The organism is Bradyrhizobium denitrificans (assembly GCF_013179005.1).
Lineage (GTDB): Bacteria > Pseudomonadota > Alphaproteobacteria > Rhizobiales > Xanthobacteraceae > Bradyrhizobium > Bradyrhizobium denitrificans.
This window is the reverse complement of sequence record NZ_JABFDP010000003.1, coordinates 1-227,745: the sequence shown is the minus strand read 5'-3', so window position 1 is coordinate 227,745 and position 227,745 is coordinate 1. Positions and strand designations below refer to the sequence as shown.

The following is a 227,745-nucleotide window of genomic DNA, read 5'->3' as shown; positions in this document are numbered from 1 at the left end:
GCCGCGGATCGTTGGACAGCGCGGTCAGGGTCAGCGTCTGGTCCTGGACGCGGAAGATCCGGCACAGCGTCGTGGCCTCCGTTGCATCGCGCAGCATCACCGAGAGCGGCGCGACGGCGTGCTCACCGCTGACCTTCTCGGCGACCAGCGAGAGCCGTGTTGCGGCCGCGGCCAGCCGCTCGGTATGACGGGCGGTGGTATTGGCCGCGAGCGGCAGGCCTTCTTCATTGGTCAGCAGCACGGTCTGGAAACGGCCGACCTCGGCGATCCGGTCGAGCAGCGGCACCAGCTCGCGACGGCGGCCCGGGCGGGTTGCGAGCTGCGCCAGATCCAGCGAGATGCGCTCGCGCTCGACCAGCGGCGCCAGCACGTCCTGGATGGCGCTGCGCAGGCTGGTCTCCCGCTCGGCCGCCTCCTGATTGCTCCGCTCCTGCAGCTGGTCGAGACTGGCCGCCTGCAATTGCACCTGCCGGCGCAGCAGATCGCGCGCCTGCGCGCCCTGGCGCGCGCCGAACAGATAACCGCCGGTGAGCAGAAGAATGGCGGCGCCGAGGCCGCTGAGAATGGCATAGATCGTCATGGTCGCTTCGCTGCCGTGAGTTGATCGCAATCGTCGACGCCGGCGAGCCGCAGGATTGCCTTGCGGTCGCCGGCCACCGCCTCGGCCGTGCCGCGCGCCTCGCCGGCCCCCGCGGCGCGCACCGTGATGCGATGCGCCGCGATGCCATCGCGCTTCAATAGCTCCGCGACGGCCTTGGCGCGCGAATAGCTCAGGAGCACGTTGAGATCCTCGCTGCCGCTGGCGTCTGTATGCCCCTCGACCAGGACCGCCGCGTCGCCATGGCGCGCCAACGCGCTTTGCAGGATCGGCAGCGACCGTTTCACGTCGGCCGGATTGGGCCGCGTGCTGCCGCGCTCGAAGGCGATCGACAGCGGCGCGAAACATTCGGTGGCGGCCTTGCGGGCGGCGGTCGCCGGTTCGGGCAGGGCGGCGACGGGTGTCGGACTGGGCACGCTGATGACAGGCTCCGGCGCAGCGGCTGGGGCTGCGATCGTCACAGGGGTCTGCAACGGCTCCGGCGACGGCGTCTCCGGCGGCTTCAGCAGCGGCTCGGGCGTCCGCTCCGCCGGCGCAGGCGCAGGCGCCTGCGTCACCGCCGGCGGGGCTGAGGCGGCGACCTCGGGCGTGCGTGCCAGGCTCTGCTGCCACAGCGCGGCCGACATGATGGCGATGAGCACGCCGGCGACGGCAAACGCGGCTGCGAGCCAGACCGGAGCCTCCTCGCCGGCGACGGTACAGGGCTCGAAACGCGCTGCAGCCGAGGACGATGGCATGCCGTGCGGCAGCGGTGACGAACCGAAATTGGGAGACGGAGCCAGCATGTCAGGCCGCGGGCACCTTGAACTTCGGCGTGATCAGGTCGATGCCGCATTCGAGCCCGGCGCACCACTCGATGAACTGGCGCGACATCCCCGCATCCGGAAACAGCGCGCCGTGCTGCGGGGCGATGATCTCGATGTCGAGCGGCCGCACCATCTGCGCCCACGCCTTCATCACCCGGTTCGATACCATGTAGCGGCGGTGAAAACCCTCCATGAAGCGGATATGCGCCTTGAAGTCGCGGGTGACCGTATAGTCGACGCCGATCGAGGCGCCGAGATCGCCGCTGTAGAGGATCTTCGAAATCGGATCGTAGAGCTGGAAATTGCCTTCGCTATGCAGGAAATGCGCGGGCAGGGCGTAGAGCTTGCTGCCGGCGAGATCGAACACCATGCCCTCGTCGGGGATCGGCTTCAGCCGGTGGGCGACGATGTGATCGAAGCCGAAATGCGGCACGAAGCGGGTCCACAGCTCGGAGATGTAGGCATCGGCATCGGTGGTCATCAGCCAGCCATTGATCGCCGCCACGATGTCGGGGTCCTGATGCGACAGGAACAGATATTTCAGCCGCCCGCCCGAGAGCTCGCTGAAGGTCTCGCCCAGCACCTTGGAATAGACCTTGTGCCCGCCGGGGTCGAGCAGCATGCCGACGCGGTCATGGATGATCAGATGCTGGTTCGCCTGCACGGCGAGGTCGCCGGCGTTGAAATCCTCCAGCAGGATGTTCTTGTGAACGCCGTCATCATAGAGGACGGTATTGGCCATGAAACTACTCCCTCCGGCGCCGCGCCATTGCCCGCGCCGGCTGTTTTGACGACGATTGCGCTAAAGGACTTTCTGCAGCGAGCGGACCGCCTCGCGCATGTCGAAGAAGGTCAGCCCGAGCTTGCTGTTCTCGTTGGTCAGCGCGAGCAGCAGCGCGCCGCGGCCGGCGCTGACCAGCACCGCGTAGCCGGACTCGCCGCGGATGATGACCTCCTGCAGATGGCTGCGGCCGAGCTCCATCGCCGCGCGGCCACCGAGCGACAGCAGCGTCGCGGTCATGCCGGCGACCCGCGTCTCCTCCATGTCGGCGGCGAGCACGCTTGCGATCATCAGCCCGTCCTCCGAGATCAGAGCGCAGGCCTCGACCCCGAAGGAGTCGCTCTGCAGCTTGCGCAGCACCCGGTTGATTTCATCGAGACGTGACATCGGCTTCTCCTCGACGGCGCGTGCCGAAAACTTGGAATGAAATTGACTCTGAGCCATGGCGGGGTCCTGGTCGTCATCGTGAGTTGTTGAAGCGGAAACGGTGGGAACGTCGGAATTTGCAGCAAAGAAACGAGGGAAGTGGCCGGGAGCCAGCGTCACCGGCGGCTCCGGATCGTCGAGCGGAGCGCTCAGCGCGCGCGTCTCGATCGTCTCGACCGCGTCGTCGAGCGCGCGCTGCTCGGCCTTGATGCGTGATCGCGAAACGGGCGGATTCATCGCCTCGAGCTGAGTGAGCAAAGCGTGGCGGGCCGACTGATAGACTTCGGCGCGGCGCTCGGCATTTGAATCGGGAAGGTTCTCCATCGCGCGCGACAGCAGGATGAAGTAGTCGGCTGTGGTGACGCGGCCAATCGGCGAGGTCGCGTCCGAGGCTTGTGATGTCTTCAGCAGGCTTGCCAAGCGTCCCATTGCAGTCTCGTCAACTCAACGCCACACAACGATGCGTCAGCGTAAGTCGTCATCGGGAGCGCCACGAATGATCTGAATCAAATTAACTAACGTGTGATGCTATTACTTAATATCGCCGTCGCGCCGGCTGATTGCGGGCGCGACTCTGCCGCAATGGTCGTCGTTCGGCCGTATTGTCGCCGTTTTTTCTCGCCGCTGCGCCGCCATTCCGGCCGGAATCTGCTACGATGACGGTCGGCTGATTGCCATGCGGGGAGGGCAATGTGAGCGTCCATGATTATGTGCAGCGCGACGCAACGGCGCTGGCTGACGCGGTCAGGACAGGTGAGACCACGGCGGCCGAGCTGCTGCAGCTCGCCCTGCAGCAGAGCGAGCGGGCGCAGCCGAAGACCAACGCGATCTGCAAGCTGATGGAGCGCGAGGCGCGCACGCAGCTGACCAGGCTCGCAGCCGGCCCCTTTGCCGGCGTGCCGTTTCTGATCAAGGACTGCGCGCAGGACTATGCCGGCCTGCCGACGGCCTGTGGCAGCAAGGCGCTGTCCGGTGTCGTCGCCGCTGAGCATGCGCATGTCGTGCGGCGCTATATCGAGGCCGGCCTTGTGATCTTCGGCAAGACGAATCTTCCGGAGCTGGCGCTGAAGGGCGTGTCCGACTCGCGCGCCTTCGGCCGCGTCAACAATCCCTGGAATGCGGCGCATGTGTCCGGCGGTTCGAGCGGCGGCGCGGCAGCGGCCGTCGCCTCCGGCGTGGTGCCGATGGCCGCCGGCAATGACGGCGGCGGCTCCATTCGCATTCCCGCCGCCTGCTGTGGCCTGTTTGGACTGAAGCCGTCGCGCGGCCGGGTGTCCTCCGGGCCGGGCTTCGGCGAATATTGGTACGGCGCCTCCAGCGAAGGCGTGATCTCGCGCAGTGTGCGCGACACGGCGCTGGCGCTCGACGTCATCACCGGGCCCGAGCCTGGCGATCCGTTTCTCGTGGCCGAGCCTGGCGTGGTGTTCGCGAACGCCGTGACGCGTGATCCGCCGCGCCTGCGCATCGGTGTCACGACGGCCTCACCGATCGGCATGGCAGTTCATGCCGAGGCGAAGCTTGCGACCGAGAATGCCGTCAAACTGCTGCAGGGCCTCGGCCATGAGGTCGAGGAGGCGACGCCCGCCATCGACGGCGGCGCGCTCGCGACCTCGTTCCTGCACATCTATTTCGGCCAGGTGGCGGCGCTGGTGGCGGAGGCGCGCGCCAAAGGCGCCGGGCGCGCGGAGTTCGAGCTGCTGACACGGGTGCTGGCGACGCTCGGCGGGGCGGTCTCCGCCGGCGCGTTGACGATGCAGCTATTGAAATGGAACGGCTTCGCCCGCGCGCTGGCGCGTTTCCATGCGCGCTACGACATGCTGCTGACGCCGACTTTGGCGCATCCGCCGGTGCGCCACGGCCAGGGCGATCCGACGGCGGCCGAGCAGATAGTGCTCGACATGCTCGATCGCGTCGGCCTGCTCGGATTGCTGACGCGCTTAGGCTGGCTCGACGGCATGATCGACAAGATCGCCCGCGACAGCCTGCAATATGTGCCGTTCACCCAACTCGCCAATCTGACCGGCACGCCGGCGATGAGCGTGCCGCTGCATTGGACCGCCGAGGGCCTGCCGCTCGGCGTCCAGTTCACGGGTCGGCTGGGCGATGAAGTCCGGCTGCTGCAGCTCGCTCGTCAGCTCGAGCAGGCGCAGCCTTGGTTCGACCGCCTGCCGGACTGGGTGCGTTCGGGCTGAGCTTATTTCTTCGGCATGCCGATGGCGCGGCCAAGGCCCTCGGGCCGCGGCAGCGCAGCATGCGCCTGCAGCACGCGTCCGATATTGTCCTGGATATCGGCCGGGAAGGGCGCGACCTTGCGCCTGGTCATGTCGATATGCACCGACATGTTCTCGGAGGTCGCGGAGATCCAGCCTTCGTCGGCGTGGCGCAGCTCTTCGAACGTGTGCAGCCGCTTTTCGTCGGCGGCGATCAGCCAGACGGCGATCCGGACGGGATCGCCGAGATGGATCTCGCGCAGATACCGCACATGGCATTCGGCGGTGAAGGTCGAGCCTTGGCGGTCCTTCATGTAGGCCGGCCCGATGCCGAGCTCGGCCCACATCTGATCGATCGCGCGGTCGAACATCACGTTGTAATAGGCCATGTTGAGGTGGCCGTTGTAGTCGATCCATTGCGGCTCGATCTGCATGATCTGCGACAGGAACGGGCCGCCGCCGGCCGGTGTGGGCATTGCATTATCGCTCATCGGCTCTTCCGTTTGCTCCCTTGACCCCTGTTGCGTCCTTTGCCACGGTCCGCCCAACTCGCGGAGGACATTGTGGCGACGACTCTTCCCCATCACGACCTGAAGCGGCCGGCGCCGGAGGCGCTGAAAAGCGCGCTCGACGCGCTCGCGGCGCGCTTCGGCAACAGGCTGATCACCTCGCAGGCCGTGCGCGAGCAGCATGGCCATACCACGACCTGGCTGCCGACGCAGCCGCCGGATGGCGTGGTGCTGGCGCAGGAGACCGCCGACATCCAGGACGTCGTCCGCATCTGCGCTGCCCGTGGCGTGCCGATCATTCCGTTCGGCACCGGCACCTCGCTCGAGGGCCAGGTCAACGCGCCGGCCGGCGGCATCTGCATCGACCTGCGCGACATGAACAAGGTGCTCGAGGTGCATGCCGAGGATCTCGACTGCGTGATCCAGCCCGGCATCACCCGCAAGACGCTCAACGAATATCTCCGCGACCAGGGCCTGTTCTTTCCGATCGATCCCGGCGCCGACGCTTCGCTCGGCGGCATGGCCTCGACCCGGGCCTCCGGCACCAACGCCGTGCGCTACGGCACCATCCGCGAGAACGTGCTGGCGCTGAAGGTCGTGCGGGCTGACGGCGAAATCATCAAGACCGGCACCCGCGCCAAGAAATCGGCGGCCGGCTACGATCTGACGCATCTGTTCATCGGCGCCGAGGGCACGCTCGGCATCATCTGCGAGATGACGATCCGGCTGCGCGGCATTCCCGAGACCATCGCTGCGGCCGCATGCTCGTTTGAAACGGTGCGCGGGGCTTGTCAGGCGACCATCCTGGCGATCCAGACCGGCATCCCGGTGGCGCGCATCGAACTGCTCAATGCCGCGCAGGTCAAGGCCTGCAACGCCTATTCGAAGCTGACCCTGCCGGAGACGCCGCTGCTGCTCTTGGAGTTCCATGGCAGCGAGGCCGAGGTCGCCGAACAGTCGAAGAATTTTGCGGAGATCGCCGCCGAATGCGGTGGCGGTGAGTTCAGCTGGACCACGAAGCCCGAGGATCGCACCAAGCTGTGGCAGGCGCGCCACGACGCCTACTGGTCCGTGAAGGCCATCCGGCCGGGCGCCGGCGTGGTTGCGACCGATGTCTGCGTGCCGATCTCGCGGCTGGCCGATTGTGTCGGCGAGACCGAGGAGGATCTCGCGCGTCTCAATCTGACCTCGCCGATCGTCGGCCATGTCGGCGATGGCAATTTCCACTGCTCGCTGATGTGCGATGTCGACGACGCCGGCGAGATGGCGCGCGGCGAGGAGTTCATGCATCGGCTGGTCGAGCGCGCCCAGGCGATGGGCGGCACCTGCACCGGCGAGCATGGCATCGGCCAGGGCAAGCAGAAATACCTCAAATCCGAACTCGGCGAGGAAGCCCTCGATGCGATGCGGGCGGTGAAGAAGGCGCTCGATCCGCAGAACATCTTCAATCCCGGCAAGATCATTCCGGCGAACTGACCTCGTTGGCGGTTCTGGACCTCTTCCCGTTGAACGACGGGGAGAGGGAGCGCATCGCCGATGCGGCGACAGCTCTGAGCCAACCGCTTCGTGTGGGGACCACCAAACGAAGTAAGATTGCCAAACAACAGCGCCGCCGCGTTCGACACGCGGCGGCGCTGTTGTCATGACGGGATCAACGGCAGACGCGGCGCGGTCCCCACGGTGTCGGACGCACCCAGCAGGTGCGCGGGCCGTAGCCATAGCCGTAGTAGGCGCGCGGCGCGGGACGGCAGCGGCCCCAGCGATCGGGGAACCAACCCGGACCGCAGCCGCCGGCGACGCGCTCGACATTGCTGTCCGGCGCGGCCGGCTGAGCCGGCAGCGTGAAGGCGTGCGCGGCCGATGCGCCGAGCATCACGGTCGCGGCGAACAGGGCGGAGGTGAACAGATTGCGCATTGCAGTGCGGTCCTCTCGTTGGTTTCGACTTGCTTGCAGTCCTTAGACGTTGCGGGACGCAATTTAGTTTCGCAATTCTTTCGACGTCGCGAAACCTCGTCCGATTACCACAGCACATGAGCGACATGGTGATCATGCCGCGCAGCTCTGCTGATCATCTGCCGCATCGCTGTCGTTCTATCAGCGAATCTACAATATGTTTGCTGCAGGGAACATGAACGCGGCTTGCGTCCATGCACGGCGATCGGCGCAGCGGCATCAATTGCCGGCATCAATTGCCGGCATCAATTGCCGGCTTGGCGCGCCTTGGCATCCTTCAGCGCCGTCCTGCAGCCATCGGACAGTCTGTCGAACGTCTCGATCATGCACTGCTTGATGCGGCCGCCTCCCGGCGTGACTCCGGAGCAGAGCGTGCGCAGATCGTCAGCGCAGGCATGGCGCAGCGCGCCCCTGTCCTGCGCCCGTGCGTTCGTGATGGAAACGGCTATCAATAGCAGCGGAACCAGTTTGCGCATGAACGATGATCCTTCCTCATGGCGTCATGAAGCCGGATGTCTCGCCGAAGATGTTTTCTCGGATATGTCGTTCGTTGCTGCGTTTGTAACGATTTGTATCGCCCGCCTCACGCGGTGTCAGCCGGTCGTCCCCCGCAGCTTTCGCAGCGCGAGGTCGACGCTGCGGAACACGCGGTCGCGCGGCAGCACGTCGTACAGGCCGAAGCGCTCGAACGCCTCCTGGGCGCGCAGCGATTCCAGCCGGGCCACCGCAAAGACGATGCCGTCCTTGTTGCACTGCTCGATCACCTCGTGCAGTGCTTGGGCAGCGGTGTAGTCGATCTCGACCATCGCGCTCGCTTCCAGCACGAGAAGGCGCGGACTGCGGCGCTGCAGCAGATGCTGCAGGTCGGCGCGAAATGTCGCGGCGTTCAGGAAGCTGAGCGGCGCCTGGAAGCCGATCACGGCGATGTCGGACAGCTGTTCGCCCCTGATGTGCGGATGCGCCGGCCACCAGATCGTCGTATCGGGCACGCGCTCGAAGGTGATGAGATGCGCGCGGGTCGTGCTCCAGATGCCGTGCAGCAGCGATAGCGTGATGCCGAGCGCGACACCCTGCTCGATCGGCAGCACCACGATCGCGGCCGCGGTCGCCATGATCAGCAGGAACTCGCCCTTTGACGCGCGATACACCCTGGCAATCTGCGCCACGCGGATGATGCGCTGCGCGACGAACAGCAGCACGCCGCCCAGGGCCGCTTCCGGCACATGCGCCAGCAGCCGCGCCCCGAACAGCACGAGCAGCAGCACGATGATAGCGGCCAGCAGTCCGGCGACCTGGGAGCGTCCGCCGGTCTCGACCACGATGCCGGTGCGCGGCGGGCTCGCATTGACCGGAAACGCCCCGAACAAGCCGGCGAGCAGGCTGCCGGCGCCCGCGCCGAGGAAGTCGCGGTCGACATCGGCCGGATGGTCGGGAGCGGAAGGGAACGACCGGGTCGTTGCCGATGTCTGCACCATGACGACCACGGCGATCAGGAAGGCGAGCGGCACCAGCTTGGCCCATTGCTCGGCCCCGATCAGCGGCATCGAGGGCATCGGAATCGTCCCGGAAATCTCGCCGATCACATGCACGCCCTTCGCCTCGAGCCCCGCCGAGGCCACGTACAGCGTCGAGGCGACGAGCGCGATGAGCGCGCCGGGAATGCGCGCGCTGATCCGCTCGCACACCATCACCGTCGCCAGCACGCCGAAGCCGATGATGAGCGTGTGGATGTTGGTTTTGCCGAGCCCGCCCGCGAGGCCGGCGATCCGCGCCAATGTCGGTCCGCCCGGCGACGGCAGTCCCAGCACGCTCGGCAATTGCGAGACGATGATGTGCACGGCGATGCCGGCCAGAAAGCCGACCGTCACCGGCACCGACAACAGATTCGCGATGCCGCCGAGCCGGAAGCCTCCGGCGAGCACCAGCAGAACTCCGACCAGCAGGGCCAGCGCCGCGGCCAGGCTGCCATACTCCGGCGTGCCGGTGGCGGCGAGCAAAGCCAAGCCGGCGGCGAAGATCGGGGTGATCGTGGAATCGGCGCCGCAGGACAGGAAGCGGTTGGCGCCGAACAGGGCGAAACCCAGTGAGCCGGCCATGAAAGCGAAAAAGCCGGTTTCCGGTGTGAAGCCGCCGAGTTTGGCGGTCGCCATCTGCTCGGGGATCGCGATCGCGGCGAGCGTCAGCCCGGCAGCGAGGTCGGCGGGAACGGAGCTGATCCGCCATCCCGCGAGCGAGCGCAGCAAGGGCCAGTGCTGGCCATCTTCGTTGCGCGTTGACAGGGTCATATCGATATCTCCCAAAGCACGATCCAAGAGCCGCTGGTTGGTTCACGCAAGGTCGCGATCCCATGGTGGCTCCGGAGCGAAGGCCGCCGCGAGGTAATCGATGAAGGCTCGCACCTTGGCCGACGGCGTGCGGTCCGGCAGGTAGACGGCGTGAACCGCCAAAAGCTCCGACGGCGGAACATCCAGCCTCACCGGCACCAATCGTCCGGCGCGCACCTCGTCGCCGACGATGAAGGTCGGCTGGTAGATCAGGCCTTGGCCAGCCAGCGCGGCGGCGAGCAGCGCATCGCCATTGTTGGCGCGCAGATTGCCGCTCACGGTCACATCGATCGCCGTCTTGCCGCCCATGCGCCAGCGCGAAGGGCCCGCCGCTGCCAGGGTGTAACCGAGACAATTATGGTCGGCGAGATCGGCCGTCCGGCGCGGCGTGCCATGCGCCTCGAGATAGGACGGCGCGGCGCAGATCATCATCCGGCACGGCGCGAGCCGCCGCGCCACCAGGCTGGAGTCCTTCAGCGTGCCGATCCGGATCGCGAGGTCCCAGCCTTCCTCGATCAGGTCAACCAGCCGGTCGTTCAGCCCGAGCTCGACGCTGACACCGGGATACAGCGCGGCAAAGCGGGCGAGCAGCGGCGCGATTTGACGCGTGCCGAACGCCAGCGGGACGTTCAGCCGCAACAGTCCGCGCGGCTCGACGCGGTCGGCCGCGATCGCGCTCTCGGCCGCCTCGAAATCGCCGAGCACGCGTTCGGCGAGGTCGAGATAGCGCCGTCCCGCCTCGGTGATGGTCAGCCGCCGCGTGGTGCGGTGAAACAGCTTGGCGCCGAGCCGCGCTTCGAGCGCTGCGAGGTGCTTGGTGACCATGGTCGGAGACATGCCGAGCAGCCGTGCCGCTCCGGACAGGCTGCCGGATCCGGCCACCTTCGAGAGGACTTCCAGCCCTGTCAGCCGGTCAAGCAATCCGCCATCTCACTCTGGGGGTGTGAACTGAATTTCCATCGTACCGGATTATCTCCTAACGGGAAATGATCCATATCCCCGGATGTCCCCACCGGAGGTTTTGATGATCGATTCCCGTACTGCGCCTTATGCTGCGCTCCTGCTCCGCATCACGCTCGGCGGCCTGTTTCTGGCCCATGCCAGCCTCAAACTGTTCGTGTTCAGCCCGGCCGGCACCGCCAAGTTCTTCGGCAGCATCGGTCTGCCGCCAGAGCTCGCCTATGCCGTGATCACGGCCGAGATCCTGGCGGGCATTGCCCTGATCCTCGGCGTCTATACCCGCTGGGTCGCGCTTGCTGCCGTGCCGATCCTGCTCGGCGCCATTTTCACTGTGCATGGCTCCGCCGGGTTCTTCTTCAACAATCCGAAGGGCGGCTGGGAGTACCCGGCATTCTGGGCCGTCACGCTCGTGATCCAGGCCCTGCTCGGCGACGGCGCCTTCGCCCTCGGCGGCCTGCGCACCAGCCTCGCCGGCGGCCAGCTGCGCAGCGCGCATTGACGCTGACGTGAAGCCCGCTGGCCGTCACCACATCCCCACTGTCATCCCCGCGAAAGCGGGGATCCATAACCACAGGGCCCCAACCACAGGGCCCCATTTGGGGCAGGCGAGACGACCCGTCTGTTCCAACCGCGACATCACGCGGTATGGGTCCCGGGGCGGCGCCCGACCATCGCGGTGCGACGCTCAGGCTTGCCTGGGACAACAATTGTGGTTGGCGCGCGACCTAAGATACCAATCGAACGAGGAGCGATGACATGACCCTGCCCAGCATCTTCCTGTCGCACGGCTCGCCGATGCTGCCGCTGACGGCATCGGCGGCGCGGGACTTTCTCGCCGGCCTCGGCAACAGCCTGCCGCGGCCGAAGGCCATCCTCGTGATCTCGGCGCATTGGGAGACCGACATCCCGGCCGTCAATGCCGTTGCCGCCAATGAGACGATCTACGATTTCTACGGCTTTCCGCGTGAGCTCTACGAGTTGCGCTATCCCGCGCCGGGTGCGCCCGATCTTGCGCTGGCCGTGGCCGCGCGCCTCCAGGCCGCCGGCCTTCCCGTCGGCGTCGACCGCGCCCGCGGGCTCGACCACGGCGCCTGGGTGCCGCTGCTCCTGATGTACCCGCAAGCCGCCATTCCCGTGATGCAGCTGTCGATCCAGACGGAGCAGGGGCCTGCGCATCATCTCGCGCTCGGCCGCGCGCTGGCGCCGCTTCGCGACGAAGGCGTGCTGATCATCGGCAGTGGCAGCTTCACCCATAATCTCGGCGAGTTCCGCAAGCGCCGGCCCGAGATCGACGATCCCGCGCCGTCCTGGGTGGTCGACTTCGCCGACTGGGTGCACAGCGCCGCGATCGAAGGCCGTATCGACGACCTGGTCAACTATCGCCGTCTGGCGCCGCATGCTCGCGACAATCACCCGACCGACGAGCACTTCCTGCCGCTGTTCGCCGCGCTCGGTGCCGCCGGCGAGAATGCCCGCGTCGAGCGGCTGCACAACAGCGCGAACTACGGCGTGCTGCGCATGGACGTCTACGCCTTTCATGCGGAGCGGCGCGCTGATGTCGCTGCATAATTTGGAAGCGCTGCAAATAGGGCGGTTGTAGCGCTAGCTCCGCGTGCCGGCTAATCGTAAGTGGGTGGGGGCCGCCACACGAATTTTTGTCGCTTGCGATCCCATTTCAGCATTGTGAAATCGTCGCAGTCCATGCACGACCATACGGTGATCGTCTGGTCGTCGTCGAGCGAAAGCGCGCTATATTGGTGCGGCGTCTTGAACGCACCGAGCAGACGGATTCTCGGTTTGCCGACGGTGGGCAGGTCGAGGATCATGACGAAGCGTCCCCGCGGTCCCTTGCATTCCTCGTAGACGCCGACAAGCGCGACTTGCCGGGTCTTGGATCCGTCGAACTGGCCCTCGATCGCGAATGACCGTTGGCTTGCTTCCATTGCGTCTTCGCCGCCTGCGAACAGAAACTCTCGTGGGATAAGCTCCTTTCGAAACTCAGTTGCCTTGCACCAGCCCTTCCGGATCTGTCCGACGGGAATCCCGCGGACCTCGGTCGTGAAGGGATGAAACTCGGCGAGCACCCACCAGGCAGTGCTGCTTGTATCTCCTTCGACCGTCATGAAAGGCTGCTCGGCGCGAGCAACGACCGCGCTGGAGATCAAGATGAAACTCAGGGTTGCAATCAGTTGCCGCAAGTTACGGGGCAACTTACCAAGGGCGTGCCGCTCATGCATCGTGACTGCTGTTCAGTATCTGTTGCCGGCCAAAGCCGCGCCAGCCTATTTGGCGACTGTGTAAAGCGTCAAGGCGATTTGATCCTCCAGCACGTCATCTTCGTCGAAATCGCTTCGCGGCACGCGAAGTGGAAGGACGCCAGACCATGACGGCAGAGTGCCGTCTGCCCGTCGGGTTATTATGTCGCAGGCGATTTCGCTTGTGTCGTCGAGCAAATCACCGCGATCTTTTCGCGCATCCCGCCTCACTTTGGAGGGCGTTGCGCGCGATCGTCACGACACGCGAGGCGGGGAGCGGTGGCCGTGAGGTGTTTGCAGCAGGCTCGAAGAGCATGCCGACGAACGAATGTCTTGCGGACGTGAAATCGCAGCGGCCTGACACCCCGATGCTGGTGTCCAGCGCAATGCGCGAGAAGCGCATTGTCGCGATATGGTGGCCAACAAGCCCGGCGCACCAGGGCGACTGCGTATAATCGTGAAGACCATCGCGCAGGGAGGGCCGGGCGATCTCGGCTGAACCTGTGGTACCTGCCGCCTGCATTTTTTTCCGCAGGCGGGCCGCAGGCCTCAGCCGAGGCCTGGCCTTCCCTGCACCCTCTTTCTCGATGAGGGTGACGTTTCAGAAAAACTCGGACGCTGTTGGCGCCGCGGGAGCGACGACGCTCATCGTGCTGTTTGCGATTATTGATGAGGACGAAGACGCCAGCGCGCCATGTCACGCGCGAAGGAGCGACGGGACAATGCCATTGGCCTTAGAACGGGACGTCCGGGTGCAGTGCACCGCACACATGACCTCGCAGGTAAATGACCGGGACGGCCGTTGCGCAGAAAGTCCTTGACCCATTCGCATGCAAATGTTGCGAAGGATCCACCAGGGAGTGAAAACAACAACAATGCGCCTGCCGTTTTATTATGGCTGGGTCATCGTGGCCGTGACCTTCGTAACCATGGCGATCGGCGTCAATGCGCGCACCGCCTTCTCGCTGTTCTATCCGCCGATCATCGCCGAGTTCGGCTGGGAGCGGGGCGTCACGGCGGGGGCGTTCTCGTTCGGCTTCGTCGTCTCCGGCATCGTCAGTCCGCTGATCGGACGGCTGATGGATCGCACCGGCCCGCGGGCGGTGATGGAACTCGGCGTCGCGCTGATGGCCGGCGGCCTGTTGCTGGCGCCGTTGACCTCGCAGCCCTGGCACCTCTACGTCACGATCGGCGTGATGGTCGGCGCCGGCAGCGTGTGTCTCGGCTATTCCGGCCAATCGCTGTTCCTGCCCAATTGGTTCATCCGCCGCCGCGGGCTCGCGATCGGCGTCGCATTCGCCGGCGTCGGCATCGGCTCGATGACCTTGCTGCCCTGGGTGCAGCACATGATCGCCCAGACCGATTGGCGCGCCGCCTGCACGGCGATGGGCCTCGTCGTGCTGGTCGTGCTCGCGCCGATCAATCTGCTGCTGCGCAAGAAGCCGGAGGAAATCGGCCTGCGTCCGGACGGCGATGCGGCGCCGCTCGCCAACGCAGCCAAGCCTGTCTCCAACGTCGTCGACGCCGCCTGGGCCGGCGTCGATTGGACCTTGGCGCGTGCGCTGCGCACGACGCGGTTCTGGTGGCTCGCGCTCGGCTATTTCTTCGGGCTCTACGTCTGGTACGCGGTGCAGGTGCATCAGACCAAATATCTGCTCGAGATCGGCTTCAGCTCGAGCGTTGCTGTGTGGGCGCTCGGCGCCGTCAGCCTGCTCGGGATTCCCGGCCAGATCGCGCTCGGTCATCTGTCGGACCGGCTCGGCCGCGAGGCGGTGTGGGGGCTCGGCTGTCTCGGTTTCGCGATCTGCTTCGCCGCGCTGATCGCGCTCAAGGCCGCGCCGTCGCTGCTGCTCATCTATGTGATGGTGGCGACGCAGGGCGCACTTGGCTATGGCCTCACCTCGGTGATGGGCGCGGTCGCGCTCGAAATCTTTCAGGGCGCGCATTTCGGCAGCATCTTCGGAACCCTGATGCTGATCGGCCTGTGCGGCGGTGCCGCAGGTCCCTGGGTGACCGGGGTGCTGTATGATCACACCCTGAGCTACACGCCTGGCTTTGTGATCGCTTTCGTCGGCGCCTTCGTCTCTGCGGCTGCGGTCTGGATCGCCGCGCCGCGCCGGGTCCGCCTCGTCGCGGGCCAATTGCACAGGTTAAAGACGGTGGCCGGGACTGCCGCATGATGTGTGATCTGGTCGACTTGTCATAACGGCGCGGCCGTGAACTAATCGGTCTAATCTGGGAGAGGGACCACATGAACGAGCTCGTTGAGGCCGCGAAGGCCGCACCGCTGTTCAACCCGCTGTCGCCGGAATTCATCCGCGATCCCTATCCCTTCTATCAGCAGCTGCGCGACAACGACCCGATGCATGTGACGCCGTTCGGCTCGGTTCTCGCCAGCCGCCATGCGGAAGCGAGCCTCGTGCTGCGCGACAAGCGCTTCGGCAAGGACTTCGTCGATCGCTCGATCCGGCGCTATGGTCCTGAGATCATGCAGGAGCCGGTCTTCCGCAGCATGAGCCATTGGATGCTGCAGCAGGATCCGCCGGATCATACCCGGCTGCGCGGCCTCGTGGTGAAGGCGTTCACGGCGCGGCGGGTCGAGGACATGCGGCCGCGGATCCAGCAGATCGTCGACCGCACGCTGGACGAGGTGATCCCGCACGGCCGCATGGACCTGATCGAGGACTTCGCCTTCAAGCTGCCGGTCACGGTGATCTGCGACATGCTGGGAATCCCCGAGGAGCATCGCGAGGCCTTCTACAGAAGCTCGCGCGAAGGCGGCCGCCTGCTCGATCCGGTGCCGCTGTCGAAAGCCGAAATCGCCGAGGGCAATGCCGGCAATGCCGTGTCGACCGCCTATTTCCAGCATCTGTTCGAGCTGCGCCGGAAACATCCCGGCGACGACCTGACGACGCAGCTGCTGCAGGCGGAGGAGGACGGCGCCAAGCTCAGCCATGAGGAGCTCACCGCCAACATCATCCTGCTGTTCGGGGCGGGCCACGAGACCACGGTCAATCTGATCGGCAACGGCCTTCTGGCGCTGCATCGCAATCCCGACCAGCTGGCGCTCTTGAAGGCGCGGCCGGAGCTGATCACCAACGCCATCGAGGAGTTCCTGCGCTATGATTCCTCGGTGCAACTGACCGGGCGGGTGGCGCTCGAGGATATCGAGGATCTCGGCGGCCGGCGAATCCCGAAGGGGGAGGCCGTGCTGTGCCTGCTCGGCTCGGCCAACCGCGATCCGGCTGTTTATCCGGACGCTCCGGAGCAGCTCGATATCACCCGGGCGAATGTCAAGCCGCTCTCGTTCGGCGGCGGCATCCACCATTGCCTGGGGGCGCAGCTCGCCCGCATCGAGGCCGAGGTCGCGATCGGAACCCTGCTGCGGCGCCTGCCGGAGCTGAAGCTGGACGATCCGGACAACCCGGAATGGCGGCCGACCTTCGTGCTGCGCGGTCTCAAGCGGCTGCCGGCGCACTGGTAACCATCTTCGCGAACGGACTTGTGCAACGCCCCCGGAAATACCGACAGCGCTGTGACTTCGCCATACTTAATCCTATATGATGCAGCGCTCCGGTATCGAAGCCAGTGGGCCCGCTGCCGCATTGGTTTGAAGGTTGGGACGCCGGAGCGTTGTCCTTTGAGGGAGACCCCGTGCAGACAACCCTGCTCGGCTTGGCGATTGCCTTCATCCTTGCGCTCCTTGCTGCGCTGATCGGCCCGTTCTTCGTCGACTGGAACCAGTTCCGGCCGCAGTTCGAGGCCGAGGCGAGCAAGATCATTGGTGTGCCCGTGCGGGTCGCCGGTGCGCTGGACGCACGGCTGCTGCCAACTCCCACGTTGCGGCTCCGACAGGTCACGTTCGGCGGCGCCAATCATCTGGGCAAGCTGCGCGCCGACAAGCTGGACGTCGAGTTCAGCCTCGGCGATCTGATGCGCGGGGAGTGGAAGGCGAATGAACTCACCATCGGCGGAATGGCCGCCGATCTCGGGCTCGACGCCAAGGGCCAGGTCGACCTGCCGGCCGCCTCGGGCCGGTTCAACCTGGCCGCGCTGGCGATCGATCGCTTCAATCTCACCGGTCGGGTCGCTCTGCACGACGCCGCCAGCCGCTCGACCCTCGAGCTGACCGATATTGTCTTCTCCGGCGACGTGCGTTCGCTGGCCGGTTCGCTGCGCGGCGACGGTGCGGTCTCGATCCGCGGCGCCCGTTTCCCGTTCCGGGTGTCGTCGAGCCAGGACAAGGAGTCCGGCGGCCTGCGCGTCCACCTCAATATCGACCCGGGCGAGCGTGCCGTCATCGCCGATGTCGAAGGTCTGATCAGCTTTCCCAACCGCTCGCCGCGGTTCGAGGGCGCGCTCACGCTGTCTTCGCCGCCCAAGGAGCAGGGCGACGGCAAGGACAAGCTCGCCGCGGGCGACTCGGCCAAGCCGCAATCGGCCAATCCGCCGTCCGCCAAGAGCAGCCCGGCCGTGGCGGCGGGCGCGACGCCGTGGCGGATCGCCGCCAAGGTCGGAGGCGACCAGACCGCGGCCAAGCTCGACCAGATCGAGGTGACCTTCGGCGAGGAGGATCGCTCACTCAAGTTCACCGGCAGCGGCGACGTGCGGTTTGGCGCCGCACCGATGCTGCGCGCGACGCTGTCTGCGCGCCAGCTCGATGCCGACAAGCTGCTCTCCGGTGGCGGCGATGTGAAGGACAGGCGCGCGATGGCGCCGGCCCGCGTCTTGCCGGCTTTGCGCAACTGGATCGCGCAGCTGCCGACCCTGCCGCTCCCCGCCAATGTGCAATTCTCCACCGAGCAGATCATGCTGTCGGGCCGCCCGGTGCAGAACTTCACCGCCGACCTGCACAACGAGACGACGGCATGGAGCCTGGAAAAGGTCGATCTGCGCGCGCCCGGCGCGACGCATCTGACGTTCCGCACGATCGGCATCTCGACCGCGGTCACGTCCGGCTTCTCCGGCGCGCTCGACCTTTCATCATCGGAGCCTGACGCCCTGGTGGCCTGGATGCAGGGCCGCAGCGATACCACCTACCGCACTCAGCGTCCGCTGCGGCTGCGCGGCGATATCAGCGTGGCGCCGGATCGGGTGGCCATCGATAGTCTGAAGGCGGACATTGACGGCGGGTCCGTCGATGGACGCATCGCGCTGATCACCAAGGCCGCCGGAGCGGGCTCCCGGCTGGAAACGGCGCTCAAGGGTGACAGGCTCGACCTCGATGCTGCGCTGGCGGTGGCGCGTTCGCTCGCGGGAGCCTCGGGCGAGTGGCCAACCGAGGCCAGCGTGGCGCTGGACATCGGCCGCGCCAAGATCAGCGGCCAGGAGCTCAGTCCGCTCACGACGCGCTTTTCCTACGATCCCAAGACGATCGCTCTCGATCAGCTCAAATTCGGCCAAAGCGGCGGCGTCAGCAGCGAGGGCTCCGGCCGGTTCGATCGCGCCGACGCGACCGGACGGCTGGTCCTGACCTCGATGGCCGGCTCGTTGAAGGAGATCACGTCGCTGGTGCAGCCGATCGCGCCGAGGATCGCCGCCCGTTTCGATGCCTTGAGCATCCCCTCGGGCGCGGCGCGGCTGAAGCTCACGCTCGATCTCGCCAAGGATCCGACGAACCTCGAGCGCAGCCAGGCGAAAGCCGTGCTCGATCTGGATGCGCCGCAGTTGAAGGGCTCGGCGACCCTGACGGCAAAGCCGTCGGCGGCAGCACTCCGCAGCTTCGAAGTCGATGCGATCGACCGTACCGAGCTCGGCATCGAGAGCCGGCTGTCATCGGAGCAGGGCCATCTGGTGCTCGCGCTGCTCGGCCTCGACCGCTTTGCAGTGGTGGGCAACGGCCCGGCGCAGTTCGAAGCGAGCGTGAGCGGCAGCTGGCGCGCGCCGTTGCGCGTCAATGCCAAGCTGTCCGGCGCGGGTCTCGACGGCGACGCACAGGGGACGATCGAGCCATGGGGAGAGTTCACCAAGGCGACGGCGAATCTGCGCCTGCGCAGCGTCAACCTGGCGCCGCTGGTTGGGCTGAAGCCCCAGGACAGCGCAGCCCAGAACGTCCGGCTGTTCGGCCGGCTCGGTCTCTCCGGCACCCGCGTGACCCTCGACGATATCGACAGCACGGTCGGCGGCTCGCGGCTCCGCGGTCGTCTCGCGATGAACCTGGACGATGAAAAGCAGATCGACGGCGAACTCGGGCTCGATGCGCTCGATGTCCCGCAGCTGTTTTCGGTGCTGGTCGGCGCGGCCGGCCAAGACGCGGCCGCGCCGCTTGGCCCGGGCCTCTTGAAAGGCTGGCGCGGGCGGGTGTCGTTCCAGGCTCTGAGCGGCGCTGTCTTCAACGGCACCGAGCTGCGGCCCCTCGGTGGCGCCGTCGCGAGCGACGGGCAGTCGCTGACGATCGAAAATCTCAAGGGCAAGCTCGGCGGCGGCGATGTGACCGCGACCGTCGAGGCGCGTTCCAACGCCAATGGGCTGGTTCTGAACGGGCGCGTCGAGCTCGCGGGCATCGACGGCAACGCACTGCGCTATCGCAGTCTGAAGATGCCGGCCGGCAAGGTGTCGGCCCAGATGGCGCTCGCCGCCGAGGGGCGCAGCGTGCAGGGACTCGTGAGCGCGCTGTCGGGCAATGGCACTGTCACACTCGACAATGCGGCGATTCCAAATCTCGATCCGCGGGCGTTCGATGCGGCCTTGCGCGCCGCCGATGCGGGACAGCTCGGCGATGACGGCAAGCTCCGGCAGGTCGTCGAGCCGGCGCTGAGCTCGGGCACGTTGTCCATTGCTTCGGCTCAGATCCCGTTCATCATCCGCGACGGCCGGCTGCGCGTCGGCGCCACCCCGCTGGAAGCCCAGGGGGCGCGCGCGATCGTCTCCGGCGGCTTCGATATCCCGGCCGATCAGGCCGACATTCGCGCCAGCCTCAGCTCTAACACGGTCGGCAGCTCCAACAGCCGGCCGGAGGTTCAGCTGTTTGCGGTCGGCACGCCCGATACGCTGACGCGCGCGGTCGACGTCACCTCGCTGTCCTCCTGGCTTGCCGTGCGTGCGATCGACCGCGAGACGCGCCGTCTGGACGCGATCGCGCGCGGCGAGGCGCCGCCGGCCTATCCGTCGTCGACGGCGTCGCTGCCGGGTGGTCCGGATGTCGCGCCGGTCCCGCCCAATGCCGCCGACGTGCCGGTGCCCGGACGTGATCCGCGGCGCGATCCGCGCGCCAGGCTGGGCGGTCCGCGCGCGGCGGTGCCGCCGCTGACCGCGCCGCTCTCGGCTCCCGCAACGGCCCCTGCGCCGGCCGCCCCTGTGGCATCGAGCCAGCCGCAGGTTGCTCCGCTGCCGCCGCCGGTCGAGATCAAGCCTGCGCCCGGTGCGCTGCCGCCGCGGCCCCGGCCCTTGCCGCGTCCGCCGGTCGTGTTGACGCCGCCGGGCAGCCCGTGACGACCACGCGCGTCGGGGAGGGGCAGCGCCGATGATGACGTTGCGCCAGGTCGAGGTCATCCGCGCGGTCATGGTGACGGGCACCATCAATGGCGCGGCGCGGCTGTTGAAGGTGTCGGCGCCGGGCGTCAGCCGGTTGGTGAAATACACCGAGCGCTCGCTCGGCATCCGCTTTTTCCAGCGCCAGAACGGTCGCTACTTCCCGACCCCCGAGGCGCAGAACATCTTCGCGCAGATCAACAGCGTCTACGAGAAGGTCGACGATCTCAGCTACATCATCTCCAATATCGGTCGCGGCGCGCTGTCTGAGCTGCGCATCGGCTCGGTCCCCAGCATTTCCCAGGTCATGGTGCCGCGCGCGATCGAGCGCGTCCGCCGCCGCTATCCCGATCTCGGCATCGACATCAACATCCTCAAGATCGAGGAGGCGATCGACTATCTGATGCTGGGCAAAGGCGAGTGCGTGGCGATGAGCTACCGCCTCGACCATTCCGCGCTTGAATTCCTGCCGTTGGCGTCGGGTGAATTGTTCTGCATCGTCCCGCCCGGCCATGAGCTCGCCGGCCGCAAGCAGGTCTCCGCCGCCGAGATGACGCGCTATCCGCTGATCGGCATCGATCCCAACGATCCCTACGGCCGGATCATGGCGGAGATCTTCGCGCGCAACAGGCTGAGCTACAACATCTCGATCAAGGCGCGCTTCGGCACCACGGTCTGTGCGCTCGTGAAGGCCGGGCTCGGCATCGCGGTCATCGACCAGTTCACGGTGGCGCATGGCGGCTATCCTGGCATCGAGCTCATCAAGATCGCCGAGCCGACCCGTTTCGACACCTACATCGCCGTCAAGCGTGGAACGCCTTTGTCGCTCTATGCCGAGCACTTCATCGATTGCCTGCGCGCCGAGATGCGCGCGGTGGAGCCGGGCCGCCGCGCGGCGGCGAAGCCTGCCAAGGCGCCTGCCGGCAAAAGATAACATGATGTTAGGTTCGGCGGATAATTGGGTAATTGTGTTAGCGGATGGAGGCGCTATCGTCCGCCGCATCATTCATCGCTCGTGCGGCGATCGCGCGAGGCGGCAGCAGAGACTGAAGCGAACGTGCCTGATTTTACCGCGCTCAAAGCCCGCAAATTCCTGACCGGCTTGATCGGTGCACCGATCGCGCATTCGGCGTCTCCCGCGATGCACGAACACGCTGCGGCGGCGCTCGGCGTCCGCTGCCACTATCAGCTGATCGAGGTCGCCGGTGCCGACCGGGCGGGCCTTGCGACGCTGCTCGAAGGCGTGCGCCGGCTGGGCTTCGCCGGTGTCAATGTGACCTACCCCTACAAGGAAGCCGTGGTCGAACTGCTCGACGAACTCGCACCGAAGGCGGCCGCGATGGGCGCCGTCAATACCGTCGTTGTGCGCGACGGCCGGCTGATCGGGCACAATACGGACACCACGGGCTTTGAGCGCGCGGTCGCGCCGTTGTTGAGCCAGACCGGTCGCGGTGCCGTGGCGCTCATCGGCGCTGGTGGCGTCGGCAAGGCGATTGCTTTCGCACTTGCGAACCTCAACGTCGCCGGGCTGCGCATCTATGACACCGAACGCGCCCGCGCCGAGCGGCTTGCGCGTCTGCTTCCTGCGAGCACCGGAGCCGTGGTTGTCGATAGCGTCGAGCGGGCGCTGCAGGGCGCGGCCGGTGTCGTCAATGGGACGCCGATCGGAATGCTGCCAAACCGCGGCACGCCAGTCCCCGATCATCTGTTGCGCACTGATCTCTGGGTGGCCGACGCCGTCTACTCACCGCTGTGGACGCCGCTGCTGAAGGCCGCCAAAGCGAGGGGAGCGCAGGTCCTGCTCGGCCGCGAACTCGCCATCTACCAGGCCGCCGACGCCTTCGAGCTGTTCACCGGGCTCGCCCCCTCGACCGAGGCAATGGGGGAGGCGTTCGACAACCACATGGCAGAGAGATATCCGGCGGTTGACGCCGCCTGAGCCGGCGGTCAATACGCGCCGGACCATTCGTTCAAGCAAGAAACGCAAACAAGCGTTTAAAGCAGAGGAGGAAACAACGTGAGATTGATCATCCTGGCTGGCCTGTGCTCGGCCGCGCTGCTCACCGGAGCTGCCTACGCGCAATCCGGCGCGCCCATCAAGATCGCTGATGTCGCCGAGCTCTCGGGCGGCGGCGCCACCGTCGGCAACAATTGGAAAAACGGCATCGACCTCGCCGTCGAGGAGATCAACGCCAAAGGCGGTATCCTCGGCCGCAAGATCGAGGTCAGCCACGCTGACTCGCAATCCAACCCCGGCGTCGCGCGGGCCCAGGTGCAGAAGGCGCTCGACGGCGAGCCCTATGTGCTGCTCGGGCCCGGCTATTCGGGCTCGGTGAAGGTCACGGCACCTTTGGCCGCTGAAGCCGGCATCACCCAGATCATGGGCGGCGAGGCAGCGGAGCTCACGCAGGCCGGTAACAAGTTCCTGTTCCGCACTTCATTCGGCCAGCAATCGTCGATGCCGAAGGTCGCGAAATACATCAACGACGAGCTGAAGGCGAAGTCGGTCGCGGTGGTCTGGGTCAACAACGATTTCGGCCGCGGTGGACGCGACGTCATCACCAAGGAGTTCAACCGCCTCGGCATCAAGGTCGCGGCCGATCTGTCGACCGAAGCCGGCCAGGCCGACTTTGCGGCCGACGTCAGCAAGATCAAGGCCGCGGCGCCCGACGCCGTCTTCATCTACGTCAATGAGGAAGAGAGCGCGCGCATCCTGAAGGAGATCAAGCGCCAGGGCGTGACGGCGCCGCTGATCGGCGAGACCACGCTGGTCGGCCAGAAGGTGATCGAGCTCGCCGGCGACGCCGCCAACGGCGCGCGCGGCCATGTCGGCCTCACCACCGATGCGCCGGTCGAGGCCGTCAAGGCGTTCCGCGACCGCTTCGTGAAGAAGTACAACTACGTGCCCGACCATAATGGTCTCAAGGGCTACCTTGCGATCTACATGGTCAAGGCGACGACCGAGAAGATGGGCAAGGTCGACTCCAAGGCGTTCGCCGATACCCTGCACGGCCTGACCATCAAGACGTCGGCCGAGCCGAACATCCTGATGGATGTCACCTTCGACCAGAACGGCGACATCGATCGCCAGGGCTTCCTGGTCGAGGTGGTCGAGGGCAAGCAGGTGGTGAAGCAGGTGCTGCCGAAACTCAACTGAGGACACCGGTGGATCGGCGGCGCTTGGAGGGGTGATGTCCGGCGCCGCCGTCACCCAAGGGCTCACGGGGAAACCATGTCCAATCTGCTCGACCTGATCGTGGCGGGGCTCGCCACCGGCGCCATCTACGCGCTCGTCGCCGTCGGCTTCACCTTGCTGTGGCAGACCTCCCAGACCATCAACTTCGCCCAGGGCGAGTTCGTGATGCTGCCGGCCTTCCTGATGCTCGCGGTGATGCATCTCGGCGCGCCGTTCTGGCTCGCGGTGCTCGTCGGCATCGCCCTGTCGGCGCTGCTGCTCGGTCTCGCCTTCAAGATGCTGCTGGTCGATCCGATGCTGCGGCATGGCGTGCTGCCGCTGGCGATCGCCACCATGGCGCTGGCGATCGGGATCAAGGAGGCGGTGAAGCAGTTCTTCAGCGCCGAGGCCTCACCATTCCCCTCGATCGTGCCGGTTGGCGATGTGTCCATCCTCGGCCGCGCGATCTCGCTGCAGAGCCTCGGCGTGCTCGCTGTTGCGATCCTGGCCGTCGTCGGCCTGACCACGTTGCTGAATCGTACCTCGCTGGGTCACCAGATGCAGGCGGCGGCGCAGAACCCGACGGTGGCGCGGATCATCGGCGTGCCCGTCGAGCGCATGATCCTGTTGACCTTCCTGATCAACGCCGTGCTGGTGGCGCTGGCCTCGGTGCTGATCACGCCGATCTATCTGGCGAAATTCTCCAGCGGCGAGGTGTTGGGGCAGGCGGCCTTCATCGCCGCGATCGTCGGCGGCTTCAACCAGGTGCGTGGCGCCATCGCCGGCGGTTTGCTGATCGGCGTCGTCGACAATCTGGCCGCCGCCTATGTCTCCACCCAGTATCGCGCCGCCGTGCCGATGCTGCTGCTGATCCTGATGATCCTGTTCCGGCCGCAGGGCCTGCTCGGACGAGCCGAGGAGCGCACGGTATGAGCAAGCACAGCAGACTGCTCCTCGTCGCGCTGGCGATTATCGTCATTGCCGGCCTGATCATCATCCCGATGAACTTCAACCGCTATGGCCTGTACATCCTGAGCCAGTGGGCGGTCATGACGATCGCGGCGATGGGCCTCAACCTCACGCTCGGCTATGCCGGGCAGGTGTCGCTGGCGCAGGGCGCCTTCGTCGGCATCGGCGCCTATGGCGCGGCGATCCTGACCACGCATGGCTGGCCGCTGATATCCGCGCTCGGGCTCGTCATCGTGATCTGCTTCATCGTCGGCTGGCTGCTCGGCTATCCGGCGCTGCGCGTGCAGCATCATTATCTCGCTTTCGTCACACTCGCCTTCTCGACCCTGATGTTCCTGGTGTTCCGCAACGAGAGCTGGCTCACCAACGGCATCTACGGCATCAGCAACATTCCCCGCCCGGAGATCTTCGGCTTCCCGACCCGCAAGCCGTTGCCGTTCTATTATCTCTGCCTGGGCTCGCTCGGCCTGGTCACGCTCGCAATGTGGTGGTTGATCCGCTCGCCCTGGGGTCGCGCCTTCATGGCGCTGCGGGAGAATCCCATCCGGGCGCAGTCCCTCGGCATCGACACCCGTCGCTACACGTTGATGGCGTTCGCGATCGGCTCCGCGCTCGGCGGCATCGCCGGCGTGCTCTATGCGCCGCTGACGCAATATGTCGATCCCGTTCCGTTCAACCTGCAGCTCTCGCTCGATCTCCTGATGATGGTGATCGTCGGCGGCTCCGGCTTCATGCTCGGGCCGTTCCTCGGCGCCATGATCGCGGTGCTGCTGCCGGAGTGGCTGCGCTTTGCCGAAGGCTATTATCTGATGCTGTACGCGGCGGCCGTGATCGTGCTGCTAATCTATTCGCCCAGCGGCATCCTCGGCATCCTCGACCGCTATCTCAGCTCGCGGCGGACCCAGGCGGCGTCGGCCTTGCGCGCCGCCGCCCAATCCAAGCTGGAGGCCGCTCGATGACCGCAGTCCTCGATGTTCGCGACGTCAAGAAGAGCTTTGGCGGCATCACCGCCGTCAACGGCGTCAGCTTCGACGTGCAGGAAGGCGAGATCCTCGGCCTGATCGGTCCCAATGGCTGCGGCAAGTCGACGCTGTTCAACTGCATCCTCGGCCAGCTCGTGCCGAGCGCCGGCGAGGTGAGGGTCGACGGCAAGCTCGTCACCGGACAGCGGCCGGCTGATCTAAACCGTCTCGGCGTCAGCCGCACCTTCCAGCTGCTGCAGGTGTTCCCAAAGCTGTCGGTGCGCGACAATCTGATCCTTGCCGGCCAGGAGCATCGCGGCAGCATGCTGTCGCGCCTGTTCGGGCCATCGGATGCGGGCCTCACCACGACCGCCGATCAGATGATCGGCTTCTTCAAGCTGGAGCATCTCGCCAACGAGCCGGCCGGTGGCCTGTCCTACGGCCAGCAGAAGCTGCTCGATGCGGCAATGGCCTTCATGGGCGGACCGCGGCTGGTGCTGCTCGACGAGCCCGCCGGCGGCGTCAATCCGACCATGCTCGGCGACCTCAAGGAGCGGCTGATCGCGATCAACCGCGAGCGCCGCGCCACCTTCGTCGTGATCGAGCACAACATGGAGTTTGTGATGTCGCTGTGCTCGCGCGTCATGGTGATGGCGGAGGGCAAGGTGCTGGCGATCGGCAAGCCCGACGAGATCAGGGCCAATCCGGCCGTGATCGAAGCCTATCTCGGACATTGAGGGACCAGGCGATGAGCGATCCCATTCTCGACGTCCAGAACCTCGTCGGTGGCTACGGCAAGATGACGATCCTCAACGGCACCACGTTCTCGGTGCCGAAGGGATCGATCACCACCGTCATCGGACCGAATGGTGCCGGCAAGTCGACCGTGTTCAAGGCGATCTTCGGCCTGCTGAAGCTGCGCGAAGGCAAGGTGGTGTTCAAGGGCCGCGACGTTACGGGCTTGAGCCAGCGCGCGCTGCTCGGCGCCGGAATCTGCTACATCCCGCAAGGCCGCAACATCTTCGGCGAGCTGTCGGTGCGGCACAATATCGAGCTCGGCGGTGTCGCTGCGCCGGCCAGCATCGATCTTCCCGCCCGAATCGAGGCGGCGCTCGACGTCTTTCCGGTGCTGCGCAAGAAGGCGGACCGGCAGGCCTCGACTCTGTCAGGCGGCGAGCAGAAGCAGCTCGAGATCGCGCGCGGGCTATTGCTCGAACCGCAGCTGGTGCTGATCGACGAGCCCTCGATCGGCCTGTCGCCGCTGATGGTGCAGCAGACCTTTGACATGCTGAAGCAGCTGCGCGATCGCGGCGTTTCGGTGCTGCTGATCGAGCAGAATGCGCGCTCGGCGCTGGAGATCTCCGACTACGGGATCGTGCTCGAACTCGGCCGCACCCGCATCATCGACAAGGCCGACCGCGTGCTGGCCGATCCGCGGATCGGGCAATTGTTCTTGGGCGGAGCAATGGAGGAGACGGCGGCATGAACACGCGCTCGATCGCGACGGTCTCCATCTCAGGCGCGCTCGACGAGAAGCTCAAGGCGATTGCCGCGGCAGGCTTTGAAGCGGTCGAGATCTTCGAGAATGACCTGATTGCGTTCGGGGTGCGCCCGCGCGAGATCGGGCAGATGTGCCGCGACCTGGGGCTGTCGATCTGCGCCTATCAGCCGTTCCGCGATTTCGAGGGCATGCCGGAGCCGCAGCGCGCGCGCAACTTCAACCGCGCCGAACGCAAATTCGACCTGATGCAGGAGCTCGGCACGGATCTGCTGCTTATCTGCAGCAGCGTGTCGCCGGCCTCGCTCGGCGGCATCGACCGTGCTGCCGCCGATTTCCACGAGCTCGGCGAGCGCGCCGCCAAGCGCGGCCTGCGCGTCGGCTACGAGGCGCTGGCCTGGGGCCGCCACGTCCATGACTATCGTGACGCCTGGGAGATCGTGCGCCGCGCCGATCACAAGGCGATCGGCGTCATTCTCGACAGCTTCCACGCGCTGGCACCGGCGCTGCCGACCGACGCGATCCGCGCCATCCCCGCCGATAAGATCTTTCTCGTGCAACTCGCTGATGCTCCGAAGCTCGAGCTCGACGTGCTATCCTGGAGCCGGCATTTCCGCAGCTTCCCCGGGCAGGGCGACCTCCCGGTTGGCGCGTTCATGGAGGCGGTGGCGGCGACCGGCTATTCCGGGCCGCTGTCGCTCGAGATCTTCAACGACCAGTTCCGCGCAGGTTCTGCGCCGCGTACCGCGCTCGACGGTATGCGTTCGCTGCTGCTGCTGCAGGATGATCTGGCCGGGACGATGCCGGCTGCGTCCGAGCCGCGCTTCGAGCCCCGCGTCAAGAGCCACGGCATCGGCTTCGTCGAGTTCGCCGTCAGCGAGGACAAGGCGGCGTCGCTGGCGACGTTGTTCGGCCAGCTTGGCTTCCGCAACACCGGACGCCATCGCAGCAAGGCGGTGCAGCGCTGGACGCAGGGCGCGGTCGAGCTGGTGATCAATTGCGAGCCGGCAAGTTTTGCGCATTCGCACTACGTGACGCACGGACCCGGCGTCTGCGCGCTGGCACTCGACGTCGACAGCGCCGACCGCGCCATGGCGCGCGCGCAGTCCTTGAAGACCCGCACCTTCGTGCAGCCGGTCGGTCCGGGAGAGCTGGAGATCCCGGCGATCCACGGCGTCGGCGGCAGTCTCTTGTATTTCCTCGACACGCACGGCCGGCATTGGGACGTCGATTTCGAGGCTGTTACCAGCGACGCGGGGGCCGACCGGCTCGTTGCGGTCGATCACATTGCGCAGTCCATGCCGCACGAGGAGATGCTGTCCTGGCTGCTGTTCTACTCGGGGCTCATCGACTTCTCCCGCCTGCCGCAGATGGAGATCGCCGATCCAAGGGGCCTCGTGCAGAGCCAGGCGATCGTCAACGGCGATCGCAGCCTGCGCTTCATCCTTAACGGCTCGACCGCGACGCGGACGCTGTCGTCGCGCTTCATCTCCGAATTCTTCGGCTCCGGCGTCCAGCACATCGCTTTCTCCTGCGACGATATCTTCGCGGCCGTGGCCGAGATGCGCGCCCGCGGCGCCGGCTTCCTCGACATTCCCGACAATTACTACGACGATCTCGAAGCCAAATATGATCTCGCGCCCGAGACCATCGCGGCGCTCCGCGCCAACGAGATCCTCTACGACCGGGACGGCGACGCGGAGTTCTTCCAGGTCTACACCCATATCTTCGAGGAGCGCTTCTTCTTCGAGATCGTGCAGCGGCGCAACTATCAGGGTTTTGGCGCAGCCAATGCCGCGATCCGTCTTGCGGCCCAGGCCCGCGAGGTGCGGCCCGACACGATGCCGCGGCTGTAGCTCAGGGCTCTGGCTGGATCCCCGGCAGGCGGACGACCTCCGCGGCGAGATAGTCGATCATGAGCCGCACGCGCGCGATGCCGGCGCGCTCGGGGACGATCAGCATGTTGAGCGGAGCCGATGGCAGACGGTGGTCGGGCAGGATCACCGTCAGCCTGCCCGCCGCAATGAGGTCATCGACCAGCCAGGCATGGCTGCCGCCGATTCCGCGTCCCGACAGCACAGCCTCTCGAACCCCGAGCCCGTGATCGGTGCGGAAGCTGCCTCTGAACGGCACCTCATGTCGTTCTCCGTCGGGTCCCAGGACGACAAGCGTCTCGCTGCCCGCGACGTTGGTCATGCGGATGCCGTCATGGCCGATCAGGTCCTGCGGCGTGCGCGGCGTGCCGCGCCTCGCCAAATAGTCGGGAGACGCGACCAGCAGCCGGTGTGAGTGGCCGAGCGACCGCAGCTTCAAGGAGCTGTCGGAGAGCGGTGCGAGACGCAGCGCGATATCGACACCGTCGCGGACGAGGTCGATGCGTTCGTCGGTCAGGTTGAGGTCAACAGCAATGTCGGGGTAGCGGTCCTGGAACGCGAAGATGAGCCGCGTGATGTGCAGGATGCCGAACGCTGCCGTGCAGGAAATGCGGATGATGCCGCTGGGCGCGCCGCGCGTGCCGCGCGCTTCATCGCCGGCCTGCTCGATCAGCCGCAGGATCTGAACGCAGTTGGTGTAGTAGCGGCTGCCTTCGTCGGTCAGCGTCACCCGCCGCGTGGTGCGGCTGAGCAGCGGCACGCCGACGGTCTCCTCCAACTCGTGCAGATGGCGGGTGATCGTGGACTGCCCGACGCCGAACTCGCGCGCCACTGCCGACAGGCTGCCGCGCTCGGCGACCCGGACGAAGCTGCGCATATGCGCGATGCTGACGTCTGATTTATCCATAATTCGGCATAATGTTATCGATATGCGCTATATAGTGGATAGATGAGGGCACGTCTATGTCTTGGCTGTTCCAACAAAGGATCCAAGCCATGAACGTGCTTCTCGTCTTCGCCCATCCCGAACCCCGCTCGCTGAACGGCGCCTTGCGCGACGCGGCCGTTGTCGAGCTCGCGGCCCAGGGGCACGAGGTCAGGGTCTCAGACCTCTACGCCATGGGCTGGAAGTCGGCCGCCGACCGTGCCGACTTTCCGCAGCTTCCACCAGACGCGCGCCTCAACGTCGCGACCGCGTCCGGCGAAGCTTTCAAGGCGCAGATCCTCACCGCGGACGTCAGGGCCGAGCAGGACAAGCTGCTCTGGGCTGACGCGGTCATCCTGCAGTTTCCGCTGTGGTGGTTCACGATGCCCGCGATCCTGAAGGGGTGGGTCGACCGCGTCTATTCCCAAGGCTTCACCTATGGCGTCGGCGAGCACAGCGACAAGCGCTGGGGCAACCGCTATGGCGAGGGCGTCTTCGCCGGCAAGCGGGCGATGCTGGTGGTGACCACAGGCGGCTGGGAGGAGCACTATTCGGAGCGCGGCATCAACGGGCCGATCGACGACCTGCTGTTTCCGATCAACCACGGCATCCTGTTCTATCCCGGCTTCGATGTGCTTCCGGCCTTCGTCGCGCACAAGGTGGGCCGGCTCGATGAAGCGGGCTTTTCAGATGTCGTGGAGCGGCTGCGCGCGCGGATGCGGACGCTGTTTACGGATCAGCCGATTCCCTATCGTCGCCAGAACCACGGCGACTATCTGATTCCGTCGATGCAGCTCCGGCCGGAGCTTGGCGAGGAGGGCACGCGCGGCTTCGCGCTGCATGTGGCCGCCGCGCGATGACGGCGGCGGGCGCGGGACAGGTCAGGTCAGCCCGCGCCCATTGCGACCGCGATGTGGTAGGTTGCGAAGGCCGCCGCATAGGCGAGCGCGAACATGTAGAAGAAGGTCACGGCCATCCACCGCCAGCTGCCGGTCTCGCGGCGGATGACGGCGAGCGTCGAGGCGCATTGCGGAGCGAAGATGTACCAGGCGAGCAGGGCCAGCGCGGTGGCGAGGCTCCATTTGCTCGCCAGCACCTGTCCGATCTGCTCGGCCGCCTCCTTGCCGCCTTCGATCGCATAGACCGTGCCGAGCGCCGCCACCGCGACCTCGCGGGCGGCCATGCCGGGCACCAGCGCGACCGCAATCTGCCAGTTGAAGCCGACCGGGGTAAGCAGGGGCGCGATGGCCTGGCCGATCATGGCCGCCAGGCTGTAATTGATCGCCGGCTCGGCGGCGCCCTCCGGGGGCTGGGGGAACGAGGCCAGGAACCAGATCAGCACCATCATCGCAAAGATCGTGGTCCCGGCCCGCTGCAGGAACATCTTGGCGCGGGTGTAGATGCCGATCGCGATGCCGCGCAGCCGCGGCATCTTGTAGTCCGGCAGCTCCAGCATGAACGGCGCCGGCTGATAGTCGCGCATCATGAAGAACTTGATCAGGAACGACACCGCGAGCGCGCTCACGATCCCCGCGGCATAGAGCCCGAACATCACGAGGCCCTGCAGGTTGATCAAGCCCCACACTTTGGTCGGCGGGATGAAGGCCGAGATGATCAGCGTATAGACCGGGATGCGCGCCGAGCAGGTCATCAGCGGCGCGATCAGAATCGTGGTGAGCCGGTCGCGCCTGTTGTCGATCACGCGCGTCGCCATGATGCCGGGAATGGCGCAGGCGAAGCTCGAGAGCAGGGGGATGAAGGCCCGGCCATGCAGCCCGGCGCCGCCCATGATGCGGTCCATCAGGAACGCGGCGCGGGCCATGTAGCCGAAATCTTCCAGCAGCAGGATGAACAGGAAGATGATGATGATCTGCGGCAGGAAGACGATGACGCTGCCGACGCCGGAAATCACGCCGTTCTGCAGGAAGCTCTGCAGCAGGCCTTCGGGCAGTTGGTCGTGAACGAGCTGGCCGAGCGCGTCGAACGAGGCCGACAGCACTTGCATCAACGGTTGCGCCCAGGCGAACACCGCCTGGAACATGACGAAGAGAATGACCAGCAGAACGAGCAGACCGCCGACCGGATGCAGCGCCACCGAATCGATCCGAGCCGTCCAGGTGTCGGGACGCTCGGGCAGGCTGACGGTGGCCGCGATGATCCGATCGGCCTCGCGCTGGGTGGCACGCAGCTCCGGCACGGTGAGAGGGCGCCAGGTATTGGCGCGATCGCCGGCGGCGTCGGCCGCCTGGGCCAGCAATTGGTCGGTCAGCCGCAGGAGGTCGTCGGTCCCGCCCTTGCGGACCGCGATCGAGGTGACGACTGGAACGCCCAGCGCCTGCGACAGACCGGCAACGTCGACCGTCACGCCGCGCCGCTTGGCGATGTCGAACATGTTCAGCACGAGCGCCAGCGGGCGCCCGGTGCTCTTGAGCTCGAGCAGGAGCCGGATCGTCAATCGGAGATTGGTGGAATCGGCCACGCACAGCACGAGGTCGGGCAGGACTTCGCCGGTGGCGCGTCCAAGCACGAAATCGCGCGTGATCTCCTCGTCCGGGCTGCGGCCGCGCAGGGAATAGGTGCCCGGCAGGTCAACCAGCGAGATCTGACGGCCCTGCGGGGTGACAAAGGCGCCCTCTTTGCGCTCGACCGTGACCCCGGGATAATTCGCGACCTTCTGACGGCTTCCCGTCAGGGCGTTGAACAGCGAGGTCTTGCCACTGTTGGGCGTACCCACCAGGGCCAAATGCAGCAAGGGGCTTTCCATGGGCAACGCCTTCCGCGCGGCTTGTTACGCCACGATGACGGCCATGGCTTCGCGCCGGCGGACCGCGACAGTGATGTTATCCACGCGCACGGCGATCGGGTCGCGCCCGACGATCCCCTCATGCAGGATTTCGACGCGGGCGCCCTCGACAAAGCCGAGCTCGATGAGACGGCTCTCGAGCTCGATGTCCGAGAGAGACGAGCTCGCGCCGCCAGCGGCGAGGTGCTGGATCGTTCCAGTATAGCCCCGCCGGGCCAAGCCGAGCGGCTGAGGCGGCCGTGTATCGCAGATTTCGCTCATAGCCTGTATTTTCAATCGCGTGCCAAGAGGTCAAGCGCGGCATGCGAAATGCCGCTGCATCTTAGAGCGATTTTAAACAGGCCGGGCGAACCGCCCTCTGATCTGCCTCAAGGAGCCGCGGCAGAGGCCGTATGCCGGCTGTCCACCGTTGCCTTCGGCTCGCCCGCCGGGGTGCCGGCTGCGCGGTTCTTGAAGTGATCGAGCACGAACAGCCGGATTGCCGACGACAGGTTGCCCTGCTGGCGATTGCTGTCGATCTCTCCGACCAGTTCGGACAGGGTCATGTTACGGAGACCCGAAATCTCCTTCATTCCGTTCCAGAACGCCTCTTCGAGGCTGACGCTGGTCTTGTGACCAGCAACCACGATTGAACGTTTTACGACGGGCGACTTCATCACGCGTCCTCGCCATTGATACGATGTTGATCGAGTAATTCATTCGCGCGCTTGTCGCGTTGAGCGTCAGTTGCGCGTTCGGACTTCGTCCTGCCATAGCGTGCGCGATTGGTCTCAGCTGCTTGCGCCGCCTGATCGCGCTCGACGCGCTTCTTGAAACGCTTCAGATTGATGACGTCCCCCATTTTCACTCCGATCAGTAAGCTGTCGAACCTTGCGGCGGGACGAGCCCCGTCGCGCAGATGAGCCAAGGCGTTATTCGGACGATCACGTCATCGCTCCCTGATAGTTCGTCGCCAATCGCTTCGTTGCGAGCGGGGCAAGTATTTCACCAAACGCAGCAGAACTTGTAGTCGAGAGTATCCTTTAGGGGTTAACGGCGAGAATTGCATCACCCCCCGTAGTACTACGGTACTACCGTCATGATCTCCCGGGCCTGGTCATCTTCTCAGGCTGGACCAGAGCATCAAATTCATCTTCGGATACGAAGCCGAGCCGCGTCGCTTCTTCTTTCAAGGTGGTGCCGTTCTGATGCGCTGTCTTCGCCACCTTGGCGGCGTTGTCGTAGCCGATCTTCGGCGCCAGCGCGGTCACCAGCATCAACGAACGTTCCATTAGCTCGCGAATCCGCTTCTCATCGGCGCGAATTCCAGCCACGCAGTGTTCGCTGAATGAACGAGCGGAATCACCTAGTAATTGTATGGATTGCATCGTGCAATGTGTGAGTAATGGTTTGTAGACGTTCAGTTCGAAATGACCTTGGCTGCCGGCGATCGTAATAGCGGTGTGATTACCGAACACTTGGCAGCATACCATCGTTAGTGCTTCGCACTGAGTCGGATTTATCTTGCCTGGCATGATGGAGGAGCCGGGCTCGTTCTCGGGCAGAATCAGTTCGCCCAGCCCCGAACGCGGGCCGGACCCCAGCAGGCGAATATCGTTGGCGATCTTGAACAGGCCGGCGGCGGCGGCATTGATTGCGCCGTGCACATAGACATAGGCGTCGTTCGACGCCAAAGCTTCGAACTTGTTCACGGCACTGGTGAAGGGCAGTCCGACGATGTCCGCGACGTGTCGGGCGAACAGCGTGGCGAACTCGGGAGCGGCGTTCAGCCCGGTGCCCACCGCCGTGCCGCCCTGGGCCAGCGGCAGCAGATCGCGGGCGGCGGTCTCGATCCGGGCGATGGCGCTCTCGACTTGAGCCGCATAGCCGGAAAACTCCTGTCCGAGCGTCAGCGGCGTCGCATCCTGGGTATGGGTCCGGCCGATCTTGACGATGCCGGAGAACGCCTCCTGCCGGGCGCGCAAAGCCGCCAGCAGCTCCGAGAGGGCCGGCAGCAGGTGGCCGGCAATGGCCTGCGCCGCCGCAATATGCATCGCAGTCGGAAACGCATCGTTCGACGACTGGCTCATGTTGACGTGATCGTTCGGGTGCACGGGCTTTTTGGTCCCGAGCTGGCCGCCCAGCAGCTCACTGGCGCGGTTTGCGATCACCTCATTGAGGTTCATATTGGTCTGAGTGCCGGAGCCGGTCTGCCAGACGACCAGCGGGAAATGGTCGTCGAGCTTGCCGTCGATGACCTCCTGGGCGGCGCTGATGATCGCCTCCGCCGTCCGTGGCTCCAGAAGTCCGAGCTCGCGGTTCGTCTGTGCCGCAGCGCGCTTCACCAGCGCCAGGGCACGCACGAGGCCCATCGGCATCCGGTCGTTTCCGATCCGAAAATTCTGCCGACTGCGTTCGGTCTGAGCGCCCCAGTAGCGGTCGGCTGCAACCTCGATCGGGCCGAGGCTGTCGGTCTCGGTGCGCGTCGGCCGATCTGATAATGAATTAGCTGAATTCGTCATGAAGCATGCCCATGATTGGTCGCGAACCGGACTGTTCCGGTTCAAGCATGCTTCAATCTATGGCGTGATCCGCCGTTCCGTGCGCGACGAATGCGCCTACTTCTTACGGAAGCGGTCGAGGCGAACGACCTCCGCGCCTTCTCCGGAGGGAGCGGGCGGCTCCGGCTGGTCATCCGCCGCGCTGGCTGCGGCGACCGGAGCCGGTGCCAGCGCGGCAGGGGCAGGCGCGGCCGGAAGCTTCGGGCTGGCGGGCGTCTCGGCAATGGCCTCGGACGGCTCGAATTGCAGCCCGAACTGCACCGAAGGATCGAAGAAGCTCTTGATGGCGTGGAACGGCACGACCAGCCGTTCCGGAATGCCGCCGAACGACAGTCCGACCTCGAAGCGATCCTCGGTCACCACCAGATCCCAGAACTGGTGCTGCAAGATGATCGTCATCTCCTCCGGATACTGCGCCAGCAGCCGCGGCGAGAGCTTCACGCCTTCGGCCTTGGACACGAAGGTGATGAAGAAATGGTGCTCGCCGGGAAGCCCATGGGCGGCGGCATCGCTCAAAACCCGGCGCAGCACCCCGCGCAGCGCGTCGCGCGCCAACACATCGTATCGAATATGATCCGTCGCCATGTTCGGTCCTGTATCGTCGCGGGGCGCGCCCGCCCGCTTGTGCCGGGCTGCCGCGCCCACTCGAAAAGCAGCGTTCCCGACTCGTCGTCAACCATCGTACCGCGCCTCTGCGCCGGGGTCAGCAACCAAGCCGGTTCCATCTGACATAGGGCGGTGCCCCAAACGGCGAAAGCCCGGACGGAAAGGAATGAACAGGAAAGGCAGCTCAATACAAGGCAGTGAACCGCGACAAAGTGAAACTCAATGGGATTCAAGGTAGTGAGATCAAGGTAAAGTGGAGGCTTCTGTTGCCAGGTGCCTCCGAACCCCGCCTAACGGAGCTTAACCCGTTAGGACTTTAAGGTGGTCTTTCAAACTGCGTTACGCAGCCTGAGCAACCGGAGCAAAGTTGTCGTTGGCAACTATTGCAGTAGCCCGATAACGGCGGAACAATACCGGGAAAAAGCTCGCCCTTTACGCCCTCGTCGATCCTATTTCGCCCCCGCCGAAGCCCGACATCCGAGATGTCTCCAAGGCGGACTTTGGTGGAGGCGCCGGGTACCGCCCCCGGGTCCGAATGGTTTATTTCGACGGCGATTTATTTCCATAGCCGGCAAGCCGGCACCCCCTATATAGGCCGCTCGGCGGTGGATGCACAGACCCTGCGGGCGGCGTCGTGCGACAAAAATGTGGGCTGTTGCAGGGAACCCCTGGTTCGATCTTGGCAGGCCCGTTTTCATCCTCTTACAGTGCGGCATGGCTAACCGAATTGCGTCGGCGGCCTCGCCTGGCGCCGACATCGCCAAAGATCCGCCCAGTCTTCGTACGCTCTTCTTCGCTTTTGCGAAAATGTCGCTGTCGGGGTTCGGCGGCGTGCTGGTGTTCGCGCGCCGCGCGATTGTCGACGAGCACCGCTGGATGACGGCCGAGGAGTTCAACGAGACCTTCGCGCTGTGCCATTTCCTGCCCGGGCCCAACATCGTCAACCTCGCGATGGTCTTCGGTGCGCGTCTGCGCGGCGTTGCCGGAGGCCTTGCGGCCTTCGCCGGCCTGCTCGGCCCGCCGCTGTTCTTGGTCACCGCCTTGGCGGCGCTCTACGGCCATTTCGGGCAGATCGACGCGCTGCGACAGGCACTGGCCGGGGTGTCCTGCGTGGCTGTGGGCCTGCTGGCTTCGGTGGTGTTTCGGATGATGTCGCCGCTCTTGAAGAAGAGCGACGTGCTCGGCCTCGCCGTCATGCTCGCGGTGTTCATCGCCATCGGGCTCGCCCGGCTGCCGCTGGCGGAGGTGCTGCTGGTCGCCGTGCCGCTCAGCCTTGCCGTGGCCTATGCCAAGATGCGATGGGCGCGATGAGCGGCGACGACAATCCGATCTTCCAGCTGTTCTGGACGTTTGCGCTGATCTCGCTGTTTGCAATTGGCGGCGCTGTTGCAGCGATTCCCGAATTGCATCGTGTTGCGGTCGATGTCCGGCACTGGATGACCGACAAGCAGTTCGCCGACGCCTTCGCGCTGTCGCAATTATCGCCCGGACCCAACGTTCTGATCGTCGCACTGATTGGCTATTCGGTCGCAGGCGTCGCTGGCGCTGCGATCGCGACCATCGCGATGTGCGGCCCTACGGCCGTTCTTTCCTATTTCGTCAGCCGCTGGCTGGCGAATGCGCGAGAGGCGCGCTGGTCCGGCGTGCTGCAGGCCGCATTGGTGCCGCTGTCGATCGGTCTGATGGCCGCGAGCGCATGGATCCTCGGCCTGGCCTCCGACCGGACGTGGCCAGGCTTCGTACTGACCGTCATCGCCGCCCTCGTCGCATCGATGACACGGCTCAATCCGCTCTGGCTGTTGGCCGCGGGAGGCTGCCTTGGTTTCGCTGGCCTTCTCTAGGGAAAGCCGCTAGGCAAACAAAGCGGGTCCGGATCGCTTCGGATCCGCAAACGAGAACAATGTCGGCCGGCAAGGTCGATCGGGGGAGGGCGAGGCATGGCCGACACCACGGGCCAGTTGTCGGATAATGCGGCGAATACGCCGGCCGCACGCAACGCAATCGGCGCATTGATCATCCTGCTCCTCGCCTTTGCGCCGCAACTCGTCGAGCTTGCGATGGCGCTCGCGGGCCAGATTGCCGCACTCGCGGTGCGGTCTCCGCTGCAGGTCATGTCGGCGCATGGCGCAGCCCTTGTCGAATCGCTGCCGGCACTCGTTCGCCAATGGGCGGAGGGCGGCAAGATCACGCTGCGATCCGATGCGCTGCTCGTGCTGATCTACACCTATCCGTTGATGGCGATCGCGCTGTTCACCTGGCTGGTCCGGCCGCGCGCGCCGCAGGACTATTTCGGCGGCGTCGTACTGATGGCGATCGCCTTGTTCGCTCTGTGGGCTGCAAGCGACCTGTCGGGCATGCGGGGCTTCACCTTCGGTCCGGGTACCGCGCCGCGCATGCTCGGCGTGCTGCTGCTGGGCATGGGGGCTGCCGTCGCCGTGATCGGCCTGGTGACCGAGGGGCCGTCGCTCCAGATCTATCACTGGCGTGGGCCGTTATTCGTGTCGCTCGCGATCCTGAGCTTTGCCGTGGCGATCCGCCCCCTGGGGCTGATCGTCGCGGCGCTCGCGAGCTTCCTGATCGCCGCGCTCGGTACATCCGAAACGCGCTGGGGCGAGACGCTCATCGTGGGCGTCGTCCTGACCCTGGGCTGCGCGCTGTTGTTTCCTTACGTGCTCGGGCTGCCGATGCCGTTGTTTCCACGTCTTCTGGTGCAGTGAGGCCGGCATGCTCGATCTGTTCCAAAACCTCGCACATGGCTTTGCCGTCGCCTTGAGCCCGATCAATTTGCTGCTCTGCCTGGTCGGCGCGCTGGTCGGCACGTTGGTCGGGGTGCTTCCGGGCATCGGCACCATCGCGACCGTCGCGATGCTGCTGCCGATCACCTTCGGCCTGCCGCCGGTCGGCGCCCTGATCATGCTCGCCGGCATCTATTATGGCGCCCAATATGGCGGTTCGACCACATCGATCCTGGTCAACATCCCGGGCGAGGCGACATCGGTCGTCACCACACTGGACGGTTTCCAGATGGCCAAGCAGGGGCGGGCAGGGCCGGCTTTGTCGATCGCGGCCATCGGCTCGTTCGTCGCCGGCTGCGCGGCCACCGTGCTGATCGCCGTGCTCGGCGCGCCCCTGACCAGGCTGGCGCTGCTGTTCGGGCCGGCCGAATATTTTTCGCTGATGGTGCTGGGCCTGATTTTTGCGGTGGTGCTCGCCAAGGGCAGCGTGCTCAAGGCGGTGGCGATGATCGCGCTCGGCCTGTTGCTGTCGATGGTCGGCGCCGACCTCGAGACCGGCGCCTCACGCATGTCGTTCAATATCCCTGAGCTCGCCGATGGCCTGGGCTTCGCCACGGTCGCCATGGGCGTGTTTGGCTTTGCCGAGATCATCCGCAACCTCGACAGCGGCGCCGAATCCGATCGGGAGCTGGTGCAGCAGAAAATCACGGGATTGATGCCGACCCGCAAGGACCTCGCCGAATCGGCGCCGGCGATCTTCCGCGGCACGATACTCGGTTCGATCCTCGGCATCCTGCCGGGAGGCGGCGCCGTGATCGCCTCCTTCGCCGCCTATACGTTCGAGAAGAAGATCGCGCGCGATCCGTCCCGCTTCGGCCGCGGCGCTATCGCGGGTGTGGCCGCGCCGGAAAGCGCCAATAATGCGGCGGCGCAGACCTCGTTTATTCCGCTGCTGACGCTCGGCATCCCGCCGAATGCGGTGATGGCGCTGATGGTCGGGGCCATGACCATCCACGGCATTCAGCCCGGACCACAGGTGATGCAGAAGCAGCCGGACCTGGTCTGGGGCATGATCGCATCAATGTGGATCGGCAATCTGATGCTGATCATCATCAACCTGCCGCTGGTGGGCATCTGGGTGCGGCTGCTGCGTGTGCCCTACCGGCTGATGTTTCCTTCGATCGTGGTGTTCTGTGCCATCGGCATTTATTCGATCAACAATGCCCCGGTCGACGTGATCCTGGCCGGCGCCTTCGGCCTGTTCGGTTACTGGCTGATCAAGCATGATTTCGAGCCCGCGCCGCTGCTGCTCGGCATGGTGCTGGGGACGCTGATGGAGGAGAATCTGCGCCGGACGCTGCAGATCTCGCGCGGCGACTGGTCGGTCTTCATCACGCGCCCGCTGTCGGCCGCGCTGCTGGCGATCGCGGCCGCGCTCCTCGTCCTGGCCGTGCTTCCGGCGCTGCGACGCAAGCGCGACGAGGTCTTCGTGGAGGGGTAGCGGGAATCCGGGAGGCGGGCGGGAACCTGGGTTCCCGCGCCTGCGCGGCTTCGACAGCGGCCAGCTTCCTGGGTATAATCGCCTGAATCTTGTGTCCGGAGGAAATCTCCTCCGCTACAGCTTGCGCTTTAACGGCAAGCATCGGCCATGCACCAATATCACGACCTGCTCGAACGCATCCTGTCCGACGGCGCGGAGAAGCACGACCGCACCGGCACCGGCACGCTGTCGGTGTTCGGCCACCAGATGCGTTTCAATCTGGGCGCCGGCTTTCCCCTCGTTACCACCAAGCGGCTGCCGCTCAAGGCGATCGTGCACGAGCTGCTGTGGTTCCTGAGGGGCGACACCAACATCAAATATCTGCACGACCACGGGGTCACGATCTGGGACGAGTGGGCGGATGCCAATGGCGATCTTGGCCCGGTCTACGGCTATCAATGGCGCTCCTGGCCGACGCCCGACGGCGGCCATATCGACCAGATCGCCAATGTGATCGACATGATCAAGCGCAATCCGGATTCGCGCCGGCTCATCGTTACGGCGTGGAATCCGGCCGATGTCGAGAAGATGGCGTTGCCGCCGTGCCATTGTTTGTTTCAGTTCTACGTCGTGAATGGCAAGCTGTCGTGCCAGCTCTATCAGCGCTCGGCCGATGTCTTCCTCGGCGTCCCCTTCAACATCGCCTCCTATGCGCTGCTGACGATGATGGTGGCGCAGGTGACCGGCCTGAAGCCGGGCGAGTTCGTACACTCCTTCGGCGACGTCCATCTCTACTCCAACCACGTCGAACAGGCGCGACTGCAATTGACCCGTGCGCCGCGGTCGCTGCCCACGATGACGCTCAATCCCGACGTCAAGGACATCTTCGCCTTCCGCTACGAGGATTTCGCGCTCGCCGGCTACGACCCGCATCCGCACATCAAGGCCGAGGTGGCGGTGTAGCTGATGTCGCTGGTCATTCGCGGCGCCGGGCCGGCTGACATCGGCGTGGTCTTTGCCCTGATCCGGGAACTCGCCGACTACGAGAAGCTGTCGCACGAGGTCGTGGCGACCGAAGCGGACATTGCCGCCGCACTGTTCTGTGAGAATCCCACGCTGTTCTGCGACATCGCGGAGTGGAACGGCGAGGTCGCCGGCTTCGCGGTCTGGTTTGTCAACTTCTCCACCTTCGCAGGCCGTCCCGGCATCTATCTCGAAGATTTGTTCGTGCGGCCCGCCTTCCGCCGCAACGGCATCGGCCAGGCGCTGCTCGGCCATCTGGCGCGCCGCTGTATCGCGCGCAATTGGGCGCGGCTGCAATGGTCGGTGCTCGACTGGAACGCGCCCTCGATCACGTTCTACAAGTCGCTCGGCGCCGAGCTGCTGGATGACTGGACCCTGTGCAAGGTGACGGGCACGGCGCTGGTGCAGCTTGCGGAGCGGGCGCCATGATCGAGATCGTGCTTATCGTCGCAATGGCCGAGAATGGCGTGATCGGTGCCGCAGGTGCGATTCCGTGGCGGCAGAAGAGCGACATGCAGCGCTTCAAAGCGATGACGATGGGACGGCCCATTGTCATGGGCCGCAAGACGTTCATCTCGTTTCCGCGCCGGCCGCTGCCGGGCCGCACCAACATCATCGTCACCCGCGATGCCGCGTTCCGCGCGCCCGGCGCCATCGTGACCCGCTCGGTCGGTGAGGCGCTCACGATCGCCCGCGGTGACGCGCTGCGGCGTTCGGCCGCGGAAATCGCCATCATCGGCGGGGCAGAGATCTATGCCGCGACGATGCCGCTGGCCGACCGTCTGGAGATCACCGAGGTGCATATGAGCCCGCCGGGCGATACGCTGTTTCCGGCCGTCGATCCGGCTCGGTGGGAGCAGGTGGCGCGCGAGCGCCATGCGTCGGGACCGGACGATCAGGCCGACTTCTCCTATGTGACCTATCGCCGGAAGCGGTGAGCGCTGACGGCCGCCTGACGCCGTCCCGTCATCTCAAGACCATCCGTTAATGATGAAGTTCGCGTCGTTGGGCCGCTCCAGGCCGCCCTGACCGCGGCAAACCAGCGCTTCGGCCGCTGTTTACATTGACAAAACCCGGTTCGGGCTTAGCTGGAGCGCTACATTGTAAGGGGCCGGGCCGTCCCTTATAAACCGGCCACCGTCGGGGCCGGCGTTTGTGCACCATGAGCCTCTCGGAGGAGATCGATCGATGGCGTGGAAGAATCAGGGCGGAGGCCCTTGGGGTCCGGGTCCGAAGGGGCCCTGGGGCTCGGGACCGCAACCGGTCGGTCCAAGGCCACCGGACCTCGAAGATCTTCTGCGGCGCGGTCAGGACCGGCTTCAGCAGTTCATTCCGGGGGGCGGCTTCGGCGCCGTCGGCGTGCTCCTGGTCGTGGTCGGCGCGATCGCGATCTGGCTCCTGTCCGGCTTCTACAGGGTGCAGTCCGAAGAGCTCGGCGTCGTGCTGCGCTTCGGAAAATATGTCCGTGATGAGCAGCCCGGCCTGCGCTACCATTTGCCCTATCCGATCGAGACCGTGCTGCTGCCGAAGGCGCTGCGCGTCAATTCGATCTCCATCGGCATCACCGCCAATGACGATCCGGGCCGGCGTGGCCGTGGCGGTCGCGATGTGCCCGAGGAAAGCCTGATGCTGACCGGCGACGAGAACATCGTCGATGTCGACGTCACGGTGCTGTGGCGCATCAAGCCGAAGGGCGCTGCCGACTTCCTGTTCAACATCCAGAACCCTGAGGGCACGGTGAAGGCCGTGGCCGAAAGCGCGATGCGCGAGGTGATCGGCCGTTCCAACATTCAGCCGATCCTCACCGGCGCCCGCACCGTGATCGAGCAGAACGTGCAGGAGCTGATGCAGAAGACGCTCGATAATTATGGCTCGGGCATCCAGATCACCCAGGTGCAGATGCAGAAGGTCGACCCACCGGCGCAGGTGATCGAGGCGTTCCGCGACGTTCAGGCGGCCCGTGCCGACCTCGAGCGGCTGCAGAACGAGGCGCAGACCTACGCCAACAAGGTGGTGCCGGATGCGCGCGGCCGCGCCGCGCAGATCCTGCAGGTCGCCGAAGGCTACAAGGAGCAGGCGATCGCCGAGGCCAAGGGTCAGAGCGCGCGTTTCATCAAGGTCTATGACGAGTACAAGAAGGCCCCGAACGTGACCCGCGAACGCATTTATCTCGAGACGATGGAGCGCGTGCTCTCCGGCTCCGAGAAGCTCGTGCTCGACGGCGGCCCGTCCGGCGGCCCCGTGCCGTTGCTGCCGCTCGGCGATCTCGCGCCGCGCCGCCAAGGCCAAGGTCAGGGCCCCGCGACCCAGCAGGGAGGCGTCCGATGAGGTCCCCCGTCGCAGGCATCGTCGCGCTGGTCGTGGCGCTGGCCCTCGTCGTCATCGGCTACAGTTCGCTGTTCACCGTGCAGCAGACCGAGCAGGCGCTCGTCGTGCGCTTCGGCAAGCCGGTCGATGTCGTCACTGAGCCCGGCTTGAACTTCAAGGCGCCATTCATCGACAACGTGATCTCGATCGACAAGCGCATTCTCGACCTGGAGAATCCGTCGCAGGAGGTGATCGCCTTCGACCAGAAGCGGCTCGTGGTCGATGCCTTCGCGCGCTACCGGATCAAGAACGCGCTGCAGTTCTACCAGAGCGTCGGCTCGATCCAGACCGCCAATGTTCAGCTCGGCACCTTGCTCAACGCCTCGCTCCGCCGCGTGCTCGGCGAGGTCACCTTCACCCAGGTGGTGCGCGACGAACGCGAAGGGCTGATGCGCAAGATCCGCGATCAGCTCGACAAGGAGGCCGATGCCTATGGCATTCAGGTCGTCGATGTCCGCATCCGTCGTGCCGATCTGCCGGAGGCCAACAGCCAGGCGGTCTACAATCGGATGAAGACTGAACGGCAGCGCGAGGCCGAGGAGTTCCGGGCCCTCGGCGGCCAGAAGGCGCAGGAGATCAGGTCCAAGGCCGACCGTGAGGCGACTGTGATCGTGGCCGAGGCCAATTCGCAGGCGGAGCAGACCCGCGGCGCCGGCGATGCCGAGCGCAACCGGCTGTTCGCTGAGGCCTATGGCAAGGATCCCGACTTCTTCGCCTTCTACCGCTCGATGTCGGCCTATGAGAACGGGCTGAAGTCCGGCGAGACCCGCTTCCTGCTGCGGCCCGATTCGGAGTTCTTCCGCTATTTCGCCAATCCCTCGGGCAAGGCGGGATCGGACACGCCGTCTCCGGCCGGCGCGACGGCGGCCGCGGCGCAGGCGCCCAAACCCTGATGTCATCGGGCGGTCGATCCCGGTGAATAAGAGTTGACAGAGACGGGGCGAAGCCGTTGCTTCGCCCCGTCTGATATCAAGAAGGTCGAATGGGAGGTCCGGGTCCGATGAGGTCCATTGCGTTTTCCGATTTCCTCATCGGATTAGGTATCCTGTTCGTGCTCGAGGGTCTGATGTTCGCGGCAAGTCCGGAGTGGATGCGGCGGGCCATGAAGACGGCGATGACCACGCCCGACAACGTGCTGCGCGCGGTTGGAATCGGGTCCGCGGTGGCTGGGCTGGTGCTGATCTGGGTCATCCGGCGCCCGATCTGAACCCGGCGGCGCCCGCGCCGCCGTATGATCGACCCGGCAGGAACCCCGGACGATTGCGGCCATTACGATGGCGCCCGTTGCCTTCCGCCCGGCCAACGCCATTGTGAGGCGATGGCTGCGCCATTTTGCCGTATTAGGTCGCCTTCAATGATGAATTCGGCGCTCCGAGCCGGCGTGCTTGCGTCCTCGGCCGGTTCCGGCGCACTGTACCGACTGAATTTTCTGTCCTTTTGGAGATCCGCCCGATGACCGCAACCCTTGCTCTCAGCCGCTTGCGCCCGATCGTGACCGCGGCGGTTTTCGCCGTCGGCTGGGCGCTCGCGCCGGCGCCGGCTTCGGCACGGGGGCCCGAAGGGATTGCCGACGTCGCCGAGAAGGTGATCGACGCGGTGGTCAACATCTCGACCTCGCAGACCGTCGAGGCCAAGGGCGGCGGAGAGGGGCGCGGCGCCAATCCGCAGGTGCCGCCGGGCTCGCCGTTCGAGGAGTTCTTCGACGACTTCTTCAAGAACCGCCGCGGCGGCCCAGGCGGCCGGGGTGGGGCCGACAACTCGCCACGCCGCACCAATTCGCTGGGCTCGGGCTTCATCGTCGACGATTCCGGCGTGGTCGTCACCAACAACCACGTCATCGCCGATGCTGACGAGATCAACGTGATCATGAACGACGGCACCAAGATCAAGGCCGAGCTGGTCGGCGTCGACAAGAAGACGGACCTCGCAGTGCTCAAGTTCAAGCCGCCGCGGCCGCTGACCGTGGTGAAGTTCGGCGATTCCGACAAGCTTCGGCTGGGCGACTGGGTGGTCGCGATCGGCAACCCGTTCAGCCTCGGCGGCACCGTCACCGCGGGCATCGTCTCGGCTAAGAACCGCGACATCTCGTCGGGGCCCTATGACAGCTACATCCAGACCGACGCCGCGATCAATCGCGGCAATTCCGGCGGTCCGCTGTTCAACCTCGACGGCGAGGTCATCGGCGTCAACACCCTGATCATCTCGCCGTCGGGCGGCTCGATCGGCATCGGCTTCGCGGTGCCGTCGAAGACGGTGGCCGGCGTTGTCGACCAGCTGCGCCAGTTCGGCGAACTGCGCCGCGGCTGGCTCGGTGTGCGCATCCAGGGCGTCACCGACGAGATCGCGGAGAGCCTCAACATCAAGCCGGCGCGCGGCGCGCTGGTCGCAGGCGTCGACGACAAGGGACCGGCCAAGCCGGCGGGCATCGAGCCGGGCGACGTGGTCGTCAAGTTCGACGGTCATGACATCAAGGAGCCGAAGGACCTGTCGCGGATCGTCGCCGACACCGCGGTCGGCAAGGAAGTCGATGTCATCGTCATCCGCAAGGGCCAGGAGCAGACGCTCAAGGTCAAGCTCGGCCGGCTCGAGGACAACGAGAAAGTGCAGCAGGCGGCGATCAAGAAGGACGAGCCGGCCGAGAAGCCCCAGACGCAGAAGGCGCTCGGGCTCGATCTCGCCGCGCTGTCGAAGGATCTGCGCACGCGCTACAAGATCAAGGACAGCGTCAAGGGCGTCATCGTCACCGGCGTCGACCAGGGCTCCGATGCCGCCGAGAAGCGCCTGTCGGCCGGCGACGTCATCGTCGAGGTTGCGCAGGAGGCCGTGACCTCCGGCGCCGATATTAAGAAGCGGGTCGACCAGCTCAAGAAGGACGGCAAGAAGTCGGTGCTGCTTTTGGTCTCCAACGCCGACGGCGAACTCCGCTTCGTGGCGCTCAGCCTGCAGTAAGAGGCGGCCTCGCCGCCGTCATTGCGGGCGAGCGGCGCAATCCAGAGTTCAATGAGCGGCTCTGGATTGCGTCGTCGCATATGCCCCTCGCAATGACGGTGATCGGCACGCGCGCTGCCGCAGTGGGAAAGCCGTGCCCGAGCCTGCATGGAGTGGTTCGGGACAGGTTCGTCAGTTGGCGCCTCTCATAATATCGGTCGCGGCTGTCTGGCTCCTGGATCGGCGCATCGCCTTCATTGGCTGACCGCAAGATGATGCTGTTCACGCAAGTTTCCGCTGGGGCAGGGCCTGGATCTCAAAGGGCCTGGACCTCAATCACTTTCCGACAGCAGCGCCGCCTCGCCGGCCAGCCAGCCCGTGAACAGTTTGACGCGCGGGTCCGCGCTCAGCACGGCGGGCCAGCGCACGACATGGACTTTGCTGGACGGCATATCCCATTCAGCTGCCAGCACGCGAGTCAAGCGCCGGTCGGCCAGCGCGTCGTGCACCAGCAGTGATCGTCCCAGTGCCACGCCCGCGCCCGCGATCGCTGCGGCCAGCGCCAGGCTGATCGTGTCGACCCGCATGCCGCCCGGCGCTGCCGCGCCGAGGCCGAGCCGCTCGAACCATGCCGGCCATGACCATTCCGCGCCGTCGTCGCGGCCAGCGCGCCCCTTGTGAATGATCGGATAGTTTGCGAGATCGCGGACGTTGTGCAGGGCGCGGCTGCGTGGCAACAGGCGCGGCATGGCGACGGGGAAGACACGCTCCCGGAACAGCACCCGTTGCGTCGAGCTTGCGCGTGCCACTGTCTTCGGCAGCCACAGCACCTGAAGGTCGACATCGGCCGCCCGCGCTTGGGCTTCGCTTTCCGCGACAAAGAGCTCGACGCCGACATCGCCGTGTCGCGCCAGAAAGCCGGGCAATCTCCGCACCAGCCAATAATGCGACAGGGCCGCGCCCACCCCGACCTTCAAGACTGCGGGCTGTGCGGCGGCACGGTAGCGCGCACGCAGCATCGCCAGTTCGTCGAGCAGGCCCACGGTCTCGGTGAGCAGCGAGGCGCCGGCCGTCGTCGGCGACAGCCCAGTCCCGCTGCGGTGGTTGAACAGCTTGGCGCCGAGATAGGTCTCGAGCTTGCGCAGCCGGTGGCTCACCGCGCTCTGTGTCAGTCCGAGTTCGGTCGCCGCCAATGTGATGCTGCGGTGGCGGGCCGCAGCTTCAAAGGCCACGAGCCCATCGAAAGGCGGAAGAGATCGCATGATGCCAGTATGAATGAAATTCATGCTGACGTGAACAGGCGCGACGGTCATTTCTGAGGGCGTCGCTCGTCACGTTGGAGTGCGCTCAGTGCCTAACGCCCGTTCAGTGTCATCGCCGTCCGAACTGGAGACGGTCACGTCGATGTGGCCGGCGCTCGCCTTGAGCCTGGCCGCCTTCCTCACCAATTTCGACGTGACCGCCGTGGTCGTCGCCTTGCCCGTGATCGCGGACGGGCTGGGGCTCGGGATCGCCGGCCAGGCCTGGGTGATGGACGCTTACAGCCTCGCCTTCACGGCGGCGCTCCTGGTTGCGGGCAGTCTTGCCGACAGCATGGGCCGTCGCCGTGCGATGCTGGCCGGCAATCTCGTCTTCGCGGCGGCATCGCTGGCGTGCGCGCTGGCGGGGGATGGCTTGACCCTCGGGCTCGCACGCGCCTTGCAGGGATTGGGAGCGGCCTTTGTGATGACCGGCGGCGTCGCGCTGATCGCCGCGCTCTATCCGGCGCCGGGCGCGCGCACGCGGGCGTTGGGCTGGCTCGGCGTGGTCTCTGGCGTTGCCATGGCGCTCGGACCGAGCATTGGCGGCGGCATCTCCACGTGGGTCGGTTGGCGCTGGATCTTCGCCGCCAATCTGCCGGCGTGCCTGCTGGCCGCCTGGAGCATTCCCAGGCTCGTGCCCGAAATGCACAAGTCGCCGCAACGTCCGCTCGACTACCTCGGCATGGGGCTTCTGAGCGCAGCGCTCTGCATGCTGATCGCCGCGCTGTTGCACGCGCGCGGCGGCGCAGATCTGGTCCTCGGAATTGTCCTGGCCGCGCTGCTTCTGGGGGCCTTCCTGTGGCAGCAGCGGCGCCGGCCGCAGCCGATCTTTGATCCCGCGATCTTCGTCAACCGCGCGATGATTGCGGTCGCGCTGCTGCTGAATTCGGTGTCGCTCGGCTATTGGGCCGTCCTGGTCTATCTGCCGAACTTTTTCGCTGCGACATTCGGCTGGAACGCGGCCGAATGTGGATTGGCGATGCTCATGGCGACATTCCCGATGCTCGTGGTGCCGCCATTCGGTGCCAGGCTGGTCAACTGGTGGGGCTGGCGACGGCATTTCAGCGTCGCGCTCGCCATCACGGCTGTCGGCAATCTGCTGTTCGTCGGCGCGCTCGCCACACCAGATCCGACGTTCCGATCATGGCTGGTGCGCGTCGCCATGGGCGCGATGGGAGTGGGCGCCGCGCTGGCGCATCCGCAATTGTCGGGGGCGGTCGTTGCGCTGGTGCCGGCTGATCAGGCCGGCACGGCGGTGGCGGTCACGGTGATCATGCGCCAGGCCGGCTTCGCGATCGGGATCGCGACGCTCGGCGCCGTTCTGGGTCTCTCGGGAGGAGCGCCTGACTATGCCCGGATGTTCCTGGTGGCGGCCTCGGCCTGCGCCGTGGCCAGCGTTGCCGCGCTCCTGCTGCTGCCCTCGGCCACCGTCGCGCGGATCGGCGGGGAGAAGCAGCAGCAAGCGGCCTGATGGCGGGAAGCCATCTTTCCGGATCTGCTCCAGGACCGATCAGATCGACCTCTGATTGACCCGTTGCGAGAGCGCCTCGGCGCTTTCCTTGCGCTCGGAGTAGCGGTCGACCAGATAGTCGGCCCGGTCGCGTGTCAGCAGCGTGAACTTGACGAGCTCTTCCATCACGTCGACGAGGCGATCATAATAGGCCGATGGCTTCATGCGCCCGGCCTCGTCGAACTCCGCGAAGGCCTTCGGGACTGACGACTGGTTCGGGATGGTGATCAGCCGCATCCAGCGGCCGAGCACGCGCAGTTGGTTGACGGCGTTGAAAGACTGCGAGCCGCCGCTGACCTGCATCACCGCCAGCGTCTTGCCCTGCGTCGGCCTGACGGCTCCCACCGACAGCGGAATCCAGTCGATCTGGGTCTTCATCACGCCGGTCATCGCCCCGTGCCGCTCGGGCGAGCACCACACCATGCCCTCGCACCAGGTCACGAGCTGCATGAGCTCCTGAACCTTCTGATGATCGGGCCTGGACTCGTCGACCAGGGGCAATCCGTGCGGATCGAAGCTCCGCGTCTCCACGCCATAACGGGCGAGAATGCGCGCGGCCTCCTCGGTGAGCAGCCGGCTGAACGAACGCTGCCGCAGCGATCCATAGAGCAGCAGGATGCGCGGGGGATGCGAGGACGGGGCTGGCTCCAGCAGCTTCGCCCGGTCGATCGGACGGAACGCGGCATCGTCCAATTGCGGCGTCGTGTCAGTCAACGCGGCTCCCTCCGGCCTCACACAGCAGCCGACATCCACTCTGGAGCGGGGATCAATGGCTCGCAATCAGATGCTGACCAAAACAACCCTCGTCAACACCATGGCGGGTTGGATCATCTGATGTCAACGGCGGGGGAAGGGAGGGGAGAAGGAGGCTCGTTGCCTCGACTGCTCCGACGTGGCGGCGCACCATCGTCACGTCGTGGTCGGCATCGTCCCGGGCGGTGGCGCCCGCGACCGGCGACACCTCCTCGAGCTATGACAGAACGGGGCTCGAGGAGATGGGTCGAGAGATCACATCAGGCGCTTAGTTGCGTGCGCTGCCGACCGTGGTCGGGACAACAAGAGCGGCGCTGCGGCGGTGGGTGGTCAGCACGGCGAGCTGGTGGTTCGTGGCGGGCATGCCGGCGCGCGTCAGGTCGGCAGCGGGGGCCTGCTCCTCGGCAGCCGAAGCGCCGACGACGGACAGTTGATGCGGAGTGGCCGGCAGCGCCTTGACTTCGTAGTTCGGCAATTCGGCTGCAACAGCGGCGCTGCTGAGCGCGGCGAGAACGAGCAGAGTGCTGGGAATGAGTCGCTTGATGGTCATCGGAGGTCCTTTTGTGACGATGATCGATCGCGTCATGCGCAATCGTGTTCGTGTCTTGGACGCTTCCTCACCTGAAAAACCATATATGCGATGCAGCATGATTTGACAATTGATGGAACGGTGACGCGGTTAAAATTAGCGGCGTCGTTGCTGGATCTGATGCGAGTGTCGAATGACACGATCAGCGTTTTGAAATGATTTGGAACGTGGTTGCGCGTGAGCGCGGCAGATTGAAATAAACGTTCAGCCCGATTGCGCGAGCAGAGGCTGCACATGTCCTTGCCCTCGAATGCATGATTCGTATTCAAAGCGGCGTGCGCCCTTCGGCTGCCATCACGGCGCGATGTGTCATTCGTTCGAACGAGGCCGCGCCGTGTTCACCATCCGGCTCGCAGGGGTGACATGATGGCGCGCAGGCAGCCGTTTCTGCGCGGCGGCTGCTTCATCCAGGGCTCATTCCACGAATTCGGCGCGCGTGTAGCCCTGGGCGTAGAGGAGCGCGGTGAGGTCGCCATGGTCGATGCGTGCGGAGGCGGCCGCGGAGACCGCGGGCTTGGCGTGATAGGCGACGCCGAGGCCGGCCGCCTCGATCATGCCGAGATCGTTGGCGCCGTCACCCACCGCCAGCGTGTCGATCTCGTCGAGGTCGAAGGATTCGCGCAGTTCGGTCAGGGTGGCGAGCTTGGCGTCGCGTCCGATGATCGGCTCACGCACGTCACCGGTCAGCTTGCCGTCGGCCACCACGAGCTCGTTGGCGCGATTTTCCTGAAAGCCGATCGTGGCCGCGATGGGACGCGTGAACAGCGTGAAGCCGCCGGAGATCAGACATGTATAGGCGCCATGTGCCCGCATGGTCATTACCAGCTGGCGGCCGCCCGGGGTGAGCTTGATACGCTTGGCGAGAACCTCGTCGACGACGCTCACCGGCAGGTCCTTCAGCAGCGCCACGCGTTCGCGCAAGGCCGGCTCGAACGCGATCTCGCCGCGCATCGCCCGTTCGGTGATGGCGGAGACACGCGCCTTCAGCCCGGCAAATTCGGCGAGTTCGTCGATGCATTCCTGTCCGATCATCGTCGAGTCCATGTCGGCCAGAAAAAGCTTCTTGCGCCGGACGGCTTCCGCCTGCACGACGATGTCGATCGGCATGTCGCCGCGCAGGTCGCGCAAGCGCGCCTCGATCTTGTGGACCTCGCCCTCGCCGGCGAACGGGATGTCGATCGCGACTTCGTCGAACAGCCAGCGCGGCGTCCCCGGCGATGGCAGTACGGCCAGGAAGGCCTCCACGATGGTGGTATCAAGCGCGGGATCGGCGGGATTGCAGATGAAGGTGGCGACGAGAGACATCCGGTGACTTTGCCAGGGATCAACAAAGCCGTGCTTATCGCAGGGCCGACCGCCAGCGGCAAGTCGGCGCTCGCTCTGGAACTTGCGCAAAAAGCGGGCGGGGCGGTCATTAATACCGATTCGATGCAGGTCTACCGCGATCTGAGGGTGCTGACGGCCCGACCGAGCCTCGCCGAAGAGGCCGCGGTGCCGCACCGGCTCTATGGCTGTGTCGATGCCGCCGTGAACTACTCGGCCGGCCATTATGTCCGTGATGCCAAAGAGGTTCTCGACGAGGTGCGACGAGGCGGGGGGCTGCCGATCTTCATCGGCGGCACCGGGCTTTACTTCAAGGCCCTGACGCGCGGCCTGTCGGCCGTGCCACCTGTGCCGGACGAGGTGCGCGAGGCGGTGCGTCTCAGGCTCGATCGCGACGGGGTGGAGGCGCTGCATGCCGAGCTGGCGCGGCGCGATGCCGCGGCGGCGGCGCGGCTGAATGTCCGCGACCGCACCCGTATTGCCCGGGCGCTGGAGGTGATCGAGGCCACCGGTCGGCCATTGGCCGAGTGGCATGCCGAGACCACCCCGCCACTGCTCCCGGAGGGAAGCTATCGGGCGCTGTTCATCGCTCCGGAGCGCGAGGCGCTGTACGCCAGGATCGATGCACGGTTTGACGCCATGCTCGCGGACGGGGCGCTGGAGGAGGTCACGCGGCTGGCGGCGCGCGGGCTCGATCCGCTGCTGCCGGCGATGAAGGCCCACGGCGTGCCGGCGCTGATCCGGCATCTCCGCGGAGAGATCACGCGGGAGGAGGCGGCCGTGATCGGCAAGGCCGACACCCGGCATTATGCCAAGCGGCAATTCACCTGGTTTCGGCATCAGCTGCCGGAGTTCGAATGGCTGACGCCGGAGCAGGCGCGGGGGTGGGTGGCGTTCCTCTAATTGTCATCGCGAGAAGCGCAGCGACGAAGCGATCCAGAGTTGTCGAGTGGCCCCGGATTGCTTCGCTTCGCTCGCAATGACGGCGTGACGGCCAAATTACCGCTCGCCGAACGGCGAATTCCGCGTTAACCTGACAAAATCGCGCGTATGAGCCGGCTTTGCCTTGACATCGGGGTATCCGTGGCTATGTTCGCGCAACCTTTGGGAAGTCTGCTCGGCAACATGCGCAACATTATTACCGCCATCCTTATCGTAGTCGTACCCAGGCGCATCGCCGGGGATGGCTAGCGGCCATCCATGATCCGAGCGGTGCGCAGGGCCTTCCAGGGCCCTTTTTTATTGCCTGGACGACCCCGAACCGAGACGACCCCGAACTGACCGAAACGACTGACCCAGACGACAAAGCCGCTGACAGAAGCGATCCGGAGCCTGCCATGACCGACAAGAGCCACGATCCGAACCAGATGACCGGCGCCGCGATGATCGTGCGCGCGCTCATCGACCACGGCGTGCAGCACATTTTCGGCTATCCGGGCGGCGCGGTGCTTCCGATCTATGACGAGATCTTCCAGCAGAGCGAAGTCGAGCACATCCTGGTCCGTCACGAGCAGGGCGCCGGCCATGCCGCCGAAGGCTATGCGCGCTCGACCGGCAAGCCGGGCGTCGTGCTGGTGACATCAGGTCCCGGCGCCACCAACATGGTGACGCCGCTGGCGGATGCGATGATGGATTCGATTCCCTTGGTCTGCATCACCGGCCAGGTGCCGACGCATCTGATCGGCAACGACGCCTTCCAGGAATGCGACACCGTCGGCATCACCCGGCCTTGCACCAAGCACAATTGGCTGGTCCGCAACGTCAACGATCTGGCCAAGGTGCTGCACGAGGCGTTCTATGTCGCGACCTCGGGCCGGCCGGGCCCCGTCGTCGTCGATGTGCCGAAGGACGTGCAGTTTGCCACCGGCACCTATCATCCGCCGCGCAAGTCCGACGTCCACGTCTCCTACGCCCCGCGCGTCAAGGGCGATGCGATGCAGATCCGCAAGGCGGTCGCGCTGCTGGCCTCGGCCAAGCGGCCGGTGATCTATTCCGGCGGCGGCGTCATCAATTCGGGGCCGGAGGCCTCCAGGCTGTTGCGTGAGCTGGTCGAGGTCACGGGCTTTCCGATCACCTCGACCCTGATGGGGCTGGGCGCCTATCCGGCGTCGGGCACCAATTGGCTCGGCATGCTCGGCATGCACGGCACTTACGAGGCCAACATGACGATGCATGATTGCGACGTCATGCTGTGCGTCGGCGCGCGCTTCGACGACCGCATCACCGGCCGCACCGACGCGTTCTCGCCGAACTCGAAGAAGATCCACATCGACATCGATCCGTCCTCGATCAACAAGAACATCCGCGTCGACGTGCCGATCATCGGCGATTGCGGCGACGTGCTCGCCGACATCCTGCAGGTGTTCAAGGCCGAGGCAAAGACGCCGGACATCAAGGCGTGGTGGCAGCAGATCGCCACCTGGCGGGCGCGCAACTCGCTGGCCTACAAGCCGAACCGCGACGTCATCATGCCGCAATATGCGATCCAGCGGCTGTTCGAGCTGACGCGCGGCCGCGACACCTACATCACGACCGAGGTCGGTCAGCACCAGATGTGGGCGGCGCAGTTCTACGGCTTCGAGGAGCCGCACCGCTGGATGACCTCGGGCGGCCTCGGCACCATGGGCTATGGACTGCCGGCGGCGATCGGCGTCCAGGTCGCGCATCCCGACAGCCTGGTTATCGACATCGGCGGCGACGCCTCGGTGCAGATGACGATGCAGGAGATGTCGACGGCCGTGCAGTACGAGCTGCCGGTCAAGATCTTCATCCTCAACAACCAGTATATGGGCATGGTGCGGCAGTGGCAGCAACTGCTGCACGGCAACCGCCTGTCGCATTCCTACTCGGAAGCGCTGCCGGACTTCGTCAAGCTGGCGGAGGCCTATGGCGGCGTCGGCCTGCAGGTCTCAAAGCCCGGCGATCTCGACGGCGCGATCAAGGAGATGATCTCGGTCAAGAAGCCGGTGCTGTTCGACTGCCGCGTCGCCGCGCTGGAGAACTGCTTCCCGATGATCCCCTCCGGCAAGGCGCACAACGAGATGATCCTGCCGGCGGAAGCGTCGGATCCGGCTGCGGCCTTCGCCGGCGGTAAGGCGCTGGTGTGAGGACTGATCGTGAGCTCAGCGCGCCCGACAAACTCCGCTGTCATCGCCCGGCTTGACCGGGCGATCCAGGAAGCCGCGGCGGTCGTGGGTCTCACACCGGCCGCGGCGTCCTGGATGCCCGTCTTCGCGGGCATGACACTGTGGTGCGGTGCCGGCGCTCTTCACCTCTCCCCGCTTGCGGGGAGAGGTCGGATGGCATCGTCAGATGCAATCCGGGTGAGGGGGGCTCTCCGCACGGCCGTTGCGTGTGGCTGCCCCTCACCCCAGCCCTCTCAGCGCGAGCGAAGCTCGTCGCGCCCCCGTCAGAACGGGGAGAGGGAGCGCAGCGGCGTTCGCGGCTATCGGCGAACAACACATGAGCAGTCCCATGTTCACGCTCGCTGAGCTGGAAGCCGCCCATGCCATCGTCGGCGCCGCCGTGCCGGCGACGCCGGCGCATGCGTGGCCGCTGCTCGCCGCGCGGCTGGGGGCCGGCGTCGTCGTCAAGCATGAGAACCACACGCCGGCCGGTGCCTTCAAGGTGCGCGGCGGGCTGGTGTATGTCGACAACCTCAAGCGCACGCAGCCTGATGTCCGCGGCCTGATCACCGCGACGCGCGGCAATCATGGCCAGAGCGTCGCTTTCGCCGGCCGCCGCAACGGCCTGCCGGTGACGATCTACGTGCCCAGGGGCAATTCGGTTGAGAAGAACCGCGCGATGGCCGCGTTCGGTGCCGAACTGATCGAGAATGGCAGCGATTTCCAGGAATCGCGCGAGGAAGCCGGGCGGCACGCGGCGCGTGATGGGCTGCACATGGTGCCGTCGTTCCATCCTGATCTCGTGCGCGGTGTTGCGACCTACGCGCTGGAGCTGTTCCGTTCCGCCCCTGATCTCGATGTGCTCTACGTCTCGATCGGGCAGGGCTCCGGCATCTGCGGCTGCATTCTCGCGCGTGACCTGCTCGGCCTGAAGACCGAGATCGTCGGCGTGCAGTCGACGGAGGCGCCGTCCTACGCGCTGTCATTCGCGGCGCGCACCGTGGTGACGACCAACAGCGCCGATACGAAGGCTGATGGGCTCGCGACGCGCAGCCCCGATGCCGATGCGCTCGCGATCATTCTCAAGGGTGCATCGCGCATCGTGCAGGTCAGCGACGCCGAGATCGCCGAGGCTATCCGCATCTTCTGGACCGACACGCACAATCTCGCCGAAGGTGCCGGCGCAGCCTCGCTCGCGGCGGCCCTGCAGGACAAGCGCAAGCTCGCCGGCAAGCGCGTCGGCCTGGTGCTGACCGGCGGCAACATCGATCTCGATTTGTTCAGGCGCTGGGTGATGCCGGCAACCTCCGAAGAAATGGCAGGAGTGTCGTGATGGGCACTCGGCGCACCACAAACACCGCCGTCATGCCCGGGCTTGACCCGCCTGCGCGGCCGAAGCCGCTTCGGCGCGGCGAAGGCCCGGGCATCCACGAGCCGCGCGCGCGACGCTCGACGTGGACGGCCGGGACAAGCCCGGCCATGACGGCAGAGACACCACGGGGACAGCAATGAACCAGCCAGCATCAGCCTATTTCCTCGAAGATCGCCACGACCCTAACGAGACGCACACGCTGTCAGTGCTGGTGCAGAACGAGCCCGGCGTGCTCGCGCGGGTGATCGGCCTGTTTTCCGGCCGCGGCTACAACATCGAGAGCCTGACCGTCTCCGAGACCGAGAGCCAGAAGCACCTGTCGCGCATCACCATCGTGACCACGGGCACGCCGATGGTGATCCAGCAGATCAAGCACCAGCTCGACCGCATGGTGCCGGTCTATCGCGTCGTCGACATGACCTTGACGAAGCGTGCGATCGAGCGCGAGCTGGCGATGATCAAGGTGCGCGGCACCGGCGAGCCGCGCGTCGAGGCGCTGCGGCTGGCGGATGCGTTCCGGGCCCGCGTCATCGACGCCACCACGGAAAGCTTCGTGTTCGAGATCACAGGCAACACCGACAAGATCAGTCAGTTTATCGATCTGATGCGTCCGCTCGGCCTGGTCGAGGTGGCCAGGACCGGCATTGCGGCGATCGGGCGGGGACCGGAAGGGATGTGAGCCATGCTGGCGCGCGACTGGTACTACAACGAACGGAACCGGATCGGGCTGGATCATGCCGTGGCCTCGATCTATGGCGCGGGGGATGATGCGGACGAGCGCGCGCGCGCCGCGCTCAAGATGCTGGGCGTCAAGCCCGGCTGGCGAGTGGCCGATATCGGCTGCGGCAATGGCGTGCTGGCGACGGAAGCGGCGCTGCTGGGCGCGGTCGTCGACGCCATCGACATCTCCCCGGCGATGCTGGCGCTGACCAAGATCTACACCCGCGACCGCCGCACCGCGGTGCGGATGCATTCGGCCGGCCTGCTGTCGTTCGCCTATGAGGCCAATTCCTACGACCTGATCGCCAGCGAGTTCACGCTGCATCATCTGCCGGACTTCTGGAAGGCGGTGGCGCTCGCGCGGATCTACGGCGCGCTGAAGCCGGGCGCGCAGTTCTTCCTGCGCGATATCGTCTATGTCAGCATGCCCGACGGCGCCGAGCGCTCGATCGAGCAATGGGCCGATTTCAACATCAAGAACCACGACCTCGCCCGCGACAGCGTCATCACCCATATGCGCGACGAGAACTCGACCTTCGCCTGGGTGATGGAGCGGATGCTGAGCGAGGTCGGCTTCGTCACTGTGTCGGCCGACTACCACGCCCCGATGCACGCGACCTATGTGCTGCAGAAGCCGGCGGGGCAGGGGTAGGCGAGCTGTGTTGATGTTTGCGCGAGATGGCGAGGCGAGCACGCTGCCACCCTCCCCTGGAGGGGGAGGGGCGTTTCACATCGCGCGAAGCCGCGATGTGAAACGGGGCGGGGGGACGCCTCCCCGCGCGAGCTGTGCCTGGGGCCCACCCCACCCTGATCGCGCATTTCGTGCGCGATCGCCCCTCCCCCTTCAGGGGAGGGTGAAGAGCCGTCGTGCGGCGGAAGCTCATTAGATGTCCCAGCAGCTCCTCATCGCCTTCGTCACCTTCGCCTTCGTGATGGCGTTCACGCCGGGGCCGAACAACATCATGCTGCTGTCGTCGGGCGTGACCCACGGCTTCCGCCGCACGGTGCCGCATATGATGGGCGTCAGCTTCGGCTTCGCCTTCATGGTCGGCGCGGTCGGCTTCGGGCTGGCCACGGTGTTCATCCGCTATCCCGTGCTGCAGGAGGTGCTGAAATATCTCGGCGCCGCCTATCTGATCTATCTCGCGGTCGTCATCGCCTTCTCCGGATCGGCCAAGACCGATAACGACACGTCGCCGCGCGGCCCGATGTCGTTCTGGGGCGCGGCGCTGTTCCAATGGGTCAATGCCAAGGGCTGGGTGATGGTGATCAGCACCATCACGGCCTATGCCGCCATCGCCCGCTTTCCCGCCAACGTTGCGTTGCAGGTCGCCATCAGCTTCGTCATGGCGATCGGCTCGACCATTACCTGGACCCTGTTCGGCACCGCATTGCGGCCGCTCTTGAGCTCGGAGCGCGCGGTCCGCGGCTTTAATATCCTGATGGCCCTGCTGCTGCTGGCCTCGCTCTATCCCGTGTTCATGGACGCATGAGAGGGGCGGCCGCCATGCGAGATCGGGGTTTCCATCGCACCTCAAAATGCTCTAGACACGGGCCGGATTTCGTCCGGGCGCAGCCGCCCGTGCCTCACCCAAGCGTCTGACTTTCCAGCCAATTCCGGCCATTTCAAAGAGGAAACGACAATGCGTGTCTACTACGATCGCGACGCCGATCTGAACCTGATCAAGGGCAAGAAGGTCGTCATCGTCGGCTATGGCAGCCAGGGCCATGCCCATGCGCTGAACCTGAAGGATTCCGGCGTCAAGGACGTCGCGATTGCGCTGCGCAAGGGCTCGGCCTCGGCCAAGAAGGCCGAAGGTGCCGGCTTCAAGGTGATGGAAGTCGCCGAGGCCGCGAAGTGGGCCGACCTCGTGATGATGCTGACCCCGGACGAGCTGCAGGGCGACATCTACCGCGAGCACCTGCACGACAACATGAAGCAGGGCGCCGCGCTCGTCTTCGCCCATGGTCTCAACGTGCATTTCAACCTGCTGGATCCGCGCCCCGATCTCGACGTGCTGATGATCGCGCCGAAGGGCCCCGGCCACACCGTCCGCTCCGAATACCAGCGCGGCGGCGGCGTGCCCTGCCTGATCGCGATCGCCAAGGACTCCTCGGGCAATGCCCATGATCTCGGCCTGTCCTACGCCTCGGCGATCGGCGGCGGCCGCGCCGGCATCATCGAGACCACCTTCAAGGAAGAGTGCGAGACCGATTTGTTCGGTGAGCAGGCGGTGCTGTGCGGCGGCCTGGTCGAGCTGATCAAGGCCGGCTACGAGACGCTGACGGAAGCTGGCTACGCCCCGGAAATGGCCTATTTCGAGTGCCTCCACGAGGTGAAGCTGATCGTCGACCTGATCTATGAAGGCGGCATCGCCAACATGAACTATTCGATCTCCAACACCGCTGAATATGGCGAGTACGTCACCGGCCCGCGCATCATCACCCCCGAGACCAAGGCCGAGATGAAGCGCGTGCTCGACGACATCCAGTCCGGCCGCTTCGCCCGCGACTGGATGCTGGAGAACAAGGTCAACCAGTCCTCGTTCAAGGCCACCCGTGCCCGTCTCGCCCAGCACCCGATCGAGGAAGTCGGTGCCCGCCTGCGCGACATGATGCCCTGGATCAAGAAGGGCGCGCTGGTCGACAAGTCGAAGAACTAAGGTCTCGCGACGACGATCGAGAAATGCAAACGGCGGGCCGAGGCCCGCCGTTTTTGTTGGATCGAGCCGTCGCCGGTCCATTCAGGACATCGCGCGGCGTGAGACGCGCGGCGCGAGCAGGCGGACGATCTCACAGGTGGCGACGAGCCCGGCCAGCCAGGCGGCGCCGGTCAGTCCGAGGCGCGCGACGATCGCAGGCGTGAAGCTCGACGCGCCGCCTAGCACGGGCGTGGCCGCGAGAAGCAGCAGCTCGTAGCCGGCGTAGGCGCCGAGCAGGGCGGCGGTGAGCGCGAGCGGCGCCGGTGCGGCGCGCAACGCCTGCAACACGAGGCGCGCGATGATCGTGGCGCCGAGCGCGGCGGCACCGATTGCGATCCCCCAGGCCAGCGTGTTGGCATCGATGGGATAATGCAGGGCGCCGAAGCCGATGCCCTGGTTGACCAGGAAGGCGCCGAGCACGCAGAGCAACGCGGGGCGTAGCGGCAGCAGGGCGGCTGCGACCACCGCGAAGGCCGCGAATGGCGTGGCGCAGGCAAAGGCGAAGCTCGCCAGCGCGCAGGCGGTGACCAGCAGCGCGAAGCAGAAGGCCGCAGCATGCCGCGGCGGCACGGGCGTGAGGCGAGCGTCGGCGGGGGAGGTGAGGATGTCGAGAGCCATGGGTCGTCTCCTTCGGGGTGGATTGTAGTCCATTGGGGATGTCGATGACAGCGGTTCGCAGGGCAGGGCGTTCACTCCATCCCGAAGCTCGCCATGCGGATGCCGCCGAACACGCCGAGGCCCGGGGCCAGGAAGCCGGTCGGGTTCTGGTAGTGCCGATTGAACAGGTTATCGACGCGGCCGAACAGCTTGACCTGGCCGGAGACCGCGTAGTCGGCGCGCAGGTTCACGACGGTATAGCCGGGCGCGACGAGGCCCGAGGTCATGCCGTCGCGGCTGACGTCGCGCCAGTCGCTGACGCGCAGCAAGGTGGCCGACACCGTCAGCGGGTCCAGCGGCGTCCAGACCGCTGTCGCGCTCCATTTTTCCTTCGGGCGGCGCAGCAGCTGCAGACCGGTCGTCGCGTCGACCGCGCGCGTGAACGTATAGTCCGCGCGCAGCGACAGCCGGTCCGTCAGGTGCGCTGTGACGAAGCTCTCGGTGCCCTCGGTGGTGGCGAGTCCGACATTGGCGTAGGAGGTGAAGGTCACATTGGAGTTGATGAGGTCGGTGATACTGTTGTGGAAGTAGGTCGCGCCGAGGCGGATGCGATCGTCGAACAGCGGCTGCTCGAATCCCGCATCATAGCCGGTGCTCTGCTCCGGCTTGAGGTTCGGATTGGCGAAGAAGTTGAACGCCGGAAAGTCCTGATAGAGCTGGCTCAAGGTCGGCGCCTTGAAGCCGGTGCCGTAGCTCGCCTTCAGCTTGGTTTCGGTGACCGGCAGGATCACGGCCGGTGCGATCCGGTAGGTGCCATGGCTGCCGAATTGATCGTTGATGTCGTTGCGCAGGCTCGCGACCAGGAACATGCGCTGTGCGAAATTCGTCTGCACCTCGACGAAGCCGGCTCTGTTGCCGTTCTCGGCCGTGAGGCCCGTGGTCTGGAGGCGGTCGGTCTGCTGCTCGAGCCCGACGATGAAATTGTTGTGCGGAGCGAGCTCGGTGACCGCGTGCCAGTCATATTTGATGCGCTCGCCGGTCGAGATCGCGGCGAGGGGATTGCCCGCGGTGAGATCGGACGTCCGGTTGTTGACGTAGTTGATACCGAAATAGTTTTTGATGCGGCCGTCGAGCAGCGACCACACGGCTTCCTCGCGCGTGGCGAACTGCCGCACGGCATGGGTGCTCTGGGCCGCGTTCGGGACGCTGGGAAAGCTGCCGTCGCCGGTGAACAGCAGCGTTGCGTCCGTGTAGCGCATCACGGAATTCAGCGACCAGGCTTCGTTGAGGTCGACGCCGAATTTGGTCGAGGCGGTGACGTTGTCATAGGCGTTGCCGATCGCCTTCTGCCCCGCCGGCAGCAATTGCTGTGGCGTGACCGGAATGTCGCCGGCATGGAGATGCGCGACATTCATCGCGTAGTTCACATTGTCCTGCGACCCGCTGACGCCGGCCGACTGGTTGAAGGTCTGATACGTGCCGGTCTCGATCGAAGCGGTTGCCCGCGCCGGGCCGTCGCCCTTGCGCGTGATCACCGAGATGACGCCACCGATCGCATCCGAGCCATAGAGGCCGCTCTGCGGCCCCCTCAGCACCTCGAACTGCTGGATGTCCGAGGTCAGCAGATGGGCGAAGTCGAACGCACCATTGGCATTGGTGACGTCGCCGACATCGATGCCGTCGATCAGGATCTTGGTGTGATTCGCGTTTGTCCCGCGGGTGAAGACCGAGCTCTGCCCGCCAGCGCCGCCGGTCTGCACGACGTTCAAGCCGGGAATGGCGGCGAGGATGTCGGGCACGCTGCGGAACTGTTGCGTGGCGATGTCCTTGGCCGTAACGACGGTGATCGCGTTCGCCACATGGGCAGCGGGGGTTGCGATGCCGGTCGGGCTGACGACGAGTTGTGCGTTGGCCTGGGCGGCGGCGCTCTGCGTGGCCGCCGGCTGCGATGCGCGTGCGCGCGGCGTCTGCGCCCCACGCGGCAAGGCCGGCTTCGGAGCGGCCGGCTTGCGGGGCGGATCGACCTCGACCGGCGGCAGCAGGTCGGGGGAGGCGGATTGCTGGGCGGTGGCCGGAGCCGCGCCGAACGTCGCGATGGAGACCAGGACGGTCGACGACGACAGGCCGGCGCGATGGCGCCGGGCGACGGATAGGAACGAGAACACGAGGGAACCTCGGCATGACGTCAGTGGCACGTCACCGCGAACGAGGTTTCACACCGGCCAATGCTGCCCGGCGTAGAAACGATGCCAATAAACGCCCCGACCGGCATCCTCGCGTGTGACCACGGCTGACGGCAGGTCTCCTGGCTCGCGGGTCGTCACCTCAACGCCGCCTTCCCAGGACCGAGAATCCCAGTGGCATCTGACGTGAGATTCGCCGCTTACAGTTGCGGGGGCAGCTGCGGCCTTCGAACGATCCGTTAAGGACGTCCGGCACCGCATTCCCTTTTGAGCCCCGGTCAGGGGGCACCGTCACCATCACAGTAGGTGTGCGCGTGTGGCTGAGTCAATCGTGGCGATGATGGCGCCGAAGGGCCCCCGGCCACACCGTCTGCTCCGAGTCCGAGCGCGGCCGCGTGCCCTGCCTGACCGCGACCGCCCAGGCCAGCGTGTTGGCATCGTCACTGCAGCCCGGAGGTGGCCATCCGGATGCCGCCGAACATGCCGAAGCCGGGCGCCAGGAAGCCGGTCGGGTTCTGGTAATGGCGGTTGAACAGATTGTCGATCCGGGCGAACAGCTTGACCTGGTCCGAGAGGGCGTAGTCGCCGCGCAGATTCACCAGCGTATAGCCGGGCGCGACGAGGCCGGTCGTGGTACCGTCGCGGCTGACGTCGAGCCAGTCGCCGACGCGCAGCAGGGTGGCAGACAGCGTCAGCGCATCGACCGGCAGCCATGTGGCGGTGGCGCTCCATTTCTCTCTCGGCTGGCGCAACAGCTGCTGACCGGTGCTCGCGTCGACCGCGCGGGTGAACGTGTAGTCTGCGCGGAGCCAGATGCGATCGGTCAGTTTCGCCGCGACGAAGCTCTCGGTGCCTTCGGTGGTGGCGAAGCCGATATTGGCAAAGGAGGTGGCGTTCGCGTTGAAACTGATCAGGTTGGTGATGTCATTGTGGAAGTAGGTCGCGCCGAAGCGCAACCGATCCTCGAACAGCGGCTGCTCGAAGCCGGCATCGTAGCCGATGCTCGCCTCCGGCTTCAGGTTCGGATTGGCGAAGAAATTGAAGGCCGGAAAATTCTGATACAACTGACTCAAGGTCGGCACCTTGAAGCCGGTGCCATAGCTCGCCTTCAGCCGGGTCTCGGTCACCGGCAGGATCACCGCCGGCGCGATCCGGTAGGTGCCGTGGCCGCCGAACCGATCGTCGACGTCGTCGCGCAGGCTCGCGACCACGAACCAGCGCTTGGCGAATTCGGTCTGCAGCTCGACGAAGCCGGCCTTGTTGCCGTTCTCGGCCAGGACGTCGGCCGCCTTCAGCCGCTCGGCCTGCTGCTCCACGCCGACCACAAGATGATTGCGCGGGGAGAGTTCGGCCACTGCGCGCCAGTCATATTTGATGCGCTCGCCGGTGGCGATGGTAGGCGCCGGATTGCCGGGCGCCAGATCGTAAGACCAGTTGTTGACGTAGTTCACGCCGAAATGGTTGCGGATGCGGCCGCCGAGCAGCGACCAGACGGCTTCCTCGCGGGTCGTCAACTGGCGGTCGGTGTGATGGCTTTGGGTTGCATTCGGAAAGCTCGGAGATCCGCTGTCCCCGGTGAACAGCAGGCTCGCGTCGGTGTGGCGAACCAGCGCGTTCAGCGTCCAGGCCTCGTTCAGGTCGACGCCGAGCCTGGTCGACGCCGTGACGTTGTCATAGGCGTTGCCGATCGCCTTCCGTCCTGGTGGCAGCAATTGCCAGGGCGTCACCGGCACATCGCCGGCGTGAAGGTGCGCAATGTTGAACGCGTAGTTGAATTGATCCTTTGAGCCGCTGAGTCCCGCGGTCTGGTTGAAACTCCGATACGCGCCGGTTTCGATCGAGCCGGTGGCTTGTGCCGGTCCGTCACCCTTGCGGGTGGTGATCGAGATCACGCCGCCGAGCGCATCCGCGCCATAGAGGCCGCTCTGCGGCCCGCGCAGCACCTCGAGCCGCTGGATGTCGGCGGTGAGCAGATGCTCGACATCGGGCGCGCCATTGCTGTTGGTGACGTTGCCGACATCGACGCCGTCGATGACGAGCTTGGTATGGTTGGCGCTGGTGCCGCGGGTGGAGACGGTGCTCTGCCCGCCCGGACCGCCGGCCTGCACGACGGTCAAGCCGGGGACCGTGCTCAGGATGTCCGGCAGGCTGCGGCCCTGCTGGGTGGCGATATCCTTGTCAGTCACCACGGTGATCGACCGGCCGGCCTCGGCGGCTGGCGTGGCGATGCCGGTTGGGCTGGCGGCGGCAGGCGCTACCGGCCTCTGCGCCGATGCCGCGCTGCGGGCATGAGATCTGCCGGCGACGACCGGTTTCCGGGCGGCCGGTTTGTGTGGCGGGTCGACCTCGACGGGCGGCAGCAGATGCGGGGAGGCGGATTGCTGCGCGGCTGCAGAAAACGCACCGAGCAGCGCAATCGATGTGAGCACACAGGACGAGGACAGGACGGCGCGGCAGTGCCGGGCATGGGAAACGGGAGACACGTGGACCTCGGCATCACGTCAGTGGCACGTCACCGCGAACGAGGTGCCACGCAGGTCGTTGCCGGCCGGCCTGAAGACGGTGCCAACACCATCCGGACCGATATGTTCGCGTGTGACCACCGCTGACGGCGGGTGCCCTGGCTCGCGTGTCATAGCCGCCATGACGTCGTTCCGGGACCAGGATTTCCGAGTGGCCTATGACGCGTCATTTGCCGCCTGCACGAGCGGGGACAGCTGCGCCCTTCGATCATGTCCCTCGCGAGACGCGTCCGGCGCCGCATTCCCTTTTGAGCCCCGGTTATGGGGCACCGTCGTCATCACAGTAGGTGTGCGGGTGTGGCCGAGTCAATCACGGCGACGCGATCTCCCGGCGATAGGCCGGTATCGCGCGACTCCGTCCTGCGAAACCGGCAAGGTCGGTCCGGCTTACTTCTCGACCTTGTTGTGCACCATCCAGAACCGCAGCGTGCGCTGCGCCGTGTCCAGCGACAGTCTGGTGTAATCGCGCTCCGCCAGCTTGAGCGTCTCGCTGTCGATGGCGTGCTTGATCGGGCGGTGAGTCAGGATCTTGGCGACGGCGGGCCAGATCAGCCCGGCCGCCCGGCAGGGGATCAGCACGATGTCGGTGCGCGGGCCTTCCAGCACCTTGGCCATCATCTCGGTCGGCACGTTGTTGAGCATTCCGAGCGCGGCCGCTACTTCGCCGAAGCGGCGGGTCTCGGCGAAAAAGGCAATGGCGGTGTCGTTGAGCTCGTTCAGCCCTTTCATGCGCTTGACGGCCTCTTCGGCCAGCGTGAAGTCGCGCCCGACCAGGCCGCCATCGCTGCGCGCGACGTCGCTGATGGTCTTCAGGACCTTCTTGATCTCCTTCTGCAGCGCCGGCGGGGCGGAGGCCATCAGCTTGGTGCGCACCGAATCGGTGGCGCGGCGCAGGAGGTCGCGCAAATGCTTGTTCGGCAGGTCGACGCGCAGCCCGATGATCTCGGTCAGTTCGTCGTCATCCTCGGCATGCGCCATCATCCCGGAATAGCCGGTCTCGGAGAAGCGCGCGGTCTGGTTGTTGGCGAGCTTGCGGATGACGCGACGTTCGCCGCGGTCGACGATGATGTCGGTGACGGCCTCGGTCAGATGCGGGCGGCTCGAGATCGCCATCAGGTGGTCCTGGCCCTTGGTCGATGCGACCTCGACCAGGGTGTGTTCGGACAGCCGGGTCGAATGCATCAGCACGCTCTCGGCGACCGAAATCTCGTCGTCACGGGCGAGGCGCTGGATGACGTCGACCGGCGCGTAATCGACCGGCGCCAGATGCTTGCTGAGCTCGGCCCGCGCCCGCGTCTCGACGCGGGACACCAGCATGCACAGCACGTTGTCGAACACTTTGATCTGCTCCTCGCTGAGGCGTTCGCCATCATGCAGGAACAGGTTGGTGACTTGGCGGAGCGTGTGGACGCGCTTCTCGGAGGAGCCGCCGCGAACCGCGTCCTCGAGTTCGGAGATGATCGAATGTTCTGAATCGGGAAGCTGTTCTGGCTGAGACACGGTCACGCTCGTCTGGTCCGGAATTGCCGCAGCGGCCGCGCTTCTGCTCCGCTGCGGGCTCGGCACCGCGCAGCTTTCCGTATCGGCGATAACAATGTGTTAGGGGCCAGGAGCGTAGTACTCCGGAGAAACACGGATACGGAAAATTAAGACGAAGCGGCTAGCGCTGCTAAACAGGTGCCGATTGGCGCCACCGCAGCGCTGCATCGGACGATCGGCCACGATCGGCAAAAGAGCTCCGGGTAAAGACGGAAAGGTTAATGATCTCATAAGGTCAGAGACGTTTCTTGATCTCGATTATCCGCCCTCATCCAGCTCACCTCAGCTGTCATCCGCTCAAGGATCGAATTCTAAATCACATTCTTGCGGCGGTCCGCCCGGCCGCCAGCGAGACGATTCCCGGTGTCATCGGCTCGAACGGCTGCCGGAAGCGCAGCCGGCTGTCGCGCCCGTCCGCCGCTGAAAACAGCACCAGCATGACGCTGCATCTCATGCGATAATCGTCCGGCAAATCGTTGAGGTCGCCATGAAATCCGTCGTCGTCACCGGCGCGTCCACGGGCATCGGTTTCGCCTGTTCGAAGCTTCTGCTCGCACGTGGCTTTCGTGTCTTTGGGAGTGTTCGCAACCCGCTTGATGCGGAACGGCTGCGCACCGAGCTCGGCGCGAACTTCACTCCCTTGCTGTTCGACGTCACGGACGAGGCGGCGGTCAAGGCAGCCGCCGGCGAGGTGCGGGCGGCGCTTGGCGGCGAGGCGCTTGCCGGCCTGGTCAACAATGCCGGCATTGCGGTCGCTGGTCCGGTGACGGAGCTGCCGATCGCGGAGTTCCGCCGCCAGATGGAGGTCAATGTCATGGGCCCGGTCATTGCCACCCAGGCCTTCGCGCCGCTGCTCGGGGCGGATCCCGCGAGGTCCGGCGCGGCAGGGCGGATCGTGATGATCAGCTCGGTGGCAGGCCGCAATGGCAATCCGCTGATGGCGCCTTATTCGACCTCCAAGCACGCGGTCGAAGGTCTGTCGGAGAGCCTGCGTCGCGAATTGATGCTGTTCGGGATCGACGTCATCATCATTGCCCCCGGCGCGGTGAAGACGCCGATCTGGGCCAAGGCGGAGGAGGTCGACCTGTCGGCCTATCAGAGCTCGCCGTTCTTTCCGGCGTTGCAGCGGATCCGCGGCTTCATGCTGCATCTCGGCAAGATCGGGCTGCCGGCTGAGACCATCGCCGAGCGGGTGTTCGAGGCGCTGACGGCGCCCGCGCCCAAGGTGCGCTACGAGATTGCGCCCGATCCGCTGCGGCAGTGGATCACCCGGATGCTGCCGAAGCGGACCGTCGACCGCATCATCGCCAAGCGGCTCGGCCTGACACCGCCGGCCAAGGTCTGACCCAGGCCATGACAACCATCGGCAAGACCCGGGCGGAGCTGACCCGTCTGGTGGAAGACGCGATCCGCGCGCAGCCGGGATGCGAGACCGCGTGCGTGCCGTCCGTCCAGGCCGTCGACGTGCGCAGCGGCCGCAACTGGGAAATTCCCCATGTCGTCCTCGGCGACAGCCTGATCAGCGACATCGACCGCGCCGTCATGAGCGTGCAGCGCCGGCTGGGGCGTGAGTTTCATCTGACGGTCGATCCCGAAAGCCGGGAGTCCGCATCGGAGACGGCTGACGCGGCACGCATTCACCCGGAGCAGTCCTGACCCCCGATAAATCGTGGACGTCGATCGGGGTCAGGTCAGCAGGCCCTGGCGCAGCGCCAGGCGCACCAGCTCGATATCGGTGCCGACGCCGAGCTTGTCCTTGATCAACGAATGCAGATTGGCGATCGTCTTCGGGCTGAGGTGAAGCGCGGATGCGATCTCCTCGGTGGTGCGCTCGGCGAGCAGCATCTGCATGACCTCGAACTCGCGCGCCGTGAGGACGTCGGCGGCGGCCCTCTCGCCACACAGGCGGCTGAGCGCGAGTTCGTGGTCGATGTCGGGGCTGATCGCGATGGCGCCGCCGAGCACCTCCATCACCGCGCGGACCAGGATCTCCGGGGGGCTGCTCTTGGTGACATAGCCGCGGGCACCGGCGCGGATCGCCTGCACGGCGAATCCCGCGTTCTCATGCATGGTGAACACGAGAATGCGCGCGTCGCGATCCCATTGCCGGATGCGTCGAATGCCCTCGATGCCGCCGACGCCCGGCATCGTCAGGTCCATGATGACGAGATCCGGCCTCACCTCCTTGAACAGGCGGTAGGCCTCGGCGCCATCGGACGCTTCGGCGACCACACGCAGGCCGTGCTGCTTCTGCAGCATGGACCGATAGCCCTCGCGCACCACGGCGTGGTCGTCCACCAGCATGATCGTGCCCGCCGCGTTCGTCATGCTGCGCACCCGATCGGTGCCTGCACGGGCGAAAAGGCCGGGACGGGGATCGTGACGTGAAGCCGCGAGCCGCCATGATCTCCCGCGGCGAAGCTCATGTCGCCGCCGAGAGAGGCCACGCGCTCGCGGATCCCGAGCAGGCCCATGCCTGGCGGGCCCATGAGATCGCTGGCTGCGCCATCATCGGCCACCGTGAGGACGATCCGATCCGGCGAAGGGCCCTGGCCCAGGCTGTTCTGTGCCGCCAACTGCAGGCGGACCCGCGTGGCCGCGGAATGCTTGGCGCAGTTGGTGAGCGCCTCTTGCGCAATGCGATAGAGATTGTTGGCGGTTGTGTCGGGGAGCCGATCGATCGGGCCGGACAGGTCGATCTCGAACCGGGCTGGTCCGCGCTGTCGCCTGTTCCAGCCCGCGACCAGGCCCTCAAGGCTGGCGGCCAGGCCGAGCTCGTCGATATCCGGCGGCCGCAGCCGCACCAGCGCGCCGCGCAGTGTCTCCATCATGTCCGCGGCGGTGCGTGCAATGCTGTCGCACTCGCCGAGCGCAGCGGGACACGCCAGGGCGACGCTCTCGCGCATCGCCGCCGCCAGCGCGCGGATCGCTGCGAGCGACTGCCCGAACTCATCGTGAAGCTCGCGCGCGAGGTGACGCCGCTCGTCGTCCTGCAGGGCGATCAGGCGCCGCGTCAGCTCGCTGCGCTGCGCCAGCGCCGCCTGCAGCCCGTCGGCAAGCTGGTTGAAGGCGTCGCGGATGGCTGAGAGCTCAGCGAGGTCGAAGGGCGGCAAACGCGCCGTCAGATCGTTGGCCACGATCCGCTCGAGGCCGGCGCAGATCAGCCGGGTCGGGCGCAGGGCGCGTGCCAGCGCCGCATGGGCCAGCACGCAGAGCAGCACCAGCGCCGTTCCGAGCACCGGCAGCAGCCGGCGCAACTCTCGCCAGGCGTCGGCCGTCATCACGTCCGCATCGATCCAGACCACCGCATCGCCGATCTTGCGGTCACGCGACAGCACCGGCCGCGTGGCTTCCTGGCCCGGACCGAACAGCCCGCGATACAGCATCGCAAAGGCGCGCGGCGGTTCGTCGCTCTGCGCGTCCGCGCCGCCGCAAATCCGCTGCAGCATATGATCGCCGACCGCGCGGTAGGCGATGCAGAGGCCGGGCGTCATGCTGGCCGCCGCGACCGCATCGAGGTCGGGAAAGCCGGCCGGCGGATTGTTGACCCATTGCATCTTGCTCTGCTGCAACTGCAGCGTCCGGGCCGTGATTTCGGCAATCCGCGCATTGCGCGCATCCGCCGATCTCGCGATGTCGAACAGGACATAGGCACAGATCGCTGCGAAACAGAGCGTTGCCACCCCGGAGATGCGCAGTGTCAGCCGGTATTTGAGGTCGTAGCGGGTCCACATCTTCAGCGCATCCATGGCAGCCCAGCCCGGTCGGCATTTAACGGCAGAACCGGCAGGGCCGAAAGCGCCACGGGCGAGTGGCCGCGTGGTCGTGAAATTTTCCCGCGGGCCGTCGGGAGCGGAGCCGGTTCTGCGCGGCGGCAGCACGCCTAGCATTCGGTCCTGCAAGCATGTCTCTGGAGACCGCCATGTCACACCGCCGCTCCGTCCATTGTCTCTTCCTCGCGCTTCTTGTCGTCGCTGGTCCGCTCCGTAGCGCGGCCGCATCCGATCCCGTCCCGGCTGTGATGGTCGACGATTTCAGCTATCTCGACACGTCCGGCGAGCCGATCGACCAGACGGCGGCACATCAGCGCCGGCTGCAGGCCTTCGTGGCGGCGTTGAAGCACGACGTCGCGACCGATCAGCGTCTGCGGCTGGTCAGCCCGTCCTGCGGCGCCGCCTGTCCCGCGGCGGATGCTCCGCCGGCCGCCCGATTGCAGATGGCCGCCGCGGCCGGCGCGGGCATCGTCATCACCGGCGGCGTGCAGAAGCTGTCGACCCTGGTGCAATGGGCGCGGGTGGCGGCCATCGACGTCGCATCCAGCCGGGTGCTGTTCGACAAGCTGTTCACCTTCCGCGGCGACAATGACGAGGCTTGGGAGCGTGCCGAAACCTTCGTCTCACGCCAGATGCGCGAGGCGCTGGTCACGCCGGCGCCGGTCCGGCTGGCCTTGCTGCCGTTCGAGCTCGACGCTACCAGCGCAGGCGCTGCGCTCGGCGAGACCGAGGCGGACCACAAGGAGCTGCAGGCGGCGACCGATGCGGTCCGGCAGGTGCTGGAGCAGTCCGGACGCTACCGCCTGGTGGACGCAGCCGCCGGCATCAAGCCGGGCCAGGGGCTGCGCGCGTGCGACGATTGCGAGGCTCGGATCGCCCGCGAACTCGGCGCGCAGCAGAGCCTGCTCGGGATCATCAGACGGATCGGCCGCACGGAATACATCGTCGGCTTTCGTGTCCGCCAGGCAGACGATGGTGCGCTGGTGCTTGCCGGCGACAGCGGGCTGCGCCTCGGCGCCAATTATTCCTGGAGCCGTGGCGCGGTGCGCGTGATCCGCGAGCAACTGCTCGGCAGTGGCGATTCCGAACGGTGATTGCCGGACCGAACGCGCAGGTGCCGCCGTCAGGATCGCGCGCCGCGGCGGTGGCCGGTGCGCCATGCCGGCCGAGCGGCGGCACTCCGGGCAATTCCGGTTGTTGTTATTTGTGACGATTTGATTACGGTCGGATGACACAGTAGGGCGTCCTGGTCGGCTGGCAGGTGCCGGCGCGGGGACTGTCCGGTCCGAGTATCGCCGCGTCATGTCGCTGACTCCGAACCACGAACCGATCACCACGCTCGCAGCGGCGAGCGCGACGCGATCTGCCGCCGTGCGGCTGTCGGCCGTCGCGGCACCGCATGTCGCGGCGCTGGCGCTGATGCTGCACACCGAGACCGATTTCGGCTCTCGCCTCGGCTTCGTGCTGGCCTGGGGCATCCTGAACGGCTTCTGGCTGGTGCTGCTGCGGCGCCCGGCGGTGTCGGGCGCCCTGGCGCTCACCATGGTCGTGGTGCTGGTGCTGCTGTCTCAGCTGAAGCACGCCGTGGTCCAGATGACCGCGAACTTCGTCGATGTGATGCTGATCGACCACGACAGCGCGGCATTCCTGTTCACGATCTTTCCGAACCTGAAGCTCTCGGTGCTGGTGGCGGCGGCCGTGGTGCTGCCGCTGATGGGCCTGCTGTGGTGGGTCGATCCGTTCCGCGTCGCGCGGCTGCCGGCGCTGGCGGGCAAGCTCGCCTGCCTCGCCGCGCTGACGCTTTATTCACTGAACTGGCGCGACGAGGCTTGGCGCGGCTATTACGACGACGGCTATCTCTCCAAATTCGCGCGCTCCGGCGTGACCGCGGTCTCGGATTTCCTCGCCAACGGCTTCATGGAATCCGACGCCACGGCCGATCGCCGGCTGGCGGCCGTGCTCCCGGACTCCTGCCATCCGGCCGGACGGCGGCCGAACATCGTGCTGATCCACGACGAATCGAGCTTCGACATCCGCTCCGCCCCCGGCATCAAGGTGCCCGAGGGTTATGGCAGCCATTTCAAGTCCTATGACGGCAAGGCGCGGCAGTTCATGGCCGAGAGCAATGGCGGGCCGAGCTGGTTCACCGAATACAATGTGCTCGCCGGCCTGTCGTCGCGCTCGTTCGGCCGCTTTGCCTATTTCGTCACCCGGATCGCCGCCGGCCGCGTCGAACGCGGACTGCCCTGGGCGCTGCGGCAATGCGGCTATGACACGGCCTCGATCTATCCCGCGCACGGCGCCTTCATGAGCGCGCGCAGCTTCCAGACGACAATGGGGATCGAGCGCTTCCTCGACGCGCGCGACCTCGGCGCCAAAGGCGTCGAGCCCGACAGCTTCTTCTATGACGCGGCGCTCGATCTGATGCAGCAGCGGCAGCGGACCAAGCCGCTGTTCATGTTCGTCTATCTCGCCGCCAATCATTTCCCCTGGGAGACCACGTTCCGGCCGGATCTGACGCCGGCCTGGCGCGCGCCCGGCAATCTGCCGGCGATCGATGAGTATCTGCGCCGGCAGGCGATGAGTGCGTCGGATTATCAGCGCTTCGTGGCGAGCCTGAAGAAGCGCTTCGGCGACCAGCCGTTCCTGATCGTGCGCTATGGCGATCACCAGCCGGAGTTCTCGCCGCACATTCTCGATCCCAAGCTCGACGAGGCCGGCATCGGCCAGAAGCTGGAAACCTATGATCCGCGCTATTACGCGACCTATTACGCCATCGACGGCGTCAATTTCGAGCCGCGCCGGAGCGAAATTGTGATGGACAGGATCGACGCGGCCTATTTGCCGCTGGTCACCCTGGAGGCGGCCGGCATTCCGCTCGACCCGTCCTTCGCCGAGCAGAAGGACATCATGCTGCGCTGCAAAGGCGTGTTCTACGCCTGTGGCGAGGGCGCCGAGGCACGCCGCTTCAACCGGATGTTGATCGATGCCGAGCTGATCCGGGGCTTGTAGAGCAGGCCTGTCGCTGGCGGGAGACCCCACGGATTCGCGATCAGCGGGTCGACCGATCGGAGCATTGCAGGGGTGGCCGTGCTGGGCTACCCCGTGCGCTCCGTCCAATGGGAGGTCCGACATGTCCACATCGGTAAAAGAGCTGTTGGCTGCGGCCAATGCCGTGGTGCCGAAGATCACCCCGGCCGAGGCGCAGGCGATGATCGCCAAGGGCAATGCCCTGGTGCTCGACGTGCGCGATGCGCCGGAGATCGAGAAGAGCGGCAAGATTGCCGGCGCCTTGCACGTGTCGCGCGGCATGCTGGAGTTCCGCGCCGACCCGGACTCGCCCTATCACGACAAGACCTTCACCAAGGACAAGAGCGTGATCATCTATTGCGCCTCCGGCGGCCGCGCCGCGCTGTCCGGCAAGACGCTGAAGGATCTGGGCTACGACAAGGTGTTCAACATCGGCGGCTTCAAAGATTGGGCCGACCATGGCGGCGCGGTGGAGAAGCCGATCGAGCCGGGGATGTGATCCAGCTCCGTTGATTGGTCGCGGCGGTCGTCGCACCAACCACCTCCGTCATTGTGAGCGCTCGCAATGACGCGGAGGATATGGCGCGACCTACTTCGCGATCCTGCTCCACAGCCAGCGCGCCACTGCTTGTGGTGACGAGTCCGCGTCGCTGCCGGAGGCGCGCAAATTCGCCTGTTGCATGGTCGCGATGTCGATGCGGCCGAGCAGTGGCCGCAGCGCGTCCTGCAGGGCGTGGTCCTCGGCCCGCTTGGGCGACACCAGCAGGATCGCGTCATAGGGCGGGATCGCATGCTTGGGATCGTCGAGCACGACGAGATCGTATTTCGCGATCAGGCCATCGCTGGTGTAGCCGGCGATGACGTCGACCTCGCCCGAGGCCACCGCGGCATACATGAAATCCGGCTGCATCTGGCGCTGGGTGCGGAAGGCGAGACCATAGGCGTCGCGCAAGGCAGCCCATTCCGGGCGTGAGAAGAACTCGTAGTCGCCGGCGATCGACATGTCCCGGCTGCGGCGTGCGAGATCTTCGACCGTGCGAATGCCGAGCGCCGTCGCCTTCTGGCGCGGCATCACCAGCGCATAGGCGTTCTCGAAGCCGAGCTCGCCGAGCAACGTGATCTTGTCCCGAGCGAGATCCTGCTGCAAGGCCGCGAGCAGCGCCGCGCGGGGCATCTGCTCCCGATGATGGAACTGGTTCGCCCACAGCGTGCCGGAATAATCGACATAGGTGTCGATGTCGCCGTTCTTGAGCGCCTCGTAAATGACGCTGGAGCCGAGGCCGGCGCGCGAGGTCGCGGAGAGGCCTGCCGCCTGCAGCCGCTCGCTGATCAGCGCCGACAGCACATATTGCTCGGTAAAGGTCTTGGCGCCGATCGCGTAGCGTGCGGGGCTGCTGCCGAGCGAGGGCAGCAGGCTCGCGCCCACCATCAGCGCGATGGCCGCGGTCCCCGATCCGACGCGGGCGCGGCTGCGTGTCCGCAGGCCGAGCTCGATGAAGGCCAGCAGCTGATCGACGGCGAGCGCCAGCACTGCGGCGGCGACGCAGCCGAACATGACCAGTACCCAGTTCTGGGTCTGCAGCCCGGCAAAGATGTAGTTGCCGAGCGAGGTCTGGCCGATCGGCGTCGACAGGGTGGCGGTGCCGATCACCCACACCGCAGCGGTGCGGATGCCGGCCATGATCACGGGCAGCGCCAGCGGCAGCTCCACCATGAGCAGCGCCTGGCGCTCGGTCATGCCGACGCCCTTGGCGGCCTCGATCAGGCCGGGGTCGACGCCGTTCAGCCCGGTGATGGTGTTGCGCAGCACCGGCAGCATCGAATACAGCGCCAGCGCCAGCACCGCGGGCAGAAAGCCGAACGCGGAGAATGACAGGCCGAACCAGCGCAGGGTCAGCGCGGCGAGTGCAAGCAGCAACGGGTAGAACAGCGCGAGCAGCGCCAATCCCGGAACGGTCTGCACCACGCTCGCGATCCCGAGCAGGAGGTTGCGCAAGGTGGGGCGGTTGCGTGCCAGCAGCGCGAGGGGAAAGCTGACAGCGAGTCCCAGCGCGAGCGCGGCGATGCTCACGCGCAGATGGCTGCCGAGATAATCGGCGAGATGCGACAGCGCCTCGGCGAAGCGCGGATCGGACAGCAGGCTCATGCCGCGCCGCTCTCGGGCAGCAGCGCGGCGAGGCGTGCGGCCTGGCGGCGCGGCGTGGTCATCAGCTCCGCCACGTAGGGCTCGCGGCTGGCGGCGAGCGCGGCTGGCGTGCCGGCCTCGACCAGGTGCCCGCTGCGCATCACCGCGATGCGGTCGGCGAGCAGCAGCGCCTCGGTGATGTCATGGGTGATCATCACCGTCGTCAGCCCGAGCTGGGCATGCAGGGCGCGGTAGTCGCTGCCGAGCGTGTCGCGGGTCAGCGGATCGAGCGCGCCGAACGGCTCGTCCATCAGCACGATGCGGGGACCCGCGGCCAGCGCGCGCGCCACGCCGACGCGCTGGCGCTGGCCGCCGGAGAGCGCATCCGGCAGGCGGTCGCGATGGGCGGCGCGGTCGAGCTGGACGAGGTCGAGCAGTTCGTCGACGCGGGCGGCGACCGCCTTGGGCGCTGTCCCCAGCAGCCGGGGCGTGATGCCGATATTGGCCGCAACCGTCATGTGCGGAAACAGCGCGCCATTCTGGAACACGGTGCCGATGCGCCGGCGCAGGGCGACCGGTTCGAGGCGGCTGATGTCCTCGCCCGCGATGCGGATGCTGCCGCCATCCGGCTCGATCAGCCGGTTGGCGAGCCGCAGCAGCGTCGTCTTGCCCGAACCGGAGCTGCCGACGATCGCCAGGAACTCGCCCTCGGCGATGTCCAGCGAGACGTCGTCGACCGCAGCCACCGCGCCTGCCGGGCCGGCAAAGGTCTTGTGGACGCGATCGTAGCTGATCAGGGGCGTGGGCTGCATACGGCCTTTGGCGATCTCGAAGCTCGCGCGCTGCTCCCCCTCCCAGGGGAGGGCAAGGGCCCGCTCGACCGGACCTAGCACGTCCCGCCGGTGCGTTGAACTTCGCCGCGCAAGCGGCTAAGCCGTCCCGGCCATTTTCGGGGAGGAATCTGGAACGTGACGACGCCCACGGCCGCCGCGGTCTCGCTGGACGGGACGACGGTGGCATTCCGTCTCGCCGGCGGACGCACTTACACCGCCGTCGAAACGGCGCAGCTCAGCGTGGCCGATGGCGAGTTCGTCGCCATTGTCGGGCCGACCGGCTGCGGCAAATCCACCCTTCTCAACGTCGCCGCCGGGCTGCTCAAGCCGGCCGCCGGCAGCGTCCGCATTTTCGGCCAGCCGCTGGCCGGCCTCAATCACGACGCCGGCTACCTGTTCCAGGCCGATGCGCTGTTCCCCTGGAAGACAGCCCTGGAGAACGTCGCGATCGGGCTGGAGGTGGCGGGCTCCGCCCGGGCCGACGCGGCTGCGAAGGCGCAGCAATGGCTGGCCTCGGTCGGCCTTGGCGCCTTCGGCAACCGCTACCCGCATATGCTGTCGGGTGGCCAGCGCAAGCGCGTCGGGCTCGCCCAGGTGCTGATCCGCAATCCCAGAATCATCCTGATGGATGAGCCGTTCGGGCCGCTGGACGCGCAGACCCGGCAGATTATGGGCAATCTGCTGCTCGACCTCTGGAGCGCCGACCGCAAGGCGGTCTTGTTCGTGACCCATGACCTGGAGGAAGCGATCGCGCTCGCCGATCGCGTCGTCATCATGTCGGCCGGTCCCGCCTCGCGCATCATCGGCGACTGGCGGGTCACCCTGCCGCGCCCGCGCGACATCTTCGAGGTGCGGATGAAGCACGAGTTCCATGAGCTGCATCGCGAGATCTGGCAGACGCTGAAAACCGAGGTCGAGAAGACCTACAAGCAGGCGGGGGCGGTGTGATGTCGCGTCTCGGTCTGCTCGCGCTGCAGCTGCTCGTTGCGATCGTCGCGCTCGCGCTGTGGCAATTGCTGGCCACCGTGCCGGTGTTCGGCCGCATTTTGCTGCCGCCGTTCTTCTTCTCCAACCCGGTCGACGTGTTTGCCCAGGTCGTCAAATGGTTCGCGAGCGGGGCGATCTGGAAGCATCTTGCGATCACGCTGTGGGAGGCGATCCTCGCTTTCGCGATCGGCTCGCTCGGCGGGGTGCTGGTCGGCTTCTGGTTCGCGCGCAAGCCGCTGGTCGCCGCGGTGTTCGATCCCTACGTCAAGATGGCCAATGCGCTGCCGCGCGTGGTGCTGGCGCCGATCTTTACGCTGTGGCTGGGCCTCGGCATCTGGTCCAAGGTCGCGCTCGGTGTCACGCTGGTGTTCTTCATCGTCTTCTTCAACGTCTATCAGGGCGTGAAGGAGGTCTCGACCGTGGTGCGCGACAATGCGCGCATGCTCGGCATGAACGAGCGGCAATTGATGCGCCATGTCTATTGGCCGTCGGCGCTGTCCTGGATGTTCTCCTCGCTGCACACCTCCGTCGGCTTTGCGGTGGTTGGCGCCGTCGTCGGCGAATATCTCGGCTCCGCGGCCGGCCTCGGCTATCTGATCCAGCAGGCCGAAGGCGTGTTCGACGTCGCCGGCGTGTTCGCCGGCATGTTCGTGCTGTCGGCCTTCGTGATCCTGATCGATATCGGCGTCACCCTGGTCGAGCGGCGGCTGCTGGTGTGGCGCCCGGACGCCGCGGATGGGCGATGACGGGCGCGGTGTCTCATCACGCTCAGCTGTCGTCCCCGCGAACGCGAGGACCCATACCGCGTGATCTCGAGGTTGGAACAGATTGGTCGTCGCGCCGGCCACAAACGAGGGCCTGTGGTTATGGGTCGCTGGGTTCGCAGGGACGACAGCGAAGTTGGGGCCGCCTTCTCATTGATGGCCGACGGGCCTAATCTGATCGACGACATGAACGGAGGAAACGCATGAACAAGATCATCGGCCGGATCACCGGCGCGCTGCTGGCGCTGGGCCTGAGCACCGGTCTCGCCACCGCCGCGAGCAAGGTCACCGTCGCGATCGGCGGCGGCGCCTGCCTGTGCTACCTGCCGACGGTGCTGGCCAAGCAGCTCGGCGAATATCAGAAGGCCGGGCTCGACGTCGAACTGGTGGATCTCAAGGGCGGCTCGGATGCGCTGAAGGCCGTGCTCGGCGGCAGCGCCGACGTGGTCTCCGGCTATTTCGATCATTGCGTCAATCTCGCCGCCAAGAAGCAGGAGATGCAGTCCTTCGTGGTCTATGACCGCTATCCCGGCCTGGTGCTGGTGGTGTCGCCGTCGCACAACAAGGAGATCAATTCGATCAAGGATCTCGCCGGCAAGAAGGTCGGCGTCAGCGCGCCCGGCTCCTCGACCGATTTCTTCCTGAAATATCTGCTCAAGAAGAACGGGCTCGACCCGACCGGCACCGCCGTGATCGGCGTCGGCCTCGGCGCCACCGCGGTCGCCGCGATGGAGCAGGGCCAGATCGACGCCGCCGTGATGCTCGATCCCTCCGTCACCGTGCTGCAGGGCACGCATCCGGATCTCAAGATCCTCTCCGACACCCGCACCCAGCACGATACTCTGGAGGTGTTCGGCGGCGAATATCCGGGCGGGGCGCTGTATTCGACCGTGGCGTGGATCGCCGGCCATGAGAAGGAGACGCAGGCGCTGACCAACGCGATCGTCGCCACGCTCGGCTGGATCCATGCGCATAGTCCGGAGGAGATCATGGCCAAGATGCCGGAGGAACTGGTCGGCAAGGACAAGGCGCTGTATCTCGCCGCCCTCAAGAACACCATCCCGATGTATTCGCAAACCGGCAAGATGGATCCCAAGGGGGCCGACGCCGTGCTCGCGGTGTTCAGCACCGGCTCGCCCGATGTCGCCAAGGCCAATATCGACGTCAGCAAGACCTTCACCAACAAGTTCGTCGAGCAGGCGAAGGGCACGACTGGCACGGGCGCGAAATAGCGGATGACGGGCGCCGTCATCCATCGCGTCACCGCGCTCGACCTCAAGGTCGAGCCCTGGGACTGGCCGTTCGCGCGTGAGCGCCGCGACGACATCGCGGCGCATTTCGCCGAGCGGCAGCGCGAGAAGCCCGGCCTGTGGAACGGCCGCATTCTGCTCGGGCGCGATGCCCGCTTCGACGGCGGCACGTTCTCCGCCAGCTATTTCGAGGCGGATTTCGCCAGCCTGCTGGCGTGGCGGGACTGGGGCTTTCCGGACCGCACCGCCTTCAACGGCTTCGGCATGGGCGCGCTGCGCGCCTCCGACGGCGCCTTCGTGCTCGGCGAGATGGGCGCGCATACGGCCAATGCCGGCCGGCTGTATTTTCCCGCTGGCACGCCCGATCTCGACGATGTCCGCGACGGCACGCTCGATCTCGCCGCCAATGTCGCCCGCGAGGTCGAGGAGGAGACCGGGCTTGCGCCTGCGGACTATCAGGCATCGCCGCATTGGGACTGCGTCGTGACCGGGGCATCGATCGCCTTGATGCGCGTGCTCGATGCGGCCGAGACCGGCGAGATCCTGAAACGCCGCATCGAGGCCAATCTCGCCGCCCAGGACGAGCCGGAACTGTCGGCGATCCGCCTGGTCCGCAGCAGGGCAGACCTGACCGCGGCGATGCCGCATTTCGTCACCGCCTTTCTCAACACCCAGTTCAGCGAACCGGAGCGCTCCGCATGAGCAAGAAGGCCCGCACCTTGGCCACCGAGCTCGACGGCTTCATCTCGCCGTTCCGAATCGATGGCGGGCACAAATTTCACCTGAAGTCGCACAAGACCAAGGTGAAGGGCGGTCTCGACAAGGCGGACGGCGAAGCCATCATCGAGCAGAACCGCAAGCGTCTCTCCGACTTCCAGGAGAAGCTCTATGCCCAGGACCGCTGGTCGGTGCTGGTGCTGCTGCAGGGCATGGACGCGTCAGGCAAGGACAGCGCGATCAAGAGCATCTTCGAGGGCGTCAATCCCCAGGGCTGCGAGGTCACCTCGTTCAAGCAGCCGACCTCGAAGGAGCTCGACCATGATTTCATGTGGCGCACCGTGCTTGCTCTGCCGGAGCGCGGCCGCATCGGCATCTTCAACCGCTCCTATTACGAAGAGTGCCTGGTCACGCGCGTTCATCCGGAAGTGCTGAAGGCCGAGAAGCTGCCGGCGCGGCTCGTCACCAAGAACATCTGGCGCGAGCGCTTCGAGGACATCTCTGCCTTTGAGCGTTATCTCACGCGCAACGGCACCGTGATCCTGAAGTTCTTCCTCAACATCTCCAAGGAGGAGCAGCGCGAGCGCTTTCTCGATCGGCTCGAGCAGCCGGCGAAGAACTGGAAGTTCTCGATGGGCGACGTCACCGAGCGCGCCAAATGGCATCGCTACCAGGCGGTCTACCAGGACATCGTGCGCCACACCTCGACGTCGTATGCGCCCTGGTATGTCGTCCCGGCCGACCACAAATGGTTTGCCCGCGTCGTGATCGGATCGACCATCGTGGCCGCGCTGGAAGCGCTCGATCTGCATTTCCCGCGCGTCGATGGCGCCGCGCTCGACGAGTTCAAGGCGGTGCGCAAGGCGCTGGAAGGCGAAGGCAAGGGCGGCAAGAAAGGCGGCGGGTGAGGCGGGCCTCAGCGCCCGTTCACGCCGCGCCGGCCTGCCGCGCCGTGTTGTCCGCCGACAGGAATCGGCGCTCGAAATCGGCGGCCGGCATCGGCTTGCCGAAGTGATAGCCCTGGCCATGCTCGCAGCCGAGCGCGAGGAGGAAGTCGGCCGTCGCCTGGTTCTCAATGCCTTCGGCGATGACGGACAGATTGAGCTGCCTGCTCAGGCTGACGGTGGAGCCGACGATGGCGGCGTCATCGGCCTGGGTCAGCACGTCACGAACGAAGGAACGGTCGATCTTGAGTCCGTCCAGCGGGAATTTCTTGAGATAGCTGAGGCTTGCGTAGCCGGTGCCGAAATCGTCGAACACCAGGCTGACGCCGAGCGCCTGCAGTCGGTTGAAGGTCTGCAGCACGCCGGGTTCGTCATGCAGCAGAATGTCCTCGGTGACTTCGAGCTCGATCAGGCCCGGTGACACGCCGGTGACCGTCAGCAGCTTGCTGACGAAGGCGGCGAGATCGCCGGACTGGAACTGCGACGGCGACAGGTTGATACCGACCCGGATCTCGTGGCCGGCGAGCTGCCATTCCCGTGCCTGTCGGCAGGCGGTCGCCATGACCCAGGTGGCAACGGCTTCGGACAACGGCGAGGTGTTGACCACCGGGATGAAATCGCCGGGCGGCACGAGGCCGCGCGTCGGATGCCGCCAGCGGATCAGCGCTTCGGCGCCGATCACGCGGCCGCTCGAGAGGTCGACCTGCGGCTGGTAGAACAGCTCGAATTCACGGCGTTCGACGGCGAGCGCCAGCTCGGCTTCGAGGGTGAGGCGCCGCTCCAGCTCCTGCCGGATCGCCGGCTCGAAGATCATGTGGCTGCCGCGCCGGTCGGTCTTGGCGCGGCACAGCGCGAGGTGGGCATTGCTGAGCAGTTCGTCCGCGCTCTGGCCACCGTCCGGATGAACCGCGACGCCAAGGGTGATCTTGACGCGCTGCTGCCGCGCGGCGGCTTCCAGCGGTGTTTCGAACAGATGCGAGACGTGCTGCGCGAGTTCGGCCACGGTGCCGCCGATGGCGGAAGAGGGAATGGCGACGGCGAATTCGTCGCCGCTGAGCCGGGCGACGCAGCCCATGCTGCCGATTTCGCTCCGCAGCCGCTCAGCGGCCGCACGCAACACGCTATCGCCGAAGGCGTGGCCCAGCATGTCGTTGATGTGCTGGAACCCATCGAGGCCGATCACCAGCAGCACCAGCCGGTCTGCTCCCGCATCTGCCGTTTCGATCATCGCAGCAAGCTCGGTCTGCAGCGTGTTGCGGTTGATCAGCCCGGTCAGAGTATCGTGCTCGGCCAGATAACGAATGCGCTCCGCCTCGCGCTTTCGCACCGAGATGTCGCGCAGGATCACGCCATATTGCAGACCATCCGCGCCCTGCCAGGCCGAGACGCTCGCCTCGACCGGGAAGACCTCGCCGTCCTTGCGGCGGCCCTCGAATTCGACCGTCGCGCCGCCGGGCAATAGGGGGGCCGGCAGCGCCGCTTCTTGCTGCGGGAACAGGTCGTCCGTGTCGCTGCGGTCCGCCCGCAAGCGCGCGAAAGGCTGACCGATGATCTCCTCTGCGCCATAGCCGAAGATCGCGACCGCGCCGGGATTCCACACGGTGATGTGCTTGTCCTTGTCGGTGCACACCAGCCCGTCGCCGATCGACATCGCGATCCGCTCGAAGCGGCTCTCGGCGACATGGCGCAGCAGGCCGCGAAAGTCGATCTCGTCGAGCGCGGTGGCCGCCAGATAGGCGACCAGCGCGATCTGCAGCAGCGCGGTGTCGAACACCAGCGCGAAGCGATCATGTAGAATCAGCGCCACGACCTCGATCGTGATGCTGAGGATCCCGACCAGCAGGGCGCGCCGCGCGGCCGACAGATGCGGCCAGCTGAGCAGCATTGTGACGACGATCAGCAGCAGAGCCGCGACGGTCGCCACACTCGATGTCGGGACCAGCGTGCGGTTCTGGAGGATCGATTCCGCCGCAAGCGCCTGTAGCACGGCGCCCGGCAGGACGCGGCCATTCGGAACGCTGTAGTGATCACCGAGCTCGACGGCGGTCGAGCCGACAATGACGCGCTTGTCCTTGAGCTTGGCCAGCGCCGCCGCGTCGCCGCGCAGCACATCGACATAGGACACTCTTGGCAATGATGACGGGTCGATGCCGTAGTCGATGAGGAACGTGGTGTCCCTGGTGACATTGCTGCCGGCGAGAAACGCGCCCATCGACTGCAGGAAGCTGTCCTTGTCGTAATCGCCATAGGCATAGCTTCGGACGCGGCCGTCCCGCTCCACCACGATGTTCACGAAGGCGGACCACGCCTCCTGTTCGAACCGCGGCAGCGGCCGATTGGCGAACAGGACCGAGTCCTTGAGCTGCTTGAAGGCCGGCAGCACCACGGCCCCCTTGGTGCTGAGCAGCGCATCCACAAAGGCCTGATCCGCGGCCGGGTCTGACGGCGCGCTGAAGTCGATGTCGAGGGCGATGTCGCGTGCGCCGGCGCGCTGAAGCTGCTCGACCAAGCGGGCATGATGTGTTCGCGGCCACGGCCAGACACCGATAGCCTCGATCGAGCGCGGGTCGATGGCCACGACCGCGATCTCCCCGCTGGCCGGATGACGGTCGAGACGGAAGCGCAGGTCGACCAGCGCATGGCTGAGCAGCTCGTAACCGCCAGACAGGCCGACGGTGAGCAGCGCAACGACGACCAGAATATGCGGCATGAACCGCCTGAACATGCCCCCTCCCGCTTCTGCGCGGATCACGCCGACCTCCATCCGCGCGATCCCGGCTTCATTGGTGTCCCCATTTGCGCGGCGCTCATCCGCGCCAACGACGTCGTCCGCATTCATCCGATTGCGCCCTTGCTACGCGGGCGGTCGCATCAGTTCTTGTTGTGGCCGTAGGCGTAGGCATTGCCGCGGCCACGATTGCTGCCATGGTCGTCACTACTGCCGCCGTTTCCGTTTCCGTTGCCGCTGTTTCCGTTGCCGTTGTTTCCGTTACCGTTGTTTCCCGCGTTGCCGTTATTGCCGTTGCCGTTATTTCCGTTTCCGTTTCCGTTTCCGTTCCCGTTCCCATTTCCGTTGCCGTTGGCGGCGGCGAGATTAGCGGCAGCGTTGGCGTTGCCATTGCTGGCGGATGCGGCCGGCGAGCCGACAGCGGCGGTCACTGCGGCTGCCACCGACGAATCTCCGAACGCGCTGCTCGTGGCCGAACTGCTTGCCGCATTGCCGTTGCCGCTGCGCGGGTCGTTCCAGGCGGCACTGCGTCCAGCGCCTCCGGTCGCCGTGTGCGCGCCATGGGCGAGGCCGCGCGTCGCCTTCTGAACGTTGAGGTTGACCTCACCGATCGAGGTCGAAATTCGGACGACGTTCGGCCTTGCAGTTGCAGACGCTGGTCCGGAATGTTGCGGAGCAGGCGTAGCCGTCGCGGCACGGAGCGCGGCGCCGCTGGCGTTGAGCGCATGAATTACGCCGCCTTTGGCATCGCGCGGCGCGCGCAGGCCGTCTCTCGGCACCGGGATGCGATCGATGGTCGGGGTGCGCGGCCGGCCCTGTTCGATCGGGCTGAATGTGCCCGCGCCGGACAGGACAAGGCCCGCGCGACCGCTTGCATACGCCGTGGCGGCTTGGCGGGGCATCACCTGGGCGATCTGCCCGGTCTTGAAGTCTGATACCTGAACCTGTCCGCGGCTGACTTCGACCCTGGTGTTGCGGCCGCTGATCGTGACGCTGAACTTGGTTCCCTTCACCACGGCGGCGAGATAGGGCGTTTCGACCTCGAAGTGCTGAACATTGCGCTTCTCGACCTCGAGCAGGATCGAGCCGGCGCGCTGGAGGATCGTCGTCGCCATGCCGTCCTTGGCTGCGGCCGGGAGACCGACCTCCGAGTTCGGCCCGATCATCATCATCTCGGCGCCGCGCGTGAGGCGCACGTGCCCGCTTGGCCCGGTGCGGATCGTGTCTCCTGGCTTCAGCATGTCCTCGCGTCCGAGCGAAACCTGCGTGGCGCCCGAGCTTGTGACCCAGACATCGCCCGAGAATTTGCTGACCAGCCACGGCTCGCCGTCGGCCGCGAATGCGGCGGGGGCCGCACCGACAACGAACGCGGCCATCAGAGCCGGTAACAGGAAGCGCTTGGCTGACATGGTCCACACTCGCGGCGGTTGCTGTCTCCCAAAACTAGACAAAATGTTTCAAGAGAGCCTTATGAGTTGTGCCTAGGTTTTCCTCCCGCGTTTACGCTTCATTGACCTTAACAAATTAAGAACGACGGCATGGGTCGCCGTTGTGTCGAGAGCGTCGGGAAATACGCGGGCCGGCGCGACGGAGCCGCCGGGCCGCGCGCATCGCGCATGCTCAGGGGAACCGCGGCCGCTGCGGGCATGGCGTTCTCCGCCTTGCTGGGCGCGGCACCCGGTCATGCGCAGCAGGTCAATCAGCCGAGCTTCGATCCCCGGCAGACCGAGAAATATTTCGACGAACAGTCGCGTCCCGCACAGCAGCTGCCGCCGCGCCCGCGCGCGCCGACATTCGGCTCGCAAGACAAGGGCGGCGATCGTAAGACCTTGTTCACCCTCCGCGGAGTCGCGCTGACGGGCGCGTCGGCGCTGCCGGCGGACCAGCTCGCGGCAGCCTATCAGAGCTATATCGGCAAGCCGGTGTCGCAGGCCGATCTCGCCGCCATTGCGACCGCGATCAGCGATCTCTACCGGGCCGCCGGCTTCCATCTGAGTCGGGCCATCATCCCGCCGCAGGACGTCAGCAACGGCACGGTGCGGGTCCAGATCATCGAGGGCAGCATCACCGAGGTCAGCCTGCAGGGTCCCGGTGCGGAGGAGTTCGGAATCCGTGCAATGCTTGGCCCGGTGCTGGCCGAGCAGCCCTCGCGCCTTGCCACGCTGGAGCGGCAGTTGCTCCTGATCAACAGCCGCGGCGGCGTACGCCTGGTCGATTCCTCGTTGGAGGAGATCGGCGGCACCACCGGCCGTTTCCGCCTGATCCTCGAGCTCAAGACCTGGCACGTCTACGGCTTCGCCGGCATCGACAATATGGGATCGTCGACGGTGGGCCCTTGGCAGAGCTATGCCACGGCCGCCTTCAACTCCTATCTGCTCCCGGGCGACACGCTGACGGCGAACCTGTCGACGACCCCGGGGGATCCGCGGCAGCTCGCGTTCGGGCGACTGTCCTATGACGTTCCGCTCGGAACCGACGGGGTGCATATCGGCGCCTCTGCGCTGTATAGCGAGGTGCGGCCGGGCGACATCAGGCGCCGTTTCAACGACAACACCGTGACCGAGACGATCGAGCTGCGCGGTGGCATTGCGCCGATCCAGTCGCAACGCGCATCGTTGAATCTGACGATGGCGGCCGCCTTCAGCGACGTGACCGAGCGCGACATCTTCGGCATCTGGTATCGTGACCGTATCCGTACCTTGACGTTCACGTCGGACTACCGCTGGAAGGATGATCTCGGCGGTGACAGCTATCTGACGCTCGCCTATCGGCAAGGGCTCAATGCCTTTGGGGCGACGCCGGCTGGCGATATCATGGCGTCGCGTGCGGGAGCTTCGCCGAGCTTCTCCGTCGTCAACGGCTGGTTCACGCGCTATCAGGCGCTGTCGGAGGCCTGGTCGCTGAAGCTTGCTGCCGCGGGCCAGCTTGCCTCGGGGCCGCTGTATAACTCCCAGCAATTCTATCTCGGCGGCCTGTCCTATGGTCGTGGCTATGGCAGCGCCGAGATCAGCGGCGACAACGGCATCGCCGGCACGTTCGAGGTCCGCTTCGAGCAGACACCGAACTGGGCCTATCTGAAGAGCTATCAGCTCTACAGCTTCTTCGATGCAGGGCTTGCCTGGAATGACGGCTTTCGGCCGTCCGATGGCGTTGCGCTGACGTCGGCCGGAGCCGGTGTGCGCTTCACCTTCCCCAACGACTGGCGTGCCGATCTCGGCGTCGCGGTGCCGCTCGGCTACCGCGCGCCGGACAATTCGACGCGCGGCGTGCGTCTGTTGCTGTCGCTGTCGAGCGTGCTCAAGCTGTGCCCGCAGCGCGGGCAGGGCGCCTGCATGTGAGGTCGATCAGACTGGCTTATGATGGCCGTGGAACAGCCGGCCCTTCTCGGTGATCAGCACGATGATCAGTGCGCTGGCCGTGCAGGCCAGGAAGCCGGTTGCGAACGGCACGACCGTGCCGTCGAAGGCCTGGCCGACCACCGCGCCGGCGGCCATGCCGAGCAGCGTTGTGATCGAGCCGTAGATCGAGGACGCCGTGCCCGCATTGGCGCGCTGCGGCTCGAGCGCCAGCGCCGTGAAATTCGCGAAGGTGAGGCCGAACGAGAACATCATCGCCGCCGACAGCGTCATGAACAGCCACAGCGGCAAGGTGCCGAGCATGGCAGCTGCGAAGCAGGCCAGCGCGATCACGACGCTGCCGACCAGCGCGCCATGAGAGATCACGCGCATGCCGAGACGGCCGACCAGCCGGGCATTGAGAAAGCCCGCGAGCGCAATGGTCACCGCGATCGCCGCGAAGGCGAGCGGGAAGTAATGGCCGAGATGATAGACGCCGGTGAACAATTGCTGCGACGACAGCACGTAGCCGAACAGCGCGCCGAACACGCCGCTGGCGGCAAGTGCGTAGCCGAGGGTCTGGCGGTCGGTCAGCGTCTTGCGGAAGGAGGCCGTGATTTCGGCGACGGAGAACGGCTTGCGCTCGTTTTCCGGTAGCGTCTCGGGGAGACGGGCTGCGGTCCACAACAGCGCGACGACGCCATAGATCGTCAGCACGATGAAGATGCCGCGCCATTGCGTCAGAATCATCACGGCCTGGCCGAACGACGGCGCGACCACGGGCACCGCGATGAACACCATCATCGCCAGCGACACCACGCTCGCCATGCGGCGGCCGGCATAGCAGTCGCGCACGATCGAGGTCGCGATCACGCGCGTGGCGGCCGTTCCGAGACCCTCCAATGCGCGCGCCAGCAGCAGCATTTCAAACGACGGAGCGGCAATCGCGAACAAGCTTGCCAGCACGTAAAGCACCATGCCGCCGATCAGGACCGGGCGGCGGCCGAAGCTGTCCGACAGCGGGCCGATCGCGAACTGGCCGAGCCCGAAGCCGATGACGAACGCCGACAGCACCGTCTGCACACGGTTGGCGACGTCGATGTGGAACGTCGAGCCGATGTTCGGCAGGGCCGGCAGCATCATGTCCATGGCCAGCGGATTAAGCGCCATGATCGCCGCGATGACGATCACGAATTCGGCGAACCCCATCGGCCGATGGCGGACGATCTCGATGTCGGCACTGGTGTCAGTCAAGGCGCGGCTTCCGTCAGGTCAGATGAATGAGGTGATGCACCCTGTGTATCGGACTTGCTGCGGCGCACAAGGCGCGTTTCGGAATGGCTGGTCGGCGCCTTGCTGCGGCGCACTGGCGGGATTGTGACCGGGCGTTGCCTGCTGTGAAATTGCGCGATTCTGGCGGTGGTGGTAACGCGCGTGTGATCCAGGTTGGACGTTGGCCGCGCATGAAGACCTACAAGATCGTCGTCTACGTTCCCGCAGCCGCCGGTGAGGCCGTGCGTGGTGCCATGGGCGAGGCCGGCGCCGGGCGGATTGGCAATTACGATTACTGTTCGTTTACCGTGACGGGCATCGGGCGCTTCCGGCCGCTCGCCGGCGCCAATCCCACGATCGGCAGCGTCGGCCGGATCGAGGTTGTTGAAGAGGAGCGGATCGAGACGGTCTGCACGGAGGACAGGTTGAAGGCGGTGCTCACGGCGGTCCGCGCCGCACATCCCTATGAAGAGCCGGCCATCGACGTCTATCCGATCGAGGTGGTCGCGTAGGATGGCGGTTCTTCGTTTCATGTCGCATGGGCTGCGCGCGCTCGTCGTCGCTGCGATCATGTTTATGGCGGTCCCGGCGGCACAAGCGGAGGATGCCTCGCCTGCGGCGCAGATCTCGGCGTTCCGGCTCAAGAATGGCGAGGGCCGGGTGATACGCGATGCCACGCTCGACCGCATCGCGCTGGAGCAGGCCCGCGCGATGGCCGAGAAGGATGATCTCAGCCATGAGGTGCTCGGTCCATTCACCCGTCGCGTCGCGCCGTCGAAGGCCGGGCGTGCCGCCGAGAACATCGCTTACGGCTATGACAATTTCGACAAGACGCTCGGCCAATGGATCAACTCGCCGGGCCATCGCAAGAACCTGCTGTTGCCGAAGGCGACCAAGGTCGGCATCGCCAGCGCGCGGAATGCCAGCGGCAAGCGCACTTATTGGGCCATGGTGATCGCGGGCGACTATGACAGCGACCGGCCGAAGCCGGCTCCGAAGAGCAGGGGCAAGGCCGTGGTCGCACAGACCGCGCCAAGAGCAGAGAAGAGCGAGACCAAGCCGGTGACGCGCTGGGGCGCCAAGCCGCCGGCCTCCAAAGATTGTCATCTCAACATCAAGGTGATCGGCCTCTGCATCTGAGGTCGATTGATCTGAGGTCGCTTGCGTAACGCTGCGTCCTGCGCGGGGTGATCTCACGCAGCGATCACGGGGTTGTGCGAGGAGTCCCGTTGTTCGGGTGAGATTATTCTCTTATACAAGTTTAGGTTGTTGTTTTTCGGCAGCCATTCTCGTGAAGATTTTTCATTTCATTTCAAACGGAGACGATCCATGTCAGTCATTGAGCACGCGTCGGCCACCAGCACCAATCCGCAGCCCGTGTCGGCATCCTTTCAATGGACGCTCACGGCGTATGAGGAGCAGGGCAATCTGTGGCTCAAGTGGAGCACGACCGCACCTTTCCGTGCGCAGCAGGGGCAGATTTCCGTCTACAACAGCAGCAGTTTCCCGTCCGATCCGCAGAAGGATCGCAAGGCCTGGTCGTGGGACAATGAGCACGGCGGCGGCTCGGGATGGGATACCGGGCTGCGCTACGGCTCGGACTGGCACTGCGCCTGGATCGCCGAGAAGAGTCCGAACGGGCCCTACGCCTATGCGCTGAAGCTCGTCACCAAGGGCACCTGACCGCGTCTGCGTCGTCGTCGCGGATCGTGCATCGCGTAAGCGGCGATGATGCCTTGAAGCAAACCTTGCGGGCGACACGTCGCCGCCCGCACCCGGCCTCGCGTCAGCATGAGCTTGCCCCTCAGCGCGGCAGGCTCTTCAGATGCAGATAGCCGGGATCGAACTCGCCGATCGCGCACAGCCGTGGCCAATGATAGACCGCCAGCGTGCCGCTGCGGAAATCGACCGCGCGGCTGGCGCGCAGCTCGACCAATGTGCGGTTGACGGTCGCGATCGCCATGCCCAGCGCCTCGCCGAGCTGGATCAGGCTGACCGGCAGCTGCAGCAGGTTGCCGTCGACATGGCCAAGCGCTTTGGCGCGGTAGAACAGCTCGCAGAACAGGTGCGCCATGCGCGCCGGCTTGCCTCGCGCACTGTTGTTGGTGATGGCCTCGCGAAAGATCGACGCGTCGACCAGTGTCTCGCGCCAGATCGCAAAACCCAGCGACGGCCGCCGGCTGATCGCCCGCGTCAGCTCCTTGTGCTGAACGGACGCGACCGCCGCAGAGCCGATCGCGCAGACCGCGTGGTCCATGCGGTCGAGGAACAGCGCCTGCGAGTCCGGCCAGTCGCCGGCCATGTGAAATGAGAGATATTGTCGCCCGCCGCTGCGGAGCAGATGATAGCGCGCAACCCAGCCGGACATGACCACGACGGATTTGTCAGGTTCGTCGCCTTGCCTGATCAGGTCTTCATGGCCGGCCAGCTCGCGCCGCGTGAAGCTGAGAGTCTTGATCTCGGCGATGTCGTCGCTCGACAACCGGGAATGTTCCTTGAGCTTGTTGACGACGATCCTGTCCGCATCCATGGGAGATTCGAGCTCGCTGCTCAGCTTCCGTATCAAATGAGCCGATGCTTTCAGCCGGTCCTACTAAATTCGACAATCGTATCACGGGATGCGGAGAGGAGTTGGTGGTCGCCGCATCGGGAGAACAGCCGTGCCCCACATTGCGTTCCTCTACCGGATTCGCCGCCTGTTTGGCGGCTCAGGGCCGCATCTCGACAGCATCGCGGCGGCATTGACCCGCGGCGAGCTCAGGCAGCCGGCCCAGCCGATGTCGGATCATGAACTCGCCCGCGCGATCCGCGAGTTCCAGAGTGCGCCGCCGTCGGAGGCGACGTTGAGGAAGCTGGCGCAGCGCCTGTCTGCCGCCGAGCAGAAGACGAATTAGAGCCGGGAACGCCGGACCGTCGGCGGCAGGCGCAGTCCTTGTACCTTCGGAACGCCGGCTGGCGGACGCCGCTTGGGCGGTGTCCGGAGTCCACGTCCCGGTGTTTCCCCGGTGGAACTTCGCTTGGCAAGTTCCTGCGACTCGCGCATCACTTGAAGATGCTCGACCTCCTCGCCCGCCATTGGGTTGCCGGTGCCGTGTTCATGGCCGCAGCGCTGCTGGCTTTGGTGCCGGTGCTGGCCGCGGATTGGCCGTTGCCGCTGCTGCTGATCTTCCTGCATTCCCCCGGCTACATGATCCACCAGGTGGAGGAGCATACCGGGGATCGCTTTCGCCGCTTCGTCAATCAGGTGATGTTCGGCGGCCGCGAGGCGCTGACCACGGTCGACGTGCTCTGGGTCAATTGCGGCGCGGTCTGGGGCATCGACCTGATCGCGCTCTATGTGGCCTGGATCGCCGGTCCTGCTTGGGCCCTGGTCGCACCCTATCTGATGCTGGTGAATTCGCTCGGGCATATTGGTCCGGCGCTGCGCTTCCGCGGCTACAATCCGGGCCTTGTCTCCAGCATCATCCTGTTCATCCCGCTCGGCCTCGTGACCGTGCTCACCATCCCGGCGACGGCGGCCCAGCATGCCCTGGGCTTTGGCGCGTCACTGCTGCTGCACGTCATCATCGCGGCCAACGCGATCCGCCGCGCCGCGCAGGCGCGGGCGGCCTGAACGCGCCGGCAGCGGCGCTGTCGTCATTCGCCGGGGACCAGCCGGACGGTTCGCACCGGCTGCGGCGGCCGCCGCAACCGTCGCCGCGACATATAGAGCAGCAGGCCGGTGACCGCGAATAGCGGCATCGTTGCGGCGGCCAGCATGAACAGAATCCGGCCGGGCCAGCCGAGCATGCTGCCGCGATGAATATCGAACACGCGCGCCAGCACCCGCTCACCGGTGGACTTGTCGGCATAGCGCTCCGCTGCGATCAGCCGGCCCGTGCCGGCATCGATCCGGAACTCGTCGCGGATGTCGTGCGTCTCGTCGAGCCAGGATCGCACCCGTACAGCGGCCGCGCCGCCCGCAGGCAGCATGAGATCAAGCGTGATGTAGCGGTCGCCAGCCTCGCGCAGCGCGGTCGCCCAGACCAGGTCGAGCGCCAAGGGCTGCTGCGAGGCGGGACTGGCATCGCGCTCGCCACGCGCCGGCTTCGGCGCAGCAGGCGGCTTCGTGCTCAACAGCCAGGTGAGTCCGTCTTTGTACCAGACATAGGAGTATGACAGACCCGACAGCGCGATCACCAGATAGATCGGCAGCAGCCAGGTGCCGATCACGCTGTGCAGCGAGCGGTGCAGGCCGCGCCCGCTCAACCGCCATTGCGGCTTCAGCCACAACGCCGCGCTGCTCGCCCGCCGCGGCCAGCGCAGCACGAGGCCGGAGATCAACAGCACGATCAGCCCGAGCACCGTCGCGCCGGTGATCTGGCGGCCGGCGCCCTTGCCGTCGCCGGGCAGCAGCAGCCAGCGATGCAGCCGGCGGATCGTGGCGAAGAAGCTCTCGCCGAGCGGCGTGCCGAGCACGCGCCCGTCATAGGGATCGACCAGCACGGAGGAGGGATGGCCGCCATCCTCGCTGCGCGCGAAGCGGACCCTGACAGCTGATGTCGGATCGCGCGACAGCGAGAGCGCAGCGACCTTGCCGAGGGCGGGATCGGCCTGGAGCCGGGCAATGAGCTCGGCCGGCGCCAGCGGCGCCGCATCGCGCGCGACGACATGGGCGAGGGCGCCGTTGAGCCCCGCCTGGATCTCGTCCTCGAAGCTCATGATCGCGCCGGTGACGCCCATCACCGAGAGGATGAGCGCCGCCGCCAGCCCCACAATGGAGTGGATCTGCAGCAGAGCCGTCTTGATGTGTGATGTCGTCAAAGGAAGCTCCCTTCTGCCTGTCTTGCGAGTTGTCGAACGGCGCGATCCTGCCGGCTAGAATTTGACGGTTGCGGCCAGCGAGACCCGCCTGGCATCGCCGACCGCGACGTTCAGGACGCTGTTGGCCGACGGGTAGTAGACGTTATCGAACAGGTTCTTGACGTTGAGCTGGTAGATCACCGGCAGGTTCTGGTGCTTCGTCTCGTAGGTCGCGAACAGATCGGCGACCACATAGGACGGCATCACGAAGCTGTTGGCGGCATCGCCGGCGCGGTCGCCGACATAGCGCGCGCCGCCGCCGAGCCTGAGCTTGCCGGGCACAGCAGCGCCGAAATCGTAGACGAGATACAGCGAGGCAGTGTTGAGCGCGACATTCTGCAGCCGCTTGCCGCGGTAGGTCGGGTCATCGGTGACCCGCGCATCGGTGTAGCCATAGCTGCCGATCATGCTCCAGGCCTGCGTCAGCCTGCCGGTGACGTCGACCTCGGCGCCGCGCGAGCGCACCTTGCCGGCGGTGGTGTATTCGAGCACGTTGCTGGCATTGAGCTGCGACACCAGCACGTTGCTCTTGTCGATGTCATAGACCGCGATAGTGCCGGACAGCCGCTTGTCGAGATCGAATTTGACGCCGGTCTCCCAGGACGTTCCTTGCTCAGGCGCGATGTTGGAGCCGAGCACGACGCCGCCGGTCAGTGGCGCGATGGTCGAGTTCGGCTTCAAGGATTGCGTGTAGCTGGCATAGAGCGAGAGCTGGTCATTCAGCTTGAGAATGGCGCCGCCGAGCGGCAGCACCTTGTCGGCGGCCACGTTGGTGTTGGCCTTGAAGGGCCGGCCGCGGCCGGCGATCTGCTCATAGTCCATGTAGCGCACGCCGCCGATCAGCGCGAGCCTGTCGGTGAGATGCAGCGTGTCCTGCAGAAACAGGGAGTACTGACCGAGCTTGTCGGTCTGTTCGCTGTCGGTCGCTGAGATCGTCGTGCCCGGCTGGACCAGGCCGTAGACCGGGTTGTAGATGTTGAACGGCGTCGAGACGGTCTGGCGGATCAGGTCCTGGCGGTAGATCGTGCGATATTGCGCGTCGCCGCCGAACAGCACCTCGTTGCGCAGGCCGCCGAGCCAGAAGCTGCCCTGCACATAGGACGTGCCGTAGCTGACCCGGCTCAGCGAGCCCCAGGTGCCGTCATTGCTGCGCGTCTCCAGGCCCGTGGTCGCATTGATCGCGGTGATGCGCAGCTGGTTGGCGCTGAAGGTCTCGGTGTTGTAGCTGTAGGCGGCGGTGAGCTTCCAGTCGTCGTTGAGCTTCTGCTCGACCGAGGCCTGCACCAGGTCGGATTGCCCCCACATGTTGTTGAAGGGTTCATCGAGGCGACGCGTGGCGGGGATCGCCAGCGGCGCGCCGTTGACGAAGGCGGTGCCGCGATCGAATGGGGTGATGAATTCGCGGTGCTCGTAGTTGAGCTGCACCGTCGTCATGTCGCCATACCAGGCCAGCGACGGCGCCACCAGCATCTCGCGATGGCGGCCGAAATTGCGCCAATAATCCTCGCTGACGCCATAGCCGATGAAGCGATAGGCCAGGCCGCCATCGCCGATCGGGCCGGTCACGTCGATGGTGCCATCCGCACCGGTTCTGTCGTTGGCATAGGCCGAGCCGAGCAGCGTGACAGAGCCGTGCTGATACAATTCGGGGCGCTTGCTGATGGTGTTGACGATGCCGCCGGGATCCATGATGCCGTAGAGCAGCGACGCCGGCCCTTTCAGCACCTCGACGCTCTCGACGGCGGCGTTGAGGCTGCGGCCCTGGACCAGCGGCATGCCGTTGCGCATGATCGAGCCGTCGCGATTGTCGCCGAAGCCGCGCCGCATCACCGCATCCTGCGTGCCGGCGAGCGTGTTGGCCTGGGTGACGCCGCTGACATTGGCGAGCGCATCGTCGATGTTGCGTGGCAGTTGATCCCTGATCACCTGCTCGGGCACGACATTGACGGATTGCGCGGTGTCGAGCGGCGAGGCGCCGCTGCGCAGTGTCGTCGCGCTCGGCATCGCGCGGTAATTGAGCTTGGCCGCATTCAGCACCACGGCTTCCGCCGCGGCGCGCTCCGCCCGCGTTGGCATCGGTGGCGGCTGCATGGTGCGGCGCGACGGCGTGGCGCGCGCCTGACGCTGCGGCGCGCTGGACGATGTCGCGGGTTTGCGCTTCGGCGCCGGTGCATCCACCGTCACCGCCGGCAGCGTCGCTTGGGCATGGAGAGAAGAGGAGCAGACCAGGTCTGCGGTCAGGGCACTCACGAGCGCGATCGCGCCACACATGCCGGTTCGCGCGCGAGCATCGCGCCGGCCTTCATCGTCCATCATCGTTCACTGCACTTCCAACGTCGCGCCGTTCAAGCGAACGGTTTGCTTGAGGTGAGCTCTAGCAATGCAGTGCAGCCAAGAATACGTCGCGCGCCGTTGAATCCCTCTAAGTCGTGCGGTGCCGAAGTGTTCGAAATGCTGCGAAGCTGCGCCGGCGCGCGGCGACTTTGCGTCATCGGCCGTGGCTGATCACGGCTTGCGCACAGCGTCCTGCGGACGCGTGCAAGTCGTGCAGATGAAGGAGACCGCGGCGCGCACGACAGCGCTCCAGCCACTGTGGATGACGCGCCGCCGGTCTCATTTTTCGGGACCAGGCGCCGGCTGATGTCAGCGCTTCGGCGTGATCGTGCCGGACTGCGCGCTCATCGTGCCCATGGTGCCGTTGTCGGTTGCGATGACGTCTACTGTGCCGCGGCGAGCTCCAGCTCGGCCGGCTTGCTCGGTCCGGTCAAGGGAATGTCGAGCGTGATGCGCGTGCCCTGCTGCGGCTCGCTGTCGAGCTCGATCCGGCCGCCGAGCGTGGAGGCCACGAGGTTGAAGGCGATGTGCAGGCCGAGGCCGGCATTGCCTTTCTCGCGGCGCGTGGTGAAGAACGGATCGAACACCCGCCCGCGGACATGGCCGGGCATGCCGACGCCGTGATCGGCGCACAGGATGCGCACAACGCCATCGGCGGGCGGCGCGACCTCGACAGTGAAGAGGCCGCTGACCTCGCCGGGATAAGCGTGCGTCGCCGCATTGAAAGCGAGGATGCTGATGACCTGTCCGAGCGCGCCCGGATAGCTGGTGAGCACGATGCCCTCGGGGCAGGACAGCGCGACCGTGAGGCCTTGCCGCGCCAGCAGTGGGCGGAGCTTGGCGATGTGATCGGCCATCCAGCCCTGCAGTTCGTACCTGTGCAGCGCCTCGTTGGCCTGGTCGACGGCGACCTGCTTGAAGCTGTGCACCATCTCGGAGGCCCGATGCAGGCTCTGCGTGGTCAGCTGCAGGCCCTCCTGCAGCCGCGCGACGCCCTTCGCCAGGTCCGAGCGTCGCACCAGTCCGCCGCCGAGCATGCGGGCGATCGTCTGGACGTCGTCTTCCATCGCGGTCGACGTCGTGAGCGCCAGCCCCAGCGGCGTGCTGACCTCGTGGCCGACGCCGGCGACGAGCTGGCCGAGCGAGGCGAGCTTCTCCGCCTGCACCAGATGGGCCTGGGTGGCATGCAGATCGCGCAGCGAAGCCTCGGAGCGCTCCTTTTCCCGCTGCAGCGCCTCGGCGGTGCGGAACTGCTTGCGTGCCTGGTACTCGCGCGCCCCGACGGCATAGAGCGAGAGCAGGCAGGCATTGCCGACCAGCGAATGATCGATGAAGCGCAGGCCCGGCGGCAGCGGCTCGGCCGCAAGACTCTCGGCCACCGCCAACGCGCTCCAGCTCGTCGCACAGAACGTCGCGTAGGAGCCGATGCGCAGCGGCAGCATGGTCGAGACGAACAGGATGACGATGATCATGCCGGCGGCGGAGTAGGTGAAGCCCGAGGGCAGCACCCAATAGATCGTCGGCAGCACGCAGCCGGGGATGACGCAATAGAGCAGATGGATCGGCTCGGCCCATTTGCGGGCCGGCGTCGACAGCAACGCCGTCAGCGGCAGCAGCACCAGCACGGCGGTTCCGCCGCGGATCGCAAGCGTGGTCGGCACGATCTCGGGATACAGCACCCAGTCCCACAGCGTGTAGCCGGCAAAGGTGAAGGCGCCGAGCACCATCGCGATCTGCGTCCAGCCGGTGCTGCCGCGGACGTAATGGTCCACGAAACGCCGCTCCTCGACGGCATCCTCGAAACGCAGCCCCAGCCGCTCCAGCAATCTCAACATGATGCCACCGCAATCGAAAAACGATCCCCCGCCGCGGCGTGGGAGCCGCGACGGGAGGGCAGACATACACGAGATGAGTCCGTTGAGAAAACGACGGGAGATCGCATCCGCCGCCTGCGGCACGCGCAGCGTTATTAGAACGGTTCCAAATCCTCCCACGCGGCATGCAACAGCACGATGAGGGCATTTATCCAGTCGCCCGGCGGGGAGACGAACATCGTGGCGGTCTCAGAATCTCATGGCAGCGCTTGCCCCTCGACGGCAAGTTCCTTGCCGTATCGCCCCTTCGTCTTGAAGGTCACCTTGTCGCCATCGAAGCTGAGCCGCCAGTTGCGCTCTTCGCCCTGGCCGATGAACTGCACGTCGATCGCAAACGTCGTCGCGTCGATCCAGCTGCCCTTCATCGCCCGATAGGTGTAGGGCTGCCACGGATGGGGTTGCGCCGTCTTGCGATAGGAGCCGTCGAGGCCGATCGGGCTCTGCAGGTGTAGTGTGCCGCTACCGCCGCCTTGCCGTGGAATGTCCCACGCGACATGCGGGTCGGGTCCTGTGAGGTCGAGCGTGATCGCATTGATGCCGAGCGGGCCCGGCGGGAAGCTGAAGGTCTTGCCCGAAACGGCCGCCGCGATGTCCGGCGCAGCTCCGACCGTGCTCCGTGTCTCCGTCGCGGCATCGCTGACAGCCGCGGCCAGGGCCGCCGTCGCTTCGGGCGCGGCGGGCAGGGCCTCGCTCGATTTCACCGTCGCCAGGATATCGTTCGCGAGCTTGCGGAAGGGACAGAAATTGCGGGCGGTCATCACCGCCACGATGTCGGCATCGGGCAGCACCATGATGAGTTGGCAATGATAGCCCACCGCCATCACCACGTTGCGGTCCGGCAGGGCCCAGAACTGATTGGCATAGTGCAGGCCCGGGTCGAACGTCGCGTTCATGCTGGTGGTGGCGTGGTTGACGGCCTCGATCCAGCCGGGCGGCAGCAATTGCTGCCCGCCCCAGCGGCCGCCGCGTAGATACAGATAGCCGATCCGCGCCATGTCGCGCGGCCTCAGCGCCAGCCCGAAGCCGCCGCTGGAAATTCCCTTGGAATCCTTGAACCAGGCGTGCTCGGTGATGCCGAGCGGGGCGAACAGTCGCTCTCTGGCGAAGTCCTCCGCGCTGCGGCCGGTCAGCTTGGTGACGATGGCGGAGAGCAGATGCGAGTTGCCGCTGTTGTAGTAGAAGGTCTCGCCCGGCGCATGCGCCATCGGCCGGTCGAGAATGTACTGCACCCAATCGGGGCTCCGACCCATCTCGAACAGTGATCGCTCGGTGCCGCCATTGTAGCCTTCGTCCCAGTCCAGGCCGGAGGTCATGTTGAGCAGATGCTGCACGGTGAGCGCCTGCTTGCGCGCATCGACGTTGTCGATCTGGCGGTCCTTGAACAAGTCGAGCACCGGATGATCGAGGCTGTCGAGCACGCCGTCCTTCTGCAGCATCGCGATCAAGGTGGCGACCACCGCCTTGGTCGCGGAATTGATGATGTGCAATTCGTCCGATTTGTAGGGCGCGTAGGAGGCATCGAGCACGATGCGGCCGTGGCGCGTGATCAGCAGGCTGTCGAACCTCAACGCCTTGCCGGCGTCGACGAGCTTGGCCAGCGCCGCCGAATCCATGCCTTCGTCCTCGGGCGTGGCGACCGGCCAGTCGGCTTGCGGAAAGCCGGTTCGGCTCGCGTCATCGGCGGCCGCCTGGCGGAGGGCGAACAAGTGGAGGGTGAACAAGCCGGCGAGCAGCAGAGCCGCGACCCGGACGCTGGTCCTGACACGCAACATCCCGCATTCTCCAAACAGCGATGCGGGTCATGGTATCAGAAAACCATGACTCATCAAAGATTGTGTGACGATCATGGCGCATGCCGCAAAAGCGGCGTGTTGCCGTGGCAAAGACTGCGATCTGTCGATCTCGGCAGATCATGCAGCCTCCTATGCCCGGACCAGCGCGGTTCGCCGCTTTTCTCGTTGTCAGATTTGCGCTTGCCGCTCTGCTCGCCGCTGTCGCGCGGCCAGTCTTTGCCGACAACGAACGCGTCATCGCGGTGCCTGCGATTCGAGCGCTGGCGCCCGAGGTCAGCGACGACGCCGCGCGCGTGACGGCCGAGATCCGTCAGCGGCTGAAGGCGCTGCCGTTGTTGCGCATCGTCGATGGTCCGCCGGTCCTGTCGACCTATGAGGATCGGGTGCCGCAGTTTGAGGCCCGGCTGCAGGAGCATGTCGATCTCGTGCTGATCGGCATTGCGTCACTGCTTGCGGATGGCCGCCACACGATGCTGCTGCGCGTCTGGAAGGCGGACGGCCGCACTCAGCTCGTCGGCCAGCAGTACGTTTCCGGAGCCAACCAGCTCGTGGAGGCCGAGATCGCGGACGGGCTTTGCGGAGCGCTGGCGGCCGCTCTGCAACAAGAGAGAGCACCGGCGCCGCGGTGAACGTTGGATGTCCCTGGATTGTGCGTATGCATCGGCGGCTCGTCAACGGCTGCGGGAACCACCGTTCACTCGGCCCAGCGCTCACCCCGCCCAATGCGCCCGCAGCGCGGCGGCGATGCTCTGCGGCCGCTCGACGATGCTCCAGTGGCCGGCGTCCTGCTCGACATGCAGCGGCGCGCCATGGCGTTGTGCGAAGCGGCTGAGCGTGTCGAGCGGCACGTAAGGGTCTTGCGTGCCCGAGATCACGAGGCCACGCGGCGGCAATTGCGCCAGCCGCTCGATCCAGTCGCCGCTGAAGCGCAGCCCATCGGCGGACCGATAGAGCGCGAGGATCGACCGCCGCATCGGCGCGCGCCACGCGGCGGCTTCGTACGCCGCCAGGTCCGCCGGCAGCCCGCTCTGCCGGAACATGCGCGCCATTGCCCGCCGCGACGACAGCGCCATGAAGATCTCGCCCAGCACGGGCGTGTTCCAGATCCGCGCTATCAAATGGCCGCGATAGCCGGGATCGAGTGCACCGCCGGCAACAGCCCAGGAGCGCACCAGCTCCGGCCGCAGCGACGCCGCGCGCAGCACCAGCAGTGCGCCCCAATCATGCCCGACCAGATCGAGCGGCCCGAACGCCGCATGCTGCGCCTCCATCAGCGCGACGAACCAATCCGCGTAGTCGTCCTTGCTGCCGCCGAAGCCCGCCGGCGCCTCGCCGCAGAAGCCGGGCAGGCAGGGCACCGCGACGGTCTCGCCGAGCGCCGCGATCAGCGGCCCCCAGATCGCAGGCGTGTCCGGCACGCCGTGGATGAAGATGCGGTTGGTCATGGCGCTTGTTACCGTATCATCCGTGAGCTTCGGTCCGGCGCGAAATTTATATTTCTTTTTTTCAGAAATCATGCTTATCTTTCGCCATCCCGCCTCGTCGAAGAGGGACGTACGCGTCGTCACGATACGTGGAGTGCGGGGAGCGATGGCCGTGAGGCGCCAGTGGACGAGTGGTGTCCTTGCGGGCGACGAAGTCGTGTGGTCCTGACACCCCGATGCTGGTGTCAAGCCGGCGCCGTTCATGACGCGCGCGCCGGTGACGGGGGCAATCAAGCCGGTCCCGAGGAGAGCGCGAAGTAAGTCGCAGAGCGGTTGCGCAGGGAAGGCCGGGAGTCCTGGCCGATCCTGTGGTTCCTGCCCCGTACACTTCTTTCACGCACGGGGGCCGCGGGCGTCGGCAGACGCTCGGTCTTCCCTGCACCCTCGATCGACGAGGGTTTAATGTCGATGATCAGCCCGGGCATGATCGTGCTGCGGGAGCGGAGAGGTGTGTTTGGATGCGGGCTGTTTGCCGATGTTCGGCGAGAGTGAGGCGTGGAACTGTTGCGTCAATCACCGCCGTCGTTGCGAGCGCAGCGAAGCAATCCAGGGTGGTGCGCGGGACTGTGGATTGCCTCACTGCCTCACTGCGCCACTGCGCTCGCAATGACGCGGATAAAGCGGGGTTCCACGCTAGCTGTCATCGTCCGCGAAGGCGAAGGCGGACGATGCAGTATTCCAGAGCCCGTTATGGTTGACCCGAGAGGCCGCGGCTTGCTGGATACCCGCCTTCGCGGGGTATGACGGCAGCGGATGCGGCAGTGGGTGGCATGGCCCGGGCCAAAAGGGAGCAGGGGCTCATTACGTCATATCTCCTGACCCTTATTCGGCGTTGCGGGACCCTCTTATTCCCGGTAAAAGCTCCGGTGAGGGCGCCTCGGCAACAATCCGTCAATGGTTTTGCCGCACAGTTTTCGTGTTCTCGCAAAGGGTTTGGCAATGCTGATTCGCAGCGCAGAGATCGAGGCCATCGCCGGGGCAGACGCCCGGTCGATCGCGCTCGCCGCGCTGCAGCCCGCCGGCCTGATCGGCGCGATCGAGCTTCTGCTTCTTAGCTGCCCCTGAGGGCCGGCTGGGCGGGATGCGCCTGGGCACTCAGGGGGTTGCTTCGACAGCAGAACACCCTTCAGCGCCCAGTTGATCAGAGATCCTGACAAACATGCGCACCACCCGACAATCCGAGGAATAGCAGATGTCCAGCACCACCCCGTCCGACAAGGACCGCGTCGTCATTTTCGACACCACTTTGCGCGACGGCGAGCAGTGCCCCGGCGCCACCATGACGTTCGAGGAGAAGCTCAACATCGCGGCCATGCTGGACGGCATGGGCGTCGACGTCATCGAGGCCGGCTTCCCGATCGCCTCCGACGGTGATTTCGAGGCGGTCAACGAGATCGCCAAGCGCACCCAGAACGCCGTGGTCTGCGGCCTGTCGCGCGCCGGCGCCAAGGACATCGACCGCTGTGCCGAGGCGATCCGCCCGGCCAAGCGCGGCCGCATCCATACCTTCCTGTCCACCTCGCCGGTGCACATGAAGTACAAGCTGCAGATGGAGCCGCAAGCCGTGTTCGAGCTGGTGGTCTCCTCGGTCACCCGCGCGCGCAACCACACCGACGACGTCGAATGGTCGTCGGAGGACGGCACCCGCACCGAATTCGATTTCCTGTGCCGCTGCGTCGAGGCCGCGATCAAGGCCGGCGCCACCACCATCAACATCCCGGACACTGTCGGCTACGCCGTGCCGGAGGAGTATTACGACCTGTTCAAGCGCGTGCGCGAGACGGTGCCGAACTCCGACAAGGCGGTGTTCTCGGTCCACTGCCACAATGACCTCGGCATGGCGGTCGCCAATTCGATGGCCGGCATCCGCGCCGGCGCCCGCCAGATCGAGTGCACCATCAACGGCATCGGCGAGCGCGCCGGCAATGCGGCCTTGGAAGAGGTCGTGATGGCGATGCGCGTGCGCAACGACAAGCTGCCGTTCTGGAACAAGATCGACACCACGCAGCTGACCCACGCCTCGAAGGTGGTGTCGGCGGCGACCTCGTTCCCGGTGCAGTACAACAAGGCGATCGTCGGCCGCAACGCCTTCGCGCATGAGAGCGGCATCCACCAGGACGGCATGCTGAAGAATGCCCAGACCTATGAGATCATGCTGCCGGAGACGGTCGGCGTGAAGCAGACCTCGCTGGTGATGGGCAAGCATTCCGGCCGCCACGCCTTCATCCACAAGCTGGAGGAGATGGGCCACAAGCTCGCCGGCAACCAGGTCGAGGACGCCTTCGTCCGCTTCAAGGCCCTGGCCGACCGCAAGAAGCACATCTACGACGAGGATATCGAGGCGTTGATCGACGAGGGCATGGTGAGCGCCCATGACCGCATCAAGCTGCTGTCCTTGAGCGTCATCGCCGGCACCCGCGGCCCGCAGCGCGCCACCATGAAGCTCGATGTCGACGGCGTGACCAAGATCGAGGAGAGCGAGGGCAACGGTCCGGTCGATGCCGTGTTCAACTGCATCAAGTCGCTGGTGCCGCACGAGGCCAAGCTGGAGCTGTATCAGGTCCATGCCGTGACCGAGGGCACCGACGCGCAGGCTGAGGTCTCGGTGCGCCTGTCGCAGGACGGCCGCTCGATGACGGCGCGCGCGGCCGATCCGGATACGCTGGTGGCGTCCGCCAAGGCCTATCTCGGCGCGCTGAACAAGCTGGTGATGAAGCGCCAGCGCGATGTGGCGCAGGGCGCGGCGGCCGCGGCTGCAAGCTGATGTGACCAGGTCATTCGGGGCACCGCAAAGCGGCTGCCCCGAAATGGCGAAGCGGCCGGGACGAAGAAGCGGGGGACAATCATTGTTGCGCTGCAGCGTGGGGAATCCCGTGTCTGCGGCTAACGGTCAATGGTAATCCGTCCCGCGAGCCGCTAACAATGCCCGTGGCATACAAAGCGGGGGCGTCATTGCAATGCCCCCCGAAACGTCGGGAGGACACCTTGCAGCAGTTCAAATTCCGCCAGCTCAGCTTGAGCCATGTGATCGCAACCGCCGCCTCGCTGGCGGTGCTCGCGCTGACCGGTCCGGCCATGGCGGCCGACAATCCGATCGTGATCAAGTTCAGCCATGTGGTGGCGGCGAACACGCCGAAGGGGCTCGCGGCCGACAAGTTCAAGGAACTGGCCGAGAAGTACACCGACGGCAAGGTCAAGGTCGAAGTCTATCCGAATTCCCAGCTCTACAAGGACAAGGAAGAGCTCGAGGCGCTGCAGCTCGGCGCGGTGCAGATGCTGGCGCCGTCGAACTCCAAGTTCGGTCCGATCGGCATCAAGGAATTCGAGGTGTTCGATCTGCCCTACATCCTGCCGGACCTCGCCACCTTGCGGAAGGTGACCGACGGGCCGCTCGGCGCCAAGCTCTTGAAGCTGCTCGAGCCGAAGGGGATGATCGGGCTGGCCTATTGGGACAACGGCTTCAAGCAGATGACCGCCAACAAGAAGCTCGTCGATCCCGCTGACTACAAGGGCATGAAGTTCCGCATCCAGTCCTCGAAGGTGCTGGACGCCCAGTTCCGCACCCTCGGTGCGATTCCGCAGGTGATGGCGTTCTCGGAAGTGTACCAAGCGCTGCAGACCGGCGTCGTCGATGGCCAGGAAAACACGCCCTCGAACATCTACACGCAGAAGATGCACGAGGTGCAGAAATACATCACGCTCACCAATCACGGCTATATCGGCTACGTCGTGGTCGTGAACAAGAAGTTCTGGGACGGCCTGCCGCCGGACATCCGCGCCGCCTGCGACAAGGCGATGAAGGAGGCGACCGAATACGGTAACGGCCAGTCAGCCAAGGAGAATGACGACGCGCTGGAAGAGATCCGCAAGTCCGGCAAGTCCGAGTTCGTCAAGCTGACCCCCGCGCAGGACGAGGCGATGCGCAAGGCGATGATGCCGGTCTACAAGGACGTCGCCGGACGCGTCGGCCAGCCGCTGATCGACGAGTTCCTGAAGGAGACGCGCGGCACGACGAACTGATGGTGTGAGGCGCGGATGCGCGGGCGGGTGGCCCGCGCATCGTGAGGTGGCGGCGTCTGGCTGAGACGCCGAGATCACCCGACGGCGCGCAAAGCGCGCGGGCGTCGGATGGCTTTGGGGGTAGGGGACTTGGGTCTGCTGTTGCGCATCCTCGATCGGCTCGAGGAGATTCTGATCGCATTCCTGATCGCGGCCGCGACCTCGATCATTTTCGTAGCCGTGCTGCACCGCTACCTCGTCGGTGTGCCCTTCCTCTATCCCCTGCTGTTCCCGATCGATTTGTCCTGGGCGCAGGAGCTGTGCATCTACATGTTCGTGTGGATGGCGAAGTTCGGCGCTGCCTATGGCGTGCGCACCGGCATCCATGTCGGCGTGGACGTCGTGGTGAACATGCTCCGGCCCTCGCTGCGCAAGGTGACGATCCTGTTCGGCTTGATGTGCGGGGCGCTGTTCACCGCGATCATCGGCACCATGGGCGCCAAGTTCGTCTATGGTCTGTCGCAGACCGACCAGGTCACGCCGGACATGGAGCTGCCGAGCTGGCTGGTCTATCTCTGCATCCCGCTCGGCTCCTACCTGATGTGCTTCCGCTTCCTGCAGGTCGCCTGGCACTATCTCCGCCATGACGAGCTGCCGCACCACGATCACGCCTATGTCGAAGGCGTCGAGGCGACCGGCACGGAGGCCGTGCGATGAGCAGCCTCCTGATCTTCAGCCTGCTCATCTTCCTGATGCTGACGGGCATGCCGATCTCGATCGCGCTCGGCCTCACCGTGCTGTCCTTCGTCTTCTTCATGACGAACGTGCCGACCGAGTCGGTCGCGTTGAAGCTGTTCACGGGCATCGACAATTTCGAGATCATGGCGATCCCGTTCTTCATTCTCGCCGGCAATTTCCTGACCCATGGCGGCGTCGCCCGGCGCATGATCAATTTCGCGACCTCGATGGTCGGGCATTGGTATGGCGGCCTGGGGCTGGCCGGCGTCATGGCCTGCGCGTTGTTCGCCGCCGTGTCGGGCTCGTCGCCCGCGACCGTGATCGCGATCGGCTCGATCATGCTGCCGGCGATGGTCAAGCAGGGCTTCCCGAAGCGCTTCGGCGCCGGCGTGATCACCACCTCCGGCGCGCTCGGTATTCTGATTCCGCCTTCGATCGTGATGGTCGTCTATGCGGTCGCGACCGGCGGTAGCATCGCGCTCGATCCGGCCGGCCATCGCGTGTCCTCGGCCTCGGTCGGCCAGCTGTTCATCGCCGGCGTCATTCCCGGAATCATGCTGGCGACCCTGCTCGGCTTCACCACCTTCTACCGCGCCTGGAAGAACGACTACCCGCGGCTGCCGCGCGCCAGCTGGGCGGAGCGCTTCATTGCGTTCAGAAAGTGCATCTGGGGCCTGTTGCTGATCGTCATCGTGCTCGGCGGCATCTACACCGGCAAGTTCACGCCGACCGAGGCGGCTGCCGTCAGCGCCGTCTACGCCTTCATCATCGCCGTGTTCGTCTATCGCGACATGTCGCTGAAGGACGTGCCGAAGGTGCTGCTCGGCTCGGCCAATATGAGTGCGATGATCCTCTACATCATCACCAATGCGGTGCTGTTCTCGTTCCTGATGGCCAATGAGAACATCCCGCAGCAGATCGCCAATTGGATGGCGGCGGCCGGCGTCAACTGGGCGGTGTTCCTGCTGGTCGTCAACATCCTGCTGCTGCTCGCCGGCAATGTGATGGAGGCGACCTCGATCGTGCTGATCATGGCGCCGATCCTGTTTCCGGTGGCGGTCAAGCTCGGCATCCATCCGGTGCATCTCGGCATCCTGATGGTGGTCAACATGGAGGTCGGCATGTGCCATCCGCCGGTCGGCCTCAACCTCTATGTCGCCTCCGGCATCGCCAAGATGGGCATCACCGAACTGACCATCGCCGTGATGCCGTGGCTGCTGACCATGCTCGGCTTCCTGGCCCTCGTGACCTACGTGCCGGAAATCTCGCTCTGGTTGCCGCGCATGCTCGGGATGCTTTGAGGCGCAGCAACGAAATGAAACCGAATTGCAAAAACAGAAAGGTATTTGAAGCAATTACATCTTCGTAACGTCGTACACTCTGTCCAAACTGTAAGTTGAAGGCCCGACACGGCAGGCTCATGTTGGTCCGGCTTTCCAAGGAGGTTGGCATGAGAAAGTTTACTATCGCTGCCGTCGCCGTGCTGGCCATCGCCGGTTCGACCGCGGTCTACGCCCAGCGCGGCTGGCTTCATGATCACATGCACCACGCGCGGATGAATCCGGAAGACCGCGCCGCGATGCTCGATGCACGCATTGCTTCGGTCCATGCCGGCCTGAAGCTGTCGGCCGACCAGGAGAAGCTGTGGCCGCCGGTCGAGAGCGCGGTGCGCGATCTCGTGAAGCTGCGCTTCGACCGCGCCAATGCGCGGATGAAGGCGGCCGATGACGCGCCGGACAAGGACGTCGATCCCGTGGCGCGGCTGCGTGAGCATGCCGACACCATGGCGGCGACGGCCGACGCCATGAAGAAGGTCGCCGATGCCGCCGACCCGCTCTACAAGACGCTCGATGACGGCCAGAAGCGCCGGCTGTCGATGTTGACCCGGCCGATGGGGCGGATGATGGGACCGGACGGTCCGCGTCACCACCGCTGGATGGAGCGCGGCGAGGGCGGCCCGGACGGGCCGCGCTTCGGCGAGAATCGCTTCGGCCCCGGACCGATGGGCCACCCGCCGATGGATCGCATGGGCTGGTCCGACGAGGGACCCGACTCCGGACGGCTCTGAGGGCTGGTTAACGCCCCTCTGAATCCGCTCAAGATCTCACCTGGGGAAAACCGCCGCAAGCCGGCGGTTTTTCTGCATCGAAACTGCCGAAAAATCGTCAGTGATCGCTGGACATCCCGGAATCGCTTTGCTAAACGACCGGCTCTTGCAAAGGCTTACTCCGGATGCAAGATCCGGGCGCATAGCTCAGTTGGTAGAGCAGCTGACTCTTAATCAGCGGGTCCTAGGTTCGAGCCCTAGTGCGCCCACCAAGCCTTTCAAGGATTTTTGGCAGATTGTACGAAGCCATTCCGTGAAGCGATTAGCGGCTATTCCGACAAACCGGCTGCTTTTGTTCGCTCCTCCCGGCGCTTTTCTGACCCCGAGAACAACTGTTTTCGGGTCCGCTTCGCATAGGTCGGCAGTTGTCGACTTGACCTGTGGCGGCCTGCGGCACGCAGCTCAGCGTCTGTCAGGTCGCTGTCTGCCCCTTCCGCGAAGCCGCCGTGGCGAAGTGAAGTGAAGGACAATTCGCTTCGCAAAGACGCGGTTCTTATGACCTTTTTGACCGCGGCCCGGAGATACCGCAGATCTCGCCGCTGGGTGATCCAGGGCACGAGCGCGCTCCCTCGGCGACTTTGGTGATCGCGCCAAAACATCACGCCCGCCACCATTCGCGATTTGATCTCATCGAGCTCGGCCATCAACGCGGGGAACAGCGTCTCGCTTGCGTCGTGGAACAGAGGCCACCAAGCCTCCTCCCCATTCTCGGGGTGGACGACCTTGACACTGTTCGGATGCTCCTTTGGCCGGTAGTGGGAAATCTCGAACGCGCCGAAGACGTGCTCCTCGCGTTGCAGTCACTCCCAGCTGAGGAGAGCGGCGGTCGCAACCGAACGATAACCCATCTCGTTCGCCTTTCGACAGAAGGCGACGAGTTCCACCCATGTGGCGGTTGGCGTCTCTCGTGCTGCTCGGTTTGGCGCACGAGCTTTCAAGCCCATGCGAGAGAACGGATTGATGGCTGGGACATTCTTCTCCCTAGCGCGGTGGCCGACGAACCAGGCTCGCCGACAGGCGACCACGGCGGCGTTCGCAAAACGTGGACGTTCGCGATGAATGATATTGCCGTTCTTGTCTCTTTCTTCAACAATGAGCAGCTTTGCATAGACGGCGTCGACGAAGCCTTTCGTGAATTGACCGATTTGCCTTGAGCCCGCGCGAGTCCCGTTCCCTGAGACAAGGGCAGGCGGACCAAGATCGGTCAGTCCTCGCGAGCGCCAGCTGTCGAATCCTGGAAGGAGGACCGTTTCGGCTCGCTCTACTGCAGCCGTGTCATCCTCGCCTAAGGCCTCAGCGTTGATCTCGCAGCCCTGTTTGCGTGACCAGGTCGGTGGCCCGAAAAAGTAAGCCCATCGTTGAAGTCGCCGCGCGACTGCCGGTGCAAGCCGTTGAAGAATGGGCGCCGGGACTGTCAAAAGCGGATGACGTTCGCGACAGGCGAGTTCATCCGCTGCTTCCTCATCCACGTGCTGCCGAAGGGCCTCCACCGCATCCGCCATTACGGCCTGCTGGCGCGGGGCGCCTGCGCCGACAACGTCGCACGCGCGCGCGAGCTGCTCGCCGTCAGGGAGCGTGAGGATGAACCGACAGCAACCAGCGTCGACACCGCCAAGCTGCCATGTCCATGTTGCGGCGGCGCATGATCGAAGACATGACGATCCGCAAGTTCGCGCCCAAGACCCAACATGACGATGTGCAGAGGATCAAGGACTTCGCTGCCTTCCTCGGACGATCGCCGGATACGGCCGGCTTCGAGGATGTACGTCGCTATCAGCTCCATCTGGTATTGCGCGGCGTCGGTGTGCCGACCATCAATCAGATGGTCTCGACCTTGCGGTTCTTCTTCAAGGTCACGCTGCGACGTCACGAGATCGTCGAGCGCACCCACTNGCGACGTCACGAGATCGTCGAGCGCACCCACTTCATCCACGAGCCGCGCAAGCTGCCGGTGGTGCTGAGCGTGGAGGAAGTGGCGCGGCTGCTCGATGCGGCACCCGGGATCAAATACAAGGCGGCGCTCTGCGTGGCCTACGGCGCCGGCCTGCGAGCCAACGAGGTCGTCTCGCTCAAGATTTCCGATATCGACAGCAAGCGCATGGCTGAATCTGAGGATCGCGAGTGGACCGCAGCGACGTAGCCCGGCGAGACTTCCGCTGTTGCTCAAGTGAGTCTGTGTGCTCGCAGACGTGTCTGTCGTTGTCGCATGGCGATCTGCAAGCTCACGTCGCGCTCAAACCAAGGGCAATCATTGCTAAGGGAATTAGCAATGCGCCGGTCGCGTAGGCAGAAACTGTGTTCAGCCGAACGCTGATCTGTTTTTCGCGGCCGCAACGCATGTCGGTGTTTGACAATTTTGATCAACTGGTCAAATCTTCCAGGGCAAGATCGTTCTCGGACGGGTCGCTTAGCGACCGAGACTGCAGGAGGACCAGGTTGAGCAACGAACTGGCTGCCGGCCTCGCGGGCCACAGAATCTCTGCCGAGCTATGCCGCGAGAATTTCAAGGATCTGGTCGCGCCACTCCATCCCAACGAGGCGCGGGTCGCTGCTGAGCGCTGCCTGTTCTGCTACGATGCGCCCTGCGTCGCGGCGTGTCCGACCGAAATCGACATTCCGCTGTTCATCCGCCAGATCGCGAACGGGCTGCCGGTCGCGGCCGCCAAGACCATCCTTGATGCCAACATCATGGGCGCGATGTGCGCGCGCGTGTGTCCGACGGAAAACCTCTGCGAGGGGGCATGCGTGCGCGAGTCCTCGGAGGCGCGGGCGGTGGAGATCGGACGGTTGCAGCGCCATGCGACCGACGCGCTTCTCGCGAGCGGACGCCAGCTCTATCGCGCCGGTTCACCGACAGGCAAGCGCATCGCCGTGGTCGGCGCCGGTCCGGCCGGGCTGAGCTGCGCCCACGCGCTGGCGCGGGCTGGCCATCAGGTGACGATCTACGAGGCGCGTCCCAAAGGTGGCGGCCTCAACGAATACGGCATCGCCGCCTACAAAGTCACCGGCGACATTGCGCAGGCGGAACTCGCCTATATTCTGGCCGTCGGCGGCATCACGATCGAATATGGCAAGGCGCTCGGCCGCGACATCAGCCTGGCCGGCCTGAGAGCCGATTATGACGCGGTGTTTCTCGGCCTCGGCCTCGGCGGCACCAATGGTCTCGGTCTCGGCGATGTGCCGGCGGGCGTCAGTGATGCGGTGGCATTCATCGCCGCGTTGCGTCAGGCGCCGGACAAGACCGTGCTGCCGATCGGGCGCAACGTCATCGTCATCGGCGGCGGCATGACGGCGATCGATGCGGCGACCCAGGTCAAGCTGCTCGGCGCCGAATGCGTCACCATCGCCTACCGCCGCTCGAAATCGGAGATGCCGGCCTCGCTTTATGAGCAGGAGGTCGCGCAGGTGCGCGGCGTGCTGATCCGCGAGCATCTCGTGCCGGTCGCATTTGAGCAGGCCGGTGGGGTCGTCAGCGGCGTCACTTTCGCACGTACGCGCCGCGAGGAGGGGCGACTGATCCCGACTGGCGAGCGCATGACGCTCGCGGCCGACCAGGTGCTGATCGCGATCGGTCAGACGCTGCTCGCGAGTGACCTCGCCGACGGCGGCCTCAGCTTCGAGAGCGGCCGCATCGCGGTCGATGCCGCGTGCCGCACCAGCCTTCCCGGCGTGTGGGCCGGAGGCGATTGCGTCGCCGGAGGCAGCGATCTCACCGTGGCCGCCGTCGCCGATGGCAAGGCGGCTGCGGCCTCCATCATCGCGGCGCTGCAAGGCGCTGCTGTGCCCCATCACGCAGGAGCTTGAGTCGTGGCCGACCTCCGCACCAGCTTCGCCGGCATCACATCGCCCAATCCATTCTGGCTCGCCTCGGCCCCGCCGACCGACAAGGCCTACAACGTCGTCCGCGCCTTCAAGGCGGGCTGGGGCGGCGTGGTCTGGAAGACGCTCGGCGAGGATCCGCCCATCGTCAATGTCAGCGGCCCGCGCTATGGCGCCATCCATGGCAGCGACCGGCGCGTCATCGGCTTCAACAACATCGAGCTGATCACCGACCGTCCGCTCGAGGTCAACCTGCAGGAAATCACGCAGGTCAAGCGCGACTGGCCGGACCGCGCCGTCGTGGTCTCACTGATGGTGCCCTGCCAAGAGCCGAACTGGACCGCGATCATCAAGCGGGTCGAGCAGACCGGCGCCGACGGCGTCGAGCTGAATTTCGGCTGTCCGCACGGCATGAGCGAGCGTGGCATGGGTGCTGCGGTCGGCCAGGTGCCCGAATACATCGAGATGGTCACGCGCTGGTGCAAGGCGGCGACGCGGATGCCGGTCATCGTCAAGCTGACGCCGAACGTCGCCAGCATCCTGCCGCCGGCGGAAGCAGCGAAACGCGGCGGTGCGGACGCGGTGTCGCTGATCAACACCGTGAATGCGCTGATGGGCGTCGACATCGACCAGATGGCGCCGTGGCCGCATATCGACGGCTACGGCACCCATGGCGGCATGTGCGGTTCGGTCGTCAAGCCGATCGCACTCAACATGGTTTCCGCGATCGCGCGCCACCCGGCGACGCAGGGCCTGCCGATCTCGGGCATCGGCGGCATCGAGAAATGGCGCGACGCCGCTGAGTTCATGGCGCTGGGCGCGGTGAACGTCCAGGTCTGCACGGCGGCCATGGTCTACGGCTTCAAGATCGTCGAGGAGATGATCGCCGGCCTGTCGGAGTGGATGGACCAGAAGGGCTATGCGCGACCGGAGGATTTCGTCGGCCGCGCCGCGCCGCGCAAGACCGAGTGGCAGCATCTCAATCTCGATTATGTGGTGAAGGCCCACATCGACCAGGACCTCTGCATCAAATGCGGCCGCTGCCATATCGGCTGCGAGGATACCTCGCATCAGGCGATCAGCAGCCTCAAGGACGGCCAGCGCCATTTCGAGGTGATCGAGGAGGAATGCGTCGGCTGCAATCTGTGCGCCGTGGTCTGCCCGATCGAGAACTGCATCACCATGGTGCCGCTGAGGGAAGGCGAGGTCGATCGCCGCACCGGCCTGAAGGTCGGCGGGCACCGCACCTGGCTGGAGCATCCGAACAATCCGATGGCGACCAACCCGAGGCCCGCCAAACATGCAGCGGAGTAGTTCGCCTCAGTCCTGCTCCGGCCCGAGCACGGCGTCGAGGATCGACTGCCGTGCCGCGGTGAAGAAGGCGGGATGCTGAAGTGTGCGGCCGGTGATGGCCTCGACCTGCGTGGAGAAATCGGCGTAATGCTGCGTCGTCGCCCAGATCATGAAGATGAGATGATGCGGATCCCGGCGCGGCAGCTTGCCCTGGGTCATCCAGCGCCGCAGCAAGGTGACCTTGCCGTCGACCTGCTGCTTCAGGTCGTCCTGCAGCACCTTGCCGAGCACCGGCGCGCCGCGCATCACCTCGATCGCGAACAGCCGCGATGCCTTGGGATGGTCGCGGGCGTATTCCAGCTTTGTGGTGATGTAGTCGGTCAGCGCCGTGCGTGGATCGCTCTGTGGCTCGATCCTGGCCAGCGGCACCAGCCACATGTCCAGCGTCCGCTTGAGCACGGCGAGGTAGAGATCCTGCTTGGTGCGGAAGTAATACAACAGGTTCGGCTTCGACAGGCCCGCCAGATCGGCGATCGCGTCGATGCGGGCGCCGGCGAAGCCGTCCATGGCGAACACCGAGAGCGCGGCGTCGAGGATGCGCTCCACATTGGCCTCGCCGCCGCGCGTCTTGGCCCGGGTCTCCGTATCAGGCGTCGCCGCCTTGCGAGCCTTGCGTTTCGTGGTCGTGCGCGCCGCCATCAGACAGTCCGTTGCAGATCGATGAGATCAGGTCGATTGGTCCGCCGGCACAATGCAATGAATCTGATCAAATGGTCAAATCTTACGCAGGCGGCTTGGAGGCCTTCTCGATTAAGGCCTGTAACTTCAGGGAGCAGTGCATGGCATACCGCTTGCTTCGATGCGACCCGACGAACCGCGCCGGGGAAGGGTGATCTGTGAGGGCGCCGACGGCCATCGACATTCGCAATCTGTCGCTGACGTTCCAGACCGGCGACGGTCCGGTCTACGCGCTCGCCGATGCCAATCTGACCATCGCCAAAGGCGAGTTCGTGTCCTTCATCGGCCCGTCGGGGTGCGGCAAGACCACGCTCTTGCGCGTGATCGCCGATCTCGAGCAGCCGACATCCGGCAGCATCACCGTCAATGGCCTCGCGCCTCGCGACGCGCGTCTGAAGCGCCAATATGGCTACGTGTTCCAGGCGCCGGCGCTGTATCCGTGGCGTACGGTGGAAGCCAATGTGATGCTGCCGCTCGAAGTGTTCGGCTTGCCGAAAGCCGAGCGCCGCGAGCGGGCGCGCAAGCATCTCGACTTGGTCAGGCTGTCGGGCTTTGCCAAGAAATATCCGTGGCAGCTGTCCGGCGGCATGCAGCAGCGCGTCTCGATCGCGCGTGCGCTGTCGTTCGAGCCCGAGCTGTTGCTGATGGACGAGCCGTTCGGCGCGCTGGACGAGATCGTGCGCGACCAACTCAACGAGCAGCTTGTGAAGCTCTGGAACCAGACTCGCAAGACGATCGTGTTCGTCACGCATTCGATTCCCGAAGCCGTGTTCCTGTCGTCGCGCATCGTGGTGATGTCGCCGCGGCCGGGGCGCATCATCGACGTGATCGACTGCGACTTCGGAGCCGAACGCACGCTCGACATCCGCGAGAGCCCGGAGTTTCTGAAAGTCGCCCACCGCGTCAGGGAGGGGCTGCGCGCCGGCCATAGCTACGATGAGTAGCGTCGCACTCGGGGCACCGCGCGAAGCTTCGGCGTCCCACCGGATGTGGGACCGCCTGCGGCGCGGCGGACTGGTCCCGGTGCTGACGCTGACGGCGATCATCCTGTCGGTGTGGTATCTCGCCTGTCTGCCGATGAACCGCGACCTGCCGCAGCTCGCACGTGTCGAGGGACTCGCCAGTCGCTACGAGGTGGCCTGGGGCCTGGAGCGGCCGGTGCTGCCGGCGCCGCATCAGATCATCGGCGAGCTCTATGCCTCGACCATCGGGACGCGGCTGTTGCGGGAATCCGCCGATGGGCTCGTGCTCAACCCGCGCAATCTGCTCACCCATGCCTGGGTGACAATCTCGGCGACGCTCGCGGGCTTCGTCATCGGTGTGCTGCTCGGAATCGCGCTGGCGGTCGCGATCGTGCACGTCAATGCGCTACGCCGCAGCCTGATGCCGTGGATCGTGGCGAGCCAGAGCATTCCGATCCTGGCGATCGCGCCGATCATCATCGTCGCGCTCGGCTCGGTCGGCATCGTCGGCCTGCTGCCGAAGGCGGTGATCTCGGCCTATCTCTCGTTCTTCCCGGTCACCATCGGCATGGTCAAGGGCCTGACCTCGCCGGACGCGATGCTGCTCGACCTGATGCGCACCTACAACGCATCGGGAACGCAGACCTTCGCCAAGCTGCGCTGGCCGGCCGCGGTGCCGCTGCTGTTCGCCAGCCTGAAAGTGTCGATCTCGATCAGCCTGGTCGGCGCCATCGTCGGCGAGCTGCCGACCGGCGCGCAGGCCGGCATCGGCGCGCGGCTGCTGTCGGGCTCCTATTACGGCCAGACCGTGCAGATCTGGTCGGCGCTGGTGATGGCGGCGCTGCTCGCTGCGCTGCTCGTGGCGCTGATCACGCTCGCCGAGAAGCTGACTCTGAAGGCGATGGGAGCGCGGCCATGAGCGTCATCGCTTCCTTCCCAACCGAGCGCAAGGCGACGCTGTCTCTAACGGGATCTCTCGCGGCTGGAGTCGGGTTCGCGATCCTGGCGCTAATGCTGGCCCATCGCGGCGCATCGACTCCGATCGTGATCACGCTCGCACTCGCGGTCTGGGCCCTTGCGTGGTTTGCCAACGTCATCTGGAGTCGCGCGGAAGGCCTGCCGCCGGTGCTGACGCGGTTGGCGCCGGCCGCCGTGCCGCTGCTGTTCGGATTGACGCTGGTGTTCCTGTGGGAAGTGATCTGCGTTGGCTTGAAGGTGCCGACCGTGCTTTTGCCCGCGCCGTCGCTGATCATGGCGCGGCTGTTCGCGTCGCTGCCTGTACTCGGCGCCGACTTCGCGCAGACTTTCGTACGCGCGGCTGTGCCGGGCTGGCTGATCGGATCGGCGGCCGGCTTCCTGGTCGCGCTCGCCTGCGACCGCTCGGACTTTCTGCGCCGCGGGCTGATCCCGATCGGCAATTTCATCTCGGCGCTACCGATCATCGGCATCGCGCCAATCCTGGTGATGTGGTTCGGATTCGACTGGCAGTCGAAGGCCGCCATGGTCGTCGTCATGACCTTCTTCCCGATGCTGGTGAACGCGGTCGCGGGCCTTGCTGCGGCCGGCCGGCTCGAGCGCGACCTCATGTATAGTTACGGCGCCTCCTGGCTGCAGACCCTGCTGGCGCTCCGGCTGCCGGCCGCAATGCCGTTCCTGTTCAATGCGCTGAAGATCAACGCGTCGCTGGCGCTGATCGGCGCGATCGTCGCCGAGTTCTTCGGCACGCCGACGCTCGGCATGGGTTTTCGCATCTCGACCGAGGTCGGCCGCATGTCGCTCGACATGGTGTGGGCGACGATCGTGATCGCCGCCATCGCCGGCTCCGCCTGCTTCGGCGCGCTGGCGCTGCTCGAGAAGCGGGTGACGTTCTGGCACCCGTCGAACCGGAGTTGAGACAAGGTTTGTTGTTGGTGGTGTTGAACAGGGGAGACGACGGATGCTGAAGAGATTGATGCTCGGCGCGGCGCTGCTGGTGGGAATCGCGACTCCTGGCTCGGCCGATGATAAGGTGACCTTGCAGCTGAAATGGGTGACGCAGGCCCAGTTCGCCGGCTACTACGTCGCCAAGGACAAGGGCTTCTACAAGGCGGAAGGCCTCGACGTCACCATCAAGCCGGGCGGCCCGGACATCGCTCCGCCGCAGGTGATCGCAGGCGGCGGTGCCGACGTGATCATCGACTGGATGCCGGCTGCGCTCGCCGCGCGCGAGAAAGGCGTGCCGCTGGTCAACATCGCCCAGCCTTTCAAGCGCTCCGGCATGATGCTGACCTGCCGCAAGGATTCCGGCGTTGCGACCCCGGCAGACTTCAAGGACAAGACGCTCGGCGTTTGGTTCTTCGGCAACGAATATCCGTTCATGGCCTGGATGGCCAAGCTCGGCTACAAGACCGACGGCTCGGCCGGCGGCGTCAAGGTCATCAAGCAGGGCTTCAACGTCGATCCGCTGATCCAGAAGCAGGCCGCCTGCGTCTCGACCATGACCTACAACGAATATTGGCAGGTCATTGACGCCGGGCTGAAGCCCGACGAGCTCGTGGTGTTCAACTACACCGACCAGGGCGTCTCCACCATGGAGGACGGGCTCTACGTGCTCGAGAGCAAGCTGTCGGACGCCGCCTTCACCGCGAAGATGGCGAAGTTCGTCAAGGCCACGATGAAAGGCTGGGAGTTCGCGCGCAGCAATCCGGACGAGGCGGTCAAGATCGTGCTCGACAACGACGCGACCGGCGCCCAGAAGGAGGCGCACCAGAAGCGCATGATGGGCGAGATCAACAAGCTCACCGCGGGCTCCACCGGCAAGCTCGATCCGGCCGATTTCGACCGCACCGTGACCACGCTGCTCGGTGCCGGCGGCGACCAGCCGGTCATCACCAAGAAGCCCGAGGGCGCCTGGACTCACGCGGTGATCGATGCGGCCCTGAAGTAGGCGCTCCATCGTCTGCACATTCTGCTGCAGCGCATTGTAGCGCTGCAGCCTTTCTCTCGATGTCGACCTGAACGACGAGCTCGAAGACCCTATGCCATCCAGCCGGAGGAGCGCTCATGACCATTCTCATTCGCGGCGGCACCGTCATCAACCATGACCATTCCCGCCGCGCCGACGTCCTGATCGAGGACGGCACGATCGTCGCTGTGGCGGAGGGGTTATCGGCGCCGGCCGGAGCCCAGGTGATCGACGCCGGCGGCTGCGACATCCTGCCGGGCGGCATCGACCCGCACACCCACATGGAGCTCATGTTCATGGGCACGGTGTCGGCGGACGATTTCGAATGGGGCACGAAGGCGGCGCTGTGCGGCGGCACCACGATGATCGTCGACTTCTGCATCCCGGCGCCCGGCGAGTCGATGCTCAAGGCGTATCAGGACTGGCGTCACAAGAGCGAGAAAGCGGCCTGCGACTACTCCTTCCACATGGCGGTGACATCGTGGACGAAGGAGACCCATGACGACATGGAAGCCGTGGCGAAGACCTACGGCATCAACACCTTCAAGCATTTCATGGCCTACAAGGGCGCGCTGATGGTGAATGACGACGAGCTGTTCAACTCGTTCTCGCGCTGCGCCGCGCTCGGCGCGCTGCCGATGGTGCATGCCGAGAATGGCGACGTCGTGTTCCGCCTGCAGGAGACCTTGATGGGCAAGGGCGCGACCGGGCCTGAAAATCACGCTTATTCGCGGCCGCCCGAGGTCGAGGGCGAGGCCACCAACCGGGCCATCATGATCGCCGACATGGCGGGCTCGCCGCTCTATGTCGTCCACACCTCCTGCCGCGAAGCGCATGAGGCGATCGCGCGCGCGCGCGCCGCCGGCAAGCGCGTCTATGGCGAGCCGTTGATCCAGCATCTCGTGCTGGATGAGGACGAATATCGCAATCCGGATTGGGACTATGCGGCGGCGCGCGTGATGTCACCGCCGTTCCGGCCGCGGAAGCATCAGGACTCGCTGTGGGCGGGCCTGCAGTCCGGCTCGCTGCAGGTGGTCGCGACCGACCACTGCTCGTTCACGCGCGAGCAGAAGCGGCTCGGCCTGAACGATTTTCGCATGATCCCGAACGGCACTGGCGGCGTTGAGGACCGGCTGCTGGTGCTGTGGACCAAGGGCGTCAACACTGGGCGGCTGACGAAGGAGGAGTTTGTCGCCGTCACCTCGGCCAACATCGCGCGCATTCTCAACATCTATCCGCGCAAGGGCGCCGTCGCGGTCGGCTCCGACGCGGATCTCGTGATCTGGGATCCGGCCAGGACCAAGACCATCTCGGCCAAGGCCCAGACCAGCCGCATCGATTACAACGTGTTCGAAGGCATCGCCTGCACCGGCGCGCCGCGCATCACGCTGTCCGGCGGCCGCATCGCTTGGCAGGATGGCGAACTGCGCGCCGAGAAGGGCGACGGACAGTTCATTGCCCGGCCGCCATTCCCGGCGAGCCACGTCGCCAACAGCACCTGGAAGGAATTTTCCGCGCCCAGGCCGGTGTCGCGCAGCATGCCGGTGGTGCCATGAGCGAGACCGTGACACCTCCGGCCAAGTCCGATCGCACCAATCTGTCGATCGATCCGCAACGGCTGTGGGACAGCCTGATGGACACGGCGCGCTTCGGCGGCACCGCGAAGGGCGGCATCTGCCGGCTCACGCTGTCCGACGACGACCGCAGGGTGCGCGATTGGTTCAAGCGTGCCTGCGAGGCGATCGGCTGCACCGTCACCGTCGATGATTGCGGCAACATGTTCGCGCGCCGTCCGGGCAAGCGCGCTGACCTGCCGCCGATCTGCATGGGCTCGCATCTCGATACGCAACCGACCGGCGGCAAGTTCGATGGCGTGCTGGGCGTGCTCGGCGCGTTGGAAGTGATGCGCACCTTGCACGCGACCGGCTACGAGACCAACGCGCCGCTCGAGATCATCAACTGGACCAACGAGGAGGGCTCGCGCTTCGCGCCGGCGATGCTGGCCTCCGGCGTGTTCGCCGGCGCCTTCACCCGCGAGTTCGCCTATTCGCGCCGCGACCGCGACTGCAAGGAGTTTCAGTCCGAGCTGGCCCGCATCGGCTACAGGGGCAGCGAGCCGGTGGGACAGCGCAAGATCGGCGCGATGTTCGAGCTGCACATCGAGCAGGGGCCCATCCTGGAAGCGGAAGGCAAGATGATCGGCGTCGTCACCGGCGTGCAGGGCATGCGCTGGTACGAGGTGACGGTGCAAGGCCAGGCCGCGCATACGGGGGCCACGCCGATGCATCTGCGCAAGAACGCGCTGCTCGGCGCTGCGCGCATGGTCGAGCAGATCGACGCGATCGCGATGAAGCACGCGCCCGATGCGGTCGGCACCGTCGGGCTGATGGAGGTCCGGCCGAACTCGCGCAACGTCGTGCCGGGCGAGGTGTTCTTCTGCGTCGACTTCCGGCATCCGGACGAGGCCGTGCTGGAGACGATGGAGCAGGAGTTCCGTGCCGCGCTGAAGGCAACAATCGAACCGCTGGGCTTGAGCTATGACGAGAAGCGCATCTGGGACAGCCCGGCCGTGCGCTTCGATGCCGAGATGATCGATTGCGTGCGCGGCGGCGCCGAGAAGGCCGGCTATGCCACCCGCGACATGGTGTCCGGCGCAGGCCACGACGCGGCCTACATCGCGCGCGTCGCGCCGACCACCATGATCTTCGTCCCCTGCGCCGGCGGCGTCAGCCACAACGAATCGGAATCGACCTCGTTCGAGGAGTGCGGTGCCGGCGCTCAGGTGCTGCTTGAGGCCGTGCTCGCCTATGACCAGCGCTTCGGCTGAGATGGTGGAACGGGCCGAAGAGTCCTGGAAAATAAAGAGTCTCGGAAAATGAAGAGTCTTGGAAAATGAAGAGTCTTGGAAAATGAAGAGTCTTGGAGAATAGAGGCGGATGCTACTTCAGCAGCCAGCTCCTTCACCAGCTCCGACAGTAGCCCACCAGTCAGTCCTGCACCATCGTCAGTTGGCTTTGCTCGGTTCTCTGGGGGACGGCGACCAACGAGCTCGCGAGCTCAATGATCGGCTCACGCTTGCTCGATTCAGTATTGGACCGGTGCTGTAACGACAATTGGGGCGCAATCCTTCTGTCGACGATCTCAAATGCGCAACGGTACTCTTGCCACCTCACAGATTGCCTCAACGAGCACGCGAACTGCTCGTCCTTCCCAGCCTGTCTGATCGATCGGACCTTTTGAGTATTCGGAAAGAACGCGGGGCAAGTCACGCGCTTTCACGCTCAAGCCGGTAATAGTCTGTGCGGGGCTCCCCATAATCGCTCGCTCTATCGGATCGAGACGCGCGAGCAGCGCCTCCTCTGTCATCGTTACGAAATGATCGGTGGGAGCGGGCTCGCCGACTTGGCCATCCAGCTCGGCTATTAGCGCAATAAATTGGCTCTCAAGTTTCAACAGATGAGCGTCTCGTCTCGGAGACCTGTCTAACCTGAAATCCCTTGCGAAATCCGCGCCCAAAAAAATCGAACTCCGGTCAGCGGAAACCGTGTATCGTTCACGCTTATCGTTGATAATCGCGCCAGAATCGGGCCGTTGACCGCACGCAATCCCGGAGGAGTCGTCGCGCCGGCCTGCCGGTCGGTCATGAGCGAGATGTTCGCCCCGAGTTCAAATCCGCCCGCTGGGATCAGCCCGCGTTCGCTCTCGTCTTGGTCCCGGTCAGGACGTCCAACTCGCCGGGCCCAACAAGGTCGGAGGAATGACCGCGCCACTCGTTCCGTCAATGAAATGGAATTTCATGCAGGCCGGGCAGCTGACGGTCTCGAAGCGCGACAGACCCGTCGGCTGTTCGACGAAGGCGTCCACGTCTGTCCCCGTTTGGGGGCACCGAAACGTGATTGGATAATCCATCATCCATCTCCGGTTCAGGCTCAAAAAGCGGAAGTCGCGCACATCGTGAGCATTATTGTCGGGCAAAACTGAGCAATATTGACCAGTCGGGCACCTCGGCCTCTGGCAGTTTGACCTTACGTCTGACATTCGAGGTCAGTTAAGAGCGCCTCCGCGCGATACGCCGCGCAAAGATGCCGATCGAGATCTATCTCCGGGGGCTGGACGGCTCACTGTCCGTGGACGCCGTCTGCAAGGCAGCTCGCAAATGTTCGACTCCAGTTCGTCGAATTTGAAGTTCTGAGCACGAACGTGCCTGGAGCTGATCGTAACCTCGATTGCGCCATACGACGCCCGCCTTTCTATTCAAGCAAGGAGAGACAGATGCTGATCGATGTCAGGACCGACGGAAACATCAATGGCGGTGAGCAACTGTCAAACGACGTGAAATCGTCTGTCCATGTGGTACTCCGGCGTTACGAGGATCGAGTCAGGCGGATCGATGTGCATCTTAGCGACCAGGTCGGTCACAAAGCCAGTCACGACGACAAAAGTTGCACGATCGAGGTCCATCGCGACGGCAGCGAACTCATCGTCGTTGCGCACCAGGACAGCTTCATGGAGCAGGCTGTTCGTGGCGCAGTTCATAAGTTGAAGAGGGCCCTTGATCATGCCTTCGCCAAAGAGGCGGAGCCGGATCATCGCCGGGATCACCATTAAAGAACGGCAGGTCTATCGGTAACGATTGTCGCGCGTGAGGCACTGCTCGTCAGTCATTAATGGTGCGTTTAGGGCGAGTGGCGCCCGACGAATCTGCAAAGGCGCTGATCCAGGCAGCGGATCATGGAAAGCGCTAGCGAATGAAACGGCCCCAACCGGGGTAGTTGGGGCCGCCATTCATCGGATGCTATGGGGGATTCGCATCCGGTCGTTCTGGTCAAGCGTCCAGAGCCGCATTGGTTCCAGGAATTCATTCGGACCGATTGAAACGGAATTGATTTCGTAAAACATCGGTAGCGGCGCGTGGGGCGTTGCAATCGTGTCTGGCGGGGCTTCAATCGCGCTCAGAAGCCCCCACATAAGGGTCTATGGCAAACTGGCAACCATCCATCACGCGCGATCCTCCCAAAACGAAGGCTGAGCTACGGGAGATCCTGGCGGAGGCAGTTCGCAATACAGGAACGAACGCCGCCAGTCGCGCATCGAGCGCCATGACCACCCAGCCGGAGACGGCCGGGGGACGACCACTCAGATGATGGGTCAACCCTGCAAATCCGCCGTACGGCAGACATAGACGTTCGTTGGCGCGCAGCGGCCGCCTGAACGCTCGGAAGGATAGGGCGGTCCCTTGGCCGCCTCTGAGTCGTTTCCGAGGCTACTCAACGCGATCGATCGTCTCTACCTGTGTCGTCATGAGGTGCTGGCCGTGACTGCGGCGACAGATGACGGAAAGGCGGACCCCAAATGCTCATGATGGATGCGCTCGTCGAGCGAGCTCCGGGGCGATGGGCCCGCCGTACAATGAGGCTCGAGCGATGACCTATCAGAGCGTCAATCCCGCTACCCGCAAGCTCCACAGGACGTTCGAGACGCCGCGGTCGCGCTCGCGAACGATCCCGATTTTGGCCTGGGTGGCGCAGTCTTCACCAAGGATCTCGCGCGGAAAGCGCGTCGCGAGCCGCTTGGAGACCGGCATGGTGTTCATCAACAACCTCAGCTGGTCCGATGTCGAACTTTCGTTCGGCGGCATCAAGAACTCCGGCTATGGACGCGAACTGGGCTCCATGGGAATCCAGGAGTTCGTCAACAAGAAGCTGGTTCGCTATGTCGCGGCCGGCGCGCCGGAGTGAGTTGTGAGCACGGATTTGTTCGGCGTCTGCGATCCCTCGCCGGAGATGAGTGGCAGTTCGAGGAGAAAGCGCGTGCCGGTCGGTGTATTGGATATGATGGTCAGACGGCCGCGGAGCTGGCGCACCAGCCCCCTGATGACCCGGAATCCCAGGCTCGGGCGCGCCTGATCGATGTCGAAGCCTTTTGGAAGGCCGATGCCGTGATCGGACACTTCGACGTGCAGGCATCCAGTCATTTCACGCGCCGACACGTCGATAGCGCCGTGACCGCCGGGATAGGCATGTTTGACCGCATTGGTGACGAGTTCGTTGATCAGAAGGCCGAGGGGAAGCGCATGATCGGCCGACAGCTGTATCGCGTCGGCATGGCAGCACAGGGCATTCGTTCCTGCTGTGCCATGCAATCGGCCGCAGAGGTCGGTCATGAAAACGGCAAGGTCGATGAAGCTGACATGTGTGCCGCGAGAAAGACGGTCATGGACCTGGGCGATGGCCGCGACACGTGATCCGGCGCTCTTCGAGCGCGCACCTGACGTCATCTGAATGCGTGCTGCGCGATTGAATGTGGAGCATCGCGACGACCGAGGTGAGGCTGTTCTTGACGCGGTCGCTCATTTCGCGCGTCAGCATGGCCTGATAATCCAGAGCTTCCTGTAGCCGCGCATCTGCGTTGTGACGCTCGACCGCGATTCCAACGAGACCAGCGAAGCCGGCGTCTCATCTTCCGTGCCGGAGTAACTGCGCTATCGGCTCAAGCAGCAGTCGCTGCTCGCCGAATTCAGTCGTGTCGCGCTTCTTGTGCATCCGAACCCAACCTGAGGTAACTCCAATTAGGAGTCTGAGCAAAACAGGACGTTGTGCGTTGCCCGCACTGGGGCGATCCGTCGCGGGTCGGCGGCCGAATGGGCTGATCTTGGGGGGGCGGCGTCGGAGGGCATGTCTGGCCCCTTTGGGTGTGGCGGCTTTTTGTTCCGCTCCGTGGCCTGGACCACCAACAGCAACCCTGCGCGCTGTGTGACAGATGTATCCAGTCGAGAGGATACGTCGTGTCGAACCCCGCCAGCGACCTCGAATACAGCCGCGATTGTCTTCGATTGGCGGCGGATTTCGCGCAGCTCTCCCGAGAGCCCCCTGATCCGGACGTCCAGGCGCATAGCGTAAGGATGGCGACCTTCTGGACCGAGCGGGCCACTCTGGGTCCGGAGACCCCGCGGACCAGTTCAGATTGCGTCGATGAGTAACATCGCCTTTCAAGCCGGGAGCGCATGTGAGCAACTCTGCTCAGTCTCGCGCACGAGTCATGAGCTAACCTTGTTAGGAGCTGGGCGTCGCGAACATGCCACCCCTGGTAAGCGTCAGATGGATGGAAAAGTGAGGCGTCGGGATGCGAGCAGGTAAAGAAGGTCGATCGGAGCTCGGCGCTGTTCCCCTTGTGTCTGCCTTGGCCGCCTCTCTCGATGATGTCGATGCACGTCGAGCGCTGACCGCGCGTGATCTGCAGGACGTGCTGTCCGGCATCCGGATTCCGATCGTTCTGCTCGATTCCGACCTGACCATCCGCTTCTTCACGCCGGAAATGAGCCGGTGCTTCAATTTGGTCGAGACCGACATAGGCATGCCCCTATGGGATCGGATAGGGCTCGCGTCGGACCAGATGCTTGGGACGGATGCAGGTCATGTCATGCAGTCGCTCACGCCGGTCGAGCGCGAGATCGAATCTCTGGGCGGCGTCTGCTATATCCGGCGGATATTTCCGTATTTCTCAAGCCGGCGCGAAATGGTGGGTACTGTCATCGCATTTGTCGATCTATCGGACCAGAAGCGGACCGCCGAGGTGCTCGAATGCGCGCGAGCACAAGCGGAGGCCAGCAACGTTGCGAAATCTCGCTCTCTGGCCGCCGCATGCCACGACCTTCGACAGCCGCTACAGAACCTCGTGCTGCTCCAGGAGCTTCTTGCGAAAGAGGTCGTCGGTGACAAGGCTGAAGACCTGGTGGAGCGCCTCGATCAGGCACTGGGCAACATGTCGGGTATGCTGAACGGCTTGCTGGACCTCAATCGTATTGAGACCGGGAGCATTCGAGCGGAATACGAAGTGTTCCCGATTTGCGCCTTGCTCCACCGGATCATATCGGATCTGGTCGATCAGGCCGAAGCGCGGCAGATCGCGCTTGAGGTGTCGCCGTGCAGCATGTTCGTTCGCAGCGATCCACAGCTCTTGGAGCAGATGATACGCAATCTGCTTTCGAACGCGATTAAATTCACGAAGCGGGGCAGGGTGCTGCTCGGCTGCCGGCGCCGCAAGGGGACGTTGAGTATCGAGATCTGGGATACCGGCATCGGTATCCCCGAAGACCAACTTCGGAATGTTTTCGAAGAGTATCATCAGCTCGATGGCTCGGCTCGAAATCGGGGGAACGGGCGTGGACTGGGGCTCTCCATCGTGAAGCGGCTTGGACGTCTCCTCCATCACCCGGTAAGGGTCCGTTCAAATTTGGAAAGGGGTCGGTGTTCTCGATCGATATCGAGCCGTCCTATCGCGAACTGCCGGCACGGCACGACATCTCCTCCAGCTCGCCGATCGTTTATCTGGTCAATCACGACCGCGAATTACGCCGGTCGATCCGCAATACGCTCGACCATGACGGATGGGTGGTCGAGGATCACGAGAATGGAGCGTCGTTTCTGCAGGCGTACAAGCCTGGTTGCGATGCATGCCTGCTGATTGATACCGATGGCCCCGGAATGAGCGGATCGACCATGCTGAGCCGGCTCCAGGACCTCGGGCATTCGATCCCGGTCATCATGATGGCCAGGCATGGGGACGTTGCAACGACAGCCGCAGCGATGAAGGCCGGCGCGGTGGACGTCATCGAGAAGCCAATTCACAGCTCTGAACTTCTGGACGGCGTTGCGCGGGTCATGAGGCTGGTGCGCATGTCCGACAGCACTGCTGGGCGGAGCGATGGCTCCGCCGATCGCATTCCGTGCTTTACGCGACGGCAGCAGGAAGTCATGCAGAGAGTGCTGGCAGGGCACCCGAGCAAGAATATCGCCGTGGACCTCGGAATCAGTCGCCGCACCGTCGAGAGCCACCGCGCGTCGATCATGAAGAAGGCGGGCGTGCGGTCGCTTCCCGCGCTGGCACGGCTGGCGATCGCCGGCGGATGGTAGCCTAACGTGTTCGACGCATGCGGATGCGTCGGACCCGTCGCAGGGGCAGGCCGGACTGGGGCGTCTCAGCCTCCGTAGAGAGATCGATCAGTTGATGAAGAATAATCTGAATGAGGCCGGCGATCCTGCCGCTGGTATCATTGCAGATCACCTCAACACCGCATTTGGAGACAAGGCGGCGTGCAGTAGCGCCGAACGTCGGTACGAAAGGGCTTAGCAACTGTGCGAAACGATCCGGTTGCATGGATAGCAGCGAAAGACGCGGATCGAGGCCTTTCCCATGCGGCCGGGCAGGTCGCCAAGGTGGGTCATCCCTAGGCCGCAGAGTTCACATCGCAGTATCGGAATGCCGTCACCATTGAGGCCGTTGGAGCCAGGCTGAAAAGGAAGATCTGAAGGAGCCGACATTTTCAAACTCCGCGTTGCCTGACGGCGCGGCCCCATTGAGCAGAACAGTGATCTATTCCCATGCATGATGGCTTCGGTGTCCGGGAGCATCGTCATTTGGCAAGTATAGACCGGCACAGGGAGCAGATCTGGTCCGAACTGCTCACGTCAGACTACCAAATCCGGCGAGCGTCCTGCAGGGAACGGGCTGCGATTTCCGGCAGCGTCGCAGTAATGCGGGCAATAGGTGTGGGAGGGATCGAAGTCGAATGCAAGAGGCCAGAGACTACGACTACTCCACTCAGCAGTTGGAGCGTCAAACTGTCAACCGCTCCGGCTGGTCGAGAGCAGCTGTGTCGGGGGCAAATGACGGTATTCTCTCCACATCGGGCCTGATCATCGGTGTCGCCAGCGCGAACGGCAGCCGCGAGAGCATCCTGATTGCAGGTATCTCAGGGCTCGTTGCCGGGGCGATGTCGATGGCGTCAGGAGACTACGTCTCGGTCAGTACGCAGTCGGATGCCGAAACGGCTTACGTCGGCCGCGAGAGACGAGAGCTGGCCTCGGATGGCGCAGGAGAGACGAAGAAGTTGGCGGCCATCTACGTCCAGAGGGGGCTGGATCCGGCGTTGGCCTCGACCGTAGCTGGGCAGTTGATGGCTTATGATGCGCTCGGTACTCTTAGCCGCGATGAACTTGGGCTGTCGGACATGACCGCGGCACGTCCGATCCAGGCGGCGCTGTCGTTCGCAGCCGGTGGCATTCCTCCAGTGCTGATCGCCCTCACTGCCCCAGTCGGCTGGGAGGCCGTAGCGGTCTCCATTGTGTCGCTGGTCTTTCTGGTCGTCCTGGGCGCAATCGGCGCCAAAGCGGGGGAGCCGGAATGGTCAGCGCTGCCGTTCGCGTCGTGTTCTGGGGAGCTTTAGTGATGGCACTGACGGCAGGGATCGGCGCTGCATTTGGAGAGCGGCTCTGATATCGACCGATTGCTCTTGTGGACCTCCCATGAGGGCCGGTGACGCTCACGAGAAGAACAGCGCCCGGGACAGAATGCCACGTGCGTCGATCGTCCGAGCCCTCCTGCCTAGCCGAAGCCGGCGATAGTCAATATCATTGAAGAAATAATTTCCGGCAGTGTCAGATCGAATTCGCAGCTGGCTCAAAACTGAAGTCACGCGCGGCTTGCCGCGCGGTGTGGCTGTCGCCGCCAAGCTGTCGCGGCTGGTAAGGAGTGCTATGAGTCACGCCCGTTCGGCTGCCAACTCATTGCTGCCGTTTGCCAAGCCCCGAGTATATTGCGAGCGGCGCTCGGCTTCGACTTTGGTTGACGATGGCGTTGGAAATGGCTGGAGGCACCCATGAAAGGGCAAGACATGTTCAAGTCCAGACAATATCGCGCCGAAGCAGCCGAATACGGCAAACGGGCCAAGGAGGCGATCGATCCGGACGAAGGTCGAAAGCTTCAAGACGCGCAGGATCGTCTGGTCTCGCTCGCCGACAAAGAGCAGGGACTGGCGGACGGCTACCGCGATGCAGTTCACGCCGCCCGATCGGATCAACGTCACGGCGCAGAATTAGCAAGCGAAGGTGTCTTGGCGCGGCTATCATCATGCAATGGAATGCTCTGCCGACTGGGTTGCAGCGGGAGATCTTCGACACGGCGGGATCTGTCGGCAAGCTGCCGGAGACGGCGGAGCTCCGCGGTCAAATCGCCCGGTTTTTGCATAAGCACAAGGATGGCACGAATGCCGCAAAGTAGTTGCAGATCAGTTCCGCCTGGTCGATGAAGCTAAGGGGGCGCTCAGATGAAAGGAGAGGTTCCGACCGGAACAAGTCTTGGATTGCGGCAGATCATCGCTCTCCTGGGCAAACCGTAACCCAGAGGCGAACTCGCATTGGCGGGACAATAGTGGTCCGTGGATCACACAACGGTCTGCGAACTCGTTGACGGTTTCATCTCGACGATGTCGCCGGCTTCGACGTGGTCATTGATGGCGTTGAACTCTGCCGAATTGATCTCAAGAAGCCAGTGGCTCCATTCTCTTGGATGTCCTTCTGGAGCGACGGACTCACCGTCCGCCGTGTATCTGTACTTCGCTAGCGCTCCCATCGCTCGTTCCATTGCGACGCCGTCCCTGAGAGTGATCAAGCACCTCATCATTAACCTCCCCTGTCCGAGTTAAGGTGGCGCCCAATCGCAAAGTTCGTCGAAAGCTCCCCCGGGGCGGATGCCAAGGAGCACCCGATAGTCGAACGGCTCGGGGATACACCGCGGTTAGATTTATTGTCCTTGGCTGTTTCCTCGTCTAGCAATTTCAGCAAGGTCTTATGCCGGTCGTCATCGCGCTTCGGGTCACATTCGCTCTCGGCGATCAGACGCCGATACAGATCGATGTTTGCGTTGTGGATGTAATCGTGCATTGGCATGCTCTGCATCGAAACTGCATGCTGACACGACGCAGAGGGCTAAGTTGGTCAATATGGAACAGCTGCCAATTGTTTCCGATCTAGGAATAGTGCGCCCAGGCAAGCCTTCAATGGACCAGCCGGAATCCGGGTTTCGGTTCTGAGCATCCGTCGTCCGTCCAATCCGGCGAGTATCTCGCGCGCGAAAGAAGCTTGCGGCGAACCGGTCCGCCGCTGCTCCTCCATCTCGGTGCAGCGGCGAAGCAGGGCGGCTTCCGTGATCCGGCGCCGTGAGCGCTCGATCGCTATCCCTTGAGCAGGCCGCCGATCATCTTGCGATATTTCGGTCCGTAGGGCGGTCTGAACATCGCAATGATCTCGCTTCCGGTCTGGTGATACACGGCCTTCTCGTGGGAGAATTCGACGAAGCCGCGATGTCCATGATACGCGCCCATCCCGGAGGGCCCGATTCCCCCGAACGGCAGATCGGGCATCGCGATATGCCAGAAGATGTCGTTGATGGTCACGCCTCCCGCGTGGGTCCGCTCGAGCAGCTTTTCACTCTCGGCCTTGTCCGAGCCGAAATAATAGAGCGAGAGCGGCCGCGGCCTCGCATTGATCATGTCGATCGAGTCGTCAAACGTCCCGTAGCGCCTGATCGGCAGGACGGGGCCGAAAATCTCCTCCTGCATCACTGCCATGTCATCCGTCGCGTCGACAATCAGGGTCGGCGGCATGCGCCGGAATTGCTGTTGCGAGAAGTTTTCCTTTGCCGGATTGATCTCGACGATGCGGGCCCCCTTGGCTCGTGCATCATCGGTCAGCATCTGCAATCTCTCATAGTGCCGCTGCGTGATGATGGACGTGTAGTCCGGGTTGTCCTTAAGGGTCGGAAACATCTTCGCCACCGCCGTCGTTGCGGCCGTGATGAATGGCTCTACCCGGTCGTCAGGCGCCAGGACATAATCCGGCGCGACGCAGACCTGCCCGGCGTTGATCATCTTGCCCATCATGATGCGCGCCGCCGTCTTGCCGATGTCCGCGCTCCGGCCGACGACGACCGGACTCTTGCCGCCGAGCTCGAGCGTGACCGGCGTGAGATTATCCGCCGCAGCGCGCATCACATGGCGTCCGACATTGGTCGAGCCGGTGAAGATCAGATGATCGAAAGGCAGGCTTGTGAATGCGCTGGCGACATCCGGACCACCGAGAAAGGTCGAAATTTCGTCTTCGTCGAAATGGCTGTCGAACAGCTGCGCGACCAGGCCTCCGGTCGCCGGCGTGAATTCGGACGGCTTGAGCATCACCCTGTTGCCGGCGGCGAACGCGGCTGCGGCTGCGTCCATCATGAGCTGTAGCGGGAAGTTCCACGAGGTGACGATGCCGATCACGCCCTTGGGCTGGTATCTCACGGTGGAGCGCGCACCGAGCAGCGACAGGATGGGGGGCGATACCTTGCGCCGCTGCGGCCGCATCCACTTCGCGACATTCTTGTGCGCCTCTCGAAGCGGCTGCACCGAGCCCACGATATCGTAGAGCATCCCCATGTCGCGCGAGCGGGCTCCGAAATCGGTGTTCATGGCATCGAGCAACTCGTTCTTGTGCGTCAACACCATCGAGATCGCGCGCGCGATCCGGTCGCGGCGAAGCGATAATGACGGAGGACCAAGGCGCGTCTGCTCGGCCTTCTGCCGGTGGAGCGTGGCTTGCATTCGGGCCTTCGTCGCTTCGGTCGATGGGATCGCGGTCATGTTCATCGTCGTGGCCTCTTGTTCAAATCTGTTGGTCTACGAATGTCAGAGATCTGGAGGGGATACATCGCGCAAGTTCGCGATTGCGCTAATTGAACGCCACCGCGGTGCCCGACGCGAAGCGCTGGACCTGCACGCGGTGGGAGATTGCGACGTCCTCGGCAATCGGTGCTTCTTCGCGCGACAATGGTGGGCGCCCCCGCACCATATCGGCAGCCTTTTCAGCGATCATGATCGTCGCCGCGTTCGTGTTGCCGCCGACCAATGTCGGCATGACGGAGGCGTCAACGACGCGCAGCCGCCTCACCCCGCGCAGCGCCAAGTCCGGCCCGACCGGCGCGTTGGCGTCTGCGCCCATGCGGACGGTGCCGACAGGATGAAAGATGGATTGTCCCGTCTGGCGCGTCCACGCGTCGATCTCGGAGTCGGTCTGCACATCAAGGCCCGGATGCACTTCCGGCCCGCGATACATTCTCAAGGCGTCTTGCTGAACGATCTCGCGAACCATCCTCACACCGTCGCGGATCGTGCGCCGATCGGTCTCGGAGGAGAGATATCGCGGATCGATGATCGGCGCAGCGAAGGGATCAGGGGACGCCAGCCGCATCTCGCCGCGGCTCTCAGGGCGTAGCTGACAGACGTGAAGACCGAAGCCATGAGAATGGGTTTTCAGCGGCTGATGATTGAGGAGCATGACATTGGCGAAGTGCAACTGGATGTCAGGCCGATCCAGTTCTGTGCGGGACTTGAGAAACGCGCCGGCCTGAACGTGGTTGGTGCGTCCCTGACCGGTCCGGAACAGCAGATATTCCAGGCCCAGCAGAATCTTGCGATATCCCGTGATGAACGAATGAGCGGTGATGGGCTTGGTGCATCGATAGCTCATCACCACATCGAAATGGTCCTGCAGGTTCTGTCCTATCTCGGGGGCGTCGTGGACGACCGAAATGCCATGCCGCCGCAGCGCGTCGGCAGGACCGATGCCCGACAGCATCAGCAGTTGCGGACTCTGGAAGACCCCGGCCGAGAGGATCACTTCACGTCGGGCGCGCACGGTCTTCACGACCTTCATGCGACCGGACGCGTATTGCACGCCTCTGGCTTCGCCGTTCTCGATGATGATCTTCATCGCGTGGGCATGGGACAACACGGTGAGATTTCGCCGGTCCCGGATCGCCGGTTCCAGATAGGCCGATGCTGCGCTGCAGCGTTCGCCGTCTTTGATCGTGAGGTGGAACGGCCCGAGCCCCTCCTGCTGATATCCGTTGAAATCGCGCGTGACGGGATGGCCGGCCTGCCGTCCGGCGTTGATGAACGCGCGGTAGAGCGGATTGCCGTTCGGGCCAACCGAGACCCAGAGAGGGCCGCGGTCGCCCCGCCACGTGTCGCCGCCATTCTCGTTATGCTCGGCTCGCTTGAAATACGGCAACACATCGGCATAACCCCAGCCGGTCAGGCCGGTTTGCCGCCATTGGTCGTAGTCGCGCGCGTGGCCGCGTACGTAGAGCATGCCGTTGATGGCGGAGGATCCTCCCCAACCTCGTCCGCGCGGCTGATACAGACGCCGCGCGTCCAACGTGCCTTGAGGGACGGTCTGGAACATCCAATTCGCCGGTCCCTTCTGCATGAAGATGTCGCCTATGGCCGCCGGCATTCTCAGCATGAGGGATTTGTTTCGGCCCCCCGCCTCGAGGATCGCAACCTTGACGTTCGGATCTTCCGTCAAACGGTTCGCCAGAACGCATCCCGCACTCCCGGCACCGACGATGACATAGTCGAACTCTGCCTCGTGTTTCGGCATTTTCTCGTCTCCGCCCATTTTGTTTTTGTTGGTCTGCTAGACCAGGTCGCGACGTTGCGCGTTAGTCTTGATGTCAAGAGTGACCAGGAAAGTGCAACCGTACATAGCGAACATTCGCTATTGGCCGGCCGGCGGATGTTCGACATCCGAAGTTGTGCGAGATCGCGCGCCCATGATCGCGGGCGGCGGTGGGCTTGCCATCACCTCCGGCTGCGAATAGGCTGTACGATCATGCGAGGTAACCAGCTGACGCTGGTCGGTAGATCATCCGGGGAGCGATGCCGCTGCAGTGGTTCTGAGCGGTCGCATGGTCATCCGGCCCGATCGCGCGAGAGACCAGCATCGGCAGCGTCGGGTGGTACCTCTTCATTGCCGACGAAGGAGCGCGGTCGTGAATCGAGATGCGGCCTGTTTTCGCCAGCAGCAAACGTTGCGGGCGTCCTTGCTCGATGCTCGCGGCGCCATCTCTTTCGCGCCAGCGCGTGACCTGGCTGCACATATGTTGTTGGCGATCGATGATGTGACCTTGGCGGGCAATATTGCCGCGCAATGGTTGCTGGAGCGCGTGCAGGGCGAGCGCGTCGACGGCAATATCGGCAGTCCGTCCGATGCAGTCTATGTCTGCGGACGCTGGGAAAGCGCCTTGCTGGGCTGCGACGCTCGGAGTGCAAAGGGGACGACGCTCGATAATTCCGATCCCGGGATGCGGCAGCTTTGGAACGCCGACGCTCCTGTCGTGCTGGAGGTGGTCGCGAGCGCGGCGGGAATGAGTCGGTCCGCGCGTGCCGCACTCCTGGCCACCGGCACCAAGACGAAGATGATCATGCCCATGAGGGGCGACGACGGGCGGCCGTTCGGTCTCATGTCCGTTGACCGGCTCACGCGCGCCAGCCGTGGATGGGAGATCGCCTTGGTCGATCTGTTCAGGTCGGTGCTGCACGAGGTCGTTTCGCCGATTCTTGCGGCGTCGAAGTCGCTGCAGGACGACGCCGCCCCGCAGCCGATCGCTTTGACCAGCATCTCCGGGCAATTGACGGAAGCGGAGATCCGGGTTGCGCGTCTCGCCGGGAAGGGAATGGGCTACAAGGAAATCGCGCGCGACCTCCGGCGCTCGGTTCACACCGTCGATCATCAGTTGCGCAGCATCAGAACGAAGCTGGGCGTTCCGAGCCACGCCAAGCTGGTCCAACTCCTGTCTCGTGAGCTGCGCTTGCCGGCATTGGCTCCAACAGTATCATCATAGCCGCAGCTTGATGTCAGGGCGCCGGCGAGAAGGCGCCAGAGACCGCGCGGCTGGGCGGCTTCGATCCGTATCGCTCTGTTGCTCGATTCTGCACGGCCGGTCGCCGACCTCGCGCACGGATGGACTTGCTGCCGCGCGCCACGACGGCGGTCAGGCGATGAGATCGACGGCCACACCGTTCGCGTCGATCAGATGAACGCGATCGATCCCGGCGCGCGGCATGACCGCGCGGATGTCGGTTTCCGGCATGATGCTGAATGCGGTGGATAGCGCATCTGCGGCGGTGGCATCGGCGGCCACGGTTGCCACGCTGCGATAGGAATGTGCGCAGCCGCCGCTCTGCGGATCGAACAGATGGTTGAAGCGGCCCTGAGGGTCGAAACGGAAGCCATAGGCGCCGGATGTCGATACGGCCCGGTCGATGACGGCCAGCATCTCGGCCGTGCGACCGGCGACGTCCGGATCCTCGATCGCGACGTCCCAGGGGTGTCCGTCCGGCCGTGTCCCGATGGCCCGCGCCTCGCCCATGTCGACGAGGCTCTGCCGCACCCCCTGGCTGCGCAGGAGATCAACGATCCTGTCGGTGACATAGCCTTGTGCGATGCCGTTCAGGGTAATCGCAGTGCCTTGCGGCATGACGATCCGATCCCGGCTCGCCGTGAGCCTGTGATAGCCGACCCGTGCCAGCGCCTCGCGGATCGCCGCCCGCTTGGGGCCGTCGGGATCCGCATCGGGGCGCGCGAAGTGATCGGCATAGAGCGTCCACAACGGCTGAACCGTGGGATCGAAGCGGCCCTCGGTTAGGACAGCATAGCGCTGCGACAGCGTGAGAATGTCGACGAGCTCGGGCGCCGGCTCGACGAGCACGCCGGTGCGGTTCAGCGTGACCAGCGCGGAGTCCGGGAGATAGAGGCTGAACAGCCGTTCCAGCCGGCGTGCTTCGGCGACCGATCGCGCGATCAGCCGTTCGGCTTCCGCGCGATCCGGGTGGTGCAGCTTCATGGTGGCGACGGCGCCGAGGAGGGTGCCGCGCCATTCGACCAGGCCGCTCATGTCCTGGGCGGCATCGGTGGCGCGCGGAGCCAGCGCAAGTCCGGCCATCGCGGCACTGATACGGATGAAGCGTCGTCGCGAGAGGTGATGGGTCATCAGCGTCTGCTCAATTGCTGTCTTTGGGGTCCGGCTTGGTTGCGCCGTCGCGATCATCCGCCGAGCTCAGCACATAGTCGCGCGGCACCTCGGCAAAGCCGACGATGCGGCCGCCATGCTCGGCGACGAAGCGCTCGGCGGCGCTCCGAGCGGAGAACGGCACCGCCTCGTCGCTCCCCATGCCGCTCTTGAGCCGGCTGCCGATCACGAACACCGCTTTGCGCGCTTCGACCCAATTGTCGGCGCCGGGATTGTCCCAGCTCACCGCCTTCGCCATGTCGGAGACGTAGATGGCCTGGATATCCTTGGGCTCGTCCGGCAGCATCGTGAAGGCGATGGCGTCGCGCGCGGAGGAGAACCACACCGGCTCGATCAGGCTGGCGGCGAAGATCTGTCCCTTGGGCCCGGAATGCTCGAGCAGGTTCATGCCGCAATAGTGGCCGATTGCCTCCGCGCTCAGCTTGATCGGCGGCGGCGGGGCGGCGGCCTGTTTGTCGTTGCAGCCGGCGAGCACGAGGGCGACGCCAACGGCGCAGGCGCGAGCAAGACGCTTCATAGCTCCCTCCGGGAAAAGGCGAGCGCAGCGCCGGCGAGCGGGACCAGAATCCAGAGGACGAGCGCGGTGAGCAGCGCCTGCACCGACAGCGTGCTGCTGCCCGCGAGCCCGGCCATTCCGGAGAACAGGCTGACATTGGCGAAGCCGGTCAGGTTGAACAGCCGGTAGGCGTCGGTCGGGTTGAGCAGCAGCAGCGCGTTGAGCATGCCGCCGGAGATGTTGCGGCCCTGGTCGAGCACCAGCAGGCCAAGCAGCGCCATGTCGTAAATCAGCACCAGCGCCAGCCACAGCCCGATGCACAGCCCCGCGGCGGTGCCGCGGTCGCGCACCACGGCGCTGACGAGATAGCCGATCGCGACAAACACCGCACCGAGCAGGATGGATGAGCCGATCATCGCGGCGAAGGCGGCAAGCCCCTCGCTGTCGAAGCTGCTGCCTGTGATCGGCAGCGCCGCAGCTGCTGCGCCGTACCCGAGGCAGGTTGCGAAAGCGAGCACGGCGAGATGGCCGAGGAACTTGCCGAGCAGCACCTGCCACCGCGCCACCGGATAGCTCAGCAGCAGCAGCATGGTGCCGCGCTCCATGTCGCCGACGATGGCGTCATGCGCGATCAGCAGCGCGATCAGCGGGATCAGGAAGATCGTCAGGCTCGACAGGCTGACGATGACCACATCCAGCGCACGGGCGCCGACCGTGCCGGTCGGGGCGCTGCCGAGGAAGGTCAGCGATAGCGCGAGCCCGGCCAGCAGCAGGGTCGCCGCCAGCACCCAGCGATTGCGAATTGCCTGCTGGATTTCCTTGGCGGCGATGGTGATCACGCTGTTCATTGCGGGCGCTCGGCGTGGCGCAGGAAATGCGCGTAGAGTTCGTCGAGATTGGGCGGAATGAGCTCGAGATCCTGCACGGCGGTGCCGTCGGCGGTCGCGCTGCGCAGGAGCTCGATCTTCTCGTTCGGCGCCGCGTCGATCTCGACGATGTGGCCGTTGATCCGGCGATACGAGGCGGTCGCGGGCAGCCAGGCTGGCCGGCCCGCTGGCGGCAGGTTGGCGACTTTGACCCGGATGCGCGTCGGCAATCGCGCCAGCCGGCGCAGCTCCTCCAGCGTTCCATCGGCGACCTTGAGGCCGCGGTTCATGATGATGACGCGGCCGGCGCGCTCCTCCAGTTCGGTCAGCGCGTGCGACGACAACAGCACGGTGGTGCCTTCGGCGGCGAGCTTCTGGATCACGTCGTAGAAGGTCTGGCGCAGCTCCGGGTCGAGGCCGGTGGTCGGCTCGTCGAGCAGCAGCACCCGCGGGCGGCCGATCAGCGCCTGCGCCAGGCCGAGACGCTGGCGCATGCCCTTGGAGTAGGTGTTGACGCGGCGCTTCGCCGCGTCGCCGAGACCGACGATGTCGAGCAGCGCCAGCGCCTCCTGCACCGGCTCACGCTTGAGGCGGGCGTAGAAGGTCTGCGTCTCCCGGCCGCTGAGAGCGGCGTCGAAGGCGACGTTCTCCGGCAGATAGCCGAGCTGCCGACGGGAGGAGAATTCGCCGGCGGCTGGATTCTCCCCGAGCACGGCGATGGTGCCGCGGGTGGGGCGGATCAGGCCGAGCATCATCTTCATCAGCGTCGTCTTGCCGGCGCCGTTGTGGCCGATCAGAGCGACCATCTCGCCCGCGGCGAGGTCGAACGACACGCCCCTCACGGCCTCGACCTTGTTGTAATGCTTGATCACGTCGGCGATATGGATTGTCGCGGTCATCGGGCCTGGCTCTCCGGAGCGGTGCGGCGCGCCGGCGGCGCCATCAGAGGATGGCTGTCGACGACGCCGCCGGGCAGGATCGCGGGAAACTGCGCCTGTGCCCAGCGGATCACCTGCACCGCGGGGCTATTGATCAGGACCTTGGCGGCCGGCGCCGTCCACAACACGCGGTCGATGAGATCGTTCGGACGATAGGCGGCGTCGGCGACGCCGTCGCCATTGAGATCGAAGCCGGGATTGTCGCTCCAATAATTGCCGCGGCCGTTCTTCGACCAGTCGAGATGACGGCTGCCGACATATTTGATCTGGCTGGCATTGCCGACGAAGGCGTTGCCGCGGATGTCGTTGCCCTCGGAGCCGGCGGTGAAATGGACGCCGATCTCGCAGCCTTCCAGCCAATTGTCGAAGATCCGGTTGTTGTTGGTATTGTAGATGAACACGCATTTCTCTGGACCCGGCCGGACGCCGGAGCCCGCGCCGACCGCGCTCTTCTCGGTCTGCGGCATGCCTTCATCGGAGCCGCGGTTCTCCGCGGTGGCCCAGCGCTCCGCTGGCTGCAGGCCGCCGATCACGCTGTTGCCGGAGATCTGCGAGCCGTTGGTTGCGTTGAACAGCAGGCCGCGATCGCGATCATGATCGGAGACGTTGCCCTTCACCACCAGGTTCTTCGAGAACATCATCGCATAGCCGATGATGTTGCGGGTCGAGATGTTGTCGGAGATCTCGCTGTCATTGGCGTACATGTCGTGGACCGCGAAGCGCAGGTCGCTGAAGCGATTTCGGCTGAAGAGGTTGTTGCGGCTGGTGATCACGAACACGCCGTCGCGGCCGTAGCGGATGTCATTGTCGACCACCTGGGCGCCGGGCGCGTTCCACACCGACACGCCATTGCCGACGCCGCCCGGCTGCGTGCCGCGCCGTCCGATGATGCTGTTGTGGCGCACCATGGCGTTGGCCGCGCCGTGCAGATAGACGCCGAACAGATTGTCCTCGAGCCTGTTATGCTCGATCAGCGTGTCGTGCGCGGACTGCTCGACGAAGATGCCGGAGTCCATCTGCTCGAGCGAGCGGCCGGAGCCGCCGATGGCGAGGCCACGTATCACGGTGCCCGGCGCGGTGACGGTGATGACGCTGCCCTGGCCCTCACCGGTGATCACCGAACCGGCCACGCCGCTCAGCGTCAGGCGGTGGGTGAGCCGCAGGGGCCCGCGATAGGTGCCGGGCGCCAGCATGATCTCGTCGCCGTCAGCGGCGCTATCGAGAACGGCCTGAAGGTCAGGGGTGCCGGCTGCGACCCGCAGCGTCGCTGCGGTCGCGCGGCAGGGAAGGCCGGCGGCGATGAGCGCCGCCAGCCCCAATGTCAGGATATGGCGCATGCGCCGCATCGCCTCACGCGTTCCGCGGCGAGACCAGCATGCGTCCGCGCATTTCCATGTGCATGGCGTGGCAGAACCATGTGCAGAAATACCAATAGACGCCGGGCTTGTCGGCGATGAAGGTCACCGACGAGGTCTGCTGCGGGTCGATCTCCATGTTGACGCCGTAGTTGACGATGCAGAAGCCGTGCACGAGGTCCTCGACGTCGTCGATATTGGTGACATAGACCGTCACCTCGTCGCCCTGCTTGACCTCGAACTTCTCGAGCGCATAGGCGGGCGCGCTGGACCACATGTAGACGCGCACCTTGTTGCCGTCGCGGATCACCTTGGCGTCGCTCTCCAGGGTGACGCCGTCGGCGGCGGCCTGCTTGCGCGCATCGGCGAAGAACGGGTCGTCACGCTTCCAGATCGAGGTCACGCGGCCCTCAAGCTTGGAGCGGTGCACGATCACTGCGTCGTGCGGCTCGGCGAAGCTCGGGCCGTCATGCACCAGTTCCATCTTGTCACCGGAAATGTCGATCAGCTGGTCGTTCTCCGGCTTCAGCGGACCGACATTCAGGAAGCGATCCTTGGAGAACTTGTTCAAGGACAGCAGCCATTTGCCGTCGGCCTCCCGCGTTTCGCCCATCGAGGCGTGGTTGTGGCCGGGCTGATAATGGACGTCGAGCTTCTGGATGATCGGGTTCACTTTCTCGCCCTTGAACGCGCGCTTGGCGAGATCGAGGCTCCATTTGCAGACCTGGCTGTCCAGGAACAACGTCGTGTAGGCGTTGCCACGGCCGTCGAAGGCGGTGTGCAGCGGCCCGAGGCCGAGCTCGGGCTCGGCCACGATGATGTCGCGCGGCTTGATCTTGTCGTCGAACAGGCTGTCGATCAGGCGAACGTCCATCACCGTGACCGTCGGCGCCAGCTTGCCATTGGCGACGACGTGGATGCCGTCCGGCGCGGTGTTGAGACCATGCGGGCTGTTCGACACCGGCACGTAACGGGTATAGGGCGAGCCCTTGCGGCCGTCGATGACGGGAACGCCGTTCATCTCCTTGATGTCGCCCTTCTTGACGGCGTCCTCGATGCGCTTGATGTTGAAAATCGTCACCCAGTCCTGCTCGCTGGCCGTCATTTCGGCCAGGGTCACGCCTTTCTCGGAATTGTAGCAGGTCGCGAAGGCGTATTTGCCCTGGTAGTCGCAATCGGTGTTGTCGAGATTGCCGTCGACGATCACCTGCCAGGCGACCTTCATGGTGTCGCCGTCGACGGCCGAGAAGATCGACCAGTATTTCGACTTGTCGTCGAGCACCTTGCCGTCGTTCGGCAGCGGCACCTCATATTCGCCGTTGCAGAACAGATAGCCGGTGCGCGGAAACTTCTGCGGCCGCATGCCGTGGATCGTGTACTGGTTCGGCAGCTCGATGATCTTGTCGCACTTCATGACGTCGGTGCGAATGCGGGCGAGGCGGGTGTTGGCCTTGTCATTGATGAAGACGTAACGCCCGTCATAGGTGCCGTTGGTGAACGACATGTGTGGATGGTGGCAGTCACCATTCATCCAGATGCCGAGCCTGTCCTTGAGCCGCTCGCGCGTCTCCGGCAGCAGCCCCTCGGTCATGATCTTGCGGCTCTCATTGGTCTGGCCCCAGCCGGTGGCGCTGCAGCGGTTGAAGACGGGGACGCGCATCAGTTCGCGCATCGAGGGCATGCCGACGATGCGGAGCTCGCCGGTCTGGCCTGAGGAGAAGAACACGTAGTAATCGTCAAGCTGGCCCGGCGCGACTTCCGCCTTGCCTGGGGCTGGCCGCGGCTGCGCTGCGGCCGGCGTGGTCTCGATCGTCTTGGTCAGGCCGATGCTGCCGGCCACGCCGGCCGCACCGAGTGCGGCCGTGCCGACGATCTGCCGGCGGCTGAGTTTGGTCTGGTCGTCGTCGTGCGCCATCGTGGTCTCCTTATGATGGACGGGTGAGATCGGGGGGCTGGACCGGGGCCGTCAGCGGCCGGCCGGCATGCGTGACCAGCGTCTTCTGGCCGGACTTGCGCATCGACGGCGATGACATCGCCTCGAATTTCTCCCGCTTGAGCCGGACCTGGATCATGTGCGGGCAGCGCTGGTCGTCGTAATAGAGCTCCTGGCAATGCATGCAGTAGATGCACTCATTGACGTTGATGTGCCCCTCGGGATGGATCGACTGCACCGGGCATTCCTTGGCGCAGCGCTGGCAGGGCGAGCCGCATTCCTTCCAGCGGCGCAGCCATTCGAAGGTGCGGATACGTCCGGGAATGGCGAGTGCGGCGCCGAGTGGGCACAGGTAGCGGCAGAAGAACCGTTCGATGAACAAGCCGATGCCGAGCAGCGCCGCCGCATACAGCACGAACGGCCAGCTGCGCGCGAATTTCAGGATGATCGCGGTCTTGAACGGCTCGACCTCGGCGAACTGCTCGGCGAGCGCGACCGAGTACAAGGACAAACCGAACAGGCCGAGGAAGATGATGTATTTGATCGGCCAGAGGCGCTCATGCAGGCCCCAGGGCACCGTGATCTGCGGCACCTTGAGCCATTTCGCCGCCGTGTTTGTCAGCTCCTGGAGCGCGCCAAACGGACATAGCCAGCCGCAGAACGGTCCGCGGCCCCAGAACAGCAGGCCCGCGGCGGTCGCGGCCCACAGGATGAAGATCAGGGGAGCGGCGAGAAAGAACTCCCAATGGAAGCCGCTCAGCAGCGCATTGGTGAAGGTGAGGATGTTGACCACTGAAAGCTGGGCATTGGCGTACCAGCCGAGCCAGACCAGCACGAACAGCAGGTAGCTCCGCCGTACCCAGGTGAAGAGCAGGGGCCGGCGCACCAGCACGTTCTGGAAGAAGAAGATGCCGGTGAGCACGGCCAGTGCCAGTGCAGTGATGCCGACCGACACGGTTTGCGAGCGCCAGATGCGCATCCACAGCGGCTCTTCAGCGTCCTCGGCCGACTGTTGCGCCCTACTCGTGGCAGGCAGCGGCGCAGGCGCATTCGCGGCCGGCGGAGCAAGCGGCGCCTGTCGCTTCAGATAGGCGTCGGGCAGCGTGTAATTGACGTCGAACGAGAGGAACGCCTTGTCACGGCTGCCGGTGGTCCGCTGGACCAGGAGTTGAAGCTGCCATGGCTCGGCCGGGTCGAGCGTGAATTCGGACGGCGTGACGAACAGTCCGATCTCGCGCAATGCCGGCGCACCGTTGGCTTCCAGCGCGCCCAGCCGCATATGATTCTTGTCGCGGAATCGCGTGCTGGCGCCGTCCTGCAGCACTTCGATGCGATCGAAGATGCCGCCGCGGACATAGGCCGAGCCCTTGAACGAGTAGACGCCGTCTCCTGCGACGAGGATGGCCTGCTGGCCCGGCTGCAGCCGGTCTTTCAGCCGCTGATAGCCCTCCTCGCCGAGCAGGCTGCGGCCGATCGACGGCACGCTGGCCAGCGCGACATAGAGGTCGATGAACGTGTCGTCCGAATTGCCGGGCTCCGGATTTTGCGCGGCTACCGTATTGCCCGATTTTGCGAACGCGTCGTTGACGTCGCCGATGCTGAGATGCAGCCGCCGCACCGAGCCGTCGCCAAGCAGGCTCGTCCAGTCGCGGATCTCGCTCTTGTCGGGATCGACCGTCTTGACCACGCTCGGCGGTGTAGTGACCGCGCCTGCCGGGTTGCTCCCGCCGATCCGGCCGCTGCGGATCAGGCGCATGGCGGCGCGGACGATGCTGTCGTGCATCACCAGCACGGTCACAGTGGCGCCGGAGATGATGTCGGCTTGCGGCGCATGCTCCGCGCCTTGCGCGATCGGCGTCATGTCCTTGCCGAGCAGGCCGTTGAGCGCGGCAATGATGCGCGGCTCGGGAATGCCGATCAGCACGATCGGCTCCTTGTGGTCGACCAGCTTCAGCCCGGTGATAACGCCCTTGGGCGCGATGCCGACGAGAATATTGATCGGCTTGCCGGAATAGCCGACGGCATTGGCGAAATCGGAATTGAGGTAGACATGGCCTTGGAGCTGATCGCCGCGATAGACGGGCACGATCGGCGGCTCGCCTTGCGGTGCGCCGAAACGATCCGCGCCGGGAAAGAACTCGCTTGGCGTGATCTTTGAGAGATAGTTGGCGAGATCTCCGACCGCATGCGCTGGCCACGGCGCTGCCAGCGTGCAGAGCGCGATCAGGACCGCCAGGATCATTGCAGCCATAGGTCCTCGATTGGTGGCGACATCACTCGCAACCATGATCACCTCAAGCGGAACCCTCGCCCCGCGAAGGACGCGCATTCCAATCAGTTGTCGTGTTGGGAAGGGAGGATCGTCGTCGTTGACATCCTCGGCGCAAATCGAGCCAACCTAAATTGACTCCTGATCGTGCGCCCTGTCTAGTGGGTTGCAATCTCACGAACGTTGCGCTGGATCAAACACGCCGCGGCATTCGGACGTCGTCGTCTCAAACAGCGGCGTCTCAGAGCCCGTCTTGGGCAAGGTCGTCAAAGCAGGCTGACGTCATGTTGTTGTCACGAACCCTCTTGCTGAAGTCGGAACCCGCCGGGAACCTTGCCTCGCTTGACGAGCTTTTTGCGCTCGCGAATGCGATGGAGCGGGAGGCGGCTGATCGCTACACGGCGTTGAGCGAAGAGATGCAGCGCCAGGGACGTCGCGATCTGGCCGAGGTCTTTGCCCGCTTGGCTGCGGCCGAACGTGAGCACGTCGACAGCGTGGCGCGGTGGTCGACGGCGCGCACGGGACACGCTCCCGATGCCGCGCTGGTGCGATGGCGCGCGCCCGAGACGTTCGAGCCGGAGGCGGCGAGCGAAATTCACGGCTCGCGCCTGATGACGCCGTATCGTGCGCTGGCCATGGCGGTGCGCAATGAGGAGCGCGCCTTCGCGTTCTGGTCCTACGTCGCCGCGTTCACTGACAATGCGGACGTCAAGACAGCGTCCGAGGCCATGGCGCGCGAGGAGCTTGGCCACGTCGCGACGCTGCGCAAGGAGCGGCGGCGCGCTTATCACACGGAGAACGAAGGCGGGGGAACGACATCCGACGGAGAGCCCGTCGATGCGCGTCAGCTGGAGGCGCGGCTTGCGGAGTTGCTCGAGGCCATGGCCGCTCGCTCGGCGAGCCGCCCGGCCGAGCGTCTCCATGAGCTTGCGCAGGAGGCCTCCAGAATGTCGGCGGAGATCGCCGGTCTGGTGCAATTGCCGGCCGCTCTCGTTCAGGCAGAGTCGACGGTGATCGCGGAGGCGCTGGTGGACGCCTATCTGGACCATGCCGAGCGCGCGACCGATCCCGAGCAGCTCGATCGGTTGCAGCGACTTGCGTCGCGGGCGATCGCGCGACTGGCGTGGCTGCGATCTCTCGGCTGAGCTCCGCGGCCTATGCCGCATGTGCACGTTACTTGACCCTCACGCGCAATCCGGAAGCCTGGCCTGCGTCGTCGTGAGCCGCGATCGGTATGTCAATCCGCTTCCGCATCTGATGTCCGGAGCCGCGCGGGGCTGGCCGGTCTCGACCCGCGTCGAGATGGCGCACGGCCGTCGCTCCCGGGCGCAGCTGCGCTGGTATAATGAATGCGTAGCGGTAGTTCGGCGGCCCGTATGATTGATGGGGCGTGAATGTCTGCGACCAACTGATCCAATTGCTCCTCCCGAACGTTTATGGCAGTTGAAATTTTGTGGTCGCAGTCGATCGATAGGATAGCAATGCGCGCGATGGGTTGATTGTTCGGATCGCGCTGCTTAGTTGCGTGTCCGGCGGACATGCGGTTGGCGATGGACGCCTTTCCTTGGGGGATCGTTGCGATGGCCTTGAACTTGAGCTTACGCCTATCGGGTTGTGTGTCGAAGCACGCGACGCGGTGTATGCTTCTCCTGGTTGCGACGATTAGTGTCGTGGGTTGCAAGGAGCAGGAGGGGGCGTCGGCAGCCAAGGCGGCGGATGCGCCGGCCGTCGGGTTCATCACGGTCCAGGCGTCGCCGGTGACGCTCACGAAGATTCTGCCTGGGCGAATTACGCCGATGAGGATCGCGGAGGTGCGGCCTCGCATCAGTGGCATCGTGACAGAGCGGGGCTTCCAGCAGGGCAGCGTCGTCGAGGCGGGGACGGTACTCTATCGGATTGATCCAGCCCCGTTCCAGGTCGAGCTGGATAAGGCCCGGGCCGCACTGGCAAAGGCTGAAGCCGTGCTTTATCAGGCCGAACGACAGGAAGATCGGCTCAAGTCGCTATTGACGAGCCAGTCGACGTCGCAGGCTCAATATGAGCTTGCGCTGGCAGCCGAGCGCCAGGCGGAGGCTGAAGTGGCGGCACAGAAAGCCGTCGTGGAACAAGCTCAGCTCAATCTTGAATGGGCGACGGTCAGAGCCCCGATCAAGGGGCGTATCGGACGTGCATTGGTGACCGAAGGGGCGCTTGTCAGTCCAACGGATGCGGCGCATCTGGCAACGGTTCAGCAGCTCGATCCGATCTATGCGGACTTCACGCAGTCGGCCGGCGAGCTTGCTCAGCTCAAGCGCGACCTTGCTAATGGCAGATTGAAAAAGGTGTCGTCCGAAGCCGCGCGCGTGCGGCTCGTTCTTGATGATGGATCGGTCTACAAGCATAGCGGGCGCCTGTTGTTTTCCGACGTGAGCGTCGATCCCAGCACGTCGAAGGTCAATTTGCGCGGGGAATTCCCGAACCCGGACGCGGATCTGCTGCCCGGAATGTATGTGCGTGTTCAGATCGAGGAGGCGATCGACGCCGACGGCATCGTCGTTCCGTCGCAGGCGATCCAGCGGACTCCGGCCGGTGGGAGCGCGGTGTTCGTGATCAACGATCAGCAGAGGGCGACACTTCAGCCGGTGCGGGTTGGCCGCTCTGTCGATGCCGGCGTCATGATCGAGGACGGTCTGAAGCCTGGATGGCGCATCGTGGTCGACGGCTTTCAGAAGTTCTCTCCAGGTGAAATGGTGAAGCCGGTCGCCTGGCGGATCGCCGCTCCGAACTCATCCAATTGACGGCCGCAACAGGCTCCGGAGACCGTATCCGATGTCGCGTTTCTTTATTGCCCGCCCGATTTTCGCGTGGGTCGTGGCGATCTTCATTTGCCTTGGCGGTGTGCTCGCAATCCCGTTCCTGCCGGTTGCGCAATACCCGATCATCGCCCCACCATCGATCTCGATCTCCACGACCTATCCCGGCGCGTCGACCGAAAACCTCTACTACAGCGTGACCCGGCTGATCGAGGAAGAGCTGAACGGAGCGGCGGGGATCCTGAATTACGAGTCAACCAGTGACACCACGGGGGATGTCGAGATCTTTGCATCGTTCAAGCCGGGCACAGATATCGAGCAGGCGTCGGTCGACGTCCAGAATCGGATCAAGCGGGTCGAGCCACGCCTGCCCGAGGCGGTTCGAAAGCAAGGCATCGCCATTCTCGAAGCGAGCAGCGCCATCCTCCAGTTCGTCACCCTGACCTCGAGCGACGGTAGCCTCGATGAGATCGGCCTGGGCGACATCGCCACCCGCTATGTGCTGCCAGAGCTGCGCCGACTGCCCGGCGTCGGCCGCGCACGTCTGTTCGCAACCGAGCGCGCGATGCGGATATGGCTCGATCCGGACAAGCTGCTCGGGCTCGGTCTGACGCCCGCGGACGTCGATGCCGCGATCGCCGCACAGAACGCGCAGGTTGCGTCCGGAGCCCTCGGAGCCCCGCCGGCGCCGACACAGCAGCGCCTGCAGAATATGGTGCTCGTGAAAGGGCAGCTCGAATCCCCCGAGGAGTTCGGTGAGATTGTGCTGCGGGCCAATCTGAACGGCTCGACCGTGCGCCTGTCCGATGTGGCCCGGATCGAGGTCGCTGGTCTGTCCTATGCGTTCTCATCCTGGCTCAATGGACGTCCGGCGGCTGCCGTCGCGGTTCAACTGGCGCCGTCGGGCAACGCGCTCGCGACCGCGGCGGCCGTGAAGGCCCGTATGGAGGAACTCGCTGCGTTCTTCCCGCCGGGTGTGAAATACGAAGTGTCCTACGACGTGACGCCGGTGATCGCCGCCTCAGTGAAGAAGGTGCTGCTCACTCTGGCTGAGGCCGTGGCGCTGGTCTTTCTGGTGATGTTCCTGTTTCTGCAGAACATTCGCTACACGCTGATCCCGACGATCGTGGTCCCGATCGCGTTGCTCGGAACCTGCGCCGTTTTGCTCGGGCTCGGCTTCTCGATCAACGTGCTGACCATGTTCGGCATGGTGCTGGCCATCGGCATTCTCGTCGACGATGCCATCGTCGTGGTCGAAAACGTCGAACGCATCATGGCCGAGGAGGGGCTGCACCCGCGGGCCGCGACGGACAAGGCGATGGAGCAGATCACCGGCGCGGTCATCGGCATCACGCTCGTGCTGATGGCGGTGTTCGTGCCGATGGCCTTCTTTCCCGGATCTGTCGGCATCATGTACCAGCAGTTCTCGGCGGCAATGGTCATATCGATCGGCTTCTCGTCATTCCTGGCGCTGTCGTTGACGCCGGCGCTGTGTGCGACCCTGCTCAAGCCCATCGAGAAGGGACATGGACACGCGACCCGTGGCTTCTTCGGTTGGTTCAATCGGTGGTTTGCGCGGGTGACCAGCCAATATTCCACTGCGACGCGCTGGGTCGTCGTCCGCGGCGGCCGGTTCATGCTGTTGTATCTGCTGTTGTTGGCCGGCCTGGGTTATGCGTTCTGGCGCTTGCCGGGCGGATTCCTCCCGGTCGATGACCAGGGCTTCGTGATGGTCGACGTCCTTACGCCGGCAGACGCCAGCGCGAACCGCACGCTGGATGCGGTCCACGCCGCCAGCGAGAAGCTCACGGCGACTCCTGGGATCGACAAGGTCTCCTTTATCACCGGCTTCAGCTTCTTTGGTCAGGGCGCCAACACCGCGCAGGCCTTCGTGACGCTCAAGGACTGGTCCGAGCGCGGCCGAAACGAGAGCGCAGATGCGCTGATCGCCCGTTTGAATCCCGAGCTTGCGAAAATCCGCGATGCCCAGGTGTCGGTGCTCGCGCCGCCACCTGTCGACAATCTCGGCAACACCAGCGGCTTCAGCTTCCGCCTGCAGGACCGATCGCAGCGTGGCTACGACGCCCTGATGGCGGCCAAGGACACGCTGTTCAAGGCGGCTGCCTCATCACCCGTGCTCGGCCCGCTGAGCGTCGAGGGTCTGCCGCCGGCACCGCTGGTCCGTCTCGAGATCGATCGCGTCAAGGCCGCGGCGTTGGGGGTCACTTTTGCCTCGATGAATGCGACCTTGTCGACCAGCCTCGGCTCGAACTACATCAACGACTTCCTGAACCGCGGCCGAATGCAGCGGGTCATCGTGCAGGTCGACGACGGCAAGCGTCTGAAGCCTGAGGATCTGCTGACCTATAGCGTTCGGAACTCCGCAGGCGAGATGGTCCCGTTCTCGTCTTTCGCGAAAGTGGTCTGGGACGTGGGGCCGACACAGGTCGTGGGCTTCGACGGCTATCCTTCGGTGCGAATTACCGGAAATCCGGCACCGGGCTATACGTCGGGCGATGCGATCGCCGAAATGGAGCGGCTGATGCAGACGCTGCCAAAGGGCTTCGGCCATGCCTGGACCGGGCAGTCGCTGCAGGAGAAGCTGGCTGGGTCTCAGGCCGTGTTCCTGCTCGGCCTGTCGATCCTGTTCGTGTTTCTCTGTCTTGCCGCGCTGTACGAAAGCTGGTCGATCCCATTCGCCGTGATGTTGGCGGTGCCGCTCGGACTGATCGGCTCGGTGGCTGCGGCCTGGTCGCGCGGGCTGCCGAACGACGTCTACTTTACGGTCGGCATCATCACCATCATTGGCCTGTCCGCAAAGAACGCCATTCTCATCATCGAGTTCGCCAAGGATCTGCTGGCGCGCGGGGTGCCTCTGATCGAAGCCACCATCACCGCCTGCGAGCTGCGCTTCAGGCCCATCGTCATGACGTCGCTCGCTTTCATCCTCGGCGTGGTGCCGCTGGTCATCGCCAGTGGGGCGAGCGCGGCCAGTCAGCAGGCGCTTGGCACCGGGGTGCTCGGGGGCATGATCACCGCGACCGTCTTGGCGGTGTTCTGGGTGCCGGTGTTCTTCGTCGTCGTGCTGCGCCTGGTCTCGCCCAAGACAGCGACGTCTGATGACGCAGATGCGCGGCTCGCCGCCAAATCCACGCAGTCCGGCGGCGTCTGATCGGCGCGCGCGCCGGAGAGGCAGGCGCAGGTGATCGCAGGGAAGATCAGCCTTTCGTGATGGCCTGATGGGCCATCACGATCGGTTTGCGCGCGACCGCCCCCAGCGGCGAGGCGCCGCTGGCGGACCTTGCTTCGGCCGTCTTCGAGGCCAGCAGCGCGGTCAGGCGTTTGCTGTTATCATCGGCGTCCGCATTCACCGGGAGAACGCGCCATGCCGCTCGCGGAGACCGCCGCTGGCTCTGGCCCTGTGCCGCCGCCGTTTGCCGCATTCAACGCTGATCTTCGCACCCCGAGCGAGCTGCGGGCTGCGATCAGTTCGGCCCATCGCCGGAACGAGCCGGAGTGCGTGCGGCCGCTGCTCGATCTCGCGGCGTTGTCCGGAGCGGCGTCGGAGCGGGCGGCCGCCCTGGCGCGGGATCTCGTCGTTCGCTTGCGAAGCAAGGCGCCATCGGGCGGGGTCGAGGGCCTGATCCATGAATATGCGCTCTCCAGCCAGGAGGGCGTCGCGCTGATGTGTCTGGCCGAGGCGCTGCTGCGGATTCCGGATACGGCGACGCGCGATGCGCTGATCCGCGACAAGATCGCGACCGGCGATTGGCGCGCTCACATCGGACATAGTCCGTCTCTGCTCGTGAACGCCGCGACCTGGGGCTTGATCGTCACCGGCAAGCTCACGGCTGCCGCCAGCGAGGACAGCCTTGCCTCGGCGCTCACGCGGCTGATCGCGCGGGGCGGTGAGCCGATCATCCGCCAGGGCGTCACGCTTGCGATGCGGCTGTTGGGCGAGCAGTTCGTGGCGGGGGAAACCATTGAGGATGCGCTCTCGAACGGCCAGCGCTGGGAGGCGCGAGGGTTCCGCTACTCCTACGATATGCTTGGAGAGGCTGCGACCACCGCGGCCGACGCGACCCGCTACGTCGCCGCTTACCAGGCCGCGATCCAGGCCATCGGACGCCATTCGGCCGGCCGCGGCATCTATGAGGGGCCGGGGATCTCGATCAAGCTGTCGGCGCTTCACCCGCGCTACAGCCGGATGAAGCGGAGCCGCGTGCTCGGCGAGCTGCTGCCGCGCCTCAAACAGCTGGTGTTGCTGGCCCGGCAGCACGACATCGGACTCAACATCGACGCCGAGGAGGCCGATCGTCTCGATCTGTCGCTCGACCTGCTCGAGGCACTCTGCTGCGACGCGGATCTCGCCGGCTGGAACGGCATCGGCTTCGTCGTCCAGGCCTATCAGAAGCGCTGCGCCTTCGTGATCGATTGGATCATCGATCTGGCGCGCCGCTCGCAGCGGCGGCTGATGGTGCGGCTGGTCAAGGGCGCCTATTGGGACAGCGAGATCAAGCGCGCCCAGGTCGATGGCCTCGAGGACTTTCCGGTGTTCACGCGCAAGGCCCATACTGACGTGTCCTACTTGGCCTGCGCCCGGAAGCTGCTGAGCGCGCCCGACGCGGTGTTTCCGCAATTCGCTACCCACAACGCGCGCACATTGGCCTCGGTCATCGAAATGGCCGGACCAAACTTCTATCAGGGCCAGTATGAGTTCCAGTGCCTTCACGGCATGGGCGAGCCGCTTTACGAGGAAATCGTCGGTCCCGGAAGGCTGGCGCGGCCCTGCCGGATCTATGCTCCGGTTGGCTCGCATGAGACATTGCTAGCCTATCTCGTTCGCCGCCTGCTCGAGAACGGTGCGAACACCTCCTTCGTCAACCGCATCGCCGATCCCGCGGTGGCGATCGAGGACTTGATCGCGGATCCCGTGCAGCTGGTGCGATCCGCGTCGCGTCCGGGCGCTGCCCATGAGAGGATTCGCACGCCGCGGGATGTGTTCGGCTCGCAGCGGCCGAACTCCGCCGGGCTCGATCTCGCCGACGAAAGCGAGCTCGCGCGGCTTGGCGCGGAGCTGACGCGCAGCGCCGGCGTGTCATGGCGTGCGCTGCCGTCGACAGCAGCAGGCGGGGAATGCGCACGCATCATCCGCAATCCCGCGGATCGTCGTGACGTCGTCGGCCATGTCCGGGATGTGACGGCGCGCGAGATCGAGGCGGCCCTGTCCAATGCAGTGGCGGCGGCGCCGGGATGGGCTGCCACCAGCGCGCGCGAGCGCGCCATCTGCTTGCGCGCAGCCGCGGCCGCGATGGAGGCGCAGCGGCCCATTCTGATCGGTCTGATCGTGCGCGAAGCCGGCAAATCCTATGCAAATGCCGTTGCGGAGGTGCGCGAGGCGGTCGATTTCCTGCGCTATTATGCGGACGAGATCGCAACGCCTGACGATGCGGGGGTGCGTCCGGCGCTCGGGCCCGTGGTCTGCATCAGCCCGTGGAACTTTCCGCTCGCGATCTTCACCGGCCAGGTCGCGGCTGCGCTCGCGGCCGGCAATCCGGTGCTGGCGAAGCCGGCCGAGGAGACGCCGCTGATCGCCGCCGAAGCCGTGCGCATCCTGTGCGAGGCCGGCTTGCCGCCGGGCGTCCTGCAATTGCTGCCCGGTGACGGACAGGTCGGCGCGGCGCTGGTCGCGGACCCGCGCGTGCAGGGCGTCATCTTCACCGGATCGACCGCCGTCGCACGTCTGATCCAGACCCAATTGGCCACACGCGTCACCGTTGACGGACGGCCCGTTCCGCTGATCGCCGAGACCGGCGGGCAGAACGCGCTGATCGTGGACTCCTCCGCGCTTGCGGAGCAGGTCGTCGGCGACGTCATCGCATCCGCTTTTGATTCGGCCGGCCAACGCTGCTCCGCCTTGCGCATCCTCTGTCTGCAGGAGGAGGTCGCAGATCGCATCCTCGTCATGCTGCGCGGCGCCATGCGCGAGCTCGAGGTCGGCAATCCGGCGTTGCTGTCGACCGATATCGGGCCGGTCATCAGCGCAGAGGCGCGGGACAATATTGCCGCCCACGTGGCGATGATGCGCGATCGTGGTCATGCGGTGGATGAACTGATCTTGCCGCCGGGCACCGCGACTGGGACGTTCGTCGCGCCAACCCTCATCGAAATCGACGAGATTGCCGAGGTCGAGCGCGAAGTGTTCGGTCCCGTTCTCCACGTGCTGCGCTATCGGCGCGAGCAGCTTGCCGATCTCGTCGGCGCGATCAACGCCACCGGCTATGGTCTGACATTCGGCATCCATTCGCGCATCGCGGAGACGATCGCGCAATTGTCCGCTGACATCCGTGCCGGGAACATCTACGTCAATCGCAACATCATCGGTGCGGTGGTCGGCGTTCAGCCATTCGGCGGCGCCGGCCTGTCGGGCACCGGCCCGAAAGCCGGAGGTCCCCTGTATCTGCGGCGGCTGTCGGCCGCACCGTCCGATGCGGTCCGCGGCATGGCCGGCCGTCCCGACCCGGCCGCGCAGGCCTATGTTGCATGGCTGCGCGGCCAGGGGCAGGCCGAACTGGCGGCCCGCTGCGAGGCCTATCTGTCGCGCTCGCTCGCTGGCGCGGCGATCGAGCTGCCGGGACCGGTGGGCGAACAGAACATGTATCGCCTCGTGCCGCGCGGGGCCGTGCTTGCGCTGGCGCAGAGCGAGGAAGCGCTGCTGCTTCAATGCGGTGCCATTCTGGCGACGGGCAATCAGGTCGTCGCCGAGGCGTCAACATGTGCGCGCGCGATGGTCGGCGGGCTCGGGCCGTCGCACCTTGCGCGGGTTCGGCTTGTCGACTCCTGGCGCGATGTCGACGACATCCAGGCGGTCCTGTTCGACGGTGCGATCCCACAACTGCTCGCGCTGACCAGAGAGCTGGCCGAGCGGCCCGGGCCCATCATTCCCGTGATCATCAAGCGTGCGGTGGACGGAGACGATGAGCTCGACAGACTCGTCAGAGAAGTCTGCGTGTCGACCAACACGGCGGCTGCTGGCGGCAATGCCAGCTTGATGTCGATCGGATGAGATCGGAGCAGGGCGTTGCGCTTCGCGCCTGACTGAACCGGGTTCGTGAGAGGCATGAGTGGCGAGCAGGCAAGCACGTCGCAGACACGGTCTGGTGATCGCAGCGCGTCGTCATCAGGCAGCCACGAAGCGATGGCATGGAGCCGCATGCTCTGCTGCGGCGCGGTCGAATCGGTTAAGCGCGGCGACATCGCGCATGGATTAACGCAGTTGATATCGCCTAATCTGCCGAGAGGATTAGTAACGTCGCTTCAGGGCTCGGAGCTGCCAGATGCACGACCCCGTTGACAAGCTGAACGATCATACCGGTTCCCTTGGCGCGCGCGCCGCGGGCGGTGAGCCGAACGGGGGCGGGCGTATCGCCGGACCTGCCGTGATCCGGCTCGACAAAGCCCCCACGATCGAACCCGAAGCCGGCGCGGAGCTTGCCGCCGACGCTGCCGACCGCCGCGATGCGATCCAGAAACGACATCTCGTCACGCCGACGATGTGGCGTTGATCTGATATCGCGTTGACCTTGGCTGCGGCGGTCGTGTTGGGCGCTGGCGAGGAGGTCCCATCCTTTGGCGCCGCGACGGGATCGGCGATGCGCCGCGGTGTCCTCTGCTCCTGCTGCTTGCCTCTCGATCGTCTCGCGCGATCCCTCGGGACATGCGATGTCAGGCGACGAGATCCTGAAGAACACCTTTGCCAACAATGCGTTCGAGAATTTCGAGATCGCCGCCTACAAGTCGCTGCTGGCGCTGTGTGGTGCGGCCGGCGCCAGCGAAGCCCGCGGGCTGCTCGAAGAATCGCTGCAGGAGGAGGAGCGCATGGCCGAGTGGGTCGACGCCAATGTCGAGAAGGTCACGCTGCAATTCGTTCAGCACGAGGAGCGCCAGGCGGCCTGATGGCAGTCCGGTACCGGCCGGAAGGGTGAGAATCGGTCGCGGCAACCTCCGGTAACATCCGGATACCCACGACTCACAAAATCGGATAAACAAGATTTAGCCCTTCTTGGGGCGTTTCCTCCCTGGACTTGGGCCGCCTGTACGTCCTGTGCAGGCGGCTTCTTTCTTTGTCAGTTCGGCATTTGTCGGTTGGTGTCAGGCGCGCCGGGTTCCGAGAGCGGCCCAGGGCCGTTGATGGGCGTCGCGCGCTTCGAAGCCGGTGATACCGTCAGCCAGGGAGACCGTGAGATCAAGGTCGTCCCAGCCGTTCAGCAGCTTGGTACGCCAGATCGGATCGACGCTGAATGAGAACGTGCGATTGCCCAGTCGGATGAGACCATCTCTCAGATCGATCGTGATCGCCGCTCCCGTCGATGGCAGCAGGGACAGGATCTCTTCCGCGTCGGCCTCGCTGACCGTCGCCGGCAACAGGCCGTTGTTGACCGCGTTCGACGCGAAGATGTCGCCGAAGCTCGGCGCGATCACGCAGCGGAAGCCGAAATCGACCAGCGCATAGACCGCCGCTTCGCGCGACGAGCCGGCGCCGAAATTGCGCCGTGTCACCAGCACCTCGGCCCCGGCAGCGCTGGCGGCGTTGAGCGGGAAATCGGGCCTGGCCTGACCCATCTCGTCGAAGCGCATGTCGTGGAGCAAGTATTGACCGTAACCGTCGGCGCGCGAGCGTTTCATGAAACGCGCCGGGATCAACTGATCGGTGTCGATGCTGGCAAGCGGCAGCGCACAGGCGGTCGTCGTGATGATGTCGAACGGTCTCATCGATCGCCCCTCAGAAAGTTCCGCACGTCGGTCAGCTGGCCGGTCACGGCTGCGGCCGCCACCATCGCCGGCGACATCAGATGCGTGCGCGCGCCTTGACCTTGCCGGCCCTTGAAGTTGCGGTTGGTGGTCGACGCGCAGCGCTCGCCGGCCGGCACGAGGTCGCCATTCATGCCGACGCACATCGAGCAGCCGGAGCCGACCCAGTCGAGGCCCGCGCCGCGGAAGATCTGGTCGAGGCCTTCCTGCTCGGCCTGCTGCTTGACGAGGTGCGAGCCCGGCGACACCAGCCCTGGCACCCGGGCGGTGCGGCCGGCGAGGATGGCGGCGGCCGCCCGCAGATCCTCGATGCGGCTGTTGGTGCAGGAGCCGATGAAGACGCGGTCGATCTTGATGCTGTCGAGCGCCTGGCCGGCCTGAAGCCCCATATAGTCGAGCGCCTCGCGCACATGGCTCGCTTGCGCGGGGTCGTCGAAGGTGGCGGGATCAGGCACGGCCGCGCTGATCGGCAGCGCGTCCTCCGGACTGATGCCCCAGGTGACCGTCGGCGCGATCTCCTGGCCATTGAGGCGGATCTCGCGATCGAACGCGGCCTCGGCGTCGGTCGCGAGCTCGCGCCAATTCGCGATGGCGCGATCGAGGAGATCGCCCTTGGGCGCGAACGGCCGCCCCGTCACATAGGCGAAGGTTGTCTCGTCGGGCGCGATCATCCCGCAACGCGCGCCGCTCTCGATCGCGAGATTGCACAGCGTCAGCCGTCCCTCCATCGACAGCGCATCGATGGCGGTTCCGGCATATTCGATGGCATGGCCGCGGGCGCCATCGGCGCCGATCCTGGCGATGATCGCGAGCGCGACATCCTTGGCGGTGATCCCTGATGCAAGGGCGCCGTCGATCGTGATGCGCATCTGCTTCGGTCTCTTCTGCCACAGGCATTGCGTCAGCAGCACATGCGCAACCTCCGAAGCGCCGATGCCGAAGGCGAGCGCGCCGAACGCCCCATGCGTCGAGGTGTGACTGTCGCCGCAGACCATCGTGAGACCAGGCAGAGTGAGGCCCTGTTCGGGCCCGATCACATGGACGATGCCCTGCCGCGGATCGTCGAAGCCGAAGAGACGGATATCATTGGCGCGGCAATTGTCGTCGAGCTGGCGGATCATGCCCGCGATCTCCGGCGCGATCTCGCTGAGCACGCGGGTCCGCGTCGGCACGTAGTGATCGGCGACGCCGATCGTGAGATCAGGCCGGCGCACCTGCGCGCGCCTCTCCTTCAGCTTGTTGAAGGCGTGGAAGGATCCCTCATGCACGAGGTGGCGATCGATGAACAAGAGCTCCGCGCCATCCTCGCGGCGCGTCACCACATGTGCATCCCAGACCTTGTCGAACAGCGTTCGCTGCCGCCGCGCTACATCCATCATCCCTGAACGTCCTCAGTCGATGTCAACGCTCTATCCTCATGTCGTGAGTCCCGAGGCTGCAGGGAAGGGGGCCCGCGCCGCCATGTGGCCCTGATACGTCGCCTCCAGCGCCGTGCGCGGCGCATTGTTGTCGCCGGCCTGCATCACCGGAAGCCCGGCCCGGCGCAGCGCGAGATAGAGCGTCTGGTCGGCGCTGTTGTGATCGACCGCCACCAGCGCAGAGAAGCCGGACAGTCGCGCGACCTCGCCGGTCGAGAGATCCTCGACCTCCAGCGTGCCGCCGTCGAACGCGCGGACCGCGCGCAGGGTCGCGATCCTCACCTTGCGCTCGCGCAGGCGGCGGCTGTTGGCGAGCGTCGAATAGATCGTGGTGCGCCAGGCGTAGCTCGCGGCCGGAACGAACAAGGTCACGGCTTTGCCGAGGTCGGCGAAATGCTCCAGCGCCGCCAGCGTGCCCCATTCGCCGGTGCGGTCGAACACGGCCACCGCTGCGCCGAGCCTGTCCGGCGCACGCAGCGCGTCGGGCAGGGTGAAGACCGGCCCGCTGCCGGGGACCGGCATCGGCGTCGTTGTCGAGCCCGTCGCCAGGATGATGCGATCGGCGCCAAACGCCGCGATCTCGGCTGCGCTGGCCTCCTTGTTGAAGATCGTGGTGACGCCGAGCCGGGCGAGTGCCGCGATCTGGAACGCGACGAACGTCTCGAAATTGGCGCGCTTCGGCATCAGCCAAGCCGTGCGCAACTGGCCGCCGAGCTGATCGCTGCGCTCCCACAGCGTGACATCATGCCCGAGCGCCGCCGCGACGCGCGCGGCTTCGAGGCCCGCCGGGCCGCCGCCGACGACCAGGACCTTCTTGCGCGCGCCACGCGGCAGTGCTTCGGGCTCGTCAAATTGCGCCTCGAGCCCGGCGATCGGATTGATCAGGCAGCGGATCGGCAGGTTCCGCTCCAGCATGCCGGCGCAGCCCTGGTTACAGCCGATGCAGCGGCGGATCTCGTCGAGGCGGCCCTCGACGGACTTCCGCACGATCGCCGGTTCGGCGAGATGCGCGCGCGCCATGCCGACCGCGTCCGCGTGGCCGGCCGCGATCATGGCATCGGCCTCGTCGAGTCCCGTAAATCGGCACACGGCAAAGACTGGCGTGTCAAACCCCTCCGTCCGCAGCTCGGCGCGGATGCGCGCGGGCAGGCTGCGGAACGGCGCCGGATCGAACGCCATGTCGGCCATCTGCGTCGCCAGCGAATAGCTCGCGACATAGGCCGAGTGTGAGACGTTGACGAAGTCGATCCGCGTCTGCCGCGCCAGCATCGGCACGATCCGCTCGGCCTCGTCAATGCCGAGCCCGCCCTCGGCATATTCCTCGCCGCTGATGCGGATGCCGAGGCAGAAGCCGGCTCCGAGCTCGGCGCGCAGCGCCGCCAGCACGCGGGCGGGAAAACGCAGCCGGTTCTCCAGCGCGCCGCCATACTCATCATTTCGCTTGTTGGAGAGCGGCGACATGAACTGCTGCAGCAGATGGCCATGCGCCATCTGCAGTTCGATGCCGTCGAAGCCGGCGGCGACCAGATTGCGCGCCGTGACGAGGTGTCCCTCGATCACCTCTTCCATGTCGAATTCGTCCATCGGTCGCGGCGGCAGCGCCGAGATCGACCACGGCACGGCTGAGGCGCCCCATGCCACCGTGCGCTCGAAATCGCCTTCGACCTGCCGTCCGAGATGGATGATCTGGCCGAGCATCACCGCGCCCTCCGCCTTCACCGCATCGGTGATGCGGCGGAACGGATCGATGCAGGCCGGGTCGAAGCCGCACACCGCCTGCGGCCGGCCGAGCGAATTGGCGTGCACGCGGATGGATTCGAAGATGATGGCGCCGACGCCGCCGCGCGCGCGGGCGCGGTGATAGGCGAGATGCTGCGCGCTCGGCAGATGGTGCTCACCGAAATTCGTCGTGTGTGCGGGAACGAAGATGCGGTTGCGGAAGCGCAGGGGGCCGACGTCGAGCGGGCTTAGCGCCTGTGCAAATGGCTGATGCTGCGACAAATCGCGTGATCCTCCCCGCGCTCGATCCATGGCTCGATGGATGGCTCGATCCTTGCTTAGATCGCGCCGGCCGAGCCAGTTGACCTAAGCTGTCATATTTTCTATACACCTCATGTATTGAAAGCAAGATAGCTCGAAATCACTGGGGCCCCTGCCTTGCGCGCCGCGTCCGAGCCACTGAAGGCACGACGGATCTACCTGCTGCTGAAGGACAAGATCGCATCCGGCGAGCTTGCGGACGGCGAGCGGCTGCCCGGCGAGTTTGCGCTGGCCGAGGAGCACAATGTCTCCCGTGTCACCATCCGCCAGGCGCTCGATTTGCTCGCGTCAGAGGACCTGATCCAGAAGAAGAGCGGGCTCGGCACCTTCGTGCATCGTCCGGCCTCGAAGGTGCGCACGGTGCTCGCCGACGTCGCCAACATATTCGCGCATCTGATCGAGATGGGCCGCACGACCGATGTGCGGCTGCTGTCGTTCGACTATGTCACGCCGCCCGACCAGATCCGCGAGGCGCTGCAGCTCGCACCCGACGAGCGGTCGCAGCGCTCGGTGCGCGTCCGCCTCGTCGATGGCGTGCCGTTCTCCTATCTCATCGCGCATGTCCCGGAGCGCATCGGCAGAAGCTATTCGCGCGAGGATCTTGCGCGCGTGCCGCTGCTGGAGCTGATCGAGCGTTCGGGATTGACCAGCGATTCCGCGCGGCAGGAGATCAGCGCGGTGTTGTCGAGTCCCGACGTGGCCAAGGCGCTCGACATCGATGTCGGCATGCCGCTCGTGGCCTTGCGTCGCACGGTTTACGGCAAGGACGGCCAGCCGATGGAGCATTTGCAGGCGCTCTATCGGCCGGATCGCTACACATTGCAGATGAACCTCGAACGGACGGGCGACGAAGGGCACCGGCACTGGAGCCCGACCGCCGAGGTGTACCGCAGGGAGCGCCCGCGCCGGCGGCCGCCAGTCAGGAAAGTGGGGAAGTCATGACGCGCATATCGAAGTCCATGTCACGGCGCACCGTGCTCAAGAGCGGCGTCGCGCTCACCTCGATGCTGGCGGCGCCCGGTCTGCTCCGCGCCGAGCCGGCGCCGGTGAAGGTCGGGCTGCTGCAGCCGATCTCCGGCGCCTTCGCGCTCGACGGCGATCTCGCCAAGATCGGCGCCGAATTCGCGATCAAGGAGATCAACGACGCCGGCGGCATCAAGGCGCTGGGCGGCGCCAAGCTCGAACTGGTCGTCGGCGACAGCCGCTCCAATGCCGAGGCCGGCGCGCAGGCCACCGAGGAGCTGCAATCGGCCGGCGTCGCTGCCGTGCTCGGCGGCTTTGCCTCAGGCATCGCGCTGACCGCGACGCAGACCGCCGCGCGCTACGATCTGCCGTTCGTGGTCGATTGCGCGGTGGCCGATACGATCACCGAGCGCGGCCTCAAGAACACCTTCCGCTTCAATCCGAACTTCAGCATGGCCACCGCGGTCGCGCTGAAGAACCTCGTCAAGCTCAATGACGACGCCGGCAAGCCGATCAAGACGGTGGCGATCGTGCATGAGGACGGCCTGTTCGGCTCGGGCCTTGCCAAGATCATGCAGGAGAAGCTGCCGCCGCTCGGCTTCCAGATCGTCGAGACCATCGCCCATCCGACGCCGGCGCGCGACATGACCAACGTTGTGCTGCGGCTGCGCGCGCTCAATCCCGATCTGATCGTGCCGTCGCATTACTTCAACGAGTTTGTGCTGATGGCCCGCACCCTGCAACAGCAGCGTGTGCGTCCGAAGGGGATCTACGCGGTGTTCGGCGGCGCTGCCTCCAGCTATCGCTTCGTCAACGAGTTCCCCGAGGCCGCCCAGGGCGTGATGGACTGCAACCATTGGGGTGATCCGAAGAGCCCCATCACCGCGAAGCTGCGCGAGACCGTGACCGCGGCCGGCAAGTTCTACGCCTACAACACGCCGATCAACTACTCGTTGGTGAAGGTGTTTGCCCAGGCCGTCGAGAAGGCCGGCAGCGCCGATCGCGCCAAGATCATCGAGGCCCTGGCAGCGAACGAGTTCGACAGCGGCATCATGCCCTACGGCAAGACCAAGTTCGACGCCAAGGGCCAGAATGCGAGTGCGTTGCCGCTGAACACGCAGGTGCAGGGCAAGGATATCAAGGTGATCTACCCGGCCGAGTACGCTGAGGCCAAGCCGGTGTTCCCGATCAACGGGTGATCGGGCAGGGCAGGTGAAGTCGGCTAAGGTCGACCGACTGCAATCCGGCGTGACCGAACATTGGAATCGAGCGCTCGCACCACGAGCGGTGCGCTCCCTCGCCCCGCTTGCGGGGAGAGGGGGTGAGGGGGACTCTCCGCGAGTTCGGTGCATGTGGAGAGTCCCCCTCACCCGGATTGCATCTTCGGTGCAATCCGGCCTCTCCCCGCAGGCGAGGAGAGGCGAGCATTGAGCAAGCGCGAATGGGTCGCGTACCAAGCGGATCGCTCTCAGCGTCTGCTGAAACAGAGGATGTGATGTACTCGCCCCAGATCGTCGTGGAGGCGCTGTTGAACGGGCTGATGCTGGGCGCGATCTATGCCTTGATCGCGCTTGGCCTCACCTTGATCTACGGCGTGCTGCATATCGTGAATTTTGCCCACGGCGCGCTGCTGACGGTGGCGATGTTCATGGTGTGGCTCGTCTGCGCGCGCTACGGGCTCGATCCCTATCTTGCCATCCTCGTCGTCGCGCCGCTCATGTTCGCGCTCGGCTATGGCCTACAGCGCTTCATCATCGGCCCCGCCAGCCATGGCAAGGACAATGGCATCCTGCTGGTGACGCTCGGCCTCTCCATTATCATCGAGAACGCGCTGCTCGCCGCGTTCCAATCGGACACCCGCACCATCACCACCGACTATTCGTTCCGCGTCGTCGAGCTCGGGCCGTTGCTCTTGTCGTTCCCGCGTGTGGTCGGCTTCGGCGTCACCATCGCCACCACGATTCTGCTCTGGCTGGTGCTGCACCAGACCGACATCGGCAAGGCGATCCGCGCCGTGGCGAAAGAGAAACTCGGCGCCAGCCTGGTCGGCATCAGCGTGCCGCATGTCTATGCGATGACCTTTGCGATCGGCTGCGCCTGCCTTGCCGTCGCCGCGGGCCTCCTGATGCCGTCCTTCTATGTGAGCCCGAAGACCGGCGCGGCCTTCGTGCTGGTGGCCTTCACCATCGTCGTGCTCGGCGGCATGGGCTCGATCCCCGGCGCGCTGATCGGCGGCCTCCTGATCGGTGTCGTAGAAGCCGCCTCGAGTCTCTTTCTCGGCGACAGCCTCGGCCAGATCGGCATCTTCCTGATCTTCATCGTCACCCTGCTGGTGCGCCCGACCGGCCTGTTCGGAGCGCGCGCATGACCAAGCCTCGCCTGGCGACGCTCGCGATCATCGTGGCCGCGCTGGCCGTGATCGCTTTTGCCGGCCTGTCCGGAGCGCTGTTGAACCTGATGATCTTCATGATGATCATTGCACTGGCAGCGCAGGGCTGGAACATCCTCGGCGGCTATGCCGGGCTGTCGTCGTTCGGCCACGCCGCGTTCTTCGGCGCCGGCGCCTATGCGATGGCGGTGCTGCAGACCCGTTTCGGCGTCAACGCTTGGATCGCGCTGGTGATCGGCATCGCGCTTGGTGCGCTGGTCGGGGCGTTCATCGGCTTCCTCAGCTTCCGCTCCGGCCTGAAAGGCTCGTACTTCGCGCTGATCACGCTGGCCTTTGCCGAGGTCGCGCGCATCCTCGCCAACAGCTGGAACTTCACCGGCGGCGCCGCCGGCATCCTGCTGAAGCTGCAGACGGGCCTGCCTTACCTGCAATTCGCCGATCGCCGCTACTTCCTGCTGATCACCATCGGCTGCGTTGCGATCGGCCTCGTCGTCAGCTGGTGGCTGGAACATTCGCGCTTCGGCGCCTATCTCGTGGCGCTGCGCGAGAACGAGCAGGCGGCGCAGGCGCTCGGCGTCGACGTGTTCGCGGTCAAGATGAAGGCGATCGCGATCTCCGGTGCGCTCACCGCAGCGGCCGGCTGCCTCTACGCGCAAAACTATCTGTTCATCGATGCCAATGTCGCCTTCGGGTCGTGGATCTCGATCGAGGCGTTGTTCGCGGCCATCGTCGGCGGCTCCGGCACCGTGCTCGGCCCCTTGATCGGCGCGATCGTGCTGCTTGGGCTCGGCGAACTGACCAAGGGACTCTCAGGCGGCATTCCTGGCATGGATCTCCTGGTGTTCGGAATCATCCTCGTGCTGTCGGTGGCGTTCTCGCCGAATGGTCTGGTCATGCTGATGAAGAGCCTCGGCCTGCGCGCGCCGGCGAAGGCGAAGGAGGCGTGATGCTCGAGGTCAAGTCTCTCACCAAGCGCTTCTCGGGTCTCGTCGCCGTCGACCAGGCGTCGCTGTCGGTCGCCAAGGGCTCGATCACCGGCCTGATCGGGCCGAACGGCGCCGGCAAGACGACGCTGTTTGCGATGATCGCGGGCTTCCTGCAGCCCGACGGCGGCTCCGTCAGCTATGAAGGACGCGACATCACCGCGCTCGCGCCGCACGTGCGCGCGCGCGCGGGCATCGCGCGCACCTTCCAGATCGTGCAGCCGTTCGAAGGCCTGAACGTGCAGGAGAACATCGCGGTTGGCGCCTATCTGCACACGCCTGACGCCAGCGAGGCGATGCGGCAGGCTGCTGATATCGCCAAGCGCGTCGGCCTTGGCGCTGATCTCACCAAGGGCTCGTCCGATCTCACCGTCGCCGGCCGCAAGCGGCTGGAGGTGGCGCGCGCGCTGGCGACGCAGCCGAAGCTGCTGCTGCTCGACGAGGTGCTGGCCGGCCTCAACCCCTCGGAGATTCGTGACGTGCTGCCGCTGGTGCGCGACATCCGCGACCAGGGCGTCACCATCCTGATGATCGAGCACATCATGCAGGCGGTGATGAATCTCTGCGATACCGTGTATGTGCTGTCGCAAGGACGGATGATCGCGCAGGGCGAGCCCAAGACGGTGTGCGAGGATCCGCAGGTGATCGAAGCCTATCTCGGCCATGGCGCCGCCGAGCGGCTGCGCGCGGAGCAGGCCCATGCTTGAGGTCCGCGATCTCCGCGCCGGCTATGGCGGAACGGAAGTGCTGCGTGGCGTCAGTCTCGACGTCAACGCGGGCGAGGTCGTCGCCGTGCTCGGCTCCAACGGCGTCGGCAAGACGACGTTGAACAAGGTGCTGTCGGGCGTGGTGCCGGCGACATCAGGCACGATCCGTTTCAACGGCGCGGCACTGGAGCACGCCGCCGCGCCCGAGATCGTCACCGCCGGACTGATCCATGTGCCTGAGGGGCGCAAGATCTTCCCGAATCTGTCGGTGCGCGAAAATCTCGAGCTCGGTGCCTATTGCCGGCCGCGGCGCGGCCGCGCTGCAAAGGTCGATCAGGTCTATGAGATCTTTCCGAAGCTGAAGCAGCGGGCGCGGCAATATGCCGGCACGCTGTCCGGCGGCGAGCAGCAGATGCTGGCGATCGGCCGCGGCCTGATGGGCGAGCCGAAGCTCTTGATCCTCGACGAGCCGTCGCTCGGCCTGTCTCCGCTGATGGTGGAGGAGATGTTCGCGCTGATCGCGCGGCTCGCCGCATCGGGCCTTGCCATCATGCTGGTCGAGCAGAACGTCGTGCAGTCGCTCGAATTGGCCGGCCGGGCCTACATCATGGAGAACGGGTTCATCACGCTCTCCGGCCAGGCCTCCGAACTGAAATCGAATGCCGAGCTGAAGCGCGCTTATCTCGGTCTGTGACCGGCGCGTCAGTCAACTTGAGAAGAGCAGGGAAACCACAATGAGCCTGAGATCCACTCTGGCATCAGCCGAGACGACAATCGCGCCCGGCGTCTATGACGCGCTGACCGCGAGCATCGCCGCCGAAGCCGGCTTCAAGGCGCTGTATTTGACCGGCGCCGGCATCGCCTATACCAAGCTCGGCCGTCCCGATATCGGGCTGGTGTCGATGATGGAGGTCGCCGACACCATCGCCATGATCCGCGACCGGGTCGATCTGCCTGTTGTCGTCGACGCCGATACCGGCTTCGGCAATGCGCTGAACGTGCAGCGTACGATCAGGCTGTTCGAGCGCATGGGCGCGTCAGCAATCCAGCTCGAGGACCAGACCACGCCGAAGCGCTGTGGTCATCTCACAGACAAGACGGTCATCAGCACCGGCGAGATGGTCGGCAAGATCAAGGCGGCGCTCGACGCGCGGCAGTCTGCAGACACCTTGATCGTCGCGCGTACCGACGCGCTGGCGATCGAGGGCATGGAGGCGGCGATCGCGCGCGCCGAGCGTTATGCCGAGGCGGGGGCCGACGTGCTGTTCGTCGAGGCGCCGAAGAGCAGCGAGCAATTGTCGGCGATCGCCGGCCGGTTAGCCTCGAAGCGGCCGCTGCTCGCCAACATGGTCGAAGGCGGTTCGACGCCGATCCATGCGGCGTCCGAACTCGGCGCGCTCGGCTTCAAGCTCGTGATCTTCCCCGGCGGCATCGTCCGCGCGCTCGCTTTCGCCGCGCGCGCCTACTACCAGTCGCTGGCGCAGGCCGGCTCGACCAAGCCGTTCGCCGACCGCATGCTCGACTTCGCCGGGCTCAACGCGATGCTCGGCACCGCCGACATCCTGGCCAACGGCGCGCGCTACGCGGCCAGCGACGAGGAGGCGCGGGCATGACGACCCTGGATCCGATCACGCTCGCCGTGCTCAAGGGCCGGCTGGAGCAGATTGCCGACGAGATGGACGCGACGCTCTATCGCTCGGCCTTCAACCCGACGATCGCTGAAGCGCGCGACGCCTGCCACGGCATCTACCATGCCACGACCGGCGATACCTTGGTGCAGGGGCAGGGCGGCCTGCCGATCTTCGTCGGCGCGATGGCCTTCGCCGTGCGCGCGGTCATCGCCAAGGTCGCCGCGGACGGCGGCCTCGAAGAGGGCGACACCTTCATCTTCAACGATCCCTATGACGGCGGCACGCATCTCAACGACTTCCGTCTGGTGCGTCCGGTGTTCCGCAACGGCAAGGTCTTTTGCTGGATCGCCTCGGTCGGCCACTGGCTCGACATCGGCGGCAATGTCGCCGGCGGCTACAATCCGAAGGCGGTCGAGAGTTTTCAGGAAGGCATGCGCATTCCACCGGTGAAGCTGATCGCGGCGGGGCGGATGAACCACGACATTCTCGGCATCATCGAAGCCAATTCACGGGTGCCGATGTCGAACTGGGGCGACCTCAACGGCCAGCTCAACGCGCTCGATCTCGGCGAGGGGCGCCTGCGCGCGCTGCTCGACGACTACGGCGATAGGACGGTGGCCGACGCCTTCGAGGCGTTCTCCGATCGCGCCGAGACATTGATGCGCGCAGCCATCGCCTCGCTGCCCGACGGCGCCTATTCGTTCGAGGACGTGCTCGACAATGACGGCATCGTCGACGAACCGCTGACGGTGGCGCTCGACGTCACCATTGCCGGCGACACGATGACGCTCGACTTCACCCGCTCGTCCGGCGCCTGCAAGGGCCCGATCAACATCTCGCGCTCGACCACGATCGCCGCCTGCTATGTCGCACTGAAGCATGTGTTCACCGAGGTGCCCGCCAATGCCGGCTGCCTCCGGCCGATCGCGTTCGAGATTACCGACGGCTCGCTGCTGGCGGCGGGGCCGCCGAAGCCGGTCGCGGGCTATACCGAGACCATCCTGCGCCTGATCGGCGTCGTGCTCGGCGCGCTCGCCAAGGCCGATCCGTCGCGCGCCACGGCCGCGCCGTTCGGCACCATCAATGCGCTGTCGATCGCCGGCCATCGCAAGGATAACAGCCGTTTTGTGATGTTCTCGTTCTTCGGCGGCGGCCTCGGCGGCAATCCGGCGACCGACGGCCTCAACCACGCCAACAATCCGATCTCCACGGCGACCATTCCTCCAGTCGAAATTCTGGAAGCGGCCTATCCTGTGATGTTTACGCAATGGGCGCTGCGCCCGGACTCCGCCGGCGCCGGCACCCATCGCGGCGGCGTTGGCGCGATCTACGAGGTCGAGCTGCTGGCCGATGCCGATGTGGCGCTGCTCGGCGAGCGCGGCAAGGCGGCGCCGTTCGGCGTTGCCGGTGGCGGCAGCGCCGCGCTCAATCGCTTCACCTGGCAAACGGATGATGGCGAGGCGAACCCGCCGATGGTCTCCAAGATCACGGATCTGCATCTGAAGGCGGGCAAGCGCGTGCGGCTGGAAACGCCCGGAGGTGGCGGTTGGGGACCGCCAGAGGCACGGCCCGTCGCGGCGGTCGCCCATGACGTCGCGCTCGGCTTCGTCTCGCCGGCGCAGGCGCGCGATGTCTACAAGGTCGCGGTAGCAGTGGATGGCGTGGTCGATGAAGCTGCCACGCGCATGCTGCGCGCGGGAGGTGCGGCATGAGCAGGCTCGGCACCATCGTCGGCGTCGATGTCGGCGGCACGTTCACGGATCTGTTCTATTTCGACGAGGCAAAGCGGACCTTCCGCACCAACAAGGTGCCGTCGAACCGCGGCGACGAGGCGACAGGCTTCCTCGAAGGTCTGCAAGGCTTCGGCGCGGTCTCGCATCTCACCTCGATCGTGCATGGCACCACCGTCGGCACCAATGCGCTCTTGGAGCGCAAGGGCGCGCGCATCGGCCTGATCACCACGCGTGGCTTCCGCGACGTGCTCGAGATGCGCCGGCGCGACCGCCGCAACACTTGGGGCCTGTGGGGCGATTTCATTCCGGTCGTCGAGCGCGACATGCGCGCCGAGGTCGACGAGCGCGTGCTGTCCGACGGCACCATTCGCACCGCTGTCGATGTGGCGCAGGTGGCGGCGACCGCGCGCGAACTGCTGGCCAAAGGCGCGCAGGCGCTCGCGATCGTGTTCATCAACGCCTTCGCCAATCCCGAGAATGAGCGCCGCGCGCTCGAGGCCGTGCAGGCGATCTGGCCGAACGACAATGTCGCCTGCTCGAGCCAGATCCTGCCCGAAATTCGCGAGTTCGAGCGGACCTCGACGACCGCGCTCAACGCCTATCTGCAGCCGGTGGTCGGCTCGTATCTGCAGAAGCTGCAGAATGCGCTGGCAGGCGAGGCCTTTGACGGCCGCTTCCACATCGTGCAATCCAATGGCGGGGTGATGTCGACGGACGCCGCGCGGCGCTTCCCGATCCGCACTGCGCTGTCGGGCCCGGCGGCCGGCGTGATCGCCGCGGCCGAAATCGCGAAAGCCGCCGGCTTCCCCAACGTCATCACCGGCGATCTCGGCGGCACCTCGTTCGACGTGTCGCTGGTCGTGGATGGCGCGACCTCGCTGGCGGCGCAGACCACGATCGATTTCGGCCTGGTCGTACGCACGCCGATGATCGAGATCACCACGATCGGCGCCGGCGGCGGCTCGATCGCGCATGTCGATGCCGGCGGCCTTTTGCAGGTCGGCCCGGAGAGCGCAGGCTCGCGGCCCGGCCCGGTGTGTTATGGCGGCGGCAATGAGCGGCCGACGCTGACCGATGCCAATGTCGTGCTCGGCCGCATCAATGCGGAGAGGCCGATCGGCGGCAAGCTGAAGGCGCTCGACGTCGAGGCTTCCAAGCGTGCCATCGCGCGCCATGTCGGCGAGCCTTTGGGCCTCGGCGTGATGGAGGCGGCGGAGGCGATCGTGCGGATCGCCGACAGCAAGATGGCGGGTGCGATCCGGCTGATGTCGATCGAGCGCGGCCATGATCCGGCGCGCTTCGCGGCGGTGCCGTTCGGCGGCGGCGGCGCGCTGCACGTCTCGGCGCTGATCAAGGATGTCGGGCTGAAAGCGGCTTTGGTGCCGCGCTATCCCGGCGTCACCTCGGCGCTCGGCTGCGTCATCGCCGACATCCGCCACGATCAGGTGCAGACGCTCAACATGTTCGTCGACGGTCTCGACATCGCGGCGTTGACGGGCTGGATGCTGTCCGAGGCCGAGCATGCGCAGGCCGCGGTGAAGGATGCGCGGCTCGCGGTCGAGCGCATCGACACGCTGTTCGAGCTCGACATGCATTATGTCGGACAGACCCACACCATTCGCGCCACCCTGCCGGCGGAGATCCGCGACGGTGCCATCGCGCTGACGGTCGAGGACGTGCGCAAGGCGTTCGAAACCGCCTATCAGAAGAGCTTCAGCCGGCTGTTGCCGGGCGTGCCGATCAAGATCGTCAACCTGCGTACCGCCGCGATCGGCGTGCGGCCGCGCTTCGACCTCTCGGCGCTGGCGCCGGATGACAACGCCGATCTCGGCAAGGCGCGGCGCGGCAGCCGCGAGGTCTGGTTCGACGGCAAATGGTGGGCTACCGCGATCTATGCGCGGCTCGATCTGCCGGTCGGCAGCGACATCGCAGGACCCGCGATCCTGGAGCAGCCGGATGCGACGACGGTGATCGCGCCCGGCTTCCAGGCGCGGGTGGATGCGTTCGGCAACGTCATCGTGGAGCTGATATGAGCGATCACCCCATCCCGGCCGCGCAGAGCGCGCTCTTGATCGTCGATCTGCAGAACGACTTCCTCGATCCCAAAGGCGCCTATGGCCGCGCCGGACAGACGGCGGCTGATATCGCGGCGCTGCCGCCACGGATCAAGCCGTTCGCCGATCTGATGCGGAGCAAAGGTGGCTTCGTCATCTCGACGCAGTTCACCCTGGTGCCGGGCAAGGGCGGCGAGCCCCTGATCTCGCCGCATCTGAAGCAGCTGCGGCCGTTCCTCGCCAAGGGCGATTTCCTGCCCGGCGCGTGGGGCCATCAACTGGTCGACCTGCTGCAGCCGGCCGACCTCACGATCGAGAAGATCGCCTATTCGGCGTTCTACATGACCCGGCTGGAATGGGTGCTGCGCAAGTGCCGCATCGAAAAGCTCTACGTCGCCGGCATCGTCACCAATGGCGGCGTCGCCTCGACAGTGCGTGATGCGCATATCCGTGACGTCGAGACGGTGGTGCTGGAGGACGGCTGCGCGGCGTTCACCGCGGAAACGCATGCGACCGCGATCGCGGCGTTGAGGCCTGTGTGCCGGGTGGCTTCGATCGCGGAGGCCATGTCGGAGCTCGCGGCGTCATGAGAACACGCGCAGCCTGTTGGGGCCTCATGGTTCGAGACGCACCTAAGAAGGCGCTCATCACCATGGGGGTCAAAAGCCGAGGCGGCACTGCACACCGAACCATGAACACGCCAAGAGGCGTGTTCATGGAGAGGGGTGACAGCGACAGTCTTGCCGCCACCATGGTCCTCGTCCTGAGGAGCTCGCCGCAGGCGAGCGTCTCGAAGGACGGCCGCGGGCGTGGTGAGGGGCGCACATGAGTGCGATCGACATCATCGATCGCAGGCAAGAACTCGCGGTCGACTGCCTGATCATCGGTGCCGGCGCCGCGGGGCTCGTTGCGGCGTTGTCGGCGATCGAGCAGGGCGAGAGCGTGCTGGTGTTGGAGCGCGATGCCGTGCCGCAGGGGTCGACGGCGCTGTCGGCCGGCTTGATACCAGCAGCCGGTACGCGCTGGCAGGCGGCGCTTGGCATCGACGACAGTCCGGCGCGCTTCGCCGCGGATATCCTGCACAAGGCGCATGATGAGCCGGACCCTGCGCTGGTGCAGCTCGTCACCACCACCATCGGCCCGACGCTCGAATGGCTCGCCGACCGGCATCAGCTGCCATTCTCGCTGGTCGACAATTTCTCCTATCCCGGACATTCGCGCTATCGCATGCACGGCCTGCCGAGCCGCGCCGGGCGCGAGCTGATCGACAGGCTGCGCACGGCCGCCGAAGCGGCCGGCATCGATATTCTCTGCGCGGCGCATGCGACGACCTTGCTGGTCGATCCCACGCAGCGGATCATCGGGGTGCGTTTCGTCCGGCCCGACGGCACGACGGACGAGATCGGCTGCGGCCGCCTGATCCTCGCCTGCAGCGGCTATGGCGGCAATCCGGCGCTGGTCGCGCGGCACATCCCGGACATGGCCTCGGCCACCTATTTCGGCCATGTCGGCAACCAGGGCGATGCGCTGGTCTGGGGCGAGCAGCTCGGCGCGGCGACGCGCGATCTCGGCGGCCATCAGGGCCACGGCTCCGTGGCGCATCCCGCCGGCATCCTCATCAGTTGGGCGACCATCACCGAAGGCGGCTTCCAGGTGAATGCGAGGGGAGAGCGCTTCTCCAACGAGGCCTCCGGCTATTCGGAGCAGGCGGCGAACGTGCTGGCGCAGCCGGACGGCGTCGCCTGGACCATTTTCGATGCGCGCATCGCCGGCATCGCCGCGCAGTTCGAGGATTTTCGCAACGCGCTCGCGCATGGCGCAGTGCTCGAAGCCGATAATGTCGCGAGCCTTGCAGCGGCGATGCGCGTGCCGGCCGATGTGCTGACGGCGACATGCGATGAGGTGCGTGAAGCCAAGGCGCAGCAGCGCGTCGATCGCTTCGGCCGTAGCTTCGCCGGCGTGCCGCAGCTCGCGCCCTCCTATCGCGCGGTCAAGGTCACCGGCGCGCTGTTCCATACCCAAGGCGGCCTCGTCATCGACGATCGCGCGCGCGTCGTGCGCAGGGACGGCGGCGTCATCGACAATCTGTTCGCCGCCGGCGGCGCCGCCTGTGGCGTCTCGGGCGCGGATGCCTCGGGCTATCTCTCCGGCAACGGCCTGCTCACCGCTGTCGCGCTCGGCCGTGTCGCCGGGCTGTCGCGCTGAGCTCAGTCACCGCCGTGCGGCCTGCCAGCGCAACAGCCGGCTCTCCGCCGCCCCCATCGCGAGCGCGGTGATATAGCCGATGATACCGAGCAGCATCACGCCGGCGAACAGGTCGGCCGAGCGGAACGCGCGGGCCGACAGCAGCACCCATTGGCCGAGGCCGTCGAGGCCGGCGAGCATCTCGCAGACGACGGCGAGGATCAGCGCGACCGTCAGGCTGAGCCGCATGCCGGCGAGAATGTCGGGGGCCGCTGATGGCAGCGCGATCTTGAAGATCACGGCGAGCCGCGACATGTGCAGCACCCGCGCGACCTCATAGAGCCGTGGCTCGACCGCGGCGAAGCCGTGGATGGTTCCGAGCAGCATCGGCCACAGCGAGCCGAACGCGATCACGAACAGCGCCATGCTTTGGTTCAGGCCGAACGCCGCGATCGCGACCGGAATGATCGCCGACACCGGCAGCGGCCGCAGCAGCTCGAGCGTCGGCGCGACATAGATGCGCATCGCCTTCGACGAGCCGATCATCGCGCCGAGCGCGATGCCGGCGACCGACGCCAGCAGCCAGCCATAGGCCATGTGCGTCAGTGTGCCCGTGAGCTTGGTCAGGAGATCGCCGCTCGTGAAGCCGCGCAGCAGCGACGCCCAGGCGCGGTCGGGACCGGGCAGGAACACCGGCGATATCAGGCGTCGGTCGGCCGCGAGCTGCCACAGCGCGATGACGCCGGCGGCGACCACGAAGCTGGCGCAACGCCAGGCGATCACGGACCATCTCATGCGTTGTCATCCGTCAATGCGGCGCGGCCGAAGAGCGTCTGCTGCGCAGCCGTCAAAGCGGCGTTGAGCGCGAATCCGGTCACGCCGATCCACACCAGATAGGCCAGCATCAGGTCCGGCCGCAGCGCCTGCTGCGCCGTCATGATGCCGGCGCCGAGGCCGAGCGGGTTGATCGCGATCTCCACCGTGACCGCGACGATCAGCGCGATGCCGGCGGCGAGCCGAAACGCCAGGACGATTCGGGGCAGGGCGGCGGGAAGCACGATTTTCCTGATGCGATCGAGCTGCGTCAGCCGCAGCACGCGCGCCACCTCGATCAGCCGCGGCTCGATGCCGCCGACCGCGGCACGCGTCACGATCAGCACGGGCCAGACGCAGGCGAAGGCCACGATCGCGATCTCCATGCGATAGCCGAAGCCGAGTGCGATCAGGGCGATCGGCAGCAGCGCCACCGACGGGATCGGCCGGATGGCTTCGATCGTCACTTCCATCAGCCGGCTGAGAACGTGCGAGAGCCCCAGCGCGACGCCCAGCACAAGGCCGATGGCGCCCCCGATCGCGAGCCCGGCGAAGGCCGAGGCCAGCGTGTCACGCGTCGCCGCGAGCAGCGAGCCGTCGGCCAGCGCGCCCGCCAGCGCGAGCGCGATCGCGCTCGGTGGCGCCAGCGAGTCGCTTTGCACGGCGGCGAGCCGCATCCAGGCCTCGAAGACCAGCAGCGCCGCGATCGGCAACAGCAGGGGCTTGATGCGCTCCCGCATGCTCATTCGCTCGCCTTGATGAAGTCGAACAGCGCACGCCGCAGCCGCAGGAATTCCGGATGCTCCCGCGTCGCCAATTGATCGCGCGGCCGCGGCAGGTCGATTGTCAGCTCCAGGCCGACGCGGCCAGGATGCGGCAACAGCCCCACGACCCGGTCGCCGAGATAGATCGCCTCTTCGAGATCATGCGTCACGAACACGACCGTGGCGCCGGTCGACGCGACCAGCGCCAGCATTTCGTCCTGCAATCCCTGCCGTGTCATCGCATCCAGCGCGCCGAACGGCTCGTCCATCAGCAGCACCTTGGGGTCTTGCGCGAGGCAGCGCGCGATCTGCAGCCGCTGCTGCATGCCACCGGACATCTCCGTCGGATACTTCGCCGCATGGCCGGCGAGCCCCACCTTGGCCAGCAGCTCGGCGATGCGCGCCGCGCGCTGCGCCGAGGGCATGCCGATCGTCTCCAGCGCCAGCGAGACGTTGCCGGCCGCCGTGCGCCACGGCAGCAGCGCCTTGCCGTAATCCTGGAACACGACGGCGATCTCGCGCCGGGGAGCGCGCATGACCTCGCCCTCGAAGCGCACTGCGCCGCCGGTCGGCTGATAGAGGCCGGCGGCGAGCCGCAGGGCCGTCGTCTTGCCGCAGCCGGAAGCGCCGACCACGCACAGGATCTCGCCGGCCGCGACCTCGAGGCTGATGGTGTCGATGATGGCCTTGCCGCCGAGCACCAGCGCGACCTTGTCGAACGCGATCTGCGCGCGCGCAGGCGCGGGAGACGATTGCACCAAAGCGAGAGCAGGCTCTGCCATCTTAGTCTCCCTTCGGTCGGTGGAATGATCGCATGCGACTGGCGGTGGGGTACGCAGTGCGGCCGCCAGCGTCTTTCGAGACGCCCGCCTCCGGCGGGCTCCTCAGGACGAGGACTGACTGTACTGCGAGAACTGAGCCCCTCATGGTGAGGAGCGCCGCTTGCGGCGCGTTCCGACAATGCTCTCGCATCGCCTTGAGAACCATGAGGCCCCGAGCTGAGCGCTGTGTCATTTGCGGCGGCCCTGCTTTGGATCAGGATAGACGATAGCGACAGTGGAGCGCAGGTGGGCCTCGAGCCGCGCCTGCGCGGCGGCGGCATCGCGCGCGAGCACGAGGTCGGCGAGCGCCTCGTGCTCCCGGATGAAGCCGCGGCCATCGTCGAAGCTGCGCATCATGACGCGACGGTAGCGGTAGGCCTGGTCGTAGAGATCGGAATGCGCCGCGAGCAGGCGGCGCGAGCCGCAGGCGGACAGCAGCGCGGTGTGAAATGCCTTATGCAACCGGTCGAACTCCGGCGCACCTTCGCGAAACTCGCTCTGCATGCGCTGGATGTAGCGGCGCATCTGATGCAGCGCGGCGACGATGCTGGCCTCCCATGGGTCGCCACCATTCAGCATCGCCAGCCGCAGCGCCTCCTTCTCGACCACCGTGCGCATCCGTGTGATGTCGACGAGATCGTCACGGCTGACCTCGGCGACGCGAAAGCCGCGCTGCCCGATGCCGACGATCAGGCCGCGCGACACCAGCCGCGACAGTCCCTCGCGCAGCGGCGTCGGCCCGATCTCGTAGCGCTTGGCAAGCTCGACGATCCCAAGCCGCGAGCCGGGGGCGAGGACGCCGGCGACGATATCGCGCTCGATCAGCGCGGCGGCGCGCTCGCTGAGCGTGTCGCCGCTCGGCGGCTCGGTCTGGAGGATCGGGCTTTGTGCCGTCATCAGTCGAGGATCAGCTTCTTGAGGTCGAGCTTGGTCTGCAGCATCTTCTGCGCCGACATCACGTCGATCCACCAGGCGAGCTGTTCGGGCTTCAGCACCGGCTCGGACTGATTGGGCGCCGTCAGCTTGACCAGATCGAGCGGCTGCTTGGTGAACTTGGCGATTGCGGCCGAGGCTTTGTCACGATCATTGTTGACGATCGGCGCCGCCTCGGCGATGGCCGCGCGGAATTTCTTCACCGTCGCTGGGTTTTTCTCGGCCCATTCGCGCGACGCTGCGTAGAAGATGATCGGCTCGGTGCGGGCAAGCTCGGCCGCGTAACGCGCGCCGACGGTGCCGAGATTGGCGTTGCTCATGCGCATCACGAACGGTTCGGCGGTCAGCACGGCGTCGACACCGCCCGACTTGATCGTGTCGGCCATGGTCGGGAATGTGACCTCGACGAAGTTGACGCTCTTGGGGTCGACGCCTTTCTCCACCAGCCATTTCACGAACAGCACGTGCAGGAAGGCGCCGATGCCGGGCGCGCCGACTTTCCTGCCCTTGAAGTCCTGCGGGCTGTTGATGGTGATGCCGTTGCGCACGAAGGCGGCGATGGCGTCGTTGGAGGTCTTGTTCATGATCGACGCGCCGGACACCGCGACGAGGTCGAGCCCGCCATCGGCGGCCTGCAGGAAGACCGTGGAGGTCGGCCCGCCGATCTGGATCGAGTTGGACAGGATGGCAGCGGGGATGTTCGAATTGATCCCGATCAGCACCATCTCGGCGTCGAGCCCATGCTTCTTGAAGATGCCCTCGTCGACCGCGATCATCGCCGATGCGCAGTCCGAAGTGGCCGTGCAGCCGATCTGGATCTTCTCGGCAAGTGCCGCTGATGTCAGTGCGAACGCGGTCAGCACCGAGCCGACAACAGCACCCGTGAGCCGATGACGCATTGTTGACTCCTCCCCGGGCGTCCATTCGAACGCCTCTTGTTTATCGATATTTTCTATGTTTGTATATTTTCAGATAGAACACAAGGGGAGGCCGGCGTGAAACTTGCGACATTTCGAACCGAGGGCGGGGAGCGGATCGGCGTGGTCCATGCCGGCGATACCAAGCTCTTTGATCTCGCCGCGGTCGCCGGGCGGACCGGAACGGCCAATCCGGCCTTCGCTTCGATGCTGTCGCTGATCGATGCCGGTGAGGGCGGGCTCGATGCCGCACGCGCGCTGGTCGAGCGGTATGGCAATGATGAGAGCCTGTCGCGCGACGTCGCCAGCACCGAGCTTCTCGCGCCGGTGCCGGAGCCGCGGCAGATGCGCGACGGCATGTCGTTCCCGCTGCACATCCTGCAGGCGCCGCGCGGCCAGTTGAAGCTTGCGGCGCGCCAGCGCGGCGATGCGGACGAACTCGCGCGCATCGATGCGGAGCCGCTGGGAGAGTTGCCGGACGTCTATCGCAAGGTGCCGATCTTCTACATCACCAACCGCTTCAGCGTGCGCGGCCCCAACACGACTGTGACATGGCCGCGCTACAGCAAGGTGATGGACTATGAGCTGGAGTTCGGCATCATCACCAGGGGCCGGGGCAAGAATATTCCGGCGGCGAAGGCGCGCGACCACATTTTCGGCTTCACCATCTTCAACGATTTTTCCGCACGCGACACCCAGCGCGTCGAAATGGAGGGGCGGCTCGGCCCTTCCAAGGGCAAAAGCTTCGATGGCGGCAACGTCATGGGACCGTGGATCGTGACGCCGGACGAGATCGGCGATCCCTACCGCCTCAGGATGGAGGCGCGCGTCAATGGCGAGGTGCGCTCGCGCGGCGTCAGCGAGGGCATGCTGTTCTCGTTCGAGGAGCTGATCGCCTATATCAGCAAGGACGAGACGTTGATGCCGGGCGAGTTCATCGGCTCGGGCACTGTCGGCAATGGTTGTGGCCTCGAGCTCGGCTGGTATCTCGAGCATGGCGACGTGATCGAGCTGGAGGTCGAGAAAATAGGTGTACTGAAGAACAGGGTCGAGCGGCAGGACGTCTGACCTGCCATCACGATGCATCGTGCCGACCACGACAACAACAACGGGAGAGGACCGCCCATGGCCCGCAAGCTGATCGACATTTCCGTGCCGCTGCAGAACGATGTCCCGGCCGATCCGCCGGGAACGCATCCGACAATCACCTATATCGACCACCAGCAGGGCCTGCCGCGCATGCTGCAATTCTTCGACGGGTTGAAGGCCGAGGATCTGCCGGACGGGCAGGGATGGGCGGTCGAGCAGGTCAACCTCTCAACCCATAACGGCACGCATCTCGATGCCCCCTGGCACTTCCATCCCACCATGAACCGGGGCGAGCGCGCCTGGACCATCGACGAGGTGCCGTTGGAATGGTGCCTGCAGCCGGGCGTGAAGCTCGACTTCCGGCACTTCCCCGACGGCTATGTGGCGACCGCGAAGGATGTCGAGGAGGAGCTGAAGCGGATCGGGCACACGCTGTCGCCGCTCGAAATCGTCGTCGTCAACACCGCCGCGGGCGCGCGCTACGGCCAGGCCAATTACGTCAATTCAGGCTGCGGCATGGGCTATGAGGCGACGATGTATCTGCTCGAGCGCGGCGTTCGTCTCACCGGCACCGATGGCTGGAGCTGGGATGCGCCGTTCGTGTTCACGGCCAAGACCTATGCCGAGACCCACGACGCCAGCATCATCTGGGAAGGCCACAAAGCCGGCCGCCACATCGGCTATTGCCACCTTGAGAAGCTGCATAATCTGGAGCAGCTGCCATCGACCGGCTTCACCGTGTCGTGCTTCCCGGTGAAGATCGAGCGGGCGTCCGCCGGCTGGACGCGGGCGGTGGCGATCATTGATGCGTGAGGTGGGTTGGCGCTGAGTGAGTGCGCGCCGCAGGTTACTGAATGAGTTGATCACAGATCGAACGGCGATGGTGGCGCACCTCGTCCCGCCTGCGGGCAGGGGTCGGATTGCATCGATAGATGCGATCCGGGTGAGGGGGACTCTCAGCTCAGTCGGTGCGCGTGGTCGCCCCTCACCCCGACCCTCTCCCAGTAAGAACGGGGAGAGGGAGCGCAGCTTCGCCTGGGTCAAAGTCCGGCTAACAACTACACGCCAGCATCACCTCGTTCCGGCGCAGCATCGGCAGGGTCCAGGGCGGGTTGTAGAATGCGAGCAATGGGGATCCGGTGACGGTCAGGCCTTTGCGCTGCGCGTAGTCTCGCAGTTCGCGGGTCTTTTCGGCGATGATGCCGTCGGAATAGGAGCCGGAGAAGGTGATTGCGACCATGCGCTGGGCCGGCAGCGAGTTCAGCTTGATGCGCGTGTCGGCGGGCGGCGGCAGGGTGTCGAGCGACCAGCTCGACGGCATCACGAAGCTGACCTTCCAGCGATCGCTGCCGGTCTCGTCCCCCGGTGCCGGCAATGCCGCTGCCTGTTGCTGCACCGGCGCGGTCATCGCGATCTTCATCCTGCCCTGATTGGCACCGAAGATATAGCCGCCGATGATGCGAAAGCCCTCCTCGATGGCCGGCTTGCGTGCGCCCTGCACCTCGGCCTCCGCAATGATCATCGGCGCATAGGCGCGGATCTCGAAATCGCCATCGCGACTGACGGTGTCGTATTTGGGATGTTCGACTCGGCTCATCAGCGGCCCCGCGGCAATGGCGGCGCCGGCGATCACGAGCATGGCAAGGCTGGCCAGCCAGATCAGCATGCGGCGTCTCCTGGGTGGTGTCGGCTCGGTCATGGCATTGCGCCGTTCGGTTGGGTGTCAACAAAGGAACGAGGCGAGAGGTCCCGCGGATCAGGTGGTGAGTGCATCGCCCACGTCCACCCTTCCAGACGGCCGCCTGCGGCGGGGTCCTCAGCATGAGGTCCGATTCTGTTGCGGCGGGACGAACGTGATCGCGCCACGCTCCTCCTTCACCTGCTCTTCATGGTGAGGAGCGCCGTGCAACTGGTCAAGCTCATCCAGCGGTCGATATGGCCGCGCGTCTCGAACCATGAGGCCAGGGTATCGCGGCAAAGGCCGCAATTCGCGCGCAACACATCCATGGGGTCCGTGTTCGTTGGCTGCTTGCGGTGACCGACCCGACGGGCGACTCAGTCGAGCCGCGAAGACCAACTGCACTGCCGAGCCGCCGTCGCAGGTTCTTGCAAGCGCGCATCCGCGGATGCGCCGAAAGCGATAATTCCGCAGCGTGCTCAGCACGATCACCCCTGTCCAGATGTCAGCGCGAAAATTTCTTTCTTTCGTATTTGCAGAAATGATGCTCTCCTCGCCCCATCCCGCCTCATGCAGAGGGACGTGCGCGTCGTCACGATACGGAGAGGCGGGGAGCGGTGGCCGCGGGTCTGTCAGGCGCTGTTGCGCAAGACGACTGTCAGCTCGCGGACGTTCAAGCCGTGTGGTCCTGGCGTCCCGATGCTGGCGCCAAGCCTGAGTGACATGACGTGTCGCTGAGGTGACGGGGGCAAGAAAGCCGGTCCCCGGGGAGAGCTCGGAGCAGACGTTCACCCATCGCGCAGGGAAGGCCGGGTCTGTCCGGCTGAACCTGTGGTTCCTGCCGCCTGCATTTTTTTCCGCAGGCGGGCCACGGGCCTCAGTCGAGGTCCGGCCTTCCCTGCGCCCTCGCGTTTCCGGCGAGGGTCTCGAGCATCGCTTCGGGCGCGTGTTGCGCTGCGAGGGCGACGGCGCGTGCGCGCATGGTGGCGCTGGCATACTGGATATGCTTATCAGTTGAGCGGGGCGCCGATGCTGGCGCGCCACCACCAACAAATCAGCCGACCGCAACGGGCTGATCCCAGGAGGAAACCCATGGCAGACACCTCACGCCGCGATCTTCTCGTCGCCGGCAGCGCCGCCGCAGCGGCTGCGATTATGACGGACACCTACCCTGCCGCGGCACAGGCCGGGCCGAAGCCGATCTTCGCCGTGCCGGCGACCACCATTCCGATCGTCGGCGAGCAAAGCGTGTTCCCGGTCCGCCGCATCTACTGCATCGGCCGCAACTATGCGGCGCATGCGATCGAGCGTGGCTCCGATCCGAACCGCGAGCCACCGTTCTTCTTCCAGAAGCCGACCGATGCGATCCAGAATGTCGCGATCGGCGAGGTCGCCGATCACCCTTATCCGTCGCTGACCAAGAACTATCACCACGAGGTCGAACTGGTTGCGGCGCTGAAATCCGGCGGCACCAACATCCCGGTCGAGGCTGCGCTCGACCATGTCTATGGTTACGCGCTCGGCCTCGACATGACCCGGCGCGACCTGCAGAACGGGATGGCCGCGGAGAAGAAGCCCTGGGAGATCGGCAAGAGTTTCGACCATGCCGCGGTGATCGGCCCCATCCATCCGGTAACCAAGGTCGGCCATTTCACCAAGGGCGCGATCTCGCTCGCGGTCAACGGCACCGTCCGGCAGAATTCCGATCTCACCAAGATGATCTGGAGTGTCGCCGAGCAGATCGCGAAGCTCTCCGAGGCGTTCGAGCTCAAGGCCGGCGACATCATCTATTCGGGCACGCCGGAGAATGTCGGCCCGGTCGTCAAGGGCGACGTGCTCTTGTGCAAGCTGGAGGGCTTGCCCGACATGTCGATCAAGATCGTGTGACTAGCGGCATGACTCGGACGATGCGGATGCAATCCGATGCGTTCCAATCTTGGCCTCATGGTTCGAGACGCGTTGCGAGCGGCGCTCCTCACCATGAGTCGCGTGCGCCAACTGGCGCTGCATACAAACCATGAGGACGCTGCCGGTTACGGCAGCGTTCTCATGGAGAGGGTCCTGCATCCCTCCGCGTATTCGAACCTCATCCTGAGGAGCGCGCCGAAGGCGCGCGTCTCGAAGGATGGCCGCAAGCTACGGCACGCCGAACACTACCGCAATTTTGCCAGCAGAAGGGCGGCAGACGCATTCATCCCATCGGATGGCGCGCCTGCCGCAGCACTCGCGGTGCCGCCTCCCTCATCGCCTGCTAGACGCCGAGCCTCGTTGTTCCCGCGCAAACAGCCGCTGCCACCTGTTCGCAAGTTTGTGGGCCGACAAAGAGCCGCCTCGCGCCGCCGTCTATCGTCGCCTGCAACAGGCAAGCGAACGAGGGCAGACGTGGCCATCACCATCGAGATCGATCACGCCAGGACGCGCCGCGCGGCGCAGGGGCGGGGCCAGAGCCAGTCCCCGGCTCACGGCCAAGCGCCTGTCCGCAAACCGGCACGATCCCCACGCCAGCTCGGCGGTCCCGTGGTTCCGCAAGGCGTCAAGGGGCCGATCCGCCGGCTCAAATGGCTGATCCTGATGCTCACCCTCTCGGTCTACTACGTCACGCCCTTCATCCGCTGGAACCGCGGCCCGAATGCGCCTGGGCAGGCCGTGCTGCTCGATTTCGCCCATGGAAAACTCTATCTCGGCCCGGCCGAGATCTGGCCGCAGGACCTCTATCTCATCACCGCGGCGATGCTGCTGGCGACATTGATCCTCGTCCTGGTGAATGCACTGGCCGGGCGCTTGTGGTGCGGCTTCGCCTGCCCGCAGACGGTGTGGACCGATCTGTTCCTGCTGGTCGAGCGGCTGGTCGAAGGTGATCGCCGGCAGCGGCTGAAGAATATCGGTGCGCCGCTGACGACGAAGCGGGTGGCGCAGATCGCGACCAAGCACGCGCTGTGGATGATGATCGCGCTTCTCACCGGCGGCACCTTGATCTTCTACTTCACCGACGCGCCGGAACTGGTCCGCGACGTCATTCATGGCGAGATGTCGCCGACCGCCTTGACCTGGACGCTGGTGTTCGCCGGCACGACCTATGGCCTGGCCGGCTTCGCGCGCGAGCAGGTCTGCACCTTCATGTGCCCGTGGCCGCGGCTGCAGGGCGCGATCTGGGACGCCGAAGCCTTCACCGTGAATTACCGCGACTATCGCGGCGAGGTCAGGATGTCGGCGAAGAAGGCCGCCGAGGCCCGCTCGCAGGGGTTGCCGGCCGGCGATTGCGTCGATTGCGGCGCCTGCGTCGCGGTCTGCCCGATCGGCATCGACATCCGCCAGGGGCCGAATTTTGCCTGCATCAATTGCGGCCTCTGCGTCGACGCCTGCGATGGTGTGATGGCCAGGCTCGACCGTCCGCGCGGCCTGATCGACTACGAAAGCTGGGACAATATCGAGCGCGGCCGCGCGGGCCAGCCGCGTGTGTCGCGGCTGCTGCGGCCGAAGACGGTCGGGCTCGCGCTCGCCTGTGTCGCGCTGGCCGGCATCATCGCGGTGTCGTTTGTGACCAAGACCACCGCCGTACTCTCGGTGCAGCACGATCGCGATCCGATGTCGGTGCGGCTGTCGGATGGTTCGGTCCGCAACGCCTATACGGTCAAGCTGCTCAACAAGTCGGCGGCCGTGCAGAGCTTCACGCTCGGCATCAGCGGCGTCGACGCGGCGCTCGCGATTGTCGGTCACGCGACGGCGGATGCGATCACGGTCGAGCCGGACGGCTCCGAGACCCTGCGCGTGACGCTGACCATGCCCGAGCCGCGCGACGCCGATGTCACCTTCCAGGCCATCGGGGCCGGCGGTCAGGTCGTTTTGACCGCGCACGATCGCTTCATCGACCGGTAGAGGAGGGACTACAGATAGGCCTTCGGCAGCAGCATGTGGATGCCCTTGTTGCCGTCGACCAGCTGGGTCACGCGCAGATTGCCGGCCAGCGAGCACAGCATGTAGGCCTGATTGCGCGACAGGTTGGTGCGGGCGCAGACATGCTTGACCATCTCGCGCACCGCCTGCTTGGCGGCGTCGTCGAGATCCTCGTCGAGGCCGATCGACATCAGATGGGTGGCGTTCTCGGCGAAGGGCCAGGTGATGTCCATGTCCTTGCGCACCGTGAGCCGGAAGGTGCCGGTGACGCCGGTCTCGAGCGCGGTGATGCAGACCTCGCCGTCGCCCTGCACGCCATGGCCGTCGCCGGCGAAGAACAATGCGCCCTCGTTGAACACCGGTAGATACAGCGTCGTGCCCGGCCGCAGCTCCTTGTTGTCCATGTTGCCGCCGAAGCTGCGCGGTACCGGCGACCCGCAGCGCCCCCACGCGGGCGGCGGCGCGGTCGCGATGATGCCGAAGAACGGATCGAGCGCGATCTCGGTGCCCCAGGGCATGATGCAGACCTGGCGCTCGTGATCGACCTTCGGGTGGATCGTCTCGTAGTCGGTGAACTCGTCGGGCAGGGTGCCGAGCAAAGGCAGGATCGAGACGAAGCCCCAGTCCTGGCTGACCTTGACGTCGAGGATGTCGACCTGGAGCGTATCACCGGGCTGCGCGCCCTTCACGTGGACGGGACCAGTGATGAAATGCGGGCCCGGCCCCTGGATCAGGGTGTCGAGCGCGGTGAGATAGCCGGGTGGAACGATGCTGCGGTCCTCGGGAAGGGTCTCCTTGCCGCCGGCCGGGAAGGAATGCAGCGTCACGGTGTCGCCGGAGGCGACTTCAAGCACCGGTGGCGTGGTGCTGTCGAGATAGCCCCACACCATGCTCTCATGCGTGGCGGGAATTTCGTGGCGTTTGGACAAGGGCTGCCTCCGTGGGGCGCGAGTCTTCGACGCGATTTCAGGGTAGGATGTCGCGGCGCGCAATGCCAAAAACTGTTCAGCCTTGCTCAGCGTCCCGGCAGATCAGCTCGGTTCCCTGCGCTCGTGTCAATTTTGCCAATGGTCGGCGAGCCGCCGTTCTGGCGCGACGGTCTCATGACCTCGCGCCACGTCGCCGTCGCGCCGCGCGGGCACGACGGGCGGTCGCCCGGGGCGCCTATCAAGCTCATGGAATCCATGCGAGAATGCCGCCAAGGGCAGCGCAGGGGGCTCGAGCATGCGACGTTGTCAGCACACCGCGCACGAGATTCTGGTTCTGCTGGGCGAGGCGGAATCGGGCGTGCCGGTTGCCGAAATTTGCAGCACGGCGGGCGTCTCGCTGCGCACCTTCTATCGCTGGCGCCAGCGCTATGGCGGGCTCAGCAGTCCTGCCCTGCGTCGTTTGAAGGAGCTGGAGATCGAGAACCAGCGACTGCGCACGCTGGTGACCAAGCTCGTCGGCGTCCGGCCGACTTCGGCGCGCGCCGACAAGCCTGCTCCGCGGCCGCTGCGCCAAGATTGCGGCAGCACGCCTCACGGCGGCGCCGGCACGCCGGGACAGGCGCGCGGCGCCGTCATCGGCCGCTATGCCTCGGTGCGCTACGGGCGCTGATCTTTCGTTGCTCTGCTGGGGGGGATCATCGGCCGGATCGCTCCGGCCGATGATGATGTGAGGTCGATCAGCTCACGTCGCGAGCTGATTGCCGATCGGCAGCGCGCGCAGACGCTTGCCGGTGGCGGCAAAGATCGCGTTGGCGAGCGCCGGCGCAAATGGCGGCACGCCCGGCTCGCCGACGCCGCTCGGCGGCGTGTCGGCATCGGCGGGCACGATGTGCACGTTGGTGACCAGCGGCGCCTCGTCGATCCGGACCACCGGATGGTCGTCGAAATTGCGCTGCTGCACCCGGCCGTTCTTGAAGCTGACCTCGCCATATTTGGCGAGGCTCAGCCCCATGATTGCCGCCCCCTCGAGCTGCGACTGGATGCGCTCGGGGTTGACGAAGACACCGCAATCAATCGCGCTGTCGACCTGGTGTACCAAGAGCTTGCCCTTGTCGTCGACCGACACCTCCACGATGGTGGCGATGTAGCTGACGAAGCTGCGATGCGCGGCGATGCCGAGGCCATGGCCTTTGGGAAGCGAGCGGCCCCAATTGCCCTTCTCGGCGACGAACTCGACGACGCGGCGCAGCCGCCCGGTATCGATCGGGTAGCTCTCATAGGGCTCGCCGTAGTTCCAGAGATCCTTCACCGAAGCGAGCTTGACGACGCGCGGCGTGCCGATCAGCTCCAGCAGCATGTCCTTCTGGTCGCGGCCGGTGGCATGCGCGAGCTCGCCGACCATCGACTGCACGGCGAAGGCGCGCGGAATGTTCGAGACCGAGCGGAACCAGCCGATCCGGGTCATCGCCTTGGCGGCCGGGTTCTCGCATTGGATGTTGGCGATCTCGAAAGGCATGTCGACAAGGCCCATGCCGAGCTCGAACGGCGCGGCGTGGTCGGCCCCGGCGGCGAAGGTCGACAGGATCGTCGGCGCGACGCTGCGATGACGCCAGGCGACGACCTTGCCGCTCTTGTCGAGCCCGGCCTCGATCCGCTCGACCGAGACCGTGTGCAGGAAGTCGTGCTGGATGTCGTCGTCACGCGTCCACTGCACCTTGACCGGCGCGCCCAGGGTCTTGGAGAGCAGGGCGGCTTCGAGCGCGAAGTCGCATTTCGATTTACGCCCGAACCCGCCGCCGAGCAGGGTGACGTTGACGGTCACGTTCTCCGGCGGGAGCTGCAGCGTCTTGGCGACGTCCTCGCGGGTGCCGCCGGGACTCTGCACCGGCGCCCAGATCTCGGCCTTGTCGCCCTTCACGTCGGCGACCGCGACCGGCGGCTCCATGCTGGCATGAGCGAAGTGCGGCAAGTAGTACTCGCCGGTGACGATCTTGTCGGCCGACTTCAGCGCGGCCTCGACATCACCCTCCTGGCGCACGACCAGACCCGGCTGGCGCGCGGCGGCTTCGAGCTCGGCGCGATAGGCGACCGAGTCGTAGGCCGCGTTGGGCCCGTCGTCCCACTCGACCTTGAGCGCGTCGCGGCCCTTGATCGCAGCCCCGGTGTTGCGTGCGACGACGGCGACGCCGCCGAGCGGCTGGAACTTCGACGGCCACGGCCAGCCCTTGACCTCGAGAACCTGTTCGACGCCGGGGACCTTCAGGGCTTCGGCCGAGTCAAACGACTTCACCTTGCCGCCTGTCACCGGCGGCCGGGCGATGACGGCGTATTTCATGCCGGGCAGGCGGACATCGGCGCCGTAACGCGCCTTGCCGACGGTGATGTCGTGCAGATCGACGATGCTGACCTGACCCTTGCCCAGATAACGGAAGTCCTTGGGCGACTTCAGTTGCACGCTGTCGACGGCGGGGACCGGCTGATTGGCCGCGTCGGCCGCAAGCTCTCCGAAGCCGAGGCGCTTGCCGCTGGCGCTGTGCACGACCTCGTGGTTGACGGCCTTCACCTCGCTTGCGGGCACGCCAAGCCGCTTGGCTGCGGCGGCTTCGAGCATCGCGCGCGCCATGGCGCCGATCTGGCGCATCGGCAGCAGGTAATGCCGCGTGCTGCGCGAACCGTCGGTGTCCTGGTTGCCGAACTTCACTTCGTCGCCGGGCGCCTGCACCACGCGCACTTTCGTCCAGTCGGCCTCCATCTCCTCCGCCACGATCAGCGGCAGGCTGGTGCGCACGCCGGTGCCCATCTCGGAACGATGGGCGAGGATGGAGACGATGCCGTCGGGCGCGATCGACACGAAAATCTTGGGATCGACCACCGTGCCATGCGGCATCTTGCCGGCGCCGGTCTCATAGGCGGCGAAGGCCGGCCGCGACAGCAGGGGGGCGGCGAGCACGAAGCCGCCGGCCAGGCCGAGCGTCTGCAGGATGGCGCGGCGGGAGACGTTCTCGACCTTGAGATGCCGCTCGAAGCCGCGCCGCGAGGCGGATGTTGCGCTGTCGGGATTTGCGATGATGGTCATGATCACACTCCCGTCGAGGCGAGATGAACCGCGTTTTCGATGCGCTGATAGCAGCCGCAGCGACAGATGTTGCCGGACATCGCGTCCCTGATCTGGTCATGCGACGGCTTCGGATTCTGGTTGAGCAGCGCGGCCGCCTGCATGATCTGGCCGGCCTGGCAGAAGCCGCATTGCGGCACGTTGACCTGTCGCCACGCCTTCTGCACCGGATGGTCGCCGGTCGGATGCAGGCCTTCAATGGTCGTGACCTCGCGCCCCGCCACATCCGAGATCGCAGTGATGCAGGCTCGCGCAGCTTCCTTGTCGACCATCACGGTGCAGGCACCGCACAGCGCCTGGCCACAGCCATATTTGCTGCCGGTCAGGCCGAGCTCATCGCGCAGATACCACAGCAGCGGCAGGCTCGGATCACCATCCCAGCTCTGCTCCTGCCCGTTGATTTTCACCTTGATCATGTTCGCCCTCGCTCTGTCGGACCAATGGTCGTCAGTTCTGATCTTTGGTGGACGCGCGCGAGACCACATGTCCCTGCTGCGCGCGCCGGCTTGATTGAGAATTGTCGGAGAACGACTCATGATAGCAGACCGGGATGGGCATCGGTCTACACAGGCGCGTGTGCTGTCAGGGCAGGCGAGGGCAGAGCGTGCAGCCCGCTGCAATGCAAACGCGGAACATCAAGCGATGCGTCGCTACGAAGCGCGGTCGCGGGTTCAGAACGACGGCAGAAAAAGAATGCCTCGCCGGCGTGGGGCAGGCGAGGCACCAAGTCTTCAGGAAGGAACGCTTCAGTTCATACGCTTGGTCTGCTGCGGCCGTCAGGCCGCCTTTGCTTTCGCCACATGGGTGGCAATCGCATCCATGAGAGCCGGCGACAGGCAGTCATAGGGCTCCAGCCCCAGTTCCTTCAGCCGAGCCCGAATCTCACCCATCTGCTCCGGCTTTACGCCCGACTCGATCACCGAGGAGACGAAGGCGGCAAACGCGGGGGCCGCCGAGCCCTGCTCCTGGAACAGCTCGGGATGGATGAAGTCGAGGCCGTAGAACGGGTGACCCGTGTTCTCGATCCGGCCGTACATGTGGGTGCCGCAGCCAGTGCAGGCGTAGCGTTGAATGACCGCCGAGGGATCGACGATCTTGAGCTTGTCGCCGTTCTCCAGAACCGTGACGTTCTGCCGCGGAACCACGGCGATGACCGAGAAGGTCGCGCCGGAAGGCTTCCAGCACTTGGTGCAGCCGCAGGCGTGGTTGTGGGCGACGTCGCCCTTGACGGCGACCTTCACCGGCCGGTCATGACACTTGCAGACCAGGGTGCCGCCGGCAAAGTGGCCGCTTCCCTGTTTGACGCCGTTGTCGACGTACGGGTGGATGTGGACAGTCATGGCGCAGTCCTCCTCATGGTTGCGTGCTTGGGGTCAGAACACGACGACGGAACGGATCGATTTGCCCTCATGCATCAGGTCGAAGCCTTTGTTGATCTCTTCGAGCTTGAGCGTGTGGGTGATCATCGGGTCGATTTCGATCTTCCCGTTCATGTACCAGTCGACGATCTTGGGGACGTCGGTGCGCCCACGCGCGCCGCCGAACGCAGTGCCCTTCCAGACGCGCCCGGTGACGAGCTGGAATGGGCGGGTAGAGATCTCCTTGCCTGCCTCGGCGACGCCGATGATGATCGATTCGCCCCAGCCGCGGTGGCAGGCTTCGAGCGCTTGGCGCATCACGGTGGTGTTGCCGGTACAGTCGAAGGTGTAGTCGGCGCCGCCATCGGTGAGCGCGACCAGATGCTGAACAATGTCGCCGGTGACCTTCTTCGGGTTGACGAAGTGGGTCATGCCGAAGCGACGGCCCCATTCCTCCTTGCCGTCATTGAGGTCGACGCCGATGATCTTGTCGGCCCCCGCCATCTTGGCGCCCTGGATGACGTTGAGGCCGATGCCGCCGAGACCGAACACGATCACGTTCGAGCCCGGCTCCACCTTCGCCGTGTTGACGACCGCACCGACGCCGGTGGTGACGCCGCAGCCGATGTAGCAGCTCTTGTCGAACGGCGCGTCCTCTCGGATCTTCGCCACCGCGATCTCCGGCAGCACGGTGAAGTTGGAGAAGGTCGAGCAGCCCATGTAATGGTAGATGGTCTGACCCTTATAGCTGAAGCGCGAGGTGCCGTCCGGCATCAAGCCCTTGCCCTGCGTCGCGCGGATTGCGGTGCAGAGATTGGTCTTGCGGCTGAGGCAGCTCTTGCACTGGCGGCACTCCGGTGTGTACAGCGGAATGACATGATCGCCGGGCTTGACCGAGGTCACGCCGGGACCGACCTCGCGCACGATGCCGGCGCCCTCATGGCCGAGGATCGACGGGAAGATGCCTTCGCTGTCGAAACCATCCAGCGTATAGGCATCCGTGTGGCAGATGCCGGTCGCCTTGATCTCGACCAGCACTTCACCGGCCTTCGGTCCTTCGAGGTCAACCTCGACGATCTCCAGCGGTTTCTTGGCTTCGAAAGCGACCGCGGCGCGCGTCTTCATGTCTTAAACTCCTGTTTCATTCTCTTGAGCCCGCGATGCTGCCCGGGTCGCGGACCCCGTCGTCAGTCATTTCTTGCCCATGCAGGAGTTTTCCGCTTCCGTATAGGCTGGCGGCTTGTCCTCGTGCTTGGCCGGGCGAACGCGACCCACCGCGTCATTGCTGCGGGCGCGCAGGTAGATGTAGAGATCGTCCATGTAGCAGGCTACGTTCGGGTTGTCGCCGAACGCGGGCATGACGTTCTCCTGGGCCGTGCTGATGTTCTTACGGCCGCTCGCGACGACGCCGAGGAAATCGCCATAACTCATGTTCTTGACCGAATCCTTCAGCGCGGGCGCATAAGTCGATCCCATGCCGTCGGGCCCATGACAGACGTGGCATTCGGAGTGGTAGCGGCGGTATCCGGAGTAGGTGTACCAATCGACCGATCCGTCGGCGGTCACCTTGTAGGTCGGATTCCCATCCTTATCGAAATACTTCCCATCTTCGGATTTCACGGCCGTCGCGTCGCCCGGGGCTTCCGCCCAGGCTTTTTCGACGACAGTCATTCCGCCGGCTGCCAGGCTCAGAGCCGTGGCGGCCGCAAAACAGATCTTACGCAAGGGCGTCTTCCCTTAAGTTTGGGGGTAGCGAACCGGCGCATGGACATGTCCATGCGCCGGAAGCAGACCGTCAGCTCACTGTTGCGGGAGCGAGAACACGGTGAGCGTGCCGCCGAGAGCGGTGTAGTTGCTCAGCGCTGCGTAGCCACCGACCGCACCGAGACCGGCGGTCGGATCCGTCAGGCCCGCCGCAAGACCGATGCCGGCCCAGCCACCGACACCCGAGAGCACGGCGACATACTGCTTGCCACCGTTCTCATAGGTCGTGACGTTGCCGATGATGCCGGACGGAGTCTTGAACTTGTAGAGCTCCTTGCCCGTCTTGGCATCGACAGCCTTGAGGTAGCCTTCCAGCGTTCCGTAGAACACCACGCCGCCAGCGGTTGCGAGCGCACCCGACCAGACCGAGAACGGCTCCTTGTTCGACCAGGCGATCTTGCCGGTCTTGCCGTCCCAGGCGATGAAGTTGCCCATATGGCTCTCACCCGGAGGCGGATACATCGACAGCGTCGCACCGACATAGGGCTGACCTGCAGTGTAGCTCACCTTGAAGGGTTCGTAGTCCATGCAGACATGGTTGGTCGGCACATAGAACAGCTGCGTGTCCGGAGAATAGGCGGCGGGCTGTTCGTCCTTGGTGCCGAGCGCGGCGGGGCAGATGCCCTTGGTGTTGACGTCTTCGCCCTGCTTGTCGGTCGAGTATTGATCGACCACCTTCGGACGTCCGTAGGTCGCAGAGTTCTTGTCCATGTCGACGCCGGTGGTCCAGTTCACCTTCGGGTCGTACTTCTCGGCGACCAGCAACTCGCCATTGGTGCGATCGAGGGTGTAGGCGAGACCGTTACGATCGAAGTGGGTCAGGAGCTTGCGCGGCTGGCCGTTGATCGCCTGGTCCGACAGGATCATCTCGTTGACGCCGTCATAGTCCCACTCGTCGTGGGGCGTCATCTGATAGACCCACTTCGCCACGCCGGTATCGGCCGCACGCGCGAAGATCGTCATCGACCATTTGTTGTCGCCTGGGCGCTGCTTCGGATTCCAGGTCGAGGGGTTGCCCGAGCCGTAATACACCATGTCGAGCTGCGGATCATAGGAGATCCAGCCCCAGGTGCAGCCGCCGCCGGTCTTCCACTGATCGCCCTGCCAGGTCTTCAGGCTCGAGTCCTTGCCCACCGGCTTGCCGAGCGAGGTGGTGTTGGCATCGAACAGGATCTGGTCATCCGGACCTTCGGAGTAGGCCTTCCAGACCTGCTTGCCGCTCTTGATGTCGTAAGCGGTCATGCTGCACTGGACGCCGAACTCACCGCCGGAGGTGCCGACCAGGACCTTGTCCTTGACGACGAGCGGAGCGGAGGTGCCGGTCTGGCCCTTGCTCGGATCGCCGTTGACGGCGGTCCAGACGTGCTGGCCGGTCTTGGCGTCGATCGCCACCAGCTTGTCGTCGGCCTGGTGCAGGAAGATCTTGCCGTCGCCATAGGCGACGCCGCGATTGACCGTATCGCAGCACATCACCGGAATGACGTTCGGATCCTGCTTCGGCTCGTACCGCCAGACGATCTTGTTGTCCTGCGCCAGATCGATGGCATACACCTTGTTCGGGAACGGCGTATGCACATACATCATGTTGCCCACGATGAGCGGGCCGCCTTCGTGGCCGCGCAGCACGCCGGTGGAGAAGGTCCACGCGACCTGCAGCTTGCCGACGTTCTGGGCGGTGATCTGGTTGAGCTTGGAGTAACGCGTGTTGGCGTAATCTCCTGCCGGCATCACCCAGTCCTTCGGGTTGGCCGACATCTTGACCAGCTCTTCGCTGGCCCATGCGCCACCCGCGGCAAGCGCCGCGACTGACGTCAGACAAGTTGCGAGTAGTACCTTTCGCATCGTCTTTCCTCCCGGGTTCAACTGAGGTTCCGCATTGCGCGGCCCAGTATTCGTTTTCGGCATCATTGATTATCCCCTTCCGGATCGGGAAACTTGCCCAATAGAGAAAAGCGCTTGCTCAAGAGTGAAGCCAACAGAAGATTTTGAAGGAGATTTTGCTTTGCTGGCCCGCAACATGAGGCCCATTCTTGTTGCGTAGCATCAATTTGCAGCACCGTGGTTCCACCGGGGGTTGATGTTTCCCTTGACCTTGCAGACATGAAGGCGGAGGATCACCGGGGACATCTTTGGAACCGATTTGCCGCGCACGCTCGCGCGGCCTTAAAATGGGAGTAATCCGGCTGCAATCTCGTCCGCCGTCCTGCGGCGGACCCGTTGCGTTTCGCTCATGAATCGGTGGATGAATATGTCCGATACGATCCGCTCGCTTAGTACTTCGGGGTTCTCGCCGAAGAGCCAGATTCAACGTTGGTCAGATGCACTGACCGATCTTTGCGGACGTTTCGATATCGACCCGTTGGAAGGGGCGTCATTCGAAGGCCGCATCAATTTCACCACCGTCTCGCGCCTGAAACTCTGCCAGATCGAGGCCAGCCAGCACCGCATCGCACATACCTATGCGCGAGCGCGAGATACGGCACATCCCTACATCAAGATCCTGTTCCAGACCTATGGCGTCTCCTATTTCGAGCAGGATGGCCGGCAGATCGAGATCGGACCGGGCGACTGTCTTGCCTATGATGTCTCGTCGCCGCACACGATCGTCAGCCCCGCGCTGACGCGCCACGATGTCGTCATCGTGCCGAAGGAGTTGCTGCAGGAGCGCGGCTTCCGGTCCGAAAAAATGCCCGCGTACAAATTGTCGGCGCGCAGCGGAACGGGCCGGATCGCGCATGACGTGACGCATGCCGCTTTTGACGAGGCGACTCGGCTGTCGCCCAACTCGGCGGCCAGCGTCGCTGAATCGCTCATCGATCTGTTGTTGTTGCCATTGCGGGAAGCCGATCGGATGTTGGACCGTGCGGGGCCCGAGGCCGTTTACATCCGGGCGCAAGCCTTCATTCGCGAGCATCTGCGCGATCCGGATCTTTGCATCGATCAGATTTCGGCAGCTCTTGGTTGTACCAAGCGTTACCTTCACATGGTCTTCAGCGATCGCGGCATGACGGTCAGCGACTACATCTGGCGAGCCCGGCTGCAACATTGCCGGCAAGAGCTGGAAACGCAGAGCGGCAAGACCATCACCGATGTTGCGTTCTCATGGGGCTTTTCGAGCTCGTCCCATTTCAGCCGCGTGTTCCGCAAATATTTTGGCGTCGTGCCGTCATCGGTTCATAAGACGGCAGCACGCTGAGCGTCCAGGCGCGACGCGCTTCAGCGCGCGCCGCTCCGGATGATCTTCTGGAAGGCATCGCCGAGCACGATCGGCTCGCGTGCAGGCAGGTAGGTCAGTCCCGCCGACCGACCAAGATCGGCCAGAGTTCCGGCAGCTTCCAGGTCCGACAATACTTTGTTGACAGCTGTCAGCAGGTCTGACGAACTGGACAGCGCGACATAGCCACGGTTCACGCCGATTGGATAGCTATAGCCGGATCCGGCGAGCTTCGTCTCAGGGTGAGCGGCCCGATAGGCATCGAAGCGCCGGCTGTCGAGCAGCGTTGCGTCGAACTTGCCTCGTTCAAGCGCCCCCAACAAATCATCCCGCGTCGGAATCAGATGGGTGATGTCCTCGATCAACCGTCCCTTGTCGAACGTCATCAGGATCGCGTCAGCCAATGTGCCGCTCTCGATTCCGAGGCGCAGCCCAGCGAGATCTCCAATGTCGTTGATTCGGCGCTGTGCTGCCGCAGGTCCGAGAACGACCGTTAGTGTCGAGAACAGATAGGGCTTGCTCGGTATCAAGGCGCCCAGCGGGATGCGGCGCCGGCGATCGTCACGCGTCGCGCCATCGAAATCCGGCAGCTTGGCCGTCTTGACGCCGGGTTGGACCAGTCCATCCTGGGTGAAGGCATAGCTGCCGAGCAGCGCGCATCTGCCGTCCGAAAGCAGTGCATTGGCTTCCAGAGCCGGACTGGAATCCTCGTCGAGCTTGCTTTCGAACCATTGGATTTCGAGCTTCTTGCCGAGACGTTCAGCGATCGCCTGTCCGAGGAGAATATCGAAACCGCTGCCTGGCTGACCGCGATGATGCGCCGAGAGCGGTGGAAGATTTTCGTCCAGGCAGATGCGCAACACGTCGTCAGCGGCCGAAGCCGCTGTCGACATTGTTGAAATCATGCAGGCGGCCACCCAGCAAGCGAGACGGCGCGTCATTGCGCTCTCCGGCTCGAAACATAGGCCCAAAGAGCGGTGATCTCATCATCGCTGAGAATGTCACCCCATGGCGGCATGCGGCCGTTCTTGCCTTGCTTCACGGTGGTCACGAAGCGTGGCTGGTCGTCAGGAAACCGGCGCAAGTCCGGTGTGACCGTGCCGGAGTTCACCATGTTCGGGCCATGGCAATGCGAACATTTCTGCGCGAATGTCGTCTTGCCGAGGTCCACTTGGCCGTGTGCAGCAGTCTCATCCTGTTGGGCGAAGGCGGCGGTCGAGAGGATGCTCGAGGTCGCCACGACGGCGGCGAAGGTCGCCGCCGTTCTCATGAACATGTTCTGTCTCACGGGCGTCCAAACTCAGTTCTTGACCGCGAAAACCCACAGCGAGCCGCCCGCCGGCACATTGGCCAGTCGCTCGTCGCCGGAGAACAGGGAATAGACACCGCCATAGCCGGAGGTGACGGCGACGTACTGAACGCCATCCTGCTGCCAGGTGACAGGCTGCCCCTCGATGCCCGAGCCGGTTTGGAACTGCCACAGCTTCTTGCCGCTGTCGGCATCAAAGGCCTCGAACTCGCCCGTCAGCTTGCCCGAGAACACGACGCCGCCGGCCGTCGACAGCACGCCCGAGAAGCGCGGAATGTCGCTCGGCTGCTCCCATTTGGTCTTGCCGGTCATGGGATCGATGGCCTTGAGCTGGCCACGCGGACCTTCCGGCCAATCCCACAGATCGGTCAGATCCATGCCGAGATACCACTCGCCGGCCTTGTAGGTGGCAGGCTCGGTCTTGTAGTGGCCGCCGAAGACGAGGGTGTTGGCGTAAGCCAGTCCGGTCTGCGGATTGAACGACATCGGCTGCCAGTTCTTGCCGCCAAGGATCGACGGATAGACCGTGACCTTCTTGCCCTCGCGCGCATCACGCGTGACATCGGTCTCGACCGGCTTGCCGGTCTTCAGATCGATGCTGGAGGCCCAGTTGACTTTCACATAGGGGTTGGCAGCCAGCAGCTTGCCGTTGGAGCGATCAAGCACGTAGAAGAAGCCGTTGCGGTTGGCGTTCATCAGCACCTTGGTCGGCTTGCCCTCGACGTTCATGTCGGCGAGCACCATCTCCGCGACCGCGTCATAATCGAACGGATTGTTCGGCGAGAACTGGAAGTGCCACTTCATCTTCCCGGTCTTGGGGTCGAGCGCGAGCACCGAGCAGGTGTAGAGATTGTCGCCGGGCCGCACCGCCGCGTTGAACGGACCGGGGTTGCCGACGCCCCAGAACACGGTGTTCTGCTCGGGATCGTATGAGCCGGTGATCCAGGTCGAGCCACCGCCCAGTTTCCAGGTGTCGCCCTTCCAGGTGTCGCCGCCGGGCTCGTCCGGAGTGGGAACGGTGTGGGTACGCCACAAATGCTTGCCCGTGGCCGGATCCCAGCCATCGATGAAGCCGCGGGTCCCGAACTCGGCACCGGAGATACCCGTGATCACGACGCCGTCCGCCACCAGCGGCGCCACGGTCATCGAATAGCCTTCCTTGATGTCGGCGGCCTTCTGACGCCACAGCTCCTTGCCGGTCTTGGCATCGAGCGCGATCACATTGGCATCGAGCGTTGTGCGGAAGACCTTGCCGTCGAACAGGGCGGCACCGCGGTTGATGATGCCGCAGCACACGACGCGCGGCGTCTCGGCGGGATAGTCGATCTTGCTCTTCCAGATCTGCTTGCCGGTCTTGGCGTCGACCGCCATCGTGGCGTTGTGAGTCGTGACGTAGAGCACGCCCTGATAAACGAGCGGCTGCGACTCCTCGCTGCGGTCATCGGCGAAGCTGTAATTCCACACCGGAACCAGGTTCTTCGCGTTGTCTTTGTTGATCTGCGTGAGCGGGCTGAACCGCTGCAGATTGTAGCCCATCCCGTAGTTCAGGACGTTTGCCGTATCAGTGGCACCCTTGACCAACTGATCGGCACTCTGCGCGCTTGCACCATGTGATGCAAAGATGGCGAGGCCTGCGGCCAGCGCGATCCGCTTCATTCATTTCCTCCAAGATTTTTGATGCGCGCCTATTCTGACGCTGCGGGAACAACACTCCCCTCGAAATCGGGAAGCGTCAATATGAAAAGGTGGGCAGTGGCCATCGAGCGATCGGGAAACGCTCCTCATCCTCTCCGGAACACGTAGGTAACCCGCTGTTTGTTCAGCCAAATATGTTGCTGCATCTTGGTACCTCTCTGATGTTGCGCTGCGGCATGAACATTGCTTCTTGACCTCTGCCGGGGCAACAGAGGAGTAGGCGGATGAAACGAACCATCCTTTGGCTCGGAATGCTTTGCTGCCTTTGGGTGAGTGCGAGTGCACGTGATCTCGGCCAATGGGGAGCCGTCGATCCCGCGTTACGTCAGTGGTACGAGGCTTTGATGCAACCGGATGTACCGACAGCCTCGTGTTGTGGCGAAGCCGATGCCTACTTCGCCGACGAGATTCATGTGCGTGACGGCAAGACCTACGTGACCATCACGGACGACCGTCCGGATGAGCCGCGTGGTCGACCGCACATCGATACCGGGACCGAAATCGAAGTCCCTGCCCATAAATTGAAGTGGGACAAGGGCAATCCGACGGGTCACGGCATCATCTTCCTCAGTCGCAATCGTTACGTGTTCTGTTACGTGCAGCCAGGAGGGGCCTGAGAGGAGGAGAGGGGCCCGCCGCCTGCGGCAGGTGAAGCAAGCGTGGGATCGGCGCCTTGACCGGGGCGCCGCTCGGTCGCTGAGCTCATATCGCGCGCCGGCGGTAGAAATCCGGATTGGCTGTGCGTGACTGCGATGTTTGACGTGTACGACCACGTTTCGGCCCACAATCCGGCACGATACCGGCTGTCCGGCGATGTCGAAACAACTAAGAGGCGAGTAAGTTTCTTGTCGACTTATATGCTCGGGACTTGTGATGGCAGGCGTCTTGCGTTCCGACAGGCCCGACCCTAGCTTAATCGCCGGCGCGAGCAAGGCGCCAGTCAATGACAGTCTGAACTTGGGAGTTTGAAATGGCCTGGAAGACCCCGAAGATCGTCGAAGTGCCCGTTGGCATGGAAATCAACATGTATGCTTGCGCGGCGCGCAAGTAACGATTAGCGACCCGCCAAGCCACCGGACGTGGTATCCGCTTCGGACTGGCTTGGCGGAACTGTGATTGCCTTGGTCTGTTATTAGCTTAGTTTGTTATTGCTTTAATTTGTGAAGACCTCGACCTGTTCTTGCTCAGGCTTGTAGCTCTTTCAGCGGTCGGGGACTGTTCATGAGACCGGCCCAGCAGTTTTGAACGCCTCCTCCGGTCCGCTGGCACGGGCAACCGGACCGAAGAACAATCAACGGCCCAGCGCCCGGACGATCTCCGTTCGCCCAAATCTGCTGTTCGGTTCGCCTAAACGTCTTGGGTGTCGAAGATGTAAAGGTCGACGCCGCCATCAGCAAAATTAGGCAGATCTCCCGCGGCAGCCTTTCCCTCGGCGGAGCCCATGCCCGCCTGCAACGCCTGCATCGAATCGAATGTCAGCGTCGCCACGAGGTGAATGTTGGTGGCTCCCGCCGGTCCATTCACCGGGCCGCGGCTGATGTCGTAGGTCTTGAGGCCAGGGATCTTTTTCGCCAGCGGTACGTGGACATTCATGTAGTGCTTGTCGAATGCTTCGGCGCTCTTCGGGGTCTTGTAGAGCACGAGAACCTTGGGCATCTGCTTCCTCCAAAATCGTTTCTTGAGGTCGATCGACCGCCGCCATTGCAGCCGATCCGCACGCCCGGATCAAGCGCCAGGACCGGATCCGCCGCTTGAACGTGCTTCTGCCGCGGTTCCCTCGACAAATTGTGGCGTAAAGAGAAACCGATGCGGCCGGATGTCGTATTTTGAGGTAGTGTGCATCAGGCTTATCGAAGGACCGAGCCATGAGCCCGATAGATCTCGTGATTACCGTCTGTGCGGTGCTCTCGCCGACGACATGCGAAGAGCAACATCTCCATTTCGCCGATGGCGGCGCATCCCTGCAGCAATGTGCGATGAAGGCGCCGCCCTATATCGCGCAATGGATCGGCGAACACCCGAAATGGACCGCGGTGCGCTGGCGCTGCGAGTACCCGCACAGCAACGACAAGGCCTGACGCCGGCCCGGCGCCTGCCTACTTCGTGCACTCCTTCAAGTCCTTGTCGGCCACCGAGATCACGGCTTCGGCCTTGATGTCGAGGCCGCGGACGATGCATTGGCGGTCGCCGGCATAGCTGACCTTGGCATCATAGCGGCCCGGCTCGATCCCGGTCAGCTTCAGCCGTTCGTCGTGATCGAGTTCCTTGTCCTTGTCGTTCAGCGTCTGATTCGGCCCCCACTTGTTCTCGCCAGCAGGAGAGAGCTGGAAGCCGGTCATCGTCGCCGTCGTCAGATTCCAGAGCCGGATGCCCTTGCTCTGCGCGTGCACCGCGACCGGCAGGCTCGACAGAATGGTGATTGCCGTGACGGCAGTTGCGGCTCTCATGGCGTTTTCCCTGGTCGATCTCGATCATTGCCATGACTATGACACGGAAAAATCCAATCGCGCCAGATCGGCCTTGATCGCGGCAATGAGCTCGTTGCTGCGCTGCGCACGTGGCACGGCGATCGGGACCGTGTGGAGCAGCCGGGCCGGTCGTGAGGACAGCAGGAAGATACGATCCCCGAGCCGGACCGCATCATCCATACTGTGCGTGACCAGCAGCGTAATCATCGGCCGCGAGGCCACCAATGTCGCAATTTCCTCGCGCAGCCGCGCGGCGAGAGCATCGTCAAGCGAGGCCAGCGGCTCATCGAGAATCAGGAAGTCCGGTTCGACCGCGAATGCCCGTGCCAGCGCTGCCCGACGTGCGAGGCCGAGGGACAGCTCGCCCGGAAAATGGCTGCGATGCCCCTCGAGCTCGAGCACGGCGAAGATGGCAGACAGCCTGTCCTCCGCAACGTCAGGCGCCGCCAGCCGGACATTGTCCTCCACCGATCGCCACGGCAGCAGCCGGGGCTCCTGGAACACCATCGCGAGCCGCGCACCGGCGGGTTGCGACACCTTGCCTTGATAATCGGAATCGAGGCCCGCGAGGATCCGCAGCATCGTGCTCTTGCCGCAGCCGGATGGGCCGACCACGACCCCGACCTCGCCGCGTCGGAGCGTGAACGTCATCCCGGCGATCACCTGCTGCCGCTTGCCATTGGCGCTGGTGTAGCTCTTCGAGCTGATATCGACATCAAGCTGCACGGAGCCGCCACCTTGATGCGCGCCGCTCAACCGGCTGGACAATGACAGCTTCGATCACCAGCACCACGGCGGCGAAGCTCAGGGAGTAGGCGAGCAGCAGCGGAATGTCGAACAGCTGAAACGCGACGCCGATCTCGAAGCCGATGCCATTGGGCCGTCCGAGCAGCTCGGCGACCAGCACGATCTTCCACACCAGCGACAGGCCGGAGCGCGCCGCCGCCGCGATGTAAGGTGCGAGCTGCGGCAGCAGGACGTGGCGGAGGATGCGGCCGCGCGGAAAGGCGAAGACCTTGGCCATTTCATCGAGCGCTGGATCGAGTGCGCGGGCGCCCTCGCGCAAGGTCACCACGGCGGTCGGCAGCTTGTTGATCGCGATCGCTGCGATGGCGGCGACCTCGGTCAGCCCCGCCCAGATGTAAGCGAGCACGATCACCACCAGGGCAGGCAGGTTGAGCAGCAGGATCAGCCAGGGATCGCCAAGGCGATTGGCGAGCCGGCTGCGCCCCATCCAGTAGCCGAGCGCCGATCCGATCGCCATCGACAGCGTGAAGGCGAGGGTGACGCGGGCCAGCGTGGCGCCGAGATGCAGAAACAACGCGCCGGATTGCGATTCCGCGATCGCGACCGCCAGCACCGCCGATGGCGGCGGCAGCTTGACGCTGCCGGCGACGGCGGCGGCGATCCACCAGGTGGCCAGCAGAAGCGCAAAGGATAACAGTCGCAGCACTAATCCCTCGCATCCGCCCTGTAATAGGTGCCGGGACTGAGCTCGGGCGAAGGGCCGACCAGATCGCGTCCGCCGATCGCGGCGAGCACTCCATAGAGAATGCGGGCGTCGGCCTCTTCCTCGGCCACGGGACGGCGTGGAATGCCTTCGCGGTAGCGGTCGCGATAGACCCGCAAGGTGGCGTCGTCAGGCGCGCCGGTCAGCGGTGCGATTGTCTGCCAGTCGGCATCGGACGCCGCCAGGATCTCCTTGGCCTTGGCGGTGACGGAGAGGAACCGAGCCACGAGATCGCGATGCTTGCCGGCCCAGTCCTCGTCAAAAACGTAGCCGATCATGGCCGTGCGGCCCTTGGCGCCGAACGGAGCCAGGAGATCCTCGACGCCGGTCAGACGGCGGAAGCCCTTGGCTTCCAGCGCCGCGCAGAAATTCCAGTAGTTCAAGCCCGCATCCATCTCACCGTCCGCCAGTTTGGCGGCCAGCAGCGGCGGCGCGCCATAGCTGATCGCGGCCTGCGACTTCAGATCGATCCCATCACGCTTGAGTGAGGCCTGCAGCAACAGCCAGCTCTTGTCGAGCGGACCGCCGGCCACCGCCAGCTTGCGCCCCTTGAGATCGGACAACGTCTTGATCGGCGAGTTTGCCGGGACCATCACGGCGCCGAGCGCACTCGAATAGGGCGTGAAGGTCAGCTTCGCGCCGAGCGCACGCTCGCGTGACACCCATAACCAGTCCGATACCATGATATCGGCATTGCCGGCGCGTAGCGCGATCTTGCCGGCTTCGGGACTTGCGAGCTCGACGGCATCGATCGAAATGTCGGCCTGCTTGTCCAGTTGATGGGCTCGGATGACGGCCAGTTCCCAGGCAAAGGTTCCGGTCTTTTGCACTGCAACCTTGACGGTCTCAGTGGCGCAGCCCGCGGAGACCGGCAGCCCGACGCAGGCAAGTAATGCGATCAACAAATGACTGATCTGGAAATGACTGATCCGCCTCATGAGCCCGTCTGCATTTCCTCGAGATGTGTTCTTTTCAGCCTCGTTTCCTTAGCATAGCTTTGGCTGCGATGCTGCGGAGGACTGTGATGCGCTGTGTTGTTCAGGTAGGACCGATTGTCGCCGTTTGTCTTGCGTTGATTGGCGTGGGCGGGGCGGCTCGCGCCGACGAGCTCAACGACTATCCGACCTCCGCGCGCGCCGAATATGTGTTCGGCTGCATGAAGGCCAATGGCGAATCCCGTCAATCGATCACGCAGTGCTCCTGTTCGATCGACGTGATCGCGTCGATCATTCCCTATGAGCGTTACGTCACCGCGGAAACTGTTCTCAGCATGTCCCAGGTGCGCAGCAATCTCGGCACCCAGTTCCGCACTTCCGAGCAGGCCGCCAGCGCGCTCAACGATCTCCGCCGTGCCCAGGCCGAAGCCGAGGTGAGGTGTTTCTGACGCCTTGCGGCCATGCGATGCCATCAGGTGCCTGAGCCCTCCGCCGGCCATTCATGCTCGAACACATGGCCTTGCGTGTCCCTGGCCTCGGCGCGGAAGTGCTTGGCGCCGTTCGACACATAGGTGAAGCGGATGTTGGGATCCTCCGAGATCGAGATGCCGCCCTCCACCGACAGCACCAGGCTGCCGTCCTGTGACAGGGTCAGCTGATCGACGAAGAAGGCGGGGATGTAGAGCTGCGTCAGCTGATCCATCTGCAGCCCGGAATTGTTGGGGTGCCCGACCATGACCTGCGCTTCGCGGATGCCGCTCGTGGCGCCGTCGCCAGCTTGCGTGAACTGCCGGTAGCGCATCTGGCCGATACGGGCTTTGGCCTCGTCCGGGTTTTTCGCGGCCGGCGCCGAGCAGCCGCCGGAGGCCTTGACGAACGTCTTGACGACATAGAGCTGGCCGTCGGTCAGCTCGGCCACAGCGTGCACATCCGTGTAGTTGTTGACGCGCACGCGGGTCGAGATCGCCGTCACATTGGCGTCCGCGCCGAGGGTGAACTTGGCCGCCATCGGTGCCGGGTTCTGGTCGATCACCAGCGTGATGGTCTTGATGCGGCGCTCATCGGCAGGCGACAGCTTGCTGCGAAGAGTGACCGGTACCACCGACGCATCCTCGGCGCGGGCCGGCATCTCGATCGAGAGGACATTGGCACCGTCCTGCATCGGCTTGTTGTTGAAGACGTCCTGGACCAGCCCCGGCCATGGATCGTACCCCTCAGCGGCCTTCGCAGGTGCGAAGCAGAACGCGAGACTTGCGCCAAGAAGCCCGGCGCTGAGAAACGATAGGGACGGCAGGCGTAGCCCGATCATGGCACAATCCTCCGAGAGTGGTCTGCTGAGCTAACGATCATAACGCGTCCTCGGCCTCATTCCCATTCCATTTCCGAGAACGCCGCGGTGGCATTGCGGGCATTGTAGTCGTCGAACAGCTCCCATTTGCCGCGTTCCGATCCGGCGGCGCCTGCGGCCTCGGCGATCGGCTTGCCCGCCTTGATCAGCCCGCGAACGTCATGGGCCAATGTGTCGAGGTAGCGGCGTTCGTCGGTGAGTGCCAGCGGCCATGGGCTGACCGGCCCGTGGCCGGGTACCACGCGCGCGGCGGTGATGGTCGCCAGGGCCGCGATGTCCGCGATCCAGCCGCGCAGACTGCCGTCCATCACGGGGATGTGACGCAGGAAAACCAGGTCCCCAGCAAACAACGTCCCGCTCTCGTCGTCGGTGACGGTCAGGTCGCAGTCGCTATGAGCGGTACTCCAGGCCTTCAAGGTCAGAGTCCTCCCGCCCAGATCGAGCGACAGGTGATCCTCGACGACAAGCGATGGCGGCACCAGGCGGATCTCGTCGATGAGTTCGGCACCCATCAAGCGACGAAAGGCCTCGATGTAATGCGGCCCGCGCACGGCGATCGCCCGGGACAGGTTCTTCGCGCCGACGAAGCGGGCGTCGTCCACCTGGAACGCGGCATTGCCGAAGATGTGGTCGGGATGGGCGTGAGTGTTGATGACGTAGCGGATCGGCTTGCTGCTGCGGGCGCGGATCGCCGCCAGCAAAGCGCGTCCCTCGCGGACGCTGCCGCCGGTATCGATCACTGCAACGGCATCGCTGCCGATGACAAATCCGACATTCGCGATGGCACCTTCGTTCTCCGCGGTCATCAACGCGGTCTGTCCGATATGGACGAACACCCCGGACGCGATCTCCTCGACAGGAAGCTCCCGTGTCTCGGCCTGCGCGACGTCGCCGAGCGCAACGGCGCCCCACGCCATGATGATGGCGATGATCCATTGCGTCACCATCGGATGGCCTTGCTCGCATGAGACATCGTGTTCTCGTTCTTGCAGACGTTGCGGTGCAGCACGGGGTCAACTCTTCGCGATGACAGGGGCTGTTGCGTGCGCGAGGCCGGCAGCCTAGCATTTCCAAAAATACCTCGATGCGCTCCATAGGGATGGAAATAACAATGACGAAACGTCGCAAACTCGCGTGCTCGCTGGCTGTGGCCGCGGGGCTCTCGCTGCTCGGACCAGTTGCGTCTCACGCGCAGAGCAATGACGGGCTGGACCTGTCGATCGAGCTGGTCGACCCGAAGGTGCTCCGGGTCTGCGCCGACCCGCGCAACCTGCCGTTCTCGAACGAGAAGGGCGAAGGCTTCGAGAACAAGCTCGCCGAGTTCCTCGCCGTCAAGCTGCAGAAGAAGGTCGATTACACGTTCTTCCCGCAGGCGACGGGTTTCGTGCGCATGACGCTCGGCTCGCATCGCTGCGACGTGATCATGGGCTTCCCGCAAGGGGATGATCTGGTGCAGAGCACGAGCCCCTATTACCGGACGGCCTATGCGATCGTGACCAAGCCGGGCTCCGATCTTGCCGATGTCACCACGCTGGAAGACCCCAAGCTCAAGGGCAAGCATATCGGCATCGTGGCCGGCACGCCGCCAGCGACCAACATGGCGCTCGCCGGGCTGATGCCGACGGCAAAGCCCTATCCGTTGATGATCGATACCCGGGTGGATTCGTCGGCCGAGGCGATGATCAACGACCTGAAATCCGGTGAGATCGATGCCGGCGTGCTGTGGGGCCCGATGGCCGGCTATTACGCCAAGCAGGCAAACCCGCAATTGCACGTGACGCCGTTGGTCAAGGAGACGTCCGGCCCGAAGCTGATCTACCGCATCGCCATGGGCGTGCGCGGCGCCGACCAGAACTGGCGGCGGCAGCTCAACAAGCTGATCCAGGAGAACCAGGGCGAGATCAACAAGATCCTGCTGGATTTCGGTGTGCCGCTGCTCGATGAGAGCAATCATCTGATCACCGCCGAAGCTGCGGCGAAGCCATGATCGTTCGGCTCACCGCGATTGTCCTGGCGGCCGCGCTGCTGCTGATCGCGGTGGCCGCGTGGGCTGACGATCTCGTGGCGGAGCCGCCCGGCTATCGCACCGAGAACTACCGCGCGCCGGTGCCGACGACGCTCAACGGCGCGCGGGTGCTGTCCACGTCGGAGACCGAAGCGATCTGGCGGACGAAATCCGCGGCCTTTATCGATGTCCTGCCGCGGCCGCCGAAGCCGAAAAGCCTCCCCGTCGGCACAGTCTGGCGCGAGCAGCCGCGTCTCGACATTCCCGGCAGCATCTGGCTGCCGGACACCGGCTATGGCGTGCTGGCGGCGGCGACGGAGGACTATTTGAAGCGCGGCCTGGCCCAGGCGTCGGGCGGCGATCTCGGCCGCATGCTCGTATTCTACTGTCTTGAGGACTGCTGGATGTCCTGGAACGCCGCCAAGCGGGCGCTGACCTATGGCTATCGTGCCGTCGCCTGGTATCCCGACGGGACCGACGGCTGGGCCCGCGCCGACCTGCCGTTGCAGCAGACGCAGCCCGAGCCGCGGCCGGAGGAGTGAGCGCCCCGGCTCGTGACCGCGCGTCACATCGTCAGTTGTTTGGCTCGTGATGGCCGGGCTTGTCCCGGCCATCGACGTCGTGCCACGCGGAAAGACGTGGATGCGCGCGTCAGGCCTGCGCATGAGGACGTGGAGGGGGCGGTGCACTCGCTCATGGTCCCTTGTTGTGGCGAGCGACGACACCGCAGCTACTCCATGTCCTGCTGGATCTCGCGGGCGAGTGCGAACAGGCGCTGGTCGATGGCGGTCGGGACCTCGCAGACGAATTTCATCACGCGACGGCGGTCCTCGAAGATGCGCGTCTCCCAGTTGAGCTGATTGCCCAACTCCTCGATCTTGGCCTCGTCGCGCGTCGCGCTGCTTTGCATCTCCTGCAGCGCAATGGTGTCGCCGCGGACCTTCTCGACCGCCTCACGCTGCTTGCGCATGACGCGCTCCAGGCCGTTCATGACCGAGGTCCGTTGTGCGTTCAGCGTATCGAACAGGCCTGCGAACAGCAGCTTGCCCTTGCGGGTCTTCTCTTCCGCTGTGCCGGTGAGGAAATCGGAAATGTCCTTCTGCGCCTGTTCCAGCGGGATGCGGCGCGCGGCGAGCTTGGCGACAAGTTCCGCGATCTTGGCGTCGTCCTTCCAACTCGTGCCGACGTCATCGATCGCTGGGCCCGACCAGACCGCGGCGATCGAGATCTCCGGCACCTTGGCCTGCGGGCAGGGCCAGTCGGGATAGCGCGGATCGGCGCCCAGGGCAGGCGCGGCCGACGCCGCCATGAGCACGATCCCCGCCAACACAGCTCTCGACCTCATGCCTCGCCTCCGGGACCACGCCTGACAAAACCACGCGACGGATCGTAGGCCAGGATCGCGCCGATCATGAACACGGCCGTACAGCCGCCGACCACGGCCAGAGAGACCCAGTTCAACTTGCCGTAGAGGGCGAAGCGAATGAGCTCGACCGCATGGGTGAATGGATTGGCTTCGCAGAGATAAGCGAGCCAGGGGCTGCCTTCCTCGACGCGCCACAGCGGGTAGAGCGCCGAGGAGGCGAAGAACATCGGAAAGATCACGAAGTTCATCACGCCGGCGAAATTCTCCAGCTGCTTGATGCCGGAGGAGATCAGCATGCCCAGCGCGCCGAGCATCAGGCCGGACAGGATCAGGGCGGGCAGCACCGTGAGGTAGCCCATCGGCGGCGGTGTGATGTCCCAGAACCAGGCGATGGCGAGAAACGCATAGACCTGCAGCACGGAGACGGCGGTGCCGGCGAGCAGCTTGCAGAACAGCAGGTAGCCGCGCGGCAGCGGGCTGACGAGCAGCGTGCGCATATTGCCCATCTCGCGGTCGTAGACCATGGACAGCGACGACTGCATGCCGTTGAACAGCTGGATCATCGCCATCAGGCCTGGCGCGATATAGACCTCATAGAGAATGTAGGTCTCGTAAGGCGTGATGATCGAGATGCCGAGCACCTGTCGGAAGCCGGCGGCGAAGATGAACAGCCAGACCAGCGGTCGCACCAGCGCCGAGACGAAACGCTCGCGCTGATGCAGGAAACGCAAGCCCTCGCGCCAGACGATGCCGGTGAGGCAGGTGATATACTCGCCGGCGGAAAAGCCGCTGCGGGTCGGCGTGGCGGGATGAATGGTGGTGAGGGTCATGCGTCCGCACTCCGCGCCGGATTGACACTGACCGGATTGACACTGGACGGACTGGCCTGGGTCGTCAGCCGCGCGAACGCCGCATTGACATCCGCCGCGCCAGCCTCGGCGATCACCTGCGGCACCGGTCCGCGCGCCAGGACGCGGCCCTGATGCAACACGACGAGATCGTCGGTCGCGGCGATCTCGTCGAACAGATGCGTCGCCCAGAGCACGCCGATGCCCTGTTCGGTGACGAGCTGGCGGACATGACCGACGATATCGGCGCGGGCCTTGACGTCGAGCCCGACCGTCGCCTCGTCGAGCAGCAACAGCCGTGGCCGATGCAGCAGGGCGCGGGCGATCTCCAGCCGGCGCATCTGGCCGCCGGAGAGATCGCGCACCTTGTTGCCAGCGCGGTCGGCGAGGCCGATCCGCGCGAGCAGCTCCGCGCTGCGCGCGCGGGCCTCGCGGCGCGCTATGCCATGCAGCGCGGCGTGATAGAGCAGGTTCTGGGTCAGCGACAGATCGAGATCGAGCGTGCGCGGCTGGAACACGACGCCAAGCAGCCGCAGCGCCTCGCCCGGCGTGCGGCCGATGTCATGGCCGAAAATGCCGATATGCCCGGTCTGCACCGCGAACAGGCGGGTGATCAGCGAGAACAGCGTGCTCTTGCCAGCGCCGTTGAGGCCGAGCAGGGCGGTGAAGCTTGCCGGCCGCACCGCGAAGCTGACATCGTTGAGCGCCTTGCGGGCGCCGTAGGAATGACTGACGCCAGCGACCGACAGCGCTGGCACCTGATTGGACGTCGGCTGTGGTGCCGAGGTTGTGGAATCGAGAGCGGGTGCGTTGAGCGTCATGGTTGTGCAATCGTGATGCCCCAGGGCAGTTCGCCGACCTGGATGGTCTTGATCACCTTCTGCGCCGCCACGTCGATCACCGACACGTCGTTGGAGACGCCGTTGGTGACGAGCAGATATTTCTCGTCGGGCGTGAACTCCATGTGCCAGACGCGCTGACCGACCAGGAGATATTTCTTCACCTCATGCGTGGCGCCGTCGACGACAGCGACGCGGTTGGCGGGGCCGAGTGCGACGAAGCCGGTCTTGCCATCCTTCGTCAGGCTGATGCCGACCGGCTGGATCGCCTCGCTGCGCAGGCCCGGCACGGCGAACTTGATCTTGCCGGTGACCTCGCGCTTGGCCGGATCGATGATCGAGACCGTGCCGCCGATTTCGGCCGAGACCCACAGCTCCGATCCGTCGGTCTTGAACTCGGCATAGCGCGGCCGCGCATCGACCAGCACGTTGGCGACGATCTTGCGCGTCGCCGTGTCGATGAAATGCGCCATGTTGGTGGTCTCGGAGGTGCAGATCAGGATCTTGCCGTCCGGACTGAGCATCATGCCTTCCGGCTCGACGCCGACTTGGACGTCGCCGATGCGGACGCGCTTCTCGAGGTCGAGCACCGTGACGGTGTTGTCGTTCTCGTTCGCCACATAGAGCGTCTTGCCGGCCGCATCCTGCGCGAACAGCTCGGGATCGGGACCGGAGGGCAGGGTGTCCACCACCTCCATCTTCTTGGCATCGATCACCTGGATCGTGTCGTCGTCGCCGACCGCCACCATCACGAACTTGCCGTCACGGGTGAACGCGATGCCGCGCGGCCGCTGGCCGACCTTGATGGTCTTGGTCACGGTCCAGGTGTCGGTGTCGATGACGGAGACCGTGTTGCCCTTCTCGTTGGAGACGAAGGCGACATAGGCGGAGGCGGGGGATGCCTGCGCCAGCAACAGCGCGGCGGCGAGCAGGCCGGCTGCCAGTCGCAGGCCCCTGGCGAACTGCCTGCGGCACAATTCTCTCATTCGGCCCTTCGTAAGATAAATTCGAGATCTCGCGGCACGGACGGTGCGCTCCCTCTCCCCGGTCTTCACGGGGAGAGGGGCCGTCTCCGTGAGCACGGCGTGCGGAGAGCCCCCCTCACCCGGATTGCATCTCCGATGCAATCCGTCCTCTCCCCGCAGGCGGGGAGAGGCGGGCATCGCGCTCGCGTCGTCGTTGGTCATTGCCTGGCGGACGGATCCATACCGGTCACCCTGCCAATGGAAACGCTTCCAGCGTGTCGGACTCAACATCTTCATCAGCATGATCAGATCCGACATCATTGCAGCTTGCACTTGGTTTCGGGGCGGTCGACGCCGAGCGTGTCCAGCTCGGAGACCTGGTGCAGGAAACCTTCCTGCGGCGAGACCGAGACGATCATGCGGCCGTCGGCCAAAAGGATCGGTTGGCGCAGTTGCAGGTTCCAGTCGCGCAAGGAGAGCCTCGTGCCCTTGAAGGCGGCGATGGTGAAGTTCGGGCCCTTGAGGTAGTCGGCCATCGCCTTGGCGTCGCCGGAATTGGTGCGAGAGGCCGCCTCGCCGACCATGCGCACGGCCATCCAGGCCTGCATGTCCAGGGCGTCCATGCGGCGCGAGGCCAGCTTCATGAAGCGGTTCTGCAACTGCGTCGCGCCCCATTGGTCCTGCGCCGGGTCCCAACTGGTGGGCCGCAGTCCCGCGGAGCCGGCGACCGGGCGCGGATCCCAGGTGCGGTAGGGCAGATAGTTGGCGAACACCTCGCTCTCATCGGCGGCGACGAGGACGTCATAGGCCGGCGCCTTCTGCGTGAACACCGGCATCTGGCGCTGGATCAGGGTGACGCCGGAATCGGTGCGGCGGGCGCCGCCAGTGTCCTCGAAGCTGCGCTCCTCGACGATCTTGGCGCCGAAGCGGGTGGCGGCGCGGCGCAGCGCGTCGGCGAACAGTTTGTCATTGTCATGTGAGCCGGTGACGAGCAGCCAGCGCTTCCATTGCTTCCAGACCAGATATTGCGCCAGGCCATCGGCCAGCATCGAGCGCGTCGGCGCGACATGGAGCACGTTGGCGCGGCAATCCTGCTCGCGCAGCCGATCGTCGGTTGAACCGACATTGAGCAGGGTGGTGCCGCGTCCGCGCAAGGCATCAGCAACCTTGAGCAGCGTATCGGCCGGCAGGTCGGCGAGGATGAAGCCGGTCTTGCCGGCCAGCTCATTGGCGGCCTGTGCGGCGTCCTCGTCGTCCTTCACGCGACGATCGATCAGGGTGAAGCGCTGGTTGAGGAATTTGCCGGTGGTGTTGTTGTCCTCAATGGCGAGCCGCGCGCCGGCCACGCCGTCATCGGGCGCCGGCTGGTCGAGCGGCGACAAGGTCTGCGGCACGCCGGCGCGGCCGAGATAGCCGATCGCAATGTCGACGGGCTCCGCGGCGTGCGCCGCGGTCGCAAAGAGGCCGATCGCGCCGATCAGGCATCGGGCCAGAACTCCCAGGACCACAAGTCCTCCCATTGTTCCCCGTCCTGTCTTGGCGAGGTTTCATGTTGCAAGATGACCGAATTGGCCTAGCTTTCAACCCCGCTTTTGGCCGCTGTGGCATCATTTCGGATCACGACCTTGAAACTCGCCTTCGTCCTCGCGTCGCTGCTCCTCATCTCAGCAGCATCTGTGCATGCCGAGCCGCCCAAGGTGGCCGTCTTCGACTTCGAGCTGATCGACAGCAGCCTGCAGGGCGAGGTGCAGGGCCCGCGCCAGGACGAGCAGCGGCGGTTGGCCCAGGCGGGCGAGCAACTCCGCGCCGCGCTCCGCGACTCCGGACAATTTCGCGTGCTCGACATCGGCCCTGTTAACGATGCGGCGCACCATAGCAATCTGCAGGCCTGCGGCGGCTGTGACGTCAAGCTCGCTGCCGATCTCGGGGCCGATCTCGCGATGACCGGGACGGTGCAGAAAGTGTCCAATCTGATCCTCAACATGAACATCTATTTGCGCGACGCTCACACCGGCCAGCCGGTCGCGGCCATGACCGCCGACATGCGCGGCAATACCGACGAGTCCTGGACGCGCACCATGGCCTGGCTGGTCCGCAATCGCCTCCTGGCGCCGAACTACGGCGCGCCGCAGGCGCAATAGGCGACGAGGGCATCGCCCGGCCGGTGGATGTGGCCATCCTTCGCGACGCCCGCCCAAAGGCGGGCTCCTCAGGATGAGGCGTGAGTGCGCGGCGAAATCCAAGACATTGCTCGCCGAAACTGCTGCCGAGCCCCTCTCCATGAGTACGCGGGTCATGGCCCATGTGCCGCGTCGATTTGGGTGCCCGATCCTCATGGTGAGGAGCGCCGCGCGCTGAAGCCTGCCACACCATCGATGCACGCGACGGCGTGTCTCGAACCATGAGGCCCCGATGTTGCGTCGATCTGATCGACCATGGCATTGACAGGCATGAGGCTGCATCCTCGCGGCGGACGACGCCCGAGCTGTGCGTATCGATCGCCCCTCGGAAACCAGAGAGGCGCAGGGAAGGCCGGGAGCCTGCCGCCCCCATGGCCCGCCTGCGAAGACAAAAGCAGGCGGCAGGTACCACAGGTTCGGCTGGGAACATCCCGGCCCTCCCTGCGCGATGGTTTTCACGGTTGCTTCGCGTGCTCCCCGGTGCGCCGGGCTTTCTGGTCACCGTGCGCGACAGCACGCTGATCGCGCGCCGCCGCGGGGGCATCGGCTTCGGGATGCTCAGGACCGCGCGACTTGGCCGTACGCCGTGACGTGTTCGTCCACATGCTCCTGGACATGTTATGCCCCGACCATGCTGCGCGCCGCCGGCGTCCACCGCATCCCCACCTCCACGTTCGTGACGACCGCGATACGCCCTCTCGACGAGGCGGGATGGGGCTACACAATCATGTTTTTGGAAAAACCGAAAGTTTAATCTTTTTCGTCCGCCAACTGGACAGGGCTGATGGCGTTGCGCGGCCTGCCGAAATTACGGTCTGCGCGCAGCTGAAACGAGACCGGCGGCGACCACAAGCGAGCCCGGCGCGCACGTCATCGCGCCCGCCGGGCAAATCAGGTGCGCGCTGGTGTCAGCGCCCGAGCCGGGCCGCGTGCCAGCGCAGATGGTCGCCCATGAAGGTGGAGATGAAGTAGTAGCTGTGGTCGTAGCCGTCCTGCTTGCGCAGCAGCAGCGGGATGTTGGCTTTCTCACAGGCGGCCTTGAGGAGCTCGGGCCGCAGCTGCTGCGCCAGGAACTGGTCGGCATCGCCGACATCGACCAGCAGATCGGAGAGGCGGGCGCCGTCCTCGATCAGCGCCACGGCATCGTGCTTGCGCCAGGCCGCCTTGTCCGCGCCGAGATAGCCGCCCAGGGCCTTCTCGCCCCACGGCACCTGGGAGGGCGCGACGATCGGCGCGAACGCGCTGGCCGCCCGGTAGCGGTCCGGGTTGCGCAACGCCACGGTGAGCGCGCCATGGCCGCCCATCGAGTGGCCCATGATCGACTGCCGGCGCGGATCGATCGGGAAACTGGCCGCGACCACGCTCGGCAGTTCCTCGGTGACGTAGCTCCACATGCGATAGTTCTTCGCGAACGGCTCCTGCGTCGCATCGACATAGAAGCCGGCGCCGAGGCCGAAATCATAGGCATTGTTGGGATCGCCGGGCACGCCGTCGCCGCGCGGCGAGGTGTCGGGGGCGACGAAGATCAGGCCGAGCTCGGCGCAGGCGGCGCGGAACTCGCCTTTCTCGGTGACATTGGCAGGAGTGCAGGTCAGGCCGGAGAGATACCAGACCACCGGCAGTTTCGCGCCCGCATCATGCGCCGGCACGAACACCGAGAACGTCATCTCAGTCTTGGTCTCCTGGCTGGCGTGCCGGTACACGCCCTGGATGCCACCATGGGCCTTGTTCTGGGAGACGGTCGTGAGCGTCATGGAAGCATCCTGTTGAGCGATGACTGTTGAGCGATGATGTCAGGGCGGCTGGCGCAGCATGTCGCCAACCTTGGTCAATGGTTCAATCGACGCAACTCAGGCCACGCCGTTCTCGATGGCCAGGCGCACCAGCTCGCCGGACGTTCTCACGCCGAGCTTCTGGCGGATGATCGACGAGGTGTTGGCAACGGTCTTGTAGGATGAGTGGATCAGCCAGGCAATCTCGGACAGGCTCTTGCCGGCGCTGAGCAGGCGGAGAATTTCGAGTTCGCGCGGCGTCAGCTTCGCCAGCGGGCTCTGCGCCACCGTCGCGCCTGCAAACGCGATGCTGCGCGCAATCGCCGGTGGCAGATAGCTGCCGCCACGTGCGACCTCGCGGATCGCCTCGGCAAGATCGTTCGGATCGCCGCTCTTGGAGACATAGCCCTTGGCGCCGATATCGATGGCGCGGGCCGCGAACACCGGGTCGTCGTTCATGCTGAACATGATGAGCCGGGCGCTGGCCTCATGCGCCAGGATGCGCCGCGCCAGTTCAAAACCCGACACGGTCGGCAGGTTGATGTCGATGACGCTGACATCCGGCCGCCGCGCCACGAAGCTCGCCTCGCCGCTCTCGGCATCCGAAGCTTCGAGCAGCTCAAGATCCGGATCGGTTGACAGCAGGGCACGGCACCCCGACGCAACAATGGGATGATCGTCCACGATCAGTACGCGCATGGCCTTGGGGTCCCGGACTTTCCGCCTCGCGTCATTGTTGCGATGCATCATGGATGCATGCTGCGCGATGTTGCATCATGTTGCAATTAGATCGCCGACGGAATTGTCTGTCAATGTGAGTGCGTATGAACGGGATGGCGGCGGGGCGGAGATAATGTGGCAGAATTGGTCGTTGCGGACCCGTATCAACGTGCTGCTCGCGCTGGTGCTGACCTTGGGGCTCGCCATCAACATCGGCCGTCTCGTGCTGGAGGCGGCGCCGCGCGTCCTGGCGGAGGATCAGAGCGTGATCCGCCTGACCCGCGCCTTCGTCGAGACCATCATGGACGAGGTCAATGAGGCGCCGGACCCGGGCGCCCGGCTTGACCGGATCGTCGGCGATCTCGGTCAGTTGCGCCATGTGAGCGTGCGCCGGCAGGCGATGCCCGGTCAGTCGCCGCCTCCCGGAGAGCCGGCCCGTGCGGCGCCGAGCTGGTTCATCGCGCTCGTGCATCCGGACAAGACCTCGGTCAGCATGCCTGTCCTGGTGGCGGGACGGGCCGAGACGCTGGTGATCACGTCGCATCCGGACGACGAGATCGCCGAGATCTGGGACGGCATCACGACCCAGCTGGTCGTCGGCTCGGCGATCGCGGTGGCGATCTTCGGCATCACGATGCTGGTGGTCGGCCGCGCTTTGGCGCCGCTGGCGGATCTGTCGGAGGCGATGAGCCGGATCGAGGCGGGCGCCTATGATGCCCGGGTGCAGCCGGGCGGCGCGCCGGAGCTTGCGGCGCTCTGCGCCAAGCTCAACCATCTCGCTGGCGCGCTCGGCGAAGCCGTGGAGGAGAAACGCCGTCTGGCCGAGCGGACAGTGTCGCTGCAGGATCTTGAGCGCAAGGAGATCGCGCGCGAGTTGCATGACGAGTTCGGGCCGCATCTGTTCGCACTGCGCGCGCATGCCAGCGCTTTGATGCGGCTGCCGGAGAGCGGGACGCTCGACGTCGCCGCCATGCGCCGGCACGGCCAGGCGATCCTCGACCAGGTCAACGCGGTGCAGCAGTTCAACCGCCGCATCCTGGAGCGGCTGCGCCCGGTCGGTCTTGCCGAGCTCGGCCTGCGCGAGGCGCTCGGCGCCCTGGTGCGGCTGTGGCGGGAGTCCCGGCCTGAGGTCGCGATCGAGACCAGATTCACCGATCCCGGCATCCGCAGCAACGAGACCGCCGAGCTGACGGTCTATCGCGTGGTCCAGGAGGCGCTGACCAATGTGTTCCGCCATGCCGAGGCGAGCTCGGTCGATGTCACCATCGAGCCGCAGCAGCAGGTGGCGGCGGGGCAGCGGCGCACCTATACGCGGGTCTGCGTCCGCGATGACGGCCGCGGTCTCGCGCCCGAGCACAAGCTCGGCTTCGGTCTCACCGGCATGCGCGAGCGGCTGCTGGCGCTCGGCGGCACCTTGACGGTGGCCTCGACCGGCACCGGCGTCACCATCGAGGCGATGGTGCCGGCCGACGCGGCGTGAGTTCGGCACGTAGGAACGAACCCGCCGGCGGGGCATTTCAACGGGCGACGTTCGATCCGCGCGAGCCACAGTTCTGAGCACGCGCCGGTTGCTTGCGGTGATCCGATGACGAGAACCTTGCTTGCGCTGAACGGCGCAGCCATGCTGGCTGCGCTGTCCGTCAACCATGCCGTCGCGCGCGATGACGGCCGCTTTGCCAACTCGCCACTCAAGGGCTGGTTCGACAGCCTGAAAAGCGGGCGCGGGCCGTGCTGCTCGGACGCGGATGGATTGGCTCTGTCCGACCCCGATTGGGATCTGCAGGGCACGCATTACCGGGTGCGGCTCGACGGCGAATGGATCGTTGTGCCCGACGACGCCGTCATCACCGAGCCGAACCGCGCGGGACGTACGATGGTGTGGCCGATCAAGGGGACACTCGGTACCTCGATCCGCTGCTTCATGCCCGGCAATCTGAGCTGATTATCTGCGTGACCGACATCAATCACCCTTGAGATCCGCGGGTGCTGCCTGTCGTCGCGTGCGCTGCCATGTTGGAACTTCGCTTGCCGCCGGTCATTGCTCCCCCGGTCATGCGGCGGTCATGGCCTTGCGCGCTTCCTCTCCCTCCAGCCCCGGAGAGGGGCGCGCGTCTCAGGCGAGGAGCATCATGGACCAGACCAGCGAAACGGATTTGCAGGACAGGATTCGCGCGCGTGCCCATCAATTGTGGGAACAGGCCGGGCGTCCCGACGGTCGCGAGGATGAGTTCTGGTTTCAGGCTGAACGCGATATCCGCGAGACTGACGAGCTGCACGACAAGGCCACGGCACCCCCAGAGACAATTCTGCCGGGGTGAACATCATAAACTGGAAGGACCCGCGATGAGCAAGGAAACGCCGAAAGACAACCCGCGCCAGGAGAGCGATTGGGGATCGATGAAGCAGACCGACAAGCCCTGGGCCGAGAAGCCGGAAAAAGAACAGCGCTCCGAGGCAGCCAAGGACCTCGAGCAATGGGCGGAGAGCAACACCCATTGAGGCGAGGTGTGCAAGCGTCACCTCGATGGCTTGCCATGGCTGCTTGCCATGGGCTGAGAGTTGTCAGGTCCTCACGGATCAGCTCTTCCCGACTGCAGTGGCATCACGCCGGATGTCCGGGATCGGCATCATCAGGCATCTTCTTGTCGCGCTGCGGCGTCATCGTCGCCGGATCCTTCGCGCCGGGGATGCCGCGGGAGCCGAGCTGATCACGCTGGATGTCGTCCTCGGAGCGATCCGGCTCGCGTCCGTTGATGGGCAGGTCCTTCGCCATGGCATGGTCCTTCTCGCCTAGCACGTGGACGGCAATGCGCGCGGAGGCGCGCGCGTTCCGTGCGGCGGCCACGCTGCCTCGACCTGATGGGCTGCAGGAACGCCGGTTCGGTGCTGCGATTGAATCTGCATCACCCACAAGGAGAGCTTTGATGTCGGACCACGATCCCGCGCCGCCCTTTCCGCCGCAGCAACAGGTCATGCCGGGCACGACGGCCAAGATGCGGCCGAAGCCCGATCATGGCGAGACCAGCTACAAAGGCTCCGGCAAGCTCAGCGGCAAGAAGGCGGTGATCACCGGCGGCGACAGCGGCATCGGCCGCGCGGTCGCGATCGCTTATGCGCGCGAGGGCGCCGACGTCCTGATCGCCTATCTCGAGGAGCATGACGATGCCAGGGAGGTGCAGCGGCTGATCGAGAAGGAAGGCCGCAAGGCGGTTCTGATGCCAGGCGACATCCAGGACTCCGCACATTGCAGGGCGGTCATCCAGCGCGCCGTGGACGAACTCGGCGGCATCGACATCCTGGTCAACAACGCCGCGCATCAGGCGACCTTCAGCGAGATCGGCGATATCTCTGACGACGAATGGGAGATGACATTCCGCACCAACATCCACGCGATGTTCTATCTCACCAAGGCGGCCGTACCGCACATGAAGCCCGGCAGCGCGATCGTCAATACGGCCTCGGTCAATTCCGACATGCCCAACCCCAGTCTGCTGGCTTATGCCACGACCAAGGGCGCGATTCAGAATTTCACCGGCGGCCTTGCTCAGATCCTCGCCGACAAGGGCATCCGCGCCAACGCGGTGGCGCCCGGTCCGATCTGGACGCCGCTGATCCCCTCCACGATGCCGGAGGAGAAGGTGACATCGTTCGGTCAGCAGGTGCCCATGAAGCGCGCCGGCCAGCCGGCCGAGCTCGCCACTGCCTATGTGATGCTGGCCGACCCGCTGTCGAGCTACACGTCGGGCACGACGGTCGCCGTCACCGGCGGTAAGCCGTTCATCTGAGGCGTCGCTCTGCGCCGAGAGCCCGCGAAGGGCTCACTGTCTCGAACGGCGATCGCGGCGGCCGTCCAATTCAATGGATAGCGTTGCGCTCCCGTCGCGCGGCTTGTCCGATTTGTCCGACATCCGACAGCATGCGATCCGACACGTCGCATGCCGTGATCGCCTCACGCCACCGACATCAGCGCGCAGGGCGCAGGCTCGGGATGCACCGGCCAGACTGAAGCGGCGGCGGTTTCGCCCTGCCGCTCGTCCAGAATCCGCTTCACGGAGCGCGAGCAGAGCCCGCATTGAACCGAACAACCGAGACAATCGTAGATTTGCGCCGGTGAGCCGAAGGTGATGTCGGCCGCCGTGACGATGTCGCGGATGGCGGTGTCGCTGATGACGTTGCAGGAACAAATGATCATGGCTGTTGCTCGCTCCTGCGACCGATAAGCAACCGGGATGCCAAGGTTCAGGCCGCGGATGCGGCCGCATCAGAATCGTTCGAAATGGCAGATCAACGCGTGCTGGCGGCGCTCGTGCTGATGCGGTCGGCGGCGTGCAGCCGGATCGCCGCGAGCGTCGCCTGTGCGAGCGCCTGTCCTTGCGCGTCGATGCCGGTCCACTGCGCGTGACGGCCGCGGGGATCGATCTCGGCGAGGGCGACGCCGGCGGCGACGTCGCAGCCGTCGCGGACGATGCCGCGCAGGATGCCGTCATAGGGCGCGGTGACGGGGACGCCGGAGAGGTGACCGACCACGAACCCCTTATAGATGCGCGTGCCGATCTCGACCGGCGTATGCCAGCGCCCGTCATGGGGCGAGTGAACCAGGCGCTCGATTCCGACGCCGCCGAGCGCGCCGCCATCGTCCTGCGCCGATGTCCAGCCCTCGCGCACGATCTGACCAAGGCGGTCCTGGCGGCTCTCGATCGCCACGTCGCAATTCGCCGATGGCGAGAAGCCCGGACCCAGACCGATCGACAGGCGTGTCATACCGCGCAGGTTCGGCGTCACCTCGCGGGTCTGCATCCGGGCATCGATCAGCACGTCGATGCTGCGGACCGGCAGCAGATCCGAGAGGCCGAGCCAGGTGACGAGCACGTGCTGCGGGCCGCCGAGCGCCTTGAACACGTCCATCGTGCTTTCGATGCGCTCGCCAATGACGTTCTCGACGCGCGCGGTGTCGCCGAACAACGCGTCGTGGAACGCCATTTTGCGGCGCATTACCGGCGGATTGGGATCGTGCGAAAGCACGACGCAGAAGCCTTCGCGATGCAGATGCACGCCGATTGCCGATGCAACCTCGTTGGTGCCGAGGACAACGGCGAAGCGCACTGCATTCGTCCCCATGTCTCGGTCCATACGGCGTCGATGCCCTGCGGCCGGCAGTCCTGCGGCCGGCAGTCCCTTGCGATTGGAAAGACGGCTTCCAGTCCAGCCATCAGCCTCGTCAGCAAGAGTTGGACCAGACCCGCGGCATCGGGAAAACGATCGCGGCCTGAAGGTGTTGCCGATCCAGTTCCGCAGCAATGGGAGGGAAGCCGACGCTGGGGATGTCCCGAACCGGCCAAATCTGTCGTGAATGCGACACGGATTGACCGGTTTGCGCATGGTTTCCGTTGGCCCGGAAACTGCAAAACCGCCGCATGACGATACCGCGGGCCGACGCGATCCGCGAACGCCGTTCCCCTATGGCCGATCGGCAGCTGATCAGGATGGTATGAGGTGAGTCTCGATCTCGACCAGGATGTGCGGGACCCGGCCGGCGAAGCGGTCGCGACGGTAGCGTCGTGTCCGTTTCATCAGGACGTCGCTGCAGCCGAGCGTCCTGGTCGGACCGAGCAGAAGACGCTGGTGCTGACCGGCGGGTCGCGAGGGATCGGGCATGCGACGGCCAAGCTGTTTTCCGATGCCGGTTGGCGCATCCTCACATGCTCACGCCAGCCGTTCGACGGCGGGCGCTGCCCCTGGGACGCTGGTGCCGCCAATCACGTCCAGGTCGATCTCAGCGACCGCCAGGCAATCCCGCGCGCAATCGCCGAAATCAAGGCAAAGCTCGACGGCGCGCCACTGCATGCCCTGATCAACAACGCCGCCATCTCTCCCAAGGCCACCGATGGTGGCCGGCTCGACTCGCTCTCGACCTCGGTCGAGACCTGGATGACCGTCTTCCACGTCAATTTCCTCGGGCCGATCCTGCTGGCGCGCGGTCTGTTCGAGGAGCTCAAGCGCGGGCAGGGCGCCGTCGTGAACGTGACGTCGATCGTCGGCACCCGCGTGCATCCCTTTGCCGGCACCGCCTATGCGACGTCCAAGGCGGCGCTGGCCTGTCTCACCCGCGAGATGGCGCACGATTTCGCCCCGCACGGGATTCGCGTCAACGCCATCGCGCCGGGAGAGATCAAGACCGAGATGGTGTCGCCGGAGACCGAGGCGCGCTTCTCGCCGCTGATCCCGATGCGCCGGATCGGCGCGCCGGAGGAGGTCGCAAAGGTGCTGTTCTTCCTCTGCTCGGACGCTGCGAGCTACGTGACCGGGGAGGAGATCCAGATCAATGGGGGGCAACACCTCTGATTGATGGACGGATCGACGTAGCGCAGCCCAGTCTGTTCCCGGCTGTTTACACGCGGATGTGAAGCGAGCGATGAGCATCGCTAGCAGAAGGGCCTCGCGAGTGCCAGGCGAGGGTGGAAACCTGATGATCAGTTGTTCTGTTTGCGATCCGCGTACAGCAAGAGGCCCGATGCGGCGGTATTAGGTGTCGGAAACACCACGTATTTGTCGGGCTGTCTCGCGATGTGGTGGCGCCTCGCGGCCGCAGCGCACGCTTTCTGCGGGATGCAAACTAATTTGTTAAGATCATGAAGTCCTGCAGCTTTTCTATTCTCTTTGCTGCCCACTACTTCTGCGGCAATGCAGCAAAGTTAGGCACGACAATCAACTGCAGTTAGGGGAGGATGTTAGAACGCCTACAATCACGGCGGCCTTGTCAGGAACGTCCGTGACCACCAGAGAAGCGACCATGGTCCAAACGGAAACACGTCAGGTCGAAGCTCAGGACGTCAGGTCCAACGCAGCCCCGATACCGCTCAGCGAGATCGCGCTGACCGGAATTTTCGAAATCTCGAAAATCCTCGCCGCGCCGACGCGGCTGGAAATCACGCTCGCCAACGTCGTCAACCTGCTGCAGTCCTTCATGCAGATGCGCCATGGCGTGGTGTCGCTGCTCGCCGACGACGGCATTCCCGATCTCGCCGTCGGAGCCGGATGGAGCGAAGGCAGTGACCAGCGCTACCGCGAGCGCCTGCCGCAGAAGGCGATCGATCAGATCGTCGCGACCGCCGTGCCGCTGATCGCCGAGAACGTCGCCGATCACCCGGCCTTCAGTCCCGCCGACGCGGTGACGCTCGGTGCCGGTGCTGACACCCGCGTGTCGTTCCTCGGCGTGCCGATCCGGATCGACCAGCGCGTGGTCGGCACGCTCACGATCGACAGGGTCTGGGATGGCCGCGCCGTGTTCCGGCTCGACTCCGATGTCCGCTTCCTGACGATGGTGGCCAATCTGATCGGCCAGACCATCAAGCTGCATCGCGTCGTGGCGCGCGATCGCGAGCGGCTGATGGCGGAGAGCCACCGGCTGCAGAAGGAGCTGTCGGAGCTGAAGCCGGCGTCGGCCAATCGCAAGAAGGTGCTGGTCGACGGCATCGTCGGCGACAGCCCGGCGCTGCGGGCGTTGCTCGACAAGATCAATGTGGTGGCGAAGTCGAACGCGCCGGTGCTGCTGCGCGGCGAATCCGGCACCGGCAAGGAGCTGGTCGCGAAAGCGATCCACGAATTGTCGAACCGCGCCAAGCGCCCCTTCATCAAGATCAACTGCGCGGCACTGCCTGAGACGGTGCTGGAGTCCGAGCTGTTCGGCCATGAGAAGGGCGCCTTCACCGGCGCCATCAATTCCCGCAAAGGCCGCTTCGAGCTCGCTGACAAAGGCACCTTGTTCCTCGACGAGATCGGCGAAATCTCGCCGGCGTTCCAGGCCAAGCTGCTGCGCGTCCTGCAGGAGCAGGAGTTCGAGCGCGTCGGCGGCAACCAGACCATCAAGGTCGATGTCCGCATCGTCACCGCCACCAACCGCAATCTGGAGGAGGCCGTGTCGCGCAACGAGTTCCGCGCCGACCTCTATTATCGGATCAGCGTGGTTCCGATCAAGCTGCCTCCGCTGCGCGAGCGGCGCAGCGACATTCCGCAATTGGCGCATGAGTTCCTGCGCCGCTTCAATTGCGAGAATGAGCGCGATCTCACTTTCGACGTCAGCGCCATCGAGGTGCTGATGCATTGCGGCTTCCCCGGCAATGTGCGCGAACTGGAGAACTGCGTGCAGCGGACGGCGACGCTCGCGGCCGGATCGGCGATCGGTCAGCACGACTTCGCCTGCAGCCGCAACGAGTGCATGTCGGCGATCCTCTGGAAGGGCAACACGGTGACCCCGCCGCCACCGCGCGGCCAGCCGATCGTGCCCTTGCCGATCCTGCCGCGCTCATCGGCGCCGATCGAAGCGCCGGCCGAGTCGCCGGCTGCTGTTGATATAGACGAGGGGGAGTATTCCGAGAGCATGGACGGCGGCGCCGTACCCGAGCGCGAGCGCATCGTGCAGGCAATGGAGCGCTCCGGCTGGGTCCAGGCCAAGGCCGCGCGCCTGCTCGGCCTGACCCCGCGCCAGATCGGTTACGCGCTGAAGAAGTACAATATCGAGGTCAAGCGGTTCTGAGCAGATGTGCTTGGTGACGAAAAGGGCGCGCCAATGGCGCGCCCTTTTTTGTTTTCTCGTGCACGCCGTCGTTTTCGTTCGGATGGTCGTGAAACGAGCTAGCGCTCCGGCGACGGTGAGCTTCCCTCCCCGCAAGGGGAGGGGAGCGCACTGCCGTTGTGGCGGGAGCTCGACTCAAACGTGCGACCGACCTCATGCGCCCCTGTCGCATCTGCGACATGCTGTCGGGAGAGCGACAGCTGACCGTCGCGGCGAAATTTAGAATCCTCCTTAGAAATCAACCAAGTGCTCTCTGGCACGGCGCTTGAAAGATATCGCGTGAATGACATCGCCCGATGTCGCTGAAAGCGCGGGGAGCAGCACATGGCCTATAAGATCATCGCCTCACAATGCACGGTCTGCGGGGCCTGCGAGTTCGAATGTCCGAACGCGGCCATTCGACTCAAGAACGACATGTACATCATCGATCCGAAGAAGTGCACCGAGTGCGAAGGCCATTTCGACGCGCCGCAATGCGCTGCCGTCTGTCCGGTTCCGGACACCTGCGTGCCCGCCTGACGCGGGCGCGGACGGCATCATTGCAAGCGGAGTGAGAGATGGCAGCGGTTCAGGAGACGATTGATCGGGTCAAGGGCATTGACGTCGATCAATATCGCTACGGGTTCGAGACCGTCATCGAATCCGAGAAGGCGCCGAAGGGGCTGTCCGAGGACACCATCCGCTTCATCTCGGCCAAGAAGAACGAGCCGGCCTGGATGCTGGAATGGCGGCTCGAGGCCTATCGCCGCTGGTTGACCATGACCGAGCCGACCTGGGCCCGCGTCGGCTATCCCAAGATCGATTATCAGGACCTTTACTACTACGCGGCGCCAAAACCGAAGAAAAAGGTGGCTTCGCTCGACGAGATCGACCCGGAGATCCTGAAGACCTATGAGAAGCTCGGCATTCCCTTGCGTGAGGTCGAGCTGCTCGAAGGCGTCGAGCGGCCGGCGGCTGCCGCCGAAACCGATGCCGACGGTGAGGCTGCGGTGCCGCGCAGCAAGATCGCGGTCGACGCGGTGTTCGATTCGGTCTCGGTGGCGACCACCTTCAAGGAGGAACTGAAGAAGGCTGGCGTCATCTTCATGCCGATCTCGGAAGCGTTGCGCGAGCACCCGGACCTCGTGCAGAAATATCTCGGCACCGTGGTGCCGACCACCGACAATTATTTCGCGACGCTCAATTCGGCGGTGTTCTCGGATGGCTCGTTCGTCTACGTGCCGCCGGGCGTGCGCTGCCCGATGGAGCTGTCCACGTATTTTCGCATCAACGAGCGCAACACGGGTCAGTTCGAGCGCACCCTGATCATCGCCGACAAGGGCGCCTACGTTTCCTATCTCGAAGGCTGCACGGCGCCGCAGCGCGACGAAAACCAATTGCATGCCGCCGTGGTCGAGCTGGTCGCGCTGGACGACGCCGAGATCAAATATTCGACGGTGCAGAACTGGTATCCGGGCAATTCGGAAGGCGTCGGCGGCATCTACAATTTCGTCACCAAGCGCGGCGACTGCCGCGGTGCCAATTCGAAGATCTCCTGGACCCAGGTCGAGACCGGGTCGGCGATCACCTGGAAATATCCCAGCTGCATCCTGCGCGGCGACAATTCCAGCGGCGAATTCTATTCGATCGCGATCTCCAACGGTTTCCAGCAGGTCGATAGCGGCACCAAGATGATTCATCTCGGCAAGAACACGTCGAGCCGGATCATCTCCAAGGGAATCGCGGCCGGCAAGTCGCAGAACACCTATCGCGGCCTCGTCAGCGCGCATCGCAAGGCGTCGGGCGCACGCAACTTCACCGCCTGCGACTCGCTGCTGATCGGCGACAAATGCGGCGCCCACACCGTGCCCTACATCGAGGCCAAGAACTCGTCCGCGGTGTTCGAGCACGAGGCGACGACGTCGAAGATCTCCGAGGACGTGCTGTTCTACTGCATCCAGCGCGGGCTCAGCCAGGAAGAGGCGGTCGGCCTCGTCGTCAACGGCTTCGTCAAGGATGTGCTGCAGCAGCTGCCGATGGAGTTCGCGGTCGAGGCGCAGAAGCTGATCTCGATCTCGCTCGAAGGTTCGGTGGGATGACGGTGCCGCGCGGCGACAACATCAGAAGGAGGGTTCGATGACGGCCTTGCTCGAAATCAAGGGGCTCCATGCCGAGATCGCTGGCGGACGGAAGATCATCCAGGGGCTGGACCTGACCGTCAACAAGGGCGAGATCCACGCCATCATGGGGCCGAACGGCGCCGGCAAGTCGACGCTCTCTTACGTGCTTGCCGGCAAGCCCGGCTATGAGATCACGGCCGGCGAGGTCTATCTCAACGGCGAGGACCTGCTGGCGATGGAGGCCAATGAGCGCGCCGCCAAGGGGGTGTTCCTTGCCTTCCAGTACCCGCTGGAAATCCCGGGCGTCGCGACCTTGACGTTCCTGCGCGCGGCCTTCAACGCCCAGCGCAAGGCGCGCGGCGAGGAGGAGCTGTCCTCGCCGGATCTGATCAAGCGCGTGCGCGAGATCGCCAAGACCTTGAACATCGACGCCGAGATGCTGAAGCGGCCGCTCAATGTCGGCTTCTCCGGCGGCGAGAAGAAGCGCAACGAGACCCTGCAGATGGCGCTGCTGCAGCCGTCGCTCTGCGTGCTCGACGAGACTGATTCCGGCCTCGACATCGACGCGCTGAAGGTGGTCGCCAACGGCGTCAATGCGCTGCGCTCGGCCGAGCGCGGCATGATCGTCATCACCCACTATCAGCGGCTGCTCGATTATATCGTGCCGGACATCGTCCACGTGTTTGCGGCTGGCCGCATCGTCCGCACCGGGGGGGCAGACCTCGCGCGCGAGCTCGAGGCGACCGGCTACGCCCAGTATCAGAGCGAAGCAGCCTAGAGCGTGGGGAGCAGCAGGATGGGCGTCGCGATCCGCAAGACCAAGGCCGAACTCGGACTGGCCGATCTGTATCAGGGCGCCCGCCGGTATCTGCCGGGCGGTGAGGAGATCACGGCGGTGCGTGCCGCAGCCTTCGACCGCTTCGACGCGGTCGGCCTGCCGCACCGGCGTGTCGAGGCCTGGCGCTACACTGATTTGCGCACCCAGATGAAGGAGGCCAAGCGCCTCGCCTCGCTGCCCGACGATGCCGCCAAGACCAAAGCACGCGAAGCGAGCAATCTGTTTGCGGGCGCCGGCTTCCGCAAGCTTGTCATCGTCGATGGCGCCTTCGTGCCCGAACTGTCCGATCTCGCCGATCTCGAGCCGGGCCTGACGATCCAGCCGATGGCCGATGCGCTCGCGGCCGACCAGCCGCTGCTGTTGCAGCGCCTCGGTCCGGTGGTGCCAGACGATGATCCGGCGCTGGCGCTCAACACCGCGCTGGCCGCCAATGGCGTCGTGATCCTGGTCGCGCCGGGCACCGCGCTGAGCCGGCCGATCCATGTCGCCTTCGTCACGACCAACTGGGTCGCGACCTCGATGTTCACCCGCTCGCAAGTCAATATCGGCGCGGGCGCCAGCGCCACCCTCGTCGAGTCGCATCAGGGGCCCGACGGCACCGAATATCAGGTCAACACCGCCCTGCAGCTCGTCGTCGGCGACGAGGCGCGGATCGACCATGTCAAGGTCGTGACCGAGGGCAACAGCGCGCTGCATATCTCATCGCTGCTGGCCAATATCGGCGCACGCGCGACCTTCAACCAGCTCGGCTTCGTCGCTGGCGGCAGCCTGGTGCGCAACCAGCTGTTTGTGCACATCGCGGGCGAGGGCACCGTGGCCGACATCCGCGGCGGCTCGCTGCTGACGGGTGCCCAGCATGCCGACACCACCTTGGCGATCGAGCATGCCGCTGAGAATTGCCAGAGCCGCGAGACCTTCAAGGCCGTGGTCGGCGACACCGCGCGCGCGGTGTTCCAGGGCAAGATCACGGTCAGCCCGGGCGCGCAGAAGACCGACGCTAAGATGATGTCACGGGCGCTGCTGCTGTCCGACGAGGCCGAGGCCGACTCGAAGCCGGAGCTCGAGATCTTCGCCGATGATGTGCAGTGCGGCCACGGCACCACGACCGGCGCGATCGATGACGAGCTGCTGTTCTATCTGATGGCGCGGGGCATTCCGCCTGACGAAGCGAAGGCGCTGCTGATCCAGGCCTTCATCGGCGAGATCATCGAGGGCGCGGCCAATGAGAGCGTCAGGGCTGCGCTGACCGAGGCGATGCTGGGCTGGCTCGGACGACGGGAGTAGGTGATGCATGCAGCGGTGAACGGCAGCGGCTATGATGTGGGCCGCATCCGCGCGGATTTCCCCATCCTCGGCATGCAGGTGCACGGCAAGCCGCTGGTCTATCTCGACAACGCCGCCTCGGCGCAGAAGCCCCAGGCCGTGCTCGACCGGATGAACCAGGTCTACACCGCGGAATACGCCAATGTGCATCGCGGGCTGCATTATCTCGCCAATGCCGCGACCGAGGCCTATGAGGGCGCGCGCGCCAAGGTCGCGGCCTTCCTCAACGCCGCAAGCCCCGAGCAGATCATCTTCACCCGCGGCGCCACCGAAGCCGTGAACCTGGTGGCGCAGACCTTCGGCCGCGAGCGGATCGGACCGGGTGACGAGATCGTGCTCTCGATCATGGAGCACCACGCCAACATCATCCCCTGGCATTTCCTCAGGGAGCGCCAGGGCGCCGTGATCAAATGGGCCCCTGTCGACGACGCCGGCAACTTCCTGATCGACGAGTTCGAAAAGCTGCTGACGCCGCGCACCAAGATGGTGGCCATGACGCAGATGTCGAACGTGCTCGGCACGGTCGTTCCGGTCAAGGACGTCATCCGCATCGCGCATGCGCGCGGCATTCCCGTGCTGATCGATGGTTCTCAGGCCGCCGTGCACATGGAGGTCGACGTCCGCGATCTCGACGCGGATTTCTACTGCATCACCGGCCACAAGATCTACGGCCCGACCGGGATCGGCGCGCTCTATGGCAAGCGCGAACTCCTGGCATCGATGCCGCCCTTCAATGGCGGCGGCGAGATGATCCGTGAGGTGTCGCGGGACTGGGTCACCTATGGCGATCCGCCGCATCGCTTCGAGGCCGGCACGCCGCCGATCGTGGAAGCAGCCGGGCTCGGGGCGGCGATCGACTACGTCGCCTCGATCGGCAAGCAGCGCATCGCCGCGCATGAGCATGATCTCGTCACTTACGCCACCGAGCAGCTGCGCGAGATCAATTCGCTGCGCATCATCGGCAATGCCGCCGACAAAGGGGCCATCGTCTCGTTCGAGATGCAGGGCGCCCACGCCCACGACTTCGCCACCGTCATCGACCGCGCCGGCGTTGCGGTGCGCGCCGGCACCCATTGCGCCATGCCGTTGCTGGAGCGCTTCGGCGTCACCGCCACCTGCCGCGCGTCCTTCGCGATGTACAATACGCGGGAAGAGGTCGATGCGCTGGTGCGCGCGCTGAAGAAGGCGCAGGAGTTTTTCTCCTAGCTTAGGAACTCCCTCCGGTCATCGCCAAGAAACGCTGCCAATTGCTGCGCCCTCTCCCCTTGTGGGAGAGGGCTACGCCGCCCGTCAGTTCCAGACTCACTCGGGTGAGGGGGTGTCTCCGTCCTCACGACCGTCTGAGTGTGCCGAGAGAACCCCTCACTTGGCGGCCTTCGGCCGCCCCCTCTCCCCCATGGGGAGAGGGGGCATCGTGCTTGTCGCTCGATATGGGCTCAATCAAACAAGCAAACCACCTCATCAAACCTACGCAGCCGCCAGCGCCGCCTTCGCATCCGCCTTGATGCGGCTGACCATCGAGCGGAAGCCGTTGGAACGCTGCGGGGTCAGGTGCTCACGCAGGCCCAGCGTCTCGAACAGGGCGATCGGATCGGCGGCGAGGATCTCGGATGCGGTGCGCCCCGAAACCATCGCCAGCAGGATCGCCACCAGGCCGCGCACGATATGGGCGTCGCTGTCGCCGATGAAATCGAGCACTGGTGCGGCGCCGTGCCGCACCGACGTGGCGACCCAGACCTGGCTGGTGCAGCCCTGCACCTTGTTGGCGTCATTGCGATCGGCGTCCGGCAGCGGTGCAAGTCCACGTCCAAGTTCGATGACATAGCGGTAGCGGTCGTCCCAATCGTCCAACAGGGCGAAGTTCTCGACGATGTCCGCAATGTCGGGCGTTCCCGGCGCGGCGGTCTGGGTGAGCTTCAACATGATCTTCTCCTGCTCATCGGCTGAAGGCCTTGGACATCACGACGATGGCGCCAAGCTCGGCTCGGCGCCGCGTCGCGCCAGCACCGCGTCCACCGCATGGGTCACGCCGTCAAAGGTGATCGGCTTGGCAATGATGGCCTCGGCGCCCTGGCGCAGCCCGGCGAGCGCCAGCGGCGACCTGGTCGATCCCGCAACGACGATGATGCCGGCTTGATGCAGCTTCCTGGCGAGCACGCCGACCATCTCGGCGCCGCTATCCTCCAGAATGCTGCTGCCGACGAGCACCGCGTCGGGCGCGGCCCGCGCCGCCTTGCTCAGCGCATCCGCGGTCTCCGCGAATGTGAAGGTCTCGTGGCGCTCACTGAGGATATAGCCGAGCGCCGATCGGATCACCTGATCGGCTTCGATGACGAAGACGCATGCCTTGCCCGACATCAAAATACTCCTGCTGCCCGTTCGGAGACGGGTTTGATCTACATCAAGCAAACTCCGTACCGCGCCCCTTGGCCTGTTAGCTCAGACAGCCGCGACCGGCGATGACCGGAGCTCGGCGTTGCGGCTGCAAAGCCAGCGCTGCGAAGCCACAGCTGCGATGCCATGTGTCGTTTCGAACAGCACGGCCCGGGAGCGTCGGGTGAAAAACCCCGATGTCGGGTTTGCAACAACTCCATCCTAGCCTCGACGTTGGCCGCATCTCTTTCAAAAGACGGCCTTTTTAACGATTCCAAAGCTCTGGCACAGCCGTTGCAAAACTCTGATCAGGCAATGGTTGAGGGCTGAGTGCACGCCGACGCTTCGGACGAGCGATGCTCTCCTTCCCAATAACCCGTCTGCCGGTTCTGGAGAGAGGACGCGTTCTCGTCATGCAAGGCGCATGCGGGACATTGGCAATCGGTTGATGGAGAGCAGAATGTCATCACTTCGACAAATCGCATTCTACGGCAAAGGCGGCATCGGCAAGTCGACGACGTCGCAGAACACGCTCGCGGCGCTGGCCGAGATGGGTCACCGGATCCTGATCGTCGGCTGCGACCCCAAGGCGGATTCGACCCGCCTGATCCTGCACGCCAAGGCGCAGGACACCATCCTCAGCCTGGCCGCTGCCGCGGGCAGCGTCGAGGACCTCGAGATCGAGGAGGTCATGAAGGTCGGCTATCGCGACATCCGTTGCGTCGAGTCCGGCGGTCCGGAGCCGGGCGTCGGCTGCGCCGGCCGTGGCGTCATCACCTCGATCAACTTCCTGGAAGAGAACGGCGCCTATGAGGACATCGACTACGTGTCCTACGACGTGCTCGGCGACGTGGTCTGCGGCGGCTTCGCGATGCCGATCCGCGAGAACAAGGCGCAGGAAATCTACATCGTGATGTCCGGCGAGATGATGGCGATGTATGC

Annotated in this window: 209 protein-coding genes, 1 tRNA gene, 1 other RNA gene, 2 pseudogenes and 2 riboswitches (1 of these 215 only partly in view); of the genes and pseudogenes, 119 read left to right on the top strand and 94 right to left on the bottom strand. The window is 65.2% G+C overall.

Annotation, left to right across the window (positions count from 1 at the left end; translation table 11 throughout):
* The 4 genes in view from HL671_RS04525 to HL671_RS04510 are tightly spaced (at most 60 nt apart) and all read right to left on the bottom strand, a layout consistent with a single transcriptional unit that may run on beyond the window.
* On the bottom strand, positions 1-580 hold the 5' portion of the coding sequence (locus HL671_RS04525) for a hypothetical protein (protein ID WP_012046014.1). Its footprint begins 65 nt before the window's first position; only the first 580 of its 645 coding nucleotides appear in the window; the start codon lies at positions 578-580; the stop codon falls past the left edge of the window.
* Positions 577-1,383 carry an OmpA family protein gene (locus tag HL671_RS04520; RefSeq protein ID WP_172235724.1) on the bottom strand — a complete coding sequence of 269 codons (807 nt, stop codon included), beginning with the start codon at positions 1,381-1,383 and terminating at the stop codon, positions 577-579. Before HL671_RS04520 ends, HL671_RS04525 begins: the two co-directional genes overlap by 4 nt.
* Position 1,384: 1 nt before the next feature.
* Positions 1,385-2,146, bottom strand: coding sequence for an oxygen-binding di-iron domain-containing protein (locus HL671_RS04515; RefSeq protein ID WP_012046012.1), 762 nt, complete (start codon positions 2,144-2,146; stop codon positions 1,385-1,387).
* 60 nt (positions 2,147-2,206) lie between these two features.
* Positions 2,207-3,040, bottom strand: a complete 834-nt coding sequence (locus HL671_RS04510; RefSeq protein ID WP_012046011.1) for a roadblock/LC7 domain-containing protein — start codon at positions 3,038-3,040, stop codon at positions 2,207-2,209.
* Positions 3,041-3,303: 263 nt separating this feature from the next.
* Here HL671_RS04510 and HL671_RS04505 point away from each other — a divergent pair, with 263 nt between their 5' ends.
* Positions 3,304-4,803: an amidase gene (locus tag HL671_RS04505; protein WP_172235723.1), complete on the top strand. Its 1,500-nt coding sequence runs from the start codon at positions 3,304-3,306 to the stop codon at positions 4,801-4,803.
* A gap of 2 nt (positions 4,804-4,805) precedes the next feature.
* Here HL671_RS04505 and HL671_RS04500 read toward each other — a convergent pair whose 3' ends face one another.
* Positions 4,806-5,312, bottom strand: coding sequence for a thioesterase family protein (locus HL671_RS04500; protein ID WP_246579716.1), 507 nt, complete (start codon positions 5,310-5,312; stop codon positions 4,806-4,808).
* Between the two features lie 72 nt (positions 5,313-5,384).
* On the opposite strand from HL671_RS04500, the gene HL671_RS04495 reads away from it, so the two are divergent.
* Positions 5,385-6,806: an FAD-binding oxidoreductase gene (locus tag HL671_RS04495; RefSeq protein ID WP_172235722.1), complete on the top strand. Its 1,422-nt coding sequence runs from the start codon at positions 5,385-5,387 to the stop codon at positions 6,804-6,806.
* 175 nt (positions 6,807-6,981) lie between these two features.
* Here the strand turns inward: HL671_RS04495 and HL671_RS04490 are convergent, their stop codons facing one another.
* From HL671_RS04490 to HL671_RS04475, 4 genes are all read right to left on the bottom strand, one after another.
* Entirely contained in the window at positions 6,982-7,245 is a 264-nt protein-coding gene (locus tag HL671_RS04490) for a GCG_CRPN prefix-to-repeats domain-containing protein (RefSeq protein ID WP_012046007.1), read from the bottom strand.
* 284 nt (positions 7,246-7,529) lie between these two features.
* Positions 7,530-7,760, bottom strand: a complete 231-nt coding sequence (locus HL671_RS04485) for a hypothetical protein (RefSeq protein ID WP_172235721.1) — start codon at positions 7,758-7,760, stop codon at positions 7,530-7,532.
* Between the two features lie 117 nt (positions 7,761-7,877).
* Entirely contained in the window at positions 7,878-9,569 is a 1,692-nt protein-coding gene (locus tag HL671_RS04480; RefSeq protein WP_172235720.1) for a SulP family inorganic anion transporter, read from the bottom strand.
* A 42-nt stretch (positions 9,570-9,611) separates the two neighbouring features.
* Positions 9,612-10,529, bottom strand: coding sequence for a LysR family transcriptional regulator (locus HL671_RS04475; RefSeq protein ID WP_172235719.1), 918 nt, complete (start codon positions 10,527-10,529; stop codon positions 9,612-9,614).
* Positions 10,530-10,632: 103 nt separating this feature from the next.
* Here HL671_RS04475 and HL671_RS04470 point away from each other — a divergent pair, with 103 nt between their 5' ends.
* The gene (locus HL671_RS04470; RefSeq protein WP_172235718.1) at positions 10,633-11,067 is read left to right on the top strand and encodes a DoxX family protein; all 435 of its coding nucleotides are present in this window, start codon (positions 10,633-10,635) and stop codon (positions 11,065-11,067) included.
* Positions 11,068-11,324: 257 nt separating this feature from the next.
* Positions 11,325-12,137, top strand: a complete 813-nt coding sequence (locus tag HL671_RS04465; RefSeq protein ID WP_172235717.1) for a DODA-type extradiol aromatic ring-opening family dioxygenase — start codon at positions 11,325-11,327, stop codon at positions 12,135-12,137.
* Positions 12,138-12,187: 50 nt separating this feature from the next.
* Here the strand turns inward: HL671_RS04465 and HL671_RS04460 are convergent, their stop codons facing one another.
* Entirely contained in the window at positions 12,188-12,805 is a 618-nt protein-coding gene (locus HL671_RS04460) for a hypothetical protein (RefSeq protein ID WP_244424181.1), read from the bottom strand.
* Positions 12,806-13,698: 893 nt separating this feature from the next.
* On the opposite strand from HL671_RS04460, the gene HL671_RS04455 reads away from it, so the two are divergent.
* The 11 genes from HL671_RS04455 to HL671_RS04405 all read left to right on the top strand — a co-directional run bounded on the left by HL671_RS04455 (position 13,699) and on the right by HL671_RS04405 (position 28,753).
* Positions 13,699-15,003: an MFS transporter gene (locus HL671_RS04455; protein WP_012046000.1), complete on the top strand. Its 1,305-nt coding sequence runs from the start codon at positions 13,699-13,701 to the stop codon at positions 15,001-15,003.
* A gap of 71 nt (positions 15,004-15,074) precedes the next feature.
* Positions 15,075-16,307, top strand: coding sequence for a cytochrome P450 (locus HL671_RS04450; RefSeq protein WP_172235716.1), 1,233 nt, complete (start codon positions 15,075-15,077; stop codon positions 16,305-16,307).
* Positions 16,308-16,477: 170 nt separating this feature from the next.
* A complete protein-coding gene (locus HL671_RS04445; RefSeq protein ID WP_172235715.1) occupies positions 16,478-20,254 on the top strand; it encodes an AsmA family protein in 3,777 nt (1,258 codons plus the stop codon).
* Between the two features lie 31 nt (positions 20,255-20,285).
* A complete protein-coding gene (locus HL671_RS04440; protein ID WP_012045997.1) occupies positions 20,286-21,227 on the top strand; it encodes a LysR family transcriptional regulator in 942 nt (313 codons plus the stop codon).
* A gap of 123 nt (positions 21,228-21,350) precedes the next feature.
* Positions 21,351-22,232, top strand: coding sequence for a shikimate dehydrogenase (locus tag HL671_RS04435; RefSeq protein ID WP_172235714.1), 882 nt, complete (start codon positions 21,351-21,353; stop codon positions 22,230-22,232).
* A 78-nt stretch (positions 22,233-22,310) separates the two neighbouring features.
* Positions 22,311-23,450, top strand: coding sequence for an ABC transporter substrate-binding protein (locus HL671_RS04430; RefSeq protein ID WP_172235713.1), 1,140 nt, complete (start codon positions 22,311-22,313; stop codon positions 23,448-23,450).
* 75 nt (positions 23,451-23,525) lie between these two features.
* Positions 23,526-24,401: a branched-chain amino acid ABC transporter permease gene (locus tag HL671_RS04425; RefSeq protein ID WP_172235712.1), complete on the top strand. Its 876-nt coding sequence runs from the start codon at positions 23,526-23,528 to the stop codon at positions 24,399-24,401.
* Positions 24,398-25,396, top strand: coding sequence for a branched-chain amino acid ABC transporter permease (locus tag HL671_RS04420; RefSeq protein ID WP_172235711.1), 999 nt, complete (start codon positions 24,398-24,400; stop codon positions 25,394-25,396). The genes HL671_RS04425 and HL671_RS04420 overlap by 4 nt, the downstream gene beginning before the upstream one ends.
* Positions 25,393-26,136 carry an ABC transporter ATP-binding protein gene (locus HL671_RS04415; RefSeq protein WP_012045992.1) on the top strand — a complete coding sequence of 248 codons (744 nt, stop codon included), beginning with the start codon at positions 25,393-25,395 and terminating at the stop codon, positions 26,134-26,136. The genes HL671_RS04420 and HL671_RS04415 overlap by 4 nt, the downstream gene beginning before the upstream one ends.
* An 11-nt stretch (positions 26,137-26,147) precedes the next feature.
* Positions 26,148-26,885 (top strand): ABC transporter ATP-binding protein, encoded by a 738-nt coding sequence (locus tag HL671_RS04410; protein ID WP_172235710.1) that lies wholly within the window; start codon positions 26,148-26,150, stop codon positions 26,883-26,885.
* Positions 26,882-28,753, top strand: a complete 1,872-nt coding sequence (locus HL671_RS04405) for a bifunctional sugar phosphate isomerase/epimerase/4-hydroxyphenylpyruvate dioxygenase family protein (protein ID WP_172235709.1) — start codon at positions 26,882-26,884, stop codon at positions 28,751-28,753. The genes HL671_RS04410 and HL671_RS04405 overlap by 4 nt, the downstream gene beginning before the upstream one ends.
* Position 28,754: 1 nt before the next feature.
* On the opposite strand, the gene HL671_RS04400 is transcribed toward HL671_RS04405, so the two are convergent.
* A complete protein-coding gene (locus HL671_RS04400; RefSeq protein ID WP_172235708.1) occupies positions 28,755-29,678 on the bottom strand; it encodes a LysR family transcriptional regulator in 924 nt (307 codons plus the stop codon).
* A gap of 89 nt (positions 29,679-29,767) precedes the next feature.
* Here HL671_RS04400 and HL671_RS04395 point away from each other — a divergent pair, with 89 nt between their 5' ends.
* Entirely contained in the window at positions 29,768-30,556 is a 789-nt protein-coding gene (locus tag HL671_RS04395; RefSeq protein WP_172235707.1) for an NAD(P)H-dependent oxidoreductase, read from the top strand.
* Positions 30,557-30,582: 26 nt separating this feature from the next.
* On the opposite strand, the gene feoB is transcribed toward HL671_RS04395, so the two are convergent.
* From feoB to ssrA, 7 genes are all read right to left on the bottom strand, one after another.
* Positions 30,583-32,460 (bottom strand): ferrous iron transporter B, encoded by a 1,878-nt coding sequence (gene feoB, locus HL671_RS04390; RefSeq protein ID WP_172235706.1) that lies wholly within the window; start codon positions 32,458-32,460, stop codon positions 30,583-30,585.
* 24 nt (positions 32,461-32,484) lie between these two features.
* Positions 32,485-32,760 carry a FeoA family protein gene (locus HL671_RS04385; protein ID WP_012045986.1) on the bottom strand — a complete coding sequence of 92 codons (276 nt, stop codon included), beginning with the start codon at positions 32,758-32,760 and terminating at the stop codon, positions 32,485-32,487.
* Between the two features lie 107 nt (positions 32,761-32,867).
* Positions 32,868-33,155 (bottom strand): ribbon-helix-helix domain-containing protein, encoded by a 288-nt coding sequence (locus HL671_RS04380; RefSeq protein ID WP_012045985.1) that lies wholly within the window; start codon positions 33,153-33,155, stop codon positions 32,868-32,870.
* On the bottom strand, positions 33,155-33,340 hold the full coding sequence (locus tag HL671_RS04375; RefSeq protein ID WP_172235761.1) for a DUF4169 family protein: 186 nt from the start codon (positions 33,338-33,340) through the stop codon (positions 33,155-33,157). Before HL671_RS04375 ends, HL671_RS04380 begins: the two co-directional genes overlap by 1 nt.
* Positions 33,341-33,575: 235 nt before the next feature.
* The gene (gene fumC, locus HL671_RS04370; RefSeq protein WP_012045983.1) at positions 33,576-35,000 is read right to left on the bottom strand and encodes a class II fumarate hydratase; all 1,425 of its coding nucleotides are present in this window, start codon (positions 34,998-35,000) and stop codon (positions 33,576-33,578) included.
* Positions 35,001-35,096: 96 nt separating this feature from the next.
* A complete protein-coding gene (locus HL671_RS04365) occupies positions 35,097-35,624 on the bottom strand; it encodes an SspB family protein (RefSeq protein WP_012045982.1) in 528 nt (175 codons plus the stop codon).
* Positions 35,625-35,897: 273 nt separating this feature from the next.
* Positions 35,898-36,265: a transfer-messenger RNA gene (gene ssrA / locus HL671_RS04360) on the bottom strand.
* A 94-nt stretch (positions 36,266-36,359) separates the two neighbouring features.
* On the opposite strand from ssrA, the gene HL671_RS04355 reads away from it, so the two are divergent.
* The 11 genes from HL671_RS04355 to HL671_RS04305 all read left to right on the top strand — a co-directional run bounded on the left by HL671_RS04355 (position 36,360) and on the right by HL671_RS04305 (position 46,199).
* Positions 36,360-36,956 (top strand): chromate transporter, encoded by a 597-nt coding sequence (locus tag HL671_RS04355; protein ID WP_012045981.1) that lies wholly within the window; start codon positions 36,360-36,362, stop codon positions 36,954-36,956.
* Positions 36,953-37,486 carry a chromate transporter gene (locus tag HL671_RS04350; protein ID WP_172235705.1) on the top strand — a complete coding sequence of 178 codons (534 nt, stop codon included), beginning with the start codon at positions 36,953-36,955 and terminating at the stop codon, positions 37,484-37,486. The genes HL671_RS04355 and HL671_RS04350 overlap by 4 nt, the downstream gene beginning before the upstream one ends.
* Before the next feature lie 96 nt (positions 37,487-37,582).
* Positions 37,583-38,362 carry a tripartite tricarboxylate transporter TctB family protein gene (locus HL671_RS04345; RefSeq protein ID WP_012045979.1) on the top strand — a complete coding sequence of 260 codons (780 nt, stop codon included), beginning with the start codon at positions 37,583-37,585 and terminating at the stop codon, positions 38,360-38,362.
* 7 nt (positions 38,363-38,369) lie between these two features.
* On the top strand, positions 38,370-39,881 hold the full coding sequence (locus tag HL671_RS04340) for a tripartite tricarboxylate transporter permease (protein WP_012045978.1): 1,512 nt from the start codon (positions 38,370-38,372) through the stop codon (positions 39,879-39,881).
* Between the two features lie 147 nt (positions 39,882-40,028).
* Positions 40,029-40,823, top strand: a complete 795-nt coding sequence (locus HL671_RS04335) for a thymidylate synthase (RefSeq protein WP_012045977.1) — start codon at positions 40,029-40,031, stop codon at positions 40,821-40,823.
* A gap of 3 nt (positions 40,824-40,826) precedes the next feature.
* Positions 40,827-41,312 carry a GNAT family N-acetyltransferase gene (locus HL671_RS04330; protein ID WP_012045976.1) on the top strand — a complete coding sequence of 162 codons (486 nt, stop codon included), beginning with the start codon at positions 40,827-40,829 and terminating at the stop codon, positions 41,310-41,312.
* On the top strand, positions 41,309-41,821 hold the full coding sequence (locus tag HL671_RS04325; protein ID WP_172235704.1) for a dihydrofolate reductase: 513 nt from the start codon (positions 41,309-41,311) through the stop codon (positions 41,819-41,821). The genes HL671_RS04330 and HL671_RS04325 overlap by 4 nt, the downstream gene beginning before the upstream one ends.
* Before the next feature lie 250 nt (positions 41,822-42,071).
* On the top strand, positions 42,072-43,211 hold the full coding sequence (hflK, locus tag HL671_RS04320; protein WP_172235703.1) for an FtsH protease activity modulator HflK: 1,140 nt from the start codon (positions 42,072-42,074) through the stop codon (positions 43,209-43,211).
* Complete coding sequence (gene hflC, locus HL671_RS04315; protein ID WP_012045973.1) at positions 43,208-44,143, top strand: protease modulator HflC; 936 nt, start codon at positions 43,208-43,210, stop codon at positions 44,141-44,143. Before hflK ends, hflC begins: the two co-directional genes overlap by 4 nt.
* A gap of 107 nt (positions 44,144-44,250) precedes the next feature.
* Positions 44,251-44,457, top strand: a complete 207-nt coding sequence (locus HL671_RS04310; RefSeq protein ID WP_008960820.1) for a DUF2065 domain-containing protein — start codon at positions 44,251-44,253, stop codon at positions 44,455-44,457.
* A gap of 245 nt (positions 44,458-44,702) precedes the next feature.
* The gene (locus HL671_RS04305; protein ID WP_012045972.1) at positions 44,703-46,199 is read left to right on the top strand and encodes a Do family serine endopeptidase; all 1,497 of its coding nucleotides are present in this window, start codon (positions 44,703-44,705) and stop codon (positions 46,197-46,199) included.
* A gap of 311 nt (positions 46,200-46,510) precedes the next feature.
* Here the strand turns inward: HL671_RS04305 and HL671_RS04300 are convergent, their stop codons facing one another.
* Positions 46,511-47,410 (bottom strand): LysR substrate-binding domain-containing protein, encoded by a 900-nt coding sequence (locus HL671_RS04300; protein ID WP_244424178.1) that lies wholly within the window; start codon positions 47,408-47,410, stop codon positions 46,511-46,513.
* A 118-nt stretch (positions 47,411-47,528) separates the two neighbouring features.
* On the opposite strand from HL671_RS04300, the gene HL671_RS04295 reads away from it, so the two are divergent.
* Positions 47,529-48,950 (top strand): MFS transporter, encoded by a 1,422-nt coding sequence (locus tag HL671_RS04295; protein WP_172235701.1) that lies wholly within the window; start codon positions 47,529-47,531, stop codon positions 48,948-48,950.
* 39 nt (positions 48,951-48,989) lie between these two features.
* Here HL671_RS04295 and arsH read toward each other — a convergent pair whose 3' ends face one another.
* The 3 genes from arsH to serB form a co-directional block, all read right to left on the bottom strand.
* Positions 48,990-49,703 (bottom strand): arsenical resistance protein ArsH, encoded by a 714-nt coding sequence (gene arsH, locus HL671_RS04290; protein WP_172235700.1) that lies wholly within the window; start codon positions 49,701-49,703, stop codon positions 48,990-48,992.
* Positions 49,704-50,010: 307 nt separating this feature from the next.
* Positions 50,011-50,292 (bottom strand): hypothetical protein, encoded by a 282-nt coding sequence (locus tag HL671_RS04285; RefSeq protein ID WP_172235699.1) that lies wholly within the window; start codon positions 50,290-50,292, stop codon positions 50,011-50,013.
* 453 nt (positions 50,293-50,745) lie between these two features.
* Positions 50,746-51,636, bottom strand: coding sequence for a phosphoserine phosphatase SerB (serB, locus tag HL671_RS04280; RefSeq protein WP_172235698.1), 891 nt, complete (start codon positions 51,634-51,636; stop codon positions 50,746-50,748).
* A 3-nt stretch (positions 51,637-51,639) separates the two neighbouring features.
* On the opposite strand from serB, the gene miaA reads away from it, so the two are divergent.
* The 7 genes from miaA to ilvC all read left to right on the top strand — a co-directional run bounded on the left by miaA (position 51,640) and on the right by ilvC (position 59,534).
* Complete coding sequence (gene miaA / locus HL671_RS04275) at positions 51,640-52,557, top strand: tRNA (adenosine(37)-N6)-dimethylallyltransferase MiaA (RefSeq protein ID WP_172235697.1); 918 nt, start codon at positions 51,640-51,642, stop codon at positions 52,555-52,557.
* A gap of 434 nt (positions 52,558-52,991) precedes the next feature.
* The gene (locus HL671_RS04270) at positions 52,992-54,761 is read left to right on the top strand and encodes an acetolactate synthase 3 large subunit (protein ID WP_172235696.1); all 1,770 of its coding nucleotides are present in this window, start codon (positions 52,992-52,994) and stop codon (positions 54,759-54,761) included.
* Positions 54,762-55,128: 367 nt separating this feature from the next.
* Positions 55,129-56,112 carry a threonine dehydratase gene (locus HL671_RS04265; protein ID WP_172235695.1) on the top strand — a complete coding sequence of 328 codons (984 nt, stop codon included), beginning with the start codon at positions 55,129-55,131 and terminating at the stop codon, positions 56,110-56,112.
* A gap of 175 nt (positions 56,113-56,287) precedes the next feature.
* Positions 56,288-56,830 carry an acetolactate synthase small subunit gene (gene ilvN / locus HL671_RS04260; RefSeq protein WP_012045963.1) on the top strand — a complete coding sequence of 181 codons (543 nt, stop codon included), beginning with the start codon at positions 56,288-56,290 and terminating at the stop codon, positions 56,828-56,830.
* Positions 56,831-56,833: 3 nt separating this feature from the next.
* Positions 56,834-57,523 carry a class I SAM-dependent methyltransferase gene (locus tag HL671_RS04255; protein ID WP_012045962.1) on the top strand — a complete coding sequence of 230 codons (690 nt, stop codon included), beginning with the start codon at positions 56,834-56,836 and terminating at the stop codon, positions 57,521-57,523.
* A 235-nt stretch (positions 57,524-57,758) separates the two neighbouring features.
* Positions 57,759-58,364, top strand: coding sequence for a LysE family translocator (locus HL671_RS04250; RefSeq protein WP_172235694.1), 606 nt, complete (start codon positions 57,759-57,761; stop codon positions 58,362-58,364).
* A gap of 150 nt (positions 58,365-58,514) precedes the next feature.
* Positions 58,515-59,534: a ketol-acid reductoisomerase gene (ilvC, locus tag HL671_RS04245; protein WP_012045960.1), complete on the top strand. Its 1,020-nt coding sequence runs from the start codon at positions 58,515-58,517 to the stop codon at positions 59,532-59,534.
* Positions 59,535-59,615: 81 nt separating this feature from the next.
* On the opposite strand, the gene HL671_RS04240 is transcribed toward ilvC, so the two are convergent.
* From HL671_RS04240 to HL671_RS38745, 5 genes are all read right to left on the bottom strand, one after another.
* The gene (locus HL671_RS04240) at positions 59,616-60,191 is read right to left on the bottom strand and encodes a hypothetical protein (protein WP_172235693.1); all 576 of its coding nucleotides are present in this window, start codon (positions 60,189-60,191) and stop codon (positions 59,616-59,618) included.
* A gap of 71 nt (positions 60,192-60,262) precedes the next feature.
* Positions 60,263-62,335 carry a TonB-dependent receptor plug domain-containing protein gene (locus tag HL671_RS04235; protein WP_172235692.1) on the bottom strand — a complete coding sequence of 691 codons (2,073 nt, stop codon included), beginning with the start codon at positions 62,333-62,335 and terminating at the stop codon, positions 60,263-60,265.
* A gap of 113 nt (positions 62,336-62,448) precedes the next feature.
* A riboswitch (cobalamin riboswitch) is annotated at positions 62,449-62,661 on the bottom strand.
* Between the two features lie 132 nt (positions 62,662-62,793).
* Complete coding sequence (locus HL671_RS04230; RefSeq protein WP_172235691.1) at positions 62,794-64,836, bottom strand: TonB-dependent receptor plug domain-containing protein; 2,043 nt, start codon at positions 64,834-64,836, stop codon at positions 62,794-62,796.
* 110 nt (positions 64,837-64,946) lie between these two features.
* Positions 64,947-65,164: riboswitch (cobalamin riboswitch) on the bottom strand.
* A gap of 98 nt (positions 65,165-65,262) precedes the next feature.
* On the bottom strand, positions 65,263-66,375 hold the full coding sequence (locus HL671_RS04225) for a DUF2336 domain-containing protein (protein ID WP_172235690.1): 1,113 nt from the start codon (positions 66,373-66,375) through the stop codon (positions 65,263-65,265).
* Between the two features lie 355 nt (positions 66,376-66,730).
* The gene (locus HL671_RS38745; RefSeq protein WP_256374677.1) at positions 66,731-66,853 is read right to left on the bottom strand and encodes a hypothetical protein; all 123 of its coding nucleotides are present in this window, start codon (positions 66,851-66,853) and stop codon (positions 66,731-66,733) included.
* A gap of 48 nt (positions 66,854-66,901) precedes the next feature.
* Between HL671_RS38745 and HL671_RS04220 the strand changes: the two genes are divergently transcribed.
* Together HL671_RS04220 and HL671_RS04215 are read left to right on the top strand one after the other, a co-directional pair.
* A complete protein-coding gene (locus HL671_RS04220) occupies positions 66,902-67,759 on the top strand; it encodes an SDR family oxidoreductase (RefSeq protein WP_172235689.1) in 858 nt (285 codons plus the stop codon).
* A gap of 8 nt (positions 67,760-67,767) precedes the next feature.
* The gene (locus tag HL671_RS04215; protein ID WP_172235688.1) at positions 67,768-68,070 is read left to right on the top strand and encodes a hypothetical protein; all 303 of its coding nucleotides are present in this window, start codon (positions 67,768-67,770) and stop codon (positions 68,068-68,070) included.
* Between the two features lie 30 nt (positions 68,071-68,100).
* On the opposite strand, the gene HL671_RS04210 is transcribed toward HL671_RS04215, so the two are convergent.
* Together HL671_RS04210 and HL671_RS04205 are read right to left on the bottom strand one after the other, a co-directional pair.
* Positions 68,101-68,742, bottom strand: a complete 642-nt coding sequence (locus HL671_RS04210; protein WP_041750950.1) for a response regulator transcription factor — start codon at positions 68,740-68,742, stop codon at positions 68,101-68,103.
* Positions 68,739-70,148 (bottom strand): HAMP domain-containing sensor histidine kinase, encoded by a 1,410-nt coding sequence (locus HL671_RS04205; RefSeq protein WP_172235760.1) that lies wholly within the window; start codon positions 70,146-70,148, stop codon positions 68,739-68,741. The genes HL671_RS04210 and HL671_RS04205 overlap by 4 nt, the downstream gene beginning before the upstream one ends.
* Positions 70,149-70,336: 188 nt before the next feature.
* On the opposite strand from HL671_RS04205, the gene HL671_RS04200 reads away from it, so the two are divergent.
* The 3 genes from HL671_RS04200 to HL671_RS04190 all read left to right on the top strand — a co-directional run bounded on the left by HL671_RS04200 (position 70,337) and on the right by HL671_RS04190 (position 73,716).
* The gene (locus tag HL671_RS04200) at positions 70,337-71,281 is read left to right on the top strand and encodes a DUF2380 domain-containing protein (RefSeq protein WP_172235687.1); all 945 of its coding nucleotides are present in this window, start codon (positions 70,337-70,339) and stop codon (positions 71,279-71,281) included.
* 208 nt (positions 71,282-71,489) lie between these two features.
* Complete coding sequence (locus HL671_RS04195; RefSeq protein WP_012045950.1) at positions 71,490-73,199, top strand: sulfatase-like hydrolase/transferase; 1,710 nt, start codon at positions 71,490-71,492, stop codon at positions 73,197-73,199.
* Positions 73,200-73,320: 121 nt separating this feature from the next.
* Positions 73,321-73,716, top strand: a complete 396-nt coding sequence (locus HL671_RS04190; RefSeq protein ID WP_012045949.1) for a rhodanese-like domain-containing protein — start codon at positions 73,321-73,323, stop codon at positions 73,714-73,716.
* A gap of 90 nt (positions 73,717-73,806) precedes the next feature.
* Here HL671_RS04190 and HL671_RS04185 read toward each other — a convergent pair whose 3' ends face one another.
* Both HL671_RS04185 and HL671_RS04180 read right to left on the bottom strand, forming a co-directional pair.
* Positions 73,807-75,363, bottom strand: a complete 1,557-nt coding sequence (locus tag HL671_RS04185; RefSeq protein ID WP_041750949.1) for an ABC transporter permease/substrate-binding protein — start codon at positions 75,361-75,363, stop codon at positions 73,807-73,809.
* A complete protein-coding gene (locus tag HL671_RS04180; RefSeq protein WP_172235759.1) occupies positions 75,360-76,154 on the bottom strand; it encodes an ATP-binding cassette domain-containing protein in 795 nt (264 codons plus the stop codon). The genes HL671_RS04185 and HL671_RS04180 overlap by 4 nt, the downstream gene beginning before the upstream one ends.
* Positions 76,155-76,310: 156 nt before the next feature.
* Here HL671_RS04180 and HL671_RS04175 point away from each other — a divergent pair, with 156 nt between their 5' ends.
* From HL671_RS04175 to HL671_RS04155, 5 genes are all read left to right on the top strand, one after another.
* Positions 76,311-77,123 carry an ABC transporter ATP-binding protein gene (locus HL671_RS04175; protein WP_012045946.1) on the top strand — a complete coding sequence of 271 codons (813 nt, stop codon included), beginning with the start codon at positions 76,311-76,313 and terminating at the stop codon, positions 77,121-77,123.
* Positions 77,123-77,908 (top strand): ABC transporter permease, encoded by a 786-nt coding sequence (locus tag HL671_RS04170; protein ID WP_172235686.1) that lies wholly within the window; start codon positions 77,123-77,125, stop codon positions 77,906-77,908. Before HL671_RS04175 ends, HL671_RS04170 begins: the two co-directional genes overlap by 1 nt.
* Positions 77,909-78,129: 221 nt before the next feature.
* The gene (locus HL671_RS04165; RefSeq protein ID WP_012045944.1) at positions 78,130-79,158 is read left to right on the top strand and encodes an ABC transporter substrate-binding protein; all 1,029 of its coding nucleotides are present in this window, start codon (positions 78,130-78,132) and stop codon (positions 79,156-79,158) included.
* Between the two features lie 3 nt (positions 79,159-79,161).
* Entirely contained in the window at positions 79,162-79,878 is a 717-nt protein-coding gene (locus HL671_RS04160; protein WP_012045943.1) for an NUDIX hydrolase, read from the top strand.
* A complete protein-coding gene (locus HL671_RS04155; protein ID WP_172235685.1) occupies positions 79,875-80,801 on the top strand; it encodes a polyphosphate kinase 2 family protein in 927 nt (308 codons plus the stop codon). Before HL671_RS04160 ends, HL671_RS04155 begins: the two co-directional genes overlap by 4 nt.
* 19 nt (positions 80,802-80,820) lie before the next feature.
* On the opposite strand, the gene HL671_RS04150 is transcribed toward HL671_RS04155, so the two are convergent.
* Positions 80,821-83,562, bottom strand: a complete 2,742-nt coding sequence (locus HL671_RS04150; protein ID WP_172235684.1) for an EAL domain-containing protein — start codon at positions 83,560-83,562, stop codon at positions 80,821-80,823.
* 146 nt (positions 83,563-83,708) lie between these two features.
* The gene (locus tag HL671_RS04145; RefSeq protein WP_172235683.1) at positions 83,709-84,974 is read right to left on the bottom strand and encodes a FecR domain-containing protein; all 1,266 of its coding nucleotides are present in this window, start codon (positions 84,972-84,974) and stop codon (positions 83,709-83,711) included.
* Between the two features lie 207 nt (positions 84,975-85,181).
* On the opposite strand from HL671_RS04145, the gene HL671_RS04140 reads away from it, so the two are divergent.
* Positions 85,182-86,903, top strand: a complete 1,722-nt coding sequence (locus tag HL671_RS04140; RefSeq protein WP_374050093.1) for a ShlB/FhaC/HecB family hemolysin secretion/activation protein — start codon at positions 85,182-85,184, stop codon at positions 86,901-86,903.
* A gap of 6 nt (positions 86,904-86,909) precedes the next feature.
* On the opposite strand, the gene HL671_RS04135 is transcribed toward HL671_RS04140, so the two are convergent.
* Complete coding sequence (locus tag HL671_RS04135) at positions 86,910-88,154, bottom strand: multidrug effflux MFS transporter (protein ID WP_172235681.1); 1,245 nt, start codon at positions 88,152-88,154, stop codon at positions 86,910-86,912.
* A gap of 209 nt (positions 88,155-88,363) precedes the next feature.
* Here HL671_RS04135 and HL671_RS04130 point away from each other — a divergent pair, with 209 nt between their 5' ends.
* From HL671_RS04130 to HL671_RS04120, 3 genes are all read left to right on the top strand, one after another.
* Positions 88,364-88,684: a YqfO family protein gene (locus HL671_RS04130; protein WP_172235680.1), complete on the top strand. Its 321-nt coding sequence runs from the start codon at positions 88,364-88,366 to the stop codon at positions 88,682-88,684.
* Position 88,685: 1 nt separating this feature from the next.
* Entirely contained in the window at positions 88,686-89,312 is a 627-nt protein-coding gene (locus HL671_RS04125; RefSeq protein ID WP_172235679.1) for a CAP domain-containing protein, read from the top strand.
* A gap of 189 nt (positions 89,313-89,501) precedes the next feature.
* Positions 89,502-89,855: a hypothetical protein gene (locus tag HL671_RS04120; RefSeq protein WP_012045935.1), complete on the top strand. Its 354-nt coding sequence runs from the start codon at positions 89,502-89,504 to the stop codon at positions 89,853-89,855.
* A 121-nt stretch (positions 89,856-89,976) separates the two neighbouring features.
* On the opposite strand, the gene HL671_RS04115 is transcribed toward HL671_RS04120, so the two are convergent.
* Positions 89,977-90,702, bottom strand: coding sequence for a Crp/Fnr family transcriptional regulator (locus HL671_RS04115; protein ID WP_012045934.1), 726 nt, complete (start codon positions 90,700-90,702; stop codon positions 89,977-89,979).
* A 130-nt stretch (positions 90,703-90,832) separates the two neighbouring features.
* Here HL671_RS04115 and HL671_RS04110 point away from each other — a divergent pair, with 130 nt between their 5' ends.
* Together HL671_RS04110 and HL671_RS04105 are read left to right on the top strand one after the other, a co-directional pair.
* The gene (locus HL671_RS04110; protein ID WP_172235678.1) at positions 90,833-91,066 is read left to right on the top strand and encodes a hypothetical protein; all 234 of its coding nucleotides are present in this window, start codon (positions 90,833-90,835) and stop codon (positions 91,064-91,066) included.
* Positions 91,067-91,224: 158 nt separating this feature from the next.
* Entirely contained in the window at positions 91,225-91,785 is a 561-nt protein-coding gene (locus tag HL671_RS04105; RefSeq protein WP_172235677.1) for an HXXEE domain-containing protein, read from the top strand.
* 23 nt (positions 91,786-91,808) lie between these two features.
* Here HL671_RS04105 and HL671_RS04100 read toward each other — a convergent pair whose 3' ends face one another.
* The 4 genes from HL671_RS04100 to HL671_RS04085 form a co-directional block, all read right to left on the bottom strand.
* Positions 91,809-92,975, bottom strand: a complete 1,167-nt coding sequence (locus HL671_RS04100; RefSeq protein WP_172235676.1) for a PepSY-associated TM helix domain-containing protein — start codon at positions 92,973-92,975, stop codon at positions 91,809-91,811.
* A gap of 54 nt (positions 92,976-93,029) precedes the next feature.
* Positions 93,030-95,330 carry a TonB-dependent siderophore receptor gene (locus HL671_RS04095; protein ID WP_172235675.1) on the bottom strand — a complete coding sequence of 767 codons (2,301 nt, stop codon included), beginning with the start codon at positions 95,328-95,330 and terminating at the stop codon, positions 93,030-93,032.
* Positions 95,331-95,731: 401 nt separating this feature from the next.
* A complete protein-coding gene (locus tag HL671_RS04090) occupies positions 95,732-97,183 on the bottom strand; it encodes a sensor histidine kinase (protein WP_172235674.1) in 1,452 nt (483 codons plus the stop codon).
* A 236-nt stretch (positions 97,184-97,419) separates the two neighbouring features.
* Positions 97,420-98,994: a serine hydrolase domain-containing protein gene (locus HL671_RS04085; RefSeq protein WP_172235673.1), complete on the bottom strand. Its 1,575-nt coding sequence runs from the start codon at positions 98,992-98,994 to the stop codon at positions 97,420-97,422.
* 152 nt (positions 98,995-99,146) lie between these two features.
* Here HL671_RS04085 and HL671_RS04080 point away from each other — a divergent pair, with 152 nt between their 5' ends.
* The gene (locus HL671_RS04080) at positions 99,147-99,644 is read left to right on the top strand and encodes a hypothetical protein (RefSeq protein ID WP_012045927.1); all 498 of its coding nucleotides are present in this window, start codon (positions 99,147-99,149) and stop codon (positions 99,642-99,644) included.
* A gap of 81 nt (positions 99,645-99,725) precedes the next feature.
* Here the strand turns inward: HL671_RS04080 and HL671_RS04075 are convergent, their stop codons facing one another.
* Positions 99,726-100,460 (bottom strand): alpha/beta fold hydrolase, encoded by a 735-nt coding sequence (locus HL671_RS04075; RefSeq protein WP_012045926.1) that lies wholly within the window; start codon positions 100,458-100,460, stop codon positions 99,726-99,728.
* Between the two features lie 978 nt (positions 100,461-101,438).
* Here HL671_RS04075 and HL671_RS38740 point away from each other — a divergent pair.
* The 12 genes and pseudogenes from HL671_RS38740 (at position 101,439) to preA (ending at position 112,476) form a co-directional block, all read left to right on the top strand.
* The gene (locus tag HL671_RS38740; RefSeq protein ID WP_256374675.1) at positions 101,439-101,564 is read left to right on the top strand and encodes a hypothetical protein; all 126 of its coding nucleotides are present in this window, start codon (positions 101,439-101,441) and stop codon (positions 101,562-101,564) included.
* Between the two features lie 127 nt (positions 101,565-101,691).
* Complete coding sequence (locus HL671_RS04070) at positions 101,692-103,263, top strand: 2-isopropylmalate synthase (protein ID WP_012045924.1); 1,572 nt, start codon at positions 101,692-101,694, stop codon at positions 103,261-103,263.
* A gap of 221 nt (positions 103,264-103,484) precedes the next feature.
* Positions 103,485-104,519, top strand: coding sequence for a TRAP transporter substrate-binding protein (locus tag HL671_RS04065; protein ID WP_172235672.1), 1,035 nt, complete (start codon positions 103,485-103,487; stop codon positions 104,517-104,519).
* Positions 104,520-104,654: 135 nt separating this feature from the next.
* A complete protein-coding gene (locus tag HL671_RS04060; protein ID WP_041751651.1) occupies positions 104,655-105,215 on the top strand; it encodes a TRAP transporter small permease in 561 nt (186 codons plus the stop codon).
* Positions 105,212-106,537, top strand: a complete 1,326-nt coding sequence (locus HL671_RS04055) for a TRAP transporter large permease (protein ID WP_012045921.1) — start codon at positions 105,212-105,214, stop codon at positions 106,535-106,537. The genes HL671_RS04060 and HL671_RS04055 overlap by 4 nt, the downstream gene beginning before the upstream one ends.
* A 149-nt stretch (positions 106,538-106,686) precedes the next feature.
* Positions 106,687-107,304 carry a Spy/CpxP family protein refolding chaperone gene (locus tag HL671_RS04050; RefSeq protein ID WP_012045920.1) on the top strand — a complete coding sequence of 206 codons (618 nt, stop codon included), beginning with the start codon at positions 106,687-106,689 and terminating at the stop codon, positions 107,302-107,304.
* Between the two features lie 175 nt (positions 107,305-107,479).
* Positions 107,480-107,555: transfer RNA gene (locus HL671_RS04045), tRNA-Lys, on the top strand.
* Positions 107,556-107,924: 369 nt separating this feature from the next.
* On the top strand, positions 107,925-108,497 hold the full coding sequence (locus tag HL671_RS04040; RefSeq protein ID WP_148221522.1) for a hypothetical protein: 573 nt from the start codon (positions 107,925-107,927) through the stop codon (positions 108,495-108,497).
* Between the two features lie 252 nt (positions 108,498-108,749).
* Positions 108,750-108,983: pseudogene (locus HL671_RS39075) on the top strand (transposase); the annotation flags it as partial.
* A complete protein-coding gene (locus HL671_RS04030; protein ID WP_172235671.1) occupies positions 108,965-109,483 on the top strand; it encodes a phage integrase N-terminal SAM-like domain-containing protein in 519 nt (172 codons plus the stop codon). The pseudogene HL671_RS39075 and the gene HL671_RS04030, both read left to right, overlap by 19 nt.
* 296 nt (positions 109,484-109,779) lie before the next feature.
* Positions 109,780-111,147 carry an NAD(P)-dependent oxidoreductase gene (locus HL671_RS04025; RefSeq protein ID WP_012045918.1) on the top strand — a complete coding sequence of 456 codons (1,368 nt, stop codon included), beginning with the start codon at positions 109,780-109,782 and terminating at the stop codon, positions 111,145-111,147.
* Positions 111,148-111,150: 3 nt separating this feature from the next.
* Positions 111,151-112,476, top strand: a complete 1,326-nt coding sequence (preA, locus tag HL671_RS04020; protein WP_172235670.1) for an NAD-dependent dihydropyrimidine dehydrogenase subunit PreA — start codon at positions 111,151-111,153, stop codon at positions 112,474-112,476.
* A gap of 6 nt (positions 112,477-112,482) precedes the next feature.
* Here preA and HL671_RS04015 read toward each other — a convergent pair whose 3' ends face one another.
* Positions 112,483-113,154 (bottom strand): TetR family transcriptional regulator C-terminal domain-containing protein, encoded by a 672-nt coding sequence (locus HL671_RS04015; RefSeq protein WP_012045916.1) that lies wholly within the window; start codon positions 113,152-113,154, stop codon positions 112,483-112,485.
* 197 nt (positions 113,155-113,351) lie between these two features.
* Here HL671_RS04015 and HL671_RS04010 point away from each other — a divergent pair, with 197 nt between their 5' ends.
* The 6 genes from HL671_RS04010 (at position 113,352) to HL671_RS03985 (ending at position 119,926) form a co-directional block, all read left to right on the top strand.
* A complete protein-coding gene (locus tag HL671_RS04010) occupies positions 113,352-114,137 on the top strand; it encodes an ABC transporter ATP-binding protein (RefSeq protein WP_172235669.1) in 786 nt (261 codons plus the stop codon).
* The gene (locus HL671_RS04005) at positions 114,130-115,074 is read left to right on the top strand and encodes an ABC transporter permease (protein ID WP_246579537.1); all 945 of its coding nucleotides are present in this window, start codon (positions 114,130-114,132) and stop codon (positions 115,072-115,074) included. Before HL671_RS04010 ends, HL671_RS04005 begins: the two co-directional genes overlap by 8 nt.
* A 92-nt stretch (positions 115,075-115,166) precedes the next feature.
* Positions 115,167-116,048, top strand: coding sequence for an ABC transporter permease (locus tag HL671_RS04000; protein WP_374050097.1), 882 nt, complete (start codon positions 115,167-115,169; stop codon positions 116,046-116,048).
* A gap of 43 nt (positions 116,049-116,091) precedes the next feature.
* Positions 116,092-117,081, top strand: coding sequence for an ABC transporter substrate-binding protein (locus HL671_RS03995; RefSeq protein ID WP_012045912.1), 990 nt, complete (start codon positions 116,092-116,094; stop codon positions 117,079-117,081).
* A gap of 116 nt (positions 117,082-117,197) precedes the next feature.
* Positions 117,198-118,655 carry a dihydropyrimidinase gene (hydA, locus tag HL671_RS03990; RefSeq protein ID WP_172235667.1) on the top strand — a complete coding sequence of 486 codons (1,458 nt, stop codon included), beginning with the start codon at positions 117,198-117,200 and terminating at the stop codon, positions 118,653-118,655.
* Complete coding sequence (locus HL671_RS03985; RefSeq protein WP_172235666.1) at positions 118,652-119,926, top strand: Zn-dependent hydrolase; 1,275 nt, start codon at positions 118,652-118,654, stop codon at positions 119,924-119,926. The genes hydA and HL671_RS03985 overlap by 4 nt, the downstream gene beginning before the upstream one ends.
* Before the next feature lie 314 nt (positions 119,927-120,240).
* On the opposite strand, the gene HL671_RS03980 is transcribed toward HL671_RS03985, so the two are convergent.
* Positions 120,241-120,552 (bottom strand): hypothetical protein, encoded by a 312-nt coding sequence (locus HL671_RS03980; RefSeq protein ID WP_244424164.1) that lies wholly within the window; start codon positions 120,550-120,552, stop codon positions 120,241-120,243.
* Positions 120,553-121,371: 819 nt separating this feature from the next.
* On the opposite strand from HL671_RS03980, the gene HL671_RS03975 reads away from it, so the two are divergent.
* Positions 121,372-121,707, top strand: a complete 336-nt coding sequence (locus tag HL671_RS03975) for an HPF/RaiA family ribosome-associated protein (protein ID WP_012045909.1) — start codon at positions 121,372-121,374, stop codon at positions 121,705-121,707.
* Between the two features lie 823 nt (positions 121,708-122,530).
* On the opposite strand, the gene HL671_RS38210 is transcribed toward HL671_RS03975, so the two are convergent.
* Positions 122,531-122,692 (bottom strand): hypothetical protein, encoded by a 162-nt coding sequence (locus HL671_RS38210; protein ID WP_246705802.1) that lies wholly within the window; start codon positions 122,690-122,692, stop codon positions 122,531-122,533.
* Between HL671_RS38210 and HL671_RS38205 the strand changes: the two genes are divergently transcribed.
* The gene (locus HL671_RS38205; protein ID WP_244424160.1) at positions 122,682-122,837 is read left to right on the top strand and encodes an aldehyde dehydrogenase family protein; all 156 of its coding nucleotides are present in this window, start codon (positions 122,682-122,684) and stop codon (positions 122,835-122,837) included. The genes HL671_RS38210 and HL671_RS38205 overlap by 11 nt on opposite strands.
* Here HL671_RS38205 and HL671_RS03965 read toward each other — a convergent pair.
* On the bottom strand, positions 122,810-123,376 hold the full coding sequence (locus HL671_RS03965; protein WP_049795407.1) for a sensor histidine kinase: 567 nt from the start codon (positions 123,374-123,376) through the stop codon (positions 122,810-122,812). The two genes, HL671_RS38205 and HL671_RS03965, sit on opposite strands and share 28 nt — an antisense overlap.
* The gene (locus HL671_RS38900; RefSeq protein WP_312010659.1) at positions 123,312-123,452 is read right to left on the bottom strand and encodes a histidine kinase dimerization/phosphoacceptor domain -containing protein; all 141 of its coding nucleotides are present in this window, start codon (positions 123,450-123,452) and stop codon (positions 123,312-123,314) included. The genes HL671_RS03965 and HL671_RS38900 overlap by 65 nt, the downstream gene beginning before the upstream one ends.
* Before the next feature lie 769 nt (positions 123,453-124,221).
* On the opposite strand from HL671_RS38900, the gene HL671_RS38200 reads away from it, so the two are divergent.
* The 3 genes and pseudogenes from HL671_RS38200 to HL671_RS03945 all read left to right on the top strand — a co-directional run bounded on the left by HL671_RS38200 (position 124,222) and on the right by HL671_RS03945 (position 127,374).
* Entirely contained in the window at positions 124,222-125,562 is a 1,341-nt protein-coding gene (locus HL671_RS38200) for a sensor histidine kinase (RefSeq protein ID WP_246579538.1), read from the top strand.
* Positions 125,460-126,011, top strand: a complete 552-nt coding sequence (locus HL671_RS38895) for a response regulator transcription factor (protein ID WP_307768976.1) — start codon at positions 125,460-125,462, stop codon at positions 126,009-126,011. Before HL671_RS38200 ends, HL671_RS38895 begins: the two co-directional genes overlap by 103 nt.
* A 656-nt stretch (positions 126,012-126,667) precedes the next feature.
* Positions 126,668-127,374: pseudogene (locus tag HL671_RS03945) on the top strand (VIT1/CCC1 transporter family protein).
* A gap of 265 nt (positions 127,375-127,639) precedes the next feature.
* Here the strand turns inward: HL671_RS03945 and HL671_RS03940 are convergent.
* The 3 genes from HL671_RS03940 to HL671_RS03925 all read right to left on the bottom strand — a co-directional run bounded on the left by HL671_RS03940 (position 127,640) and on the right by HL671_RS03925 (position 132,356).
* Positions 127,640-127,939 (bottom strand): hypothetical protein, encoded by a 300-nt coding sequence (locus HL671_RS03940; protein WP_172235664.1) that lies wholly within the window; start codon positions 127,937-127,939, stop codon positions 127,640-127,642.
* Positions 127,940-129,109: 1,170 nt separating this feature from the next.
* Positions 129,110-130,561: a coniferyl aldehyde dehydrogenase gene (locus HL671_RS03930; protein WP_172235662.1), complete on the bottom strand. Its 1,452-nt coding sequence runs from the start codon at positions 130,559-130,561 to the stop codon at positions 129,110-129,112.
* 82 nt (positions 130,562-130,643) lie between these two features.
* Entirely contained in the window at positions 130,644-132,356 is a 1,713-nt protein-coding gene (locus tag HL671_RS03925) for a choline dehydrogenase (protein ID WP_172235661.1), read from the bottom strand.
* A gap of 307 nt (positions 132,357-132,663) precedes the next feature.
* Here HL671_RS03925 and HL671_RS03920 point away from each other — a divergent pair, with 307 nt between their 5' ends.
* Positions 132,664-133,599, top strand: a complete 936-nt coding sequence (locus HL671_RS03920) for a helix-turn-helix transcriptional regulator (protein ID WP_172235660.1) — start codon at positions 132,664-132,666, stop codon at positions 133,597-133,599.
* Between the two features lie 150 nt (positions 133,600-133,749).
* On the opposite strand, the gene HL671_RS03915 is transcribed toward HL671_RS03920, so the two are convergent.
* The 7 genes from HL671_RS03915 to HL671_RS03885 are packed head-to-tail and all read right to left on the bottom strand — an operon-like array spanning position 133,750 to position 142,626.
* Complete coding sequence (locus HL671_RS03915; protein WP_172235659.1) at positions 133,750-134,748, bottom strand: FAD:protein FMN transferase; 999 nt, start codon at positions 134,746-134,748, stop codon at positions 133,750-133,752.
* 10 nt (positions 134,749-134,758) lie between these two features.
* Positions 134,759-135,304, bottom strand: coding sequence for a nitrous oxide reductase accessory protein NosL (locus tag HL671_RS03910; protein WP_012045900.1), 546 nt, complete (start codon positions 135,302-135,304; stop codon positions 134,759-134,761).
* Entirely contained in the window at positions 135,301-136,131 is an 831-nt protein-coding gene (locus tag HL671_RS03905) for an ABC transporter permease (RefSeq protein ID WP_172235658.1), read from the bottom strand. Before HL671_RS03905 ends, HL671_RS03910 begins: the two co-directional genes overlap by 4 nt.
* Complete coding sequence (locus HL671_RS03900) at positions 136,128-137,048, bottom strand: ABC transporter ATP-binding protein (protein WP_172235657.1); 921 nt, start codon at positions 137,046-137,048, stop codon at positions 136,128-136,130. Before HL671_RS03900 ends, HL671_RS03905 begins: the two co-directional genes overlap by 4 nt.
* Positions 137,045-138,433 (bottom strand): nitrous oxide reductase family maturation protein NosD, encoded by a 1,389-nt coding sequence (locus HL671_RS03895; protein WP_172235656.1) that lies wholly within the window; start codon positions 138,431-138,433, stop codon positions 137,045-137,047. Before HL671_RS03895 ends, HL671_RS03900 begins: the two co-directional genes overlap by 4 nt.
* A 4-nt stretch (positions 138,434-138,437) precedes the next feature.
* The gene (gene nosZ, locus HL671_RS03890) at positions 138,438-140,357 is read right to left on the bottom strand and encodes a TAT-dependent nitrous-oxide reductase (protein ID WP_012045896.1); all 1,920 of its coding nucleotides are present in this window, start codon (positions 140,355-140,357) and stop codon (positions 138,438-138,440) included.
* Between the two features lie 10 nt (positions 140,358-140,367).
* Complete coding sequence (locus HL671_RS03885) at positions 140,368-142,626, bottom strand: NosR/NirI family protein (protein WP_244424156.1); 2,259 nt, start codon at positions 142,624-142,626, stop codon at positions 140,368-140,370.
* 302 nt (positions 142,627-142,928) lie between these two features.
* On the opposite strand from HL671_RS03885, the gene HL671_RS03880 reads away from it, so the two are divergent.
* The 3 genes from HL671_RS03880 to HL671_RS03870 all read left to right on the top strand — a co-directional run bounded on the left by HL671_RS03880 (position 142,929) and on the right by HL671_RS03870 (position 148,608).
* Positions 142,929-143,789: a ferritin-like domain-containing protein gene (locus tag HL671_RS03880; RefSeq protein ID WP_012045894.1), complete on the top strand. Its 861-nt coding sequence runs from the start codon at positions 142,929-142,931 to the stop codon at positions 143,787-143,789.
* A gap of 495 nt (positions 143,790-144,284) precedes the next feature.
* Positions 144,285-145,421, top strand: coding sequence for an efflux RND transporter periplasmic adaptor subunit (locus tag HL671_RS03875; RefSeq protein WP_012045893.1), 1,137 nt, complete (start codon positions 144,285-144,287; stop codon positions 145,419-145,421).
* 31 nt (positions 145,422-145,452) lie between these two features.
* The gene (locus HL671_RS03870; protein WP_172235655.1) at positions 145,453-148,608 is read left to right on the top strand and encodes a multidrug efflux RND transporter permease subunit; all 3,156 of its coding nucleotides are present in this window, start codon (positions 145,453-145,455) and stop codon (positions 148,606-148,608) included.
* Positions 148,609-148,654: 46 nt separating this feature from the next.
* On the opposite strand, the gene HL671_RS03865 is transcribed toward HL671_RS03870, so the two are convergent.
* A complete protein-coding gene (locus HL671_RS03865; RefSeq protein WP_172235654.1) occupies positions 148,655-148,807 on the bottom strand; it encodes a hypothetical protein in 153 nt (50 codons plus the stop codon).
* Positions 148,808-148,821: 14 nt separating this feature from the next.
* On the opposite strand from HL671_RS03865, the gene putA reads away from it, so the two are divergent.
* The 3 genes from putA to HL671_RS03850 all read left to right on the top strand — a co-directional run bounded on the left by putA (position 148,822) and on the right by HL671_RS03850 (position 153,392).
* Positions 148,822-152,502 carry a trifunctional transcriptional regulator/proline dehydrogenase/L-glutamate gamma-semialdehyde dehydrogenase gene (putA, locus tag HL671_RS03860; protein ID WP_172235653.1) on the top strand — a complete coding sequence of 1,227 codons (3,681 nt, stop codon included), beginning with the start codon at positions 148,822-148,824 and terminating at the stop codon, positions 152,500-152,502.
* Between the two features lie 271 nt (positions 152,503-152,773).
* Positions 152,774-153,001 carry a hypothetical protein gene (locus HL671_RS03855; protein WP_041750936.1) on the top strand — a complete coding sequence of 76 codons (228 nt, stop codon included), beginning with the start codon at positions 152,774-152,776 and terminating at the stop codon, positions 152,999-153,001.
* 157 nt (positions 153,002-153,158) lie between these two features.
* A complete protein-coding gene (locus tag HL671_RS03850; RefSeq protein WP_246579540.1) occupies positions 153,159-153,392 on the top strand; it encodes a DUF892 family protein in 234 nt (77 codons plus the stop codon).
* A gap of 195 nt (positions 153,393-153,587) precedes the next feature.
* On the opposite strand, the gene leuD is transcribed toward HL671_RS03850, so the two are convergent.
* Genes leuD through HL671_RS03835 form a run of 3 tightly spaced genes read right to left on the bottom strand, consistent with a single transcriptional unit; the run spans position 153,588 to position 157,666 of the window.
* Positions 153,588-154,208, bottom strand: coding sequence for a 3-isopropylmalate dehydratase small subunit (gene leuD / locus HL671_RS03845; RefSeq protein ID WP_172235652.1), 621 nt, complete (start codon positions 154,206-154,208; stop codon positions 153,588-153,590).
* Positions 154,205-155,626, bottom strand: coding sequence for a 3-isopropylmalate dehydratase large subunit (gene leuC / locus HL671_RS03840; RefSeq protein ID WP_172235651.1), 1,422 nt, complete (start codon positions 155,624-155,626; stop codon positions 154,205-154,207). The genes leuD and leuC overlap by 4 nt, the downstream gene beginning before the upstream one ends.
* Before the next feature lie 36 nt (positions 155,627-155,662).
* Positions 155,663-157,666 (bottom strand): oxidoreductase, encoded by a 2,004-nt coding sequence (locus tag HL671_RS03835; protein ID WP_172235650.1) that lies wholly within the window; start codon positions 157,664-157,666, stop codon positions 155,663-155,665.
* Positions 157,667-157,822: 156 nt separating this feature from the next.
* Here HL671_RS03835 and HL671_RS03830 point away from each other — a divergent pair, with 156 nt between their 5' ends.
* The 11 genes from HL671_RS03830 (at position 157,823) to HL671_RS03780 (ending at position 170,370) form a co-directional block, all read left to right on the top strand.
* Positions 157,823-158,647, top strand: coding sequence for a GntR family transcriptional regulator (locus HL671_RS03830; RefSeq protein WP_012045886.1), 825 nt, complete (start codon positions 157,823-157,825; stop codon positions 158,645-158,647).
* A complete protein-coding gene (locus HL671_RS03825; protein WP_012045885.1) occupies positions 158,644-159,867 on the top strand; it encodes an ABC transporter substrate-binding protein in 1,224 nt (407 codons plus the stop codon). Before HL671_RS03830 ends, HL671_RS03825 begins: the two co-directional genes overlap by 4 nt.
* 296 nt (positions 159,868-160,163) lie before the next feature.
* Positions 160,164-161,036 carry a branched-chain amino acid ABC transporter permease gene (locus tag HL671_RS03820; RefSeq protein ID WP_012045884.1) on the top strand — a complete coding sequence of 291 codons (873 nt, stop codon included), beginning with the start codon at positions 160,164-160,166 and terminating at the stop codon, positions 161,034-161,036.
* Positions 161,033-162,004 carry a branched-chain amino acid ABC transporter permease gene (locus HL671_RS03815; RefSeq protein WP_012045883.1) on the top strand — a complete coding sequence of 324 codons (972 nt, stop codon included), beginning with the start codon at positions 161,033-161,035 and terminating at the stop codon, positions 162,002-162,004. The genes HL671_RS03820 and HL671_RS03815 overlap by 4 nt, the downstream gene beginning before the upstream one ends.
* On the top strand, positions 162,004-162,747 hold the full coding sequence (locus tag HL671_RS03810; protein ID WP_041750935.1) for an ABC transporter ATP-binding protein: 744 nt from the start codon (positions 162,004-162,006) through the stop codon (positions 162,745-162,747). Before HL671_RS03815 ends, HL671_RS03810 begins: the two co-directional genes overlap by 1 nt.
* Positions 162,740-163,441, top strand: coding sequence for an ABC transporter ATP-binding protein (locus HL671_RS03805; protein WP_012045881.1), 702 nt, complete (start codon positions 162,740-162,742; stop codon positions 163,439-163,441). Before HL671_RS03810 ends, HL671_RS03805 begins: the two co-directional genes overlap by 8 nt.
* Before the next feature lie 40 nt (positions 163,442-163,481).
* Positions 163,482-164,360, top strand: a complete 879-nt coding sequence (locus HL671_RS03800; protein ID WP_012045880.1) for an isocitrate lyase/PEP mutase family protein — start codon at positions 163,482-163,484, stop codon at positions 164,358-164,360.
* Positions 164,357-166,090, top strand: a complete 1,734-nt coding sequence (locus HL671_RS03795; protein WP_172235649.1) for a hydantoinase B/oxoprolinase family protein — start codon at positions 164,357-164,359, stop codon at positions 166,088-166,090. The genes HL671_RS03800 and HL671_RS03795 overlap by 4 nt, the downstream gene beginning before the upstream one ends.
* Complete coding sequence (locus HL671_RS03790) at positions 166,087-168,144, top strand: hydantoinase/oxoprolinase family protein (protein ID WP_172235648.1); 2,058 nt, start codon at positions 166,087-166,089, stop codon at positions 168,142-168,144. The genes HL671_RS03795 and HL671_RS03790 overlap by 4 nt, the downstream gene beginning before the upstream one ends.
* Positions 168,141-168,755, top strand: a complete 615-nt coding sequence (locus tag HL671_RS03785) for a cysteine hydrolase family protein (RefSeq protein WP_172235647.1) — start codon at positions 168,141-168,143, stop codon at positions 168,753-168,755. Before HL671_RS03790 ends, HL671_RS03785 begins: the two co-directional genes overlap by 4 nt.
* 235 nt (positions 168,756-168,990) lie before the next feature.
* Positions 168,991-170,370: an FAD-dependent oxidoreductase gene (locus HL671_RS03780; protein ID WP_172235646.1), complete on the top strand. Its 1,380-nt coding sequence runs from the start codon at positions 168,991-168,993 to the stop codon at positions 170,368-170,370.
* A 6-nt stretch (positions 170,371-170,376) separates the two neighbouring features.
* Here HL671_RS03780 and HL671_RS03775 read toward each other — a convergent pair whose 3' ends face one another.
* The 5 genes from HL671_RS03775 to HL671_RS03755 all read right to left on the bottom strand — a co-directional run bounded on the left by HL671_RS03775 (position 170,377) and on the right by HL671_RS03755 (position 174,579).
* On the bottom strand, positions 170,377-171,144 hold the full coding sequence (locus HL671_RS03775) for an ABC transporter permease (protein WP_012045875.1): 768 nt from the start codon (positions 171,142-171,144) through the stop codon (positions 170,377-170,379).
* A complete protein-coding gene (locus tag HL671_RS03770) occupies positions 171,141-171,908 on the bottom strand; it encodes an ABC transporter permease (protein WP_172235645.1) in 768 nt (255 codons plus the stop codon). The genes HL671_RS03775 and HL671_RS03770 overlap by 4 nt, the downstream gene beginning before the upstream one ends.
* Entirely contained in the window at positions 171,905-172,708 is an 804-nt protein-coding gene (locus HL671_RS03765) for an ABC transporter ATP-binding protein (RefSeq protein ID WP_172235644.1), read from the bottom strand. Before HL671_RS03765 ends, HL671_RS03770 begins: the two co-directional genes overlap by 4 nt.
* A 228-nt stretch (positions 172,709-172,936) precedes the next feature.
* Positions 172,937-173,644, bottom strand: a complete 708-nt coding sequence (locus HL671_RS03760; protein WP_172235643.1) for a GntR family transcriptional regulator — start codon at positions 173,642-173,644, stop codon at positions 172,937-172,939.
* Positions 173,644-174,579, bottom strand: coding sequence for an ABC transporter substrate-binding protein (locus HL671_RS03755; protein ID WP_172235642.1), 936 nt, complete (start codon positions 174,577-174,579; stop codon positions 173,644-173,646). Before HL671_RS03755 ends, HL671_RS03760 begins: the two co-directional genes overlap by 1 nt.
* Positions 174,580-174,675: 96 nt before the next feature.
* On the opposite strand from HL671_RS03755, the gene HL671_RS03750 reads away from it, so the two are divergent.
* Together HL671_RS03750 and HL671_RS03745 are read left to right on the top strand one after the other, a co-directional pair.
* Complete coding sequence (locus HL671_RS03750; protein ID WP_172235757.1) at positions 174,676-175,665, top strand: fumarylacetoacetate hydrolase family protein; 990 nt, start codon at positions 174,676-174,678, stop codon at positions 175,663-175,665.
* A gap of 57 nt (positions 175,666-175,722) precedes the next feature.
* A complete protein-coding gene (locus HL671_RS03745; protein ID WP_172235641.1) occupies positions 175,723-176,499 on the top strand; it encodes a cyclase family protein in 777 nt (258 codons plus the stop codon).
* Positions 176,500-176,737: 238 nt separating this feature from the next.
* Here HL671_RS03745 and HL671_RS03740 read toward each other — a convergent pair whose 3' ends face one another.
* Positions 176,738-177,352 (bottom strand): SOUL family heme-binding protein, encoded by a 615-nt coding sequence (locus HL671_RS03740; protein WP_012045868.1) that lies wholly within the window; start codon positions 177,350-177,352, stop codon positions 176,738-176,740.
* A 1,104-nt stretch (positions 177,353-178,456) separates the two neighbouring features.
* Between HL671_RS03740 and HL671_RS03735 the strand changes: the two genes are divergently transcribed.
* Both HL671_RS03735 and ccoG read left to right on the top strand, forming a co-directional pair.
* Positions 178,457-179,251, top strand: a complete 795-nt coding sequence (locus HL671_RS03735) for a fumarylacetoacetate hydrolase family protein (RefSeq protein WP_172235640.1) — start codon at positions 178,457-178,459, stop codon at positions 179,249-179,251.
* Between the two features lie 495 nt (positions 179,252-179,746).
* Positions 179,747-181,240 carry a cytochrome c oxidase accessory protein CcoG gene (gene ccoG, locus HL671_RS03730; protein ID WP_172235639.1) on the top strand — a complete coding sequence of 498 codons (1,494 nt, stop codon included), beginning with the start codon at positions 179,747-179,749 and terminating at the stop codon, positions 181,238-181,240.
* A gap of 8 nt (positions 181,241-181,248) precedes the next feature.
* Here the strand turns inward: ccoG and HL671_RS03725 are convergent, their stop codons facing one another.
* Positions 181,249-182,187, bottom strand: coding sequence for an acetamidase/formamidase family protein (locus HL671_RS03725; RefSeq protein ID WP_172235638.1), 939 nt, complete (start codon positions 182,185-182,187; stop codon positions 181,249-181,251).
* Positions 182,188-182,482: 295 nt separating this feature from the next.
* Here HL671_RS03725 and HL671_RS03720 point away from each other — a divergent pair, with 295 nt between their 5' ends.
* The gene (locus HL671_RS03720; protein ID WP_172235637.1) at positions 182,483-182,857 is read left to right on the top strand and encodes a transposase; all 375 of its coding nucleotides are present in this window, start codon (positions 182,483-182,485) and stop codon (positions 182,855-182,857) included.
* Between the two features lie 72 nt (positions 182,858-182,929).
* On the opposite strand, the gene HL671_RS03715 is transcribed toward HL671_RS03720, so the two are convergent.
* The 6 genes from HL671_RS03715 to xoxF5 all read right to left on the bottom strand — a co-directional run bounded on the left by HL671_RS03715 (position 182,930) and on the right by xoxF5 (position 190,266).
* Positions 182,930-185,263 (bottom strand): xanthine dehydrogenase family protein molybdopterin-binding subunit, encoded by a 2,334-nt coding sequence (locus HL671_RS03715; RefSeq protein WP_172235636.1) that lies wholly within the window; start codon positions 185,261-185,263, stop codon positions 182,930-182,932.
* Between the two features lie 2 nt (positions 185,264-185,265).
* A complete protein-coding gene (locus HL671_RS03710; RefSeq protein ID WP_012045862.1) occupies positions 185,266-185,718 on the bottom strand; it encodes a (2Fe-2S)-binding protein in 453 nt (150 codons plus the stop codon).
* 360 nt (positions 185,719-186,078) lie between these two features.
* On the bottom strand, positions 186,079-186,642 hold the full coding sequence (gfa, locus tag HL671_RS03705) for an S-(hydroxymethyl)glutathione synthase (RefSeq protein ID WP_012045861.1): 564 nt from the start codon (positions 186,640-186,642) through the stop codon (positions 186,079-186,081).
* A 33-nt stretch (positions 186,643-186,675) separates the two neighbouring features.
* The gene (locus tag HL671_RS03700) at positions 186,676-187,785 is read right to left on the bottom strand and encodes an S-(hydroxymethyl)glutathione dehydrogenase/class III alcohol dehydrogenase (RefSeq protein WP_012045860.1); all 1,110 of its coding nucleotides are present in this window, start codon (positions 187,783-187,785) and stop codon (positions 186,676-186,678) included.
* Positions 187,786-187,851: 66 nt separating this feature from the next.
* Positions 187,852-188,331, bottom strand: a complete 480-nt coding sequence (locus HL671_RS03695; protein WP_012045859.1) for a c-type cytochrome, methanol metabolism-related — start codon at positions 188,329-188,331, stop codon at positions 187,852-187,854.
* A gap of 129 nt (positions 188,332-188,460) precedes the next feature.
* Complete coding sequence (gene xoxF5 / locus HL671_RS03690; RefSeq protein WP_012045858.1) at positions 188,461-190,266, bottom strand: lanthanide-dependent methanol dehydrogenase XoxF5; 1,806 nt, start codon at positions 190,264-190,266, stop codon at positions 188,461-188,463.
* A 406-nt stretch (positions 190,267-190,672) separates the two neighbouring features.
* Between xoxF5 and HL671_RS03685 the strand changes: the two genes are divergently transcribed.
* Entirely contained in the window at positions 190,673-191,620 is a 948-nt protein-coding gene (locus tag HL671_RS03685) for a helix-turn-helix domain-containing protein (RefSeq protein WP_172235756.1), read from the top strand.
* A gap of 20 nt (positions 191,621-191,640) precedes the next feature.
* Here the strand turns inward: HL671_RS03685 and HL671_RS03680 are convergent, their stop codons facing one another.
* From HL671_RS03680 to HL671_RS03670, 3 genes are read right to left on the bottom strand one after another with little or no spacing between them, the layout of a single operon-like run.
* Complete coding sequence (locus HL671_RS03680; RefSeq protein WP_172235635.1) at positions 191,641-192,579, bottom strand: substrate-binding periplasmic protein; 939 nt, start codon at positions 192,577-192,579, stop codon at positions 191,641-191,643.
* Positions 192,576-192,914 carry a c-type cytochrome gene (locus tag HL671_RS03675; protein ID WP_172235634.1) on the bottom strand — a complete coding sequence of 113 codons (339 nt, stop codon included), beginning with the start codon at positions 192,912-192,914 and terminating at the stop codon, positions 192,576-192,578. Before HL671_RS03675 ends, HL671_RS03680 begins: the two co-directional genes overlap by 4 nt.
* 24 nt (positions 192,915-192,938) lie before the next feature.
* On the bottom strand, positions 192,939-194,603 hold the full coding sequence (locus tag HL671_RS03670) for a methanol/ethanol family PQQ-dependent dehydrogenase (protein WP_012045854.1): 1,665 nt from the start codon (positions 194,601-194,603) through the stop codon (positions 192,939-192,941).
* A 263-nt stretch (positions 194,604-194,866) separates the two neighbouring features.
* Here HL671_RS03670 and HL671_RS03665 point away from each other — a divergent pair, with 263 nt between their 5' ends.
* Positions 194,867-195,259 (top strand): hypothetical protein, encoded by a 393-nt coding sequence (locus tag HL671_RS03665; RefSeq protein WP_210263754.1) that lies wholly within the window; start codon positions 194,867-194,869, stop codon positions 195,257-195,259.
* 353 nt (positions 195,260-195,612) lie between these two features.
* Positions 195,613-195,693 (top strand): pyrroloquinoline quinone precursor peptide PqqA, encoded by an 81-nt coding sequence (pqqA, locus tag HL671_RS03660; protein WP_009031067.1) that lies wholly within the window; start codon positions 195,613-195,615, stop codon positions 195,691-195,693.
* A 296-nt stretch (positions 195,694-195,989) separates the two neighbouring features.
* Here pqqA and HL671_RS03655 read toward each other — a convergent pair whose 3' ends face one another.
* Positions 195,990-196,298, bottom strand: coding sequence for an EthD family reductase (locus tag HL671_RS03655; protein ID WP_012045851.1), 309 nt, complete (start codon positions 196,296-196,298; stop codon positions 195,990-195,992).
* Between the two features lie 209 nt (positions 196,299-196,507).
* Between HL671_RS03655 and HL671_RS03650 the strand changes: the two genes are divergently transcribed.
* A complete protein-coding gene (locus HL671_RS03650; RefSeq protein ID WP_012045850.1) occupies positions 196,508-196,720 on the top strand; it encodes a hypothetical protein in 213 nt (70 codons plus the stop codon).
* Positions 196,721-196,738: 18 nt separating this feature from the next.
* On the opposite strand, the gene HL671_RS03645 is transcribed toward HL671_RS03650, so the two are convergent.
* Genes HL671_RS03645 through HL671_RS03630 form a run of 4 tightly spaced genes read right to left on the bottom strand, consistent with a single transcriptional unit; the run spans position 196,739 to position 199,558 of the window.
* A complete protein-coding gene (locus HL671_RS03645; protein ID WP_012045849.1) occupies positions 196,739-197,089 on the bottom strand; it encodes a hypothetical protein in 351 nt (116 codons plus the stop codon).
* A 36-nt stretch (positions 197,090-197,125) separates the two neighbouring features.
* The gene (locus HL671_RS03640) at positions 197,126-197,836 is read right to left on the bottom strand and encodes an ABC transporter ATP-binding protein (protein ID WP_012045848.1); all 711 of its coding nucleotides are present in this window, start codon (positions 197,834-197,836) and stop codon (positions 197,126-197,128) included.
* The gene (locus tag HL671_RS03635; RefSeq protein WP_172235633.1) at positions 197,826-198,563 is read right to left on the bottom strand and encodes an ABC transporter permease; all 738 of its coding nucleotides are present in this window, start codon (positions 198,561-198,563) and stop codon (positions 197,826-197,828) included. Before HL671_RS03635 ends, HL671_RS03640 begins: the two co-directional genes overlap by 11 nt.
* Positions 198,563-199,558, bottom strand: a complete 996-nt coding sequence (locus tag HL671_RS03630; RefSeq protein ID WP_172235632.1) for an ABC transporter substrate-binding protein — start codon at positions 199,556-199,558, stop codon at positions 198,563-198,565. The genes HL671_RS03635 and HL671_RS03630 overlap by 1 nt, the downstream gene beginning before the upstream one ends.
* Positions 199,559-199,644: 86 nt before the next feature.
* On the opposite strand from HL671_RS03630, the gene HL671_RS03625 reads away from it, so the two are divergent.
* Entirely contained in the window at positions 199,645-200,004 is a 360-nt protein-coding gene (locus HL671_RS03625; RefSeq protein ID WP_012045845.1) for a hypothetical protein, read from the top strand.
* A gap of 23 nt (positions 200,005-200,027) precedes the next feature.
* Here HL671_RS03625 and HL671_RS03620 read toward each other — a convergent pair whose 3' ends face one another.
* Together HL671_RS03620 and HL671_RS03615 are read right to left on the bottom strand one after the other, a co-directional pair.
* Entirely contained in the window at positions 200,028-200,864 is an 837-nt protein-coding gene (locus HL671_RS03620; RefSeq protein ID WP_172235631.1) for a quinoprotein dehydrogenase-associated SoxYZ-like carrier, read from the bottom strand.
* A gap of 56 nt (positions 200,865-200,920) precedes the next feature.
* On the bottom strand, positions 200,921-201,850 hold the full coding sequence (locus tag HL671_RS03615; protein WP_172235630.1) for a quinoprotein relay system zinc metallohydrolase 2: 930 nt from the start codon (positions 201,848-201,850) through the stop codon (positions 200,921-200,923).
* Positions 201,851-202,014: 164 nt separating this feature from the next.
* On the opposite strand from HL671_RS03615, the gene HL671_RS03610 reads away from it, so the two are divergent.
* Complete coding sequence (locus HL671_RS03610) at positions 202,015-202,890, top strand: substrate-binding domain-containing protein (RefSeq protein ID WP_012045842.1); 876 nt, start codon at positions 202,015-202,017, stop codon at positions 202,888-202,890.
* The gene (locus HL671_RS03605) at positions 202,887-203,450 is read left to right on the top strand and encodes a PQQ-dependent catabolism-associated CXXCW motif protein (RefSeq protein ID WP_012045841.1); all 564 of its coding nucleotides are present in this window, start codon (positions 202,887-202,889) and stop codon (positions 203,448-203,450) included. The genes HL671_RS03610 and HL671_RS03605 overlap by 4 nt, the downstream gene beginning before the upstream one ends.
* Before the next feature lie 188 nt (positions 203,451-203,638).
* On the opposite strand, the gene HL671_RS03600 is transcribed toward HL671_RS03605, so the two are convergent.
* The 5 genes from HL671_RS03600 to HL671_RS03580 form a co-directional block, all read right to left on the bottom strand.
* Positions 203,639-204,253: a hypothetical protein gene (locus HL671_RS03600; protein ID WP_172235629.1), complete on the bottom strand. Its 615-nt coding sequence runs from the start codon at positions 204,251-204,253 to the stop codon at positions 203,639-203,641.
* Entirely contained in the window at positions 204,250-205,104 is an 855-nt protein-coding gene (locus HL671_RS03595) for an ABC transporter permease (RefSeq protein WP_172235628.1), read from the bottom strand. Before HL671_RS03595 ends, HL671_RS03600 begins: the two co-directional genes overlap by 4 nt.
* Entirely contained in the window at positions 205,101-205,880 is a 780-nt protein-coding gene (locus HL671_RS03590; protein ID WP_374050098.1) for an ABC transporter ATP-binding protein, read from the bottom strand. Before HL671_RS03590 ends, HL671_RS03595 begins: the two co-directional genes overlap by 4 nt.
* 59 nt (positions 205,881-205,939) lie before the next feature.
* Positions 205,940-206,947 (bottom strand): YVTN family beta-propeller repeat protein, encoded by a 1,008-nt coding sequence (locus HL671_RS03585; RefSeq protein ID WP_172235626.1) that lies wholly within the window; start codon positions 206,945-206,947, stop codon positions 205,940-205,942.
* A gap of 296 nt (positions 206,948-207,243) precedes the next feature.
* Positions 207,244-208,446: an ABC transporter substrate-binding protein gene (locus HL671_RS03580; RefSeq protein WP_172235625.1), complete on the bottom strand. Its 1,203-nt coding sequence runs from the start codon at positions 208,444-208,446 to the stop codon at positions 207,244-207,246.
* 141 nt (positions 208,447-208,587) lie between these two features.
* Here HL671_RS03580 and HL671_RS03575 point away from each other — a divergent pair, with 141 nt between their 5' ends.
* Positions 208,588-209,067 carry a DUF3280 domain-containing protein gene (locus HL671_RS03575; RefSeq protein WP_041751643.1) on the top strand — a complete coding sequence of 160 codons (480 nt, stop codon included), beginning with the start codon at positions 208,588-208,590 and terminating at the stop codon, positions 209,065-209,067.
* A 947-nt stretch (positions 209,068-210,014) separates the two neighbouring features.
* Here the strand turns inward: HL671_RS03575 and fghA are convergent.
* Positions 210,015-210,860 carry an S-formylglutathione hydrolase gene (fghA, locus tag HL671_RS03570; RefSeq protein WP_172235624.1) on the bottom strand — a complete coding sequence of 282 codons (846 nt, stop codon included), beginning with the start codon at positions 210,858-210,860 and terminating at the stop codon, positions 210,015-210,017.
* Positions 210,861-210,956: 96 nt separating this feature from the next.
* A complete protein-coding gene (locus tag HL671_RS03565) occupies positions 210,957-211,577 on the bottom strand; it encodes a response regulator transcription factor (RefSeq protein WP_012045833.1) in 621 nt (206 codons plus the stop codon).
* A 154-nt stretch (positions 211,578-211,731) separates the two neighbouring features.
* Between HL671_RS03565 and HL671_RS03560 the strand changes: the two genes are divergently transcribed.
* The 4 genes from HL671_RS03560 to HL671_RS03545 all read left to right on the top strand — a co-directional run bounded on the left by HL671_RS03560 (position 211,732) and on the right by HL671_RS03545 (position 214,097).
* A complete protein-coding gene (locus tag HL671_RS03560) occupies positions 211,732-213,078 on the top strand; it encodes a histidine kinase (RefSeq protein ID WP_172235623.1) in 1,347 nt (448 codons plus the stop codon).
* A gap of 105 nt (positions 213,079-213,183) precedes the next feature.
* Positions 213,184-213,540, top strand: coding sequence for a hypothetical protein (locus HL671_RS03555; protein ID WP_172235622.1), 357 nt, complete (start codon positions 213,184-213,186; stop codon positions 213,538-213,540).
* A gap of 187 nt (positions 213,541-213,727) precedes the next feature.
* A complete protein-coding gene (locus tag HL671_RS03550) occupies positions 213,728-213,916 on the top strand; it encodes a DUF2934 domain-containing protein (RefSeq protein ID WP_172235621.1) in 189 nt (62 codons plus the stop codon).
* A 25-nt stretch (positions 213,917-213,941) separates the two neighbouring features.
* Positions 213,942-214,097: a hypothetical protein gene (locus HL671_RS03545; protein ID WP_172235620.1), complete on the top strand. Its 156-nt coding sequence runs from the start codon at positions 213,942-213,944 to the stop codon at positions 214,095-214,097.
* Between the two features lie 103 nt (positions 214,098-214,200).
* Here the strand turns inward: HL671_RS03545 and HL671_RS03540 are convergent, their stop codons facing one another.
* Complete coding sequence (locus HL671_RS03540) at positions 214,201-214,443, bottom strand: hypothetical protein (protein ID WP_210263775.1); 243 nt, start codon at positions 214,441-214,443, stop codon at positions 214,201-214,203.
* Positions 214,444-214,522: 79 nt separating this feature from the next.
* Here HL671_RS03540 and HL671_RS03535 point away from each other — a divergent pair, with 79 nt between their 5' ends.
* Complete coding sequence (locus HL671_RS03535) at positions 214,523-215,383, top strand: SDR family oxidoreductase (RefSeq protein WP_172235618.1); 861 nt, start codon at positions 214,523-214,525, stop codon at positions 215,381-215,383.
* Positions 215,384-215,547: 164 nt separating this feature from the next.
* On the opposite strand, the gene HL671_RS03530 is transcribed toward HL671_RS03535, so the two are convergent.
* Both HL671_RS03530 and HL671_RS03525 read right to left on the bottom strand, forming a co-directional pair.
* Entirely contained in the window at positions 215,548-215,790 is a 243-nt protein-coding gene (locus tag HL671_RS03530) for a (2Fe-2S)-binding protein (RefSeq protein ID WP_012045829.1), read from the bottom strand.
* 92 nt (positions 215,791-215,882) lie between these two features.
* The gene (locus HL671_RS03525; RefSeq protein WP_172235617.1) at positions 215,883-216,716 is read right to left on the bottom strand and encodes a xanthine dehydrogenase; all 834 of its coding nucleotides are present in this window, start codon (positions 216,714-216,716) and stop codon (positions 215,883-215,885) included.
* Positions 216,717-217,091: 375 nt separating this feature from the next.
* Between HL671_RS03525 and HL671_RS03520 the strand changes: the two genes are divergently transcribed.
* The 7 genes from HL671_RS03520 (at position 217,092) to HL671_RS03490 (ending at position 225,636) form a co-directional block, all read left to right on the top strand.
* Entirely contained in the window at positions 217,092-217,940 is an 849-nt protein-coding gene (locus HL671_RS03520) for an SDR family NAD(P)-dependent oxidoreductase (RefSeq protein WP_012045827.1), read from the top strand.
* A gap of 448 nt (positions 217,941-218,388) precedes the next feature.
* On the top strand, positions 218,389-220,131 hold the full coding sequence (nifA, locus tag HL671_RS03515) for a nif-specific transcriptional activator NifA (RefSeq protein WP_012045826.1): 1,743 nt from the start codon (positions 218,389-218,391) through the stop codon (positions 220,129-220,131).
* Between the two features lie 363 nt (positions 220,132-220,494).
* Entirely contained in the window at positions 220,495-220,689 is a 195-nt protein-coding gene (locus HL671_RS03510) for a 4Fe-4S dicluster domain-containing protein (RefSeq protein WP_008961670.1), read from the top strand.
* Between the two features lie 38 nt (positions 220,690-220,727).
* On the top strand, positions 220,728-222,248 hold the full coding sequence (sufB, locus tag HL671_RS03505; RefSeq protein WP_172235616.1) for a Fe-S cluster assembly protein SufB: 1,521 nt from the start codon (positions 220,728-220,730) through the stop codon (positions 222,246-222,248).
* Between the two features lie 37 nt (positions 222,249-222,285).
* A complete protein-coding gene (gene sufC / locus HL671_RS03500) occupies positions 222,286-223,047 on the top strand; it encodes a Fe-S cluster assembly ATPase SufC (RefSeq protein ID WP_172235615.1) in 762 nt (253 codons plus the stop codon).
* A gap of 18 nt (positions 223,048-223,065) precedes the next feature.
* A complete protein-coding gene (sufD, locus tag HL671_RS03495; protein ID WP_172235614.1) occupies positions 223,066-224,391 on the top strand; it encodes a Fe-S cluster assembly protein SufD in 1,326 nt (441 codons plus the stop codon).
* A gap of 3 nt (positions 224,392-224,394) precedes the next feature.
* Positions 224,395-225,636, top strand: coding sequence for a cysteine desulfurase (locus HL671_RS03490; protein WP_172235613.1), 1,242 nt, complete (start codon positions 224,395-224,397; stop codon positions 225,634-225,636).
* A 261-nt stretch (positions 225,637-225,897) separates the two neighbouring features.
* On the opposite strand, the gene HL671_RS03485 is transcribed toward HL671_RS03490, so the two are convergent.
* Positions 225,898-226,353, bottom strand: coding sequence for a SufE family protein (locus HL671_RS03485; protein ID WP_012045821.1), 456 nt, complete (start codon positions 226,351-226,353; stop codon positions 225,898-225,900).
* A 36-nt stretch (positions 226,354-226,389) separates the two neighbouring features.
* On the bottom strand, positions 226,390-226,788 hold the full coding sequence (locus HL671_RS03480) for a response regulator (protein WP_012045820.1): 399 nt from the start codon (positions 226,786-226,788) through the stop codon (positions 226,390-226,392).
* Positions 226,789-227,263: 475 nt separating this feature from the next.
* Here HL671_RS03480 and HL671_RS03475 point away from each other — a divergent pair.
* The coding region (locus HL671_RS03475) for an AAA family ATPase (RefSeq protein ID WP_172235612.1) at positions 227,264-227,745 on the top strand (482 nt) is incomplete at its 3' end.

What these genes read in the sequence shown, in the direction of transcription:
- HL671_RS04520 (WP_172235724.1), bottom strand. Translation starts at nt 1,383, where the DNA reads ATGCTGGCTCCGTCTCCCAATTTCGGTTCGTCACCGCTGCCGCACGGC.
- HL671_RS04515 (WP_012046012.1), bottom strand. Translation starts at nt 2,146, where the DNA reads ATGGCCAATACCGTCCTCTATGATGACGGCGTTCACAAGAACATCCTG.
- HL671_RS04510 (WP_012046011.1), bottom strand. Translation starts at nt 3,040, where the DNA reads ATGGGACGCTTGGCAAGCCTGCTGAAGACATCACAAGCCTCGGACGCG.
- HL671_RS04500 (WP_246579716.1), bottom strand. Translation starts at nt 5,312, where the DNA reads ATGAGCGATAATGCAATGCCCACACCGGCCGGCGGCGGCCCGTTCCTG.
- HL671_RS04490 (WP_012046007.1), bottom strand. Translation starts at nt 7,245, where the DNA reads ATGCGCAATCTGTTCACCTCCGCCCTGTTCGCCGCGACCGTGATGCTC.
- HL671_RS04485 (WP_172235721.1), bottom strand. Translation starts at nt 7,760, where the DNA reads ATGCGCAAACTGGTTCCGCTGCTATTGATAGCCGTTTCCATCACGAAC.
- HL671_RS04480 (WP_172235720.1), bottom strand. Translation starts at nt 9,569, where the DNA reads ATGACCCTGTCAACGCGCAACGAAGATGGCCAGCACTGGCCCTTGCTG.
- HL671_RS04470 (WP_172235718.1), top strand. Translation starts at nt 10,633, where the DNA reads ATGATCGATTCCCGTACTGCGCCTTATGCTGCGCTCCTGCTCCGCATC.
- HL671_RS04465 (WP_172235717.1), top strand. Translation starts at nt 11,325, where the DNA reads ATGACCCTGCCCAGCATCTTCCTGTCGCACGGCTCGCCGATGCTGCCG.
- HL671_RS04460 (WP_244424181.1), bottom strand. Translation starts at nt 12,805, where the DNA reads ATGCATGAGCGGCACGCCCTTGGTAAGTTGCCCCGTAACTTGCGGCAA.
- HL671_RS04455 (WP_012046000.1), top strand. Translation starts at nt 13,699, where the DNA reads ATGCGCCTGCCGTTTTATTATGGCTGGGTCATCGTGGCCGTGACCTTC.
- HL671_RS04450 (WP_172235716.1), top strand. Translation starts at nt 15,075, where the DNA reads ATGAACGAGCTCGTTGAGGCCGCGAAGGCCGCACCGCTGTTCAACCCG.
- HL671_RS04440 (WP_012045997.1), top strand. Translation starts at nt 20,286, where the DNA reads ATGATGACGTTGCGCCAGGTCGAGGTCATCCGCGCGGTCATGGTGACG.
- HL671_RS04425 (WP_172235712.1), top strand. Translation starts at nt 23,526, where the DNA reads ATGTCCAATCTGCTCGACCTGATCGTGGCGGGGCTCGCCACCGGCGCC.
- HL671_RS04420 (WP_172235711.1), top strand. Translation starts at nt 24,398, where the DNA reads ATGAGCAAGCACAGCAGACTGCTCCTCGTCGCGCTGGCGATTATCGTC.
- HL671_RS04415 (WP_012045992.1), top strand. Translation starts at nt 25,393, where the DNA reads ATGACCGCAGTCCTCGATGTTCGCGACGTCAAGAAGAGCTTTGGCGGC.
- HL671_RS04410 (WP_172235710.1), top strand. Translation starts at nt 26,148, where the DNA reads ATGAGCGATCCCATTCTCGACGTCCAGAACCTCGTCGGTGGCTACGGC.
- HL671_RS04405 (WP_172235709.1), top strand. Translation starts at nt 26,882, where the DNA reads ATGAACACGCGCTCGATCGCGACGGTCTCCATCTCAGGCGCGCTCGAC.
- HL671_RS04400 (WP_172235708.1), bottom strand. Translation starts at nt 29,678, where the DNA reads ATGGATAAATCAGACGTCAGCATCGCGCATATGCGCAGCTTCGTCCGG.
- HL671_RS04395 (WP_172235707.1), top strand. Translation starts at nt 29,768, where the DNA reads ATGAACGTGCTTCTCGTCTTCGCCCATCCCGAACCCCGCTCGCTGAAC.
- feoB (WP_172235706.1), bottom strand. Translation starts at nt 32,460, where the DNA reads ATGGAAAGCCCCTTGCTGCATTTGGCCCTGGTGGGTACGCCCAACAGT.
- HL671_RS04385 (WP_012045986.1), bottom strand. Translation starts at nt 32,760, where the DNA reads ATGAGCGAAATCTGCGATACACGGCCGCCTCAGCCGCTCGGCTTGGCC.
- HL671_RS04380 (WP_012045985.1), bottom strand. Translation starts at nt 33,155, where the DNA reads ATGAAGTCGCCCGTCGTAAAACGTTCAATCGTGGTTGCTGGTCACAAG.
- HL671_RS04375 (WP_172235761.1), bottom strand. Translation starts at nt 33,340, where the DNA reads ATGGGGGACGTCATCAATCTGAAGCGTTTCAAGAAGCGCGTCGAGCGC.
- fumC (WP_012045983.1), bottom strand. Translation starts at nt 35,000, where the DNA reads ATGACGAATTCAGCTAATTCATTATCAGATCGGCCGACGCGCACCGAG.
- HL671_RS04365 (WP_012045982.1), bottom strand. Translation starts at nt 35,624, where the DNA reads ATGGCGACGGATCATATTCGATACGATGTGTTGGCGCGCGACGCGCTG.
- HL671_RS04355 (WP_012045981.1), top strand. Translation starts at nt 36,360, where the DNA reads ATGGCTAACCGAATTGCGTCGGCGGCCTCGCCTGGCGCCGACATCGCC.
- HL671_RS04350 (WP_172235705.1), top strand. Translation starts at nt 36,953, where the DNA reads ATGAGCGGCGACGACAATCCGATCTTCCAGCTGTTCTGGACGTTTGCG.
- HL671_RS04345 (WP_012045979.1), top strand. Translation starts at nt 37,583, where the DNA reads ATGGCCGACACCACGGGCCAGTTGTCGGATAATGCGGCGAATACGCCG.
- HL671_RS04340 (WP_012045978.1), top strand. Translation starts at nt 38,370, where the DNA reads ATGCTCGATCTGTTCCAAAACCTCGCACATGGCTTTGCCGTCGCCTTG.
- HL671_RS04335 (WP_012045977.1), top strand. Translation starts at nt 40,029, where the DNA reads ATGCACCAATATCACGACCTGCTCGAACGCATCCTGTCCGACGGCGCG.
- HL671_RS04330 (WP_012045976.1), top strand. Translation starts at nt 40,827, where the DNA reads ATGTCGCTGGTCATTCGCGGCGCCGGGCCGGCTGACATCGGCGTGGTC.
- HL671_RS04325 (WP_172235704.1), top strand. Translation starts at nt 41,309, where the DNA reads ATGATCGAGATCGTGCTTATCGTCGCAATGGCCGAGAATGGCGTGATC.
- hflK (WP_172235703.1), top strand. Translation starts at nt 42,072, where the DNA reads ATGGCGTGGAAGAATCAGGGCGGAGGCCCTTGGGGTCCGGGTCCGAAG.
- hflC (WP_012045973.1), top strand. Translation starts at nt 43,208, where the DNA reads ATGAGGTCCCCCGTCGCAGGCATCGTCGCGCTGGTCGTGGCGCTGGCC.
- HL671_RS04310 (WP_008960820.1), top strand. Translation starts at nt 44,251, where the DNA reads ATGAGGTCCATTGCGTTTTCCGATTTCCTCATCGGATTAGGTATCCTG.
- HL671_RS04305 (WP_012045972.1), top strand. Translation starts at nt 44,703, where the DNA reads ATGACCGCAACCCTTGCTCTCAGCCGCTTGCGCCCGATCGTGACCGCG.
- HL671_RS04285 (WP_172235699.1), bottom strand. Translation starts at nt 50,292, where the DNA reads ATGACCATCAAGCGACTCATTCCCAGCACTCTGCTCGTTCTCGCCGCG.
- serB (WP_172235698.1), bottom strand. Translation starts at nt 51,636, where the DNA reads ATGTCTCTCGTCGCCACCTTCATCTGCAATCCCGCCGATCCCGCGCTT.
- HL671_RS04270 (WP_172235696.1), top strand. Translation starts at nt 52,992, where the DNA reads ATGACCGACAAGAGCCACGATCCGAACCAGATGACCGGCGCCGCGATG.
- HL671_RS04265 (WP_172235695.1), top strand. Translation starts at nt 55,129, where the DNA reads ATGTTCACGCTCGCTGAGCTGGAAGCCGCCCATGCCATCGTCGGCGCC.
- ilvN (WP_012045963.1), top strand. Translation starts at nt 56,288, where the DNA reads ATGAACCAGCCAGCATCAGCCTATTTCCTCGAAGATCGCCACGACCCT.
- HL671_RS04255 (WP_012045962.1), top strand. Translation starts at nt 56,834, where the DNA reads ATGCTGGCGCGCGACTGGTACTACAACGAACGGAACCGGATCGGGCTG.
- HL671_RS04250 (WP_172235694.1), top strand. Translation starts at nt 57,759, where the DNA reads ATGTCCCAGCAGCTCCTCATCGCCTTCGTCACCTTCGCCTTCGTGATG.
- ilvC (WP_012045960.1), top strand. Translation starts at nt 58,515, where the DNA reads ATGCGTGTCTACTACGATCGCGACGCCGATCTGAACCTGATCAAGGGC.
- HL671_RS04240 (WP_172235693.1), bottom strand. Translation starts at nt 60,191, where the DNA reads ATGGCTCTCGACATCCTCACCTCCCCCGCCGACGCTCGCCTCACGCCC.
- HL671_RS38745 (WP_256374677.1), bottom strand. Translation starts at nt 66,853, where the DNA reads ATGCTGGTGCTGTTTTCAGCGGCGGACGGGCGCGACAGCCGGCTGCGC.
- HL671_RS04220 (WP_172235689.1), top strand. Translation starts at nt 66,902, where the DNA reads ATGAAATCCGTCGTCGTCACCGGCGCGTCCACGGGCATCGGTTTCGCC.
- HL671_RS04215 (WP_172235688.1), top strand. Translation starts at nt 67,768, where the DNA reads ATGACAACCATCGGCAAGACCCGGGCGGAGCTGACCCGTCTGGTGGAA.
- HL671_RS04210 (WP_041750950.1), bottom strand. Translation starts at nt 68,742, where the DNA reads ATGACGAACGCGGCGGGCACGATCATGCTGGTGGACGACCACGCCGTG.
- HL671_RS04205 (WP_172235760.1), bottom strand. Translation starts at nt 70,148, where the DNA reads ATGTGGACCCGCTACGACCTCAAATACCGGCTGACACTGCGCATCTCC.
- HL671_RS04200 (WP_172235687.1), top strand. Translation starts at nt 70,337, where the DNA reads ATGTCACACCGCCGCTCCGTCCATTGTCTCTTCCTCGCGCTTCTTGTC.
- HL671_RS04195 (WP_012045950.1), top strand. Translation starts at nt 71,490, where the DNA reads ATGTCGCTGACTCCGAACCACGAACCGATCACCACGCTCGCAGCGGCG.
- HL671_RS04190 (WP_012045949.1), top strand. Translation starts at nt 73,321, where the DNA reads ATGTCCACATCGGTAAAAGAGCTGTTGGCTGCGGCCAATGCCGTGGTG.
- HL671_RS04185 (WP_041750949.1), bottom strand. Translation starts at nt 75,363, where the DNA reads ATGAGCCTGCTGTCCGATCCGCGCTTCGCCGAGGCGCTGTCGCATCTC.
- HL671_RS04180 (WP_172235759.1), bottom strand. Translation starts at nt 76,154, where the DNA reads ATGCAGCCCACGCCCCTGATCAGCTACGATCGCGTCCACAAGACCTTT.
- HL671_RS04170 (WP_172235686.1), top strand. Translation starts at nt 77,123, where the DNA reads ATGTCGCGTCTCGGTCTGCTCGCGCTGCAGCTGCTCGTTGCGATCGTC.
- HL671_RS04165 (WP_012045944.1), top strand. Translation starts at nt 78,130, where the DNA reads ATGAACAAGATCATCGGCCGGATCACCGGCGCGCTGCTGGCGCTGGGC.
- HL671_RS04160 (WP_012045943.1), top strand. Translation starts at nt 79,162, where the DNA reads ATGACGGGCGCCGTCATCCATCGCGTCACCGCGCTCGACCTCAAGGTC.
- HL671_RS04155 (WP_172235685.1), top strand. Translation starts at nt 79,875, where the DNA reads ATGAGCAAGAAGGCCCGCACCTTGGCCACCGAGCTCGACGGCTTCATC.
- HL671_RS04150 (WP_172235684.1), bottom strand. Translation starts at nt 83,562, where the DNA reads ATGTTCAGGCGGTTCATGCCGCATATTCTGGTCGTCGTTGCGCTGCTC.
- HL671_RS04145 (WP_172235683.1), bottom strand. Translation starts at nt 84,974, where the DNA reads ATGTCAGCCAAGCGCTTCCTGTTACCGGCTCTGATGGCCGCGTTCGTT.
- HL671_RS04140 (WP_374050093.1), top strand. Translation starts at nt 85,182, where the DNA reads ATGCTCAGGGGAACCGCGGCCGCTGCGGGCATGGCGTTCTCCGCCTTG.
- HL671_RS04130 (WP_172235680.1), top strand. Translation starts at nt 88,364, where the DNA reads ATGAAGACCTACAAGATCGTCGTCTACGTTCCCGCAGCCGCCGGTGAG.
- HL671_RS04125 (WP_172235679.1), top strand. Translation starts at nt 88,686, where the DNA reads ATGGCGGTTCTTCGTTTCATGTCGCATGGGCTGCGCGCGCTCGTCGTC.
- HL671_RS04120 (WP_012045935.1), top strand. Translation starts at nt 89,502, where the DNA reads ATGTCAGTCATTGAGCACGCGTCGGCCACCAGCACCAATCCGCAGCCC.
- HL671_RS04115 (WP_012045934.1), bottom strand. Translation starts at nt 90,702, where the DNA reads ATGGATGCGGACAGGATCGTCGTCAACAAGCTCAAGGAACATTCCCGG.
- HL671_RS04105 (WP_172235677.1), top strand. Translation starts at nt 91,225, where the DNA reads ATGCTCGACCTCCTCGCCCGCCATTGGGTTGCCGGTGCCGTGTTCATG.
- HL671_RS04095 (WP_172235675.1), bottom strand. Translation starts at nt 95,330, where the DNA reads ATGATGGACGATGAAGGCCGGCGCGATGCTCGCGCGCGAACCGGCATG.
- HL671_RS04090 (WP_172235674.1), bottom strand. Translation starts at nt 97,183, where the DNA reads ATGTTGAGATTGCTGGAGCGGCTGGGGCTGCGTTTCGAGGATGCCGTC.
- HL671_RS04085 (WP_172235673.1), bottom strand. Translation starts at nt 98,994, where the DNA reads ATGTTGCGTGTCAGGACCAGCGTCCGGGTCGCGGCTCTGCTGCTCGCC.
- HL671_RS04080 (WP_012045927.1), top strand. Translation starts at nt 99,147, where the DNA reads ATGCCCGGACCAGCGCGGTTCGCCGCTTTTCTCGTTGTCAGATTTGCG.
- HL671_RS04075 (WP_012045926.1), bottom strand. Translation starts at nt 100,460, where the DNA reads ATGACCAACCGCATCTTCATCCACGGCGTGCCGGACACGCCTGCGATC.
- HL671_RS38740 (WP_256374675.1), top strand. Translation starts at nt 101,439, where the DNA reads ATGCTGATTCGCAGCGCAGAGATCGAGGCCATCGCCGGGGCAGACGCC.
- HL671_RS04070 (WP_012045924.1), top strand. Translation starts at nt 101,692, where the DNA reads ATGTCCAGCACCACCCCGTCCGACAAGGACCGCGTCGTCATTTTCGAC.
- HL671_RS04055 (WP_012045921.1), top strand. Translation starts at nt 105,212, where the DNA reads ATGAGCAGCCTCCTGATCTTCAGCCTGCTCATCTTCCTGATGCTGACG.
- HL671_RS04050 (WP_012045920.1), top strand. Translation starts at nt 106,687, where the DNA reads ATGAGAAAGTTTACTATCGCTGCCGTCGCCGTGCTGGCCATCGCCGGT.
- HL671_RS04015 (WP_012045916.1), bottom strand. Translation starts at nt 113,154, where the DNA reads ATGGCGGCGCGCACGACCACGAAACGCAAGGCTCGCAAGGCGGCGACG.
- HL671_RS04005 (WP_246579537.1), top strand. Translation starts at nt 114,130, where the DNA reads ATGAGTAGCGTCGCACTCGGGGCACCGCGCGAAGCTTCGGCGTCCCAC.
- HL671_RS04000 (WP_374050097.1), top strand. Translation starts at nt 115,167, where the DNA reads ATGCTGGCCCATCGCGGCGCATCGACTCCGATCGTGATCACGCTCGCA.
- HL671_RS03995 (WP_012045912.1), top strand. Translation starts at nt 116,092, where the DNA reads ATGCTGAAGAGATTGATGCTCGGCGCGGCGCTGCTGGTGGGAATCGCG.
- hydA (WP_172235667.1), top strand. Translation starts at nt 117,198, where the DNA reads ATGACCATTCTCATTCGCGGCGGCACCGTCATCAACCATGACCATTCC.
- HL671_RS03985 (WP_172235666.1), top strand. Translation starts at nt 118,652, where the DNA reads ATGAGCGAGACCGTGACACCTCCGGCCAAGTCCGATCGCACCAATCTG.
- HL671_RS03975 (WP_012045909.1), top strand. Translation starts at nt 121,372, where the DNA reads ATGCTGATCGATGTCAGGACCGACGGAAACATCAATGGCGGTGAGCAA.
- HL671_RS38205 (WP_244424160.1), top strand. Translation starts at nt 122,682, where the DNA reads ATGGTGTTCATCAACAACCTCAGCTGGTCCGATGTCGAACTTTCGTTC.
- HL671_RS38210 (WP_246705802.1), bottom strand. Translation starts at nt 122,692, where the DNA reads ATGAACACCATGCCGGTCTCCAAGCGGCTCGCGACGCGCTTTCCGCGC.
- HL671_RS03965 (WP_049795407.1), bottom strand. Translation starts at nt 123,376, where the DNA reads ATGACGTCAGGTGCGCGCTCGAAGAGCGCCGGATCACGTGTCGCGGCC.
- HL671_RS38900 (WP_312010659.1), bottom strand. Translation starts at nt 123,452, where the DNA reads ATGAGCGACCGCGTCAAGAACAGCCTCACCTCGGTCGTCGCGATGCTC.
- HL671_RS38200 (WP_246579538.1), top strand. Translation starts at nt 124,222, where the DNA reads ATGCGAGCAGGTAAAGAAGGTCGATCGGAGCTCGGCGCTGTTCCCCTT.
- HL671_RS03930 (WP_172235662.1), bottom strand. Translation starts at nt 130,561, where the DNA reads ATGAACATGACCGCGATCCCATCGACCGAAGCGACGAAGGCCCGAATG.
- HL671_RS03925 (WP_172235661.1), bottom strand. Translation starts at nt 132,356, where the DNA reads ATGCCGAAACACGAGGCAGAGTTCGACTATGTCATCGTCGGTGCCGGG.
- HL671_RS03920 (WP_172235660.1), top strand. Translation starts at nt 132,664, where the DNA reads ATGGTCATCCGGCCCGATCGCGCGAGAGACCAGCATCGGCAGCGTCGG.
- HL671_RS03915 (WP_172235659.1), bottom strand. Translation starts at nt 134,748, where the DNA reads ATGACCCATCACCTCTCGCGACGACGCTTCATCCGTATCAGTGCCGCG.
- HL671_RS03910 (WP_012045900.1), bottom strand. Translation starts at nt 135,304, where the DNA reads ATGAAGCGTCTTGCTCGCGCCTGCGCCGTTGGCGTCGCCCTCGTGCTC.
- HL671_RS03905 (WP_172235658.1), bottom strand. Translation starts at nt 136,131, where the DNA reads ATGAACAGCGTGATCACCATCGCCGCCAAGGAAATCCAGCAGGCAATT.
- HL671_RS03900 (WP_172235657.1), bottom strand. Translation starts at nt 137,048, where the DNA reads ATGACCGCGACAATCCATATCGCCGACGTGATCAAGCATTACAACAAG.
- HL671_RS03895 (WP_172235656.1), bottom strand. Translation starts at nt 138,433, where the DNA reads ATGCGGCGCATGCGCCATATCCTGACATTGGGGCTGGCGGCGCTCATC.
- nosZ (WP_012045896.1), bottom strand. Translation starts at nt 140,357, where the DNA reads ATGGCGCACGACGACGACCAGACCAAACTCAGCCGCCGGCAGATCGTC.
- HL671_RS03885 (WP_244424156.1), bottom strand. Translation starts at nt 142,626, where the DNA reads ATGGCTGCAATGATCCTGGCGGTCCTGATCGCGCTCTGCACGCTGGCA.
- HL671_RS03880 (WP_012045894.1), top strand. Translation starts at nt 142,929, where the DNA reads ATGTTGTTGTCACGAACCCTCTTGCTGAAGTCGGAACCCGCCGGGAAC.
- HL671_RS03875 (WP_012045893.1), top strand. Translation starts at nt 144,285, where the DNA reads ATGCTTCTCCTGGTTGCGACGATTAGTGTCGTGGGTTGCAAGGAGCAG.
- HL671_RS03870 (WP_172235655.1), top strand. Translation starts at nt 145,453, where the DNA reads ATGTCGCGTTTCTTTATTGCCCGCCCGATTTTCGCGTGGGTCGTGGCG.
- putA (WP_172235653.1), top strand. Translation starts at nt 148,822, where the DNA reads ATGCCGCTCGCGGAGACCGCCGCTGGCTCTGGCCCTGTGCCGCCGCCG.
- HL671_RS03855 (WP_041750936.1), top strand. Translation starts at nt 152,774, where the DNA reads ATGCACGACCCCGTTGACAAGCTGAACGATCATACCGGTTCCCTTGGC.
- HL671_RS03850 (WP_246579540.1), top strand. Translation starts at nt 153,159, where the DNA reads ATGTCAGGCGACGAGATCCTGAAGAACACCTTTGCCAACAATGCGTTC.
- leuD (WP_172235652.1), bottom strand. Translation starts at nt 154,208, where the DNA reads ATGAGACCGTTCGACATCATCACGACGACCGCCTGTGCGCTGCCGCTT.
- leuC (WP_172235651.1), bottom strand. Translation starts at nt 155,626, where the DNA reads ATGATGGATGTAGCGCGGCGGCAGCGAACGCTGTTCGACAAGGTCTGG.
- HL671_RS03825 (WP_012045885.1), top strand. Translation starts at nt 158,644, where the DNA reads ATGACGCGCATATCGAAGTCCATGTCACGGCGCACCGTGCTCAAGAGC.
- HL671_RS03820 (WP_012045884.1), top strand. Translation starts at nt 160,164, where the DNA reads ATGTACTCGCCCCAGATCGTCGTGGAGGCGCTGTTGAACGGGCTGATG.
- HL671_RS03815 (WP_012045883.1), top strand. Translation starts at nt 161,033, where the DNA reads ATGACCAAGCCTCGCCTGGCGACGCTCGCGATCATCGTGGCCGCGCTG.
- HL671_RS03810 (WP_041750935.1), top strand. Translation starts at nt 162,004, where the DNA reads ATGCTCGAGGTCAAGTCTCTCACCAAGCGCTTCTCGGGTCTCGTCGCC.
- HL671_RS03805 (WP_012045881.1), top strand. Translation starts at nt 162,740, where the DNA reads ATGCTTGAGGTCCGCGATCTCCGCGCCGGCTATGGCGGAACGGAAGTG.
- HL671_RS03800 (WP_012045880.1), top strand. Translation starts at nt 163,482, where the DNA reads ATGAGCCTGAGATCCACTCTGGCATCAGCCGAGACGACAATCGCGCCC.
- HL671_RS03795 (WP_172235649.1), top strand. Translation starts at nt 164,357, where the DNA reads ATGACGACCCTGGATCCGATCACGCTCGCCGTGCTCAAGGGCCGGCTG.
- HL671_RS03790 (WP_172235648.1), top strand. Translation starts at nt 166,087, where the DNA reads ATGAGCAGGCTCGGCACCATCGTCGGCGTCGATGTCGGCGGCACGTTC.
- HL671_RS03785 (WP_172235647.1), top strand. Translation starts at nt 168,141, where the DNA reads ATGAGCGATCACCCCATCCCGGCCGCGCAGAGCGCGCTCTTGATCGTC.
- HL671_RS03780 (WP_172235646.1), top strand. Translation starts at nt 168,991, where the DNA reads ATGAGTGCGATCGACATCATCGATCGCAGGCAAGAACTCGCGGTCGAC.
- HL671_RS03775 (WP_012045875.1), bottom strand. Translation starts at nt 171,144, where the DNA reads ATGAGATGGTCCGTGATCGCCTGGCGTTGCGCCAGCTTCGTGGTCGCC.
- HL671_RS03770 (WP_172235645.1), bottom strand. Translation starts at nt 171,908, where the DNA reads ATGAGCATGCGGGAGCGCATCAAGCCCCTGCTGTTGCCGATCGCGGCG.
- HL671_RS03765 (WP_172235644.1), bottom strand. Translation starts at nt 172,708, where the DNA reads ATGGCAGAGCCTGCTCTCGCTTTGGTGCAATCGTCTCCCGCGCCTGCG.
- HL671_RS03760 (WP_172235643.1), bottom strand. Translation starts at nt 173,644, where the DNA reads ATGACGGCACAAAGCCCGATCCTCCAGACCGAGCCGCCGAGCGGCGAC.
- HL671_RS03755 (WP_172235642.1), bottom strand. Translation starts at nt 174,579, where the DNA reads ATGCGTCATCGGCTCACGGGTGCTGTTGTCGGCTCGGTGCTGACCGCG.
- HL671_RS03745 (WP_172235641.1), top strand. Translation starts at nt 175,723, where the DNA reads ATGGCCCGCAAGCTGATCGACATTTCCGTGCCGCTGCAGAACGATGTC.
- HL671_RS03740 (WP_012045868.1), bottom strand. Translation starts at nt 177,352, where the DNA reads ATGCTGATCTGGCTGGCCAGCCTTGCCATGCTCGTGATCGCCGGCGCC.
- HL671_RS03735 (WP_172235640.1), top strand. Translation starts at nt 178,457, where the DNA reads ATGGCAGACACCTCACGCCGCGATCTTCTCGTCGCCGGCAGCGCCGCC.
- HL671_RS03720 (WP_172235637.1), top strand. Translation starts at nt 182,483, where the DNA reads ATGCGACGTTGTCAGCACACCGCGCACGAGATTCTGGTTCTGCTGGGC.
- HL671_RS03715 (WP_172235636.1), bottom strand. Translation starts at nt 185,263, where the DNA reads ATGACCATCATCGCAAATCCCGACAGCGCAACATCCGCCTCGCGGCGC.
- HL671_RS03710 (WP_012045862.1), bottom strand. Translation starts at nt 185,718, where the DNA reads ATGATCAAGGTGAAAATCAACGGGCAGGAGCAGAGCTGGGATGGTGAT.
- gfa (WP_012045861.1), bottom strand. Translation starts at nt 186,642, where the DNA reads ATGACTGTCCACATCCACCCGTACGTCGACAACGGCGTCAAACAGGGA.
- HL671_RS03700 (WP_012045860.1), bottom strand. Translation starts at nt 187,785, where the DNA reads ATGAAGACGCGCGCCGCGGTCGCTTTCGAAGCCAAGAAACCGCTGGAG.
- HL671_RS03695 (WP_012045859.1), bottom strand. Translation starts at nt 188,331, where the DNA reads ATGACTGTCGTCGAAAAAGCCTGGGCGGAAGCCCCGGGCGACGCGACG.
- xoxF5 (WP_012045858.1), bottom strand. Translation starts at nt 190,266, where the DNA reads ATGCGAAAGGTACTACTCGCAACTTGTCTGACGTCAGTCGCGGCGCTT.
- HL671_RS03685 (WP_172235756.1), top strand. Translation starts at nt 190,673, where the DNA reads ATGTCCGATACGATCCGCTCGCTTAGTACTTCGGGGTTCTCGCCGAAG.
- HL671_RS03680 (WP_172235635.1), bottom strand. Translation starts at nt 192,579, where the DNA reads ATGACGCGCCGTCTCGCTTGCTGGGTGGCCGCCTGCATGATTTCAACA.
- HL671_RS03675 (WP_172235634.1), bottom strand. Translation starts at nt 192,914, where the DNA reads ATGTTCATGAGAACGGCGGCGACCTTCGCCGCCGTCGTGGCGACCTCG.
- HL671_RS03670 (WP_012045854.1), bottom strand. Translation starts at nt 194,603, where the DNA reads ATGAAGCGGATCGCGCTGGCCGCAGGCCTCGCCATCTTTGCATCACAT.
- HL671_RS03665 (WP_210263754.1), top strand. Translation starts at nt 194,867, where the DNA reads ATGAAACGAACCATCCTTTGGCTCGGAATGCTTTGCTGCCTTTGGGTG.
- pqqA (WP_009031067.1), top strand. Translation starts at nt 195,613, where the DNA reads ATGGCCTGGAAGACCCCGAAGATCGTCGAAGTGCCCGTTGGCATGGAA.
- HL671_RS03655 (WP_012045851.1), bottom strand. Translation starts at nt 196,298, where the DNA reads ATGCCCAAGGTTCTCGTGCTCTACAAGACCCCGAAGAGCGCCGAAGCA.
- HL671_RS03650 (WP_012045850.1), top strand. Translation starts at nt 196,508, where the DNA reads ATGAGCCCGATAGATCTCGTGATTACCGTCTGTGCGGTGCTCTCGCCG.
- HL671_RS03645 (WP_012045849.1), bottom strand. Translation starts at nt 197,089, where the DNA reads ATGAGAGCCGCAACTGCCGTCACGGCAATCACCATTCTGTCGAGCCTG.
- HL671_RS03630 (WP_172235632.1), bottom strand. Translation starts at nt 199,558, where the DNA reads ATGAGGCGGATCAGTCATTTCCAGATCAGTCATTTGTTGATCGCATTA.
- HL671_RS03625 (WP_012045845.1), top strand. Translation starts at nt 199,645, where the DNA reads ATGCGCTGTGTTGTTCAGGTAGGACCGATTGTCGCCGTTTGTCTTGCG.
- HL671_RS03620 (WP_172235631.1), bottom strand. Translation starts at nt 200,864, where the DNA reads ATGATCGGGCTACGCCTGCCGTCCCTATCGTTTCTCAGCGCCGGGCTT.
- HL671_RS03615 (WP_172235630.1), bottom strand. Translation starts at nt 201,850, where the DNA reads ATGGTGACGCAATGGATCATCGCCATCATCATGGCGTGGGGCGCCGTT.
- HL671_RS03610 (WP_012045842.1), top strand. Translation starts at nt 202,015, where the DNA reads ATGACGAAACGTCGCAAACTCGCGTGCTCGCTGGCTGTGGCCGCGGGG.
- HL671_RS03605 (WP_012045841.1), top strand. Translation starts at nt 202,887, where the DNA reads ATGATCGTTCGGCTCACCGCGATTGTCCTGGCGGCCGCGCTGCTGCTG.
- HL671_RS03600 (WP_172235629.1), bottom strand. Translation starts at nt 204,253, where the DNA reads ATGAGGTCGAGAGCTGTGTTGGCGGGGATCGTGCTCATGGCGGCGTCG.
- HL671_RS03595 (WP_172235628.1), bottom strand. Translation starts at nt 205,104, where the DNA reads ATGACCCTCACCACCATTCATCCCGCCACGCCGACCCGCAGCGGCTTT.
- HL671_RS03585 (WP_172235626.1), bottom strand. Translation starts at nt 206,947, where the DNA reads ATGAGAGAATTGTGCCGCAGGCAGTTCGCCAGGGGCCTGCGACTGGCA.
- HL671_RS03580 (WP_172235625.1), bottom strand. Translation starts at nt 208,446, where the DNA reads ATGGGAGGACTTGTGGTCCTGGGAGTTCTGGCCCGATGCCTGATCGGC.
- fghA (WP_172235624.1), bottom strand. Translation starts at nt 210,860, where the DNA reads ATGACGCTCACGACCGTCTCCCAGAACAAGGCCCATGGTGGCATCCAG.
- HL671_RS03565 (WP_012045833.1), bottom strand. Translation starts at nt 211,577, where the DNA reads ATGCGCGTACTGATCGTGGACGATCATCCCATTGTTGCGTCGGGGTGC.
- HL671_RS03560 (WP_172235623.1), top strand. Translation starts at nt 211,732, where the DNA reads ATGTGGCAGAATTGGTCGTTGCGGACCCGTATCAACGTGCTGCTCGCG.
- HL671_RS03555 (WP_172235622.1), top strand. Translation starts at nt 213,184, where the DNA reads ATGACGAGAACCTTGCTTGCGCTGAACGGCGCAGCCATGCTGGCTGCG.
- HL671_RS03550 (WP_172235621.1), top strand. Translation starts at nt 213,728, where the DNA reads ATGGACCAGACCAGCGAAACGGATTTGCAGGACAGGATTCGCGCGCGT.
- HL671_RS03545 (WP_172235620.1), top strand. Translation starts at nt 213,942, where the DNA reads ATGAGCAAGGAAACGCCGAAAGACAACCCGCGCCAGGAGAGCGATTGG.
- HL671_RS03535 (WP_172235618.1), top strand. Translation starts at nt 214,523, where the DNA reads ATGTCGGACCACGATCCCGCGCCGCCCTTTCCGCCGCAGCAACAGGTC.
- HL671_RS03530 (WP_012045829.1), bottom strand. Translation starts at nt 215,790, where the DNA reads ATGATCATTTGTTCCTGCAACGTCATCAGCGACACCGCCATCCGCGAC.
- HL671_RS03525 (WP_172235617.1), bottom strand. Translation starts at nt 216,716, where the DNA reads ATGGGGACGAATGCAGTGCGCTTCGCCGTTGTCCTCGGCACCAACGAG.
- nifA (WP_012045826.1), top strand. Translation starts at nt 218,389, where the DNA reads ATGGTCCAAACGGAAACACGTCAGGTCGAAGCTCAGGACGTCAGGTCC.
- HL671_RS03510 (WP_008961670.1), top strand. Translation starts at nt 220,495, where the DNA reads ATGGCCTATAAGATCATCGCCTCACAATGCACGGTCTGCGGGGCCTGC.
- sufB (WP_172235616.1), top strand. Translation starts at nt 220,728, where the DNA reads ATGGCAGCGGTTCAGGAGACGATTGATCGGGTCAAGGGCATTGACGTC.
- sufC (WP_172235615.1), top strand. Translation starts at nt 222,286, where the DNA reads ATGACGGCCTTGCTCGAAATCAAGGGGCTCCATGCCGAGATCGCTGGC.
- sufD (WP_172235614.1), top strand. Translation starts at nt 223,066, where the DNA reads ATGGGCGTCGCGATCCGCAAGACCAAGGCCGAACTCGGACTGGCCGAT.
- HL671_RS03490 (WP_172235613.1), top strand. Translation starts at nt 224,395, where the DNA reads ATGCATGCAGCGGTGAACGGCAGCGGCTATGATGTGGGCCGCATCCGC.
- HL671_RS03485 (WP_012045821.1), bottom strand. Translation starts at nt 226,353, where the DNA reads ATGTTGAAGCTCACCCAGACCGCCGCGCCGGGAACGCCCGACATTGCG.
- HL671_RS03480 (WP_012045820.1), bottom strand. Translation starts at nt 226,788, where the DNA reads ATGTCGGGCAAGGCATGCGTCTTCGTCATCGAAGCCGATCAGGTGATC.